Annotated in this window: 196 protein-coding genes, 1 tRNA gene, 3 pseudogenes and 2 riboswitches (1 of these 202 running past the window's edge); of the genes and pseudogenes, 138 read left to right on the top strand and 62 right to left on the bottom strand. The window is 35.3% G+C overall.

Translation table 11 applies throughout. The features are described from left to right. Positions 1-334: 334 nt before the first annotated feature. Positions 335-1,699: an amino acid permease gene (locus ACFQU5_RS15005; RefSeq protein ID WP_390289311.1), complete on the top strand. Its 1,365-nt coding sequence runs from the start codon at positions 335-337 to the stop codon at positions 1,697-1,699. A gap of 40 nt (positions 1,700-1,739) precedes the next feature. Here the strand turns inward: ACFQU5_RS15005 and ACFQU5_RS15000 are convergent, their stop codons facing one another. Next, positions 1,740-2,366, bottom strand: a complete 627-nt coding sequence (locus ACFQU5_RS15000) for a LysE family transporter (protein WP_390289308.1) — start codon at positions 2,364-2,366, stop codon at positions 1,740-1,742. 113 nt (positions 2,367-2,479) lie between these two features. Here ACFQU5_RS15000 and ACFQU5_RS14995 point away from each other — a divergent pair, with 113 nt between their 5' ends. The 7 genes from ACFQU5_RS14995 to ACFQU5_RS14965 all read left to right on the top strand — a co-directional run bounded on the left by ACFQU5_RS14995 (position 2,480) and on the right by ACFQU5_RS14965 (position 7,926). Continuing rightward, positions 2,480-2,824, top strand: a complete 345-nt coding sequence (locus ACFQU5_RS14995; protein ID WP_390289305.1) for a hypothetical protein — start codon at positions 2,480-2,482, stop codon at positions 2,822-2,824. Positions 2,825-2,936: 112 nt separating this feature from the next. Next, positions 2,937-3,113 carry a hypothetical protein gene (locus tag ACFQU5_RS14990; RefSeq protein WP_390289302.1) on the top strand — a complete coding sequence of 59 codons (177 nt, stop codon included), beginning with the start codon at positions 2,937-2,939 and terminating at the stop codon, positions 3,111-3,113. A gap of 161 nt (positions 3,114-3,274) precedes the next feature. Next, positions 3,275-3,970 carry an ABC transporter ATP-binding protein gene (locus tag ACFQU5_RS14985; RefSeq protein ID WP_390289299.1) on the top strand — a complete coding sequence of 232 codons (696 nt, stop codon included), beginning with the start codon at positions 3,275-3,277 and terminating at the stop codon, positions 3,968-3,970. After that, positions 3,957-5,063: an ABC transporter permease gene (locus ACFQU5_RS14980; protein WP_390289296.1), complete on the top strand. Its 1,107-nt coding sequence runs from the start codon at positions 3,957-3,959 to the stop codon at positions 5,061-5,063. Before ACFQU5_RS14985 ends, ACFQU5_RS14980 begins: the two co-directional genes overlap by 14 nt. A 381-nt stretch (positions 5,064-5,444) precedes the next feature. Further along, complete coding sequence (locus ACFQU5_RS14975) at positions 5,445-6,638, top strand: MFS transporter (protein WP_390289293.1); 1,194 nt, start codon at positions 5,445-5,447, stop codon at positions 6,636-6,638. A gap of 80 nt (positions 6,639-6,718) precedes the next feature. Then, positions 6,719-7,150, top strand: coding sequence for a BrxA/BrxB family bacilliredoxin (locus tag ACFQU5_RS14970; RefSeq protein WP_390289290.1), 432 nt, complete (start codon positions 6,719-6,721; stop codon positions 7,148-7,150). After that, positions 7,138-7,926 carry a class I SAM-dependent methyltransferase gene (locus tag ACFQU5_RS14965; RefSeq protein WP_390289288.1) on the top strand — a complete coding sequence of 263 codons (789 nt, stop codon included), beginning with the start codon at positions 7,138-7,140 and terminating at the stop codon, positions 7,924-7,926. Before ACFQU5_RS14970 ends, ACFQU5_RS14965 begins: the two co-directional genes overlap by 13 nt. Before the next feature lie 363 nt (positions 7,927-8,289). Here ACFQU5_RS14965 and ACFQU5_RS14960 read toward each other — a convergent pair whose 3' ends face one another. From ACFQU5_RS14960 to ACFQU5_RS14950, 3 genes are all read right to left on the bottom strand, one after another. Next, the gene (locus ACFQU5_RS14960; protein ID WP_390289285.1) at positions 8,290-9,036 is read right to left on the bottom strand and encodes an amino acid ABC transporter ATP-binding protein; all 747 of its coding nucleotides are present in this window, start codon (positions 9,034-9,036) and stop codon (positions 8,290-8,292) included. Positions 9,037-9,049: 13 nt separating this feature from the next. Then, positions 9,050-9,706, bottom strand: a complete 657-nt coding sequence (locus ACFQU5_RS14955; protein WP_390289282.1) for an amino acid ABC transporter permease — start codon at positions 9,704-9,706, stop codon at positions 9,050-9,052. A 136-nt stretch (positions 9,707-9,842) separates the two neighbouring features. Continuing rightward, complete coding sequence (locus ACFQU5_RS14950; protein WP_390289279.1) at positions 9,843-10,628, bottom strand: amino acid ABC transporter substrate-binding protein; 786 nt, start codon at positions 10,626-10,628, stop codon at positions 9,843-9,845. An 850-nt stretch (positions 10,629-11,478) separates the two neighbouring features. Here ACFQU5_RS14950 and ACFQU5_RS14945 point away from each other — a divergent pair. The 4 genes and pseudogenes from ACFQU5_RS14945 to ACFQU5_RS14930 all read left to right on the top strand — a co-directional run bounded on the left by ACFQU5_RS14945 (position 11,479) and on the right by ACFQU5_RS14930 (position 14,847). Beyond that, entirely contained in the window at positions 11,479-12,084 is a 606-nt protein-coding gene (locus ACFQU5_RS14945; protein ID WP_390289276.1) for a YpjP family protein, read from the top strand. A 539-nt stretch (positions 12,085-12,623) separates the two neighbouring features. Then, positions 12,624-12,929, top strand: a pseudogene (locus ACFQU5_RS14940) (PAS domain-containing protein); the annotation flags it as partial. 39 nt (positions 12,930-12,968) lie between these two features. After that, on the top strand, positions 12,969-13,358 hold the full coding sequence (locus ACFQU5_RS14935) for a methyl-accepting chemotaxis protein (protein ID WP_390289381.1): 390 nt from the start codon (positions 12,969-12,971) through the stop codon (positions 13,356-13,358). 649 nt (positions 13,359-14,007) lie between these two features. Then, positions 14,008-14,847, top strand: a complete 840-nt coding sequence (locus ACFQU5_RS14930) for a M15 family metallopeptidase (protein ID WP_390289273.1) — start codon at positions 14,008-14,010, stop codon at positions 14,845-14,847. Between the two features lie 302 nt (positions 14,848-15,149). Here ACFQU5_RS14930 and ACFQU5_RS14925 read toward each other — a convergent pair whose 3' ends face one another. The 3 genes from ACFQU5_RS14925 to ACFQU5_RS14915 form a co-directional block, all read right to left on the bottom strand. Beyond that, entirely contained in the window at positions 15,150-15,392 is a 243-nt protein-coding gene (locus tag ACFQU5_RS14925; RefSeq protein ID WP_390289270.1) for a DUF5367 family protein, read from the bottom strand. A 174-nt stretch (positions 15,393-15,566) separates the two neighbouring features. Then, the gene (locus tag ACFQU5_RS14920; protein WP_390289267.1) at positions 15,567-15,941 is read right to left on the bottom strand and encodes a hypothetical protein; all 375 of its coding nucleotides are present in this window, start codon (positions 15,939-15,941) and stop codon (positions 15,567-15,569) included. 243 nt (positions 15,942-16,184) lie between these two features. After that, positions 16,185-16,682, bottom strand: coding sequence for a DUF2798 domain-containing protein (locus ACFQU5_RS14915; protein ID WP_390289265.1), 498 nt, complete (start codon positions 16,680-16,682; stop codon positions 16,185-16,187). A 326-nt stretch (positions 16,683-17,008) separates the two neighbouring features. On the opposite strand from ACFQU5_RS14915, the gene ACFQU5_RS14910 reads away from it, so the two are divergent. The 9 genes from ACFQU5_RS14910 to ACFQU5_RS14870 all read left to right on the top strand — a co-directional run bounded on the left by ACFQU5_RS14910 (position 17,009) and on the right by ACFQU5_RS14870 (position 23,477). Beyond that, positions 17,009-17,200: an ABC transporter permease gene (locus ACFQU5_RS14910; protein ID WP_390289262.1), complete on the top strand. Its 192-nt coding sequence runs from the start codon at positions 17,009-17,011 to the stop codon at positions 17,198-17,200. A gap of 229 nt (positions 17,201-17,429) precedes the next feature. Continuing rightward, the gene (gene moaA / locus ACFQU5_RS14905) at positions 17,430-18,449 is read left to right on the top strand and encodes a GTP 3',8-cyclase MoaA (RefSeq protein ID WP_390289259.1); all 1,020 of its coding nucleotides are present in this window, start codon (positions 17,430-17,432) and stop codon (positions 18,447-18,449) included. Positions 18,450-18,476: 27 nt separating this feature from the next. After that, positions 18,477-19,244: a molybdate ABC transporter substrate-binding protein gene (gene modA / locus ACFQU5_RS14900; RefSeq protein ID WP_390289256.1), complete on the top strand. Its 768-nt coding sequence runs from the start codon at positions 18,477-18,479 to the stop codon at positions 19,242-19,244. Positions 19,245-19,259: 15 nt separating this feature from the next. Beyond that, positions 19,260-19,925 (top strand): molybdate ABC transporter permease subunit, encoded by a 666-nt coding sequence (modB, locus tag ACFQU5_RS14895; protein WP_390289253.1) that lies wholly within the window; start codon positions 19,260-19,262, stop codon positions 19,923-19,925. Between the two features lie 6 nt (positions 19,926-19,931). Continuing rightward, on the top strand, positions 19,932-20,948 hold the full coding sequence (locus ACFQU5_RS14890; RefSeq protein ID WP_390289250.1) for a MoeB/ThiF family adenylyltransferase: 1,017 nt from the start codon (positions 19,932-19,934) through the stop codon (positions 20,946-20,948). A 12-nt stretch (positions 20,949-20,960) separates the two neighbouring features. Continuing rightward, positions 20,961-22,232, top strand: a complete 1,272-nt coding sequence (locus tag ACFQU5_RS14885; protein WP_390289247.1) for a molybdopterin molybdotransferase MoeA — start codon at positions 20,961-20,963, stop codon at positions 22,230-22,232. A gap of 19 nt (positions 22,233-22,251) precedes the next feature. Beyond that, a complete protein-coding gene (locus ACFQU5_RS14880; RefSeq protein ID WP_390289244.1) occupies positions 22,252-22,692 on the top strand; it encodes a molybdenum cofactor biosynthesis protein MoaE in 441 nt (146 codons plus the stop codon). 21 nt (positions 22,693-22,713) lie between these two features. After that, complete coding sequence (moaD, locus tag ACFQU5_RS14875) at positions 22,714-22,947, top strand: molybdopterin converting factor subunit 1 (protein ID WP_390289242.1); 234 nt, start codon at positions 22,714-22,716, stop codon at positions 22,945-22,947. Positions 22,948-22,967: 20 nt separating this feature from the next. Continuing rightward, positions 22,968-23,477, top strand: a complete 510-nt coding sequence (locus ACFQU5_RS14870) for a MogA/MoaB family molybdenum cofactor biosynthesis protein (protein WP_390289239.1) — start codon at positions 22,968-22,970, stop codon at positions 23,475-23,477. A 41-nt stretch (positions 23,478-23,518) separates the two neighbouring features. Here the strand turns inward: ACFQU5_RS14870 and moaC are convergent, their stop codons facing one another. Beyond that, on the bottom strand, positions 23,519-24,004 hold the full coding sequence (moaC, locus tag ACFQU5_RS14865; RefSeq protein ID WP_390289236.1) for a cyclic pyranopterin monophosphate synthase MoaC: 486 nt from the start codon (positions 24,002-24,004) through the stop codon (positions 23,519-23,521). Positions 24,005-24,459: 455 nt separating this feature from the next. Here moaC and ACFQU5_RS14860 point away from each other — a divergent pair, with 455 nt between their 5' ends. Both ACFQU5_RS14860 and ACFQU5_RS14855 read left to right on the top strand, forming a co-directional pair. Further along, positions 24,460-25,656 carry a GGDEF domain-containing protein gene (locus ACFQU5_RS14860; RefSeq protein WP_390289234.1) on the top strand — a complete coding sequence of 399 codons (1,197 nt, stop codon included), beginning with the start codon at positions 24,460-24,462 and terminating at the stop codon, positions 25,654-25,656. 82 nt (positions 25,657-25,738) lie between these two features. Then, on the top strand, positions 25,739-26,695 hold the full coding sequence (locus tag ACFQU5_RS14855; protein ID WP_390289231.1) for a thymidylate synthase: 957 nt from the start codon (positions 25,739-25,741) through the stop codon (positions 26,693-26,695). 59 nt (positions 26,696-26,754) lie between these two features. On the opposite strand, the gene abc-f is transcribed toward ACFQU5_RS14855, so the two are convergent. Together abc-f and ACFQU5_RS14845 are read right to left on the bottom strand one after the other, a co-directional pair. Beyond that, a complete protein-coding gene (abc-f, locus tag ACFQU5_RS14850) occupies positions 26,755-28,578 on the bottom strand; it encodes a ribosomal protection-like ABC-F family protein (protein WP_390289228.1) in 1,824 nt (607 codons plus the stop codon). A 118-nt stretch (positions 28,579-28,696) separates the two neighbouring features. Next, positions 28,697-28,831, bottom strand: coding sequence for an RAxF-45 family protein (locus ACFQU5_RS14845; RefSeq protein WP_390289225.1), 135 nt, complete (start codon positions 28,829-28,831; stop codon positions 28,697-28,699). Between the two features lie 193 nt (positions 28,832-29,024). Between ACFQU5_RS14845 and ACFQU5_RS14840 the strand changes: the two genes are divergently transcribed. Then, entirely contained in the window at positions 29,025-29,540 is a 516-nt protein-coding gene (locus tag ACFQU5_RS14840; RefSeq protein WP_390289222.1) for a GNAT family N-acetyltransferase, read from the top strand. 155 nt (positions 29,541-29,695) lie between these two features. On the opposite strand, the gene ACFQU5_RS14835 is transcribed toward ACFQU5_RS14840, so the two are convergent. The 3 genes from ACFQU5_RS14835 to ACFQU5_RS14825 form a co-directional block, all read right to left on the bottom strand. After that, positions 29,696-30,649, bottom strand: a complete 954-nt coding sequence (locus tag ACFQU5_RS14835) for a TRM11 family SAM-dependent methyltransferase (RefSeq protein WP_390289219.1) — start codon at positions 30,647-30,649, stop codon at positions 29,696-29,698. 19 nt (positions 30,650-30,668) lie between these two features. Further along, positions 30,669-31,124, bottom strand: a complete 456-nt coding sequence (locus ACFQU5_RS14830) for a branched-chain amino acid aminotransferase (protein ID WP_390289216.1) — start codon at positions 31,122-31,124, stop codon at positions 30,669-30,671. Between the two features lie 138 nt (positions 31,125-31,262). Continuing rightward, the gene (locus tag ACFQU5_RS14825) at positions 31,263-32,069 is read right to left on the bottom strand and encodes a hypothetical protein (RefSeq protein ID WP_390289214.1); all 807 of its coding nucleotides are present in this window, start codon (positions 32,067-32,069) and stop codon (positions 31,263-31,265) included. Positions 32,070-32,212: 143 nt separating this feature from the next. On the opposite strand from ACFQU5_RS14825, the gene ACFQU5_RS14820 reads away from it, so the two are divergent. The 13 genes from ACFQU5_RS14820 (at position 32,213) to ACFQU5_RS14760 (ending at position 49,014) form a co-directional block, all read left to right on the top strand. Further along, positions 32,213-32,692: a dihydrofolate reductase gene (locus tag ACFQU5_RS14820; protein WP_390289211.1), complete on the top strand. Its 480-nt coding sequence runs from the start codon at positions 32,213-32,215 to the stop codon at positions 32,690-32,692. Positions 32,693-33,049: 357 nt separating this feature from the next. Next, positions 33,050-33,589, top strand: a complete 540-nt coding sequence (locus ACFQU5_RS14815; RefSeq protein WP_486395231.1) for an NfeD family membrane protein — start codon at positions 33,050-33,052, stop codon at positions 33,587-33,589. A 12-nt stretch (positions 33,590-33,601) separates the two neighbouring features. Further along, positions 33,602-35,113: a flotillin lipid rafts scaffold protein FloT gene (floT, locus tag ACFQU5_RS14810; RefSeq protein WP_390289208.1), complete on the top strand. Its 1,512-nt coding sequence runs from the start codon at positions 33,602-33,604 to the stop codon at positions 35,111-35,113. A gap of 109 nt (positions 35,114-35,222) precedes the next feature. Further along, on the top strand, positions 35,223-35,594 hold the full coding sequence (locus ACFQU5_RS14805; RefSeq protein ID WP_390289205.1) for a potassium channel family protein: 372 nt from the start codon (positions 35,223-35,225) through the stop codon (positions 35,592-35,594). A 136-nt stretch (positions 35,595-35,730) separates the two neighbouring features. Then, positions 35,731-37,824 carry a glycosyl hydrolase family 18 protein gene (locus tag ACFQU5_RS14800; protein WP_390289202.1) on the top strand — a complete coding sequence of 698 codons (2,094 nt, stop codon included), beginning with the start codon at positions 35,731-35,733 and terminating at the stop codon, positions 37,822-37,824. A 43-nt stretch (positions 37,825-37,867) separates the two neighbouring features. Continuing rightward, the gene (locus tag ACFQU5_RS14795) at positions 37,868-38,326 is read left to right on the top strand and encodes a carbohydrate binding domain-containing protein (RefSeq protein ID WP_390289199.1); all 459 of its coding nucleotides are present in this window, start codon (positions 37,868-37,870) and stop codon (positions 38,324-38,326) included. 272 nt (positions 38,327-38,598) lie between these two features. Then, the gene (gene rlmD, locus ACFQU5_RS14790) at positions 38,599-40,002 is read left to right on the top strand and encodes a 23S rRNA (uracil(1939)-C(5))-methyltransferase RlmD (RefSeq protein ID WP_390289196.1); all 1,404 of its coding nucleotides are present in this window, start codon (positions 38,599-38,601) and stop codon (positions 40,000-40,002) included. Positions 40,003-40,572: 570 nt separating this feature from the next. Further along, positions 40,573-40,947, top strand: coding sequence for a hypothetical protein (locus ACFQU5_RS14785; RefSeq protein WP_390289193.1), 375 nt, complete (start codon positions 40,573-40,575; stop codon positions 40,945-40,947). Then, positions 40,937-41,443, top strand: coding sequence for a hypothetical protein (locus ACFQU5_RS14780; protein ID WP_390289191.1), 507 nt, complete (start codon positions 40,937-40,939; stop codon positions 41,441-41,443). Before ACFQU5_RS14785 ends, ACFQU5_RS14780 begins: the two co-directional genes overlap by 11 nt. Positions 41,444-42,570: 1,127 nt before the next feature. Then, positions 42,571-43,401 (top strand): response regulator, encoded by an 831-nt coding sequence (locus tag ACFQU5_RS14775; RefSeq protein WP_390289188.1) that lies wholly within the window; start codon positions 42,571-42,573, stop codon positions 43,399-43,401. Beyond that, the gene (locus ACFQU5_RS14770; protein ID WP_390289185.1) at positions 43,398-44,447 is read left to right on the top strand and encodes a HEAT repeat domain-containing protein; all 1,050 of its coding nucleotides are present in this window, start codon (positions 43,398-43,400) and stop codon (positions 44,445-44,447) included. Before ACFQU5_RS14775 ends, ACFQU5_RS14770 begins: the two co-directional genes overlap by 4 nt. Continuing rightward, positions 44,435-45,862 (top strand): glycosyltransferase family 2 protein, encoded by a 1,428-nt coding sequence (locus tag ACFQU5_RS14765; protein ID WP_390289182.1) that lies wholly within the window; start codon positions 44,435-44,437, stop codon positions 45,860-45,862. Before ACFQU5_RS14770 ends, ACFQU5_RS14765 begins: the two co-directional genes overlap by 13 nt. After that, positions 45,859-49,014, top strand: a complete 3,156-nt coding sequence (locus tag ACFQU5_RS14760; RefSeq protein WP_390289179.1) for a hypothetical protein — start codon at positions 45,859-45,861, stop codon at positions 49,012-49,014. Before ACFQU5_RS14765 ends, ACFQU5_RS14760 begins: the two co-directional genes overlap by 4 nt. A gap of 241 nt (positions 49,015-49,255) precedes the next feature. On the opposite strand, the gene ACFQU5_RS14755 is transcribed toward ACFQU5_RS14760, so the two are convergent. Then, positions 49,256-50,476, bottom strand: a complete 1,221-nt coding sequence (locus tag ACFQU5_RS14755) for an MFS transporter (RefSeq protein WP_390289176.1) — start codon at positions 50,474-50,476, stop codon at positions 49,256-49,258. Positions 50,477-50,617: 141 nt separating this feature from the next. Here ACFQU5_RS14755 and ACFQU5_RS14750 point away from each other — a divergent pair, with 141 nt between their 5' ends. Beyond that, positions 50,618-51,517 (top strand): LysR family transcriptional regulator, encoded by a 900-nt coding sequence (locus tag ACFQU5_RS14750; RefSeq protein ID WP_390289173.1) that lies wholly within the window; start codon positions 50,618-50,620, stop codon positions 51,515-51,517. A 613-nt stretch (positions 51,518-52,130) separates the two neighbouring features. Here the strand turns inward: ACFQU5_RS14750 and trhA are convergent. Next, positions 52,131-52,772: a PAQR family membrane homeostasis protein TrhA gene (gene trhA / locus ACFQU5_RS14745; RefSeq protein ID WP_390289170.1), complete on the bottom strand. Its 642-nt coding sequence runs from the start codon at positions 52,770-52,772 to the stop codon at positions 52,131-52,133. A gap of 196 nt (positions 52,773-52,968) precedes the next feature. Here trhA and ACFQU5_RS14740 point away from each other — a divergent pair, with 196 nt between their 5' ends. The 5 genes from ACFQU5_RS14740 to msrB all read left to right on the top strand — a co-directional run bounded on the left by ACFQU5_RS14740 (position 52,969) and on the right by msrB (position 56,581). Next, on the top strand, positions 52,969-53,811 hold the full coding sequence (locus tag ACFQU5_RS14740; RefSeq protein ID WP_390289167.1) for a DegV family protein: 843 nt from the start codon (positions 52,969-52,971) through the stop codon (positions 53,809-53,811). Between the two features lie 223 nt (positions 53,812-54,034). Continuing rightward, positions 54,035-54,940, top strand: a complete 906-nt coding sequence (locus tag ACFQU5_RS14735; RefSeq protein WP_390289164.1) for a GDSL-type esterase/lipase family protein — start codon at positions 54,035-54,037, stop codon at positions 54,938-54,940. Between the two features lie 97 nt (positions 54,941-55,037). Further along, on the top strand, positions 55,038-55,616 hold the full coding sequence (locus ACFQU5_RS14730; protein ID WP_390289161.1) for a YpmS family protein: 579 nt from the start codon (positions 55,038-55,040) through the stop codon (positions 55,614-55,616). 10 nt (positions 55,617-55,626) lie between these two features. Continuing rightward, a complete protein-coding gene (msrA, locus tag ACFQU5_RS14725; RefSeq protein ID WP_390289158.1) occupies positions 55,627-56,160 on the top strand; it encodes a peptide-methionine (S)-S-oxide reductase MsrA in 534 nt (177 codons plus the stop codon). Further along, on the top strand, positions 56,153-56,581 hold the full coding sequence (msrB, locus tag ACFQU5_RS14720) for a peptide-methionine (R)-S-oxide reductase MsrB (RefSeq protein WP_390289155.1): 429 nt from the start codon (positions 56,153-56,155) through the stop codon (positions 56,579-56,581). The genes msrA (ACFQU5_RS14725) and msrB overlap by 8 nt, the downstream gene beginning before the upstream one ends. A gap of 77 nt (positions 56,582-56,658) precedes the next feature. On the opposite strand, the gene ACFQU5_RS14715 is transcribed toward msrB, so the two are convergent. From ACFQU5_RS14715 to ACFQU5_RS14700, 4 genes are all read right to left on the bottom strand, one after another. Next, complete coding sequence (locus ACFQU5_RS14715) at positions 56,659-57,804, bottom strand: Ger(x)C family spore germination protein (RefSeq protein WP_390289152.1); 1,146 nt, start codon at positions 57,802-57,804, stop codon at positions 56,659-56,661. 3 nt (positions 57,805-57,807) lie between these two features. Continuing rightward, positions 57,808-59,262, bottom strand: a complete 1,455-nt coding sequence (locus ACFQU5_RS14710) for a spore germination protein (protein ID WP_390289149.1) — start codon at positions 59,260-59,262, stop codon at positions 57,808-57,810. Further along, positions 59,263-60,396: a GerAB/ArcD/ProY family transporter gene (locus ACFQU5_RS14705; RefSeq protein ID WP_390289146.1), complete on the bottom strand. Its 1,134-nt coding sequence runs from the start codon at positions 60,394-60,396 to the stop codon at positions 59,263-59,265. Positions 60,397-60,761: 365 nt separating this feature from the next. Beyond that, positions 60,762-62,483, bottom strand: a complete 1,722-nt coding sequence (locus ACFQU5_RS14700) for a methyl-accepting chemotaxis protein (RefSeq protein WP_390289143.1) — start codon at positions 62,481-62,483, stop codon at positions 60,762-60,764. A gap of 131 nt (positions 62,484-62,614) precedes the next feature. Between ACFQU5_RS14700 and ACFQU5_RS14695 the strand changes: the two genes are divergently transcribed. The 6 genes from ACFQU5_RS14695 (at position 62,615) to ACFQU5_RS14670 (ending at position 69,647) form a co-directional block, all read left to right on the top strand. Next, positions 62,615-62,836, top strand: coding sequence for a YozE family protein (locus ACFQU5_RS14695; protein WP_390289140.1), 222 nt, complete (start codon positions 62,615-62,617; stop codon positions 62,834-62,836). A 120-nt stretch (positions 62,837-62,956) separates the two neighbouring features. Continuing rightward, positions 62,957-63,661 (top strand): purine-nucleoside phosphorylase, encoded by a 705-nt coding sequence (deoD, locus tag ACFQU5_RS14690; protein ID WP_390289138.1) that lies wholly within the window; start codon positions 62,957-62,959, stop codon positions 63,659-63,661. Positions 63,662-63,836: 175 nt separating this feature from the next. Continuing rightward, a complete protein-coding gene (locus tag ACFQU5_RS14685) occupies positions 63,837-65,336 on the top strand; it encodes a lmo1851 family serine protease (protein WP_390289136.1) in 1,500 nt (499 codons plus the stop codon). 128 nt (positions 65,337-65,464) lie between these two features. After that, positions 65,465-66,367 (top strand): CobW family GTP-binding protein, encoded by a 903-nt coding sequence (locus ACFQU5_RS14680; protein ID WP_390289132.1) that lies wholly within the window; start codon positions 65,465-65,467, stop codon positions 66,365-66,367. Positions 66,368-66,601: 234 nt separating this feature from the next. Beyond that, on the top strand, positions 66,602-67,492 hold the full coding sequence (locus ACFQU5_RS14675; protein WP_390289129.1) for a CAP domain-containing protein: 891 nt from the start codon (positions 66,602-66,604) through the stop codon (positions 67,490-67,492). 1,072 nt (positions 67,493-68,564) lie between these two features. Beyond that, positions 68,565-69,647 (top strand): undecaprenyldiphospho-muramoylpentapeptide beta-N-acetylglucosaminyltransferase, encoded by a 1,083-nt coding sequence (locus ACFQU5_RS14670; RefSeq protein ID WP_390289126.1) that lies wholly within the window; start codon positions 68,565-68,567, stop codon positions 69,645-69,647. A gap of 722 nt (positions 69,648-70,369) precedes the next feature. Here ACFQU5_RS14670 and ACFQU5_RS14665 read toward each other — a convergent pair. Further along, the gene (locus ACFQU5_RS14665; protein WP_390289123.1) at positions 70,370-70,918 is read right to left on the bottom strand and encodes a GNAT family N-acetyltransferase; all 549 of its coding nucleotides are present in this window, start codon (positions 70,916-70,918) and stop codon (positions 70,370-70,372) included. A 339-nt stretch (positions 70,919-71,257) separates the two neighbouring features. Here ACFQU5_RS14665 and dapF point away from each other — a divergent pair, with 339 nt between their 5' ends. The 10 genes from dapF (at position 71,258) to ACFQU5_RS14615 (ending at position 84,595) form a co-directional block, all read left to right on the top strand. Continuing rightward, a complete protein-coding gene (gene dapF, locus ACFQU5_RS14660; RefSeq protein ID WP_390289120.1) occupies positions 71,258-72,223 on the top strand; it encodes a diaminopimelate epimerase in 966 nt (321 codons plus the stop codon). Between the two features lie 22 nt (positions 72,224-72,245). After that, on the top strand, positions 72,246-74,279 hold the full coding sequence (locus tag ACFQU5_RS14655; protein ID WP_390289117.1) for a diguanylate cyclase domain-containing protein: 2,034 nt from the start codon (positions 72,246-72,248) through the stop codon (positions 74,277-74,279). 70 nt (positions 74,280-74,349) lie between these two features. Further along, positions 74,350-75,030, top strand: a complete 681-nt coding sequence (locus ACFQU5_RS14650) for a response regulator transcription factor (protein WP_390289113.1) — start codon at positions 74,350-74,352, stop codon at positions 75,028-75,030. Beyond that, complete coding sequence (locus ACFQU5_RS14645) at positions 75,027-76,430, top strand: sensor histidine kinase (protein ID WP_390289110.1); 1,404 nt, start codon at positions 75,027-75,029, stop codon at positions 76,428-76,430. Before ACFQU5_RS14650 ends, ACFQU5_RS14645 begins: the two co-directional genes overlap by 4 nt. A gap of 250 nt (positions 76,431-76,680) precedes the next feature. Next, positions 76,681-79,482 carry a 2-oxoglutarate dehydrogenase E1 component gene (locus tag ACFQU5_RS14640; RefSeq protein ID WP_390289106.1) on the top strand — a complete coding sequence of 934 codons (2,802 nt, stop codon included), beginning with the start codon at positions 76,681-76,683 and terminating at the stop codon, positions 79,480-79,482. A 109-nt stretch (positions 79,483-79,591) separates the two neighbouring features. Continuing rightward, entirely contained in the window at positions 79,592-80,854 is a 1,263-nt protein-coding gene (gene odhB, locus ACFQU5_RS14635) for a 2-oxoglutarate dehydrogenase complex dihydrolipoyllysine-residue succinyltransferase (protein WP_390289103.1), read from the top strand. Positions 80,855-81,275: 421 nt separating this feature from the next. After that, positions 81,276-81,462: riboswitch (Lysine riboswitch) on the top strand. Positions 81,463-81,564: 102 nt separating this feature from the next. Further along, positions 81,565-82,416 (top strand): transporter substrate-binding domain-containing protein, encoded by an 852-nt coding sequence (locus ACFQU5_RS14630; protein ID WP_390289100.1) that lies wholly within the window; start codon positions 81,565-81,567, stop codon positions 82,414-82,416. Positions 82,417-82,543: 127 nt separating this feature from the next. Beyond that, complete coding sequence (locus ACFQU5_RS14625) at positions 82,544-83,275, top strand: amino acid ABC transporter permease (RefSeq protein ID WP_390289097.1); 732 nt, start codon at positions 82,544-82,546, stop codon at positions 83,273-83,275. Between the two features lie 20 nt (positions 83,276-83,295). Further along, positions 83,296-84,033, top strand: coding sequence for an amino acid ABC transporter ATP-binding protein (locus tag ACFQU5_RS14620; RefSeq protein WP_390289094.1), 738 nt, complete (start codon positions 83,296-83,298; stop codon positions 84,031-84,033). Between the two features lie 364 nt (positions 84,034-84,397). Beyond that, positions 84,398-84,595 carry a DUF6501 family protein gene (locus tag ACFQU5_RS14615; protein WP_390289091.1) on the top strand — a complete coding sequence of 66 codons (198 nt, stop codon included), beginning with the start codon at positions 84,398-84,400 and terminating at the stop codon, positions 84,593-84,595. Between the two features lie 173 nt (positions 84,596-84,768). Here ACFQU5_RS14615 and ACFQU5_RS14610 read toward each other — a convergent pair whose 3' ends face one another. Then, complete coding sequence (locus ACFQU5_RS14610) at positions 84,769-85,884, bottom strand: toxic anion resistance protein (protein WP_390289088.1); 1,116 nt, start codon at positions 85,882-85,884, stop codon at positions 84,769-84,771. Continuing rightward, entirely contained in the window at positions 85,884-86,531 is a 648-nt protein-coding gene (locus tag ACFQU5_RS14605) for a 5-bromo-4-chloroindolyl phosphate hydrolysis family protein (RefSeq protein WP_390289085.1), read from the bottom strand. The genes ACFQU5_RS14610 and ACFQU5_RS14605 overlap by 1 nt, the downstream gene beginning before the upstream one ends. 327 nt (positions 86,532-86,858) lie before the next feature. Here ACFQU5_RS14605 and ACFQU5_RS14600 point away from each other — a divergent pair, with 327 nt between their 5' ends. Together ACFQU5_RS14600 and ACFQU5_RS14595 are read left to right on the top strand one after the other, a co-directional pair. Then, the gene (locus tag ACFQU5_RS14600; protein ID WP_390289083.1) at positions 86,859-87,149 is read left to right on the top strand and encodes a DUF1033 family protein; all 291 of its coding nucleotides are present in this window, start codon (positions 86,859-86,861) and stop codon (positions 87,147-87,149) included. 228 nt (positions 87,150-87,377) lie between these two features. Beyond that, positions 87,378-87,578 carry a cold-shock protein gene (locus ACFQU5_RS14595; protein ID WP_036179813.1) on the top strand — a complete coding sequence of 67 codons (201 nt, stop codon included), beginning with the start codon at positions 87,378-87,380 and terminating at the stop codon, positions 87,576-87,578. Positions 87,579-87,807: 229 nt separating this feature from the next. On the opposite strand, the gene ACFQU5_RS14590 is transcribed toward ACFQU5_RS14595, so the two are convergent. Further along, positions 87,808-89,415 (bottom strand): ABC-F family ATP-binding cassette domain-containing protein, encoded by a 1,608-nt coding sequence (locus tag ACFQU5_RS14590; RefSeq protein ID WP_390289079.1) that lies wholly within the window; start codon positions 89,413-89,415, stop codon positions 87,808-87,810. Between the two features lie 215 nt (positions 89,416-89,630). Between ACFQU5_RS14590 and recQ the strand changes: the two genes are divergently transcribed. Further along, the gene (gene recQ, locus ACFQU5_RS14585) at positions 89,631-91,385 is read left to right on the top strand and encodes a DNA helicase RecQ (protein WP_390289076.1); all 1,755 of its coding nucleotides are present in this window, start codon (positions 89,631-89,633) and stop codon (positions 91,383-91,385) included. A 132-nt stretch (positions 91,386-91,517) separates the two neighbouring features. Here the strand turns inward: recQ and msrA (ACFQU5_RS14580) are convergent, their stop codons facing one another. Next, positions 91,518-92,033: a peptide-methionine (S)-S-oxide reductase MsrA gene (gene msrA, locus ACFQU5_RS14580; protein WP_390289074.1), complete on the bottom strand. Its 516-nt coding sequence runs from the start codon at positions 92,031-92,033 to the stop codon at positions 91,518-91,520. Positions 92,034-92,220: 187 nt separating this feature from the next. On the opposite strand from msrA (ACFQU5_RS14580), the gene ACFQU5_RS14575 reads away from it, so the two are divergent. Further along, on the top strand, positions 92,221-93,174 hold the full coding sequence (locus tag ACFQU5_RS14575; RefSeq protein ID WP_390289071.1) for an LCP family protein: 954 nt from the start codon (positions 92,221-92,223) through the stop codon (positions 93,172-93,174). A gap of 137 nt (positions 93,175-93,311) precedes the next feature. Next, positions 93,312-94,538: an AI-2E family transporter gene (locus ACFQU5_RS14570; protein ID WP_390289068.1), complete on the top strand. Its 1,227-nt coding sequence runs from the start codon at positions 93,312-93,314 to the stop codon at positions 94,536-94,538. 117 nt (positions 94,539-94,655) lie between these two features. Here ACFQU5_RS14570 and ACFQU5_RS14565 read toward each other — a convergent pair whose 3' ends face one another. Further along, positions 94,656-95,822, bottom strand: a complete 1,167-nt coding sequence (locus ACFQU5_RS14565) for an aminotransferase class I/II-fold pyridoxal phosphate-dependent enzyme (protein WP_390289065.1) — start codon at positions 95,820-95,822, stop codon at positions 94,656-94,658. A gap of 213 nt (positions 95,823-96,035) precedes the next feature. On the opposite strand from ACFQU5_RS14565, the gene ACFQU5_RS14560 reads away from it, so the two are divergent. After that, on the top strand, positions 96,036-96,845 hold the full coding sequence (locus ACFQU5_RS14560; RefSeq protein WP_390289062.1) for an ATP-binding protein: 810 nt from the start codon (positions 96,036-96,038) through the stop codon (positions 96,843-96,845). 53 nt (positions 96,846-96,898) lie between these two features. On the opposite strand, the gene ACFQU5_RS14555 is transcribed toward ACFQU5_RS14560, so the two are convergent. Then, a complete protein-coding gene (locus ACFQU5_RS14555) occupies positions 96,899-97,690 on the bottom strand; it encodes an enoyl-CoA hydratase/isomerase family protein (RefSeq protein ID WP_390289059.1) in 792 nt (263 codons plus the stop codon). A 311-nt stretch (positions 97,691-98,001) separates the two neighbouring features. Between ACFQU5_RS14555 and ACFQU5_RS14550 the strand changes: the two genes are divergently transcribed. Continuing rightward, positions 98,002-98,877, top strand: a complete 876-nt coding sequence (locus ACFQU5_RS14550) for a tyrosine-type recombinase/integrase (RefSeq protein ID WP_390289056.1) — start codon at positions 98,002-98,004, stop codon at positions 98,875-98,877. Positions 98,878-98,956: 79 nt separating this feature from the next. Here the strand turns inward: ACFQU5_RS14550 and ACFQU5_RS14545 are convergent, their stop codons facing one another. Beyond that, positions 98,957-99,985 carry a PTS sugar transporter subunit IIC gene (locus ACFQU5_RS14545; protein WP_390289375.1) on the bottom strand — a complete coding sequence of 343 codons (1,029 nt, stop codon included), beginning with the start codon at positions 99,983-99,985 and terminating at the stop codon, positions 98,957-98,959. A 347-nt stretch (positions 99,986-100,332) separates the two neighbouring features. Between ACFQU5_RS14545 and ACFQU5_RS14540 the strand changes: the two genes are divergently transcribed. The 3 genes from ACFQU5_RS14540 to ACFQU5_RS14530 all read left to right on the top strand — a co-directional run bounded on the left by ACFQU5_RS14540 (position 100,333) and on the right by ACFQU5_RS14530 (position 103,187). Then, positions 100,333-100,761, top strand: coding sequence for a GatB/YqeY domain-containing protein (locus ACFQU5_RS14540; RefSeq protein WP_390289053.1), 429 nt, complete (start codon positions 100,333-100,335; stop codon positions 100,759-100,761). A 293-nt stretch (positions 100,762-101,054) separates the two neighbouring features. Next, complete coding sequence (locus tag ACFQU5_RS14535; protein WP_390289050.1) at positions 101,055-101,219, top strand: transcriptional regulator; 165 nt, start codon at positions 101,055-101,057, stop codon at positions 101,217-101,219. 240 nt (positions 101,220-101,459) lie between these two features. Next, a complete protein-coding gene (locus ACFQU5_RS14530; protein WP_390289048.1) occupies positions 101,460-103,187 on the top strand; it encodes a sensor domain-containing protein in 1,728 nt (575 codons plus the stop codon). 230 nt (positions 103,188-103,417) lie between these two features. Here ACFQU5_RS14530 and ACFQU5_RS14525 read toward each other — a convergent pair whose 3' ends face one another. Further along, entirely contained in the window at positions 103,418-104,806 is a 1,389-nt protein-coding gene (locus ACFQU5_RS14525) for a nucleoside-diphosphate sugar epimerase (protein WP_390289045.1), read from the bottom strand. A gap of 359 nt (positions 104,807-105,165) precedes the next feature. Here ACFQU5_RS14525 and ACFQU5_RS14520 point away from each other — a divergent pair, with 359 nt between their 5' ends. Both ACFQU5_RS14520 and ACFQU5_RS14515 read left to right on the top strand, forming a co-directional pair. After that, complete coding sequence (locus tag ACFQU5_RS14520; RefSeq protein WP_390289042.1) at positions 105,166-106,788, top strand: YceG family protein; 1,623 nt, start codon at positions 105,166-105,168, stop codon at positions 106,786-106,788. Between the two features lie 28 nt (positions 106,789-106,816). Further along, positions 106,817-107,920, top strand: a complete 1,104-nt coding sequence (locus tag ACFQU5_RS14515; RefSeq protein WP_390289039.1) for a toxic anion resistance protein — start codon at positions 106,817-106,819, stop codon at positions 107,918-107,920. A 76-nt stretch (positions 107,921-107,996) separates the two neighbouring features. Here the strand turns inward: ACFQU5_RS14515 and ACFQU5_RS14510 are convergent, their stop codons facing one another. The 3 genes from ACFQU5_RS14510 to ACFQU5_RS14500 all read right to left on the bottom strand — a co-directional run bounded on the left by ACFQU5_RS14510 (position 107,997) and on the right by ACFQU5_RS14500 (position 110,509). Beyond that, positions 107,997-108,914: an anti-sigma factor domain-containing protein gene (locus ACFQU5_RS14510; protein ID WP_390289036.1), complete on the bottom strand. Its 918-nt coding sequence runs from the start codon at positions 108,912-108,914 to the stop codon at positions 107,997-107,999. Next, complete coding sequence (gene sigI / locus ACFQU5_RS14505) at positions 108,914-109,657, bottom strand: RNA polymerase sigma-I factor (RefSeq protein WP_390289033.1); 744 nt, start codon at positions 109,655-109,657, stop codon at positions 108,914-108,916. The genes ACFQU5_RS14510 and sigI overlap by 1 nt, the downstream gene beginning before the upstream one ends. Positions 109,658-109,831: 174 nt before the next feature. After that, positions 109,832-110,509: a hypothetical protein gene (locus ACFQU5_RS14500; protein WP_390289030.1), complete on the bottom strand. Its 678-nt coding sequence runs from the start codon at positions 110,507-110,509 to the stop codon at positions 109,832-109,834. Positions 110,510-110,715: 206 nt separating this feature from the next. Between ACFQU5_RS14500 and ACFQU5_RS14495 the strand changes: the two genes are divergently transcribed. Further along, complete coding sequence (locus tag ACFQU5_RS14495; protein ID WP_390289027.1) at positions 110,716-110,991, top strand: hypothetical protein; 276 nt, start codon at positions 110,716-110,718, stop codon at positions 110,989-110,991. Positions 110,992-111,136: 145 nt separating this feature from the next. Here ACFQU5_RS14495 and ACFQU5_RS14490 read toward each other — a convergent pair whose 3' ends face one another. After that, positions 111,137-112,159, bottom strand: coding sequence for a DUF2332 domain-containing protein (locus ACFQU5_RS14490; RefSeq protein ID WP_390289024.1), 1,023 nt, complete (start codon positions 112,157-112,159; stop codon positions 111,137-111,139). A gap of 631 nt (positions 112,160-112,790) precedes the next feature. Between ACFQU5_RS14490 and ACFQU5_RS14485 the strand changes: the two genes are divergently transcribed. The 3 genes from ACFQU5_RS14485 (at position 112,791) to ACFQU5_RS14475 (ending at position 116,217) form a co-directional block, all read left to right on the top strand. Beyond that, positions 112,791-114,128, top strand: a complete 1,338-nt coding sequence (locus tag ACFQU5_RS14485) for an Nramp family divalent metal transporter (RefSeq protein WP_390289021.1) — start codon at positions 112,791-112,793, stop codon at positions 114,126-114,128. 32 nt (positions 114,129-114,160) lie between these two features. Continuing rightward, positions 114,161-115,138: a 2-hydroxyacid dehydrogenase gene (locus tag ACFQU5_RS14480; protein ID WP_390289018.1), complete on the top strand. Its 978-nt coding sequence runs from the start codon at positions 114,161-114,163 to the stop codon at positions 115,136-115,138. Positions 115,139-115,515: 377 nt separating this feature from the next. Then, positions 115,516-116,217 carry a FadR/GntR family transcriptional regulator gene (locus tag ACFQU5_RS14475; RefSeq protein WP_390289015.1) on the top strand — a complete coding sequence of 234 codons (702 nt, stop codon included), beginning with the start codon at positions 115,516-115,518 and terminating at the stop codon, positions 116,215-116,217. Between the two features lie 372 nt (positions 116,218-116,589). Here ACFQU5_RS14475 and ACFQU5_RS14470 read toward each other — a convergent pair whose 3' ends face one another. From ACFQU5_RS14470 to ACFQU5_RS14450, 5 genes are all read right to left on the bottom strand, one after another. After that, positions 116,590-116,904, bottom strand: coding sequence for a DMT family transporter (locus ACFQU5_RS14470; protein WP_390289012.1), 315 nt, complete (start codon positions 116,902-116,904; stop codon positions 116,590-116,592). Next, entirely contained in the window at positions 116,904-117,254 is a 351-nt protein-coding gene (locus ACFQU5_RS14465) for a DMT family transporter (RefSeq protein WP_390289009.1), read from the bottom strand. Before ACFQU5_RS14465 ends, ACFQU5_RS14470 begins: the two co-directional genes overlap by 1 nt. A gap of 73 nt (positions 117,255-117,327) precedes the next feature. Next, positions 117,328-117,425: riboswitch (guanidine-I (ykkC/yxkD leader) on the bottom strand. A gap of 88 nt (positions 117,426-117,513) precedes the next feature. Further along, positions 117,514-117,996 (bottom strand): DMT family transporter, encoded by a 483-nt coding sequence (locus ACFQU5_RS14460; RefSeq protein ID WP_390289006.1) that lies wholly within the window; start codon positions 117,994-117,996, stop codon positions 117,514-117,516. Positions 117,997-118,009: 13 nt separating this feature from the next. Continuing rightward, the gene (locus ACFQU5_RS14455) at positions 118,010-118,438 is read right to left on the bottom strand and encodes a DMT family transporter (protein WP_390289003.1); all 429 of its coding nucleotides are present in this window, start codon (positions 118,436-118,438) and stop codon (positions 118,010-118,012) included. 81 nt (positions 118,439-118,519) lie between these two features. Beyond that, entirely contained in the window at positions 118,520-118,834 is a 315-nt protein-coding gene (locus ACFQU5_RS14450; protein ID WP_390289000.1) for an ArsR/SmtB family transcription factor, read from the bottom strand. Between the two features lie 360 nt (positions 118,835-119,194). On the opposite strand from ACFQU5_RS14450, the gene ACFQU5_RS14445 reads away from it, so the two are divergent. Beyond that, the gene (locus ACFQU5_RS14445) at positions 119,195-120,172 is read left to right on the top strand and encodes an NAD(P)H-dependent flavin oxidoreductase (protein ID WP_390288997.1); all 978 of its coding nucleotides are present in this window, start codon (positions 119,195-119,197) and stop codon (positions 120,170-120,172) included. 271 nt (positions 120,173-120,443) lie between these two features. Continuing rightward, the gene (pruA, locus tag ACFQU5_RS14440; RefSeq protein WP_390288995.1) at positions 120,444-122,075 is read left to right on the top strand and encodes an L-glutamate gamma-semialdehyde dehydrogenase; all 1,632 of its coding nucleotides are present in this window, start codon (positions 120,444-120,446) and stop codon (positions 122,073-122,075) included. A 370-nt stretch (positions 122,076-122,445) separates the two neighbouring features. Here the strand turns inward: pruA and ACFQU5_RS14435 are convergent, their stop codons facing one another. Next, the gene (locus ACFQU5_RS14435) at positions 122,446-123,606 is read right to left on the bottom strand and encodes an NADH:flavin oxidoreductase (protein WP_390288992.1); all 1,161 of its coding nucleotides are present in this window, start codon (positions 123,604-123,606) and stop codon (positions 122,446-122,448) included. A gap of 749 nt (positions 123,607-124,355) precedes the next feature. Here ACFQU5_RS14435 and ACFQU5_RS14430 point away from each other — a divergent pair. The 8 genes from ACFQU5_RS14430 (at position 124,356) to nhaC (ending at position 133,156) form a co-directional block, all read left to right on the top strand. Continuing rightward, on the top strand, positions 124,356-125,783 hold the full coding sequence (locus ACFQU5_RS14430; RefSeq protein ID WP_390289373.1) for an aldehyde dehydrogenase family protein: 1,428 nt from the start codon (positions 124,356-124,358) through the stop codon (positions 125,781-125,783). 379 nt (positions 125,784-126,162) lie between these two features. Next, entirely contained in the window at positions 126,163-126,678 is a 516-nt protein-coding gene (locus ACFQU5_RS14425; protein ID WP_390288986.1) for a tubby C-terminal domain-like protein, read from the top strand. A 239-nt stretch (positions 126,679-126,917) separates the two neighbouring features. Then, a complete protein-coding gene (locus ACFQU5_RS14420; RefSeq protein WP_390288983.1) occupies positions 126,918-127,712 on the top strand; it encodes a phosphotransferase family protein in 795 nt (264 codons plus the stop codon). A 186-nt stretch (positions 127,713-127,898) separates the two neighbouring features. Then, positions 127,899-128,321 (top strand): hypothetical protein, encoded by a 423-nt coding sequence (locus tag ACFQU5_RS14415; protein WP_390288981.1) that lies wholly within the window; start codon positions 127,899-127,901, stop codon positions 128,319-128,321. Positions 128,322-128,494: 173 nt separating this feature from the next. Further along, positions 128,495-128,947, top strand: a complete 453-nt coding sequence (locus ACFQU5_RS14410) for a hypothetical protein (RefSeq protein WP_390288978.1) — start codon at positions 128,495-128,497, stop codon at positions 128,945-128,947. 441 nt (positions 128,948-129,388) lie between these two features. Beyond that, entirely contained in the window at positions 129,389-129,622 is a 234-nt protein-coding gene (locus tag ACFQU5_RS14405; RefSeq protein ID WP_390288975.1) for a hypothetical protein, read from the top strand. Between the two features lie 354 nt (positions 129,623-129,976). Further along, positions 129,977-130,870 (top strand): SDR family oxidoreductase, encoded by an 894-nt coding sequence (locus ACFQU5_RS14400; protein WP_390289370.1) that lies wholly within the window; start codon positions 129,977-129,979, stop codon positions 130,868-130,870. A gap of 909 nt (positions 130,871-131,779) precedes the next feature. After that, positions 131,780-133,156 (top strand): Na+/H+ antiporter NhaC, encoded by a 1,377-nt coding sequence (gene nhaC / locus ACFQU5_RS14395; RefSeq protein ID WP_390288972.1) that lies wholly within the window; start codon positions 131,780-131,782, stop codon positions 133,154-133,156. Between the two features lie 423 nt (positions 133,157-133,579). Here the strand turns inward: nhaC and ACFQU5_RS14390 are convergent, their stop codons facing one another. After that, positions 133,580-133,762 (bottom strand): aspartyl-phosphate phosphatase Spo0E family protein, encoded by a 183-nt coding sequence (locus ACFQU5_RS14390; protein ID WP_390288969.1) that lies wholly within the window; start codon positions 133,760-133,762, stop codon positions 133,580-133,582. Between the two features lie 821 nt (positions 133,763-134,583). Here ACFQU5_RS14390 and ACFQU5_RS14385 point away from each other — a divergent pair. After that, entirely contained in the window at positions 134,584-136,584 is a 2,001-nt protein-coding gene (locus ACFQU5_RS14385; RefSeq protein ID WP_390288966.1) for an MASE3 domain-containing protein, read from the top strand. A gap of 495 nt (positions 136,585-137,079) precedes the next feature. Here ACFQU5_RS14385 and ACFQU5_RS14380 read toward each other — a convergent pair whose 3' ends face one another. Then, entirely contained in the window at positions 137,080-137,499 is a 420-nt protein-coding gene (locus ACFQU5_RS14380) for a hypothetical protein (RefSeq protein ID WP_390288963.1), read from the bottom strand. 328 nt (positions 137,500-137,827) lie between these two features. On the opposite strand from ACFQU5_RS14380, the gene ACFQU5_RS14375 reads away from it, so the two are divergent. Both ACFQU5_RS14375 and ACFQU5_RS14370 read left to right on the top strand, forming a co-directional pair. Continuing rightward, a complete protein-coding gene (locus ACFQU5_RS14375; protein WP_390288960.1) occupies positions 137,828-138,310 on the top strand; it encodes an immunoglobulin-like domain-containing protein in 483 nt (160 codons plus the stop codon). A gap of 182 nt (positions 138,311-138,492) precedes the next feature. After that, positions 138,493-139,050, top strand: a complete 558-nt coding sequence (locus tag ACFQU5_RS14370) for a YhfM domain-containing protein (protein ID WP_390288957.1) — start codon at positions 138,493-138,495, stop codon at positions 139,048-139,050. A 506-nt stretch (positions 139,051-139,556) separates the two neighbouring features. Here ACFQU5_RS14370 and ACFQU5_RS14365 read toward each other — a convergent pair. Then, positions 139,557-139,853 carry a spore coat protein gene (locus ACFQU5_RS14365; protein ID WP_301136595.1) on the bottom strand — a complete coding sequence of 99 codons (297 nt, stop codon included), beginning with the start codon at positions 139,851-139,853 and terminating at the stop codon, positions 139,557-139,559. 12 nt (positions 139,854-139,865) lie between these two features. Beyond that, positions 139,866-140,054: a hypothetical protein gene (locus tag ACFQU5_RS14360; protein WP_390288954.1), complete on the bottom strand. Its 189-nt coding sequence runs from the start codon at positions 140,052-140,054 to the stop codon at positions 139,866-139,868. A gap of 941 nt (positions 140,055-140,995) precedes the next feature. Between ACFQU5_RS14360 and ACFQU5_RS14355 the strand changes: the two genes are divergently transcribed. From ACFQU5_RS14355 to ACFQU5_RS14325, 7 genes are all read left to right on the top strand, one after another. Beyond that, positions 140,996-141,067: transfer RNA gene (locus ACFQU5_RS14355), tRNA-Asn, on the top strand. A gap of 415 nt (positions 141,068-141,482) precedes the next feature. Further along, on the top strand, positions 141,483-142,421 hold the full coding sequence (locus ACFQU5_RS14350) for a DNA/RNA non-specific endonuclease (RefSeq protein WP_390288951.1): 939 nt from the start codon (positions 141,483-141,485) through the stop codon (positions 142,419-142,421). Between the two features lie 957 nt (positions 142,422-143,378). Continuing rightward, positions 143,379-143,900 carry an NUDIX hydrolase gene (locus ACFQU5_RS14345; protein WP_390288948.1) on the top strand — a complete coding sequence of 174 codons (522 nt, stop codon included), beginning with the start codon at positions 143,379-143,381 and terminating at the stop codon, positions 143,898-143,900. Positions 143,901-144,428: 528 nt separating this feature from the next. Continuing rightward, entirely contained in the window at positions 144,429-145,721 is a 1,293-nt protein-coding gene (locus tag ACFQU5_RS14340; protein ID WP_390288945.1) for an Nramp family divalent metal transporter, read from the top strand. Positions 145,722-145,789: 68 nt separating this feature from the next. After that, the gene (locus ACFQU5_RS14335) at positions 145,790-146,464 is read left to right on the top strand and encodes a GntR family transcriptional regulator (protein ID WP_390288943.1); all 675 of its coding nucleotides are present in this window, start codon (positions 145,790-145,792) and stop codon (positions 146,462-146,464) included. A 265-nt stretch (positions 146,465-146,729) separates the two neighbouring features. Continuing rightward, the gene (locus ACFQU5_RS14330) at positions 146,730-147,515 is read left to right on the top strand and encodes an HpcH/HpaI aldolase family protein (RefSeq protein ID WP_390288940.1); all 786 of its coding nucleotides are present in this window, start codon (positions 146,730-146,732) and stop codon (positions 147,513-147,515) included. A gap of 26 nt (positions 147,516-147,541) precedes the next feature. Beyond that, positions 147,542-148,465 carry a dihydrodipicolinate synthase family protein gene (locus ACFQU5_RS14325; protein ID WP_390288937.1) on the top strand — a complete coding sequence of 308 codons (924 nt, stop codon included), beginning with the start codon at positions 147,542-147,544 and terminating at the stop codon, positions 148,463-148,465. Between the two features lie 938 nt (positions 148,466-149,403). Here the strand turns inward: ACFQU5_RS14325 and ACFQU5_RS14320 are convergent. After that, positions 149,404-151,080 (bottom strand): mechanosensitive ion channel, encoded by a 1,677-nt coding sequence (locus tag ACFQU5_RS14320; RefSeq protein WP_390288935.1) that lies wholly within the window; start codon positions 151,078-151,080, stop codon positions 149,404-149,406. A 375-nt stretch (positions 151,081-151,455) separates the two neighbouring features. Here ACFQU5_RS14320 and ACFQU5_RS14315 point away from each other — a divergent pair, with 375 nt between their 5' ends. From ACFQU5_RS14315 to ACFQU5_RS14260, 12 genes are all read left to right on the top strand, one after another. After that, positions 151,456-151,764 (top strand): DUF3243 domain-containing protein, encoded by a 309-nt coding sequence (locus ACFQU5_RS14315; protein WP_390288932.1) that lies wholly within the window; start codon positions 151,456-151,458, stop codon positions 151,762-151,764. Positions 151,765-152,119: 355 nt separating this feature from the next. After that, the gene (gene hutP / locus ACFQU5_RS14310) at positions 152,120-152,563 is read left to right on the top strand and encodes a histidine utilization transcription antiterminator HutP (protein ID WP_390288930.1); all 444 of its coding nucleotides are present in this window, start codon (positions 152,120-152,122) and stop codon (positions 152,561-152,563) included. Positions 152,564-152,676: 113 nt separating this feature from the next. Beyond that, positions 152,677-154,188 carry a histidine ammonia-lyase gene (gene hutH / locus ACFQU5_RS14305; protein ID WP_390288927.1) on the top strand — a complete coding sequence of 504 codons (1,512 nt, stop codon included), beginning with the start codon at positions 152,677-152,679 and terminating at the stop codon, positions 154,186-154,188. 80 nt (positions 154,189-154,268) lie between these two features. Beyond that, positions 154,269-155,948 (top strand): urocanate hydratase, encoded by a 1,680-nt coding sequence (gene hutU, locus ACFQU5_RS14300; protein WP_390288924.1) that lies wholly within the window; start codon positions 154,269-154,271, stop codon positions 155,946-155,948. Beyond that, a complete protein-coding gene (gene hutI / locus ACFQU5_RS14295) occupies positions 155,945-157,201 on the top strand; it encodes an imidazolonepropionase (protein ID WP_390288921.1) in 1,257 nt (418 codons plus the stop codon). Before hutU ends, hutI begins: the two co-directional genes overlap by 4 nt. A gap of 1 nt (position 157,202) precedes the next feature. Further along, positions 157,203-158,177 (top strand): agmatinase family protein, encoded by a 975-nt coding sequence (locus ACFQU5_RS14290; RefSeq protein WP_390288918.1) that lies wholly within the window; start codon positions 157,203-157,205, stop codon positions 158,175-158,177. A 320-nt stretch (positions 158,178-158,497) separates the two neighbouring features. After that, on the top strand, positions 158,498-159,529 hold the full coding sequence (locus ACFQU5_RS14285) for a S66 family peptidase (RefSeq protein WP_390288916.1): 1,032 nt from the start codon (positions 158,498-158,500) through the stop codon (positions 159,527-159,529). 267 nt (positions 159,530-159,796) lie between these two features. Next, the gene (locus ACFQU5_RS14280) at positions 159,797-160,282 is read left to right on the top strand and encodes an HIT family protein (RefSeq protein WP_390288913.1); all 486 of its coding nucleotides are present in this window, start codon (positions 159,797-159,799) and stop codon (positions 160,280-160,282) included. An 85-nt stretch (positions 160,283-160,367) separates the two neighbouring features. Then, on the top strand, positions 160,368-161,795 hold the full coding sequence (locus ACFQU5_RS14275) for a sigma-54 interaction domain-containing protein (protein WP_390288910.1): 1,428 nt from the start codon (positions 160,368-160,370) through the stop codon (positions 161,793-161,795). A 367-nt stretch (positions 161,796-162,162) separates the two neighbouring features. Then, entirely contained in the window at positions 162,163-163,467 is a 1,305-nt protein-coding gene (locus ACFQU5_RS14270) for a CitMHS family transporter (protein WP_390288907.1), read from the top strand. Between the two features lie 10 nt (positions 163,468-163,477). Beyond that, on the top strand, positions 163,478-164,815 hold the full coding sequence (locus ACFQU5_RS14265) for an acyclic terpene utilization AtuA family protein (protein WP_390288905.1): 1,338 nt from the start codon (positions 163,478-163,480) through the stop codon (positions 164,813-164,815). Beyond that, positions 164,796-165,110, top strand: a complete 315-nt coding sequence (locus ACFQU5_RS14260) for an AtuA-related protein (RefSeq protein WP_390288902.1) — start codon at positions 164,796-164,798, stop codon at positions 165,108-165,110. The genes ACFQU5_RS14265 and ACFQU5_RS14260 overlap by 20 nt, the downstream gene beginning before the upstream one ends. A 152-nt stretch (positions 165,111-165,262) precedes the next feature. Here the strand turns inward: ACFQU5_RS14260 and ACFQU5_RS14255 are convergent, their stop codons facing one another. Both ACFQU5_RS14255 and ACFQU5_RS14250 read right to left on the bottom strand, forming a co-directional pair. Continuing rightward, a complete protein-coding gene (locus tag ACFQU5_RS14255) occupies positions 165,263-167,785 on the bottom strand; it encodes a heavy metal translocating P-type ATPase (RefSeq protein ID WP_486395249.1) in 2,523 nt (840 codons plus the stop codon). Between the two features lie 119 nt (positions 167,786-167,904). Further along, a complete protein-coding gene (locus tag ACFQU5_RS14250; RefSeq protein WP_390288899.1) occupies positions 167,905-168,231 on the bottom strand; it encodes an ArsR/SmtB family transcription factor in 327 nt (108 codons plus the stop codon). Positions 168,232-168,535: 304 nt separating this feature from the next. Between ACFQU5_RS14250 and ACFQU5_RS14245 the strand changes: the two are divergent. From ACFQU5_RS14245 to ACFQU5_RS14235, 3 genes and pseudogenes are all read left to right on the top strand, one after another. Next, positions 168,536-169,513, top strand: a pseudogene (locus tag ACFQU5_RS14245) (arsenic resistance protein). A gap of 242 nt (positions 169,514-169,755) precedes the next feature. After that, on the top strand, positions 169,756-170,508 hold the full coding sequence (locus ACFQU5_RS14240; protein WP_390289364.1) for an AAA family ATPase: 753 nt from the start codon (positions 169,756-169,758) through the stop codon (positions 170,506-170,508). A gap of 170 nt (positions 170,509-170,678) precedes the next feature. Beyond that, entirely contained in the window at positions 170,679-171,515 is an 837-nt protein-coding gene (locus ACFQU5_RS14235; RefSeq protein ID WP_390288897.1) for an EamA family transporter, read from the top strand. A gap of 143 nt (positions 171,516-171,658) precedes the next feature. Here the strand turns inward: ACFQU5_RS14235 and ACFQU5_RS14230 are convergent, their stop codons facing one another. The 3 genes from ACFQU5_RS14230 to ACFQU5_RS14220 all read right to left on the bottom strand — a co-directional run bounded on the left by ACFQU5_RS14230 (position 171,659) and on the right by ACFQU5_RS14220 (position 175,295). Beyond that, a complete protein-coding gene (locus ACFQU5_RS14230) occupies positions 171,659-173,161 on the bottom strand; it encodes a glycine betaine uptake BCCT transporter (protein ID WP_390288895.1) in 1,503 nt (500 codons plus the stop codon). A gap of 48 nt (positions 173,162-173,209) precedes the next feature. Continuing rightward, entirely contained in the window at positions 173,210-173,875 is a 666-nt protein-coding gene (locus ACFQU5_RS14225; RefSeq protein WP_390288892.1) for a hypothetical protein, read from the bottom strand. Positions 173,876-174,206: 331 nt separating this feature from the next. Further along, the gene (locus tag ACFQU5_RS14220) at positions 174,207-175,295 is read right to left on the bottom strand and encodes an NAD(P)-dependent alcohol dehydrogenase (protein WP_390288889.1); all 1,089 of its coding nucleotides are present in this window, start codon (positions 175,293-175,295) and stop codon (positions 174,207-174,209) included. Between the two features lie 350 nt (positions 175,296-175,645). Between ACFQU5_RS14220 and ACFQU5_RS14215 the strand changes: the two genes are divergently transcribed. The 7 genes and pseudogenes from ACFQU5_RS14215 (at position 175,646) to ACFQU5_RS14185 (ending at position 182,484) form a co-directional block, all read left to right on the top strand. Further along, a complete protein-coding gene (locus ACFQU5_RS14215) occupies positions 175,646-176,629 on the top strand; it encodes an alpha/beta fold hydrolase (protein ID WP_390288886.1) in 984 nt (327 codons plus the stop codon). A gap of 286 nt (positions 176,630-176,915) precedes the next feature. Beyond that, complete coding sequence (locus tag ACFQU5_RS14210) at positions 176,916-177,419, top strand: YfbM family protein (RefSeq protein WP_390288883.1); 504 nt, start codon at positions 176,916-176,918, stop codon at positions 177,417-177,419. 344 nt (positions 177,420-177,763) lie between these two features. Beyond that, positions 177,764-179,188: an aspartate ammonia-lyase gene (aspA, locus tag ACFQU5_RS14205; protein WP_390288880.1), complete on the top strand. Its 1,425-nt coding sequence runs from the start codon at positions 177,764-177,766 to the stop codon at positions 179,186-179,188. 523 nt (positions 179,189-179,711) lie between these two features. Further along, positions 179,712-180,029, top strand: coding sequence for a PadR family transcriptional regulator (locus tag ACFQU5_RS14200; protein ID WP_390288878.1), 318 nt, complete (start codon positions 179,712-179,714; stop codon positions 180,027-180,029). Continuing rightward, positions 180,016-180,585 (top strand): DUF2812 domain-containing protein, encoded by a 570-nt coding sequence (locus ACFQU5_RS14195; protein WP_390288875.1) that lies wholly within the window; start codon positions 180,016-180,018, stop codon positions 180,583-180,585. The genes ACFQU5_RS14200 and ACFQU5_RS14195 overlap by 14 nt, the downstream gene beginning before the upstream one ends. A gap of 109 nt (positions 180,586-180,694) precedes the next feature. Beyond that, positions 180,695-181,960 (top strand): erythromycin esterase family protein, encoded by a 1,266-nt coding sequence (locus tag ACFQU5_RS14190; RefSeq protein WP_390288873.1) that lies wholly within the window; start codon positions 180,695-180,697, stop codon positions 181,958-181,960. A 243-nt stretch (positions 181,961-182,203) separates the two neighbouring features. Beyond that, a pseudogene (locus ACFQU5_RS14185) lies at positions 182,204-182,484 on the top strand (hypothetical protein). 314 nt (positions 182,485-182,798) lie between these two features. Here ACFQU5_RS14185 and ACFQU5_RS14180 read toward each other — a convergent pair. After that, entirely contained in the window at positions 182,799-183,668 is an 870-nt protein-coding gene (locus ACFQU5_RS14180; RefSeq protein ID WP_390288870.1) for a LysR family transcriptional regulator, read from the bottom strand. A 127-nt stretch (positions 183,669-183,795) separates the two neighbouring features. Between ACFQU5_RS14180 and ACFQU5_RS14175 the strand changes: the two genes are divergently transcribed. From ACFQU5_RS14175 to ACFQU5_RS14160, 4 genes are all read left to right on the top strand, one after another. Further along, positions 183,796-183,942 carry a hypothetical protein gene (locus tag ACFQU5_RS14175; protein WP_390288867.1) on the top strand — a complete coding sequence of 49 codons (147 nt, stop codon included), beginning with the start codon at positions 183,796-183,798 and terminating at the stop codon, positions 183,940-183,942. A 70-nt stretch (positions 183,943-184,012) separates the two neighbouring features. After that, positions 184,013-184,915, top strand: coding sequence for a DMT family transporter (locus ACFQU5_RS14170; protein WP_390288864.1), 903 nt, complete (start codon positions 184,013-184,015; stop codon positions 184,913-184,915). 440 nt (positions 184,916-185,355) lie between these two features. Further along, positions 185,356-185,751 (top strand): hypothetical protein, encoded by a 396-nt coding sequence (locus ACFQU5_RS14165; protein WP_390288861.1) that lies wholly within the window; start codon positions 185,356-185,358, stop codon positions 185,749-185,751. A 214-nt stretch (positions 185,752-185,965) separates the two neighbouring features. Further along, positions 185,966-186,193 carry a hypothetical protein gene (locus ACFQU5_RS14160; RefSeq protein ID WP_390288858.1) on the top strand — a complete coding sequence of 76 codons (228 nt, stop codon included), beginning with the start codon at positions 185,966-185,968 and terminating at the stop codon, positions 186,191-186,193. 223 nt (positions 186,194-186,416) lie between these two features. Here ACFQU5_RS14160 and ACFQU5_RS14155 read toward each other — a convergent pair whose 3' ends face one another. From ACFQU5_RS14155 to ACFQU5_RS14140, 4 genes are all read right to left on the bottom strand, one after another. Next, complete coding sequence (locus ACFQU5_RS14155) at positions 186,417-186,833, bottom strand: DUF3888 domain-containing protein (RefSeq protein WP_390288855.1); 417 nt, start codon at positions 186,831-186,833, stop codon at positions 186,417-186,419. Positions 186,834-187,412: 579 nt separating this feature from the next. Continuing rightward, positions 187,413-188,405: a DUF4822 domain-containing protein gene (locus tag ACFQU5_RS14150; RefSeq protein WP_390288852.1), complete on the bottom strand. Its 993-nt coding sequence runs from the start codon at positions 188,403-188,405 to the stop codon at positions 187,413-187,415. A 110-nt stretch (positions 188,406-188,515) separates the two neighbouring features. Then, positions 188,516-189,763: a sensor histidine kinase gene (locus ACFQU5_RS14145; protein WP_390288849.1), complete on the bottom strand. Its 1,248-nt coding sequence runs from the start codon at positions 189,761-189,763 to the stop codon at positions 188,516-188,518. Then, a complete protein-coding gene (locus ACFQU5_RS14140) occupies positions 189,760-190,449 on the bottom strand; it encodes a response regulator transcription factor (protein ID WP_390288846.1) in 690 nt (229 codons plus the stop codon). Before ACFQU5_RS14140 ends, ACFQU5_RS14145 begins: the two co-directional genes overlap by 4 nt. A gap of 544 nt (positions 190,450-190,993) precedes the next feature. Here ACFQU5_RS14140 and pdxR point away from each other — a divergent pair. From pdxR to ACFQU5_RS14105, 7 genes are all read left to right on the top strand, one after another. Next, entirely contained in the window at positions 190,994-192,424 is a 1,431-nt protein-coding gene (pdxR, locus tag ACFQU5_RS14135) for a MocR-like pyridoxine biosynthesis transcription factor PdxR (RefSeq protein WP_390288843.1), read from the top strand. A gap of 312 nt (positions 192,425-192,736) precedes the next feature. Next, on the top strand, positions 192,737-194,209 hold the full coding sequence (locus ACFQU5_RS14130; protein ID WP_390289361.1) for an aminotransferase class I/II-fold pyridoxal phosphate-dependent enzyme: 1,473 nt from the start codon (positions 192,737-192,739) through the stop codon (positions 194,207-194,209). A gap of 465 nt (positions 194,210-194,674) precedes the next feature. After that, entirely contained in the window at positions 194,675-195,103 is a 429-nt protein-coding gene (locus ACFQU5_RS14125; protein ID WP_390288841.1) for a YfmQ family protein, read from the top strand. A gap of 392 nt (positions 195,104-195,495) precedes the next feature. Further along, on the top strand, positions 195,496-195,669 hold the full coding sequence (locus ACFQU5_RS14120; RefSeq protein WP_390288838.1) for a hypothetical protein: 174 nt from the start codon (positions 195,496-195,498) through the stop codon (positions 195,667-195,669). Positions 195,670-195,682: 13 nt separating this feature from the next. After that, positions 195,683-196,393 carry a hypothetical protein gene (locus tag ACFQU5_RS14115; protein WP_390288835.1) on the top strand — a complete coding sequence of 237 codons (711 nt, stop codon included), beginning with the start codon at positions 195,683-195,685 and terminating at the stop codon, positions 196,391-196,393. A 670-nt stretch (positions 196,394-197,063) separates the two neighbouring features. After that, complete coding sequence (locus tag ACFQU5_RS14110) at positions 197,064-197,738, top strand: serine/threonine protein kinase (protein ID WP_390288833.1); 675 nt, start codon at positions 197,064-197,066, stop codon at positions 197,736-197,738. A 592-nt stretch (positions 197,739-198,330) separates the two neighbouring features. Further along, a complete protein-coding gene (locus tag ACFQU5_RS14105) occupies positions 198,331-198,531 on the top strand; it encodes a cold-shock protein (protein ID WP_390288830.1) in 201 nt (66 codons plus the stop codon). Positions 198,532-199,122: 591 nt separating this feature from the next. Here ACFQU5_RS14105 and ACFQU5_RS14100 read toward each other — a convergent pair. Further along, on the bottom strand, positions 199,123-200,013 hold the full coding sequence (locus ACFQU5_RS14100) for a LysR family transcriptional regulator (RefSeq protein WP_390288827.1): 891 nt from the start codon (positions 200,011-200,013) through the stop codon (positions 199,123-199,125). 262 nt (positions 200,014-200,275) lie between these two features. On the opposite strand from ACFQU5_RS14100, the gene ACFQU5_RS14095 reads away from it, so the two are divergent. The 4 genes from ACFQU5_RS14095 to ACFQU5_RS14080 all read left to right on the top strand — a co-directional run bounded on the left by ACFQU5_RS14095 (position 200,276) and on the right by ACFQU5_RS14080 (position 203,987). After that, the gene (locus ACFQU5_RS14095) at positions 200,276-201,367 is read left to right on the top strand and encodes a M24 family metallopeptidase (protein ID WP_390289358.1); all 1,092 of its coding nucleotides are present in this window, start codon (positions 200,276-200,278) and stop codon (positions 201,365-201,367) included. Between the two features lie 96 nt (positions 201,368-201,463). Further along, complete coding sequence (locus tag ACFQU5_RS14090; RefSeq protein ID WP_390288824.1) at positions 201,464-203,011, top strand: AbgT family transporter; 1,548 nt, start codon at positions 201,464-201,466, stop codon at positions 203,009-203,011. A gap of 309 nt (positions 203,012-203,320) precedes the next feature. Next, on the top strand, positions 203,321-203,767 hold the full coding sequence (locus tag ACFQU5_RS14085; protein ID WP_390288821.1) for a lipid II flippase family protein: 447 nt from the start codon (positions 203,321-203,323) through the stop codon (positions 203,765-203,767). Positions 203,768-203,858: 91 nt separating this feature from the next. After that, positions 203,859-203,987: a lipid II flippase family protein gene (locus ACFQU5_RS14080; RefSeq protein ID WP_390288818.1), complete on the top strand. Its 129-nt coding sequence runs from the start codon at positions 203,859-203,861 to the stop codon at positions 203,985-203,987. 496 nt (positions 203,988-204,483) lie between these two features. Here the strand turns inward: ACFQU5_RS14080 and ACFQU5_RS14075 are convergent, their stop codons facing one another. Beyond that, positions 204,484-205,077 (bottom strand): TetR/AcrR family transcriptional regulator, encoded by a 594-nt coding sequence (locus ACFQU5_RS14075; protein WP_390288815.1) that lies wholly within the window; start codon positions 205,075-205,077, stop codon positions 204,484-204,486. 138 nt (positions 205,078-205,215) lie between these two features. On the opposite strand from ACFQU5_RS14075, the gene ACFQU5_RS14070 reads away from it, so the two are divergent. Both ACFQU5_RS14070 and ACFQU5_RS14065 read left to right on the top strand, forming a co-directional pair. Continuing rightward, entirely contained in the window at positions 205,216-205,986 is a 771-nt protein-coding gene (locus ACFQU5_RS14070) for an SDR family NAD(P)-dependent oxidoreductase (RefSeq protein ID WP_390288813.1), read from the top strand. Between the two features lie 18 nt (positions 205,987-206,004). Continuing rightward, positions 206,005-206,787, top strand: a complete 783-nt coding sequence (locus ACFQU5_RS14065) for a glucose 1-dehydrogenase (RefSeq protein WP_390288811.1) — start codon at positions 206,005-206,007, stop codon at positions 206,785-206,787. A gap of 147 nt (positions 206,788-206,934) precedes the next feature. Here the strand turns inward: ACFQU5_RS14065 and ACFQU5_RS14060 are convergent, their stop codons facing one another. Then, positions 206,935-207,711: a PhzF family phenazine biosynthesis protein gene (locus ACFQU5_RS14060; protein ID WP_390288808.1), complete on the bottom strand. Its 777-nt coding sequence runs from the start codon at positions 207,709-207,711 to the stop codon at positions 206,935-206,937. 666 nt (positions 207,712-208,377) lie between these two features. Between ACFQU5_RS14060 and ACFQU5_RS14055 the strand changes: the two genes are divergently transcribed. Then, positions 208,378-208,755: an rRNA methyltransferase gene (locus ACFQU5_RS14055; RefSeq protein WP_390288805.1), complete on the top strand. Its 378-nt coding sequence runs from the start codon at positions 208,378-208,380 to the stop codon at positions 208,753-208,755. Between the two features lie 264 nt (positions 208,756-209,019). Here ACFQU5_RS14055 and spoIIP read toward each other — a convergent pair whose 3' ends face one another. From spoIIP to ACFQU5_RS14030, 5 genes are all read right to left on the bottom strand, one after another. After that, positions 209,020-209,883 (bottom strand): stage II sporulation protein P, encoded by an 864-nt coding sequence (gene spoIIP / locus ACFQU5_RS14050; protein WP_390288802.1) that lies wholly within the window; start codon positions 209,881-209,883, stop codon positions 209,020-209,022. Between the two features lie 365 nt (positions 209,884-210,248). Continuing rightward, complete coding sequence (locus tag ACFQU5_RS14045) at positions 210,249-210,833, bottom strand: YdhK family protein (RefSeq protein WP_390288799.1); 585 nt, start codon at positions 210,831-210,833, stop codon at positions 210,249-210,251. A gap of 129 nt (positions 210,834-210,962) precedes the next feature. Continuing rightward, positions 210,963-211,697 carry an urease accessory protein UreH domain-containing protein gene (locus ACFQU5_RS14040; RefSeq protein WP_390288796.1) on the bottom strand — a complete coding sequence of 245 codons (735 nt, stop codon included), beginning with the start codon at positions 211,695-211,697 and terminating at the stop codon, positions 210,963-210,965. Positions 211,698-211,764: 67 nt separating this feature from the next. Further along, a complete protein-coding gene (locus tag ACFQU5_RS14035; protein WP_390288793.1) occupies positions 211,765-212,433 on the bottom strand; it encodes a response regulator transcription factor in 669 nt (222 codons plus the stop codon). 18 nt (positions 212,434-212,451) lie between these two features. Next, positions 212,452-213,807, bottom strand: coding sequence for an ATP-binding protein (locus tag ACFQU5_RS14030; RefSeq protein ID WP_390288790.1), 1,356 nt, complete (start codon positions 213,805-213,807; stop codon positions 212,452-212,454). 487 nt (positions 213,808-214,294) lie between these two features. Between ACFQU5_RS14030 and ACFQU5_RS14025 the strand changes: the two genes are divergently transcribed. From ACFQU5_RS14025 to ACFQU5_RS14015, 3 genes are all read left to right on the top strand, one after another. Further along, positions 214,295-214,624: a DUF485 domain-containing protein gene (locus ACFQU5_RS14025; protein WP_390288787.1), complete on the top strand. Its 330-nt coding sequence runs from the start codon at positions 214,295-214,297 to the stop codon at positions 214,622-214,624. Beyond that, on the top strand, positions 214,624-216,168 hold the full coding sequence (locus ACFQU5_RS14020) for a solute symporter family protein (RefSeq protein WP_390288784.1): 1,545 nt from the start codon (positions 214,624-214,626) through the stop codon (positions 216,166-216,168). The genes ACFQU5_RS14025 and ACFQU5_RS14020 overlap by 1 nt, the downstream gene beginning before the upstream one ends. A gap of 111 nt (positions 216,169-216,279) precedes the next feature. Beyond that, positions 216,280-216,618 (top strand): hypothetical protein, encoded by a 339-nt coding sequence (locus ACFQU5_RS14015; RefSeq protein ID WP_390288781.1) that lies wholly within the window; start codon positions 216,280-216,282, stop codon positions 216,616-216,618. A gap of 57 nt (positions 216,619-216,675) precedes the next feature. On the opposite strand, the gene parC is transcribed toward ACFQU5_RS14015, so the two are convergent. Beyond that, positions 216,676-218,084, bottom strand: the 3' portion of a protein-coding gene (gene parC / locus ACFQU5_RS14010; protein ID WP_390288778.1) for a DNA topoisomerase IV subunit A. Its footprint extends 1,030 nt past the window's final position; 1,409 of the gene's 2,439 nt are visible here — the last part of the coding sequence; the start codon falls outside the window, past its right edge — the gene reads right to left on this strand; it ends in the stop codon at positions 216,676-216,678.

The raw sequence follows: 218,084 nt of genomic DNA, 5'->3' as shown, positions 1-218,084 counted from the left end.
TCGTTATGAAACTTTGCGTTATTCATCTTAATTGAACCGCCGTATACGGAACCGTACGTACGGTGGTGTGAGAGGTCGGGAGTTAATCACTCCCTCCTACTCGATTGTGTCCAATAGAAACGCTATCATACAATTTTTTATAATATGATTAAAACTTTTATAAAGGGGGATAAAAGACAAATTTATAAGAAACAAGAAAAAACTTTCTTTCACAAACCTTCAAATCAAAGGAAATAAAACGATTTAAAGTCAAAGCTACCTTACAACTCATTCAAATGCATAAACTTTTTTCCTCCGCTCATAATAAATAGGATTTTAAGGGAGGGAGTTTTTGATGGAAATACCAGCTCGTGCTGGAGGTAAAAATGAGAAAAATAGTGAAGGCCTATTAAAATGGTGGCAACTCTCACTAATCGGGGTTGGCTGCACCATTGGAACAGGTTATTTTCTTGGTTCCGGTATTGGTATTTCGAAAACGGGTCCTTCAATTATTATTCCATTTATACTTGCAGGTATTACAGCCATGATTGTTTCAGAGCAACTCGGAAAAATGTTTATTCAGGACCCACAAAAAGGGTCGTTCCGTTCGTACACCAAAAAAGCTTTTGGAAGATGGGCAGGTTTTAGCAGCGGCTGGGTGTATTGGTTCTCTGAAATGTTGATCTCTGGAAGTCAATTAACCGCACTTTCTATACTTACTCGGTTTTGGTTCCCGAATATACCACTATGGATTCTGGCTTCCGTGTATGCAGTGCTAGGAATAATCGTTGTTTTAATCGGAACAAAAGGCTTTGAAAAAACAGAAAATTTATTCGCAGTCATGAAAGTGGCCGCTATTTTTATGTTTATCATCCTCGCTATTTTAGTGCTGTTTGGTTTTTTTGGCGGAAGTCGAGATGATTTTAGTGTCCCGAATACAGCAAATGAATTCTTCGCAGAAGGAATTATTGGCCTATGGTCTTCCCTGATATTTGGATTCTATGCATTTGGCGGCATAGAAATTATGGGGATTTTATCTGTAAGATTACAAAAGAAAAAAGAAGTCATCAAATCAACAACAGTCATGCTCATTATCTTAACAAGCATTTATTTAATTTCGATTATTTTAGCTTCAGGGCTTGTTGCCTATGACCAATTTAATGCCCAGGAGAGTCCATTTGTCATTTCTCTTGCAGAGTACAATTTAGCTTTTTTCCCCTATGTATTCAATGCAGGAGTTGTTATTGCAGGTTTCTCTACAATGGCAGCTTCACTTTTTGCCGTTACGAGTATGCTTGTAACGATGGCGGAAGAAGGAGATGCCCCTAAAGTATTTGCTAAGAAAAGTAAACTGAAAGTACCGCCTTTTGCATTGGCATTAACCATTGCAGTTTTAGTTATTTCAATCATTATTTCTAGAATCGTTCCTGATCGAGTGTATGAGTATATTACAACAGCCGCTGGGTTAATGCTAATCTATAACTGGTTTTTCATTCTTATATCATTCCCAAGACTCATCCAAGCAACAAAATTTGATCATGTGAAACGTTTTTTCGCGATGCTGCTGATTCTCCTTGCAGTAAGTGGTACTTTTGTTGATAAAACGAATCGGATGGGGTTTTTTGTTAGCGTCGTATTTATTGCCATCGTCATCATTGTGATTTTATTTATGCGAAAACGGAAGAACAAAAATATTAACGAATATCCTCGCAGCATATAGCAATTCGCTTTTCCTTGTAAGTGAGCTATGTATTTGGTCCTTACAAAAACAATAATTTGAAAGCCTGTACACCAAAATACACACCAAATCCTATTAGGGACAATCCTGATATTGCTGAAATAACACCTAGCAGTTTAGCTGTAAGAATTTTTTTGAAGCTACTTGATATAAAAGCCATTGTAACATCCCAGATAAATAATCCAATGAAAATGGCCAGACTATATAAAATCACATGGTCCAAATCATAAGTTGAAACGGTTTTTGCTAGAACAGATCCAAAAATGCCTAGCCAGAACATCATTGATAGTGGGTTGGAAATCGATAATAGAAAACCATAGAAAAAGGATTTTTTATAGGAATCTCCTTTTATTTTGTTCATTTTCACCTCTTTGCCTGCATTTATAATGCTATCAACACCGGTATAGATAAGTACAAAACAACCGAAGGACCAAAGTAATGTTTGCATAAATGGTGTTTCAAGAAAATGAAAAACACCAAAATACACAATTGCCATATAGACAGCATCAGCTAACATCGCGCCTAATCCGACTAGCCAAGCATGTCCGAAGCCACCATAAATACCTTTGGTAATTTGTGCAGCATTTACGGGACCAATGGGAGCTGCAAGAGATATTCCCAGAATTACGTATCCAAAAAAAGCACTCATTTAAAAACTCCTTTAGTAACTAAAAATGGTTTGTACCATCTTATTCGTTTTGGAGCCGAAGTAGGACAACTATTCATTTTTGTAGCACTAAATTCATTTAAGGAGTAGTAGCAATGTCTATTCATGTATATCAAACATTTGAAATTAAACAAGATAAATTTAAAGAGGCAATCGAGAATTTACAGGAGATAAAAAAGTTTCGAAACGAACAATATGATCACGTTGTCGAAGTGCTAATTCCTATTACTGGTGCCGATTATACTTATGCCATTTTGGCAACATATGAAGGGCTGGCAGAAATGGAATTTCAAGACCGAAAGATGTTTGATGATGAAGAATACTTAAAACTCGTCGGAACATTTTTTTTGGAGCATGTCGTTCAGGGAACAATGGTTACCCAAATATACCGAGGAATCAATAAGAAGGTTTCAAGTAAAGAAGAGAAAAAAAACGAGTAAATCCAACTTGAGCTTTTAGAAATCGGAATAATCCCTTAACAAAATTCTTCAATAAAAGTGATGCATAAATAATGTGCATTTACCCAAAATAAATGACGGAGGTGAATGAACAATGGAAAAAAGAAAATACAACAACAATCGTCAAGATCAAAACAATAATCGTGAAGAGTTTGCGGAGGAATTAGATTTCAACCGTAACCAAAATAACGAAGAATTTGCGGAAGATGCGAATTTTAATCGCAACCGCAATAACAGAAATCAAGACGATGACAACTGTGACGGTTGCTAATTGAAAAAACCACTTGACCTTAAGATGGTCTATAAAGAGCGTTGATTCCTGCTGGGAATCAATGCTCTTTTAAATTTGTTTGCAATGAAACTTTTTCCAGTGGAATTCGTAAGTACAATTAATACAAAATTTTACATAATTATTGAAACGTGTAACTAAAAATGACTTCAATTAATATACAGAGTGCAGGATATCAAGAAAACAAAGCCATTATAAAAAATATAGAATTTACAATCCCGAAAGGTCAAATTGTTGGATTGATTGGAGGAAATGGTGTCGGGAAGAGTACAACCATTCAAACGATTATGGGGACGATTCCGCATAGCCAGCATAAATGTGAGTTGACGCAGTATGGCTATGTACCTGAACGGCCAATTTTGTACGATTTTTTAACATTGTGGGAGCATATTCACTTATTAATTCAGTCGATTGGTCAAGACAAAGCCCGGTTGGAAGAAATTGCATTAGAATTATGTAAGGTATTTAGACTAGAAAGCAAATTACATGAATATCCAATTAATTTTTCAAAAGGAATGCAGCAAAAAGTCATGCTAATTTTGGCGTTTACACCAAAGTATGATTTTTACATATTAGATGAACCATTTATGGGACTAGATCCACAGGCTATTCGAAGACTTTTGCTAATGATTGAGGATTATAAAAGCCAACATGCGTCCTTTTTGATCTCTACTCATGCTTTAGATACAGCTGAAAAACTTTGTGATTCATTTGTTTGTCTACATGAAGGAAGAATGATTCGATTAGGTAGTATGGAACAATTGCGGCAACATCCTTCACAGACTTTACTCGAGATATTCGATGAATTGATAGAAGGTGTTGAAAATGCTGCTGTTTAAGAAACGATTGCAAAGACAATGGAAAACACACTTATCATTGATTAAAAGTATTGTGGATTGGACAACCTGTCTCTATTTAATCATACCGTTTTTTGCTTTTGTGTATTATTTTCTAAGAGAAACAGTCTTCCAGCTAGATTATGGATTTATCGAATCCTTACATCCTGGCATCGTTGTTTTCATTATCATGTATATAAGTAGTACCCTTATTAATCGTACGTTTAGTGAACCAGCAGACAATCTATTTTTAATACAATCCACAAAACAATATGCTGCATTAAAACGCTGGGGATTCTATTATTCATTCCTGTGTAATACCATTTTTATGGCAATTTTATACTGGTTGTTATATCCGTTATTGCGATATGTGCATCATTTTTCTATTATTCAATTAACCCAATTTGCATTATCGATCATCGGCTGTTATTTGGTAAGTAAATTGGCATTGTTATTGGCTTCAAAATGGGCGAAGTTTTTTACTTTATTGTTGCTAATTATGTTATCATCAATCGTGGTTTTTTATGGAAGTATTTTAACAGTAGCATTGACAATAGGGTTAGTTGTTTTTAGTGTGATTTTATATGAAAAACGTGCAATTAGGATGCATTGTTATTTTGAAAAACAAACACAGATGAATGTAGAAGCTTTTTATCGTTGGCAATCCCGGATTTTCCTTCATAACCCTGAGCTTAAAACCATGAGATTACCCAAACATAAATGGAAATCACCATTGTACTTCAAGAAAGCAAAATCTAGAAATAGTGTGTCTGTATTAGTCGAATTAATTTTAAAAACAATATTTCGTAAAAAGAGTTATATTTGGGATTATTTACGTATAATATGTATTGTTTTGCCACTGATTTTAGTCGTACCGTGGTGGGCTGCATATTTACTTATTATTTTTATGTATTTTGGCTTAAAAACCTATATAGGTTCTATTTACGCAGAAATAAAGGAAAACGCCATTTTTAAAATTATTCGAACTTCAGATCGAGATTGGGAGTTAGCTTTTAGAAGAGTAGAGATTTATATCGTTAACTCGATAACATTGTTTTATGCAGCAATACTTACTTGTCGAACTCTATTTTTTTAATAAGTATCGAATTAAATTTTCCTCTACTTCAGGTAAATGCTATTGAATAGCTGCTATTCGAAATTAAAATGGATAGCTAATTATACTGAACATGTATTATACTATTATTGAGGGTTTTTATAACTACATGCAATCGAATTTGTTGAACTTACTAGAAATAATAGTGCATCGACTAAAATATTAATCCAAAATCAAGTTGAGCACGAACTGAATGTACAATGCTTAGAGAGTAGGCAGTTGTACATTTTTTGTGTGTAAAGAAGCAATACCATTCTCCATTTTCTCCGGGAAGTAATCAAACGGAGAACGATATGGAATGGAAAACCAAATGCATGATTCGTATAAATACACGAAAAGAAATTGAAGAAAGTGAGACTCATCATGAATAAAAATACGAAGATTGTTTTAGCAATCTTATTAGGGAACTTGTTTATTGCATTTTTAGGCATTGGCTTAATCATTCCAGTATTGCCAACTATAATGAATGAACTAAATATCTCCGGAACAGTTGTTGGCTACTTAACGGCAGCGTTTGCGTTAACTTCACTTGTGGTTTCACCGATAGCTGGCCGTTTTGCAGATAAATACGGGCGTAAAATAATGATTATCCTAGGCTTGGCAACCTTTGCCGTATCGGAATTATTATTTGGTTTAGGAAAATCAGTGGAAGTTTTATTTATTTCGCGTATCTTAGGTGGTGTCAGCGGAGCATTTATTATGCCGGCCGTAACGGCATATATAGCTGATATTACGACAGTTGAAACACGACCAAAAGCACTGGGTTATATGTCTGCTGCAATCAGCACTGGATTCATCATTGGACCGGGTGTTGGGGGCTTTCTTGCAGAAATCGGTACACGTGTTCCATTCTTTTCAGCCGCTGTACTTGGTGCTGTAGCGACAGTCTTGTCAATTGTTTTCTTAAAAGAACCGGTGCGTGCAGAACAACCGGAAGTCTTCGAGCAATCAGAATCGAAATCAACTTTGAAAAAGCTTTTTATCCCGATGTTTCTAATAGCATTTTTGATTATTTTTATTTCTTCATTCGGTCTCGCGGTAGTAGAATCGTTTATAAGTTTATATACTGATCATAAATTTGGCTTTTCACCCGGAGATATCGCAGTTTTGATTACCGTATCGGCTATAATAGGCGCGTTATCTCAAATTTTACTATTTGACCGTATGACGCAATGGTGGGGCGAAATAAAGTTAATTCAACTTTGCTTAGTGATTTCCGTAATTTTCGTTTTTGTTTTAACTCAAGTGTCTAGCTATGCAATGATTATTTTCGTTATTACGATGTGTTTTGTTGGATTTGATCTAATTCGTCCTGCAGCTACATCCTATTTATCGAAAATAGCTGGGAATGATCAAGGCTTTGTTGGTGGGATGAACTCGATGTTTACCTCTCTTGCAAATGCAATCGGCCCGATTTTGGGGGGGATGCTATTCGATATCGATGTGGATTACCCATACTATTTGGCAGCAGTATTTTTAGCCTTGGCTTTAGGCATCACACTTGCTTGGAAAAAACCAGAAATAGCAAAACCGGTAGCAGAAGGCGTAAATGATTAAAGTAGGCACATGCTTTGAAATTTGGTCATTTTAATTGGTATAATAAAAAATAGTGATTAAGAATGAAAGAGGTAGAGATTATGAACGCTTATGATGAATATATGAGAGGCATTGTGCAACCAATGCGCCAAGAACTAGTAGATGCAGGCTTTAATGAATTAACGACTCCTGAAGAAGTAAATGAATTTATGGCTACAGCAAAAGGTGTTTCTTTAGTTGTGATTAACTCTGTTTGTGGATGTGCAGCAGGTTTGGCTCGTCCAGCAGCTCGTCAAGCAATTGAAGAGGTAAAACCAGATCATTTGGTAACAGTTTTTGCTGGTCAGGATTGCGAAGCAACAGCAGAAATGCGCGGCTTCTTTGAGGAAGTTCCAGCCAGCTCACCATCCATTGCCGTTTTAAGAGACGGGCAATTAGAATACTTCATTCCCCGTGAACAAATTGAGGGGTATCCAGTTGAACAAATTACTGAGCATTTAACAGGTGTGCTAAAACAAGCATGTGCACAGTAACACTTGTAACAACTGCGGGTAGACCAGATGAACTTTCAATGGCACTGGCACGTAAAGCTTGTAATGAACTGAATATACGTTTCGAACCACGAAATAAAAGGTCGATTTCGAAGTTAAGTCGATTCTTCAATGCAAATGTCATTGTCGCTGGCAAAAATCGTTATGAGTACTATCCGAAAGGTGCAGCTGCACCTTTCTTTTTTCATCCAAACTCCGCAGCTTTCCGGTTAAAACGAGTTGCAAGAGGAGAGCAAGATCCATTTTTGGATGCATGTAATCTGATAAGTGGAGATTCCTACCTGGATTGCACCTTAGGGATGGGTGCCGACGCAATGCTTGCTGCATATAAAGTAGGGGAGTCAGGCAAAGTAGTCGGATTAGAGGACGATGCAAATGTGGCATTTATTGTAAAGAGTGGAATGAAAGTCTATGATACTTCTGAACTGCCGTTAACAAGCTGTATGCGTCAAATTCAGGTAATTCAAAGCGAAGCCGTAGAGTTTTTAAAACAACAGCAGGATAACTCTTTTGATGTTGTGTATATGGATCCCATGTTCGAGGAACTCATCGAAGAATCGAATAATTTTGAAGCGCTGCGAGTTGCTGGCAGTCATCTTCATTTAACAGAAGAATGGGTGGAAGAAGCATTCCGCGTTGCCAAGAAACGCGTCGTAGTAAAAGCTCACTTTCGTTCTACAATGTTTGAGGAATTCGGATTTGAAAGAGCGGTTCGGTTAACTTCCAAGTTTCACTATGGGGTTATGGAAAAAAATTAAAAAGAGATAGCGATGAATTTTCATCGCTATTTTTTTAGTTTTATTGATTATTGTAAAGTGTTATGAATGCCTCATAAAAAGGTAAGACGAATGAAGAACTACTATGAAGTTTTTTATAATAAAAAGTGCATCATGACACGAATGAAGAACTTTATAAAAAGCATTCTACACAAGGTAGTTCTTCATAAGATGAATGCACAACATAATAAACATCCGTCATTAAAAGTAACCTCATTTCTTAATGAAGAACCCTTCAAAGCTCGAACATCAATAAAAACTCACTCCTATATTCAATCTCTTCAGTGTATCCAACAAAAAAATAGTGAAGAAAATTGCAATATTCTTCACTACTAATAAAACCATTTATTTAAAATTCTTCTGTAAGAACAGTTTTGTACGATCATGCTGTGGATTGGAGAAAAAATCTTCTGGATTGTTCGTTTCGATTATTTCCCCACCATCCATAAAGACTACGCGATCAGCAACTTCCCTAGCAAAGCCCATTTCATGGGTAACAACAATCATCGTCATGCTTTCTTCTGCTAAATCCTTCATTACTTTTAATACTTCACCTGTCAACTCTGGATCGAGTGCCGATGTAGGTTCATCAAAGAGTAGTATATCTGGATTTAACATTAACGCACGGGCAATGGCCACACGTTGTTTTTGTCCGCCTGATAAATTGGAAGGGTAAGAATCGCACTTTTCAGTCAACCCAACTTTACCTAATAAATCATTCGCATGATTTTCAATCTCCTGTGATGATTGTAGATTAAGTAGCTTCGGAGCCATTTCTAGATTTTGTTTTACAGTAAGGTGGGGGAAGAGGTTGAAATGTTGAAACACCATTCCCATTTTGCCAGTTGCTTTTTTTATGTCGGCCGCTTTTACGTAAACCCCATCTTTTACAAGAAATTCATTCTCGATTCTAATACTTCCACCATCAATTTGTTCTAAATTAATTAAACTACGCAACAATGTACTTTTTCCTGATCCAGAAGGGCCAATAATCGCAACCACTTCATTTTTATCCATATTAAAGGAGATTCTCTTTAAAACTTCGTTTGTTCCAAAGGATTTTTTTAGATTGGAAACCTGAATTAGTGTCATTTTCTTTTCACCTCTATTCAAATTTAAATCGACGCTCTAACCGCTTGAAGAATAGCGTTAGAATTAATGTCATAATTAAGTAAATAACTCCTGCAATAAAGTAAGGAACAATCGTAAATTCTCTATTGACAGCTGTTTGTGCAAAATGCAGAAGTTCTGGTACCGCAACGGCGTACAGTAGCGCGGTATCTTTTATAAGAGTAATCGATTCATTTGAAACCGCTGGTAGAGCAACGCGGAACATTTGAGGTAAAATCACGCGAGTTGTTGTTTGCCATTTCGATAACCCTAACACTTGTGCTGCCTCATACTGGCCCTTATCAATTGCAAGTAAGCCGCCTCTGAAGATTTCTGCAAAATAAGCCGCGTAATTTAATACAAATCCAATACATGCAGCAACGAAGCGATCAAAAACTAAATATTCACCGATGATTGGCAGCATTGGCAACCCGAAACAAATTAATAATAGCTGCAGTAAAAGGGGAGTACCGCGCATTATCGTAATGTAACCATGTGCTAGCCAAGATAATGGCTTAAAGCTGCTTTTAACTGCTAAAGTAAGCAAGAAGCCAAGTGGAATCGAAACAATTATGGCAATGAAGAAGAGGAGTACCGTCATTTGTGCTCCTTCAAGCATTGGCCAAATAATCTTATTCCAATATTCAACCATTATGTATCCTCCTTAAAAGTCTGACTAAAAATAGTCAAGTTCATGTTTTTTTAACGTAGCTTTCGGTCAAAAAGATAAGAGCTTCACATGAAAATGGAAACTCTTATCAAGTATTCATATTTAATTAGGTTGTAACCTATTTTAAAACGATATCTTCACCAAACCATTTTGTTGATATTTCAGTTGAAGTACCATCTTCATTCATTGCATCTAAAGCAGCTTGTACTTTTTCAAGTAACTCTTCATTGCCTTTTTTTACACCAACCGCATATTGCTCAGGTGCCAAGGATTCATCCAGGATTTTAAAAGTGTCTGTTTCTTGCGTCATAAAATATTCACCAACAACTTTATCAATTACAACTGCTTCAACACGTCCAGCCTTTAAGTCAGTTAAGGCTAATACATTATCTTTGTATTCGTTTAGAGTTACTTCTTCGCTGATTGGGTTAGCGTTTAAAGCATCTAAAGCCGATGATAAAGCTTGAATACCTACTTCTTTATCTGCTAGATCATTTAATGCAGTAATTTTTGAATCTTCCAAAGTCATAACAACCTGAGCATTTTCTAAATATGGTTCTGTAAATAATACTTTCTCTTTACGTTCTTCAGTTACTGTATAGCCATTCCAGATTAAATCAATACGTCCACTGCTTAATTCAGATTCTTTTGTTGACCAATCGATTGGCTGGAATGTAACATCAACGCCTATATGCTCAGCAGCAGCTGTAGCTAGATCGATATCAAATCCCACGATTTCATTGTTATCATCACGGAATCCCATCGGTGCAAAAGTATCGTCAATCCCAATAACCAAAGATTCTTTTTCAGAAGAAGAACTATCTGCTTTTTCATCTGCTCCACAAGCAGCAACAATCGTTAATACCATTGCTAGAATAAATACTAGAGAAAATTTACGTTTCATAAAAGATAACTCCTTAATGTTTTTAATGTAAATAGTTGATGGTGAACGACGCTTTCATTCACTAAATTACTAACGTGTTAAAGAATAGCATATTGATAGATTAGTGTCAATAAGGAGCGAATTATAAAGGTATGAAATAAATCATTCTGATAAAGGCTGGAATACAAAAATTGGTCCGTTAGTTTTACATTATTAAAGAATTTTCTACTTCTGCCCCAGCTTCATAGTTTTTATGTTTACTTAATGTATCAATGAATTTTACTTTACACATAATTTATGCTACAGTAGTTGTATGCGATTTTTAGGATTGATGTAAATAAATTTGGCGTTTCGCTGAACTTTTTAAAGATACTTATTCACACTGGCGCAAGTTGAGGCTTGCAAGGACGCAAAAGTAGGTAGGGTTTGCGTTGCTTAGGTTAGAAAGCGTTTAGTGGAATTTTACCGCGGTTGGTAAATGCAAGAGTTTGCATTATATTATAAAATTCCCCTGATGATAGGGTTGAGACATTTTTTATTTATATTTTTCCATAGAAATGCTAAAGGGGTATCCGAGTAATTCGGATACCCCTTGTCTAATTTTTTGGCAACTAAAAAAGCTACCTGAAAAAGTAGCTTTTACTTTGTAAATTAGTCAGTGAAACACATTGATGTTAAATAACCTAGTAATAACAATAATCCAAATCCTGCTGCGATTTCCATACTGTAAACCTCCCTTGATAAAAAAAACACGCTTTATTTACAATATTATTGTACAATGAAATAGAAAAAGATGAAACCTTTTAATATTTTAAACGTACTAAATATATAGAAGGTTTTTACAAAATTGTGCGATATTGAAGGTGATTCCGTGAAAAAATGGTTGCAGAAAACACTTGTTATAACAGTAGCATTATTAACATTTGGATTAATTACACCGAATCATGAAATTTGGGATAGTTTAGATAACAGCCAAGCGAACAATGGTTCTCAAGGTAGTAATATAGAAAGTAATCCAACTGAACAAGTATCAACTATAGTTGAAGATAGTTTTGCCAATGGCGACAATAATGATACGCCAGATCTAGAACCTATATTAGTCGCAGCAAAAGAGCAAGCCTACATAAAATTTGGTCCAAGAATTGCACCTGTCATTAGTGATGAATTTGAAACGAAAATTTATCCGAAATTAGAAGAGGTTATTGAACTAACATTAACACGTCTAGATTCTGATTCACTCAAATATTTAGCAATATCTAATCAGCCAAGTGGAGAGTATAATGAAAAGATTTTCAATATTTCGAACGGGACAAGCGGAAAAGATTTAATTCGCTTCCATGTTCGAACAGAAAAACGTCCACAAGAAGGTTTCTATTATAATTTTCATTACCATACAGCTGAAGACAATTTTGTTGCACACCACTCCTTAGGAGATATTTACTGGAGCAAAAACACACCGCCGAAATGGTTGTCTTAAAAGCATTCAAACACTCGTATAAATTGCGGGTGTTTTTTTGTTTTGGAAAGGTTGATAAATCTACGTTTTCAAAACGGAGTGCTATAGAAAATACTTTTTTTAATAATGGATAAAGCCTCTAATACCAAAAAGATATCATTTAGTTAAAGAACACATTAAAGTTTGTATGTAGTAAGTGTTTCCATTTTTTTTGATGCTTTCAGAGGAACAACTACCTGTGGAATCTGTTCATGACTAACCCATAAGTCAAGTTGAAAATCCCTAAAAAAGACTAGGAATTAGTTAATATTGTGCCTGGTCCTATTTTTATATGAATATACTCCTGTTGTAAATATTATAGAATTTATGTACTGATATTTTTTAAATACTAATACCTACAATTTTTTTTATTATTTAGAGAAATATACCCGAAATATCCATTTACATTATTATGCATATTTTATATTCTTTTTAAAGAGATTTTTCTAACTGTTGGAGGTTATTAGACATTGAACTCAATAAGTACGCAAGTATTAAATAAAGCAGCGGTATTGTCTGCAATGGAATTTAATCTAAAAAAAGAAGTAATTTGGGTTAATCGAAATTTCGCAAGTACCTTAGGGTATGAGGTGGATGAAATGTTAAATTTAAGCCATAAACAGTTTTGTAACGAGGAATATAAAAATAGTGAACAGTATAATGAGTTATGGGATAACCTAAATAGAGGAATTAAATCGCAAAAGAAAATTCAAAGGGTAGGTAAAAAGGGGAACCTATTATGGCTAGAAGCTACATATATTCCAATCCTAAATGAAGATGGCAAAGTAAATGCTGTTCTAAAAATCGCAACAGATATTACAGAGCGTGAAAATCAAGAAATCAAGATAGTCTCAATATTAAATGGCATGTCTGTAGAATTAGGAAATCTCATCGTTATTGACTCAAATGAGAACATACAAGCTCTACAAAATTTGAATGGGCAAGCTAAACAGATCAGTGACATCTCTAAAACTATTCGTTATATAGCATCTCAAACAAATTTGTTGGCATTAAATGCAGCAATAGAGGCTGCAAGAGCCGGAGAGCATGGTCGTGGATTTGCGGTTGTAGCTGATGAAGTACGTAAATTGGCTAAAAATGTTGATGAATCCATCACAAATGTCAACACTACTATTGAAAATATTACGAATGAAATCGTAAAAGTTAGTGAAATAACTGAAGATTTGCAAAAAAGAGTAGAAGAGACTCAAGTGAAAATTAGTAATAGTATGGATGAATTTAAAGGTTTAAAGTAAATTAAACCAAGAATCTTAAGCAAATAATCAAATGTTCAAAAGCCGTTATCCAATTTTGTGGAGGACGGTTTTTTATTTCTATAATGCTTGTTCATTTTGAATCATATTAAGAATGATATGAATTGTACTTAAACTATGGGCAGTTTGATGAAGCTTTCTTAGCTTTGTTGAACAGCGGAGATAAGACATTATGAGGAGGGTGGGGGTTTCCGACAATTATATTAGTGAGGGAGGAATCTTAATAAATCCGTTCAGAAAAATAAGTGAAAGTTAGGTCCAAAATCTAGAAAGAAATAAGCCATACAAGAGAAGTTTCAAAGTAAAACATGTTCTTCATGGGTTAGCTAGTTTATCAGACTCTATTAAAGAGATAAAAGATATTACAAGAGACGTCTTTCTCTTGAACGGTTCATTATCACACACCGGTTGTTCAAGATTTGAGGACAAAGGAATTTAATCATCTCCTAGTACTCACTAATCAAGTAGGGATATTTTTAATATAGAGATTACTATGTATAATGACTAAATCAAATCTATTATTGAGATTATACTAAGTATATTAGCGCTTGTTATTATAATAGATTCCACAATGACTGGCGTCTTCTGATAGCATAGTAGCGCTAAAATAATAAGTAGAAGGGGAAATCTTTTGGAATCAATAACAACAGCGAATAGAGATATAAACGAATTGACAAGTGCAGCACGGTTAGCTTGTAAATTGTTGTTTCAGGAGTGTTATAAAGCTGAGATTAGAGATATTTTTATTACAGAAACATATCGCTCCCAAGAACGGCAAAATTACTTATATGCCCAAGGGCGCACACGTTCAGGACAAATCGTTACATGGACAAAATCTAGTAATCACATGGCTCGTTTAGCGTGGGATATTGCAGTAGCACCCCCTAAAAAATTATATGATGTTGCAACGCTTAATAAAGTAGGGGCTATTGCTAAAAAATTAAACATCACTTGGGGCGGTACATGGCCCAACAACATTGACCGTCCACATTTTGAAGTGAAAGCAAATTGGATCATGCCAAAAGGTTATAAACTTGAAGGCGATGTTGTGGTACCAACGTCCAGTAACGTGAGGGTTCAATTAATCAAAGAGGAGGAATTAACATTGTCACAATATGAAGAGCTTAAAAATGAAATTGAAGCATTAAAAAAAGAATTAGAAAAAAAAGTGAATTCAAACTCCAGTGCAGATGTTGGCACATCACACAAAGAAGATTATGAATGGGCAAAAAGTGTTGGGTTAACGGACGGATCTAATCCAGCAGGCGCATTAACACGTCAACAATTATATACTGTGTTAAAACGATATCACGAGACTTTTGTACAAAATAATTCGGTTGTCTCATCTACACACAAAGAAGCTTGGGAGAAATTAATAGCATCAGGTATTACAGACGGCAGCAATCCACGTGCCTTAGCTACCCGAGAGCAAGTCGGTACCATGATTAATAGAATGATTGATTTAAGATAAAATATTCTATACCAGGTTATAATTCAAATAGTTACTTCACTTAAATAGAACAACGAAGTGCAATTTAAGTAGTCTTTTAGAGTTTGTTTAATAATTCCTTTTGGGTGTTTTTGGTTTTCTATGGAATTCATTAAGGGAAAAAATAGCAAATTAATTCTCACTTAAAAGAGGCTTTATTTGAAAGAAAGGATAAAACATATTTTTTGTATGAGGTATGTTTTGTCCTTTCCAAAGGTTTTTTGATATGACCCTTATATGGTATACCTAAGAAATTTTGCCTAATCCTTAAAAGAAATTTTACTTTAGGTGGATTTGCTCCCTTTTGGAATACCAGTAATTAATAACAAACTATATGCCCATAGTAGCCAAGAAGCGAAAAAAGGTAACGTATCAACGTGTAAGTTAGTAAACACGTTTTCAAAATAAATAATACTGAAAATATCTAATATCATTCCTGGGAGAGCAATTTGTACAGAGGCTATTAGGCGTTTGGGTTGTGGTATTTTCCTCCAGAAATAGTAAGGATATGTGCAAGTTGCAATCAAAGGTATGGCAATAATAAAGGAAAAATTATTAATAATAGTTCATTGCCAGGTACAAGAAGCAATTGTCCGAAAATGCGAAAAAGAATAGTTGCTGTGATCCATAATAAAATACCCCAAACTACATTCAACATTTGAAATACACCTACAATCTCTAAGTAGTAAAATCCGTTTCTTCTAAAAACCCATTTTGTTTAAAACGAAATCATTTAATTTCCAAGCTGGTATTAAAGAATGGAACTTAAAGAAGTAGCTCATCATAACGTGAATAACAGTATATATAGCCAGTGTTAACAAATATGTTATGAACCAAGTTTTTACAGACTCTTTTAAGAATAAATAAAGTAAAATCATTCCAACAGGGAAAGGTACTAATATGATTAACAACATTGGTGCATTGAGGGCCTCTGTAATGGCACCTAGTGAGACAACAGAAGTACCGATTATTAGTGCTTGTAAAGCTGATAAGTCCTTCCTAAGTAAATAGCTGCCGATGTAGTAAGATAAAGCCGTTAATACAATTGCTAAAAGAAAATCAAATAAATAACCCACAAGCAAACACCTTCCAGATTAGAAATTTTGTTTGAACCCATTATATTTTCTACCATAATCTAGAAATAGGAAAGTAAATATTTTGTAAATATTTCATCACAATGGGTTCATTTTGATACTGGAAACAAATTTGTATATTCAAGAAGGGTATCGGAATGGAAATTATCTCTGATCCATAAATTTTTAGAGTAAAAGAAACCATTAGATAAGAAATCAAAATGGTTTCCAATAAGACAGGGAAAGTTAGTTAGTATCTTTTAATACCATGTCATTTTGAGTATTTTTAATGTATTTAGTGAAGATAAAACGCACGATTGGCCCCATGATTATTATTTGTAAAGGTAAAGCAAAAATGAAGTTTTTCAAAAACACTAAGAAAAATTCTTTAATAACTGAGTTTGAAGTAAATCCATTGTGGATATAAGTTGTAACTAGACCATAGATGGACATGAAAAAAGCCATCCCAATTACCATGCATGTCGAAATTGTAAGTACTTTATAGATCACCTTAGTAGTATTTGCAGTTAATTTCAATGCAATTTTTTTAGCATAAGGTCCAACTAAATATAGGTCTAGTATTAATGCAACGATAAATCCTACTATGAAATTAGAGATACCTCCTAGGAAAGTAATTTTACCAAACATGCCATTAAGGTATAAATTATATAAGGTCATAAATAAAACCATTCCAAAACACATAATCAACCCAAAATACAGACTTTCTTTTTTTGTTGTTGGCATTAGTCAACACTCCTTTTTTGTTCAATAGAAGTTATTATATAGAAATACATTCACGCCTCGTAAGGAAATTATTATGAACATTTTGTGACGGTACTCGAAGTAACTGGTTAATTAGAAGCAACAAAAAAGCAGGGTACTTTTATCGGATTACTTATTCATGATTATGCATAGTTGGAAAAAATTCGTTTCCCGCAATATAGAGGCAAGATGAATAACTACAGCATAAACTGAGTAAATTACAATTAAATAATTTATTTTGTTTTGAATAGTGAAAAATTTTTCATTTCGGGGTAAAATAAATATATAAAACATTGAGGAGGATGCCGATGATAACCGGTCAGCTAGAGCGAGCGTTTCAATTAGCAGAGAAACATAAACTCGACGTAAGCACAATTTTGGAATTGCACAAAATTATTATGAAGGAGGTCAATTCATCTCCTAAAACAGAAGAAAAGATTTTACAACAAATTCTACACATACTTGAAAACAACAAACAGATATTACGGGAGGCAACATAACAATTGGAAAAACAAATTGAATTGTACGATGATTTAGACACATTTGATTAAAGGCGCTGCTCAGGAAGTAATGGCATTACGAGCAGCGCCTTTTTAATTTGTCTTAAATTCGCTATGATAAGGAAAAAATGGTAGCCATTAACTTTAAAACAAAGAAATGAGAATCGGACATTTTACTCCCTTATTCTTCCTACTACTCTTATAATAGAAACATAACGAAAGGAGTGAGATGCACATGGCCATTTTAGATACACGATCTAGACCACTCCGAGATTTGCGAGTTTCTGTTATGGATCAATGTAATCTTCGCTGTACATATTGCATGCCAAAAGAAGTTTTTGGGACAGACTATCCTTTTCTCCCTCCTGAAAAGCTCCTGAATTTCGACGAGATTGAGAATCTTGTAAGGGTTTTTAGCTCTTTAGGTGTGAAAAAGGTACGAATTACTGGTGGAGAACCACTACTTAGAAAAGATTTACCACATCTCATCAAACGGATTTACAAGATACAAGAGATAGAAGATGTTGCACTAACTACAAATGGACTTTTATTAGGGCATTATGCCGGACAGTTAAAGGATGCAGGATTAAAGCGTATAAATGTAAGTCTAGACAGTCTTAATCCGATCAATTATGGCAAGATGAATGGGCGAAACTTTCCCGTTGCAAGGGTTCTAAAGGCCCTTGAACAGGCCGCTTCCATAGGGTTGCAGATTAAAATTAACATGGTCGTGCAAAGAGGAATAAACGATGGAGACATTCTTCCTCTAGCCAAATATTGTTTTAATGAAGGATACACCTTACGTTATATTGAATTTATGGATGTTGGAAATACAAATGGATGGAATATGGAAAAGGTTGTTCCGAGCAGGGAAGTCCTCGACAAGCTTCAACAAACAATGTCGTTGGAAGCTGTAGATCCAGACTACATCGGCGAAGTGGCGAAACGCTATCGCTATAAAAATACGGATAAAGAGATTGGTTTTATTTCGTCCATTACAGAAAGCTATTGTTCAACCTGTAACCGAGCAAGGATTTCTGCAGATGGCAAGCTATTTACTTGTTTATTTGCAACTCAAGGGACAGACTTGGTGAGCTTAATGCGAAATGAAGAAATATCAAATGAAGACTTAACTCAATTTATCTCAGATTTGTGGAATAAAAGGAGTGATCGTTATTCCGAACAAAGAGTTGAAATCAGTAAGCATCAAACCAAAAAAAAGATAGAAATGTCTTATATTGGCGGTTAACCTTCATTTGTTTTAGGGAGTATTTTCATGAAAAAGCTAGTAATCTTAATTACTATAGGTTTAATTTTTATCATCGGAGGATGCGCTTATTCTAGTTCAGAAAAAGAAGATTCGGTCGTTTTAACAGTCTCTTCAGCATCGAGTTTGCAAAATGTGTTAGAAGAAATGACTGTAGAATTTAAAAAGAAGCATTCATACATAGACATTCAATATAATTTTGGAGCTTCTGGTTCACTGGTGAAGCAAATTGAGCAGGGGGCACCAGTCGATTTAATCATATCTGCCTCAAGAGAGAAGTTTAATGTATTAGAGACGAAAGACCTTATTCAAGAAAGTACCACATTTATTAAGAATGAACTTGTCCTAATAACTGCTAGAAAAGGAGATTTACAAATAAAAAACTTGAACGATCTAAGTTCGAACAATGTGGAGAAGATCTCAATTGGTACTCCTTCTGTTGTTCCAGCAGGATCTTATGCCAAGCAATCACTGGAATTTCTAGATTTGTGGTCAGAACTTGATAATAAGATTGTTTATGCCAAGGATGTTAGACAAGTGCTTACATATGTAGAAACAGGGAATGTACAAGCAGGTTTCGTCTATAAAACGGATGCGGTTAACTCTGAAAAAGTACAAATAATTACAACTATTAAAGACAAAACCCATGATTCAATTACATATCCAATTGGGGTTCTGCGAAATACGGATTCGCAAACAGCAGCTAAGCAATTTTATGAATTTTTACAAAGTGAAGAAGGTAAGGATATTTGGATTAAATACGGATTTGCCTTTTAGAATAGAGGAAGTAAAATGTGGAATCAGTTTTGGGAACCGATTCAATTATCAATTACAGTCACACTTGCAGCCAGTGCCACTGTTATACTTGCAGGTACCTTGCTGGGTTATGTTTTTGCTAGAAAAGCATTTAAGTTTAAGGTATTACTTGAAACATTGTTTATGCTTCCTTTAGTGCTTCCTCCCTCTGTCATTGGTTTTTTGTTAATCGTTATCTTTGGTAACCAGAGTATTATTGGCTATGTCTTAAAATCAATCTTTGGGCAATCGATACTATTCACTTGGTATGCAGCGGTAATAGCAGCCAGTGTAGTTGCTTTTCCTCTAATGCTCCAAACTGCAAAAGCGGGATTCCAGGGCATTAATAAAGGAATTGAAGAGGCGGCTATAGACTTAGGAGCAAACTCTAGGCAAGTGTTCATTCGAGTTTCACTTCCACTTGCCAAAAAATCAATCCTGGCAGGCTGTGTTTTAAGCTGTGCTAGGGCTTTAGGAGAGTTTGGAGCAACATTGATGTTCGCAGGAAACATACCTGGAGTCACTCAAACCGTTCCAACAGCAATCTACATGGCCATTGATAACGGGGATATGCAACTTGCATGGGCATGGGTCTTCACAACGATGATTTTAGCCTTTTTCTTACTATATTTTGTTCGATCAAAAGAAAACGGAAGGGATTAAGACTAGATGGACAATCGATATATTAAACAAGAAATGTGTTCCTTTATAGGTGAACATGGACAAAAGAATATTTCGCAAAAACATGTACTGATTGTTGGTATGGGGGCCCTTGGCAGTGCCAATGCAGAGATGCTTGTCCGGGCAGGGATTGGTGCGTTAACGATTATAGACCGTGATTATGTGGAATGGAGTAATTTACATAGACAGCAACTATATAGTGAAGCAGATTGTGAAGAAGTCATTCCGAAGGCTATTGCAGCCAAAAGAAGATTGACTGCCATTAACAGTAAGGTCAAAATCAATGAGTTTGTGATGGATGTAGATTCTATAAATTTACCACCTTTAATGGATAACGTAGATGTCATCATTGATGCTTCTGATAATTTCGATATTCGCTTCGTCTTGAACGATTTATCCCAGAAATATCTCATCCCCTTCATTTTTGGTTCATGTGTTTCTAGCTACGGAATGACCTATACAATACTGCCCGGTCAAACACCGTGCCTACATTGTTTATTGAAGCAAATCCCCATGACAGGGGCAACTTGCGATAGCATCGGGGTAATCAATCCGATTGTTCAAATGATTGCGACGTATCAAGTGACGGAATGTCTGAAATTGTTGGTAGAGGATTACGAATCCCTTCGGAAAACATTTTTATCAATCGATTTATGGAAGAATCAACATTATCCGTTTCGTGTAGAAAAGGCAAAACAGGATGATTGTTTATCTTGTGGACAGAATGCCACATATCCCTATTTGCAGTATGATTCGCAAACAAAAACATCGGTATTATGTGGCCGAAATACGGTGCAATTAAGTCTGCCCTCCAGCACTAACTTCAGCTTAGACATGTTGGAGACAAAGCTGAAAAAATTCTATAGTGTAAAACGTAATCCTTTTTTAATGACATGTGAATTTCAATCCTATCGATTTGTTTTCTTTAAAGATGGCCGAATATTTGTCCATGGAATTAACGACATACAAAAGGCAAAAAAACTCTATTACAATTTAATAGGTTAAGAGGTGAAATGTATGCTGACAGACCGAAAAGTATTTTTAATTGGTGAAGCAATTGAAAAAATTATGAGCGATGTTCAAAGTGGTAATGTTGAGAGAATTCCATTAATCAAAGCAAGTGGGCGATATTTGGCAGAAGATATCGTTGCGAATCAAGATGTACCTGCCTTTGATCGCTCCCTTTATGACGGGTATGCCCTTATGGCCCAAGATACAAGAACGGCAACTAAAGAAAGTCCTGTTGTATTAGAAGTAATAGGACATTTTGGTGCGGGAGCAGTTTTTCAAGATGAAGTTAAAAAATATCAAGCTGTCCGAATAATGACAGGGGCAGAGATGCCGAAAAGCTGCAACGCGATTGTTATGCTTGAACATGTAACAGAACTGGAAATAGAGGACAAACATTATATTGCTATTGATAAACAAATCCCAGTAAACGAAAAAGTTTTTAAAAAAGGGGCAGAAATTATAGAGGGAACGCTCCTTGTTGAAAAAGGCGCAAAGATTACACCTGGAATAGTAGGGTTACTAGCGACCTTTGGATATAACGAGGTTTTAGTGGGTGTTCAACCGAAAGTTGGTGTCCTAGCCACTGGCAGCGAGCTATTAGAAGTTGATGAACCACTCGCACCTGGAAAAATCCGCAATAGCAATTCATATATGTTAATGGCACAAATTGAAAAGGTAGGAGCTAAGCCGCTTTATTTAGGAAAGCTTGAGGATAATCTCGAAAAAAGTTATGCAGCTATACAACAAGCGCTAACACAAGTGGACATTCTAATTACGACTGGCGGTGTTTCTGTCGGTGATTTTGATTATCTACCCGAAATTTATAATCGTTTAGGTGCGAAAGTGTTATTTAACAAGATTGCTATGCGGCCTGGCAGTGTCACGACAGTTGCTAAAATAGGAGAACAATTTTTATTTGGTCTTTCTGGCAATCCTTCTGCAAGTTATATAGGATTTGAGTTGTTTGTACGACCTGTGCTCAAAACATTGCTAGGGAATGAGCAGCCTTATCTTATGTCACATCAAGCAATCATAACAGAAGACTTCCGTGTTCCAAATGCATTCACACAGTTGATTCGAACAAAAGTGAAAGTTGAAGGGACAAATCTATTTGTTTCCTCTAATGGTCTTAATATGTCTAGTTCCATTACTTCGCTGGTTGGTGCAGATGCACTCGTGGTACTTCCGCCTAGCGACAGCGGTTATGTAGAAGGAAGTGCGATAGATATTTTACTTTTATCTGATGAAGGACAAAAAAATTGTTATTTTACAACTTAGAATTAATAGAGGTGAAGAAATGAATAATGCATTATTTTCGATAATAGATACTCCGATTGTTGTTGATGAAATCATTCAGCAAGTAAAATCAGTTAATGCTGGTGCAATTACAGTATTCATAGGGACCGTACGGGAGTTAACAAATGGTAAAAGAACACTATATTTGGAATATCAAGCATATGAAACAATGGCAGTCAAAAAGTTAGCAGAAATTGGTGATGAAATTAAAAGTAGATGGCCAGGAACCATGGTGGCAATTGCACATCGGGTCGGGAAGCTTGATATATCAGATATAGCCGTTGTAATCGCTATTTCTTCAGCGCATAGAAAAGAAGCCTATGAAGCAAATGAATATGCAATCGAGCGAATAAAAGAAATGGTCCCGATTTGGAAAAAAGAGTTTTGGGAAGATGGTACTCAGTGGATTGGTGATCAATTGCAAAGAAACTCATATGAATAAACGAAAAATGAGGTGGAAGTTGTGATTAAAATATTATTATTTGCTAATATACAAGAAGAAATTGGTTCTGATTCACTGTTAATGGATTGTACGGAATGTACTGTTCAAGAAGTCAAAAACTATGTTCGATCAATTTACCCAAACGTTGATTTACAACAAGTAATCACGGCAGTAAACGAAGAGTTTTCAAATGAAGAAGACAAAGTAGAATCAGGTGATGTTGTAGCATTTCTTCCACCGGTTAGTGGTGGATAATCGAAAGGAGTGAGTCTTAAATGAGTATTGAAGAACATAAGAAAACTAGGATGAAAAACATAAAGGTTATGGTTGTCACGATAAGTGATACAAGAACATTTGAAACCGATAAAAGCGGTCGAATCATGTGTGAGTTACTATCAAAAAATTTCTTTGAAATAACAAGATACCAGATTATAAAAGATGAACTCGTAGACATTAAATCCACACTCAACTCTGGTATAGAAGATTTAAATGCAGATGTAATCTTAACAAACGGTGGTACAGGTATCTCTAATCGAGATGTTACATATGATGTCGTTGATGAGTTAATTGATAAACCAATACATGGATTTGGGGAATTATTTCGAATGCTAAGCTATGAGGAAATCGGTTCGGCCAGCATGCTTTCAAGAGCACTTGCTGGAACAGCGAAGGGGACCGTTATTTTTTCTACTCCCGGTTCAACGGGTGCTGTTAAGCTTGCGATGGAAAAATTAATCTTGCCAGAACTGGTACATATAGTAAATGAACTTAAAAAAGATAACTAAAAAAGAGCCAAATTCTATTATAAGAATTTGGCTTTTCAATTTTAGCGAAGAAACTCTCCACTTTTCCCGCCTGTTTTTTTCATTAGCATCGTAGGACCGATAATCATATTTTTATCTACTGCTTTACACATGTCGTAAATCGTTAACGCTGTAGCAGATACAGCGGTTAACGCCTCCATTTCTACACCGGTCGAACCTTTTGTTTTTACTTCGGCTTGAATTGTAATTTCATAGTGATTTTCCTTCACATCGACATCCCAGTCAAATGAGATATCAACCCCAGTTAGCGAGATGGGATGGCACATGGGTATAATGTTGGAGGTTTGTTTTGCGGCCATAATCCCAGCAACCTGGGCAACTGCTAGCACATCACCTTTTTTATTCGTACCATTTAGTATTTCACCGTAGATTTCTTTATTGATTTTTATCGAAGAGAAGGCAATCGCCGTTCTGACTGTTTCATTTTTTTCGGATATATCGACCATTTTGGCTCTGCCTTGTTCGTTGAAATGCGTTAATTTCGACATGACAATCCCTCCTATTCTCTTAATAATAGTATAGAATAATTTGAGTTTAAAGATAATAACTATTCAAAATCTGTAAGCAAAAAAACAAATGATTCATTATCGGTATTGCCGTAATAGTAAACGGTAAATGAATTACAATATCTCGATGAACTGGTGACGTTTCACTTGCCGAAATTCCATAGAAGCATTGTATCTGTTGGTTGTATAAAAGTGCTGCTGTCTAGTAGGTTATATCGAATCAATAACTCTTTTATATAGACTATTGGCACGTATCTTGTACTAAATCAATGGTCTTTTTGCTATGTAGAATACATATAATTAATAGTAAATAGATTAAAAGGATATGAGTAATTTTTAGAATAAGTTATGGTGATTTTTAGAATGATAAATAGTTGTTTGCTATCTTTTAAAATTACATCGTAAATTTACTATAGATGGAAGGAGGGTAGTGGGAATTGAAGTATGAAATTGATGAAGAATTGACTCTTAAAGTTGAAAAACTCGAACACAATCTCGTGAAAATAAGTTGGATAAATAAAATTTATATGACAATCTTTCTGTCTCTAATTATCATCATTAATATGTTGGAAATAGTTCCCTCTATCCAATTCTATGATTCATCATCCATAGAATTGCTTCACTACTCTATCTTATTAATTGTGAATTGTGTTTATGTTTATTTACTTGATATTAGAAAAATTAGTGTTTCAGTAAACAATTATAAAAGCATTAAATTTTTAATCCATTTCTATATTGCTTTTTTCTTAAATATGGCTATACTTCTTCCAATACTAGATGATACTCTCTATAATTCTTTACTGATTTACTCTTTAATACTATTTTCCAGTATTCCATTTCTAGTAATTAAACCGTTAGAAATGCTTATTTCACTTTGTATTTCCAGCTTCCTCCTATTAATGGAACTTAGTATTCATCACGGGAAAGAGGATGTTTATTATCTGCAAGTTACTTATATTCTCACTTTAGTAGTGATTGTTTTCTTTATATCGCGGTCATCTTACTTGGCTTACCTGCGTAATCAAAAACTCCGTACCGATATGACGCAGGAAGTTCAGCACCTAAGAAATTTAACCGAACTCCTGAAAGAAACAAACCGGCAACTCGAACTAGAAGCTACTCTCGATCCGTTAACAAATTTATATAATAGAAGAGCCTATAATGATTATATAATCAATCTTCAACAAAAAATCTCAGAAACTCATCATACAATTTCAGTAATAATGGTTGATGTGGATTGCTTTAAATTATACAACGATACATATGGTCATACTGAAGGGGATAATGTATTGGTTAAGATTGGGAGACTATTAAACAATATTTCAATAGAATTTGAATGTTTTGCAGGGCGATTTGGCGGAGAAGAGTTTATATTGATTTTATCCAATGAATCAAAAGAGATTGTGGAAAATATATGTTTTCGAGTTAAAGAGGGTGTTTCCGAGTTGAACATACAGCATCAGTCTTCCTCGATTGACACAGTAGTAACGGTAAGTATCGGGGCATGTACGAAAGAGATAAGGGAATTAAAAGAGATATACGATTGTATTAGTGAAGCGGATGCAGCACTGTATACCGTAAAAGAAAATGGCCGAAATAGTTTTGAATATCGACATCAATTACAAGTATTGTAGGATGATTTTAGTATACGGAATCATCCTTTTTTTTGGCCTTATTTTCTGTATAATAGTGATAAGAGACAGGAGAGTGGTAGTAATGCAGCATCCAGATACAAGTTATTTAAGTTTAGTACAACAAATATTAGACAACGGTGTTCGAAAAGAAGATAGAACTGGAACAGGTACAATTAGTATATTTGGTCATCAAATGAGATTTGATTTATCGAAAGGCTTCCCACTATTAACAACGAAGCGAGTACCTTTTAAGCTGGTAGCTAGTGAGTTGTTATGGTTCATTAAAGGGGACACAAATATTCGATATCTATTACAAAATAAGAATTATATATGGAATGAATGGGCATTTAAGAAATGGGTAGAGTCTGATCAGTATGAAGGACCGGACATGACGGACTTTGGTTTACGTGCAGCACATGACGAACAATTCGCAAAAGTACTTGAGGTACAAATGGAAATTTTTAACGAGAAAGTTTTAACTAACGAAGAGTTTGCGAAAGAGTTTGGGGACTTAGGTCCAGTTTATGGGAAACAATGGCGTTCATGGCCAACAGCAAAAGGGGACACTATTGACCAATTAAAAAAAGTAATTGATCAAATAAAAAATAACCCAGATTCACGACGTCTGATTGTGACTGCTTGGAACCCATCCGAAGTTGATGAAATGGCACTGCCGCCATGTCACGCGTTTTTCCAATTTTATGTAGCGGACGGAAAGCTTTCTTGCCAATTATATCAACGTAGTGCAGATGTATTTTTAGGAGTGCCGTTCAATATTGCATCATACGCATTGCTTACACATTTAATTGCCCGTGAATGTGGTTTAGACGTAGGGGAGTTTATTCATAGTTTTGGTGACACACATATATATTTAAACCATTTAGTTCAGGTTAACGAACAGCTTACAAGAGAACCAAAGGATTTACCAACTTTAAAGATCAATTCCGAAAAGGCTTCCATTTTTGATATGGAGCTTGAGGATATTACGATTGAAAATTATAATCCACATCCAACGATTAAGGCGCCAATAGCTGTATAATTGCTTATGACATTCAAAAACACTGCTGCTCCAATAGATGGAGCGAGCAGTGTTTTTGGTTATTCATTTATCCAGATTGATAAAAGTTCATCAAGTTGATTTTCGAGTTTCTCCAGTTCTTTCTTGTCGTATGGCTGATTGGTTTCGCTATATCGATCTTTTACTACATTAATCTTTTTCTCTAATTGCTCAATTTGTTCATCGATAGGTATGCTTTTAGATTTTTGACTCTTAGGTACTTCTGTAACCTTTGTATTCTCTGGAATTTCATCGATAACCGGCAGGCTATGCTTCTCTCGAGCCCAATGATAATTGCCATCATATAAAAATAGTTTTTGATTTTCTAACCATGCTATACGATGGAAGAGCTGATTTAGAAAATAGCGATCATGCGAGACGGCTAATACGGTACCATTAAAATGCTGAATAGTCTCTTCTAGTACCTCTCTCGATTCAATATCTAAATGATTGGTCGGTTCGTCGAGTATCAGGAGATTTATATCCTCGTACATGAGCTGTGCTAACCGTAGCCTCATTTTCTCGCCACCACTTAAATCCTTCACTTTTTTAAAGACATCATGGCCATAAAATAAAAACTTCGCTAAAATATTGCGGGCTTCACCCTCATTTATAGATACTTCCTTTCGGAAAACATCAATTAGCCTTGCATTGCTATCCTCATACACAAAGCTTTGTGATAAATAACCGATTTTGACATTACTTCCAACTACGACTTTGCCTAAATCAGGTAAAATTTCTTCTGTAATCATTTTTAAGAGAGTCGATTTTCCAGTGCCATTTAAACCGACAATTGCTAATCGATCTTGCCAGCGCAGCTGTAGGGTAATCTCTTTGAATAAAACTTTGTCATATTGTTTTGTGACATTTTCTAAATGTAGCACATCTTTGCCACTCCGCTCATTTGCTTCTAGTTTGAGCTGCATCTTTTTAGAGACAATTGGCTTTTTCACCAACTCAATTCTAGCTAGTGCTTTTTCCATGCTTTTTGCTCGGCGATGTAAGGCTGCATTCGGTGGATTTGCTTCATTTGCCCATATTTTTAGTCTTTTGATTGTCTCTTTCATTTTCGTAATCTTCTTTTGTTGTTCTTCATACTGAGAGAATTCATTTAGAATCCTGGCTTCTCTCATCCTTAGGAATTCATCATAATTACCTGCATAAGAATAGGAGTCACCTTGGTCAATCTCAATGACTTTTGTCACCACTTCGTTCATGAATTGACGGTCGTGGGATACGACAATTAAAGTTCCCTCATAATTTTTCAAATAACTCTCAAGCCATTCAATTGAATTCATATCCAAATGGTTCGTAGGTTCGTCTAATAGTAATATCTGTGGATTTAATAAAAGAATTTGCCCTAGCATTACCTTTGTTTTTTCTCCGCCACTTAAAAGATGGAAAGGAGTCTGCAGAAGGGGAGTAATTCCTAACCCATTTGCAATCATATGGATTTTGGCTTCAATTTCATAGCCGCCTAGAGCAATAAACTGTTCTTGTAGTTCCCCATATTGTTTTAAAAGTTTATCGAGCTGTTCGGAATTTGCCATTTGCAGTTCTATTTCATGCATCTTTTCTTGCATTGCAATGATGGATGTAAAAGCCTCTTTTAGCACATCACTAGCGAGCACATGCTCATAAGGGGGGATTTGATGCAAGTAGCCAATTGATGTACCTTTTCTTTTTATAATTCGACCAACATCAGGTATTTCTATATTTGCAAGTAGTTTTAGAAGAGTTGTTTTGCCACAGCCATTGCGTCCTACTATCGCTACACGCTCTCCCTCATAGATTTCTATTGTTAATTCTTCAAAGATTACGGTACCACCGTATATTTTTGTAATATTTTCTGCTTTTATCGACACTGTAAGTTCCTCCATTTTTTACACAGCGAAGCCAAACTTTAAGAGTCATTTTTTTACGCAAAAAAGACTGCTCGATTAACAAGCAGTCTTTTCGTACGTGTGTGAAAAGAATGGTCAATCAGCTGTGTTTTCGATTTGTTTGTCTAAAAAAGGGCATACGAATCCCGTTAGGCGCAAAATCGAAAGTAATGACACGTGAAAAATAAAGGAAACGGTCATTATTTACACATGTCGTCACAGCCAATGTATTCATTCTTTTCACCTCCGATCATAATAGTTACTTTCAGTATATTCATTTTTTTGGGAAATGTCAATCAGACCCTGATTATATATACTAGTTGTATTTGCTAATAAAAAGCTCAATTAATAAAAAAGAAGGAAATTTTTCCTGGTTAGTAGAATTACTGTAAAGCAGCATAGTTATATACGAGATAGGAGAAATTGGGATGTACATAGAAAGTGATAGATTACTGATTCGAAAATTTAATATTGATGACGTAAAGGAAGTTCATGAATATACATCAAACCCATTTGTTATGAAGTATATACCAGAAGGCGTCTTGAGCATGGTGGAGACGCATAGTTTCATAATTGAAAATATGGGAGAGGTTGCCGAGAAGTTTGCAGTGATACTAAAAGAGGAAAACCGACTGATAGGGCATATTGCATTCTTTAAGTATTTTGGGAATCATACATATGAAATTGGATGGGTCTTTAATTCAAATTACTATAATCGAGGTTTTGCTACTGAGGCAGCGCATACCATATTAAATTATGGCTTTTCTGAGTTGAAGCTACATCGTATTATTGCAACGTGTCAGCCTGAAAATATTCCATCCTACCGAATTATGAAGAAGATTGGAATGCGCCGGGAAGGGCTTTTTAAAAAATGTATTCCTCATAATGATGAATGGTGGGATGAATACTTTTACGCTATTCTGGGCGAAGAGTGGACAAATTGAATAAGAAAAACGTAAGCGCCCTGCTTAGCTCCAAGCTGCTTGCGTATCGGGACAAGTTGGTGCTTATTGCCTTCGTAGGAGGAGGCAGACCGCGACTCGAGGGGATGGGGCAATAAAAGACTCCCAGAATGATCAATCATCTGAGAGTCTTTCTTTTATTCACATAATAGAATCTGCCTTACAAATAAATGCTTTTTCGTTATACAACGATCTGTAATTCTAAAGCCTGCTTCTTCTACTAAGTCATCTATCGTTTCAATGGTCACGAAGATACATTTATCGGCGATTCTTCTTGCGTGCTTGATAATATCAAATTGTTCTTCACGGGTAATATGCGTATAAAGATTGTATGGTAAATCTATGATACATACATCATAGTGCTCACTGACTTCTGAAATAGGGCCATTTGTAATTGTTCCCTCTAAATTGAAATACGCTATATTTTCCCGTGCTCCAACACATACAGAAGGGTTAATGTCTCTTCCTGCAATATCAATTCCCATGGAGAGAGCCTCCACTACAACTGTTCCGATTCCGCAGCACGGGTCAATTGCACGGATTCCATTTACGCTTGGAACAGCAATATTAGCAATTGCTCTTGCAACTCTTGTGTTCAGTGCTGTCGAATAACTATTTGGTTTATGTACATGTTCACTCCATACTGAAACACTTTTTGTATATTTTCCAAAATACCATCTATTGTTTAGTGTAACTAATCCATACACGGCCTCGGGGTTGTCCAAATCAGGTTCCCCGTCGATGATTAAGCCCAGCTCACGTTCCACTTGACGGCGTTCAGAATGGGGAATTTTTTTGATTTCCCCTAAGTCCATTCTGTTAAAACAATAGACTTTATATGTGGAAGCATTGATTTTCATATCCTTAATCATTTCTTTCAGTTCTGAAATGGATTCTGCTTCATATATGACTTCTAATCGGTCCTCGATGAACGGGCTGCGACTAGGATCTACTCTAATAGGACTCATTAAGTAGTTTAATTGCGTATCGAAACCGAAAAAAGAACGCATCTCCATTCGACAAAGATCGTGTTCATTTTTGTGATGTACATAGGTGTAAATATAGGGCGTGTTTGTTTGTTTGTTTTTCAATCGGTTATTCATCCTTTTTCTATTGTTGTTCAATTGTGCTTATTAACTGTACGAGGAAGCTATAAATGATTGAAATCGCTTCTCGTAAGGTCATATCTTCGCGGAAACCATTCATATTATCAATCGGGATATTGATATCCCACAGTCCATCTTCACCCGAAAACATCATACTAGTATAAATGTTCTCACCATGCAGATTTTCTTCAAAATAAGATTTGATGATAGCTGCATGTTTTTTTTGCACTTTAAAACCTAATAAAACCATATACGTTTTAAAAACATCGTCAACCTCGATCGAAAGACTATCTGTTTTAATTGGCTCAAAATCTTTTGATTCAATGAAAATAAATTCGTTCATGTGCTGTTTCAAATGTGTGAGTGATGTAGATAAGAATGAAGCCTGTTCCTGTGCAATCACCTCTTCAGAATCTTTGTCACAACGCTCAATGTAAACCTCTGCTAAATTAAGTGTCATTTTATTTCCCTCCAACTATTTTCATCTTATTATAACCCTTAATACAATAAAAAATAGACAGTCAGCATACGACTGTCTTAATCAATAATTTAGTTTAACATAATTTATCCATATTTATAATTAGATTGTATTCTCCAATTAATTCAGCTTAAATAAACTTTTCGTCCAATTTTCTGTGGAGCTCGGGTGATTACTTTCAAAAAGCGAAAAGCGATCTGCGAATTGAATTAACTCCTGATTAACAAGTGGTTTTAAGGATTTGGGACAAGCGTTTATTAAAATGGAGTCCCTTTTTAGTGAATCTAATTGTTTTATAAAATCATACTTAGTTTGAGGAATTTCCGTCCACATTTTCAACCACATCTTATCCCGTAATTCACGATAATAGTTGTTCATTGGCTTTTCGTGGATGAAATGGAGAGATGTCTGGAAATTCACTGCATTAATCAGTATCACTCGGTATTGATGCAGATGCTCTATCACTTCATAATTTAATAGCGACAAAATTAGATTTTCAATACTTTTTTCAATTTTCTTACCTGTTTGACCTTGAGCGGCTCCTATTGGAACAAGTTTTTCCTTACTTTCCTCATACTCATCAATATGAGGAGATTCTAAAATAATGGCGATTGTTTTATTTTTGTAATTCATGTCGATTAGTTCATCGTTAAAGCTAGAATTTATAACCAATTCGCTTTTTTCGGCAGGTGATTCAATCGTAACTTCATTTCCTGCGAATTCAACAAAAAATCGGGTAACATTTTGAACTAGTTTGTTCTTTTTAAAAAAAGATCGTTTAACTGTAATCGTGTTAGTCTCTTCATCTAAGAGAATGTATTTACTATTACTTGCAATAAGCTCTTCATAAACAATATCACTAATCTCTGTTTGAATTGGGTATCCTTCTAGAGTAATCGATAATTTGTGACCGACATGAGAAAGCATTTTTTCACTTCCTTTACTAGTTTTAAACTATATATACTGTTGCAAATAAAATGTCTATTATATATTTATATTAAGTTCTTTGTAAAAATATGAATAAAAAAGTATAAAATAAAAAAGAAATGATGATTTTTAGGAGAGATAGAATGATATCACTAATAGTAGCGCACGACAAAAATCGGGTGATCGGCCATGAAAACAAAATGCCCTGGCATCTGCCTGGAGAATTGCAATATTTTAAGGAACAAACAATGGGAAAACCGATGATTATGGGAAGAAAAACTTTTGATTCAATTGGTAGACCATTGCCAGGTCGCAGAAATATCGTCATAACACGAAATGAAAGCTATCGAGTAGAAGGAATAGAAGTTGCGGCAAGTTTAGAGGAGGCGCTAAAACTTGCCGGGAACGAAGAGGAAGTGATGATTATTGGCGGTGAGCAAATTTTTAAAATGTCAATGCCAATTGCTGATCGACTTTATATTACTCATATTGAGCATGATTTTGAGGGAGATACTTACTTCCCGACATACGGCACTGAATGGACACTGGTATCGAAAAGCGAACCTGTAAAAACACCTGGTGGCTATAGTTACACCTACTGTATTTATGATAGAAATAAATAAAGCTTCTAGAAAATTTCTTATCTCAAAAGGATAAGGGATTTTTTTATTTTAAAATTTCAGAGTGCAGACATAGTCGATTTTTCGACTTTGTCTACACGTTTTTTTAGTTAACTCGATTAAAATACAAGCACCCAGGTTGTCTCGAAAAGTTTTGTCATACAGACGGTCGGCTCGGGTAAAGAATTGTTTGGAGCATGACGTCCATGATGGGACCAACGAGGCAACCGTAGCTTCATGCGAGCGTTTGTCAACAGTATGGAATTATCTTATTTTAAATTTTTCAAATATTTCGAAACTAAATGTCGAGTGGTCCGTATATAAGTCATAAGGATTAATTTGGTAAAAAGGTGGTGTTATTTGATGTTATTTGGAGCTGAGCTTCATACAGTTTATTTATTTACCTTGATTATCGTTGGTTGTATTACCATCCTTTATCTCTTTTTTTCTGAACTGTTTGATGGCCTATTTGAGGGAATACCATTTGTTGATCCAGCGGTTATTTTATCGTTTATAACCATTACTTCAGCTGGTGGCTTCTTGCTGGAAAAATTCGCTAACCTGTCAAGTTCCTTAATTCTTATCTTCGCATGTATTTTATCAGCAATTATTACTAGCCTGATCTATTTCTTTATACTCGTACCATTGAAAAGTGCCGAAGTTTCACTAGCCTATACGGAGGAATCCCTTGGGGGGCAAGTAGGGAAAGTTATCGTACCCATCCCAGTTGATGGCTTTGGAGAAATTATTATCGAGACAGTCAACGGGATTATTTCAAAGCGAGCTACAGGCTTTGAAAATGAATCAATCGAATATGATGAACAAGTTCTCATCATTGAAGCAAAAGAAGGGACAGTTTATGTAAAGAAATATGAGTCAACTTTACAATTTAAATTATAGGGGGAATGAAGGATGTCCAGTACATTAATTATTATCGGTATAGCAGTATTCATACTTTTAGCCATTATTGCAGTGTATATTACAAAATACAAAACAGTAGGACCTGATGAAGCATTAATCGTAACAGGAAGCTTTTTAGGGTCGAAAAACGTTCATACAGACGATTCAGGCAATCGCATTAAAATTATCCGTGGTGGGGGGACATTTGTTTTCCCTGTATTTCAACAATCGGAACCATTAAGTCTATTATCTAGCAAATTAGAGGTAACAACTCCTGAAGTCTACACTGAACAAGGTGTTCCAGTAATGGCTGATGGAACGGCAATAATTAAAATCGGAGGCTCCATTTCTGAAATCGCAACAGCTGCTGAGCAATTTTTAGGGAAAAGCAAGGCAGACAGAGAGAATGAAGCAAAGGAAGTATTAGAAGGACATTTACGTTCAATTTTGGGTTCTATGACAGTAGAAGAAATCTATAAAAACCGTGATAAGTTTTCACAGGAAGTGCAGCGAGTGGCAACTCAAGATTTAGCGAAGATGGGATTAGTCATTGTTTCCTTTACGATAAAGGATGTTCGAGACAAGAATGGATACTTGGATTCCCTAGGTAAACCAAGAATTGCACAAGTCAAGCGAGATGCAGATATTGCAACAGCGGAAGCTGAAAAGGAAACGCGTATTAAACGTGCAGAAGCAGAGAAGGAAGCTCAAAAGGCAGAGATAATTCGAGCAACTGAAATTGCTGAGGCCGAAAAGGATAATCAATTAAAAATAGCAGAATATAAACTAGAACAGGATAAAGCAAAAGCACGTGCGGACCAAGCCTATGAGTTAGAATCGGCCAGAGCGAAACAACAGGTTACGGAGCAAGAAATGCAAGTGCGCATCATTGAGCGTCAAAAGCAAATTGAACTAGAAGAAAAAGAGATATTACGTCGTGAGAAACAATACGATTCTGAAGTGAAGAAAAAAGCCGATGCAGATCGCTATGCAGTAGAACAAAATGCTGCAGCACAAAAAATGAAAGATCTAGCCCAAGCGGATGCGGAGAAATATCGTATTGAGTCTTTAGCAAAAGCGGAAGCAGAAAAAATCCGCTTAGATGGTTTAGCAAAAGCTGATTCTGAGCGTGCACAAGGGGAAACTGAAGCAGAAATCATTCGCCTGAAAGGGTTGGCTGAAGCCGAAGCAAAACGCAAAATTGCTGAAGCCTTCGAACAATTTGGTCAAGCGGCTGTGCTTGATATGATTGTACGCATGATGCCTGAATACGCTAAAGAAATTGCAAGTCCATTATCGAATATTGATAAAATTACGGTTGTCGACACAGGAAACGGGGAAGGCGGCGGTGCAAATCGCATCACATCCTATGCTACAAATCTTATGTCCAGTTTACAAGAGACATTAAAAGCATCTTCAGGTATTGATGTGAAAGAGCTGATCGAGACTTTCGCCGGCAAACCTCACATCCCAGCAACTATAGAAGAAATAAATGAAAGCGAAGAAGAGAAGCAATTCGTTTAACATAGTAATTTGAATGGAAATGTAGAGCCTTTTAATAAGCATACTTTTGAATAATGTAACCGAATGATACAATACAGACTAATAGATGTAGTCATAAAGGAGAAAATACATGTTATCAGTCATCTTAAGTTTTAAACGATTATTAAAAGGGCTCTACCATGCAGTAAAGGAACCACAATTTATAAGTATCTTAACTACGGTTGCATTAATCGTGTTATCGGGCACACTATTCTATTCGAAATTCGAAGGATGGGCGAAAATTGACGCCTTCTATTTTGCAGTAGTGAGTCTCATACCAACTGGAGTAGATACGAATCTCGTTCCATCTACAACAGGGACCAAACTATTTACTGTACTTTATTTAATTATAGGTACTGGTTTAATGTTTGCTCTACTGGTCAATTTAGGTCGAGGGATGATTAAAGAAGATAAAGTGGATAAAAAAACTGCAGTTCCCCAAAAAAAGAAAAGGCAAAGTTAAAGGATATATATAGATTTAGAAGTCTCAACGATATTTGAGGCTTCTTTTTTGTTTCAAAAATAGATTTCTATCCCAACTAACTATAAATACATGATTTTTCGCATTGAAAACATACTAACAAAAAGGTGGTGGATTGATGATGGATCACTTTGAATCAGTTGAACTGAAAACCGAAAACGGTGAATTACAAGTTATTTTACATATTAAGGTGCCAAAGAATTCAAAAAATATGGAGTTTGGCTCAGAATTCAACTTCAATAAGGTCGATACATTAAGAAGCAATGCGATTAAATATGTAAAAAAGAATTTTCCTAAACTTAAGATAGCTTCAATTGTTGTAGTAGCTGGTACACTTCTTTTAACAAATATTCCAATGCAAAAAGCAGAGGCACACGAAGCTGACTTTAATATGAGTTATCTCTACTTCGGAAATACATCTTCCTATATCACGCAAGTGGACAAGACGCAAGGGAATTTGAGTCTCGTTTCACCAAGTTATTTAGATCTTAACGCTGATGGTTCTTTAAAAGTAGCTTCTCAGTTCGACACAAGGTTTGTGACAGAGATGCATAATCGCGATATTAAAGTTGTGCCATTTTTAAGTAATCATTGGGACAGAACACTTGGACGTGCAGCTTTAGCAAATCGGGAGAAATTATCAACTCAGATTGCTGATTTTATTATAAAAAATAATTTGGATGGTTTGCAGGTTGATATTGAGAATACAACTGATATTGATCGCGCAGCTTATACAGACCTAGTGAGACTTCTGCGCGAGAAGTTACCAAAAGAGAAAGAGGTGTCTGTAGCAGTTGCTGCGAATCCTAACGGGTGGACGAAGGGGTGGCATGGAACATATGACTACGGAGAATTGGCGAAATATGCAAGTTATTTAATGATTATGGCATATGACGAATCCTATAATGGTGGTCCCGAGGGTCCTGTTGCGAGCATTGGTTGGGTGGATCGTTCTATTCAATATGCCCTTAAACAAGGTGTTCCTGAAGATAAAATCGTTTTGGGCGTTCCTTTTTATGGCCGTTATTGGAGAGAAGGTGCCCCAGCAAGTGAGGGAGGGACAGGAATATCCAATACTAGAGTAGATGAAATGTTGGCAAAATATGGTGGTACGGTCGTGTTTGATGAGAAATCTAAATCACCTAAAGCAACCATTACGATTAAAAGCGGCGATCCAACAATGACAATAGCTGGTAAAACCTTAGCACCCGGAACATATCATATTTGGTATGAGAATAATGAATCAATTAAAGAGAAATTGCGACTTGTTCATAAATACAACATTAAGGGGACAGGTAGCTGGAGTTTGGGGCAAGAGAATGCTTCTATGTGGCAATTTTATCGAACTTGGATGTCTCATGAAGGAGTAGAAGTAGCGCCTATAGACCCAGCGCAACCTAAAGAGCAGACAGGTATTGTCTCATCTATTCCTTCTTTCCCTTATACGGTGCAATCAGGTGATACATTATGGAAGATTGCCACAGCCAATAATATGACTGTAAACGAGATAAAAGTTTTGAATGGCTTAACATCAGATAGCATTTATGTTGGGCAAATCCTTAAAATTAGTAGTCCAGTACCCAATTTAATCACTGAACAATCTCCAATTCAAGAAGGTACTACGAAAAATCCTTTTAAAGATATTAGTTCCTATACTTCCGAAGAACAACAAAATGTTTTAAAACTAGTAGAGCAAAATATTATCAAAGGAAAAACTGAAACGTCCTTTGCTCCATCAGATGCAATTACTCGTGGTCAAGTCGTTATTATGCTCGGACGTCTATTAGAGGCAAATGGATATGCAACAGTCCCGAATGATTGGGAATCAAGGGCATATTTTAAAGACATTTCTGTACAAACAAAGGACCGGGAATTGTTGAAATATGCGGCTTTAGTGAAATCGAGCGGTGTCTTTAAGGGAAGAACAGACGGAAATCTTGATTCTTCTGGTACTTTTACGCGTGAAAGTATGGCACTCGTATTAAATCGTGCAACACAAGCTATTAGTGGCCAAACACTAGTTGAAAAAGCAAAAGACAAAGAAGATTCAGTAGTGGATTTGCCAACAGCAAGCAAAGAAGCGCAGGAAGCCATTCGAGCTTTAAATGCTTTAGGCATTTCCGACGTGGAGAAATTTAATCCAAAAGGGGAAGTACAACGCGTACATTTTGCCTCCTTCTTATCTAGAGGAATGAAATATATGGTTCCGTGATCAATAACAAATCTAGAAGAAACAAATCATTGGAGGTAAATTAATGAAAAAACAATTAACAAGTTTCTTGGCTGTAATGTTCTTTTTGGCAATGTCTACACATTCTTTAGCAGCCGAAGATCGTCCGACTATTCCGTATTTTGGAATTGGAGCGATTGTTCAAGAAGTAATTGAAGGAGAATTTCTCGTCAAGACTGAAGGGACAAAAGAGGAAGAGGGATTTGTTTACACTCCACCGCAACCCCTCACGAAAGAAAATATTAAATTCCTTGTTACATTAAAAGGAAAAGGGACTGTAATTTTAAAATTGGAAGAGACGAACGCAAGAGGCCAATATATTAAAGATAAGAAGATAGAGGTTGAACTTACTGAAGAGTGGACAACCCATGAAATGACTTTCACGTTAGAAAGTCCATCTTCTCAAATCGATGTATCTGTCCTTACGAAAGGAAAAGAAAAAACTGGATTCTCATTTAAAAATTTACAAATAATTGAGGAATAATGCAATTTAAGAACTGATATAAATTCTGAAAAAGTTTTGATTGAAATACTATCGTTACGTTAAAAAGGTTGAGAAAAGCTTCCACTTTCTCAACCTTTTTTTTTCTAAAATAAAAATTGGTACCTGTTAATATCTTCAATAAATATATACTTTCTATTTTGGTGCTTTCTCCTATATACTAGTATAATGTGTGTAAATTAGATCGCCATCTTGTTAATTAAAAAAACTATAAATTTCTTAATATAAGAAGATTTCATAAGGAGGAGTATGATTTGACAATTACTACTGGAGAATCATTAGTTGTTGATATTAGTAAATTAGATGAAAAGGGTTCTGGACGAGCGATTATCTGGCGTGAAAATGAATTAGGAAATCCTAAAAAGCTTCGTCTTACTATCCCTCAGGTATTACCAGGGGAAAAAGTAAAGGTAACGGTTGATAAACCAGAACGAAGAAGAAGAAAGGCTTTATTGGACGAAATATTGGAGACGAATCCAGAGAGAATTGCTCCGCCGTGTCCGCATTTTGATCTTTGTGGTGGATGTGTATGGCAGCACTGGGATTACCAGGGCCAATTAAAACATAAAACAAACCATGTAAAAGAGGCGATAGAGGCACAAGGATTTGATCCAAACTTAGTAAAAGATACGATTGGCATGGAAAATCAATGGCACTATCGTAATAAAATGGAGTTTACATTTGCTCCAGATGGTTCTCTAGGCTTACATGAACAAGGGAATTTCAGAAAAATTATTTCACTGGAATCTTGCTTAATTGCTGGAAAAGAAATGGTTCAAGCAGCTATGGAAGTTGCGGATTGGGTGAAAGTACATCAATTACCGGGCTATAACAAGGATGCTCATGTTGGCTTACTGCGTCATTTAATGGTTAGACAATCCTTTGCTACAGGTGAAATTATGTTGGCACTATTTGCAACTGAAGCTCCGGAAATACATTTAAAAGACGCAGCTCAGGATTTGATTAATCGTATTACTGAAAAGTTCCCACAAGTAAAAAGCTTGATGTGGCTTGAAAATACAGATTGGGCTGACCGAACTCAATCGGAAAAAAGTCATACATTGGCTGGACGAGATTTTATCTATGATGAAATGGATGGTTACCGATTCCGCCTTTGGTTCGATACATTCTTCCAAACCAACCCAGTGCAAGCTCAAAAGTTAGTTGATCTAGCTGTTGAAATGGGCCAACCAAAGAAGTCTGACAAAATGATTGACTTGTTCTGTGGTGTAGGTACATTCTCTCTACCATTTGCAAGCAAAGTAGGAGATCTTGCAGGTATTGAAATTGTTGAAGCATCGATTGAATCAGCAAAACGTAATGCAGCAGATAATGGCATCCATAATACTTATTTCTTGGCAAAAGACGCAAGAAAAGGTATTGACGAGGTTCTGGAAACCTTTGGCACACCAAACTTACTGCTTCTTGATCCTCCTCGTTCAGGTGCAGGCGGAAAAGTAATGAGAAAAATCGGCCGGTCAAAACCAGAACGTGTCGTTTATGTATCCTGTAACCCAGATACGTTTGCAACAGATATTAAACAATTAGAAGAATTCGGTTATGTCTTGAAAATCGTGCAGCCAGTGGATCTATTCCCTCATACGGTTCATGTGGAATGTGTTGCGGAATTGGTTTTAGTAGAAGAACCTCAAGCTTAATAAAATATTGAAATTTAAGGCTCGAATACGATTTTTGTATTCGGGCTTTTAAATTGTTGAAAAATCAATTGATGGAGTAGTTTAGGTACGTACTTTCTAAGGGGAATTTAACATAGTAAAATTCTGTTTCGTTTAAAGGTTTCTGGGGATAATTCTGTTTCCATTAGAATGTATATTTCATTTTCCATAGCGTTTTGTTGTGTATTTCTTCTAATAAGTTACCAATTTCCATCTGTGATGGTGGGGTAATATCGTTAGTGAAAGAATGAATAGTAAACTAGATTCTTACGGATGAACTCCGTTTGGAATAAGTCCATTTGATAATTGGGATACACTTAATTCAATGTTGTCCTTATATCTTACCATGTTCCATTGATACTGACCGAATAAGTACACTATTCAGTAGCTTTTGTAGAATACCATTCATAATTAGAGAAGGGGAGATGAATCTTTCCAACCATCCTGCCTTTTTATAATAATGACCTTTATAGTATTTTGAATAATTTTATCGAAATTTGGTCGTTTTGAAAGTATAATAATATCTTGGTCAAATTAAAGGAGGTTTGAACGATGGAATGGGCTTTAACTGGACTATTTATCGTGGCAGTACTACTACTAATATTTTCTATGTATAAAAATAAGCAAGCTTCAAAGATAGAACAACGCGAAATTGACACGGTATATATGACGATAATGGAGGAAATTACTAAGCTTCAAAACCAAATCCAAGTTTTAACTATAGAAAATGATATACTTTCACAAAAAGTTGGGCTTAGTAACGAAGAAAGAGAATTACAACGAAAATTACTAGACTTATATAAGAGAAATTTTAAAATGGAGATTATAGCCGCTAGATTAAAGCTTGAAACATCAGAGGTAGAAAAGCTTCTAGCTCCATATATGTCACTAAAAAACGAAGGGAGAAAGGTAGCAAATGAAAGCTAACCTGATAAATAGCTTTGCTGCAGGCCTTCTCATCAGCGCGGGTGTTTCGGGAATTGTCTATTTTTCACAGACTAATCCTAAAGCACAAATGGATCAGGTGATAGCGAAGTCCCTAACGGAAGAGGAAATGAAAACGAGCCTTTCGAATGCTGGGTATGTTATTTTAACTGAAACAGAATGGGACGAACAACAAGCTATTGCGGAAAAAGAGGCAGATGCAAATGCAAAAGGTCAACAAACTCATGATGAACAAACGGACCAATCGGAAAAGCAAGATAATGAGAAAATAATCTATCGCACTGTTATCAATGTGGCATCAGGAATGACGAGTATCGAAGTTGGCGATGCATTAGTTCAGGGAGAAATCATTGATAATGCTATGACCTTTTTCAAAGAAGTGGAAAAGAGAGGGTTAGCAAATGATTTAAAGCCTGGTACCTTCAAATTGGATAGTAATATGTCGTTGGATGAAGTCATTAATACTATTTTTAAGTAATAATTACTCTTTAAATAAATTCTTTAAGAAACCTCTAAGGCAAACATTTAAAAGATTGTGGGAAACTATGTTCAGGGTACGTATATAATGTCATAGCAAAATTAAAATTGTTCATGAAATAATTATTGTAATCTTCTTTGTCTTTTTATAAGTGTTAGAAAAAAGAGATCTGTATCTAAGTAAACCCACCAGCACCGATGTGTTGCAGAGTTAATCTTGGAAGTGTAATGAAATAGAACACTCCGTTCCTATCGTTTTAAATATCCTGACTTTGTTATAATGCCGGGTAGTGATAAGTAGGTAAATTTAATCGTGATGTACCAAAAATTGAATTTTCAATAAGAAATTCTTACAGAGTGCAGACCAGAGTCGCTTTCGACTTTGTCTGCACGTTTTTTTTTTCGTCTTTTTTTTGAAATGAAGAATTACCCAGATAGTATAGAAAGCCTTTTCAGAAAAGGCGGGCAGCCGATTGACGACTTTAATAAGGCATAAGATTCATGAGGGAGCGAACGAGGCAGCTAACGAAGTTTACGAGTGTTCGTCAACTGTCTGACCAAATTTCCAATAAGGAAATTGGTTTTTCTAGTTTAATAAAGAAGAATGTTTGGAATTTTTGGATAGTGAATGAATGGATATTGGTGACATTAATTTAGGCGCAGCAAATAGAAGACGTATCTGTAATCCTAGGTTGGTTAATGTCTGACTATAGTAGGGTACAAGGTTCCATTAGTCTTCATTTCACGGACTCTAAGCAGAGTGTCTCTTCATATATTTTGACTCTCTTATAGTTGTTAACCTATAAGGGGATTTAAGAGTTTTGTAAGAGATAAACTTTAAAATTTTGAGTGAAGTTGAAATAAAGTGAGGTAGTTTACCATGAAAAAGAATTTTTAAATCTTTTAGAATTAATAATTGATTAAATAGAGATAAAGTAAGCAAATTTAGCCCTATCAAATTTGACCAAATACTGATTAGTCTAAATAGAGTTATAAAGATTGCACAAGAGAAAAAACTCCATACCATTTATCTGTAATGGGAAATTAAATGGGGTTTCAAGGGTGCAAGCATCTGTTAAGCAAAAATGGATATAAGCGAGTGATAGAGCAGAAAGGAAGGTAAAAGCAATGGTGACTATTGCTACTTTATTTAATGAGCAAGAAGTACGCCCTTTTTTTGAACTGAGTAAAGCATCAATCCGACGTTCACGTCATCCATTTACAATACTGCTATTAAAACTTCATGAAACAATCGATGATAGGTCTCGAACTGCCATCGTTGATTTTTTGGCAAACGAAATTCGACTAACTGATATCCTATTTCAAATAACCGACGAAAACGCTTTGGGTTTGATGCTGACAGAAAGTGGAGGAAATGAAGCGACCGCCTTACTTAAACGACTTGAAGCACGTAGTCCTTTTTTCTTCAACCTTTTTGCTACCTGTATTATTGAAGTTCGAAATGGCGCTGCTGAACTTCATCAAGTATTAAATCATGGATTTAAGGCAATCCGGAAAGAAGGTGTCCATCGAATACACGATTATGAAGAACAGATTGAAGAGGAAATCAAAGTAAGTATAATTGAGGAAAACTCTATGTTAAGAAGAGTATTGGCTACAACAGTTGAGTCCATCCTTATTGATGGAATGGAACTGACAGTACAGTTGTTCGAAGATGGGCAGAGCTTTTTAGAATCAGAATGGCTTAAATCCTCCCACACGCACATTATCATTATGAATGATGTACTACCAAGACGAAATGGATTAGAAATATTGAACATAATTCGTCAAATGCCCAACCAGCAAAAGTTCATAGTATTTATGATGACAAATAATAGTTCGGAAGATGAAATGATCCTATCTTATGAGCGAGGGGCGGATGGCTTTTTTATAAAACCATTTAACATTCGTTTATTTGAAGCACAAATTAAACGAACGTGCAAAGGGTTATGGAGATGATAAATGCCATCTGGTTGATGATATGGTTAATCACTGTATGTATAGGTTGTTTTATCTTGTTAAGCCTACATCTTCTCTGGAAAAAACACCAAGAGGTAAAGCGTGAAAAAGGAAGAGAAATATACAAAAAAAGAACCCAATTATCTTGGCATAATTTTTTTCTCAGTGATGGTCCATTGGTTGAGTCAGCTATACCTATCCGAAAGGAAGAAATTGAAGGGTACGAAGAACTATCATATATATATGTTAATAGCGTGACGAGTGAATTAACTTCTCAAAAACTTCATGATATAGCAACAGACTATTTACGAACTCATTATAAAAAGTTATTAAATAGTCCAAGGAAAGGTCTGAGGTTAAAAGCATTAGCTAGAATTGAAGATTATGGAAATATAGAAATTCTGAAGGAGAATAATTGGACTAATCGTAGAATGAAAACAAAAGAGGAACGTCTTATGCTCCTTTTAATTTATTCCAGGCATGATGAGACTGCCTTTATAGAATTTTTTTTAAGATATGAATCGGATTTAACTGAATTTGATTGCAGAAAGATGTTTAAACACCTTTCAAAGCTTACTTTGTCATCCTTGATTTCTCTTTTTAGAGAACTTGAACTTCATAGTATATATGCTTTGATTGATACTTTATCAATAAAAAGAGAACTTGATTTCATTCCCTTTTTAAAAAAACTAGTAAACTCTAACGACCGCGAAGTACGTATCCGTGCTGCAAAAGCACTGTATACAATGCGGGTTGGTGATGAGGATATTTGTTTGAAACTTGTAGAATGTGGAGCTTGGGTAGAAAAGCTTATGGCTGCCAAACTGGCTCGATATGTGAAATCAAGTAATATCAATGCTTTACTTTTTAAATTGTTGGAGGATAGGGATTGGAAGGTCCGGGAACAGGCAGCTAGAACTATAGTCCATCATAACGAAGCTATCGATGCAGTTGAACAATATATAGAGTCTTCATCTGATCAATATACCGTTGAAATCATTCGGGAAATAATTAAAAGAGAAGGTAGTGGGTCATGGATTGGATAATGGATGGTCTTATGCTTCTTTTCGGTAAATTCATTATTATGTATAATGTCATCGCAATTTTAATATACGTTACAATGCTGATTCTAGCAGTCAGTCAGTTAAGAAAGAATTATTCATTTAGGAAAATAAGAATCGAAGAAGAGTATATGGATTCGGTACAGACAAAACCCGTCTCATTGTTGGTACCGGCATTCAATGAAGAAAAAGGGATTATCAATAGTATACATTCTCTATTATCGCTTCAATATCCGGATAAAGAGATTATTGTTATTAATGATGACTCAACAGATAGCACTCAAGAGCAGTTAATTGATTATTTTCAAATGAAGAAAGTCGATAAAATAATCCAAGAAAATATCTCAACAAAACCGATTAAAAGCATATACCAGTCAACTGTACATCCATCGTTATGGCTCATCAATAAAATAAATGGCGGTAAGGCGGATTCATTAAATGCGGGTATTAATATGGCGAGATTCCCTTATTTTTGTTCAATAGATGGAGATTCACTTCTTGAGCCTACAGCTTTGCAACGTGTAATGAGGCCGATTGTTCAATCTGATGGCAAGGTAATTGCAGCAGGAGGAAATATACGAATTGCGAATAGCCTGAAAATATCGATGGGTTCTATCGTTAAATCGCCGATCTCTGACCGCCCCCTTATAGTCATGCAAATCGTAGAATATCTTCGTGCATTTTTAATGGGAAGGATTGCTTTTAGCCGTTTAAATATGATGCTGATTATTTCTGGAGCATTCAGTATTTTTTCAAAGGAATGGGCTATAAAAGTAGGGGGATTCTCGGTAGATACAATTGGTGAAGATATGGAAATGGTCGTCAAGCTACATAGGAAAATAAAAGAAGAAAAAGTGGAGAAACGGATTGAATTCGTCTCTGAACCGGTTTGTTGGACAGAGGTTCCACAATCATTTGAAGTCCTTAGAATTCAGCGAAGAAGATGGCATCAAGGGCTGATTGAGAGTTTGTGGAAACACCGAACAATGACGCTAAATCCGAAGTACGGTATCGTGGGGATGTTATCATTTCCTTATTTTTGGATTATAGAATGTTTTGGTCCAATCATTGAATTGGGTGGCTTGATTTATGTTGTATTTTCGTTAGTATCTGGGGATATTTATACGGATTATGCTATTTTAGCATTTCTATTATTTATATTTTACGGTTCGATATTATCGATTATGACACTCTTATTGGAAGCGTGGAGTATGAGACGATATCCTACTATCCGCGATTTAATTCACATCTCGGCTTTATCTTTAACCGAACTTTTTTGGTATCGTCCGATGACTCTGCTTTGGAGATGTGAAGGGATTTTTCGCTTTATCATTCGAAAAAGGGAATGGGGACAGATGAAAAGGATTGGTATTTCAGAAAAGGAGACGAAGCAGCAATGAAGAGAATTTATATTGGAGTATCTGTTTTCCTGTTCCTTTTAGTAGCACCTGTGCTCAGTTGGTTCCTTGAAGAAGATAACAATTTATCTGTTGCAATTATTGACAAGACAATACCATCTCCAGATTATAGAGAACACTCCGGCATAACATGGCTGTTAAATCATGAAAAGATTAAGAAAGAGGATTCTACCTATAGTGCTGAAAAAGATTACTTTGGTTACGACCCTGTCAAAGGCCAACCAATTCCTGCTTTACCAGACAATTATAACGACTACGATGTTATTTATTTGGCGGATACGTATGGCGTCTATAAAGAGGATATATTTGATACAAAGGAAGTGCATGGAACACGTTCAGAAAAAATTTATGGCGGATTAGAGCACAAGGAATGGGAGACCATAGCTAAGCGATTGTCTTCCGATAAAAAAAGTCTTTTTATTGCAGAATATAATACATTTGCATCTCCTACCAGCACTCAAGTACGTGAATCTATCACCAATTATTTAGGACTGAATTGGGATGGTTGGATAGGGAGATACTTTACGGACTTGAGTTTATCAAGTGTGGAACTGCCTCAATGGGTGAAAAAGGAGTATGGCGAAAATTGGCCCTACAAAGGTGCAGGCTTTTTATTAGTAAATGATTTGAACAATCAAGTAGAAGTACTTGAACTTAATAAGCATGTAAAAGAGGAAGGGATTAAGGTAGCTTTTACAGAACAGGGACAAAAAGAGCTGGGTCTTTTTGATAGTCCTTATTACCAATATTGGTTTGATATTGTGATACCGAAAAATGGAGCTGTATCCTTAGCAGATTATTACTGGTCTCTTACAAATGAAGGAAAAGAGAAACTAAAGTCTCTAGGAATTCCAGAACAATTTGCTGCGATTATCAAACAAAACCATGAACAATCTAAGAGCTACTATTTTGCAGGAGATTATAATGATGTAAATGATTTGCCGCCCTTCCATCAAATGAAGAGCTTGGTGTCTATCTATAAGTTCCTGAAACAAAATGAAGAATCAGCTTTTTACTGGGCTGTATACTTTCCAATGATGAAAAAAATCTTGGACAGCTATCAATCGATGGAATCAAAAGCTCCAAGTGAAGGACAAGATCTACAATATACTTCTCGTATAAATGAAAATAAACTTGAAGTGAAGATAAATGGAGATTGGGAGCCCATTACAATCAAAGGGGTTAATCTTGGCATGGGTAAACCTGGTGCTTTTCCAGGTGAAGCAGCGATTACCGAAGATGAATACTATCGTTGGTTTGAGTCCATCGCGGAAATGAATGCAAATATGATACGTGTTTACACGATTCATCCACCCGGATTTTATAATGCATTAAAGCGGTTTAATGAATCCAGTGACCAAAAATTGTATATATTGCATGGAGCCTGGATAAATGAAGAAAGGCTGGAAACTACATTAGACGCTTATGACAAGGAGACACTAATAGACTTTCGAAATGAAATGAAGTCAATTGTAGATATCGTCCATGGAAATGCTAGTCTAGTAGAAAGGCCAGGTCACGCGTCGGGAATCTATAATGCTGATGTATCGGAATACATAGCAGGCTGGATTATTGGTATTGAGTGGTATCCTTTTATGGTTCAGGGAACAAATGAAAAACATGAAGGTATTGGTGATTATAACGGACAATTCTTTTATACAAAAGACGCATCTCCATTTGAGCATTGGATGGCTGAACAGATGGATTACATTGTAGAGTATGAACTTGACACTTATGGTTGGATCCGACCGATGAGCTTTACCAATTGGATTACTACCGATCTACTTGATCATCCATCGGAGCCTGATGAAAAAGAGGATATGGTTAGCGTGAATCCAAATGTAATTTACGCAAAAGGGAAGGCAGAAAAAACAGGGCAGTTTGCTTCTTACCATGTATATCCTTATTATCCGGATTTTTTGAATTATGATCAGAGATTATTGAATTATGTTGATCATAGGGGAAATAAAAACAGTTACGCAGGCTATTTGTCCGATCTTCACGATGTCCACCGCCTACCCGTTCTAGTTGCAGAATTCGGAGTTCCTTCTTCACGTGGTTTAACTCATGAAAATCCCTATGGTTGGAATCAAGGATTTATGAGTGAAATGGACCAAGGTAAAATACTGAAAAGTTTATTTGAGGATATTATGGCTGAGAATTTGATGGGAGGATTATTATTTACATGGCAGGATGAGTGGTTTAAGCGAACTTGGAACACATTTGACTACGATAACCCAGATCGACGTCCATATTGGTCTAATGCTCAAACAAATGAACAGCAATTTGGTTTATTAAGTTTTGACCGACTCAAGATAAAAGTTGATGGGGATGCAACAGACTGGGATGCAAAAACGCTTTATGATGGAGATACCACTCTATCATTTGATTTTGATGAAAGGTATTTGTATTTAAAAATAGAAGGAGACCAAGTTAAGGAGAATACACCCCATATTCTTTTTGATGTAATAGATGGACAAGGAAATACCAAAATAGATAAATGGGCTAACCTTACATTTAATAATGGTGTTGATTTAATGGCAACTGTTAGCCGGAATGAAGCAGATTCTCGGCTCGTGATCGACCCTTATTACGATCTATATACCTATATGTATGGACAAAAGGGGTTAAACCTGCTGGATCCAGCTCCCCCTCTCCCGATAAAAAATAGCGGGACGTTTCGCCAAATTGAATATATGCTTAGCAATGAACTGGAAATTCCAGATACGGGTAGAATTATCTCTGTTAGCTCATATGAGGCCGGAAAACTTAGGGAAGGAAACGGTAATCCGAAATCGAAAAACTATGACTCAATTGCTGATTACATGTGGGCTGAAGACCTTTTAGAAATACGCATTCCATGGCTCTTACTACAAGCAAGAGACCCAAGTCAAAGGGAATTTATCGGTGATATACAAAAAGATGGGGTTGTTGCATCTGTAAAAGTACCGAATCTATCGATAGGAGTCGTTTTTGAGAATAATGGGGAAGTAACTGGAAGCATACCGGCTTTACGTAATAACAAGTTGCCTCTTCTGCCCTATAGCTGGAGTAGATGGAACGAACCACAGTATAGTGAGCGACTGAAGCAATCTTACTTTATCATGCAGGATACATTTGAGAAAGTGAAATAAGGGTACGTGTTGCTATTTAGAGTCAAGAGTCATTTTAAAAATTCCTCTAGTTATCTTATAATAGAAGTATCGACAAAAGGTCATCAGAATCGTTTCATTCTGATGACCTTTATATTATTTATCAATTTTTATTTAGTGTTTATTCTAATCGAATCACTTTTCGAGCTCAAAATATCTAAGGCTTGTCAAATATGGTATGCCAGCTTCTTGACACGTTTGTTGCCCTTGAGTAATCAATTTTTTATATTGCGTGTTGGTCTTGCTTTTGACTGGCTTGTTTAGTTTGTGGTCGGTGATGGAATAAATAATACAGGATAGCAGATAGCAATGTAATAATTCCGGCTATTTCATACATCGTGCTGTAATTTATGAAGGAAGCAATTAGTCCCATAATGTAAGAACCTACGCCATAACCCAAGTCAAAAAACAATAAGAAAGTGGCCATGGCAATTCCTCTTCGGTGGCTAGGTGAAAGCTTGACAGTAAGTGCCTGGAAACAAGAAAATAGGGCTCCATATCCAATTCCCATTAATAAGGCGGAAAACAAAACCATCTTTCCGGAATGAGATTGACTTAAAGTAAGTAACCCAATTCCAAACAACAAAATGGATGGGTAATACAAATAATGTTCTTTATATCTATCAAATGCTTTTCCGACGACTGGACGAAACACTACAATCATCAAGGCAAACACTACAAAAAATAAACTTGCAACTTGAGTTTGATTAATTTCAGCAGTAAAGGATGCTAAAAATCCTGATAACGAACTATAAGAAAAAGCAAGTAAAAACGCCAGTAATGCAATTGGCAAAGCTTTTAGTTCGATAAAATCACTAAATTGCATTCTCGCCTTCTTAATTGGCTTCACATTTTGAACTATTTCTGTTTGATTATGTTTTGGTTGTGATACGCGTAAGACCATTGCAAAAAAGAGGGAAAGTACTGAAATAATACAGGCGGCTAATAATAGCACGGTGATGTTCTTATCTTTCCATAAAAAAAGCCCAAAAGCGGGTCCAATAACCATCGCAAGGCTCATAAACATACTAAAATAGCCTACACCTTCACCTTGTCTGGAAATAGGAATAAGTGAGGATGCAATCGTGTTTGTCGCTGTTGAAGCGAGCGCATATCCCATTCCGTGAATGAAGCGTATAACTAAGAATACAACGATTCCCATTGCCCCAAAATAACTGATGGAAGCAATCAGGAAAATGCCTAGACCCACTAAAGCCATTTTCTTATTACCGAAGCGATCTACCCATTGTCCCGAGAAAGGTCTTATCAGAACAATTCCCAGAGAATAGATTGTAATGGCCAATCCCATTTGCTGTGCGTTCCCGTTCAAAATATCTTTTACATATAAGGGGAAAGCGGTAGCGAGGATATAAAAGTTTAGTGATACAAAAAAATTACTTAAACACACAAAAATAAAATCTTTTGTCCATATTTTCTCTCTCATTTAAATACTTCTCTTCTTTCTTTTATAAATCATGTCTGATGGTGAACTTTATTGATTATATAGTTAATCAACTTTAATGTATAATTATAATTATAATTATTAATATTAATATAAGTATAGCTAATGTAAAGAGGGAGAACGATGAACTTTGAACAGTTGGAATATTTAAAAGAAGTTGTTGAAACGAAATCAATGTCAATTGCTGCAAAAAATCTGCATGTAACACAATCTGCAATCAGTCAATCCATTTCTTTGTTGGAAAAGGAATTTGGAATTCAACTATTCAAACGATCGCGAAACGGTACGATTCCAACGGATGAAGGAAAAGACATCATTGCAAAAGTCCTTGAAATTTTAAAAAAAGCGGATGAATTAAAAGAGGAAATACAATCGTTAACTTCCTCTTATAATGGAGAGCTGAAAATTGCCACAGTACCTAGTATTTTTATGACTTATCTACCAAAGGCATTATCAAAATTCAAAAAGGATTTCCCACAGATAAAAGTCACGATAATTGAAATGGATAATAGAGAGGTAATAGAAGAGGTGAATCTAGAAAAGGTGGATTTGGGATTAATAGCACTCTTTAATCCAGTCGAACAGAGATTTGCCGAACAGATAACATTTCACTCGTTGCACTCTCAGGGAACATTTAATGTAATTGTTCCAAATGATTCCGTACTAGCTTTCAGTAAAGAATTAGAATTAATCGATATTAAAGAATATCCATTTGTTATCTATGGGAAAAATTTCTACAAGAATCTTATTGAAGATTTCGAAAAAAAATATGGGCTTTTAAATGTTATTTTTAGATCAACTAATTCGGAGGTAATCAAGAAAGCTGTATCGGAAGGCATTGGTATTAGCTTGTTTTCCAGTTTGATGTTAATAGATGATCCTTATTTGGAAAGCGGCCGGATTGTTTCTATTCCTTTAACTGGTTATCCACTTAACTTTAACCTGTCTTTTGGTGGAATTTATTCTAAAAGTCGGTCTCAATCTAGATTGATCAAAAAGTTCCTAGAATATTTTGAGGTTTGACTAAATAAGTGGTGAAACTACGTTTAAAACCAATAATGCTGATATAGATGCATATATTGCGCCTCGTTATTGGAAAGGATATTCTTTTCCATTTCAATGCAATTAATCTATCAAGATATTAGAGGAAACTATTTGGTCAATAGTGTATCCATAATTGATCTAGTTGGGTAACTACGTACTTACGTGGGGTTGCTGCAGTAGAATTTCTAGGTAGTGAAAGTAAAACCTACTGGTACTAGCATGGACATTAACCCGTCGCAACAAGGGACCTTGTATTGGGACAAATGGCAAGCACGCATTCCCGGGAATGTCCCAATAGCGCCTGTATTGTGACAAATGGCAAGCTCCTACTCTCCGGGCTGTCGTAATAGCGCCTGTATTGTGACAAATGGCAAGCTCCAACTCCGCGGAATGTCGCAATCGCGCCTGTATTGTGACAAATGGCAAGCTCGACTCCGCGCAATGTCGCAATAGCACTTGTATTGCGACAAGACTGCAAGCTCCACTGCTCGTAATGACACATCAGCAGCTAGTTTATAGCCAATCGTAAGCTAAAAACTTTTGAATTGTCCCATTTAACAATTTTAGAATAGTTAATGATTTATTTTTCTTTTTACAGATAAACCGCAACACAAACCACTAAACAGGCACATCCGCCAATTACGAATAAATGCCAAATTGCATGATTGTAAGGCAGCTTTCTCCAAGCGTAAAAGATGGATCCAAAGGTAAATAATAAACCTCCAGCAAGTAATACGGTAAATCCGTCAAATTGTAAAAATTGATAGAGGGGTTTGATAGCAAAAATAATTAGCCATCCCATGGCAATATAGAGAATCAGTGAAAATGTCTCAAATTTGTGTATAAATAGACATTTGAAGACAACCCCAAATACAGCAATTGCCCAAATGATACATAATAAAACGATTCCTAGTGCTCCATCAACTGCAATTAGTAAGAATGGTGTATAGCTTCCGGCAATCAAAATGTAAATAGATGAGTGGTCTAATATGGAGAAAAATCTTTTATATTTTTCAGGCATACTGTGCAGTAAAGTTGACATCAAAAATAAAAGAACAAGTGAAGCTCCAAAAATTGAATAGGAAACAATTTGGGCGGCACTCCCTTTTTGAATGGCTAATAATATTAAAATCACGCAAGTGGGAATACTTATAAATAGGCCAATGCCATGTGTAATGGCATTCCATAATTCTTCTTTCCAACTTTTATAGTCAAATGCTTCATGATTATTCATACTGTTCACTCCTTGTAGGTCCACTATACGCCAACAATAAATTGGCTGACACTATCATTTGTCATATTGTTCCCTATGTAATTGTGAACAATTAATGCACAATCTATAAGCTTTTTTGAAATCGATTACATTTGTCATTTTTCCATAGTGAATATTTATATTATAATGTTTCTAATATATTAAAGGATGTGTCATTTTGGGACGAATTCATATTGTTACAGATTCAACTTGTGATTTAACAAAAGAAGAATTAATGGAACATGACATTAAAGTCGTACCTTTAACAATTCAAATTGATGGAAAAACATATACTGATGGACAGGATGTAGAACCTGTATCATTTTTAGATTTAATGAAAAATTCAAAAGAACTGCCAAAAAGCTCCCAGCCAGCCCCAGGCAAATTTAAAGAACTTTATGATGAACTTGGGCGTGAAGGCGATCAAATAATCTCTATTCATATGACGGGATCCATGAGTGGAACTGTCGAGTCGGCTAGACAAGCAGCACAATTGAGCGATTCGGACGTAACGGTTTTTGATTCACGCTATATTGCAATAGGGCTTGCAATACAGCTTCGTGAAGCAATCAAACTACGTGATGCTGGTGCGACAGTAGAACAAATCGTTGCTCGTCTGGATGAAGTTAGAAAAAATACAAGATTATTCGTAGTTGTAGATAAATTAGATAATCTTATCAAGGGTGGTCGTATTGGAAAAGGAACAGGTATGATTGGCTCCTTATTAAATATTAAACCAATTGCGACACTTGATGACGGGTCATACACACCTGTTGCGAAAGTGCGAAGTCATAAACAAGTGATTAGTTATTTATTTAAACAATTTAATGAGGATGTGGAAGGCAAGACTGTTAAGGCTGTTGGAATTTCACACGCAGACGGATTATCAACTCTGGGTAATCCACTTATTGAATTAATCCAATCAACGGGATTCAACAATATCGAGGTTAAATTCACTTCCCCGATCATTAGTACACATACAGGACCGGGTGCAATTGGTTTTATATATTTCGCTGAATAAAGAGAAATCTGGCTATCATAAGCTCATATACTATATATGAGCAGAATGATAGCTTTTTTAATTTTAAACAGTTTTCACATACAATACCGCACAATTGCTCAAATTAACATCAATATTATTAATCAAATCAGGATTTCCGATAAGTAAGTATTAAGAAAGGAGAATCATTCTGAAACGAATCACTATTCTCATCGTATGTTGTTGCATTTTACTTTTAGGTTATATGAAAGATGATAATGAAAAACAACAAAACGAGGTAGCATCAGCGGTTGAATTGACTGGAGCAACTGAAATAACTGAACAGCCAGATAAAAAAACAGCTATAGCTAAACGGCCAGTTGAAGGCAAAGAAGAAACAAAGGAAGAGGAATTGATACTAACTACAGTATTCCAAGAATCAGTCGAAGAGCAATTATCGAATGAACTACAATTGGAAAATCCCGTAAATATCAAAGCAGACCCATCAAAATTATATTACCTGGCTCTTGGGGACTCTTTAACAAAAGGTGTTGGGGATGAAGACCAAAAAAGTGGGTATACTAAACGATTGGTGGAGAAAATCGAACAATCGACAGATTTAAAAGAAGTAGTACTAGACAATAGAGGAAAACGAGGGAGAAAAAGTGACCAACTATTAGATTTACTTAAAAAAGGTCATTATGATAATGAATTAAAAAATGCAGAACTTATCACCATTACGATTGGTGGTAATGATATTATGAAAGTAGTTAAAAAAGATCTGTTTGAGTTGAAAAGAAAATACTTTGAAGAAGAATTAGTTGGTTTTGAAAAACGTTACGAGCAAATTTTAAATGAAATTCGTTTGAAAAATCCTGATGTTCCGATTGTCATGATTGGTTTATATAACCCTTTTTCGGTAATAACAGATGAAATTACTGAATTTGAATCGATTATTACGGAATGGAATGAATCCATTGAATCTACATCTAAACAGTATGAAAACGCATGTTATGTGAACATACAAGATTTATTTGATGAGAACGCAAACTTGGTCTATCATACAGATTTCTTTCATCCAAACGGATATGGCTATACAATTATGACAGAACGCATTTTATCGATGATAAAATCCTGTCAGATTGAGGATAATTTTAACGGGTTAATCTGAACCGATTAATAAGATTAACCTTCTTCCTATGCATGATTCCAAATGACAGGGAAGGGTACATAGATAATGGGGTAGAGATCTAAAGGAGTGAACGTTAATGAACAAATGGAAAGTCGCCTTTTTTATTTTGACAGGTGCTATCATCATATTTTTTACAGTATTAATTTATTGGGCGACTTCCCCAACAGAAGATGTTCAAATCGACAGGGAAAGTGTAGCTGTAAACCCGACTGACAGCGTGTTGCTTGTTGAATCAACAGCAGATGATATCGAAAAAATTGCGATGGGGTACTTACAAAAAGAACTAGCGAATAGCCCGATTCCTATCGATATTGATGTTGATAAGTCGATTGAATTAAAGAGTGAACTAACCGTTTTCGGATTTACCGTACCGTTTGCAATGCAATTTGATCCGATTGTGACGGAAGACGGGAATATTCAATTAAAGCAAAATTCCGTTAATGTTGGTAATATAAATATAGACCCGTTTACGGTCTTAAAACTTATGAACGATTCCGTAGCATTCCCTGAGTGGATTGTTGTGCGACCGAATGACGAAGAAATCTACGTTGATTTGTCAGATTTAGAAGTGATGACAGGGGCTCGAGTGAAAGCAAAGGAAATCGACTTGCGAAATAACCGTGTATTACTAGAGGTTATCGTACCAAATGAATAGGGGGATTACGATGAGCAAAGAAATTGCAACATTTGCTGGCGGTTGTTTTTGGTGTATGGTAAAACCTTTTGATGAACAACCAGGAATTGAGGAAGTCATTTCAGGCTACACAGGTGGTCATGTAGAAAATCCTACCTATCAGCAGGTGTGTTCTGAAACTACCGGCCATTTAGAGGCAGTACAAATTACTTTTGATCCAACTCTTTTTCCATATGAGAAATTAGTAGAGACATATTGGACTTTAATTGATCCGACTGATGCCGGCGGTCAATTCTATGATCGCGGAGAATCTTATACAACAGCAATTTTCTATCACAATGACGATCAGAAAAAAACTGCGGAAGAGTCAAAATCACGACTTGAGAAATCAGGTAAATTTAACAAACCGATTGCCGTAAAAATTCTGCCTGCGAAAACCTTCTATCCGGCAGAGGAATACCATCAACAGTATTATAAGAAAAATCCATTGCACTATGAACGCTACCAAATTGGTTCAGGGCGAGCAGCATTTATTCAACAAAATTGGGGGAATCGAAATGAATAAAGAAGAAAAATTAAAGCAACTTACGGATATGCAATACTATGTAACACAACAACAAGGAACAGAACCTCCATATCAAAATGAATATGACCAACATTTTGAGGAAGGAATCTATGTAGATATCGTTTCTGGGAAACCTCTATTTAGTTCAAAAGATAAATTTGATGCTGGCTGTGGATGGCCAAGCTTTGCAAAACCAGTTGAGCCAGAAGAAGTATCAGAGCATTTTGACACTTCCCATGGGATGAGAAGAGTGGAAGTTCGAAGTAAAACTGCTGATTCACACTTAGGACATGTTTTCCCGGATGGTCCTCGTGAATTAGGTGGTTTGCGTTATTGTATTAATTCGGCTTCACTTCGCTTTGTACCAAAAGATAAATTGGAAGAAGAAGGCTATGGAGAGTTCTTGCAATTGTTTAAGTAAAGTAAGGTAAAAAGGTGGAGAATTTCTCCACCTTTATTATATAGACCTTATAAGCAACGTTTTATGAACTTAGGTTATTATTTAATAGTCTCTTCAAAGGATTTTCTACCTGAATCAACATTTTGAACATCGATAGTAATATTTCTAATAGAATCTTCTGTTAACGCCACTTTCCCATTCTTCTCAAGCTTCTTATATACCTTTACATGTTTTCGATAGAGAATCTCTGTTAGTCGATAAATATCGATGTCTTTTTCCATTCCTTTTTCGTAAGTATCTTTAATTTCTTTTTTTATTTGTTTAATAATCCCTTTTTCAATTTCTTTTGGCGTTAAGTTTCCAGTGAAATTGTCTAATCCAGCTGTTAAAGAGATATTGATATCAAATTGTACATTACTACCATTTGTAATTGGTTCGATTTTTGATTCTAGGTTTTTAACTGTTCCGGAGAAGTTTTTATTCTTTTCAAACACAGATGTAACTGTTGCTGAAATTGTTTCGTTACTTAACCATCTTAACCCTTCAGCATCCTGCTCTTTTACATATCCCTTAAAATCTGTAGTAGACAAGATACCAAATCCAGCTGTCTCAATACTTTTACTTGGATTTTTTTGATTTTTCCAATCATCCTTTAGTCGAACGTAGGGTATATTTACTGCGTTAGGGGGGTCGTTTAACGAGATGATAAGACTTCGAACAGTAACTGGTTCGATAAAGGATTCTAATTTAAATGAATTTAATGGGTCAGCCAATCTAGTTAGTGTAATTGAACGTTTTAATAAAGGTACAGTAGTTAGAAACTCTGCTAATGGCTCATCTGTTGAATATACCCACGTATTGTATCTCGTATCAATAAATCTTGTAATGTCATTGATTACGGAGTTTAACCTGTTTTCTTTTAAAGAATTTTCACTTAAAATTAAAAATGAAAAGTGCCCCCAATACACTTCTTCATCGATTGCATTATAAAGATTTTTAAAAGCATCACTGAGGGTTACCCCTTTGAAAGAATTTACTTCAGATTGAATTACATCTTGATTTACTTGTTCAGATTTCGCAACATTTGAAAAGCTAATAATTTGAACATAGACCACGTAAAATCCTTCTTTATAATCGATGGCTGCTCCATGCGCATAATACATTCTTTCATTTTCATTTAAATCCCAACAACCTGATAAGAGGAAGGCGAAGCAAACTAAGAAGATGAAATTTATTTTTTTCAATTTTTATCCCTCATTATGTTTTCTTGTGTCATCTTGAGGATCAAGCATATTTGGTCGTTCTGAATATTTTGGTTGAGATTGCCTAAATAGTGCTTTTTTTATACTTTGCCAACTTAAGTCAGCAGTAATATCTAAATAAGGAGTTCCGAAGATACGGATATTTGCGATATAGAGTAAAAGCAAATAAAAACAAACAAAGAAGCCGAATAATCCGAATATGGACGTTACTAATATAAAAGAGATTCTAAGCATACTAACCATAGTTACAAGTGATTGGTTAACAATGGAGTAGGAAGCTATAGTTGACAATGCAATAACAACTACCATAGCTGGGCTGGTAATGCCCGCGCGAATTGCTGCATCGCCAATAATTAATCCACCTACTACACCTACTGTTGTACCAATTTTTGTAGGCATTCTTAAACCAGCTTCACGGAATAATTCAAAAATAATTAATAAAATTAACATCTCAAGTACAGCAGGAAAAGGCAAGCCCCTATTCGCAATTACTACGGTTGCAAGTAATTGAAGGGGTAACTGATCTTGATGAAATAATGTTAATGCCAACCAAAACGCAGGTAGCGAAATACCTAATATAACGCCGAGTAATCGTAACATTCTTTCAAAAGAGCTAAAAATAATTGTGTTTTCGTTATCTTCAGATGTTTTTAGTAAATAGAAAAAATTTATAGGAGTTATAACAGCATAGGGTGTACCATCAACGATAATAATAAACCTGCCCCTAATCAATGATTGGATTGCGAAATCTGGTCTTCCTGTTGAGTTGGTGGAGGGCAAGACCCAGTTTTTTTTGTTAATAAATTCCATTAAAGCTTCTGCACCAATAATTATGTCTGTATCGATTTTTTCAAATTGCTTCTTTAACTCTGTTAAAATATCCTGATTCGCAATATCATCCATATACATGATTGCTACTTCAGTCTTTGATCGTTTACCTATGCTAAATTTCTCAACACATAGAGAATTTGTAGGTAAACGTTTACGAATGAGGGCAATATTAGTAGATAAATCTTCAATAAAATTGTCGCGAGGACCCTTTACCAATACTTCCATATTCGTTTCTTCAGGTGTTCGATTAGGTTTTCGAGAGATGTTACATGAATAAAGTAACTTAGAATCCTTAAAAAAAATTAATATATTGCCACTGTATACTTTAGTAGTAATGTCATCTTGATTGGTTATCTTTTGTATTTCTGGAATAGGCAACTGCTCAATCATTTTTTCATTTATTTGAGTGTTATTTTTATCCTTAAACAGACTCTCGATATTAGGTAGCACTATAGTATAAAGCATTTGTTGGTCCACCATTGAATCACATTTAATGCAAAATATAATGGATTGATTAAAGGTGAATTCATTGAAGTTAACATCAGCCGATTTATTGAAGACATTCTTTAATGTAGTGATATCGATATCTTTTTGTTCACTTGTGTCCATCTAATTTTCACTACCTTCTTTATCTTGATTATTCTGTGGACGTAAAACCCTTTTATTTTTTTTTCTACTAGTAATTAGAGCCATCGTACCTAATAGAATAGACAATAATAGTAAGAAGAAAAAAGTAAAAATTAACATTCCGTTTCCGTTTAAATATAAAAACAAACTATCATCTAAACTTATTACAGTTAAGCATATAAAGAAAAAGGGGAAGAACATAAAATTCCATATCTTTTTCCTTTGCCCAGTAATATTTAAAATATCGCTAGCGATAAATAACAGTAAACTAACGCGTATAAATGTACCTGTAAGCCATTGATATATAGATAGGAAATCCATATGTTCTATGAAACGGCCTATTGTAACTAATCCCCATTCTTCATAAGCGGGATATCTTTGTCTCGCGGCCTCTTCTGGTCCAAATTCTACTATTGCCCCTAAAAGTGGGCCAAGTGTAAGACCAGTCAATATGAATAGCATAATTGCAAGATGTGTCCATTTAAGCTTGCTTTTAAAATGGTGCTGAATGAATAATAATAAAAATATTTCTATAAACCCTGAAGCGGGGTATATAATTCCTTTTAAAACGGGACTAAAACCATATTCAAAAAAAGGTTGTATAAGGCTATAATCTTTAAATTGAATATTAGCAATTGCTACGTAGAATCCGAACAAAACAACGAATAATAAGACAAATGTATTAACAATTACTATTGTCAGCATATTGGTTGAGATTAATAAGAAACAAAGCAGTACATAAACAATTAAAAGAGCTAATTTAGGTGTCTTGGGTAAGAAAGTGGTATTAATCCATAGTAATGTTTCACACATAGAAAAAGCAGCAAGAGTAAAAATAAATCCAATCATACTATATAGAATGATAGCGGAAGGTACTTTGCCAATTTTTCCATTTAGCCATTCTTTTAATGGTTGTTGCTTCGTTTTATTATGGATAAATAGTATTAAAAATAACCATGGAAACATAATTACAGCTGCAAGAATTACGGACATCCAACCATCTCTTTTTACATGGTCTAAAAGGGGAGGCAAAATTGTAACATGATTTTTCAACCCAATAAAAGTCATCACTAAAAATATCACATGTAAAATGCCGATTTGACCGATTTTATGCATTATTTTACCTTCTAACATTTTCTTAAAAGTATTGACATGCAATTAAAAAAATATAAGAACAGCATGGGTGACCCATGAACAAATAAAAAAATCGTGAGGATTCAATCGCTTCCTCACGAAATATTATTGTTTAGTACACTATAAAATTACGCTTTATGGATAATTTTCAGAAAGAGTTATTTTTCTTCCAGCTTCAGCGCCCAGCCCCTCAAAATCGCGGTCTGCACCTTCCCACATGTGTAAGCACATTCGTCAGGTTCCCGTAAGCAGCTTGAGGCTTACACGATGTAAGTCATGTGGGCGTTCACACACGATGTGGAGTTTTCGTCAACGCAGGGCTAAGCATGGCGCTTTGGCTTTTGTTCTCAAATCTTAAACTCATTCACAATATTGCGTAATTCATCGGCTTGTTTTGCTAATTCAGTAGTAGATGCCGTAATTTCTTGCATAGAGGCTGAACCTTGTGCTGCAGCAGAGGCAGATTTTTCTGTATTCATCGCTGTATTTTCCGCAATATTATTCACCTCGACAAATGATACAGCGACTTTACTGCTGGTATCTAAAGTAATCGATATATTATCGACCATCGAAGTGATTATTTTATTTGTTGTCATCGTGTGATTCAAAATATCTTGCAAAACTTTATTTGTTTCGTTGGTCACTTCTACACCACGAATAACCGTATGTACACCCTGATGATTTTGAGAAATGATGGACTCTACTTCGCCGTGTATGGACGATATGATTTCCTTTACTTCGTTTGCTGCATTTTGGGATTGGTCTGCAAGCTTTCTTACTTCATTGGCCACAACCGCAAATCCTTTACCATGTTCTCCCGCCCTAGCTGCCTCGATTGCGGCATTTAATGATAGTAAATTGGTTTGTTCTGCAATTGCCGTAATTGTACTTATAATAGATGTAATATCTCTTGACTTTTTACCTAGCGCTTCCACGGTGGTAGAGGTATTGGCCATTATTTCTTCTATTGAAAGCATTACTTCTGAAGATTGCTTAACAGAGTCGCTACCTAACTTTGCCGCATGACCCATCTCTTCTGCTGAATGCTTTACTCGGTTTGCCTCGGAATCCAGGTCATGCATCAATTGTTCAAGCTCTTGCATTTTTAAGATGGAAGCATGTGTACGAGATTGTGTATCGTCACTATCTGCAGCAATTTCTTGTGAATTGCTGGCAATGTCAATAATGGTTTTTGAATTTTCCTCAGCTAGAGCCATTAATTCTTGAGAGCTCGCTGAAACGTTTTCGGCAAGATTAGATACTTTTTTCACTAGGTTTGAAATGGAATCGATCAAAAAGTTTGTTGAATGAGCAATATGAGCAAATTCATCCTTCGTCTTAATTTCTACCCTGCGAGTCAAATCTCCGCCCGCTTTGGCAATCTCTAAAATTGAGCGATTGATTTTATATGTATTTTGTCGAATGCTTTTAAAGAGTAGATAACCAAAAGAAATCGTCAAAATTACTGCTAAAGCCGTCAGCAGACTGAAAGTGGTGCGAGTAAATTTTGTAAATGCTTGTAACTCGGTAATCTTTTCCATATTTTTTGTTTCCAATAATGCAATTAATTGTTCTGTATAGTCATTAATATAAGATTTAAGTTTGTCGGCATCATATTGAGCCATTACTTTTTGGGCAGTTATGAAACCATAGTCTCGTCTTGTCTCGATCACTTCAGAAGAATATTTGTCATAGACAACATAATAGTGGTCTATAAATGTAAGCATCTCTTTTTCTTCTGGTCGGTTCTCAAAAATCATTTGCAGTTCCTTCATGTGTTCATCAATTGAATCTTTCATGTTATTATAATCGTCCAAAATATCATCTTGTGCGTGGATAATATAAGCTTGTTCGAAGTTGGACAATTGTGAAATATCACTTGCAAGCTTATTAATCTGAATTTGTTCCTTAAGGTTTTCATCAGCAAAATTCGATAAACTATCTTGAAGATTCGTAATATTAATATAAGATAAAGTTTGCATTCCTATGATTATAGCAAGTAAAATGCTGAATAGAAGTACTACTCTTCCACGAATTAAATGATAAAACCTAGCTTTTCCTTTTTTCATCAAAATCACCAACTTTTTCTAATTATTCGTATTTTAAAATTTTACATTATTTTCAGAAAATTTACTAGATAAAAAAGTAGAAAGTCCTAAGTTTAAAATTATAACTTAGGATGAAAGTAAGGAGCGTTCCAATGATTGAAAGTTTTTATTTATTTATTCTGTCCTATAGAGGTGGAGATTCCAATGATTCCAAGTCCCTTTTTGCAGAGGGTGCTTTTCAAGATCATAGTTTTCCTAAAGCAAGTACCTCCTTTGAAGAGTTGTCTAGTTATATAGAGACACTAGCGGACGAGCATATGACAACTCATGTGTTTGATGAATTATGGGAGCTATATCAAACGAAATACCAATAAGCAAAGTAATTTTTTAAATTTCCACTCAAGCAAATTGTGTAATAGAAGGTAAATCATTGCACAAAGCATAAAAAGCAAGTATATTTTAAGATGAGATAATTTTGGAAAGAGGGATTGCTAATGAGTATCCATATTAATGCTAAACAAGGTGACATCGCAGAAACAATTTTATTACCTGGAGATCCATTACGTGCAAAATATATTGCTGAAACGTTTTTAGAAGATGTAACTTGCTACAATGAAGTTCGTAATATGTTTGGATATACTGGTACATATAAAGGAAAACGCGTCTCTGTACAAGGTACAGGAATGGGTGTACCGTCAATTTCGATTTATGCAACAGAGTTAATGCAAGAATATGGAGTACAAAAATTAATCCGTGTCGGAACTTGTGGAGCAATCCAAAAAGATGTGAAAGTTCGTGACGTCATTATTGCACAATCTGCTTCGACAGATTCAAAAATGAACGAGATTATTTTCAATGGGCTTGATTTTGCTCCTACAGCTGACTTTGATTTATTGCTGAAGGCTTATAACGCTGGGGTTGAAGCTGGCTTAAATTTAAAAGTAGGAAATATCTTTACTGCCGATATGTTCTACTCAGAAGAAAATCAAAATGAAAAATTAGCTCGCTACGGTGTTCTGGCTGTTGAAATGGAATCTGCTGCTCTTTATACACTAGCTGCTAAATTTGGACGTAAAGCGCTTTCTGTACTAACGGTTTCTGACCATATTATTACAGGAGAGGCTACTTCTTCTGAAGAACGACAAACTACATTCAACGATATGATCGTCGTAGCATTAGAGGCTGCAATTCAAGAGTAATGTATTTCAAGCGCTTTGCATATTTCTTTTGGTAAGGCTGTCTATAAATTGACAGTCTTTCTTTACGTAAATTCGAGAGGGATGTTAAACTGTATCCAGCAAGTTTGCCTTCGATTTATGGGGGAATTAAAGCAGAATCTTTTACGTTTGTGTAAAAATGAGAGTGGTGAATTAGATGGACGATCAAAACCAACAAGGATTTGAGAAAACCGAACAAAATGGACAGCAAGAAGAACAATTAAAACCAGCCAAAAAATTTATACGCATTAAGCCATTTGCCTTCATCATGCTGATGTTCTTAACGATTTTATTAACAGCAGGTCTAACAATTCTTGCATTGACTTTCGGAGAGCAGAAAGTAGTAGAGGTATCTGTTCCTGAAGAAAGAGAGGAATTTACCGAGCTATACGATGCCTACGATGAACTAAAAAGCAAGTATTACGTCGAGATTGATGAAGAGGCAGTTATTACGGGTGCGATTAATGGAATGTTCGACGCATTAGAAGACCCATATTCAGATTATATGGATGTGGTTCAAGCTGAACAATTTAATACAGATCTTTCCTCAAGTTTCCAAGGTATTGGTGCAGAAATTCAAGAACGCAATGGAAATATTGTCGTTGTGTCACCAATCAAAAACTCGCCTGCAGAAAAAGCAGGGATTCTGCCAGAAGATATGATTCTTACGGTAGATGGGGAAAGTATCCAGGGGATGAGTGCATCCGAGGCGGTGTTATTAATCCGAGGTGAAAAGGGAACTCCAGTTAAGTTAACAATCCAACGAGGAGAATCTGAAGAGTTAATCGAAATTACGATTATTCGTGACGATATTCCGATAGAAACTGTGTACGGTGAAATGGGAGAGGACAAAATTGCCCATATTCAAATTACATCTTTTAGTGAACAAACTTATGGTGAGTTAGTGAAATTCTTAGAAGAATTTGATGCCGATGGAATGAAGAGCATTATTTTAGACGTTCGTCAAAACCCAGGAGGCTTTTTAACCTCTGCAATTGATATTGCTAACCTTTTCCTTGATGAAGGGAAACCTATTGTTCAATTGCAAGGTCGTGAAGGGGATGCAGAAGTAATGCTGGCTGAAGGCGGCAAGAAGTATGAACAACCAGTTGTGGTGTTAATCGATAATGGCAGCGCTTCTGCTTCAGAAATCTTGGCTGGTGCTTTAAGTGAGTCAGCAGGTGCCAAGCTTGTTGGTTTAGATTCATTCGGTAAAGGAACAGTTCAAACAGTAAGCTATTTACAAGACGGTGCAAATCTAAAATATACAACGGGCAAATGGCTAACGCCAAACGGGAACTGGATTAACGAAAAAGGAATTAAACCAGATGAAGTGGTTGAATATCCAGAATACGCAACAGCTACTTATATTAATCCGGAGACTGAATTTGCTATTGGTAATGTTTCACCTTCAGTTGGTTCTGCAGAACAGATTTTAAGCGCACTAGGATATGAAGTTGGAACAATTGATGAAACTTTCGATCAATCAACTAAAACAGCAGTAGAACAATTCCAGGCTGATCAACAATTGGATAAAAACGGAGTGCTTGTTGGCGAAACGACTTTTGCATTAATGGATGCGATTAGAGAGAAAATCAACAACGAGGATCCACATATTTTAAAAGCGAAAGAATTATTAACAGCTACGAACGAATAGTTGTATGAATAGGTTTTACGTAAGAGGGCTGCTTTTGTTCAATTTTTGAGCAATTGTCAGCTCTTCCTTTTTGTCATAAGAAAGACTTTGCTCGAATGACATAACAAATTTATGAAGGAAGTGTTCAAATGAAGGATGTATATTTATTCAGCGGTTTTTTAGGCAGTGGAAAAACATCAATGCTTACTAATGTTCTTAAGCAATTCAAAGAAAAAGGCTTAAAACCTGCCGTTATTATGAATGAACTGGGGAAGCTGCCATTTGATTCACAAGCTGTAGATGAAGAAATTCCTTTAAAAGAGATGCTTGAAGGGTGTATTTGTTGTTCAGGTGCAGAAAAAACAGAAGCTCAAATTCAATCCCTGTTGGCAGATAACGAATTTGATGTTCTGATAATCGAAACAACCGGTGCTGCACACCCAGTGGAAGCGTTGGATGCAGTTTATTCGCCTTTGTTTGCTGAGTCCCTGAATATTAAGGGGATTGTAACCGTCGCGGATAGTAAGCTTTGGCTCAATCGTGCAGCGCTAACCCCTCAAGTTAGAAGTTTATTTATAGAACAAATTCGTCATGCCCATCTTCTGCTAGCTAATAAAATGGATCTGCTTACAGAAGCTGAGCAGGCAAAAGTAGTTTTTGAAATGCAAGGTGTAAACACAAATGCATTTATCTTACAAACGACTAATGGAAAGGTGCCATTAAACTTGCTTGAAAATTTACAGGCAACTGCACAAGCTTCGAAGGAAGAGGTTCAATCTGCCAAAATCGGTTCCAATCTGCATTTAAGCTCCAGATTAGTAGAGCTTAAACAAAGTTTTTCACAAGAAGAATTTGAAGAATGGGTCCGTTCACTCCCATCGACGGTTTATCGAATTAAAGGCTATGTACCGATTAAAGGTATAAGAACTCCTTTTGTTTTCCAATATGCATACGGATTAGTACAATGGTTTCCTGAATATATCAACATGCCACCCAAGATCGTAATGATTGGTGAGAACATTCAACAAATTGATGTGATTGGGGATAAGTAAATGTAATGTATCTGTCATATAAGTTAAGGTTTTGCATTTTATAGTAATCTCGAAAATTTGTCAATAGCTTTTCAGTTGTAAGTATTACTTTTGCAGGAAATACGTTCCTGTCTAATATGTTGTTAACCTTTAATTTTACGGGATGTGAAGTTTGAGTTGGTAGTGTAACCAAGATATGGTTCCTTTTTTTCAATTATTCTAGTATATGATTAATTGCGAGAGGAGGAATACAAAATGAAAAAATGGTTTATCACATTTTGTGCACTTGGTTTAATCTCAACACAAGCTCAGGCAGCAGATGCTGCATCTAATCAGGAGGAAGCTCAAGATAACTTCGTAAAATATGAAGTGAAAGATGGTAATAAGAATCTGTATGAAAACCTTTTAGCAGATTTTAAGAATGACTTTACTTACACAAATATTCATAGTTTGAAAGAATTATCTAATAAACATCAAATCTCAAAAGTGAACTTAGAAAAACTAATTACAGAACAATTAAATGAATATAACAGCAAGTATTCAGAAGGAACAGCAGCACCTACAGCACCTTCAGAAGATGAACCTACTATTGATGAGGTGGAAACTCCAGAAACGGCAGTTCCAGAATCACCAGAACCTAGTATGGAACAAGAAGAAGTTGAAGTACCACAGGCTCCTGCAACAGTAGCTCCGACAACACCTTCAGTTCCAACTGAAGAAAAGGTAGATACAACAAAACCTGCGGCACCGGTAGCAGAAGAGGATTCTGTTTCAGCCTTTGAAACGAAAGTTGTGAAATTAACGAATGCAGAGCGTGCTAAACAGGGTCTTGCACCCTTGAAGACTTACGCGCCTTTAATGAAGGTTGCTCATGCAAAATCCCAAGATATGGCGTCAAATAATTATTTCTCACATACAAGTCCTACTTACGGTAGTCCATTTGACCAGATAAAAGCAGCGGGTATTACGTACCGTGCTGCAGGTGAAAATATCGCACAAGGTCAAAGAACGCCTGAAGAAGTTGTACAAGCTTGGATGAATTCGGAAGGTCACCGTGCCAATATTTTAAACGGCAGCTACACTCATATTGGGGTAGGCTATGTTGAGGACGGTAACTATTGGACTCAACAATTTATCCAAATGTAATTAATATTTCCCCCGTAGTACCGAGCAAAGGGTAAACTCTTGCTCGGTTTTTTGTCTGGCTAAAAATTTTGATTCCATTGATAGTTGAAGAAATTCAGGCCCGATAATTGGTTGATAAAAAGTTTTCTTGCTAGATTGGATAAAAGTTAGTTCTTGCTAGATTGAATAAATTAGTATTAAGAATTACTGACGTTACTGAAAATCATGTTGTCAATGAACTGTAATGAATATAGGCATTTATCGTCCAGCTAAATGTTGTCGTAGCCCCGAAAAGTGAAAAGGGGAGCACACCGGTCAGCGTGAGGTGATATCGCTTCCCCGAAAAGTGAAAAGGAGAGCACATCGGTCAGCGAGAGGAGATATCGATTCCTTGAAAAGCAAAAAGTAGGGTTTACGGGTCAGCGAGAAGAGATATCGATTCCTTGAAAAGCAAAAAGTAGGGTTTACGGGTCAGCGAGAAGAGATGTGTTGCCCGAAAACTAAAAGGGAGGGCACATCGGACAGCGAGAAGAGTCGTCGCCTCCTCGAAAAGTGAAAAGGAGAGCAGATCGGTCAGCGAGAAGAGTGATTGTTGCCCCGAAAAGTGAAAAGGAGAGCAGATTGGTCCGCGAGAAGAGTCGTCGCTTCCTCGAAAAGTGAAAAGGAGAGCAGATCGGTCCGCGAGAAGAGTCATCGTTGCCCCGAAAAGTGAAAATTAGAGCATACCAGTCCTCGAGAGGAATCGTAGGTGCCTCAAAAAGTGAAAAGGAGAGCATACCGGTCAACGAGAAGAGTTGTCGCTTCCCGGAAAAATTACAAAATGAGATTATCTGTTGACAAGAAGCCGTCTCATTGTCTGCAAATTTACCAAACAGCAATACGCCGTTTAAATTTATCTTGCTTCCCACTGCACTTTACTATTTTTTGTTTTATTCCACTATAAGGATGGTTCGTACTATGAAATATGATACAATATTGACTAAAATGGAAGGATTATTGATAAATTACTGAATGATTTTTCATTATATTCTTTTGTAATCATATAAATTTAAGTGAAATACAATTTAGCTGTATTTAGATAGGAGATTGTCTTGTGAAACAAAAATCAATTATTTTAACGGGTGGCGGAACTGCAGGGCATGTTTCATTGAACCAGGCCATTATTCCATCTTTATTAATGGAAGGGTATAAAGTTTACTATATTGGTTCAAATGATGGAATTGAAAAAGAATTAATCACTCAAAGCTTCCCTGAAATACCTTATCATAGTATCGCAAGCGGGAAATTGCGCCGTTATTTTTCAATGAAAAACTTTACCGATCCTTTTAAAGTGTTAGCAGGAGTTGGTCAGGCGTTTTCTGTTATACGAAAAGTGAAACCAGCAATGATTTTTTCAAAGGGTGGCTTTGTTTCAGTACCTGTGGTAGTAGCAGCTAAGTTAGCTAAAATTCCAGTAGTCATACACGAGTCGGATGTAAGCCCAGGTCTTGCAAATAAAATTGCACTACCTTTTGCATCCCATGTGTTCACTATTTTCCAAGATACATTGAAGTATTTACCGAGTGAGAAAGCAACATGTACGGGTTCAATCGTTCGGGAGCAATTGTTTAAAGGAAATGCAGCAAGAGGCAAAAAGCTTTGCGGTTTTACGGACGACAAGAAAGTTCTGCTTGTCATGGGTGGCAGTTTAGGCTCTGTTGTACTAAATGACTCCTTAAGAAGTAATTTACCTGAACTGCTTGCAGCTTATAATGTAATTCACCTTTGTGGAAAAGGGAATGTAGATTCTACTTTAGAGAGTTTAAAAGGATATAAGCAATTTGATTACGTAACAAATGAGCTGCCGGATTTACTGTATGCTGCTGATTTAGTCGTGTCTCGAGCAGGCTCGAATTCTATTTTTGAATTTTTAGCTCTGAAGAAGCCAATGCTCCTTATACCTCTATCTGCTTCCAAAAGCCGCGGAGATCAAATCTTGAACGCCAATATCTTTGAACGTCAAGGCTTTGCCCATGTATTGGAAGAAGAGATGCTTTCTAAGAGTACGTTTATGAAGGCAATTAATACTCTATCGAATAGAAGTAACGAGTATGTAGATGCGATGAAAAAAGCTGAAAGTCCAAAAACTCCGGCTGAAATGGTACGTTTAATTCTTCAACATGAGAAACAACTTTAAGAGAAATAGTATCTTTCATAAGCGGGATGAAGAGCATTTTGTGGTGAGTTCGGTGAATATTGTCTTTCATAGGCAGGATGAAGAACCTTTTAGGGACGATTCAAATGAAAACACTCTTTCATAAGCGGGATGAAGAACCTTTTAGGAACGATTCCAATAAAAAATGTCCTTCATAAGCAGGATGAAGAACCTTTTAGGAACGATTCCAATGAAAAATGTCTTTCATAGTCAGGATGAAGAACCTTTTACGAACGATTCCAATGAAAAATGTCCTTCATAAGCAGGATGAAGAACCTTTTAGGAACGATTTCGATGAAAAATGTCTTTCATAAGCAGGATGAAGAACCTTTTAGGGACGATTTCAATGAAAAACGTCTTTCATAAGCAGGATGAAGAACCATTTAGGGACGATTCAAATGAAAGCACTCTTTCATAAGCGGGATGAAGAACCTTTCAGGAACGATTCCAATAAAAAATGTCTTTCATAGTCAGGATGAAGAACCTTTTAGAGATGATACCGATGGAAAATGACTTTCATAAGCAAGATGAAGTATACCTCAAGATAATCCCGATGAAAAATGTCTCTCATAATTAGAATGGCGTACATTTTCGTGATGGGTCATGTGAAAAAGCCTTCATATTACAAAGACAAAAAAGCTGCCCAGAAATAATTTCCAGGCAGCTTTATAATTGGAAAAAAATATATAGATAAAAAACAAGGCTTACATTGCTTGTTCTTCTTCGTTTGATTGGTCGTTTGCTGATACAATATAGAATAAGTCTCTTGGAATTTTATATAAATCAAATTTAGTTTCACCAGTATTGATCTCTTCGTAGAGTGCGGGGTTACATTCTGTAGCATCCATTACATAAGGTAATTTAAGTGCTGCGCGTTTTGATTTTTCATTTTCTTTTCGAATGCGTAAAAATACTGTATGAATGTCTTTTTCGAAAAAGAGTTCTTTAAGAAATTCATATTTTGCAGCTTGATTATAACCTTTACCTTGAAAAGGTACACCTATCCATGTTCCAAGGAAGCCAGCTCCATCTTGAATATCATATAAAGTGATAGTTCCAATTGGTTGACCCCAGTCATCGGTTATCGTTCTTGAGATAGTCTTTCCTAGTTGTTCTTCTTCTAATAATTGTTTCGTTATAAATAGATACTCTTCTTGTGAGTTTGCTTTATGACGAACATAAGGGAAAACTGTTGGGTGAATCATTAATTGGAATAACTCATTTGTTTCTGAAAGGTCTCTATACTTTAACAAATGAAACGCCTCCTTTTTAGGATAGTTGCAAATCTGAAAATTACTTTGTTACAAGGCAACATTTGAAATAATATACCTAAAGGAACTAGACGTCAAACAAATATTTGTGAAGATTTGTAGTTTCTCAAAATTAGTGACAAAAATACTATTTTAATAAATGTTTTCTATAAACATCATATTATAAAAATACGTTTTTATACAACAATTTTCTTCTAAAAATACAATTTTTTCTCTTTAAAAATTGTGAACAAATTATAAAAAAATTATTAAATTTATTAAGTTGATTCGCGATTAATTTACAATTATGATAGAAGAAAAGATAAATAGGGAGCGACCAATGTGAAAAGAACATTTTTAAAAGTACATGGTTCCGGCAATACATTTTACTTATATAATACTGATAATGAAAATGAATTCAATTGGGCAGAGTTGACGAAGTGGCTTTGTCAAAAAAATAACCATAATGGTGCAGATGGTTTACTACTAGTTTTACCTTCGATATCGGCAGATGCAAAAATGCGAGTAATCAATGCCGACGGTTCTGAAGCTTCAATGTGTGGTAATGGTCTCCGATGCGTGGCAAGGTTTGTGTGTGACAATCTTGGAAAAGAAGAAGCAATCGTTGAAACAATGAAAGCAAATTTACTTGTACGAAAAGAATCACCATTATTTGAAGAAATTCCGACATATGCTGTTGAAATTTCTCCAGTCCACTTTTCTTTAACTAGTCTACCAATGGAGTATAAAGAACAAACTGAAATTCGTCATCAAGTGATTCCGGAATTCTCACAAACCATTCCTTTCACAGCTGTTTCGGTTCCTAACCCGCATTTAATCGGAATTGTGGAACGCGAGGATATTGCAAATAACTTTCATCAGCAGAATTTAGCTCACAATTTAAATAGTGAAAACGAATATTGTAAGGATGGCGTAAACGTAAGTTATGTGTATCCAATGAAAAATGACACTATTTTTGTTCGTACATTTGAACGGGGTGTTGGATTTACCAATGCTTGCGGGACAGCGATGACCGCTTCGGCACTTGTTTCGAAGCTAAATGGAATTGTCGAGGATGATGTAATTACTGTATTCAATCCTGGAGGTTTTGTGAAATGTGAAGTGAAAATTCTTGGAGATGAATATAAATTAACACTAATCGGGAACGCAACAGTTACTGCTTCTTATATTCTTGATACTACGGACAATCAATATAAATTTGTGAGTTTTGATGAAACAGAAGAACAAAAACAATACGAAAAATGTCTTGAACTTGTTAAGAAGGAGACCGCTTCTTTTGCTTCTTAATGATGTAAAGGAGGTGTGGTCAATGTCTTTACAAAGCTTTTCAAAGATTCAATTTGATTTGCTCTTTGAGAATAGCAGGGATTTTGTTTATTTTATGGAAAAAGACGGAGACGACTATCGTTATATCCATTTAAATAAATCATCAATAGATTTGCTTTCAGAAAAGGTAATTGGTAAAACGATTGCTGAGGTAATGAAAAATCCCGATTGTGAAACAATTACTAGTAATTATCACAAAGCGGTAGAAAATATGGAACAAGTGAGTTATCAGGATTATATCTATGTCCTTTCTGAGGTAAAAAAATATGAAACGACAGTCATTCCTATTTTCGATGAAAATCGTACGTACATTTTAGCGCTAACGAAAGAAATAGCTTTTGATCGCGATTTAGAAAATAAGTACCTATTCATGCGTTCTATATTCTTTAACACGTTCTTATCGACAGTATTGGTTTCGAAAGAGGGGAGACTTCTGGAAGCCAATCCTCAATTTTTAGAAGATTTTAATTTGAATATTGATGAGGTTCGATTAGCAGATATTTTTGAGTTGCCTCTCATCGGGAATGGTAACCAACTAAAACACTATTTAGATGAGGCATACAAAGGAAATGGGTTAACCTCTAAACTTTTGACATTCATAAATAAAGATGAAAAACAAAGAAGTTTTACTGCAACTTTTTCGCCATTATTACAAGATGAGAACGTTATAGCAGTTTTCATTATTTTACAAGATGTGACGCAGCTGATTCTGCAAGAGAAAGAATTGCGTACGACCTCTGTAGGACTCTCTAATTTCCAATCTGCCATCAATAGTGTTGCAGAAATTACAATCATGGACCATAATTGCGAGGTATTAGAGGTTAATGATCGTTTTGTACAGCAAATGGGCTTTTCACGGGAAGAACTAATCGGTAATTCATTAGAATTGATTGACTCACGTACGCATTCCAAGGAATTTTTCGATAATATTTTTGCTAAAGTTCAAAAGGGAGAAATTTGGCGAGGGGAAATTTGTAATCGCACTAAATATGGTGCTCCTTATTGGGCTGACACAACAATTATCCCGTTTTTTGACGAAGACGGAAAGATTAAACAATATATTAACGTATATTATGATATCTCTGAAAAGAAAAGAATGATGACTGAACTACAAAATATTGAACATATGTTCAGACTGATCACGGAAAATACTAATGACATGATCGTTGTGACAAATGAAGATGGCATTATTTTATATGTATCTACTGCTTATACGAATAAACTTGGCTTTAAGAAAGAGGAATTGCTCGGTCAATTCTATACAAGTGTTTTAACTTCTGAAAGTAAAGAAAAATGGAACCATGAATTGATTGGCATGGGGAATCGTAATAATTCGAAAATTGACCTCATCCATGAATCGAAAAATGGAGAGAAATTTTGGACTGAATGTAATTATACAGTGGTGAATGATTATTTACGTAAACGCGGGAGTCAGATCATTATGGTTGCTCGTGAAATCAACGAAAGAAAAGAAAAAGAAAATCAACTTTCTTTTCTAGCTTTCCATGATTCGCTTACTCAATTACCAAACCGCCGATATCTACATAATGAGTTTCCGCGTATAGTAGAGGTTTCAGATATAAGTTCGGAATCTTTAGCTGTTCTTTATGTTGATGGCGATGATTTTAAAAATGTAAATGATCAATTTGGCCACGATGTTGGAGACGAATTTATTGTTCAGTTTGGAAAAGCGTTAATGAGAAGTGTTCGTGCAAATGATTTAGTTGTTCGGATGGGTGGAGATGAATTCACCATTATCTTAACGGGACTCAATCGAGATAAAATAAAGCGAAAACAACAAGTGAAACAAATTATTGAAAGAATCAACGACAATTTACAGCAGGGCTGGTCGATTTCAAAACAATTATTTGCACCGACAGCCTCTATTGGCATTGCATTTTATCCAGACCATGGAGTAAGCCTTGAAAAATTATTATCCAATTCTGATAAAGCCCTATATAACGTAAAAATGACATCAAAAAACAATTATTATATTTATAATCCTGAACTGTTATAGTTTGTTAATGCCTCTTTTTAAGATAAACTTAAAAAGAGGCATTTTATATATTTGTTTAGAAGGTGATTAAATGCAGAAAAAGATATTACTGGTAGAAGATGAGAAAAATATCGCCCGTTTTATTGAACTGGAATTGAAACACGAACAATTTGAAGTGATTGTATCACACGATGGTAGGGAAGGATTAAATAAAGCGTTAGAACATACATTTGATTGTCTATTGCTTGATGTTATGCTCCCTGGTTTAAACGGCATTGAAATTTGCCGTAGAATTCGCGCGCAATCAGATGTTCCTATCCTGCTCATTACTGCTCGGGATGCTGTAATGGATCGAGTAGCGGGTTTGGATGCAGGGGCAGATGATTATATTGTAAAGCCTTTTGCAATTGAAGAATTGCTAGCAAGAATTCGTTCAGTGCTTAGAAGGATTGGTACAAATACAGAGGAAGTTGAGAATGATTTAATCAAAGTACGGGATATCATTATTAATCCAAAATCTTACGAGGTAATCTTTGAAAATAAAAAACTTGAATTAACGAAAACGGAGTATGATTTATTAAAACTATTATGTGAAAATAAAAATCGCGTCTGTGAAAGAGAGTTAATCCTGCAAACTGTTTGGGGATATTCTACAGAAGTAGAAACAAATGTAGTAGACGTGTATATTCGACACCTGCGTGCTAAGTTAAAAACTGAACTTGAGCCTTATATTGAAACAGTACGTGGAGTAGGTTATGTGGTGAGGGAATGAAAAAAATAAAAGAACTCCTCCCAAAAAACCAATCCTTAAAAAAGAAATGGACAATTTCAACTGCAATTGTCATTTTTATAAGTTATGCAGTTATATGTAGTGTTATTTATATTGCGCTTTATTCCTGGCTAATCCAGAATGAAGAGAATAATGCCATTAGAACTGCGGATGATTTAACTTCGTTTTTTAGCTCACAGGACAACTCTATTTCGATTCAAGATTTTCAAAGAAATACAGGATTATCAAAAGCAATAGTAAATCAAAATCAGACGGTTCGAATCTTCAACTTTGATGGCTATGAGGTGTTGCAGATTAATAATGTCAATTCAGCATTGCCGCTAGATATAACTTTCGAGCAGATGGATGATTTGATAGTGTCCAAAAAGCAAGTTGATCGCGAGGAAGTATTTGTCGTGAATAAGGTTGTTTCGATTGGAAATTTCACAGGCATATTGCAGTTAATTCACCCTTTATCAACTTTTCATTCGATGATGGAATATATTATCACAACTATGTTAATTGCTGGATTTGGAGCAATCCTAATGGCTGGGTTTATGGGCTATTATTTAGCAAATGTTTTAATTAGGCCATTACAAGATCTAAGGGATTCTATGTTATCGATTCAAAAAAAAGGGTTTGAAGATAAGATAAACTTTACCTATGATGCGGATGATGAAATTGGGGATTTGCTTAAACTTTACGTATCCATGATGGAAGACCTGGAAAATTCCTTTGCCAAACAACAACAATTTGTGTCGGATGCTTCTCATGAATTACGAACACCTATTCAAGCAATTGAAGGGCATTTATCATTAATTCAACGATGGGGGAAAAATGACCCTGATGTATTAGAGGAATCTTTAAATACTTCATTAGTAGAAGTGACGCGAATGAAAAAAATGATTGAAGAACTATTAGATTTAGCTAGAAAAGAAGAGCGAGATCTAGAGGCAATGGCTAACGTTAAAAATGTATTAACATCTGTTATGGACGAGCTGCACATTATTTATCCTGAAGCGATGCTTAATATTGTAGAAAATGGTAAAGTCAAGCAACCGAATATTACAGAAAATGCATTGGCCCAAATTTTGCGCAATATTATTGAAAACGGAATTCGGTATAACGAAAAAACACCTATTATTGATATTGATGTTCATTATTTAACTGAAAGCATATTTATAACGATTAAAGATAACGGGATTGGTATTTCGAAAGACAACCTGCCATTTATTTTTGACAGGTTTTACCGAGTGGATGTATCCAGGGAACATAATGGTGGAGGAACAGGTCTTGGATTAAGTATTACCAAGATGCTGGCAGAGAAGTATCAAACCGAAATAGAAGTCGCAAGTGTGTTAGGAAAAGGGACAACTTTTACTTTGAAATTTAATGTTTTTTAGTAGAATTTAATATTCCGTTACTGAAAATAGTTGATTTGTCAAAAAAAAATGCTGATTTCGTGAAAAATAGTTGTATTTTTTGTGAAGAGTAGTAAGATTGAAATGGAAAAAATACGTTCTTCATTTTAATTAATAAGTAATCATAATTAATTCAATAGATAATTTCTATTGTAGAAGAATGGTAAAATATGAAATAATATTTTAGTTATAACAATGGAACTGCCTTAGGGCGAAATTTGGAGGTTATCTCATGTCGAACAATGTATTATTTGCTGGTTCCCCTTGGTCAGCATTCTCTGGTCCTAACTTAGGATATGTGATGGAGCAATATGACTTATACTTACAATCTCCTGAACAAGTCGAACCAGAACTCATTGCACTTTTCCAACAATTTGGATCACCAATCATCTCAAATGAACAAGGTGCAGCTGAAAGTGTAACAAGTCAACCAGGCAATATTAAAAAAATCTTTGCAGCAGTAAAATTAGCTGATGCAATTCGTTCTCACGGACATCTAGCAGCTGATATTTACCCACTAAAAGACCGAAAATTAGATTCTTCACGCATTGAATTAGCTTCCTATGGCTTAACGGAAGCTGATTTAGCAGAAATGCCAGCCTCATTATTCTTTAATAATGTTCCTGGAAGCGTTATCAATGGCAAACAAGCAATCGACTATTTGCGTTCACAATATACAGGCAAAATCGCTTATGAGTACGCACATGTACAAGAAGCAGAACGTCAATGGATTCAAGATAAAATCGAATCTGGAAAGTCAATTTTAAATTTAGATGCTGAAGACAAAAAAGCATTATTAGAAAGATTAACTCGAGTTGAAGATTTCGAGAAATTTATTCATAAAACTTTCGTTGGCCAAAAGCGTTTCTCAATCGAAGGTCTAGATTCTTTAGTTGTACTACTTGATGAAATCGTTAGAAGAGCTGACCTAGAAAAAATGAAGTACTTACAAATCGGTATGGCACACCGTGGCCGTTTAAATGTTTTAACACACGTTGTTAATAAACCATACGATATGATGTTTGCAGACTTTGCACATGTTCCAAATGACTATTTCCTACCAACAGATGGCTCTTTAGAAATCACTAAAGGGTGGACTGGAGACGTGAAGTATCATATGGGTGCTACTCATTCCAAGAAGTCAGGCATGAAAGTAAAATTGGCCTATAACCCTTCACATTTAGAGGTAGTAAGCCCGGTTATTACGGGTTCTACACGTGCTGCACAAGAAGTAACTTCGAACACTGGAGCTCCAAGCCATGATCCAAGTAAAGCTTTAGCTGTTCTTGTACATGGAGACGCTGCTTTTGCAGGAGAAGGTATTGTCCAAGAAGTATTTAACTACGCAAATACAGAAGGATTCTCAACTGGTGGTTCAATCCACATTATTTCGAATAATATGATTGGATTCACCACTGAACATTACGATTCACGTTCTACTCAATATTCGTCCGATGTAGCAAAAGGTTATGAGATTCCTGTAATTCATGTAAATGCAGATGATCCAGAAGCTGTTTTGCAAGTAGCAGGTTTGGCATTCGAATACCGCCAAACTTTCGGCAAAGATATTTTAGTAGACTTAATTGGTTACCGTCGCTTTGGCCATAATGAAACTGATGATCCAACAGTAACGAACCCGTTAACATATCAAATCGTTACGAAACATCCAACCGTACGTGCAATGTATGGAGAAAAGTTAGCAAACGAGGGTATTTTGACTTCGGATCAAGTGAAAAAACTTGATGAAGAGGTTTATGCTGAAATGCAGACTTCTTACGATCATGTAAAAGAAGTAGGTTCAAAAAACGGTCATTTCGAAATCGAAATGCCTGAAGCAGTCAAAAATGAATACCCAGAAGTAAATACAAGCGTATCAAAAGAAGACCTAAAACAAATCAATGATGATTTATTAGCATGGCCAGAAGGATTCGAGCCACAAAACAAACTTGCTAAAATCCTAAATAAACGTGTTGAAGCTCTTGAGACGGATAAAATTGATTGGGGTCACGCCGAAACATTAGCATTCGCTGCTATTTTACGTGATGGAAATCCAATCCGTATTACTGGTCAAGATGCACAACGTGGTACATTCTCTCAACGCCACTTAGTATTGCATGATAAAAATACTGGTGCAGAACTAGTACCATTACACAATGTTTCAGATTCAAAAGCATCATTTGCTGTACACAACTCTCCACTAACAGAAACAGCAATTGTTGGTTTTGAATATGGTTACAATTTAGAAAACGAAAACGCTTTAACAATTTGGGAAGCTCAATTTGGAGACTTTGCTAATATGGCTCAAGTGATGTTTGATAACTTCATTTCGTCATCACGTTCTAAATGGGGTGAAAAATCCGGATTAGTTTTCCTATTGCCAAACGGTATGGAAGGTCAAGGTCCAGAGCACTCTTCAGCACGTATCGAAAGATATCTACAATTATCTGCCGAAAATAACTGGATTGTTGCAAACTGCTCTAACGCAGGTAACTATTTCCATTTATTACGCCGTCAAGCAAAAATGCTGGGAACTGAAGCAATTCGTCCATTAGTGATTCCTTCACCAAAATCATTGCTTCGTCACCCATTGGCTGCTGCTTCTTTAGAACAGCTTTCTGAAGGTGGTTTCCAAGAAGTAATTGAACAACCAGGTTTAGGTGGCAATGCGAAAAAAGTTGAACGCATTATTCTTGCCTCTGGTAAAGTAACAATTGATTTAGCAGACCGTGTTCAAGATGGAAAAGGATATGATCACCTTCATATCGTTCGTGTAGAACAACTTTATCCATTCCCATCGCAGAAATTGGCTGACATCGTAGCGAAGTATCCAAATGCGAAGGAAATTGTTTGGGCACAAGAAGAGCCGAAAAATCAAGGACCTTGGAAATATGCATTAGAATATTTACTAGACCTTGCAGATGGCAAAAAGGTAAAATATGTAGGACGTCCAGAAATGTCTTCAACTTCTGAAGGAGATATGGATTCACATAAAATTGCACAAGCAAAAGTTATTGATGAGGCTCTTGCAAAATAATTAACTATTTTATTTTAATAATGAAATTAGCTGCACTATCATAGTAGTGGCGATACCATGTGTACCTTTCAAGGTAGGTACACATGATATTTAAAGGAGGATATTTAAAGTGGCTGAAATTAAAGTTCCTGAATTAGCAGAATCAATTACAGAAGGTACCATTGCACAGTGGGTTAAAAAAGTTGGAGATCGTGTTGAAAAAGGCGAATTCATCGTAGAATTGGAAACAGATAAAGTAAATGCAGAAATTATCTCAGAAGAAGCTGGAGTTTTAACTCAAATTTTAGCTGAAGAAGGCGACACAGTTCTAGTAGGACAAGTAATTGCTGTAGTTGAAGCTGGAGAAGGAGCTGCACCAGCACCGGCAGCAGCACAAGAAGCTCCAAAAGCTGAAAGCACACCAGCACCGGCACCGGCACCGGCACCAGTACCAGCAGCACCAACACCAGTTGTTGAAGCAACTTCTAATGAGCGCGTTGTTGCATCACCAGCAGCACGTAAATTAGCTCGTGAAAAGGGAATTGACTTAAGTGCAATTTCACCAGTAGATCCACAAGGTCGTGTACGCGTGCAAGACGTAGCAGCACATGGTACTACTCCAGTTGCTCAAGCATCTGCAGCACCGATTACAACATCAAATGGACCAGTTGTATTTGCGCCAGCAGCTCAAACTGACCGTATTACAATTGAAAAAATGTCTCGTCGTCGTCAAACAATTGCAAAACGTTTACTTGAAGTAAAACAGTCAACTGCAATGTTAACTACATTCAACGAAATTGACATGACAAACATTATGGCTTTACGTAAACGCAAACAAGAAGAGTTTGTGAAAGCTAACGACATTAAACTTGGCTTTATGTCATTCTTCACAAAAGCTGTTGTTGCAGCTCTTAAAAAATATCCATATGTAAACGCACAAATCAATGGTGATGAAATTCACTTAAATAATTTCTTTGATATCGGTATTGCGGTATCTACTGAAGAAGGATTAGTAGTACCGGTTGTTCGTGATGCAAATGCTAAAAATTTTGCTGAAATCGAAAAAGATATTGCTGATTTAGCGAAAAAAGCTCGCGACAAAAAATTGGGATTAAACGACATGGCTGGTGGTTCATTCACAATCACTAATGGTGGTGTATTTGGATCATTAATGTCTACACCAATTATGAACGGTACTCAAGCTGGTATTTTAGGAATGCACTCAATTGTTCAACGTCCTATCGCAATCAATGGTGAAGTTGAAATCCGTCCAATGATGTATGTTGCTTTATCATATGATCACCGTATTATTGATGGAAAAGATTCAGTTGGATTCCTAAAAACAGTTAAAGAATTAATCGAAAATCCAGAAGATCTACTTTTAAATTCATAATATAAAAACGACCTAGCGAATATTTTCGCTAGGTTTTTTCATTAATGTATTACGAGCAAAAAAATAGTTTGATTCGAAAAGAACTGAGACAAATCAAAAAACTTCAAATACCTAAAAGGGAATTTGATATTTTTTCGGCTACAACTAGCTTGAGCGCCCAGCCATCGAGGTCGCGGTTGGTCCCTTCCAACGTGTGCAATTTATCTTGATCTAAGCGCGAGTAGGGAAAGGCATAGCCAACAGCTACACTTGCCCTCGACTCTAATCAATTTATAAAGGTTCAATTACTTAATAGGCTACTTCCATTATTCGAAGAAATTTCTACTTCTGTCCTAGCCTTATTCAGAATAATGAATGTTGACATGATATTGTTGATATAGTAATATTCTAATAGTAATTTAATATTAAAACCTCACGTGACTTGTGAGGTAGAGGCGCGATGCTTAATAGTTTTTCATGGAGTTTAGAGCAAAACCATGATATGAAAAATGAGGAAATGTCGCCGAAGTGTGAATGTAGGCTCTCTACTTCATGCTGGGTCTGCAGTGAATAATTGCAGGACTGTCTCAGATGGAGATCCCAACCATCTGAGGTGAGCTATCTCAGGTAGGGAACGTAAGAGGATTTGGGCTAAAATACTAGCGACCTAAGTCTATCTTAGGTCGCTTTTTTCGTTAATTGGCTCAAAAAATGGAGAAGGAGAGAGCGAAATGTCAAAAAAACTTAAAATTTTAATGACTACATTGCTAGCTGTTTTATTACTAGCAGCATGTGGTAAATCTGATGAAGGTACATCAACATCATCCTCAACCTCTGAATCAAAGGAAAGTGATGTATTAAAAGTAGGTTTAGAAGCTGGTTATGCTCCATTCAACTGGACTCAACAAGATGATTCAAACGGTGCTGTAAAAATTGAAGGTTCACAAGAGTATGCAGGCGGTTATGATGTCGAAATCGCTAAACGCGTTGCAGATGCTTTAGGTAAAGAACTAGTAATTGTAAAAACTGAATGGGATGGATTACTTCCAGCATTACAATCTGGTGTAATTGACGCGATTATTGCAGGAATGAGCCCAACAGACGAACGTAAAGAAGTAATCGATTTCTCGGATAACTATTATACAAGTCAATTTGTTATTGTAACAAAAACTGGCGGTGAATATGCTGAAGCTAAAACTCTGGAAGACTTCGCTGGAGCAAAAATCACTTCACAATTAAATACAACAAACTATGCAGTAATCGATCAAATTCCTGATGTTCAAAAAGAAGTGGCGATGGAAAGTTTCTCTCACATGCGTGTTGCTTTAGAATCAGGTGCAATTGATGGGTATGTAGCTGAACGACCTGAGGCGGTTTCGGCTTCTACAGCAAATGAAAACTTTACTTATATCGAATTAGAAGAAGGATTCAAAACGGAAGAAGCGGATACATCTGTCGCTATTGGTCTTAAAAAAGGCGATAAAAATATAGATCAAATTAACGAAACATTAAATGCAATTACTGAAGAAGAACGTCAACAAATTATGGATGAAGCAATTGCAAACCAACCGGCTGCACAATAGGAAAGAGATAAGTACTGGTCACTCTTGTGACCAGTTTATCCTTTTTCTATTACTATTTTATTCACTTTTATAGGTGAGTAAAGACTAGTAGAGGTTAAGGTTTTCCAAATTATTTAGGAGGATATTTATGAGTTTAGATATTATACTCTCAATATTAAAAGAGAATTGGCCAAGTTATTTACAGGGTGCATATATAACGTTATTAATTGCAGTTTTTAGTACAATTATTGGTGCTCTTATCGGATTATTAATCGGTGTCGTGCATACGATCCCTCTTCGTAAGAAATCTCTTAAAGCTGTTATACTAAAGATTATTAATTTCATATTAACAGTTTATGTTGAAATCTTCCGTGGTACACCAATGATTGTACAAGCAATGGTTGTTTTCTATGGATTATACGCTTATGGAATAGAAATGGATCGTTTTGTTGCAGCGGTTGTTGTTGTTGGTTTAAATACAGGTGCATATATGGCTGAATATGTTCGTGGAGGTATTGTCTCCATCGATAAAGGGCAGTATGAAGCAGCTGCAGCTATTGGCATGGGTCATTTCCAAACGATGGTACATGTTATTTTACCGCAAGTATTCCGTAATATTTTACCAGCTACCGGGAACCAGCTGATTATGAATATTAAAGACTCGGCTGTATTAAGTGTAATTAGTGTAACGGAATTATTCTTTACAACAAAATCAATTGCGGGAGCTAACTTCCGTTTTGCAGAATCCTTTATCATCACTTGTATCATCTACCTAATAATGACTTTCATTGCCTCACGAATTTTACGTATAATCGAGAAGAAAATGGATGGGCAAGATGCATACCAAGTGCAAACTAAAAAAGAAGAACCAATTCTTTAATGGCGTAAGGAGATAATATGATGGAAAAAGTTATTGATATAAAACATCTAAATAAATCATTTGGTAGCCATGAAGTTTTAAGAGATGTAAACTTCACTGTAAATAAGGGTGAGGTTGTATGCTTAATAGGTTCTTCCGGATCAGGGAAATCAACTTTGTTGCGTTGCATCAACCTCCTTGAAACACCAAGTGGCGGGGAAATTATATATAATGGTGAAAATATTTTAAATGATAAACATGATATTAAACAATATCGTACACATTTAGGTATGGTATTCCAACAATTCAACTTATTTAATAACCATAATGTATTAAAAAATTGTATTGTTGGTCAAAAGAAGGTATTAAAACGTTCTAAAGAAGAAGCAAAAGCAAATGCATTAAAGTATTTACAAATCGTTGGAATGGATCAATATGTAAATGCTAAACCACGCCAATTATCGGGTGGTCAAAAGCAACGTGTTGCCATTGCCCGTGCACTTGCAATGGACCCTGAAGTAATGTTATTTGATGAGCCAACTTCTGCACTAGATCCCGAGATGGTTGGGGAAGTACTAAAAGTAATGCGCCAATTAGCTGATGAAGGCCATACAATGCTTATTGTAACCCACGAAATGGAATTCGCGCGTGAAGTATCCGATCGTGTTGTTTTTATGGATAAAGGGGTTATTGTTGAAGAAGGCTCACCAGAACAAGTTCTGGTAAACCCGAAACAAGAAAGAACGAAAGAGTTTTTAAAACGAACATTAAAACAATAAAAATAAAAGATAAATTCCTGAGAATTCTCAGAAATTTATCTTTTTTTGTATAATCAATATTCCACTGAATTCATTATTTAGTAGAAATTCAATCTCACTCCCATAAAAGATTTCAACTTCTCGAATTCCATTCAGAAACGATAATAAAAATAATTGCAAAAACAATTGCAACAATGAAAAACCACATCGGAACTCCGCCAAAACCGCCAAAGTGCAAAATGAATCACCTCATATTTAATTTACCATTAAAAACAATTTTCCTCAATAAAGTTAGAAAACTTCCACAAATGAGTGGAAATGAGATACAATAAAGGCTAGAATAAAAACCATATGAGGATCAGTTTTAAAGTGAGGTTAAGAAGAAATGTTAAACTTAAAATGGAAAGATGCACCTACAATCCGAAAAGTAACATGTACACATACAAATGCTGAGAAATATCTAGTATCAAATGTGTTAACAGCTGGCAAAGAATATGAAGTGAAAAATGAAACAGAAGAATTCATCTTTGTCATTGACAATACAGGTAATGTTGGCGGTTACTACAAAGATTATTTTGAATGATGAAAAAGTAAAGCACCAAAGTTTCAGGTAAGTGAAACTTTGGTGCTTTTATCCTGTTAATGAAGAAGAACGGCATCGATCAATAGTAAAAATATTTTATGGTTGATGAAAGGTTATCTACAGTAAGCTAATGATTTGAGAGCTATTATCACTGTCAATCCGGATGGTAACTTTTATTTCTTGTCGCTTTCAATGATTATTGCTTCAATTGAGGCTTGTTGTTCGTTGCTCATGGCTTGTACTCTTAGTGCTTCTTCGATGGAATCGATTAATTCTAATTGTGTTTGCTTGAATAAGTCGATTTCGCTATGTGAAATTGCTTTTTGTTTACTTCGATCCTTAGAAGTGGTTTGAAGCATCTTTGCATTCTTTTGCAGCATTTTTTCAGATGTATCCATTAGTCGGCGGGTTGTTTGACTTGCTCTTCTCTGATTATTCATATTCATAAGCATCGAAATTTGTGTTTGCCATAATGGGATTGTAGTCATGACTGAACTTTGAATCTTTTCAATTAATATTTGGTTTGTTTGTTGAATCATTCGAATTTGTGGAGCGGTCTGTATCGCTATTTCTCTTGAAATTTGAAGATCATATAACCGTTTATCCAGCCACTCGATCGATTTTTGCAAATCGTTTAATCGCTGTTTATCTAATGGGTCATTAGAATGAACTAACGACTTTTCTAATTTTGGCAGATGGTTGGTATATAAATCCTTCTTCTTCATTTCAGCGGCAGCAATATACACATTTAGATTATGATAATATTCTTCATTTAATTGATATAACTCATTTAACATCTTCATATCCATAAGTAGGCCTTTTTGAGAATGCTGTAACTGAATACTAAGGCGGTCTATTTGTTTACTTAAACGATTATACTGGCTCATCATTTCCTGGATTGATGATTTTGAGCGATTAAATAGTTTTTGAAGAAAGCCTCTCTCTTTTTCTATCAAATCATCAGGGTTTATTTTATCTAAATGCTCCATCAGTTTATGTAAAATTTCTCTGATAGGGGATGTATCATTTCGCTGTACTCGTATAAGCATATTATGAGTAAAGTTTTTTAATGAATATTGAATTTCAGAGCCGAATTGCAAAACATTTTCGTATTGAGATACATCTAATTTGCTTGCTGTTAATAGAGCGCGAGATTGTCCTTCTTCATTAAGAGAAGTGAATACAGGTGTGTCAGTAGTATACTGACTGTTGTCAAATGAATGTAAAAAAGAGCCCTCATTATTTGAAAACTCTTCAAATGGATGATCTGGGCTCTTTTTACTTTTCATTATTTACCACCTCTTAAATCAATTTGTTGAAGTTTTTTAGCATTTTCTAGTTTGACGAAATCTAATTCCATTCTTAAGCTCTCTAAGTCAGATTCAATTGCACATTTTAAATCATTCTCCATAGTGCCATGTAGCCCTTTTAATGTTTTACGTGTATCTTCCAGTGCTAAGTGAATTTCTGTATCCTTCACTTGAGTTTGACTTAACATTGTATAGGTTTGTGTTAACTGAACAGCAGATGGTAAATGTGAATAGAAGAAATCCTCTACTGAATAAAATTTTTGCGGGTTATTCTGAACAATGTTTACAAGTCTTTTCGATAATTTCATCATTTCATTTAATAATTTGAAAGAACGAACTGATCGAACTCGAATATATTGTTGGGAAAGGGAATTAATATGAGCCTTAGCTTGTTTGATCTGTGCTTCGATATGTTTATATTCAGAGCGAGATAATCCAAGCTCTTTACTTCGTTTCGATTTTTGGAAAGCTTTGATCACTTTATTGCTAATGAAATAACCAGCAAATGATAAAATCGGCACGAAAATAAAGTCAATATCTAAATTAACAACTGATAAAATAAACACTGAAATACCTATTAAAAAGTTAAGTGCATGTCGTATGATGAAATTTGCAGCACCAAGCATATCCGTACCTCCTTAATTTCTATACTTGTATTACGATAGAATTGATGAAAAAGTTTCAAAAGCAACCGTTTTTTTTATGTTAAATATAAAATTAGCCTATAGTTTTACTTTATATAAATAGATAAAAGAAAACAAGCATCTTGATATAATTTTCAACTTCTATTAGTATAACCTAAATAGAAATCTTTTTTATCTATAAGAAGATTGATGAAGGTGTTTTCCAACATTTTTTCCGCTCCTTCTTCGCAACTCAAGGTTAAAAAATAGACATACTAGTAACATTTCCATTAAAATACATAATAATAGAAGGAAAGGATCGAAATTAGTGTGTATCAAATCATCTATATGAAAGCAGACTATGAACCATGGTGGAAGTTTGAAGGTTGGGAGTCAAATATTATAAGTACATCAGAATTTGAGACAGAAAAGGAATTTCAAGAAAATCTTCAGGAAACTTTATTGGATTTTCGTCAAAAATTTGAACATGAAGCATCGAAAGAGGATAAATACTATGCATTCTGGACAGAAGAGGAACGTGAGTATTGTGAGGCATGTGAGGATGATATCCAAATCTTTCATGGAATAATTGTCGATAATCTGATAGAAAATAAAAAATGAAGCAGTCAATTAACAGAAATAAGTGAATATTAGAAAAAAGTCATTGACAAATTGTCATAAGATGGTATAATTTAAATAACAATAAAATTGCTGGACCGGGTACAAATTGATTCACATATTACAAAGAGTGATCGGTGTAAAGTCGGTACTCTTCGTAATATGTGAATTTTTATTACGGTAAAACAATCACATATTGTTAATATTTATATTTTTTGGAGGTTATCTTAAATGAAACAAGGTACAGTAAAATGGTTTAACTCAGAAAAAGGTTTTGGATTCATCGAAGTTGAAGGTGAAAACGACGTATTCGTACACTTCTCAGCTATTCAAGGTGAAGGTTTCAAAACTCTTGACGAAGGTCAAAAAGTGGAATTCGAGGTTGTTGATGGAAACCGCGGACCACAAGCTGCTAACGTTGTAAAACTTTAATTAGTACTAATTAAATTTAAAATCGTTATTTAGAGACATCCCTAGGAAGAGGGATGTCTCTTTTACTTTGTGTAAAGTATGACCTTGAATCATTCAGGTTACTCAATGGAGTAGGATCTTTTTCCTTCAAGATATTCCTTTAAATTATAATTTACTGTAATATTATTATGTAAACTAAAAGGGCGTTAACAAAATCCGCAAACTTTAAAGTTTGCGGATTGAAATAAATTTATTTTTTAATTCTTTGAGCTTCTTTCCACTCTAAGAACTCATCGTATGTTAGTTGTTTATCAAGGATTGAACCGTCCTCTTGAATTTCTATGACACGGTTTGCAATTGTTTGGATAAATTGGTGGTCATGAGATGTGAAAATCATCGCACCTTTAAAGCGAATTAAACCTTCATTTAGTGCTTGAATTGATTCTAAGTCTAGATGGTTTGTAGGCTCATCTAATAATAATACATTGGAATTAGAAAGCATCATCTTAGATAACATACAGCGAACTTTTTCTCCACCTGATAGAACAGAAGGGGATTTCTTCACTTCTTCACCAGAGAATAACATGCGCCCTAGGAAGCCACGTAAGAAGCTTTCTGTTTCATCTTCAGGCGAATATTGACGAAGCCATTCAACTAATGATTTTTCTGAACCTGTGAAATACTTGTCATGATCATTTTCGAAATAACTTTGAGATGTTGTAACACCCCATTTGAATGAACCGCTATCTGCTTGGCGTTGGTCCATTAAGATATCCATCAAAGCAGTTTTAGCTATTGGGTTTCCAAGTAAAACAATTTTATCTTCTTTATTCATCATAAAGCGCACATCTTTAAATAATACTTCACCTTCCTGTGAAGCAGATAAGCCATCAAGGGTTAAAACGTCATTTCCAATATCACGGCCAATTTGGAAGTTAATGAATGGATACTTGCGGCTAGAAGGTTTGATATCGTCCAGTTCGATTTTATCCAACATTTTTTTACGAGAAGTAGCTTGACTAGATTTAGAAGCATTTGCAGAGAAGCGGGCAACGAATGCTTGCAGCTCTTTAATTTTCTCTTCTTTTTTCTTATTTTGGTCTTGCGCCATTTTAAGAGCTAATTGGCTTGACTCATACCAGAAATCATAGTTACCAACATAAATTTGGATTTTAGAGAAGTCTAAATCCGCAATATGCGTACACACTTTGTTTAAGAAGTGACGGTCATGGGATACAACAATTACCGTGTTTTCAAAGTTAATTAAAAACTCTTCCAACCATTTAATGGCTTGTAGATCTAAGTGGTTGGTAGGCTCATCGAGTAATAGCACGTCAGGCTTGCCAAATAAAGCTTGAGCTAATAAAACTTTTACTTTATCTGAACCTTCTAAATCTGCCATCTGTACGTAGTGAAGCTCGTCACCAATTCCTAAACCGTTAAGTAATGTTGCAGCTTCCGATTCTGCTTCCCACCCGTTTAGGTCTGCAAATTCACCTTCTAATTCTGCGGCACGCATGCCGTCTTCATCAGAGAACTCTTCTTTCATGTAAATCGCGTCTTTTTCAGCTTTTACTTCCCAAAGACGTTTATTCCCCATAACAACAGTATCAAGTACATTATATTCGTCGTATTCAAAGTGGTTTTGTTTTAAAACGGATAAACGTTCATCTTTCCCCATTGATACGTGACCTTCTTGGGGCTCAATATCCCCGGATAGGATTTTTAGGAAAGTGGATTTTCCGGCACCATTCGCACCAATAAGTCCATAACAGTTCCCCGGTGTGAATTTAATATTTACGTCTTCAAACAGTTTGCGATCGCCATAACGAAGACCTACATTGCTAACTTGAATCATGTAAGCTCCTCCTTTTTATATTCAGTTAATGAAATTGTTTCAAAAATCTCTTTTGTACACAATATTTCTATTATAGCATGGAGGGGATACAAAAGCTACAAATCACTGGTATTACCTGTGATGAATGTGAATTGAATAATTCATTTGATTCCCCATTTTTTCTTTTGCATTATTTCTAGTATAATAAGGGAACTACTTAAATAGAGAGGTAGACTATGATACAAACAGCTCAACAGATTTTAAAACAATATTTTGGATACGAAAGTTTCCGCTCGGGTCAACAGCAAGTAATCGAGAATGTGCTAAATAATCGAGATACACTCTGTGTTATGCCAACTGGCGGTGGGAAATCCCTTTGCTACCAGGTACCTGCTTTATGTGTAGAGGGCACAACTGTTGTCATTTCGCCCCTAATTTCCTTGATGAAGGATCAGGTGGATCTTCTTCATTCGAATGGGGTACAGGCAGCTTATATCAATAGTTCATTAACTTATAGTCAAATCAACGAAACAATGGAAAATGTAAGAAATGGCTTTGTGAAGCTTTTGTATCTTGCTCCTGAACGTTTGGAAAATGAACTGTTTCGAAACGAGCTTTCACAATTGAATGTCCCTTTGGTTGCCATTGACGAAGCACATTGTATTTCCCAATGGGGACATGATTTTAGACCAAGTTACCGATCGATTTCTTCACTTGTTTCTCTTTGGGCGAAAAAGCCGACCGTGATCGCCTTAACTGCAACAGCAACACCTACTGTTAGTGAAGATATCTGCTCTTTATTACAAATCAATGAAAAAGATAGTTTTATCACTGGTTTTTCCAGGGAAAATCTTTCATTTAAGGTACTGATAGGGGAAAATAGGGAACAGTACATTAAAAAATATGTAAAAAACAACTCAAATGAAGTGGGAATTATTTATGCGGCCACAAGAAAATCAGTAGAAGCAGTCTATGAGTTATTATTAAAAAACGGCGTAAGGGTTGCAAAGTATCATGGCGGTATGGGAGAAACTGAAAGGACTCAGGAACAAAATCGCTTCTTACAAGATGAAGTACAAGTAATGGTAGCAACAAATGCTTTTGGTATGGGTATTAACAAGACGAACGTACGTTTTGTTATTCACTATCAAATGCCTCGTAATATGGAAAGCTATTATCAGGAAGCAGGAAGAGCGGGACGAGACGGATTACCAAGTGAATGTATCCTGCTTTATAGTTCCTCAGATGAGCAGACACAACGTTTCCTCATAGATCAAGCTCAGGATCGTACAAGAATACCGCTGGAATTAGGGAAACTGCAAAGTATGGTCGATTACTGTCATACAGAAAATTGTTTACAATCATACATAGTTCAGTATTTTGGAGAATCGATTGCTTCTGATTGTGAGCAATGTAGTAATTGTATCGACGGGCGCCCTAAGATGGATGTTACCGAAGACGCACAAAAAGTATTATCCTGCGTTTTTCGAATGGGGCAAAAATTTGGTAAAACGATGACTGCCCAAGTGTTGGCAGGATCTCGCAATAAAAAAATTGAAGGATTTAGATATTTATCTACATTTGGCATATTAAAATCAATGACAGCAAAAGAGATATCGAGTTTTATCGAATTTCTTATTTCGGAGAAAGTATTGTTGGTTCAACCAGGACAATTTCCTACCATCTATATTTCGGATGAAGGGAAGGATGTTCTTTTAGGGAAGAAGAGGGTATTGCGCCGGACGAAACTTGAAGAAGCAGCTGTTAAAAGGGACGATCCATTATTTGAACATTTACGTGCTGTTCGAAAAGAACTAGCTGAACAAGAAGGTGTTCCACCATTTGTTGTATTTTCCGATAAGACATTAAAGGAAATGTGTGAGAAAAAACCGATGGACGAACAAATGTTCCTGGATGTGAGTGGGGTAGGCCAAAATAAGCTTGAACGTTATGGGTCAACATTCCTTGCGGCGATAAAAGAGTTTGTCTAGCAATAATCACCAGCTTTGTATAGTACGATCTCTATAAATTGTCACTAGATTATAAAAGGCGACAAAATCCAACGAAGGATTTGTCGCCTTTTGTTATTTCATCTTATTGCCCGTGAAATGATTAGGCTGCTTTTATTTCCAATGAGCGTTAATAAACTCATCTCGACCTGATTTTTCGCGGTCTTCTTTGTAATGGGCTTCTTCTTTTTTATAGTAATCTTGATGATAATCTTCTGCTTCATAGAATGTGCTGGCCTGTAAAATCTGAGTAACAATCGGTTTTTTAAAACGTCCACTTTCAGCTAATTGCTTTTTTGATTTTTCGGCAATTTGTTGTTGCTCGTCTGTATGATATAAAATAGCAGTTTTATAGGATTCCCCACGGTCATGGAATTGCCCGCCATCATCAGTAGGATCTATTTGCATCCAATAGATTTCCAATAATTTTTCGTAAGGGAAAATGCTGGAATCGAATTCGATTTGAACGACTTCTAAATGTCCACTGTTTCCTTCCTTTACTTGTTCATATGTAGGGTTTTCTACAACTCCACCCATATAGCCAGAAGTTACTTTATGTATACCGTCCCATTCCACGAAAGGTTTTACCATACACCAGAAACATCCACCTGCAAATGTTGCTTTTTCCATATTTTTACGCCTCCAATGCTTAAAATAAATAGTATTGTATCATGATAAAGTTAACCAAACAAATTATTACATGTATTTATTGGTTATTTCAAGCTTCTTGTCTACTTGCGTAGTATAATAATGGAAAAATGAACCTTTCTATCATTCCAATCGTCTCGTAATTGAATTTTCAAAGGGGAGAATCAAGATGGAAGAATATCCAAGAGAAGAGAAACGACAGACTCGAAACAAAAAACGAAAATTACGAAAAGGAAGACTGTTTTTTACTCTATTATTACTAGGACTAATAGGAATCGGTATATACTCTTATATCCAATATCAAAATGGACGGCAACTTGCATCAGAAACGAAATTACCGAAGGCGGAATTTGAGGCGGATGAGGAACACGAAACAACAAAAAATTACTTGATCGTAGGAGTTGATAGTAGAGGTGAGGAGGAGTCCCGTTCAGATACGATGATGTTGCTTTCATGGAACCAAGATACAAACGACTTGAAACTAGTTTCGTTTATGAGAGATATTTATGCCGATATCCCGGACTATAAATCTTATAAATTAAATACTGCCTACTATCTAGGAGGTGTACAGCTGTTAAAAGATACATTAAATACTATGTTTGATGTCCCGATACATCATTACGCATTAATCGATTTTAAAAGTTTTGAATCTTTGATTGATATTTTAGCACCAAACGGCATTGAAATAGACGTAGAGAAAGATATGTCAGCCTTCATTGGTGTTTCTCTGTCAAAAGGTGAACAACAACTGAATGGCCAAGAACTTCTGGGGTATGCACGTTTCCGTCATGATGAAGATGGTGATTTTGGTCGAGTAGAACGTCAGCAAAAGGTCATTGATGCTTTAAAGGATGAACTTTTATCACCGTCAAATCTGGACAATCTTCCTAAATTAATCGGTGCGGCACAGGGCTACATTACGACTGATTTAACAACTGCCGATGAAATTAAAACAGTGCTGTCTCTTGCTGTTGGTGGAAAAGTTGAAATCGAAAAAATGACTATACCGGTAGAAGGCAGCTATAGCTATCAATCATACAGCCACGCCGGGGAAGTAATCGAAATTGATCTTGATGCCAACAAACAACAGCTACGGGACTTTTTACAGCTGGAAGGGGAATAAATTCTTTAAATGCCTTCGATTGTTTCCATACGCTTTATAAAAATCACAACCGATGGCAGTAGTTACACTTTATGAAAAAACATTTTACATGTAAAATAAAAACAAGTTATAAATTCATAGTTTGACGAGGTGGTTTTTTGGAAAGAGAAAAGGGTTATGAGGATCGATTATCAAGGGAGAGGACATCATTTTTTCAAACAAGATTTATCCGGTTTCTAGGTGGAAAAAATCTTCTGTTTTTACTCATTGCTTTACTATTGGCAGGTTGTATTATTTTTGTATTCGATAAAGTCGATTTTATCTTTTACCCTCTTCAAGTTTTGTTTGAGGTAGTCATCTTGCCTGGAGTATTAGCAATCATCGGTTACTACCTGTTAAGACCATTTGTTCGCTTGGCGGATAAAAGTGGGAAGGGGAAAGTCCCTCGCAGCCTTGTAATTTTAATACTCTATGTCATCGTAGCAGCACTCATGACATTACTTTCGCTTCTTGTTTATCCATTTTTACGCGATCAATTTACAAACTTAGTAGAAGAATTTCCGAATTACTTTATGCAGTTCGTCCAAACAACGGTTACATTCTTAAATAACTCTAGTTTTGATGAATTGCTTACGAGATTTAATTTTGATTATGAGAAGATTTTATCAGATGTTACAGATGATTTAGTCACTACTATGAGAGATACCGTTACCAATATTGCTTCTTCAGTTGCAACAGGTATCACTGGTTTTGTTTCTACTTTAACAGGTATTTTACTTTCCCTTGTAACAGTACCTTTCATTTTGTTTTATTTACTTTATGAAGGTGAAAAATTACCAAAATTCATTTTACGAATTTTCCCACCACGTGCAAGAAATGAAGTAGGACAAGTAATGAAAGAAATGGATAAACAAGTTAGTTCTTACATACTTGGACAAATTTTAGTGTCAATCTGTATCGGTGTCATGATGACGATCGGGTTTTTAATAATCGGACTGGACTATGCCTTCTTATTGGGAATATTGGCAATGGTAACAAGTGTGGTTCCATACTTAGGACCCGTTATTGCCATAACTCCAGCACTTGTGATAGCAATTGTTGACTCTCCATTTATGTTAATACAATTAATAATTGTTTGGACGATTGTTCAATTAGTTGAAGGGAAGTTCATTACACCAAATATTATGGGGAAATCTCTATCAGTACACCCGATCACAATCATATTTGTCTTATTGACATTTGGGTCACTATTTGGTGTCGCCGGGGTCATTCTAGGTATACCCGGTTATGCATTATTAAAGGTACTAGTCAGTCATTTGTTTAGTCTAGTGAAAAGAAGATATAATCGCTATGAGCGTGACATCGAAAATAAATATGATATATAAAAGCTACTAAGAAAAGGATGTCTCAAAGTTCTAAGAGACATCCTTTTAATTTTGTTGACAACTTGTCACGAACTAACTTACTCTTATCGAGCTTCATAGGATGTGGAATCTTCTAAGTTATAGGGACAAGCTTTTTAATCGACGCACTGCTTCTTGTAATCGTTCTGCATTTTGAACTAGGGCTAGACGGACAAATCCTTCACCTTCAGTGCCGAATGCTGTTCCTGGCACCATCAGAACGCCCGTTTGCTCGATTACTTTATAAGCAAAGGATACACTATCGATATTATATGGGTACTTTGCCCATACAAACATACCTCCACTAGATGGTGCTACTTCCCATCCAAGTTCTTGAAGACCGTGCATTAGCGTGGCATGACGTTTAGCAAATGTACGGCGCAAAGGAGCAGTTATTTCTTCGGCATGGTCCAGAGCAAGCGCTGCTGTTTTCTGGATCGGATCAAAGATTCCAAAGTCTAAATTGGATTTTAATTGTTTGATAATCGCAATCATCTCGGCATTTCCTGCAATATACGCAACTCGTGCTCCTGCTAAACTAAAACTTTTTGAAAGTGAGTTGATTTCCAATCCTACCTCTTTTGCACCTGGTACAGCCAGGAAGCTGATCGGTGCATCACCAGTAAAGTAGAATTCAGAGTATGCTGCATCATGCAACACAATAATATTATATTTCTTGGCAAATTCAACTACTTCTAAAAAGTATTCAATCGAAGGAGACATAGGAACAGGATTTCCTGGCATATTTAATATTAGTAATTTTGCTTTTTCTGCGATGTCTTCCGGTATGGCTTTTAAATCTGGTAAAAACCCATTCATTTCATCTAGTGGTATGTAATAAGGTACTGCTCCAGCCAAAGTGATTCCTGCAGCATAAGCAACATATCCTGGGTTTGTTGTTAATACGTAATCGCCCGGATCGCAAAAGGCAAGAGGTAAGTGAACTAAACCTTCCTGTGAACCGATTGTTTGGACGATTTCAGTTTCAGAATCCAACTTAACTTTGTTAACCCGTAAATAATATCTTGCCACAGCTTGATTGAATTCGTTTGAACCTGTTAATGTATAGCCATAGGAAAAAGGCTGTTTACTTAATTCAGACATGGATTGAAGCAACATATCATGTGGAGGGATATCAGGACTACCTAAACTCAAATCAATTAGGTTAATTCCGTTTTTTTCCTCTTGTTGTTTTGCATAGCTTTTTAAATTACTAAAAATTGCGGGTTCAAATAAAGACATTTTCTTTGATGCGATCACATTCAAGGTGGAACACTCCTTTTACACTATAAAAATATAAATCACATTTTATCATAGAGATAATACTATTTCGCTATTAAATCAGAAAAAATGAAATAAATAGTAATTTATAGAGAGATATTCAGGATTTCGGAAGCTCTATACCTAATAACTTGCGGCAAAAGTATTTAAGAATAGATTCATCATGTACACTTATAATAACAACTAGGAGTGGATTTAATGATCATACATTCTTTGAGTGGACCGAGTGGGACTGGTAAAAGTACAAGTGCCATTCAATTTGCACATGAAAACCAAATTGATGCCATTATTGATGATGGTTTATTGATCTTAAATGGAGAAAAGGTAGCTGGTACATCAGCTAAATTTGAAAAGAATACAATAACAGCTGTCCGTAGAGCAATATTTCAAGATGAACAACATAAACAGCAAGTAATGGATGCCTTAGAAAAGTACCAAGTGCAAGCAGTACTCATTATAGGGACTTCGGATAAAATGACGAAAAAAATAGCAAAGCGGCTACAGCTTGAGCCAATCAGTTATTTTCACCATATAGAAGAAATCCGGTCAACAAGGGAAATATTAATGGCGAAATTCATCAGAACTACACAAGGAAAACATGTAATGCCTATTCCTTATAAACAAGTTGAACAAAATTTTTTCAAGCGGTTTATTTATCGAGGTTTTGATATTTTTTCACAGAGTAAGGTAAAGTTAGGAGAAACCACAATTGTTCAGCCTGATTTTCATCAGCACGTAATTGATATTTCAAAAAATGTATATGTTGATTTAACAAAATATATAATTAGCCAGTACAAGGTGATTGCAAAAATTGATGCAATTCACTTTGTTATGAAAGATTATCGACAAATACTCTATTTAACCGTTTTTCTTGCTTCACCAGTAAATTATGATGTGATGGAGAAAATGCGTGGTTTACAGCAATTAATTTCTGAACAATTCTTGCGTCATTTTGAATTTGAACCATCGTCAATTGAAATAAGGCTTAAGGGAATATTGGAGAAATAATTGAAAAGAAGGAAGGCTGCCAAAGAATCTTATTGGCAGCCCTTTTTAGCTTTTTATTTGCGAGAAAATATAGGCTTGCGTTTCTCAACAAATGCCCGGACACCTTCAGGAAAATCATTTTGATCTACAAATGGTGCAGATGTTTGCCATAACACGGGTGAAGAGTCTAAACATTCTTGAACAGAGCGCTTTACTGCTAGTAAGGAAGAAGGGGACATACCCGCAACAAGCTTACCCATTCGAAAGGCAAATTTATTTATATCTTTCTGAGAAACCAAATAATTTAACATACCGGCTTTAAATGCTTCTTCAGCTTTATACATACGTCCCGTGAAGACGAAATCCTTTGTAGCAGATGGACCGACTAAGTCAACGAGTCGCTTGGCAAATTTATTATTAATTGTAATACCAAGTTTTCCTACAGGAATCCCCATACGAGCTTTATCAGAGCCAATACGTATATCACAAGCAAGTGCTAATTCTAGCCCTGCGCCCATTGCTGGTCCATTAATGACACCAATTACGGGAAGTGGTAATCTTTCTATCGTAGATATGGTTTTTTCCATATGAACAAACGCCTCTTCTGCTTCTTCTAATGAAATCGAATTGAACTCTTTTATATCTGAACCTGCCGTGAAATTTTCGCCAGATCCACGTAAAATTAATACTTTATTTTTAGGGTTATCAAGAGTTTGTGAAGCGATCTTCGCTAGTTGAGTCCACATATTTGCTGTTAAAGCATTCTTTAGTTGTGGACGGTGAATCGTTATAATGGCGAGTCCGGCGGTTTCTTGATAAATAATCTTAGCATCCTCTTCAAGCATTCTTGTAGTACGTACTTGCATTAGAACAGCCCCCTTATTTTGTTATTCACATTATAAACTACATTAACTTTCACTCGCATTAAATTGAATATATTCAAGAAAAATGCCGCTCAAAAATTAAAATAGTCAGTTTGCTATTAATCTCGCAACAATATTTTATTTTAAATAATAGAGATTAGCTTTGATATAATTTAACCTTGAATTCAAAACTTAAAACTGAACTGTTTGCATATTATCCGACACTTATATTATTATAACAAGATAATCCACGCATTATCCCTTTTCTAAAATCAAAATTAATTTACGCATAGTATATAAGGAGATGTTACTAAATGGATGAACTTGCAGCTTATTTTAAAGGATATTTAGAAAACTTACAAAAGTCTCCACATACCATTAAGCAATACGGTATTGATACAAAGCAATTTTTAAATTTTATGAAAGATAATCATTTTACCTTTGGCGATACTTTAAGCAAATGTATTACTGCTTATAATGAATATCTAGAAGAAAGGTACTCATCTGCTGCTAGTACTAATCGTAAAAGGGCATCGTTACAGCATTTTTTAACTTTTTTGGAACAACGGAATATCGTATCCGACATACCGGAAAGTTTATTGAAACCAATACAGATGGAAAACAAGATGATTCAGACTTTATCAAAAGATCAAATAAAATCAGTTTCGAGTTATTGGTTTGAAGTATATAATACGGCTTTGGATATTGAATATAGATGGATTGCTATGAGGAATTTCTGTTTAGTGAATTTGATGCTGGAAATTGGGTTGAAACCTTCTGAGATGATTAGGTTGAAGTGGTCTTCGTTTAAGGAAAAAGAAATTGCCATTATTCAAAATAAAAGAGCAAGAAAACTTCCCTTATCTGAGACCATTCTTAATTGGCTTGAGTTATTTCGGTATGAAACGGAAGAAATAATACCTTATAGTAAAGCGGGAGAATTTGTATGGCTAGGTCTTGGTAATAAACAAAATGAGCCCATTACTGTGAAAACGATTGAACGTATTTTTCAAACAATGTCTCAAAAACTAAAGTTTAAAATAACAGCAACTATTGTTAGATATACACTTATTAATTCAGAAGTTAAAAAAAACCAGGAGGATCAGCTCCAAGAATTATTTATCCGTTATGGTTATTCACGTAAGAGTGTTTTAATGGATCGAGTTAAACGACTTAACTTGAATGAGTAGGGACAATATTGTAGCATATACTTTTTCCACCATAGTAAAACCCCTAATCTATGCTTGCGTAATAGAGTAGGGGCACTATTTATTCGTAATTTACTTTATAGTCTTCTGATTTTACCCATTTAAGCTTCGTTTCAAATAATTTTATAAATAATAGATTCAAGATTATAGGTAGACCAATAAATAATGTTAGTGAAATGATTATACTTTCCATTTGCCATCCTACAATATCCAGATATTTAAGGGGGCCGACGAATCCAGCTAATCCGAATCCGGCGCTATATGGAGTACCTTCAATATGGAATACACCAGCCAGACCACCTAAAATAGCAGCTGTTAAAATCATCGGTAAAGCAATTTGGGGTTTCATAAGGAAATTACGCATTTGAATTTTAGCCGATGCTACGTGTGCAAGAGCCGTACCGAAATTGTTCATGCGATAACTTGCGATACACATGCCGATCCCCGATGCACAAACTCCAAGGTTAGCTGCACCAGCACCAATTCCAGAAAGCATAATTACTGTTGCAACCCCAATTGTCGAGACAGGTGAAATAATTAGTATCGAGAAGATCATTGCTATCAATGCACCCATTAGCACTGGTTGGAGATCTGTTAAGTACATAATTCCATTACCAATTAATAATGAACTATTTTTAATATAAGGAAGAATAGCAAGTCCAATCAAACCTGGAATGAATATTGTTAAAGCAGGCATTGCAAGTAGCGTCCAGTCTTTTAATTTTGTTCCTAAAAATTGAACAAATAAAATGGCAAGTGCAGTTGTTAACCCGATATTAATAACGGTACCAATTCCAGCCATTGTTATGGAGCCATCTTCCATGACTGTTGTTACACCACTACCGATAAAAGCAGCTAAACCTACTGAACACGTTTGAATTGGCGTTAATTTAAACTGTATCCCTGCCATAACCCCAATGACAACTGGAAGTAAACTCATCACAATAACGGAAGCATTTAAAACGGTTTCGAAAAACGGGATATAGGGAATGATTAGTTTTAATATTTCTCCGACTAGAGCATTTGGAATTAAACAAACAACAATTCCTAAACTCATACCAGTTAATAACTTACTGAAAAAATCTTTCATCATAAACAAATCCTCTCTAAGATGTTGTGTTTTATTTAACATCATGCTGTAATGTAAGGTTTATTATATATGTTGAGAAGATTAATTCAATACTAAATTTTCAGACTTTTTGTTATCTGATAAATTAAATCCATTATAGAGAATGGAAACGTTTTTATAGAGAATATAGATTTATAAATAAAATTAACAATACACCATGAATAAATTGTTTTTATAATAATAACCTTCTAAAAAGTTCCCTTAATTCTCAATTATTGGCGAAAAACGATTTTATCTCTTATAGTTAATAGTGTCCCTATAAATAAATGAGGTTCCAATAAGCAGGATTTTTGAAAGGAAGATGATTAATGCTAAAGGAAACAGTATTTGAACAATTAAAAACTGCTATGAAAGAAAAGAATGTTCTAGCTAAAGGAGTACTTACACTTTTAAAATCTGCATTAGATACAGCTGAAAAAGAAAAAGGTACACCATTAACAAAAGAAGATGAGATAGCAATTGTTAATCGTGAAATTAAACAGACAAACCAATCCCTAGATGGTGCAAAACAAGCCAATCGGGAGGATTTAATTGAAAAGGAGGAAGCAAAGCTTACACTATTGAAAAGCTTCTTGCCAAAACAATTATCAGAAGAAGAACTTGTTACTGTATTAAAAGATGCAGGAATTGGTCAAGGAATGAACATGGGGGATGCAATGAAAATTGCAAAACCGTTACTTACTGGAAAAGCAGATGGAGCAACAATCTCTAAAGTTGTAAAAAGTTTAATTTCCTAAGTAGTTAATCAAAACTCACGTTGATACGTGGGTTTCAGACTGTTGACAAGCGTTATCAAGACAGTCTGGGTAACTTTTTTTATTTAGAAATGATTAAAAATACGTGAGACAAAGTCCTGATTTGACTTTGTCTCACGTTTTTCTATAAAGGAAAATTTGATATTAGTTAAGCAAAGGGAATAGTTGAATGTATATTCAGACAACTTGTTGACATAAAATAAATCTTGTACTATATTAATAAATATAAAAATAAACTGTTATATAACAAAGGTGTTGGAGAAGGAGTGAAGATGATGTCAGTGTATCGCGATGGATATGATTATTACAAACAAGCATGTCAGCAATATGGATTAGAGCCAATTAATTTTGCCTATTTTCTATTAAGCTTATCTAAAGAACAACTGGATGCTTTTAATGAAAGTGCCGAAGTAAAAAGGGGGCATGATCTTGATAGCTGATGGAGATGCAGGAATTGTTCAATAACAATCTTACTTGAACTCGGTATCAAGTAAGGTTGTTTTTATTTATTTTGAAAACGAGACTTTTTTACTAACTATAACTACATAATATGTAATGTTATATATACATTTTTCGACATTTCCACTATTAACTTACCAATTTTAAATGTATAATAATCTTATAATACTAAAAAATATTTATTTTGGAGCATTTCAGTTAATTTGCAACGGAGGAACTTCATGAAAAATAATCATATTCAGTCAACAGATACCTCACTCATGGAGCATACATATGAAGAATTAAGGAATATGAAAGCAGCGATTGATGAAGCGGTTATACTTGCGGTAACAGATTCCAAGGGAACAATAACAGCTGTCAATGAACGGTTCTGCGAAATCTCAAAATATAGCCGGGCAGAATTAATTGGACAGAATCATCGTATTTTAAATTCTAAATTTCATTCAAATGATTTTTTTAAAACGATGTGGAAAACAATCGGTAGTGGTCATACATGGAATGGCGAAATCTGTAATCGAGCAAAAGACGGCTCAATTTACTGGGTACAGACAACAATCGTTCCTTTTTTAAATGAAAAAGGGAAGCCTTATCAATATATTTCAATCCGAACAGACATAACTGAACAAAAAAATATACATGTGATTACTCACTTTGCAAATCATGATGTATTAACAGGGTTGCCTAACCGTAGATGCCTAGCGCAAAGATTAAATTTGCTGGTTGAACAAAGTAAAGAAAAACACTTGAAATTTGCAGTTTTCTTTATAGACATAAATCGATTCAGACACATCAATGATGCACTTGGCCACAACGTTGGAGACTTATTTTTAGTTGAAGTTGCGCAAAGGTTTCGCTCCATTGACAGGACAGGAGACTCCTTTTATCGATTAAATGGAGACGAATTTGTTTTTTTACTTGAAGATATTAATCTATTGTCTGAAAAGGCTGCGAAACTAATGGATATATTTAATAAACCTTTTATTTTTAATAATCATGAATTTTACTCAACAATTAGTATCGGAATCAGTCTTTTCCCGGAACATGGTTATGACGTTGATCATTTACTGGTTAATGCTGATTTAGCCATGTACGCTGCGAAAAAAAGAAAAGGAAATCAATATGAGATTTTCGAAAATAGGATACAAGGCAAAAATGACCACGTCCTAATATTTGAAACGAAACTTCGAAATGCTATTAAAGACGATCTGCTAGAGATTCATTATCAACCTAAAATGGATGTAAAAACAGAACAATTAATTGGGATGGAAGCACTTTTACGATGGAGAGATGAGGAATTGGGACAAATTCCACCGAATGAATTTATACCCTTTGCTGAAGAGTGTGGGTTAATCAGTGATATTGGAGAATGGGTCTTGAAAACGACGGCACTTCAAATTAAACAGTGGGAAAAACAGTTCTCATATAATTTAAGAGTAGCAGTTAATATTTCTCCATTACATTTTAAAGAACTCCATTTTGTAGCTCGTCTTGTTGAAATACTTAAAGAGACAAAGGTAAAGCCAGAGCATCTGGAAATTGAAATTACTGAAATGAGCATGATGGATTATAATGATGATTTAATAAACAAAATTCAGGAAGTAAAAAAACTAGGTATAACTGTAGCTATCGATGATTTTGGAACGGGGTATAGTTCCTTGGGCTACCTGAAAGAATTTCCTGTAGATACGCTTAAAATAGATCGATCTTTCATCGTCAACATTAGAGAAGGAGAATCAGGAATCGCTATGGTTGCGGCAATTATTGCTTTAGCCCATGCTTTAAAATTAAAAGTAGTAGCTGAAGGTGTAGAAACAAATGAGGAAATGGAAATCCTAAAACAATATAACTGTGAGTATGTACAAGGATATTACTTCAGCAAACCTTTAAACGTGACGGATATTACTACCCAGATGCAAAATCAATCAATTAAAATAAAAAATAAAGTGTAAGCGCTCTATTTAGCACTGACTAGCTGCATACAGTTCTGATTCGAAATCTGATTTTCCGAATGAGACGGAGGGAATGACTGCGACCTCGGTTTGCTGGTCGCTTAGCTAAATGTAATCCAAATAGTTATCCTATAAATTTTATAATTACCTAAAGAAAAAATCAGGAAGAGGGGATACTTTTCCTGATTTCAGTTAGGGTATGCGGGATGTTAACTGCCAGCATACCTTTTTTATTCGCTTAATAGTTCTTGTAAACGTTCATATTCTTCATCACCAACAGCATCATAATATTGGAATAGTAAATCTGAATTTACTTTAATCATATCTTTATAATTCAAATACAATTCTTCCGTTAAATGACGAATGATGATTGGTACAGGCTTATTATGATTGAAATGCTTTAGATATTTTTTGATAAAGCCTTCTGATAGCTCACACCATAAATTATTTCCTAGCGCTTCAAATTCAATATATTGGATATGTGCAGATAAGAAATCTTCTGTTAAGTGTTCATTGAACTGACATGCACTTTGCCAATCTATTTTGTCTCGGTAGCGATGCAACCAATGAGGTTCTAATACAGCACTCATTAATTGATTTTGTCTTTCTGAATATTGAACAAAAAAAGTATCCATTTCTTTGTTGGTTCTTTTTTTATATCCCATATCATCATATATTTGACTCGCCAATGATGGAATACCTTTCACCATATGTTCACTGCCCGGCCACTTATACTGGCCGCGTTCAAACTCGAAGAATTGATATTCCAGTCTTTCTTCTTCTTCCTCTAATTCATCATCCAGTAAGTGGATTGTACTATATTCGCTAAAATACGTTTCATCTTCTATAAATATATCGATTTCCTGTTCGAAATGATTGTTTATTTTTATTTTCTGACGCTTTAATTCACTCACGATGTAGTTTTTAAAAGAGGCAGAAAGTCTAGATAAAACTGGATAATTATACTGTAAAGCCGCTACATCTATTTGATCTAAATGCTCGATTAAATACTCTTCCGTTAACTGATCGCAAGCATAGCAAATGTAAGCAAAATCTACATAATCTAAATACTTTTCAAACTCGGTAGGGTGGAGTTTTATTAGATTGTATCTCCAAAAACAATAGTCATAAATGAATTTTTTTGACATGTTGGGATTGGCTTCCAATAATTGATTCATGTCAATTTCATCGATGATTGGACCTACATATGACGGAATTGATTTGACGTCAAAATCCTCAGGGAAATTTAGTTTTTCCAATGCCTTTTGCGGTTTGAATTTTCGTCTTCTGCTGGGATGTGTTTTCAAGCTATAAGTACCAATAGATCCGCGCTCATCCAATAAAATATAAGCTAATTCTTGTCTTTGGTCCTTGGTTAGCTTAATATTTTTTGGGAATTTTACAGAGGCGTAATATGTAATGTTAGACATATCATAGAAAAACTTAAAATCACCCTCTGGAGTAAAATCCGAGCGCGACGTATTTTTTTTCCAATACAAAAGAGCCCCGTTTATTGGGGGATAATTAGAAAATTGAATATTAGCTATTGAGAAAATATTATGTGAAAGAGATTCATCATAGACAGTTTTTATAAATTCAATATGTTTAATTTTAAGCATACTGTACCTCCATTATTTCTATTATATTTCTTTGGTGAAAGAAACAATAGCAAAAAGTGTTAAGAAAGTATGAATTCTTCTTCAACTACGTAAGAAAAAATTTTTAATTTTAAATATGCAGAGTTTGTCCACTTTACTAACTTATTGTGAATCCGTGTAATTTAGAACTAAATTAAAGAATTTTTTGTAGGAATAGGGATAGTTAGACCAAGGTGTGCAGAAGTGACTGGCATTAAAATTTATCTAGCATAAAAAAGAATAAAGAGAAATTCGAGATAAACACTCTCTACATACTGTTAAAAGATGTATAATTGAATTTAACTATAAAAATGAATTTTAATTAAAAAGATGGTGAGTTTATGCGTTCAAATTATGTTGTTTCTTTGAAGGAAACAAGGAACCCATTAGAGGATATCTTGGTTCCTGTTGAAAAAAGAATCGGTTATATCGAAGGGAAAACTCCTGTAATTCCTATTTATTTTTATCGTCTACTCGGTGTGGAGGGTAACGAAGAGAACGATTTAAACATATACAAAAATGAATTATATCGGATTAACGAACAGTTAACTCAATATGGGCGTTATGTTCGATTTGATGGTCCAATTCTTACTCCACAAAACAATGAAATGAGCTATTTTAAAAATTTTATTGGCTCATCCTTGACTCAAGATATTGCAGCATTGAAAAAACAAGGGTTATCCTTATTTTTCAATTCTCGTATTTTTTATGGTCACACTCATTATCCTTCTATTCATAGAGCTTTACAGCAAGTGCTCGAACTATTTCTAAAAAACGAATCGTTTGTTAATACATCAAAAATGGAGACATTCGTTGTAAAAATGCTAATTTGGCTACAGCGCATACTTCCAAAGCTCTATTCATCGAATCAGATTTCAAATGATCTACCCAAAATACTATTCTATGGAGATATAAAAGCTCATGAAATTTATTTCTTGATCTTCCTTTCTTTAATTGGAATGGATGTGCTTTATATTCATACAGAAACCGCTAAAGAACAAAGGTTTTCACAAATTGATCCATCTAACACGTTTTCAAAACGTATGGAGTACTCTAACAGTTTTCCTCTTGAACCGTTCCCATTAGAGGAGAAAAGAGTTAGGAAAAAAACGGTAACCTATGAAGCAAAAGAGGAAATAGAAAGTTTCTTATATGGGGAAGATGTAGGACTATTTAAAACAAGACAATATGAAGAGGGAATAACTAAGCCGATTACCTTAAGAACAACTCATGACGAAATGAAAATTTTGTGGCATGAAGAGGCAAAAATAAGACCTGAATTTCGAGTGGAAAATGAAATCGTGTTTGTTCCTAATTTATTTGTAAAAGTAAGTGGCACCTATCAAATCTTAGAAGAATATTGGATGGAATTATTTGAACTAAAAAATACTGTCAATATGGTGTTTAAAGAACAAGTAGATTTTACACCTATTACTTACAGCAGGCAGGAAATGTATTCAACATCATTTGTTTTGGACGAAAATGGATTAATAGATAAGGAGAAGCTGTTTAAACACCCTCTTTATAAACTATCCTATTTAAATCAATCAGTTCAAGATTTAGTAGTGAGTAAAATGAATGAGCTGATCAAGTCAGATATGTTCCTGCAGGAAATGACAAATGATTTAAGAATTAAAATACTTATGACTATAATTACAATGGATAAAGAATTCCTAAGACTAGTCGAATCTTTTGATTTTACTGGTAAGGTACCTAAAATAGTTCTATATAATAATAAGCCGGATAACTTCACAGAAACAGACATTATACTGCTATGCTTTTTTAATTTAGTCGGGGCAGATATCATTATATACACGCCAACAAATTACAACAATATTGAGGCATGGATAAATTCAAATTACTTTGATATACATCAATTGCCATCAGTACAGTTTGATTTAGAAATCCCAAAAGAGTTGCCTAAAGAAAGAACGAGTTTTTTCAAAAGATTTTTTAAACGATAACTCACTTCTAACTAAAGGAGGAAGTTCGATGGAATTAGAAGATTATTCAGTTCAATTGCCGAATGAGTTAGTCCAAAAAACAGCTGAAATCAAAAATAAAGTTCAATACTCTCCTGAGGTGCAGGTAATTCTTCGACAACTTGATATTGAAAATTTAAATTCACTTGTATCATTTGGTAGTCAATCCGCAGTAGAGATATCGAGATTTTCAGATATGATTTTAAGTTCCATTAGACGAACTAAAATTGAAGAAGCTAAAGACTTAACTTTAAGATTAAGTAAAATTATGGATCTGTTCAATTTGAATGATTTTGATAAAGAGAAAAAACCAAACTTATTTCAAAAGCTATTTAATAAAACCAAGGATTCCATGGAAGCCATTTATAAAAAATATGAATTAATGCAGACTGATGTTGAAAAAGTAGGGATTACGTTAAAGAAATTTGAAACAGAAATTCTTAAAGAGAACGACCAATTAGAAACAATGTTTCACCATAATCTAGCTTATTATGAAGAGCTGCAAAAATATATAGTCGCTGGAGAAATGACATTACGAGAAATTTCTGCAAAGTTGATCCCCGAGTGCGAAGAGAAGGTTAGGGCATCTGGTAATCAATTGGACCAATTAAAGCTGCAAAATCTTAATCAAGCAAAAGAAATGCTCGACCAGCGAGTATTTGATTTACAATTAGCAGAAAATGTAGCGCTGCAAAGCCTGCCAATGATTAAAGTCACTCAAATGGGCAATGACGAATTAGTTCGTAAAATTAATGCTTCATTTATCATTACCCTTCCATTATTCAAACAAGCTTTAGCTCAAACCGTAGCACTTAAACGCCAGCAAGTACGAGAAAAAGCACAGCAAGCACTTGATGCCAGAACAAATGAGATATTATTACGTAATGCAGACAATGCTGCATTACAAGAAAAAGCAATGTCACGTTTGAAAACTGGAAACTTCATTCAACTGGAAACCCTTGAAAAGACATGGAATACGATTATGCAGGGAATTGAAGATGTTAAACAGATTTATACTGAAGCTAGTGAACAACGTAAAGAGGGAACTGTTAAGTTGGAAGGATTAAAGAAGCGCTTTGAGAAAGTTTTTGAAAATAAAAAGGTGTCATCCTAAGTGACACCTTTTTAATATCTATTTTAAACAAATCGGGACGCATTTAGATATATAGTCCCGATTTATAATAATAGATTTAATTATTTTTTTCTGAATTTGAATGATTCTCTTTAGTTATTGAGTTATTGGGAGGATTTTCTTTTGTTGAAGAGTGTTCATCTGGTAATTTTTGTTTTTCATTTGTTGACTTTTCACTTGATGGATTTATTTTCTCAAGTTTTTGAGATTGATTAGGGAACTCTTGGTTCTCTTTATTATTTTCATTGATATTATTTTTGTTGGTATTATTATTTTTATTTGCATCAGACGAAGAATTGGCAGGTGTATGTTCAACCTCATTTTTTTGCTGATTTTTAGGTGATGGCTGTTGTTCAGTCTCTTCATGGGCATCAGCTGGCCCGTTTTGATTTCGGTTTGGTTTTTCATTTGATGTATTATCTTTTGAATCTGCATTTGTTTTAGGCTTCTGTTGTTTTACCTCTACTACTGCTTTTTCCACCTGAGTTTTTAGTTCCGGCAAGCTTTCATCCTCATATTTTGCAGTGATTGAAAGCAACTCATCATTTGTATAGAGTTCATTAATTACTTTAGAAAGAGCAGCTTCAATCGGAAGTCCTTGTATATCTTCAATACCCAGTGCCTCATTTGAATTAGTGTCAATCGAAACAACATCTCCCTGATCGTTAACTCCAATTTCAATAGAATGGTTTCCATTTAGTCGAATGAAAGCTGCAGCTGCATTTTTATCTGGTAGCAATAGGGAAGTACCTATAAAAATGAAAAGGAGTGCTGCTAGAATTGCAGGTGCTAATTTAATGTAGGCAATTGGCTTTTTTCTGCGCATCATGGAAGCTGTTCCTAAATAAAATTCTACTTCTTCACCAATCTCGGGGTTCGCAATTAGAGGGATTCCTTTATGAAATTCACCATTTTGCGTTAAAAAAACTATATGATTAGTATGTTTTTCACAAACAATCCCTCTATATATGCGCATTAAATTGTTTCTCCTTTCACAAATTCTTTTATTAAAGCAAAATCACTGTTTAATAATAAAACGATAGCTATAATATACTTCCTCTGTCGTTCTAATGTTTTTCGAGAGACTTCAACGAGAGATTCAAGCTCTTTTAAAGGTAATCTTTTATTATCGATTAAAAACTTATAAAGCTCCGCCGACTCAGAGATGATTTGAGCAATTTGAAGGGCTGTTTTTCTAGTGTCCGCATGCTTGGGTGTTGCATTGGCAAGCTCTTCAAAGGATAAATTATATTCTGAAAGTAATTTGTTATAGCCTAGAAGCTCTTCTTTTCTTGCTTTCGCCAGTTGATCTACAGTATATGTATAGATGGATTGTTTATCGTACATGTAGTGTTGTTCTGATGATTCCTCATTGTTGGGTTCTAATAATATTAGTCTTTTATTGCGCGAGTTTTCTTTTCTAATATAATCTATTAATCTTCTTTTTATTATTAAGTGGGCAAAGGTTTGAAAAGAAGCATTCTCTTTACTATTAAAAGCAAAAACAGCCTCGTGTATGCCTTCCAACGCAACAGTAAACTCCTCATCGTGCTTATCAATTGGACGTTTACAAACAAAGGATGCTGTTTTTTTCAGAAAGGAAGTACTAGCAAAAAGGAGGTCATTCATAACCTCCTCATCGCCTGCTTTTGCCAAAGTAGCAAGTTCATTCATATTCGGTTTTGTTTTAAAAATTCCTTGTATTATAGACAAAAGCATATCGTACCCTCCACTTTTTAAATCTCGATGACATTGATCATATATAGTTTTATGAGAAATGAAAAGTAGTTTTTTTATACTGAAATAGTAATTTAATGTGTTGCAGTAAATTTTAATGTAAAAAATAATAATGTAATAAAAGATTTTTTAACGGAAATATTTTCTAAAGAGGAATTATTTATTCTCTTTATTTCCTTGTTTTTGAGATTTTTGTTCTTCTTTAAGGGCTTTTCGTTCAGCCTTATGTTCAGCTTGAAGAGTTTTGCGTTCTTCTTTTTGAACGTTCTTATCAACTTGAACAGTAGGAGCTACAGTTGGTTCCTGCACAGTAGATGTTGGTTCTTCAACTTGTGTTTCTTCTACAACCGCTTCGTTTTCAACTTCAATTGCATCCTCTTGTTTTTGTGCTTCTTGTTTAGCTTCAAATTTAGCAATTGCTCTTTCAGCGTTACGAGCAATAGCAGCTTTTGCAGTGTCATTTCCGGCATTATTGAAAGCTTTTTGTAAAGCTACTAAATTACCAGCAGTATAGCCTTCTGGAATAGCAGGGAATTCGATATCTGAAGAAATCGATGCATTTTCAGTTGCCTCTGCTGTTTCAGTTACCTCACTTGTTTCAGTAGATTCAATTACTTCAGTAGTACTAGTATTTTCAGTTGTTTCATCTGTTTCTTCAGTGTCTTTTAGAAATTCACTCGCATCAATAATAGTTGTATCAGCATTTGTACTTTCGGTATTGTCTTGTAATTCTTCTGAGTTATCCATTAGGTTTTCGTCTGCCCATGCATAACTAGTTCCTGTGATTGCCATTGTTGCTACTAATAGAGCCGCGCTTGTTTTTTTGAATTTCATTTCTTCTCACCTCATGATTATTTTTGTCCAACTATTCATGGACACTTATTTATTCGTAGGCTGATCAATTTTTGTGGGGGTAGGGCAAAATTTTTTTAAAAGTTGGGGGAATAGCAAGGAGCAATTAGAATGATATAACGGAGTATTGAATCTTTTATTGGTTAGTTTCGTATAAACTATTATTAGGTAAATATGGAGCTGATATTATGCTTTTTATAGTTTTTGTGCTTTCTTTACCGGTATATACACTTGCTATATATGGGTTATTAGAACCGAGAGAAGCGATACTATTTATGGATAGGTGGAAATATAAGGAGGAACCAGAGTTTTCTGATTTACAAATGAAGTGGTTTAAATGGGGTAATATAGCAGCCATCGTGTTTGCAACAATCTTAATCATTATTAGTGCAATTATTACCTTCACACCTGAAGAACAACCGGAAATACCTGAACAATATTACAATTCGTCAATAGTAAGGTAGGAAGGCGAGAAAAAAAGCTGACATAAAATCAAAAAAACCACTTCTCTAATGTAGAAAAATGGTTTTTTTCGTTGAATTGAAAATTGATTCCTGCTTCGGATACGATTGTAAGCGGGCATGGGAACCCGCCGAGCATGTAGTCTCATCAACTCCAATAGAACCATTTTCCGTGCCCATCTGGACTTTTAAGTATTAATTCCTCTATTACTTTACCATCCTTAATAAAATCTTGGTGTAGATTAGCATCAAACATATTGTTATATACATGATAAATTGAACGGGTATAACTCAATTCATCTAATAGTTCCAGGAAGTCCTTTTTTAACTGGGCTGGAAATTGATTTGCCACGTGGGTATGGAATAGTACTATTTGATTTTCAGGTTTACTCGACTTGATAATATGCGGTAATCGTTTTAGAAGATCTCCTTCAAACATATCCTTTTTGATATTATTTGCGATTTGGCTAGCTTCATTAAACTGCTTACGTCTATCAGAATGTTCCGGCCAGATTAAAGCGAGCATCCATTCATACTCCTCTTGGTTATTTAAATCCACAATATTCAAATCAATCCCGAATCGATTGTTAATTTTTAATTTTGAATGGATATAACTCGGTAATTGATTTCCTCTATTCTCTGATTGAATTAAAATTGAATCTTGTAAGTTTTCAATTTTTAATGACTTATTCTCTTCTGCATATTCATAGTTATAAGCATCCAAACAAAGTAATAGACCAGCACTCGTCCCAATTTCGATTAAGGTAAGTGGTTTATTTGTTTTCTCAGAAATCCTTAAAAACAGCGGGTAAAGATAAGCGGCCCTTCGCACCTCATTGGTTTGGACTAATTTTGAATGAAATAATTTGATTAAATGGTTTTTATGTTTTAAAGCAAATTCTTTAAAAAGTTCAAAGCTATCCTCAATGGGTAGAGGATTTTTTGTGAATGAAGGGTAATACTCTCTTAAAGGGTTTTCTGTTTTTGATAGTAGATATTGCATCGAAGCAAAAAATAGATTTGGTTTTGGCTGAGAGGCTGGAATTTCTCTAATAATCTCCATTAAATCTAGATCCTCTACAACCCTTTTACTTAAAAAGTAATAAAGTTGGCTGCTTCCTTTTGCTTCTTTTTCTGCAAATTGCTGAAAGATTTTTGTATAGATATCCATTTTATCATCCCCTTGTTGAATGAATTATTTTAAGTATATAATATTGTTAATATTAAGAAAATTAAATATATTATGGATTACAGATTGAGCCAATTATATATTTCAAGACATTAGCTAAGTCAATTAAACATTTACTTCAAAGTAATACTGTTTGAAAAAATAAATGCATTTTGAGAATAACAGGAGAGGAGTTGCTGAACATACGTTTACCAGCAACTCTTTTTTATATTAAAGAATAGAAAAGGATTTAACGGATTGGAATCGCTATGTCATAAACACATTCTGCATAAATTTTATCCTTTTAGTGTAGATCAAAATTTTTTTTTAATTAGATTGCGAGATTATACCTGAATTTTTAAGGAGTTTGGAAACTGACATGAAAGTACCGGTTTCATATTACGATAAGATTAAACCTTATTAGAAAAATTAGAATATTTAAAATAATATTTATTGACTATCAATTTAATTTGTCTTACAATTTAAACATATATTGGTTAGGGAGGGAAATTTTCAATAATAGGGGAATTATGTATATAAAAAATTGCGATGGGTTTTATGTTCATGACTGCGTTCTAGAAGTAAAGGGGATGAATGCAGTTGAATGATTCAAAACAATAAGGGGGGTTTGTTCATGGTAAATGAAACGATTACTAAGAATCCAGTTGAAGGTGAGTCTACTTTAACGCCAACAATTAACGAAAACACAACTGGTGAAAAAAGAAGTATTATTCAAAAAATAAAGTATGCATTTGGACCAGGAATGCTAGCAATTCTGACATGGCTTGGTGCAGGGGATTTAGTCACTTCTGCAGTTGCTGGAGCTGATTATGGCTATGGATTAATGTGGATTCTTGCTTTTTCTTTAATTTTACGTTTTTTAATTGTAAATGTTATGTCGCGTTTCCAACTGGCAAACCAACAAGGATTGTCCATTTTGGAAGGTTATGGTAAAATACATCCAGGATTTGCGATTTTCCTAGGGGTTTACGCAATTATAATTGGTCACTTATCCAACGCTTATATGTTAAGCGGAGCTGGTGAGGTTCTATCGAATATATTTGGATTTAATAATCCATTTTTAGGATCTATCATCGTAGTAGGGTTACTATTTATATTAATCGGCAGAAACTATTATCATACGATTGAAGGCGTTATGAAAATCTTCTTAGCCGTTTTAACATTAGCATTTGTATATTTAGCATTTAGTACTAGCCCGGATTTTGCTGGAATTGTAAGCGGTACCATCGGTTTCAGTATTCCACAGGATGAAGGTGCGTTTGGAGCATTGCTAGTAGCCATTTCCATCATAGGTGCAGTTGCGGGATCTATCTCTAACTTTGTTCATCCATACTTCTTAAAGGAAAAAGGTTGGACTACACCGGGACATTTAAAATTACAACGAAACGATTTACTTTTCTCGATTATCGTTTGTATTATCATTAATTTATCCATCTGGATTGTCGGAGCAGAAATCTTAAGACCAAATGGCATACGCGTTGAAACTGTAGGAGATTTAGCAGCTGCATTAGAGATATCATTAGGTAAATTTGGTTGGATTACTTTCTATTTAGGTACTTTCGCCATTTTATTTGCAAGTATTGTAGGGAAAACAACTGGTTATCCAAGATTGATAACAGATGCATTTTATGTTTCTAATAAGAAACGCAGTGAAAAATATGAAGGCGATTACAATAAAGATCCGATGACAAAATGGATCATGTACTTCCTTTTAGTTTCACCAATTATCTGGTCAATTCCTGGAATGCCTGGATTTATCCAATTAACAATTGCGGTAAATGCTTTTAACATGGTAGGTTTCCCGGTTATAGCTATTGGTCTTCTAATTATATCGAACCGTAAAGATTTAATGGGTAAATACCGCAATAGCTGGTTCGAAAATATCTGTTTAGTATTAGCGACTGTGCTGGCTTTATGGTCTTCTTTTGAATTATTGTTATCATTTATTTAACGAGTTTTATAGAATTGAAGGAGTTGTCCGATATGAATGAAAAAATCATCGTTTATCGCAAAGTAGATGAACAGGTCCTAAACTATTTGAGAGATTATGCAGAAGTTGTTTATTTTGAAAAGTTAACACCTGAAAACATGGACGAGTTTTATAGTGAACTAGAAACAACTACTGTTTTACTTGGATCTCTTTTGAAGATTGATGAATCCATATTAAATAAAGCACCTAATTTAAAAATGGTAGCGAATTCATCAGTAGGTTATGATAATTTAGATTTACAAGCATTAAAATCTAGGGGAATTATCGCTTCCAACACACCTGAAGTACTCAATGAAACAGTTGCTGATACAATTTTTGGTCTAATTCTCTCAACCGCACGCCGAATGCCCGAACTTGTACAGTGGGTAAAAAATGGCGAATGGAATGAAAACCTATCCGAGGAGTATTTTGGTGTCGATGTTCATCATAAAAAGCTGGGCATCATCGGTATGGGAAGAATTGGACAAACGCTTGCCCAACGTGCTCATTTCGGCTTTGGCATGGATATTTACTATCACAATCGTTCTCGAAATCTAGAAGTAGAAGAAAGATTTAATGCTACATTTTGTACATTAGATGAGCTGCTTTCTGAAGTAGATTTTGTTTGTTTGTTGACACCATTAACAAAAGAAACAGAGAAAATGATGGGGTATGAACAGTTTAAAAAGATGAAACAATCCGCTATTTTCATTAATGCTTCCCGTGGAAAAACAGTGGATGAAGAAGGATTAATCCAAGCATTGCAGGAACGGGAAATTTTGGCTGCTGGTTTAGATGTATATGAAAAGGAACCTGTTGATAAGAACAGTCCATTATTATCGATGAAAAATGTTGTAACATTACCGCATATCGGATCGGCTACTAGTGAAACGCGTTTAAAAATGACGATGTTGGCCGCACAAAACGCCGCAGCATTTTTAACAGGGAATGAGATTCCATCAGAAATAAAAATCAAATTGGAAGCTCATTAACCAAGAGTTAGAAGGGAAATATCAACTAGTAATTCCGATATTTAAAAGATAATGATGCCTATTTTCAAATTGATAAATTAGCCATAACCTTCCTTGATTTTGTTAAAAACTTTTAGGAAGCTGTCCAGAAAGTCGAAATTTCTGGACAGCTTTTTATTATTTTATAAATATCCTCTTAATTAATCCTGAGTCCGTGATAACTCGTCATGGAAAAATTCCCATATCCATCCTTAAACAAATCTCTTATTAATTAATCGTTACATGTTCGTATATTAATAGTAATTGGCTTACAATAAATAGTGTATAATACATCTTAAGGTATAATTTTTATAAAGTTGCAGTCTTTTAGAAATGGTTAACTAGACAGGGGTGGTAATATGGCACAGTATAAATTCGACGCTGTAAAAAGATATTCGTTATCTCATCAAGTACTTGAAAAATTGATAGAGTTAGTAAACTCTGGTCAATTAAAATCAGGGGATCTATTACCTTCAGAACTAACTTTAATGAAACAATTTGATGTAAGTAGACCTATATTACGTGAAGCATTAAGTTCTTTAGAATCAATGGATATTATTTCACGTATCCCAGGCGGTGGAAAGTTTATTAATGAAAAGATTGGCAGTACTCCGTTTCAGGCGATGTTATCCATTTCCATGGATAATATAGTAGCGATTATCGAAGCGCGCATGTCCTTAGAAGTAGGGCTGGTAATGTTAGCTGCAGAGAAAATTACGAATGAGCAAATAGCGAAACTAGAAGAAACGATACATAGTATTGAGGAAAATATTAATCAAGATTATGGCCAATATGATATAGAGTTTCATAAAATTATTGCCTATAGTGCAAATAATCCCGTGCTTGAAGGGATGATTACATCTTTATTATTAACACATGAAAAGACAAATAGTTTAATTGAATTTCGAGAACCAAAGCTTACAATTGCTCATCACGAGTCAATTCTTCAGGCATTGAAAGATCGTAATCCAACTGAAGCTGCGTTACAAATGCATAAACACTTAACATTTGTAAAAGACAAAATCCTTAAAGGTCTTGAACATTCACAAAAAGAGAGTTAATACAAAAATAACACGAAATAACAATGTATTTACTCAATCTGTAAAGATATTTTTTTCGGTTCAAGCCAATTAAATTAAAGAGTCTCATCTTACCATCTGTTTGAAATACAACAGTTAGGGAAGAGAGGCTTTTTTTCTGCAGCAAAGTGGCAAGTTTGTTAGTGTGAACTTGTAACTTTATTCCATTTTTTTATCGTTGTATTGTGGTAGTATATTAGCTTTAACATGACAGATAGATATGATTGTCCGCAACCTGCTTGCCCAATTGAAGGTTGCTATCCTTGAACATGGAAAATGCTTATTTAAATAGCCATTGATTAATACTGCCTAATTTTTTAAGTGCTATACAAAAAGTAGGCAGTATTATACTTATTATGAGACGAGTTTTAATCCTATCGCTGCACCTAACACCATGCCTATAAAAACAAGTCTTTTCCAGTCTTTTGATTCGTCATATAAAACCATGCCTATAATTGCACCACCAGAGGCACCGATTCCTGTCCAAATTGCATAAGCGGTACCCATAGGAAGTGTTTCCATAGAAAAAGCGAGAAATATAAAACTTGCTCCAAACCCTAGAATTAAAAGGACTAATGATTGCCAGTTGCGGTCTTTGTGCAATTTATTGATCATTGCAACACCAAACATCTCACATAAACCTGCTAAGATTAAAGTAATCCATGCCATTAGATTTCGTCTCCTTCCTGAACTTCCTGAATAGGATCTTTCGTAACTAATTTCAGTCCAATGACACCTGCTAATAAAACAAAGATTAAGAGTATCTTTTCAACTTTAAAAGGCTCGTCAAAGAATAGAATTTCGGAAAAAACAGTGCCGGCAGTACCTAGTCCAACAAAAACGGCATACACCGTTCCTACTGGAAGTTTTCTTCCTGCCATGATCATTACATAGAAGCTAATGATGATCGCAATTATAGTTCCAGCCCAAGTCCAAAAGTCACCAGCGTGTTTTAACCCAATCACCCATATAACCTCAAAAAAAGCGGCAACAAAAACCTTAATCCAATCTGTATTCATTGAAAACAACACACCTCCAATATTATTCTCGCCAAAAAAAGAAAAAAGCCTGGGAGATAACTGTAAAAACAGTATCTCCCAGGCTTTTATCCTTCCGTGGCACAGCAAGCTGTGAGTTTTCTCTCGGACCAGACCAACATATACCGTTGCGGAACCCTAGAAAACATTTAGCTATGCAATTACCTTGTATTATACACAGTTTTTAACTGTAGTCAAGAGTAGATTGATAGATGTGTATTTATCCAAATTAAGCAGAGTTTTAGTTGGTGTTAAAATGCGAAGCTCTAGATTCATTATTTGAGCGTTTATTTCCTTTATAGATAAAATAAAGGGAAATAATCATAAAAAGTAATGCGAATGCACGCTTAATGTCTAATTCTATGACCAAACTATTAAACCATCCAAAATGATCAATGATTACACCAATCACAAGCTGCCCAGCAATACCAGCAATATTAGTTGCTATAACTCCAATTCTAGGGACTGCCATGACAGTCAGCAGTAAATACATTGTGCCTAAAAATGCTGCGCTTAATTGCCATTTTGGTGCTTCAAGAAGTGCAAGAACATTTCCGCTGCCAAAAAATAGCATGAAAATGGTAAGAAACAATGTTCCTGTGAGAAAGGTTAAGAATGTTGTTTCAATTGTTCCAGCTTTTCGGCTTAATGTACCATTAATAGATGATTGGGCGCTCAGTGTTATTCCGCCAATCAATGTAAATAAAATCATAAATATCCCCATAAATCCAGCCCTCCTAGTTTATCAAGATAAGTGCGACAATCATTGAAATTACTGCAAAAATCTTTTCTTTATTAATCTTTGTTTTTTTACTGCCCAGCCATCCAAAATGTTCAATAACCATACTCATTACTAATTGGCCGATAATAACAGCAACCATCGTGATGCCAACCCCTACAAATGGGACACTTATAACGATGGAGGTTAAATAAACCACACCCAGGACACCACCAAGTAATGACCATTTAGGCGCTTTCAATGTATAGGAAAGGTTTCCTTTTCCAAAAAATAGCCATAATAGCCCCAAGATTACCGAGCCCATAAAGAAATTATAAAAACTTGTTTCTATTTGACCAATTGTTTTTCCTAATTCAGCATAGATAGCTCCTTCAAAGCTAAGTGCTGCTCCGGCAAATAAAGCAAGTATGTAAGAAATAAAACGCATAAAAGATATCTCCTTTTTCGTATAATTATATATCTAGAAAAGTAGATATAAGAAGGTGAAAAAAAACAGAAATCAAAATGATTAGATCTCCGTTTTAAAATAGTTAGCCAACAGTTGAATAAACTCTTCATTACGCCTGTAGTACGTCCATTGTCCATGCCGAATCGATTCAAGCAGGCCAGCTTTTTGCATCATGTTTAAGTAGCTAGAAACCGTGGATTGAGAAACTTTGGCTTTTTCCTGGATATCCCCAACACATACTCCACCTTTGTAACTTACCTCCTTTGGCAGGTGAGCGCCTTGTTGCGGGAAATGCTTCTCGGGCTCCTTTAACCACTCTAGAATATTGAGTCTTGTTTCGTTAGATAACGCTTTAAATACATCAATAGGTTCCATGGATGTAATTATATATCTAGATTTCCCGATATGTCAAATTAGAAAAGATTTGAACATGTGTCATGGGAATGAAATTGTTACAATTAATGATATTACTTGATCTTTTGGAAGGGGACTTTGGCAAAGAAAAAAGAGACTATTATATAGCTTTTGTGTTGTTCAACATTCTATAAATCAGGTGTAATTCCTTAAAAAAGTATTGTGCCTTATTTGCTACAGAGGACCAGTTTGGAAAGCAAAACTCGAAGGAATCAAGGTTAAAAATTAAGAAAAGTTAAGAAAAATATGTTGAAAATTAGCACCAAGTAATAGTAATAAGTGCTAATATATTAATTAACGTTAAAGAAAAGGGTTGAAGAAATGAGAACAAGAGTAACAGATATCTTTGGAATTCAATATCCAATTATACAAGGTGGACTTGCTTACCTTGGCTATGCAGAACTAGCTGCTGCGGTATCAAATGCAGGTGGATTAGGCCAAATTACAGCAGCAACTTTACGTACACCTGAAAATCTTCGCAGTGAAATTCGGAAAGTACGTAAGCTTACCGATAAGCCTTTTGGCGTAAATTTTGCGATTGCTAGATACAATGGTCTATATGAAGAATTGCTTGAAGTTGCCATTGAAGAACAGGTACCTGCAATCTCCATTACTGGTGGTAATCCTCAACCTGTTTTAGAAAGAGTGAAAGGTGAAAATATTAAAACATTAGTTCTAGTATCTGGTGTTAGACATGCACAAAAAGCTGAACAACTTGGCGCAGATGTAATTATGGCTGTTGGTCAAGAGGGTGGTGGTCATTTGGGACGTGACGATATTGGTACAATGGTGCTTGTTCCGCGAATTGTGGATAATGTTTCAATTCCTGTATTAGCTGCTGGGGGAATTGGTGATGGACGAGGTTTATTGGCAGCAATTTCATTAGGTGCGGGAGGAATTGTAATGGGAACGCGATTTATTGCTACCCAAGAATGCGTACATGCAAATGAAAAATATAAAGATGCTCTTCTTCATGCAAACGAGACGGATACAGTAATTATTAAGAAAACATTAGGTACACCAGGTCGAGTTCTGAAAACAGATTATGCATTAGATATTATTGAACGCGAAAGAAATGGAGCTACTTACGAAGATCTTAAAAATATGATTAGTGGCAAATCAAATTGTCGATTTATCTATGATGGAAATACAGAAGAAGGTATTGGCTGGGCAGGACAAATAATCGGGCTAATCGATAATATTCCTACGGTTCAAGAGTTATTCGATGAGATGATTCAAACAGCATCTAAAGGGTTGAACCGAATTGAAAATATAATCGGAGGTGCAGCTCCTAGATAAGTTATCTTTCTAGAAATTAAGGGCAGTCTTTTTCAAGGTATCTATTATTATTTTAATATTGTTAAAAAGTGTGACAAATAAAAGTTGTTTGTAAAATAGTAAGATACTTAATCTTGTAATTACTTATAAGAAGCCAAAAGTAGGGGTTCGTAATTATAAGGGCGAAAAAATAGTTTCGGAATGGATTAAGTATTTTAATATTTGTCGAATGTGATATGATTGTTTAGAATAGTAAGAGAAAAATATTTGCATTAGGAAGGAAAGTGAAAGTATGAGTAACGGAATTTTCAAAATACCAACACCTAAAAATGAGCCTGGCAATACATATGCTCCGGGTACAAAAGAAAGAGAAACATTAAAAGCGGAGCTAAAACGCCAATCCGAAATCGTAGTAGATATCCCTGTTATTATTAACGGTCAAAATATTAAAACCGATACAGTAAAGCAAGTAGTTATGCCACATGATCACCAACATGTTTTAGCAAACTACTCAGAAGCTGGCGAGAAAGAATTGCGTGATGCTGTCGAAGCTGCTATGGCTGCGAAAGAATCATGGGCAAATATGCCATGGGAACATCGTGCGGCTATTTTCTTAAAAGCTGCTGATCTCATCTCGGGTCCATACCGTGATGTCATGAATGCTTCGACGATGTTAGGACAATCTAAAACGGCTATCCAAACTGAAATTGATGCTGCACAAGAATTAGCAGATTTCTTGCGTTTCGGTGTAGATTATGCAAATCAGGTTTATCAAATTCAACCTGACAGTATGAAGAATGTATGGAATCGTCTCGATTACCGTCCATTAGATGGTTTCGTATTAGCGATTTCTCCATTCAATTTCACTGCAATTGGCGGGAACTTACCAGCAGCTCCTGCAATGATGGGGAACGTAGTTGTTTGGAAACCTGCAACAACTTCTATTCTAGCAAACTACTACTTCATGCGTATTTTAGAAGAAGCCGGATTACCAAAAGGTGTAATCAACTTCGTACCTTCTCGTGGATCGCAAGTATCGGAAGTAGTATTAACAGACTCTCGTATGTCTGGATTCCACTTCACTGGTTCTACAGCTACATTCCAAACAATTTGGAAAACAGTAGGGGAGAACATTGCAAACTACAAATCATATCCTCGTCTAGTTGGGGAAACAGGTGGTAAAGACTTCGTATTTGCTCACGAAACTGCTCAAGCAGACAAAGTAGTAGCTAGCCTTGTTCGTGGAGCATTTGAATACCAAGGTCAAAAATGTTCAGCTGCTTCACGTGCTTACATTCCGCAAAGCCTGTGGGAAGAAGTAAAGAAAGGTTTGGTTGAAGAAACTGCCAAGCTCAAAGTTGGGGATGTACGCGACTTCCGTAATTTCATGGGAGCTGTAATCGATAAACCTGCGTTTGATTCAATTACAAGTTATATCGATTATGCGGCAGCTTCTGAAGAAGCAGAAATTATTGCTGGTGGTACTTATGATGATTCTGTTGGATATTTCATTCAACCAACAATTATAGTAACAACTAATCCAAACTTCAAAACGATGGCTGAAGAAATCTTTGGACCAGTGTTAACAATCTATGTATATGAAAACGATCAATTAGAAGAAACATTGGAAGCAGTTGATACAGCGTCTATGTACGCATTAACAGGTGCTATTTTTGCACAAGATCGCCAAGCAATTCTTCACTTGGAAAATCGTTTATCTGGTGCAGCTGGAAACTTCTATATCAATGACAAACCAACTGGTGCAATGATTAACCAACAGCCATTTGGTGGTTCTCGTGGTTCTGGTACAAACGATAAAGCAGGTTCTGTATTTAACATGATTCGTTGGACAACTCCGCGTGTAATCAAAGAAAACTTTGCTCCAACTACAGATATTGCTTATCCATTTATGGATGAAGAATAATTAATAACATAAAAAAGAGGTTGAAGTGTTAATTTCAACCTCTTTTTAATTTGGTTTCCCTTGGTATATCGGAATTCCAATCTCTTTCCGGCCAGTTTGATGATAAAATTTTATTTGTAGTTAATACCTTATACCTATTAAAAACAAATGGAAGAAGTCAAAAAAACGGAAGACATCATAACACTTTGAAATAGATTAGGTATTATTGCTGTACATAATAAAGTATATAAGCTAGGGTAATGGTTTATTATTTCTTTTTTATTTAGGGGCATTCTGTAAAATAAAGTGATAATTTTTACAACCTCCGTATAACTGTAATTAATGTAGATGTTTAGTTGCAAACTGAAAAGATACGAGTTCTTACATGAAATTAAAACAGGTAGTTCTCCGATTCCTTTGTGTAATGCACTACTTGATCAAGGTTACCCTTTTTGAGTTTTAGTGCCCATTCAGAATCAGCTAATAAGGCACGACCGACTGCTACGTAGTCAAATTCGCCTGCTTTGATTTTTTTGTCTATAATTTTGAGATTGTCTTCAATTGTTAAATTTTCATTATCCTGATTGCTTAAATATGTGCGATTAATTCCTACAGAACCAACTGCAATCGTTGGTTTTTGAGTAATTCGTTTCGTCCAGCCAGCTAAGTTTAAAGTTTGATCTTCATCTTTGAATTCTGGTTCCCATATTCGTCTTGTAGAGCAGTGGAAAATATCTACGCCAGCATCAACCAAGGGGGTAAGCAATTGTTCAAGCTCATTAGCATTAGTAGCTAATTTAGCTTCATAATCGCTTCCTTTCCATTGTGAATAACGAAAGACAATCGGAAAATCAGGCCCAACTTCTTTCCGGCAAGCACGAACAATATCAGCCGCAAATTTTGTTCGCTCAGCTAGATTCCCACCATACTCATCGTTACGCTTGTTCGTTATTTCCCAAAGAAATTGATCAATTAAATATCCATGCGCTCCATGCAATTCGATTCCGTCAAAACCGATTCGCTTAGCATTTAATGCAGCTTCGGCATATGCATCAATCATATCAGTGACTTCTTTTTCCGTTAAAGCCTTTATCTTCTCATTTTTGCGACCTTTTAAAGTAAATCCAGACGGACTCACAGGAGGTGAGTCAATATTTGGTTCACTGCCTGCTTTTCGTGCTGCACCTACATGCCATAATTGTGGAATGATTTTACCACCTGCTTGGTGAACTTGAGTAACTATATTAGACCAGCCATTTAAGGCGTCCTCACCATAAAAGCGGGGAATATTGGCGCTCGCTACTGCAGCTGGGTGATTGATCGCTGTCCCTTCAGTTATGATGAGTCCGATCCCATTCTCTGCACGTTTGCGGTAATATTGTGCAACATTTTCCCCTGGGACACCTTCCGGCGAAAAGTTTCTTGTCATTGGAGCCATCACTAACCGACTTGCTAACATTTCATTTCCAAACGGTACAGATTGTAACAAAGTATGACCTACATGATTTTGATCCAATACGAGCACTTCCTTCCATTCATTTCGTTTTATCATGCTACATAAATTCAACAATTCCACTATCAAATATAACCGATAAACCCTATGTTTTTACTAATATATGGAGTCTTTACTACAAACTATGGTGTTATTTTTTGCAGCTTTTCATTATTTCCACTATTCAAGAATCGGGCGCATTCTTCTTCATGAATGGTCCATTTTATGGAAGAGTACATAATGTTTATTCCAAAACAAAGATAAAAATTTAATATGTTTTAAAACAAAGAATGTTACTAAAAATCGTATAGCAAGAATCTTTAATAGGTCAAACATGACAAACAATTGTGATTTACTTACAACGGTGTTTTCCTTGAATAAGGAAATTTCTTTGTTCAATTAAAAGGCTAGATTGAAGAGCAACACCATAATTGTTTTCGCTACGAAATTAGGAAGATATTGTGAGGAAACGAACTTAAAGTATCGAATTAGGATATGCTCCAAGTCCATGAATTTTGCACACAATCGATTAAGGCATTTCTATTAATTTTGATAATCTTTCTATCTTCAAGTAGTATTTCAAAGAATTTTTAACGTCTAACCCACAGTTGTGAACGTTCTACCACGGCTACTGTTATGATATATCGATATACAAAATGGTCAGCGAGAAATATGTTGTGGCTGACTTTATAATACGATTGGGCGCAATTCCAGAGGAATTTGCGCTCTTTCTTAAATAGCGTTATTATTTGGTTTATTTTTACATAATCTTATTATTGGTTGAGTATTTGATGAAAAGGGGTATGGATATACGAAACGATTTAAAGCATTTTATTAATGGTGAATGGGTTGAATCCACCGGTTCAAAGACAGTGGATGTGATCAATCCGGCTACTGAAGAAGTGTTCGGTCGCATTAGTGATGGGACAATAGAAGATTTAAATAAAGCGGTTGCAGCAGCCCGAGCAGCATTTCCTTCATTTTCTCAAACTTCAAAAGAAGAACGAATTAAACTGTTGAATCGAATTGCCGATGAGTATGAGAAACGAAAAGACGATATCGTTGAAGTGGTTACACAAGAATTGGGAGCACCTCTTACAATAAGTGAGCGGGTTCATTACAATATGGGATTAGCTCATTTCCGTCAAGCGGCAAAAGAGTTGGAAAGCTTCGAATTCACGGAACGACGCGGCAGTGCACTAGTTCGCAAAGAACCAATCGGTGTAAGTGGCTTGATTACACCATGGAACTTCCCGACAAATCAGACATCTATCAAGCTTGCTAGTGCTTTCGCTGCAGGCTGTACCGTCGTGTTAAAACCTTCTGAACTAACGCCATTTGCAGCAATCATTCTTGCAGAAATCTTTGAAGCTGCAGAATTACCTAAAGGCGTCTTTAATCTTGTGAATGGGACCGGGGAAGTCGTAGGAAACGGCATTAGTTCTCATCCAGATATTGATTTTGTATCTTTTACCGGTTCTGGAGCAGTCGGTCAAAAGATTTCCGAAAATGCTGCAAAGACAATTAAAAAAGTGGCGCTAGAGCTTGGTGGGAAATCGCCACTGGTTATCCTCGATGACTATGACATAAAAAAAGCAGCCGAAATTGCCATATCGAATGTTGTGTTCAATTCTGGTCAAGTGTGTGTAGCTGCTACGCGGACTCTTGTTCCAAAATCAAATCATGATGATTTTATTGAAGCTGTGAAAGAGATTTTGCCAAATATTCCATATGGTGATCCACAAGACAGGAGTAACATTTTCGGACCACTCGTATCGGAGAGACAATACAATCGCGTCCAAGGGTATATAAACAAAGGAATAGAAGAAGGGGCAACGCTGGTGAGTGGTGGACTTGGCAAACCAGAAGGACTTGAAAAGGGATATTTTGTAAAACCCACTGTGTTTACCAATGTGAAAAATGATATGGTGATCGCTCAGGAGGAGATCTTTGGGCCAGTGATGTCAATCCTTACTTACGAAGACCTTGATGAAGCGATTGAAATCGCCAATGATACAATCTATGGATTGGCAGGTTACGTAGTTGGCGAGGACAAAGAAAAGGTAGAGAAAGTCGCATCTTCCATACGTGCAGGTCATATTACAATTAATAATGCGCCAATGGAACCCTCTGCACCATTTGGAGGTTATAAACAATCCGGAGTCGGTCGAGAGTGGGGCAGCTACGGTATTGAGGAATACTTGGAAGTAAAATCAATAATCGGTTTGCTGTCGTAATCATTACAAATCATTAAAGAAGTTCCATAAAGTTAGGTGAATCACTGATTTTGACAGCCTAGACTTTTTGCAGTAGAATACGCAAAATGAAAATCAGACCCCTTTCGACTATATGTCGATGGGGTTTTGGTTTTGTAGAGATCTGGATACCGAACTAATGGGTTGACTGGTATACGATATGTAGGTTTGTGTAATCTATCACTCATAGAAAAATTTATTTGGCGGGTTTTCATATTCAACAATCGGGTCAGATTGTGGAGTAACGCTAATGCATATCCTAAGGAAGTAGACTTAAAAAATGTAAAAGTATATTTCAACAAGGAATTCAAAGAATATGAATAATGAAGAGATATAATGAAAGATAGTGGAGGATAAGTTAGTGCATATTTATTCATATTGCATCCCAGAATCAGATACCTACTACACGAGAATTCCTATATATAATAAAGATAAGAATGTCATAAGTATGCTCATGAAAAATCGACATCGCTTTTTAACACAATTGTTTCATCTTCTCCTTCGAACAGGTATGCCCTATTGTTATAATGCTTTTTCAATAGATGGTAATCCAAAATTTAAAATTGATTGTATATTCACGGGTGTTCGTTATACTCTTCTAAATGGTAATACCCTCGAAAAGTTACCTATTATGCAAAAACGTGTTCAATTGATTGAAAAGATGCAATATTTTATTATTGAAGGTAACATTTATGAATTTGAAAACGATCACACATACTCAGGAATTCTAAAGTTAAATGGTGAGAAAGTGGCTTATATTAGTAATTTAGATAATACAACTACTAATTTAACTTACCGTATTCGTATTGAAGCAAATAATGATAATATCGCATCTCTAATCGCTATATTGTACCAAACCTTTATTCATGAAAAATAATTTGTTTTGGAGAGTTACTACTTCTACAAACAAGCTAATAGGAATTGTAAGGTATTCAATTAAATGGCGCAGTTCTTCAATAAGAAGATCGCGTTTTTCCATTAACGGGCGCAATTCTAATAAGAAATGCGTCATTTTTCATTTAAGGGTTTTGCGGTTGGATAACGGCTTTAAAGAGGATTTTTATATGTAGATAAGGAAATATTTATTAAAACGATTACTGGATGAGGTGTACTCAATTGCTACCAATTAAAACCGAAGAGATTCCAAGTGAAATACAAGAGTATCTTAATAAGATTAATTCAATGAGTTTTCCACGACAAGGTTATAGTTCCAATGTTGGATTGATTGAAAATAATCTAGGGTTTTATGCACTCAAGAGGACAACAGGAGAGTTAAATTGTTCTTTGCTAAATCGAGAAGTAACAGTTATTAACTGTTTGACTCATAAAACAAAATTACCTATTCCAAAGGTTAAGAAATTCGTTGAACAAGATTCCAAGAAGGAATCTTGGGCTCTTATTGAGTTTTTAGAAGGGGAAACTATAAGAACCGCTTTATTTAACGAAAAAAGTAAGGAGAAACGACAAGAAATAATATTTAACTTTGGTAATCTCTTGTGCCAAATTCATTCAACGCCTTGTCCTAATGAACTAATAGGTGAACGTCCTTGGCTAGATGAGATGTTATATCAGGCAGAATTTAATTTAAAAAAATATCATGTGGACGGAACTGAAGAATTATTAGAAAAAATTAAGTCCATTAAACCGATTGTATATAATCAAACGCTCATACACGGAGATTTTACGATTGATAATGTTTTAGTCTCCAATGGAATAATTACAGGCGTAATAGACTGGGGTGGTGGAGCTTACGGAGACCCAAGATATGACGTATCATTAGCTATTCGCCCTAAACCCAATGCCTTTGAGAATGAAATAGATAAACAAATTTTCTTTGAAGGGTATGGGGGGAAAATAATTGATGATAATGTGTACGATTACTTTGTAAAAGGGTTATATGAGTTCTTTTGATTACTGATGCTTTGTTATTCAACAAAAAGGCGCAATTCTGAAGTAAGAATAGTGCTTTTCTACATTAAGGGGCCATATTATTGAGGAAAGAAAACACTAAATGATTAAACGTAAACGAACTGGTTAATTTACTTGATATAGAACAATAAGGAATTAGTATTAGCCTATTACAAGGAGTTAATGAAAATGAGTATGGCAACCTATATTGGTTTAAATTTTAGAGTAAAACTTAATGAATTCTATACAGACGATGAAGTGGAAATTAATTATGTTTTCTCAGAAGAAGAAAATCGTAATGTAGTTAAAGAGAAGCATTTTACTACTCCCTATATTTATGAACTTTCTGAAAAAAGTGAGCCTATTTGGCAAATGAATGAATATCAAAAGATTCACTCACCACATAACTACGAAAAATCAAAAAAGACTTTTCTATATTTATGTCACTTACTAAAAGAATTGCTGCCACAAGGGGATTATTGTGAAATATATATTTGTTGGTTGGGTGAGGAACATGAAGAGCATGAGAGAGAGTTGAAAATAGATTTAAATAATTTACAACTTGAAACAAAAGATATTTATGAAAAACGCTTTATCCGAATAGAAAACTAAGGCTCTACTATAAAAACGAATAGCCCTTCTTCATTAAGGGGACTTTTTGAATAACGATCTTCAACAATCGGGCGCGTTTCTTCAATAAGATATGCGTCTATTTCCGTTTAAGGTTCCATTTAATTGCGGAAGCGATGCTAATATTATTTTATATTGCAGTAGGGGGTGTGGACTTGAAAAAGATTTTTATAATTGTAATGGGACTACTTTTTACAGGCTTTGCGTTCATAGTATTTTTCAATGGTATTCAGAAGCAAGAAGATCTAAAAATACTTTCTGAACTGGAGGATAAAGGGGATGTGAATGGAAAAAGAGAATTCCTTTTCAGTCTTACTAATGTTGGGGAAAACAGCGCGGAGTTAGGATTTCTTACTTGGTTAGAATACAATGTGGCAATCGATAATTTAGATAACAAGGATATACCCTCTGGCGAAATCATACTGGAACACATAGATTTAAATGAAAATGATGAAGGTAGATTATTGGAATTAGAGCCTAATCAGAAAATTGAATATAGATTATTGATAAGTAATATTCCGAAAGGAAATTATGAAATCACTATTAGCTCTGCTGCTGATGCTGCTGATTTTGGTGGTATAAACAAACAGGAATTTACTGTTAATTAATTATTTCTGATTCACTAAATTGAGAAGTTATTTTTGTAACATTTTCGTATTTCACTATTCAACAATCAAAGGAACAATTCTTGAAAAGTAATTGTGCCTTTTTCAATAATAGGGTCATATTGTTGGGGAAAGCAACAACATATTTATTAAAAATAATACAATCGAGGTTAAGAAAGATTACAATTATATAAACGAAGTAGGATAACTTATTCTTAAAGATAGAGGAGTGACTTTTTGTGGGAAACCCGTATATATGCCGTTTCGAAATGGATCATAGAGGAGATGTAAAGATTAAATTAAATGGAGAGGGTCAAAAAATTGAATTCAAATTTATAATAGCTTATTTTTCCTTACCGTGTTTTTTCTTTAAACTTTTGCAACTATGGAATGGAGAGGCCAAAAATACATATAGACGGTTTCGGTTTTGCGGTGCTGTATTATTTGACTATTAAGGAAAATAGTTTGTATATTGAGCATTTAACTTCTGATAATGATGGTCAAATCGTTAAATCCCACTTAAAATTTGATTTTAAGAAATTTCTTAAAGCTATAGATAAGGGATTTTCTGATTATATTGATAAGCAAAATACTAAAGGGGTGATACCGATACAAATGGGGGAAGCAATTGAAGGATACAATGAATTTTCCAATATTATTGAGAAGAATCTAAATTAATAACAGGATTTGAATAGGTTAATGATTATTTTACTTAGAGTTTAGGTAAAATAAATGATTTTCAACAATCGGACGCTTTTCTTTAATAAGAAAAGTGTTTTTTCATTAAGGCATCAGATAATCGAATAAGTCCTTCTTAGAGATATCTGTATAGTTTGGTAAGGGTGTTAATCAAAGTAGCTCTTATTAATCAGTGGATTTGAAAAGGGTAAAAGATCTGAGCTGTTTAAAGTAATGATCATAGGGTAAAAAATGTACCAGAGATCAGTTTGTGAAAGCATGCAAATTGTGTTAAAAGCCTTTCTGAACTTTTTATTCTTTGGCTTTATATTAAACAAGATAGGAGAGATTTTGATGAGAAACCCACATCTAATAGATCCACGCAAGAAGTTTTATACAGAAAAGTTCCCGGATCAAGAGCAGAACACTCCAGCGCTACAGAGTAAAATGAGCCCTAAACCTGACTGCGGAGAAGAATCATATAAAGGATACAATCGCCTGGAAGGGCGCAATGCATTAGTGACCGGTGGGGATTCCGGAATTGGCCGTGCCGCTGCCATTGCCTATGCGCGTGAAGGTGCCAATGTGGCTATCCAATTCTTCCCTGGTGAAGAAGAAGATGCGAACGAAGTCAAAGAGCTTATTGAAAAAGCAGGCAGAAAAGCATTACTGCTACCGTATGACTTGCGGGAAGATGGCACAGCGACAGAGATTGTGACAAAAACTGTGGAAGCTTTTGGCGGATTGGATACGCTAGTATTGAATGCTGCGCAACAAATCGCACAGCCTAAACTGGGTGATTTAACAAACAAACAAGTACAGGATACCTTCAAAGTAAACATCATCAGCATGTTTGAGACCGTAAAAGCTGCCGAAGAGCATCTGGAACCAGGAAGTGCGATTATTACTACCTCATCGGTTCAATCTTTCAATCCGTCCACATCTTTAATGGATTATGCCGCTACAAAAAGTGCTATCAGCAACTTTACGATAAACCTTTCTTCGTACTTTGCTTCTAAGGGGGTGCGCGTAAATGGGGTTGCGCCAGGACCAATATGGACACCATTGCAATTGGATAACGGACAATTGGAAGGACAAATCCCTGAGTTTGGCCAAAACACTCCTCTTGGTCGTGCGGGACAGCCAGTAGAGCTTGCGCCGGTGTACGTTCTTCTAGCTTCCGATGAAGGAAGTTATATCACAGGTCAAATTTATGGGGTGACAGGTGGCGAGCCAATCGACTTGTAATTTTGAGTGTGAGTCAAAAAAAAAACACCTCACTCGAATTCAGTGCTATCCTACTCTTCCTTTATTACAGTACGGATCACGTAATAGATGGTGGACTAACAGTTTTAGGCATAGATAATGTAAAACGTAATAAATGATAATATGCCTGCAACAGTTAGTGTTTAGTATCCAATTGTAGCAGGCTTCTAATTGCTTTTCTTTAATAACAGTCTTCAACAATCGGGCGCTTTTCTCTGAAATTAAAGGAAGGCGTTTTTCTTTGAAAAGGAAAGATAGCAGGGTAGGAAAATAACTTTTATTTCAAGAAAGTATGTAGAGGGGGGAGTTTTATGGAGATTAATATTTTGATGTATAAAATGCTTTTTTAGGTCAATTAATAAGCGCTAGTTTAGTATTGGCTATTACTAATTTCGTCCTAGTGAAAAGTAGAAAGAAAGGAATTATATTTTTAACAATCTACATATTACTAAATTTATTCTCACTAACTATTGGATTTAAATTCTCAACATTAAAGGGGAGTGGTATGTTGATGATATACATTGGCTTAGGTGTACTAACATACTTTGTTATTTAAAAGAAACTTTCTAAAGGAACAGCGATTTAGATTATTCAACTACTGGGCTCTTGAATTGAATAGCAATCTTAAAAATCTGGACCAATTCTTGAATTACATCTATTTTAGTCTTTCATACCTCTACTACTGCCAAGTTACCAAGCTTGTTGTCAGATTTGAAAAGCTCTAGCTGTTTAGAAGCAAGATTGAAGCCTAATTCTTTGCCTTTTTTTATTTCTTAAAATTTCTCCCACTATTGACATTTAGTAAATACGTGCTAGAATGTTAAATAACTTCATCGCGTTGAAGCGTTGAAGTTTAAAGCGTGAAATTACAATCATCTAGGAGTAAGCAAAATGTTTTCTATTAAGGCAAAAACAAAACCGTCAGTATTCGAAGCATTATTCATTGTAATAATAGTTATTTTAATAATTTCTATTGCGATAGGCAAGCTTGGTGCTGTACCACATATCCCTATTCTTTTATCTATTATTCTTCTCATTTTTTACGGTTTGCTAAAACGTGTGCCATTTAACGTGTTGGAAGAAAGTATGAAATCTGGAGTCATTTCAGGAATAGGAGCTATTTATATCTTCTTTTTAATAGGTATACTGATTAGTAGCTGGATTGTAAGCGGGACCATACCAACGCTTTTATATATGGGTTTTTCTCTCGTATCGGCTAGTTTCTTTTATGCGATTGTATTTATCATTACAGCAATTATCGGTACAGCAATTGGTAGTTCATTGACAACTGTAGCGACGATTGGGGTTGCTTTTGTAAGTATTGCAGGAGCCATTGATGCATCAATGGGATTGACCGCTGGCGCTATTGTATCCGGAGCGTTTTTTGGCGATAAAATGTCTCCATTGTCAGATACAACAAGTTTAGCTGCGAGCATCGTCAATATTGATTTATTTGTACATATTAAAAATATGAGTTTGACAACGATTCCTGCGTTTTTAATTAGCGGAGTCCTATATGCTGCTTTATCTCCTTCAATTGAAGGAGTAAATAACACGACCATTGCGTTCTATCAGGCTAGCTTACAAGATGCAAATTTTGTGCATTGGTATGCAATCGTGCCACTGCTCGTCTTGATTGTTTGCACATTCAAAAAAGTGCCGGCATTTTTAACACTTATTATTAGTTCCCTTGCAGCACTGTTCTTATCAATATTTCATACGTCTTTATCAGTAAGTGATTATTGTGAAATTTTATATAGTGGATATGTTTCTGAAACAGGGGTTGAAGTAATTGATTCACTCTTAACTCGTGGTGGTATCAGTAGTATGTTCTTTACAATTATGCTTGTGGTGCTTAGCCTCAGCATGGGTGGGTTACTGTTTGCTTTAGGTATTATTCAAACATTGCTCAGCAAAATTGAAGATTTATTAAAATCAGTTGGTGCATTGATTACAGGGACGGCTATTACTGCAATTGGTATTAATATAGTAGTTGGCGAACAGTATTTATCGATTTTATTAACAGGGGAAGCCTTTAAGCAACAATATAGAGAACTAGGCTTACATCCGAAAAATTTAAGCCGGGTAATGGAAGATGCGGGTACAGTCGTTAATCCGCTTGTCCCTTGGAGTGTTTGTGGTTTATTTATTACCTCGATGCTTGGCGTTTCCGTAATCGACTATCTGCCTTTTGCGTTCTTTTGCTTACTAAGTCCAGTCCTTACTATAATATTTGGATGGTTAAATCTGACAATATCAAGAAACTAAACATACTAACATTAGTAGTACAAACCAAGGCCATGGTTTGTGCTACTATTTTTTATAGTGGTAGTGAAGGAAGGTCGACCAGCCTTTGGGATCATTTAGAATCCCTATTTAAAACAGACCAACTCTCTCCCTTATTTGAATCAGTTTAGTATGTTGGGTCCAAGAGATCGTGTATAAGAAAATGGAATCGATAAGGCACTGTGAAGGCTTCTATGATTGCCCAGAAAAATTTTAAGTAAGGTTTTAAAAAGCCGATAAATGAAGTTCAAGAACTATAAATAAGTACCATAATCGTTATTCAACAATCGGGCGCAATTCTTGTACAAGGAATTATGTTTTTTTCGTGATCTTCTCCAAAAGTGGGCTTACTTACTTGAACCAATTGTACGGGAAATAAGTGGAGGTAACGATGAAAGTCTACAACTAGTTAGTTTTAGTTGCAGACTCACAAATAATTAAACATTCATTTAACACCTTATCAAGTGTTTGACTTAGTTTTATAGTAGTCGGATGGTTTAAACCATACGTCATTCCACTCTTTATTAATTCTGTTCTAAGTACATTTATTTTTTCCGTCTTATTACAATTTATAAAGGTAGCTGCCATAAATATTATCTCCTATTTGTTATTTATAGATTTAATATACAGAAAAGGAAAAAACATGAAAATACCTTATTAATGAACAATATGAACAAATTTCATTGATGCTAATTGTTCAGGAAGTGAGGTAGAGATTTAATGGGAAAATTACAAGAAAATCAATAAAAGATATTGATAAGGGATCAATAAAAATTAACTGTTTGGATTGAAGGAAGAACTCAATAAAAAAGAAACTGTCTGGTGAAGACAGCCATCTTTTGGAGGCCTATAAATTTGCGGATGCGGCCACCAACATAACCACCAAAATATATCTCTTAAAAGGAAGGAAAGTAGGAAAATAGAAATCTCCGTTAACTCCTGCTTTCATATTAGATTATTCAAACAGTTTTTATTGGGCTGGACATATCCACTGAACAATACAAAGCCATTATTTAGTAGCTAATTCATCAATCGGGCGCTTTTCAATATGAGAATTTCATTAACGTTGTAAATGTGCGTTTTCCTATTGATACCCCTTAATAATGTCAATAACATGAAGCAATGATTCTCTTTATTTTATGGAAATGAAATTCTGATTTTTCTATCAATTAATGGTATATTTATTGTAATGATACTATAAGAGAAATGCAGATTTATAAAATAAGATAAAAAGCTTATAGATTATAGGGCACATTTACAGAGAATGAATTTGCACAATACTTGGAAAGCGTAAGCCCACTTTATTTCTTTTCAAGCGCCAATTTGCTTTGAAAGCATTGAATAATAAAGGAATTAAAACAGAGGTTCAGTTTATTTGGAATCTATTAAAAGTATAAAGAAGAAACGACTTGACAGTTGGATTAGTAGGGCGCATTCCTTTAAGAGTAGAAAAAGGTTTACCCGAAGGCTGGAGGATAGCAATGATTGCTTTTATTCAAAGGATGGCACCGCATACAAGGTTGCTTGCTCTGGTGTCGATCCTCTTTTTTGTTTTATTGAACTTCCGGCTTGATTTTTTCTCGGAACTTTATCAGCCGATTCGCCGTAACCATTTAGCTCTCCATGCAATCCTCGAGATGGTCAGCATTTTTGTGTCGATTACGATTGCCCTTCATGGCTGGGTTTCTTTCAAAGAAACGATGTCAGCAAAATGGCTGCTGTTTTCATCCGTGTTTCTAGTTGTAGCGCTTTTTGATATAATGCATACCTTCTCTTTTCCCGGGATGCCTCATTTTATTATTGATAGCAACCCGCAGGCATCTATATGGTTCTGGGTGGGAGCACGCTTGACCGAAAGCATCATTTTTTTGATTGTTATACTGTTTCCGTTCAAAACAAGAGTGAAATATTACCGTCGAAAGTATTTCTACCTATTGGCATTGCTGTATTTCTTATTCGTGTCGTTCGTCATCTATCGTTTCCATGCCGACCTGCCGCTTGTAATTGTCGATGGCCATCCCACACAACTGAAAATCACCTTTGAAATTGTAACGATGATCATCCATGGCGCCGTGCTCTATAAAGTAATGACTAGCGGGCCCGCCATGACTTATAGGGAAATCGCCCTTGCTTCGTTTTACCTGATCCTGTCTTCCTGGCTTTTAACTGCTTACGAAGATGTGAGTGAATACCGCAGTATGGCCGGTCACTTTTTCAAAGTTCTTGGCTATTACTATCTTCTGAAACATATGTTTCACTGGAAGATTGAAAAGCCTTATGCAGATTTGCATGACCTAAGCACGAGGCATGAGCTTTTGCTGAATTCGGTCGCTGAAGGAATTTATGGTATCAATAAAGAGGGCAAGGTGACATTTATGAATGAGTCGGCTTTAAGGATGCTCGGCTATGAGCAGGCTGAAATTCTTGGGCATGATTTCCATGACCTAATCCATCGAACAGCCGAGGGTTGTCAGTTCGCCAAAGAAGATTGTCTTACCACACAAACATCGCATGACGGAAAATCGCGCAACTCAAAGAATCAGTTTTTCAAGCGCAAAGATGGCCATATTTTTCCGGTTTCGATGAAGACTGAGCCGATGCTCAAGAATGGGGAACAGAATGGCACCGTTATTACCTTTTCCGATCTTTCACGGGAATTGCAGTTTGATGAGTTGCAACGAGAGAAAAGACAATTCGAACTTGAGCTAAACTTGGCCATGAAATTGCAGGAATCTCTCAATCCCCAGCAAAGAAAATGGAAAGACCAAGAAAATATTGGTGCGGTGAGTGTCCCTTTTCGCATTCTGAACGGCGATTTTTACACCATTGTCCCACGTGGTAATCTGCTAATGATGGCTATTGCGGATATTTCGGGCAAAGGCATTCCAGCTGCAATTCAGAAATCGATGATGGTTTATGCACTGGAGGACTTTAACAGCCGCTATGAAGAGCCACATGATGTGCTTACCAGCATGAATACGTTTATTCACGACTATACCAGTGACTATTCATTTGTCACACTGACGATGGTGAACTACAATAAAGCGACTCGGTTGTTTTCCTATTCGACAGGAGGGCATGAACCGATTTTATGGTACCGGGTCGAACGCCATGAATTTATTGAGCTCCATACGAAAAACCCAGCACTGGGCATTTTTGCGGATAGCCACTATACGACCCAAAGTGTGGTGCTCGAGCCTGGTGACCTAATCATCCTATATACAGACGGCTTAACCGAGTGTAAAACAGTATATGCCCCTGATGAAAATGACCTACTGCGGGAAGCGTTAATGAGTATTGATCATAGCCAGCCGGGTGAAATCCTGGCCCGGCAATTGCTTGATGAGGTTAATCAGCTGAGGCCATATGAGGTTCATGATGACCAGACGATTATGATATTAAAGGCTTGATTATGAGCTGAAGAACCAGGTGCTTAAGGGTGCCTGGTTTTTGCGTTTAACATGAACATACAGGGGTAGCATCGTTAAGGTTTCGAGATAGTATAGTTGTTTAAAAAATGATAAAGTCATTGAAAATTAAAATTCCGACTTTGCTCTTCAACAAAAAGCCCGATTGTGAAGTAACACTTAATAATTGAATTGGAAATGCAGGTTCCATTTGTTGGTTTGAAGAAGGGGTTACTGATTCGTATGGGGATGGACTTGAACCAAATGATCGGCAAAAGAGAATGATAAGAAAAAAGGATTCGATTCCACTGCATGGGAATCGAGCCTATATAATTCAACCCACCAGCCCCAATCTGTTTCCACATACACTCGACACATTGTGAGGCTGTTGCGTGCTTGGAGATAGTGTAAGTAAATAAAAAATAGCTGTGTTGTTGAAAATCCTTATGTGAATCTCAGCTCTCTGCTTTTTTAATATAATCTTTTAAATGGCTAGTTTTATTTATTCAATTCCTTATATAAAACATATTTTAAAGCAGAAATTTCATCTTCAGACAGTTTACCTTCAATTTCGGATAATACTTCATCCTTGCTAATTGAACCGTTTTGTACTTGTTCCTGAATATCAAGTAAACGATTAACGCCCACTTTTTTAATTAATACACGTGTCGCTTCTTCCTTAGTTTGGAAGGGAAGAGTATCCGGATTTGTACTTGCTGCCTCGCTAACAATTTCTTGAACCTTCGAATCGTTCTCGATATAGGATTTTATTTCTTCTACATTGTCGTCATCTATAGTAGATTCCACTTTTTCGATTATTTTTTCGGAAGCAATATTTGTCCCAAAATGCCACACAGCATAGCCAGCCGCTCCGAGTAAAACAAGAATTATTGCGGTAATTGTTAAAAACTTTTTCATCAACTCACTCCTGACACTTTGAATATAGCACAACTTCTCAAAAACTACGAAGAAAAGATGTTTTCTAAATTGATATAATTACAATTGATTGTGAACCCAGATCAGATAAGTTTTTACCCTAATACATAGATAGCATAATTATCTATTGTAGGTACGTCTATCTTTCTATCTGCTTTCTTGTTCCACAAAGGGCCAGATTGTTGAATAAAATTAAATAATTTTTATGAAGCAATGTACTCAAACTAACGGTCAGTTTAGCGAAAGAATAGAATTGGCACTTTCAGAGGCTAAAACAAGTTCTTTTAATAATATTACGGAGGCTAAAATAATGAAGTTAAGGAATATCCTTGTTTCCCTCATGGGAATAACGATGCTTATTTCTGCTTGTTCGAACAATGCAACTGATTCAGAAGTTGATATTTTAGAAAGAGAATCGGAGTATGGAGATTTACCGAACAAATTAAATGAAGCACAAACAAAAATTGAAGTAGCTACCGTTAAAAAAGAATATTCAACACAAGTGAATGAACTAATTTTAAAAATAGAGAATACAGGTACAACAACTGTCGGTTTTGATTTACCTCTCTATATAGAAAAGTTAATAAATGGAACATGGTACCAAATTCCGTATAAAAATTTCACATTTGCAGACATTACCTTAGGAACAGATTCTAATTCGCATTATGAACAGGCAGTACCGCTTGAACATTTGGATTATCAATTAACAGAAGGCAGCTATCGAATAATTAAAGCCTTCTATGTAAATGAAGGTGAATCTGTTCTTGGAGCTCAATTTGACCTTAAAGAATAATAGTTTTGATGATTTTTTGTTGCACTTACAGAGGCTTTAGTAAGAACGATATATAACAATCGGGCGCAATTCTTCATAAGCGAAGGATTGCATTTTTTTATTCAAGTAAAGGTGTAGGTTGTGAAATCATGTTTTGAAACTTTATTATAAATATAATGTCTAAATTAAAGGGGGGAAATATTTTGAAAAAGATAATTATCATACTTTGTGTAATTAGTTTTGCATTAGTTGGCTGTTCTCAAGAACCAATTAGCCAAATAAGTGAACCAACAACTGAACAAAATATAGAAACATACTCTAATACTAAAATGAATAATTTAGAATTAAAAAAGACCGAAGAAGTAGAAATTTTTAAAAAAGCGGTAAATGAATCGAAAAAAGAGCCGGGCATCGTCAATATGACAAATGCACAATATCAATTTGTTCTTGGTGAAGAATCTTTTTTTCTATGGATTGCAGAAGAAGCTGGAACGATAATGAATACAAAAGATACACACACTATTTATACACTATCAAGTAGTTCGGTTAAAGAAGTCTATAAGTTTATTAATAAAGGCCGATCTGAGAAGATTGAAGAAGTAGTCTATGGACACATTGATATTCAAAATATAGAGGGGTTAGATAATTTTATAAAAAATGTAGAAAATCAAAACGAAGCAAAATTAAATTATATTCAGTATGGGACAGAGGGGCAACGTGGAGTCAGGACATTAAGTAAATTATTCAACAATCGGGCGTAATTCTTGAAAAGAATTGTGCCTTTTTTAGCTACAGGTCCATATTCTTGAGTAAAGTTAGCGAAACAATCGAATTAGAGAAGACTAGCTATAATATTATTATTGAGGCAAGAGTTGAAAAATGAGGTCGCTAAGACTAGAAAAAAGTAAAAAGAGTCTGGGACAGAATTACAAAATTCTTTGAATGACGGAAAAATATATATAAAGAATTGGATACATATAAATTGATTGGAGTGGAGGGGCGAGTGTAGCTGACGGCTATGCCTTTCGCTACAGAGCGAAGCTTCCTGGGGGAATAGCACGTGTGAGAGACGCTCGTGTCGAGCCGTGCCATGGATGCGCGTCCGGCGCAACGGCAATCAATTTTAGCTAATTTTAGCTATATCAAGAAAACACCATTTTCCTACTTTAGGAAAATGGTGTTTTCGGGTTATGTCCCATCCTCTTTAAAATAAATTCAGTTAATTTTCATAAATGTAATTATTTGTAGGGGTATTTTGGATAGAATTTTACTGTTGCGGCAAGTTTAGAGCAGTTCCTGCAGCTTTCAAGTCAACATCTAATTGTTGAAATACATCACCAGGATAATAATAGCCTTTCGAGATCATATAATCAGTAATTCTACCGTGCGTTTCTATTGCTGTATTCAATTGATTCTTGAGAGTATCTCTAACTTCGGGGGTTGCAGTTTCTGTAAGGGCAAGTGCGTAGTTTTTAATTCCTGACTTTGCTGCAATTAGTAAATCAGTTGCAATTACTTGATCAGTTATTGCGCCCATTCCACCCATGTTTGGATTGTTTGTCATGTGTTATGCCTCCTATTGTAGATAGCCTTGTAGTGCTTGAATACTTTCTCTATCGATTTGTGAAGTCTCAGAAAGCAAACTTTTTAATTCTTCATCTTGAGCAAGTGCTGCCATAGCCGTGGATTTTGTTAAACAGAGGGTCTTAAAAGTTAATAACTCATGGATTTCTAATCTTTCATGTACACCCAGTTTTTCTTTCATAATTACCTCCTGAAATGGTCTAGATTTTAACCACAAATAGACTAACCAAAATCAATAATTTATAATCCATAAAAATATTTGCTGCTATTTGAAAAGTAGTTCAGGCATAATGATTCTTAATCTGTACTAGTAAGAATGGTTGTATAACTCAAAAATTTAAATTAGTGATCACATACATAGAAAATAAGAGCACTAATGAATTAGTGCTCTTATTAATAACAAATAGACGTAAAGTATTAGCATTTAATTTGTGGGGATAACAAACCTTGAATAAAATTAGGTAAGAATAAATTGAATTGTATACCCAATTTTAAATGCCTTAACTATGGTTGTAAGTTAACTGTTACATCAAATGTTAGGAACAATATTATTTCTTTTAAAGCCGGATTAATACAAAATTAAATTATCCTTTTATTAGTTTTTTACTAAGAAATGATACGAATAAAATTGCCACTACATTCACATTATATTTGTTCCACTACATTCACATTATATTTGTTGTGGAGGTGAGATAACATGGCACAAAACAACAACAATAACAATAACAACAATAGCAACAACCGTCAAAATAATGATGCAACAACCGTAACAACCGTGAGGAGTTTGCTGAAGATTTAAACTTTGACCGTAACAACAATAACAACAACCGTAACAATAACAATAATAACAATAATAACAACCGTTAATTTATACATCTTATAGATTACCTGAATCCAGAATAATATCACTTTTTCATGAAGTACATTATTCTGGGTTTTTATTCAAGTAAAGAACATTGTACTATCAGAATGATTGGTTCTCCATTCTAAAGTTTTCTGGCCTTTTTCGGGGAGAAATATCTAAAAATACAGGATCTAAATAAGATTTTTTGAAAAATAATAGTATAGATTGATTTATGATTGGCTAATATAATCGAGTAGGAAATAAAGCCATAAAATCTTTCCGAAGTAGCTCAGTGGTAGAGCAATCGGCTGTTAACCGATTGGTCGTAGGTTCGAGTCCTACCTCCGGAGTATTAAATGACGAACGCTATTCTTGAAAAAGGATAAGCGTTCATTTTTCATTAAGGAGAATCTTTTGAATCATTTCTTTACTATAATTTTGAAACATGCAAAAGAGGCTAAATTGATTAGAGAAGTAATTATAAGCTTAAATACAATTTAAAATTGTTCCAGATTATTGAAAGAACAAATGCTGGAAACTGCAAGGTCAAAAATAACACTCTTCTGCAATCGGACGCATTCTTGTACAAGAGATTGTGTTTTTTTAGTTGCATTCAGTTAAAATGAACGCTTCGAACAAAGTAATTACTGTAATATAGTAAATCTCGGAATATACTATTATCATTAGGTTAATAGTGTTAATCTATGTTAAGTACCGCGATTTTTAGAATGAACAGTATAAAACTAATATGGGAGACTCCTAAAAATGAAAAAGAAAATGAACTATTTAATCTTGCTTTTAACGACAATCATTATGGTTGGTTGTACCAATATAGAAGATGCATCCAAAACAGATGTAGAAACAGATCCACAAGAAGCAACCACAGTTGAAACAAGTAAAAATAGTGAAAAAAAAGAAACTATTACAGCGGTTGTTGATGAACCACAAGTAGAGGAAACACCAACCCAACCAAAGAATGAACTGTTCTCAGGGTACAAACATATTGAAGTTGATGGTGGTGATTTGTCTGGATATCGTGAAGCTAACGTCGTCGTTGACATTGGGTATGGGCACCGTGAATATTGGGCCTTTACGAATGAGTACGGGCAACTAGTACGTGTCATTGCTGACGAGATCATTCTACAAGATGACCGTAACGAACCTGTATTATCGTCTGGCAGGTATTATTCTGATGAGGCAAAGGTTCCTGGCATTGAAAGTGACGTTTTAGATGAAGGACATATTATTGCTGATTCTCTCGGAGGGGTATCGAATGCTTATAACATTACCCCACAAGATAGTACGCTCAACCGACACGGTGATCAAGCTTATTTGGAAGATGCCATCCGTAAGGCTGGTGGAGCTACTAATTTTGAAGCAATTATCACATATCCGAATACGCAAACGCAGATTCCTTCAAGTTACCAGTATACCTACACTTTAAAGGGTAACGAGATCGTTGATACATTTGACAATGTGAATCCTGATGAAGTAAACTCATCACTTGGTTTAACGAGCAGTGAGCCTTCTAGTTTAACTAGTTCTAACACAAACGGTGATATTGCTAGTATTGATACAAACGTTAATGGACTGGTGACGATTAAAGAAGCAAAAGCGGCAGGTTTTAGTATGCCAATAATGAGTGATCATTGGTTATATCCATATATGCAAGATAATGATATGGATGGTATGGTAGGTGAGTAAGCCTTCCTCGTTGGAAGCTTAATAACAATTTGCGAATGGGTGATTGTGCAGTTAATGGTCATATCATCTATAAAATTTGTACGGTAAAAATATAGTTATTTTTCATTAACGGAAGGATTTAGATCAATAACGCTCTTCAATTATCAGGCGGTATTCTTGAAAAAGAATACCGCTTGTTTCTTTTAAGGTATTATAATTTTGTGGTATCAAAATGGAGAAACCATAACTTTAGGCATACTTAGATGGGACCACGATGGGACTTCTGTAGAGATTATCCAAAGAACAAATGTAGAAATCACAAGATCAATGAAATAACAATATTCTACAATCTGGTACTTTCCTTGAACAAGGAAATGTTTCTTCATATAACCTGTATTCAAGGGGAGTTTATTGAGTGGATTTTTGATGAAGAAAGGAATACAGAATATTGGGCTTTAGCAAATGGTCAAAGAATTCACCTAATTATGACGTAAATGCATTTGTTGAATGGTTAAACAAGGTAGGATTTAAAAGAAGGGTCGCCAAAGCTAAATTAATCACTAATCCTAAATTAAAAGTAAGAAAGATAGTTTATTATTAGTTTGTTCCTGCTTAGTTAATTTGCAGAAAAGGGCGCGATACTTCAATAAAGAAGATCCTTTTTTCAGTTTTGGCTGTTTATTGAAGTACGGATTCTTTTATTATAAATACTTTCTAATTTTTTAAGCACATGGACGGTACCTTAAGCATTTTAGCGCTGTAAGAAAAAAGTTAGAACTAAGTCCGCTTATGTTCTAACTCTTTTTATTCACTTAGAAGTATTTCAGATTGAATATTTAGACCTAAATGCTATGCAGATATTCTTTTTGGAATAACAGTCTTAAGTCTGATAATGGTAATAATTCCTAAAAAAAAGGCTATGGAAATAAAGTGGTATTTATTAAAATAAAACTTATAACCGGTAAATGGAGGTTCTGCATGGAATTATGGGATTTGTATGATATAAATCGTAATAAAATAAACCGTACTTGGGTTCGTGGAGATAAGCTTCAACCTGGTAATTTTCATTTAGTTATTCATATATGCATTTTTAATTCAAATGGAGACATGCTCATTCAACAAAGGCAGCCCTTCAAAGAGGGGTGGCCAAATATGTGGGATCTTACTGTAGGAGGGAGCGCGATTGCTGGGGATACAAGCCAAACTGCAGCACAAAGAGAATTGTATGAAGAGCTAGGATTGAATATAGACCTTCAGCAAATACGTCCTCATTTAACCATTAACTTTGAGAACGGCTTTGACGATATTTATTTAATTGAAAAAAATGTCCAGTTACATACGCTCACTTTACAGTACGAGGAAGTACAAAATGTGAAATGGGCAAGCAAGAAAGAAATTTTGACTATGATCAAAGACGGAAAGTTTATTCCTTATTATGAAAGCCTTATTCAGTTAATATTCGATAGCCGAAAGCAGAGAGGCACTATTCGAGGAAAATAGGCTAGTTTTAACTGAAAGTATTATATAGTTTTTAGGCTTAAAGTGATTTTTAGTTGAATTACAATCGCCAACAATCGGGTTCAAATCTATAATAGGGATTTGAACTCGTTTTCATTTAGCTTCATTTTGAGGTAAACGCAATATGATGAGTTATAAAACACGGTTTTAATAAATTGAATATTTATAATATTTCTTTAATTTGATTGAATATCTGATATATCATATTTCATATATTACGATTAATGACAGCGCTTTCTTATAATATTTTTAGCAATTTATTTTTAGGAGATCTAACGTATTCAATCAATAATAATGAAGAAATAACGATTTTTCCAATGCGCATTTTAATTTGAAAATGTAAGGGGGGATAAATTATTAAGAAATTACCGTGTATCGAGTATTCTTATATTCGGAAAAGAGGTATTCAGTTAGATTAAGTAAGTGTTAAATGGTGAATGCTCTAATATTTTCTCATTTTTTAATAATGAAGTTGAAGAATACTATACTTGAAAGTTTGGAGGTTAATTGATGGAGATACAAATGGAAAACACTCAATCTAATAAAAATTTTATACAAAAGCTATGGGGTAATCTAAAAGCATATGGACCGGGAATAATTATGATACTTACCATGATGGGTGCAGGCGACCTTATTACAGCATCTGTATCTGGTGCAAACTATGGTTATAATCTAATGTGGCTTCTTGTATTGTCTCTTTTAATACGGTTTGTAATTTGTAATATTATGGGGCGTTTCCAGATATACAATAACGAAGGCATGACTATTTTAGAAGGCTATGCACGCCTGCATAAGATTTTCCCTTTCTTTTTTGGAATTGCATCTTTATTTATAGGACATTTAATTGTAGCTCAAATGATAAAAGGATCAGGAATCGCTCTTAATTGGATGTTCGGATTTGGAAGCGACTTCATATGGTCAGTAATCGTTGTTTTAGTAAGCTTATTGATTATGGGAAGAAATGTTTATAAAAAATTAGAGTGGGTAATGAAAGGCCTATTAGCCATACTGACTATCTCTTTTATTGGATTGGCAGTATATAGCAAACCTGATGTCATAGGTATTGTAAAGGGGACGGTTGGTTTTGGTTTGCCAGACGACACAGGTGCCTATAATGTAATACTTGTAGGAATTTCATTAGTAGGTGCGGTAGCTGGTTCTCTTACTAATCTGATTTATCCTTATTTTTTACAGGATAAAGGATGGATTAAGCCAATTCACAAACCAATTCAACGAAATGATTTACTGTTTGGATTTATTGCGGCCATCATCCTTACATTGGCTATTTGGATTATTGGAGCAGAAATCTTACGTCCCAATAATATTCAAGTTGAGACCATAGATGATATTTCTCGTGCTCTTTCCATATACATGGGCGACTTAGGATCTTGGATTTTTTATCTTGGTGTTTTTGCAATCCTTTATAGTAGTGTAATTGGAACAGCAATTGGCTATGCGAAAGTGATTACAGATTGTTATTATAAGGTGACCAATAAGATATTGAAAAAAGAACAAAAAATAGAGGGAGATTCAAAGTTTAAGTGGATCAGTTTGTTTCTCCTTATTTCCCCAGTGATTTGGTCTGTACCTGGATCTACTGGATTCGTAGCTCTGACCCTGTTTACGAATGCTTTAAATATTATAGCTTTACCAGCGATTGCAATTGGTCTACTCATTATTTCCAATCAGAAGAAATACTTAGGTAAACATACAAACAATTGGTTCGAAAATAGCATGCTAGTAGGGGCGACATTACTATCAATTTGGGGATCTTGTCAATTACTCTTAAGCTTCTTCTCTTGAGTGGTAATCTCATTTAACCAACTGTTGTAGTAATAGATTAACCAATACTCATAAGGAGAACAACGAGAATGAATGAAGAAATTGTAACTAGGATAAGTATGCAATCACGGTCTGTACGTGAGTTGATTTATGAAGAGATTAAAGAAGCAATATTGAATAATAAGTATGAACCTGGGGCTCATTTAAGGGAGCGGGAACTTGCAAAAGAATTTAATGTAAGTACGACACCGGTCAAAGAAGCTTTACGGCAACTCGAAAAAGATGGTTTAGTAATAACACAAGCTAGAAAGGGTTCATTTGTTTCCACTAGCTTCATGAACTCAGTGGAAGAGATTAGATGGGCAAGAGCAGCACTGGAGGGAGTTGCTGCACGCTTGGCTGCCAAAAAAAGAACTGATGAAGAAATAACAAATCTTGAATCTATCTTAATAAAAATGAAATTCTATACAAATAAAAAAAATAGCAAAATGTTAGAAAAATATAATAGTGAATTCCATGATTTTATTATACAAATTGCAAAGAATACTTATATCTCCAACCAAATAGAAGCTGTATGCTCCTTTGATAAATTTATTAGGAAAAATGCATTGTCTGATTTGAAGGAACATGACAGGGCTTTTAAAGAGCATCATTTTATTTTCGAGAAGATAAAAGAGCAAGAGGCTGTAGAAGCAGAAGATGCTATGCGAAACCATATTAATCGTTCTACAAATTTTTCCTTAAGCAAAAACAAAAGTAAATAACTTCATTTTGGTGGAGGAAAAATCCAATTATAAATAACTTTGATAATTTTAGGTTAAGAAAATAGCTTTTCAATGAATGATTTATAATCTATATAATTTTGTAGATAAGCATAATTTAAATTATCTGAATATATCTAAAATTTGGACGTATGATATTATTTGTGCAACAGCTTATAAAAAAACTGATATATCAAATATCATATATTTTCTATTAAATAAAAATACATTGTTAAATACATGAGAATATCGAAGGAAGGATGGATTTTTGTTTGATAATAAATTAAAGACCACAATCAATGGTAATTCACAAAAAACGGCTTATGGAGTATTTATTGGTTTTCCAAGTACACAATTAGTTGAAATGGCTGGATATAATGGATTTGATGTAATTGTCATTGATAATGAGCATGGTATGCTTTCAGCCGAAAATATTGAACATATGGTTATTGCATCGGAAAATGTTGGAGTTACTCCATTGGTGCGCGTTAGCTCAAATAGTTCAAGTGAGATTTTAAAAGTGATGGATAGAGGGGCACATGGTGTCCACGTTCCCCAGGTTGAAGAGAAAGAACAGGTCAAAAAAATCGTTGAGGCGGTCAAATATCCGCCAATAGGAAAAAGGGGAGCTGCATTTTCAATGAGGGCAGCTCAATATGGCATAGTGCCGATACACGAATATTTGGAACATGCCAATCAACATAGTTTAATTTGTATTCATATTGAATCTAGTAAAGCAATGGAAAACCTTGAGGAAATTTTAAGTGTCGAAGGAATAGACATGGTTTATATTGGTCCTACTGACTTATCAGTCTCTTTAGGATTTGGCGGACGTATAAATCATCCTGAAGTTTTAAAGAGTATTGATAAAATCTACGAGACTGCAATAAAGTATGGAGTAAAAGTCGGGATTCATACGAAAGATAAAGCTGGTGCAAAAGCCAGAAAAGAATGGGGAGCAGATTATGTATGCTTAACTGTAACTTCCCTAATTAACCAAACCTTTAAGGAATATATAATGGAAGTGAAAAGTGAATTTGGAATAAAATTATAAATTGATTATAAAGGGAGAGAAAATCAATGGGTTATTCTAATTTAACTAAGAAATTTTCTACTATTTCAGCAATTAATATTGTCCCATTTAAAAATGAAACAAAGGAAATAGATTGGAAGGGACTGGAAGATAATATACAATTCCTGTTGAAAAATAAGTTAGAAGTGATTGTGCCAAATGGAAATACAGGCGAATTCTATTCTTTAACCTTTGAGGAAGCGAATAGCATTACAAAAGAAGTAGTTCGTCTAGTGGATGGGAGAGCCACTGTTGTAGCAGGTGTTGGCTATGCAGTGGATACCGCAATTGAAATGGGGAAAGTAGCACAAAAAGCTGGTGCTGATTGTGTTATGATTCATCAACCAATTCATCCTTATGTTACAGAAAAAGGGGCAATTGAATATTTCAGAAATATTATTGAAGCGCTAGATATTCCATCAATTATATATTTTAAAGATCCTAATTTAAGTGATAATGTACTAAAGGAATTGGCACCTATGGAGAAACTAGTAGGTGTTAAATATGCAATTAATGATTTGCCGAGGTTTGCAAAACTTGTTAGGCAAGTACCTAAAAAACACAATATAGCTTGGATTTGCGGTACTGCAGAAAAATGGGCACCATTTTTCTTTAATGCTGGATCAGTAGGATTTACTTCTGGACTAGTTAATCTTTATCCTGAAAAATCAGTTGAATTGTTAACAGCATTACGTGAAGATAATAAGGAGATAGTTTGGAAAGCTTGGTCTGAAATATTGCCATTTGAGAATCTTAGAGCAAAAAATAATAATGGCAATAATGTTGTGGTGATTAAAGAAGCTATGGAATTACTAGGTTTAACAGCCGGTATTACTAGGGAACCAGTTGCTCCCTTAGGAGAGAATGACAAAAAAGAGCTATCCGATATTCTCAAGTCATGGAAATTAACTTCAGAAAGTTTAGGAGTTTAATTAGGTTCAATCTGTAAATGATGATCTTCGTTTTACCCGGGAAAAAGTATTACGCACACCAAATTTTATAAGAATGTGGAAACCCTTTCTCAATAGAGAAAGGGTCTTTTACAGTAAATTACTTTACTACCCCGGGCTTTAATTAAAAGTAAAAAGAAGGAATCACTTATTTGTTAATTCACGAAACCAGCTAATGTAATTATAAAAGATAAATAATAATAGAGGGATTTCAAAAAGACCATCTGCGAAGAAAGAAAGAACTAACGAAAATCTCCGTGCGATGTAAATTAGATGGAATTAAATTAAGTTTAGTCCCACATATTACTCGTGCAGTTAATATAATATACATTACCTAAACAATGAACCTGAAACTTCTTTTTGTTATTTAAAGTCATAACTAATATTAGAATCTATATGGATTATGGAGAGACAAAATGGGGATTTCTGATATTATCATGCTCATGCTTGTTTATGGTGGGCTTTATATATATACATGGCAAATGGTTTCTTCAAAAAACTAAATAATTGTGTACATAAAATCAATAGTCCTAATTATTTTATATGTTTTCGTTTCTACTAATATTTGGTTCACTTTCAAAGGGAAAGAATATCATACTAACAACCATAACGGACTTGAGGCAGTTAGTTATACTAGTGAAGCAATTCTTAGGATAGCTTTTTTTAGTATTTATAATGTAATTTTATAATTGTTAAATATGTTTTTAAAAAGAAATAAATCTTGGGTTATAAAATCTAAAAAATACCTACCTACCTATAAATCATGTGTGAATATTCAAAAGCTACACCTACATTTTGAAGTTGATTAGTAGTAGGAGGTATAAAATATAAAAGAAAAAAGTTTGAAGTTCTATGGATAAGTATAACCAGATTATCTTCGAAATGAAAAAAGGCAGCCAAATAGCTGCCTTAGTCTTTTACTATCTATTGTAATCATTCATTCCATTATTGCGTGGATTTAACGGATCGTTTGCCGGATTCGTGGTTGGGTTTGTACTTGTTGGACTTATCGGATTATCGACTGGTTTAGAAGCAGGACCTTGCTTCATCTCAGTCATTGCTTCTTTTATTACTTTTTTTGTATCGGCATCTTTATTAATCGTAGTTCCTTCAATTTTATGATCAAGCTTTTGAAGATATTTGGCTGCAAAATCTTTTCCACCAAGCCCAAATGATAAGCCAAATGCCAGTGCAAGTGCACCAAGCGTTAGAATAAACGCCGCATTGACAATGGAAGCGGCAAGGCCGAGTTGGTCAAGTGCCATAAAGATCGAGATGACGATTATCGCCGCTTGCGCAACATTGGCCAGGAATTTATAATGTGGTCCTTGAAGAACGATGCTGAGCAGTTTCTTAACAAGACTTCCTAGCCATAAGCCTACTCCAAGGATGACAAGAGCTGCAATCACATGAGGCAGGTAGGCAATTACACCTGTTGCCAAAGTGACCATGAATTGGAGTCCAACAATATTAAGGGCCTGCACAACAAACAATAGAACAATAATTACTTCTGCGATATAGCCAATCACTTGGGAAAAGCTTAAACCATTGCCTGTAGCAGCAGAATTGTTTAAACCCATAGCGGAGAAATAAGAATTTAATCCAATGCGCGTAAGTAGCGTGGAGATGAATTTACGTACCCATTTTCCAAGCCAAACGCCAATCAGCACCAAGAAAATAGCAACAGCGATATTCGGCAGCATGGTCAGTACATCATTAAGCATGGCAATAGCCGGTTGGGAAATGCCTTCAATATCCAATCGTTCGAGTGCTGCGATGACCGTAGGAATGAGGATCAGAACAAATACGACTGTCCCAATGACGGATGCCAGGCTTGTTCCTGCCAATAGTCGTGATAAGCCAAGTTTTGCCGTTAATTTTTCGCTTCCGATGGCTTGCAGTAAATTTGTTACAATATCACGGACGATTTTCGCGATAAACCATCCAACTATTAATATAAGTGCTGCTGCAAGAAGTTTAGGCAAAAATGCCAGGATACTTTCCAGCATGCCGGTGAACGGACCGACGATGCCATTGAGGTTTAGAGCACCCAATACAGCTGGCAGGAAAAGCAGCAATGTCAGATAGAAAACAATTTTGGCCACTTGATCCATGATGTTGGCAGGTTGTCCTTTATCGTCTGCTAATTTCCATTTGCGCAGCTTTTCATGAACTTTCAGCGTACTGCCGCTTTTTCTGATTAACATGCTTAGACCCGTAGCAATAAGCCATGCAACTAATAGAATCAGCGCTGCTTTTAAAATGCTTGGCACCGCAGCCATAATGGTTGAGAACATGCCAACTAATGGGGAAGCTATCGTATCTAGATCCAGGATGTTAAAGAACAAGATAAAGACGAGTACAAGCAGAAGATAATAAATAATCTTGCTGATTATTTTTTCAGAAGAATATTTTCTATTTGCATTATTTTGGAAAACCTTGTCATCCAGGCTCGTTTTGCGGAGTCCTTTTAAAACTGCCTTTTCAATTGCTTTTGCGATAAACCATCCAATTAACAATACTAAAAGTGCTAATAAAAAATCAGGCAGTTTGACCCAAAGATAGTCAAACCCACTCCAGTAGCGATTATTGTCCAATATCTTCACTCCTTATTAAGAATTATTGATGGGACTACTTTTCTTTACCCAATCCTTTTAGGAGTAAACAGTAACGGAGCAACCGTTCTCTTTGCTCAAAATCCGTCATTTAATAAACAAACTTTATTATCCTCTTTACATTTTAGCCAAGACATTTTATGAGGGCTCTCGGATGAATTGTTTATCTCATTAGATTGTTTGAAGTGGAGTACTGAATTATAGGGTGCTTTTGCATTTAAAGATTTGGGCTTTTTTAATAATTCACTTTAATTTCCAATTTAGAGAAAAAATATAGACATATTTAACTAGATTATCAAAAAATGTCCGGGGAATAGAATAAGTGTTCCAGCATTGCTTACTAAAGGAGGAATTATCATGGCGGAAGATATCAACAAAGTAGAGAATCAATTAAAGGACCTATCTCAAGAGGAAAAGGATCAAATCTTGGAAAGTTTTACTCAGTTTAAGAACTATTTAAGCGAACAAGTTTCTAAAGGCGAAAAATTGGGCTTAAGTGAAGAAACGCTTGCAAAAGCAGCTGAAAAAGTTGCGGACCATCTTGCGAAATCAGAAGAACCTCGTAACAGTGAAGAAAAAGTATTGCAGGAACTATGGAAAGCAGCAGAAGGTGAAGAAAAACATGCAATTGCCCATGCGCTTTTACGAATGGTGCAAAATCAGTAAATAAAAATTGTAATTAGGTAAAAAATGAAATCATCCCCTCTCTAAATAATAAATATTTTAGAGAGGGGATGATTTTTATTTGGGTTAAGATTATACCAGTAAATTTGAAATCTTTAATTGATAATAGCTTTACATCAAAGCTTTTTTGATTTGGCATAAATATAGTTATTACGGATGGGAGGTAAAAAGCACTGGGAAAGAAATGAGAGTAGTTACACTTTAAGCTTTTACTATGGTGTATTTTGCTGAATTTTCGAAAAATACATTGACACCTGTTTTTGAAGCGTTTACAATTAAACTAGTTATTAGACATTAGTGCTTTACGTTACTTAGAATAATGAAAAGGGTTGTTAATATGGCATTAAGTAATGATCGCCGTATTGGGAAACACGCTATCCTGCTTTTGCTTTCCGATGATTCAACTGAACATCTTGAAATGCTCAAGAAGTTGAAATGGAAGAGTTGTACAGGAAAAGTTGGATCAATGGATGCACATAAGGTAGTTGCTGCGATTGAAACAGCGGCTAAGAAAAATGAGGTTATCGATCCGGATCTTTATCGGGAATCACACGCATTATACCATGCGATTATTGAAGCGTTGAATGGGATAACGAGAGGTCAGGTGCAAATAGGATCCGTCCTGAGAACAGTCGGATTATCATTTGCTGTTTTACGTGGAAATCCCTATGACAATGAGCAAGAGGGAGATTGGATTGCCGTTTCCTTATACGGAACAATCGGTGCACCGGTCAAAGGATCTGAGCACGAAACAATTGGTTTAGGCATTAATCACATATAATTTGCCCATAGTATTTAGTTAATAGGGGGCTATATCAAGAAATCATTTTTTATGATTTCTTTGATATAGCCCCCTTTTCTATTTTAACAAAGGAATGTGAAGGGAGATAAAAGATGGTTATATTAAATGGTCAAACACTTACTTTTTCAGATGTACAAAAAGTATTATTTGAAGGAGAAAAAGTTGTTTATTCAGAGGATAGTATGAAAAAAGTTCAGGAAAGCCGAAAAGCGGTTGAAAAAATCGTTTCCGAAGAGAGAGTTGTTTACGGAATTACAACAGGTTTTGGAAAGTTTAGTGATGTGCTTATAAGCAAAGATGATGTTGAAGCGCTACAGCTAAATTTAATTCGTTCTCATGCTTGTGGAATAGGTGATCCTTTTCCAGAAGTTGTATCACGCGCCATGATTCTCCTTCGAGCAAATGCATTATTAAAGGGCTTTTCCGGTGTGCGTCCTGTTGTCATTGAAAGATTGCTGGAGTTGATAAATGCTGGGATCCATCCCGTCATACCTCAACAAGGATCATTAGGTGCCAGCGGTGATTTAGCGCCACTTTCACATTTGGCATTAGTATTGATTGGTGAAGGAGAAGTTTTTTATAAAGGAGAAAGAACAACCGCAATACAGGCATTAAAGAGCGAAGCCATTTTTCCGATTACATTAACAGCTAAAGAAGGGTTGGCACTTATTAATGGTACTCAGGCGATGACAGCAATGGGTGTTGTTGCTTACTTGGAAGCAGAAAAATTAGCTTACCAAACGGAACTCATTGCATCACTTACAATGGAGGGGTTACGTGGGATAATAGATGCATTTGACGAAGACATTCATTTTGCTCGCGGCTATATAGAGCAAGTACAAGTTGCAGAGCGAATTCGTAGTTACTTGGCAGATAGTTCTTTAATAACAAAGCAAGGAGAACTTCGTGTACAGGATGCATACTCAATTCGTTGTATTCCTCAAGTACATGGTGCCTCGTGGCAAACACTAAATTACGTGAAAGATAAATTGGAAATTGAAATGAATGCAGCAACGGATAATCCCTTAATTTTTGATAATGGAGAAAAAGTCTTGTCTGGCGGTAATTTCCACGGTCAACCGATTGCATTTGCCATGGATTTTTTAGCAATTGCCATAGCAGAATTAGCCAATATATCAGAACGTCGAATTGAACGACTTGTAAATCCACAATTAAATGATTTACCACCGTTTTTAAGTCCGGAACCAGGCTTACAATCAGGTGCGATGATAATGCAGTATGTTGCAGCATCACTTGTATCTGAAAACAAAACCTTGGCACACCCGGCAAGTGTTGATTCCATCCCTTCATCAGCGAACCAGGAAGATCATGTTAGCATGGGGACAATTGGAGCACGACACGCATACCAAGTAATTACAAATACACGTCGGGTGTTAGCGATTGAAGCCATTTGCGGTCTACAGGCTGCAGAGATTCGTGGGAAAGTTAAAATGGCTTCCGCTACACGTGGATTTTTAGAGAATGCTAGGAAAATTGTTTCATATATTAATGCAGATAGAGTGTTTTCTAAGGATATTGAAGCAATGAATGACTGGTTAAAGCATGGAACCTTTCAATTCAATAAAAGTGAAGCATTAATATAGTGATAGATTATCTGGTCAGATAGGGTAGAACGTGTTTCTAAGCATTTTTATTTAATACCATAACTTGGAGGCGAAATAATATGAAAGAGACAACAAACAACAAAGTTGCGCGCTTGACTGGTACAAAACTAAATACGAAAGGCTGGCAACAAGAGGCAGTGCTTCGTATGTTGATGAATAATTTAGATCCAGAAGTGGCGGAAAGGCCAGAAGATTTGGTTGTATATGGCGGTATTGGAAAAGCCGCGCGTAACTGGGCATCTTTTGAGAAAATCGTTCAATCCCTTAAAGAACTAGAAAATGATGAAACATTACTTGTGCAATCTGGTAAACCAGTGGCAATTTTTAAAACGCATAAAGATGCACCACGTGTCCTTCTTGCTAATTCCAACATTGTACCAGCTTATGCAAATTGGGAAACATTCCATGAACTCGATAAAAAAGGGTTGATGATGTATGGACAAATGACGGCAGGTAGCTGGATCTATATTGGCTCTCAAGGTATTGTCCAAGGAACGTATGAAACATTCGCGGAGTTAGCGAAGCAGCATTTCAACAATACGCTTAGAGGTACCATCACTGTTACTGCAGGGTTAGGTGGAATGGGTGGTGCACAGCCGCTTGCTGTAACAATGAATGGTGGCGTATGTATCACAATTGAAGTTGATGAAACAAGAATTGACCGCAGAATTGCAACTGGCTACACAGATGTAAAAGCATATAACTTAGATGAAGCGATTAGGTTAGCCGAAAAAGCGAAGAAAGAAGGGAAAGCCTTATCGATTGGTTTATTAGGTAATGCATCAGATATTCTTCCGGAAATGATTGTGAGAAACTTCATCCCTGATGTATTAACCGATCAAACATCCGCTCATGATCCGCTTAACGGTTATGTTCCTTCTGGGATTTCTCTTGAAGAAGCAGCGGCTTTACGAAGCTCGAACACAAAAAAATATGTAAAGCTTTCGAAAGCATCGATGGCAACCCATGTAAAAGCAATGCTTGAGATGAGGGATAAAGGAGCAATTACCTTTGACTATGGGAACAATATTCGTCAAGTTGCTAAAGATGAAGGTGTAGAGAATGCATTCAACTTCCCAGGATTTGTTCCAGCTTATATCCGTCCACAGTTTTGTGAAGGAAAAGGACCTTTCCGATGGGTGGCATTGTCAGGAGATCCAGAAGATATTTATAAAACAGACCAAGCAATTTTACGTGAATTTAGTGAAAACGAGCATTTATGCAACTGGATTCGTATGGCACAAGACAAAATACAATTTCAGGGACTTCCATCCCGAATTTGTTGGTTAGGATATGGCGAACGTGCGCGTTTTGGGAAAATCATAAATGACATGGTGGCAAGTGGCGAGCTAAAAGCACCGATTGTCATCGGTCGTGACCACCTAGATTCTGGCTCTGTTGCTTCACCAAATCGTGAAACAGAAGCGATGAAAGACGGGTCAGATGCTGTTGCAGATTGGCCGATTTTAAATGCAATGCTCAACGCAGTTGGCGGCGCTACTTGGGTTTCCGTACACCACGGGGGTGGAGTAGGAATGGGATACTCATTACATGCGGGAGTAGTTATTGTGGCAGACGGTACAAAAGAAGCAGAGGCACGAATTGAGCGAGTATTAACAACAGACCCAGGTATTGGTGTCGTGCGTCATGCAGATGCTGGGTATGAACTAGCAAAGAAAACTGCCCATGAAAAAGGAATCAAAATGCCGATGCTTGATAATGGAGATGGTCAGCTATGACAAAACCTATCTGGATTAAGCATGCAGCACAACTGGCCACACTTGCTTCTAATGTAAAAGGTCCACGCACCAAAGAAGCGATGTCTGACTTAGGGATAATCGAAGACGGCAGCTTGTGGATCGAAGATGGGATTATTCAAGCTGTAGGGACAACAAAAGAACTTGAAAAACACTATTCAGAAAAGCTGGATGAAATAGAAATTGTTAATGCCACGAACCATTTAGTCACTCCAGGATTAGTCGATCCCCATACACATGTTGTTTACGGGGGGAGCCGTGAACATGAATTTGAAATGCGCCTCCAAGGTGCAACCTATATGGATATTATGAATGCAGGAGGAGGGATTCATGCGACTACACGTATGACAAGAGATGCAACAGAAGATGAACTAATTGAACAAACGATACGTCGACTCGACTCCTTTCTAGCACATGGTGTAACAACTGTTGAAGGAAAAAGCGGTTACGGGATGAATCTTGAAACAGAGCTTAAGCAATTGCGAGTAATGAAAAAGCTGCAAGAACAGCATATGATTGATATCGTTCCGACTTTTATGGGTGCCCATGCCGTACCACCTGAATATAAAGGGCGTGAAGATGAATTTGTCGATTATTTGATTCATGACATGCTCCCGGTAGTAGCCGCGGAAAAACTGGCAGAATTTAATGATGTGTTTTGTGAAAAAGGTGTGTATACACCCCGGCAAACTGAGCGGATTTTAGAAGCAGGAAAACGTTTGGGATTAATTCCGAAAATCCATGCAGATGAAATTGAGTCTTATGGTGGAGCAGAATTAGCAGCAAAAATAGGTGCCATTTCTGCCGAGCATTTGTTAAAAGCGTCGGAAGCAGGCATAAAAGCGATGGCAAACTCTGGAACAATCGCTTGTCTACTCCCTGCCACAGCCCTGTATTTACGAGAAGAAGCAGCTGCAGGTAGAAAAATGATCGACTTGGGTGTAGCTGTGGCAATCTCGACTGATTGCAATCCAGGTTCTTCACCAACAACTTCAATGCCACTTGTGATGAATTTGGCTTGTATTTCTATGCGTCTTACTCCTGCTGAAAGCTTAACAGCAGCAACTTATAATGCGGCTTGTGCGATCAACCGGCAGGAACAAGTGGGATCACTTGAAGTCGGTAAACAAGCCGATATCGTATTATGGAACACGAAAAGTTATCAGGAACTGCAATATTTATTTGGTGTAAACCATGTAAAAGCTGTTTGGAAGAAAGGTGTAAAGGTGGTGTAATATGAGTGATCATTGGCTTCAAATTCCTGAATGGTCCTGGAATCATCCAGAGGAAACTCAACCAACTTATGTTCATCATTGGGTCCAACAACTTAAAAACATAAAATCTGCACCTGACATGATTCTTTACGGTGCACCTATTTCGAGATCTTCAATTAGTGTATCTGGAGCTTCCTTATACCCATTAGAGTTCCGCCGAACATGGAAAAGTTTTGCTACATACAATTTGGATGAAAATGTTGATTTAATCCACTATAAAGTAGCAGACGCCGGGGATGTGGCAATGCATACGACCGATATTCTTCTATCGCATCAACGTATTCAAGAGACAACGACTTATTTAGCAAAACACTATCCAAGCTCAACAACGTGCATGATTGGCGGTGACCATTCGACAACTGCATGTGCGGTACGTGGGGTTAAAGGAGCTTTTTTAAATGAAGTGATTGGAATTCTGCAGCTTGATACGCATCTTGATGTCAGAGATCCGAAAGAATTAGGACCGGCAAACGGAACACCGATTAGGCAATTGATTGATGGGAAGATTGTTGAAGGAGAGAATGTCATCAATATTGGATTACATGGCTACTTTAATGCAAAGCCGCTAATTGATTATGCAAATGAACACAATATTGGAATGGTGACATTAAAGCAAGCGCGCAAAGACGGACTGATCAAGACAATTCAAGTTGCGCTCGAGCAATTATCGGCAAAAGTTGATCGTATCTACGTGACAGTTGATATGGACGTACTAGATATATCAGTTGCTCCGGGTGTACCGGCGTCAACTCCAGGTGGGATGTCATCGATTGAACTGTTTGATAGTTTACTAGAAATCGGCAAGCATCCTCATGTTAAGCATATCGATTTTGTTTGTCTAGATCCCAGTAAAGATTCGGTCGTTGCCGAAACGGTTAAGACCGGAGTGTATGCGTGGCTACAATTTGTTACAGGACGTATTTTACAGGGCAAATGACATAGATTCCAAGTGCATTTCTCCGAAGATCATATTGGATACTATTTGCTGGCATTTGCAGCATATAGTATCTTTTTTTATTTATCAATAGAAGGTTATTACGAGGATTTAAGAAGGGAATTGCCTCAAACGGTAGCAAAGCCGAGGTTATTAGGACGATTCAAGAAGAGAACTGCCTCAAGCGGTAGCAAAGTAATATTTGGAAAGCTTCTGTTAAAGGCTTTTAATACAGAGTCTTCCGAGATTCTTGATAACAGCAGGTATTTCTTATAGTTATATAGAAATTAAGTTAAATAATCGAGTTATAGGGTGGTGTTAATGTGTTAATTAAACCTAAAAAATTGCAGCTGGGAGATTGTGTTGCAACGGTAAGTCCTTCTTGGGGAGGCGCAGGTGAACCAGAACTTAGATGGAGATATGAACAGGGTATAAAGAGACTAGAAGATATTTTCGGACTAAAAGTTGTCCCGATGCCGAATAGTTTGAAAGGTGGAGACTATCTATACAAAAATCCTCAAGCCCGTGCCGAGGACTTGATGACCGCATTTAAAGATAAGAGTATAAAGGGAATCATTGCAAATATTGGTGGAGATGATAGCATACGTCTACTGCCATATATTGATTTCGATGTTATTCGTGAAAATCCAAAAATTTTCATGGGCTATTCTGATACAACCATTTCCCATCTATTTTGTCATAAAGCCGGTATTTCTTCTTATTACGGTCCAGCAATTTTAACCGATTTTGCCGAAAATGTTGAAGTGGATCCATACACGATTCAAATGGTAAAGCGAACTCTCTTTTCCAATGAGATCATTGGTGAAATTCAACCAGCTAATGAATGGACGAGTGAGAGATTAGAATGGATAGAAGAAAATAAAAACCGTAGGCGGACAATGCAGAAAAATTCAGGTTATGAGGTCCTTCAGGGTTCGGGTGTTGTGCAAGGACATTTAATTGGGGGTTGTATTGAAGTACTAGAGATAGCAAAAGGAACAGAACTTTGGCCAGAGAAAATTTATTGGGAAAACAGCATACTTTTCTTTGAAACATCAGAAGACAAACCAGCACCGGACTTCATTAAGTATTGGCTAAGAAATTATGCTACGCAAGGCATTCTAAAAAAGACAAATGGAATCATCTTTGGTAAACCGCAAGATGAGAAATATTACGAAGAGTATAAAGTAGAAATACTAAGAGTAATGGCGGAATTTGATTTAGGGGATTTGCCAATTTTGTATAATTTGAACTTTGGTCATACTGAACCGAAATTTATATTGCCATACGGCGTAAAGGCAGAAATTAATTGTGAGAAGACAACTTTCACGATATTGGAAAATGGAGTGGAATAATTTTAAAAGAGTAGATTTGTGAAATTATCTTTTACTACTATACTCAAGCGCGTTTCTTTATGAAATGCGTTTATTTTAACAGTATGAAGATAGTTTTTCTAAAGGAGGCATTATTTTGCGCTCTTTATAAATGTCTGCATAATCTAATGAAAACTTTAAGAAAATATGTAAATTTATATTAAAATTTAGGGGGGAAGCAAATACCTTATAAGCTGTGGCACAATAATCAATGTGATTTCTTTTGAAACTATGATTGGAGGCAAGTCTGTGAGAAAAATAACATTATCAAATGGAAAAATAGTTGAAGTCGAGTGTCTGAGTTGTGCATTAACAAGTGGTTTGATTGAACCAGATGGTGGTGTTGTGCTGGAAACGGAGTATTTTCACGCTCATCAGGATGTTGCTTATCCAATCAAGGGCCTAATCATATTGGCTGCTAAGCGGCATTTCAAATGCTTTGATGAATTAACAGAAGCAGAAAAGATAGATTATCTTCAGGTCCTGACCAAAATAAGGAAGGCACAAAGAGATGTTTTAGGAATTGAATATGTTTATTACTTTTATAATGAAGATACAACTCATCATTTTCACACTTGGATGGTTCCAAGATATGAATGGATGTATAAATTTGGTCGCTCCGTTGAGTCTATTAGACCCGTTCTCCTTCACGCTCGCCATGAGATGAATAGCGAAGATAATATAAAAGCAATAATGGATGCAATTGACGCATTAAAAAAAGAATTAAATACATAAGATAGTCAGTTTAAAATAATAGCATATAAATCAATTAATAATAGAGAGAAAGAACATAGAACTCGGAAAGGGTGAAGAAATACTGATGGAAAAATACTCAAGCCTTGAAACAATGAATATTCCGCTCGAAAAACAAATTGATTGGTGGAAGGCAATTGTTCATTCTATAAATGATGGAGTCCTTGTCATTGATAACAAAGGGATTGTTCAACTAGTAAATCCAGAGTATCTAAAGATTACAGGGGCGACTCCTAGTATTATCGGTAAGCCATTAACGGAATCTCGTCCTGGTGCCCAATTAATTGAAACGTTGATCGATCGAAAAACTAGGGTAGGTGTTTACCGGAAAACGGGGAATCGAGAATACATCGTGGATATGGGTCCGATTATTTTAGATGATAAAGTGATAGGTGCTGTATCTGTTTGCAAGAGTTTGGATGAAGTCCATAAGCTTACCCAGGAATTAAAGCTTAAAGGGGAGAAATTGGAGCAGCTTCAGAAAAAAATGAGTTCTTTATATGGAGCTAACTATACTTTCAAACAAATCATTGGCAAAGATTGGGGTCTTAAGGATGCAGTTAATGTGGCTGAGAAGGTTGCTGACACCGACTTACCTATTCTAATTACAGGTGAAAGTGGGACAGGAAAAGAACTATTTGCTCAGGCAATACATAATGAGAGTAAACGAAAGAACAGACCGTTTGTTCCGGTTAACTGTGCAGCTATTCCTTCTGCACTTTTAGAAAGTGAGTTATTTGGCTACGGAGATGGTGCTTTTACCAATGCAAAAAAGGGTGGCAAAATTGGTCTGTTCGAAATGGCGAATAATGGAACAATATTTCTAGATGAAATTGGAGATATGTCATTTGATCTTCAAGCTAAGTTATTAAGAGTGTTGCAAGAAAAAAAGATTCGTAGAGTGGGAGAAACAAATGAAAGGGGCATCAACGTAAGAATAATCGCGGCAACCCACCGTGATTTGCAGCAACTTGTTAAAAAGAATCATTTTCGAGAGGATTTATATTATCGACTAAATGTGATTAGCCTCCTTATACCACCCTTACGTGAAAGAAAAGACGACATCCCTGAACTTGTTAACTCCTTTCTCCAGTCATCAGTCATAAATTTATCTTTAGACCAGGAACCAATTAACTATACAATCGACCCACAAACCTTAAGATTTCTGCAGTCTTATGATTGGCCGGGTAATGTACGTGAATTAAAAAACATAATTGATTATGCCACTTGTATGGTGGAAGAAACCGAAATCAACATTGAGCATTTACCAGAGACGCTTACAAAGAATCGCATAGATTTTAAGGATTTCGATGAAACCAGCAGCTCTTTTAGCTCCTTACAAGAAGCAATTCAAGAAGCTGAAAAGAGATTTATTGTAGAAACGTTAAAAAAGTTTGGAAATGATCTTGAAGAGAAGAAAAAAGCAGCTAGTGTGTTGGGTATTTCATTGGCTACTCTGTATAACAAAATAAAGCGATATAATTTAGATTTCTAAACATTTAGAAACACCCCCTATATTTCTATCAAATTAGAAATATAGGGGGTTATTGTTATCTGAGCTTTTAGATAGGTTTTTGGCACTTTATTATTCTAAATATTTAGAATGGCGGAATTTATAATTTGCTAAGTAAATTGAAAGCAATTCAATTTAAAGACCCCCTTAGAATCTTCCTATTACTGAATGTTTTTACTTAAAAAAACAGCGAATTTTCTCATTTATGTATGAATTCGAAAAGTTGGCATGATAATTGCTAGATTAAAATTGAATGGATGAAAATTTTAGTCAGTAGGAGGGTGTAGTTAAAAAGAGTTTTAAGTTAGCAAAGTAATGAGACAAAGATTAAAGAACCAGGGGGGATTGGATGATTGCATTATTAGGATTTTTAACAATTGCTACTTTTCTAATATTAATTATGACAAAGCGACTTTCTGTAATTGTTGCTCTCGTTCTTGTTCCATTGTTTTTTGGGCTTTTCAGTGGATTTGGAACTGAACTCGGTGCCATGATGTTAGAAGGGATACAAAAGGTAGCACCAACAGGGATAATGGTTGGTTTTGCGGTATTATATTTTGGACTAATGATGGATGCGGGATTATTTGATCCAATCATTTCACGGATAATTACAATCGTTAAAGGGGATCCGCTCAAGATTGTAATAGGAACGGCGATTGTCACAATGATAGTTGCATTGGACGGAGATGGTGCCTCTACATTTATGATTACGATTTCAGCATTCCTACCAATCTATAAACGGCTAGGTATGAATCCTCTCGTTTTGTCTGGTGTAGTTGCTTTAGGGGCAGGTGTCATGAACATTGCACCTTGGGGTGGCCCAACAGCTAGAGCAATGAGTGTACTAGAAACCGATTCGACTCAATTATTTAATCCCATTTTACCTGCTATGTTCATAGGGATAGTATGGGTATTGTTTTCAGCTTATTGGCTCGGCAAAAAAGAGCGTGAAAGACTTGGCATTGTAGATTTAATAGTAAATACTGAGGTTTTAATGGAGACTTCATCTACTGTTGTTGAAGGAAAAAGACCAAATCTTTTTTGGTTTAATCTGTTGTTGACAATTCTGCTTCTTGTAGCCTTGGTCATGGCTTGGCTGCCGATGCCAGTATTATTTATTGTTGCATTTGTAATTGCTTTGTTAGTTAACTATCCAAACTTTGCGGAGCAGCAAAAGGTGGTAGCTAATCATGGAAGTAACGTTGTATTGGTGTCTTCAATGATTTTTGCCGCAGGAATTTTTACAGGAATTTTAACAGGGACTAAGATGATCGACGAAATGGCCATTTCTCTGGTTTCAATAATTCCCGATCAAATTACAGGATTATTACCATTATTGGTAGCGGTTACAAGTATGCCGCTTAGCTTTGTATTTACACCGGACGCCTATTATTTTGGGGTTCTTCCAATTCTTACTGAAACTGCAGTCAATTTTGGAATAGACCCAATTGAAATTGGGCGTGCTGCAATTCTAGGTCAGATGACAACTGGCTTCCCATTAAGTCCACTGACTGCTTCAACATTTATCCTTGTTGGAATGACTGGGGTAAATTTAGGCGAACATCAAAAGTTTATTTTTAAGTGGGCATTTGGAACAACGATTGTAATGACACTTATGGCATTAATAACAGGAGCTATATCTATAACGATTTGAGGTGTTGAGAATGATTAGAATTGGTTCAGGAGCAGGTTTCTCGGGTGACCGATTAGAAGCGGCCGTGCTTTTAGCGGAAAAAGGGAATCTAGATTATCTTATACTGGAATGTCTTGCCGAACGCACAATCGCATTAGCTCAAAAACGAAAATTGAGCAATCCTAAATTGGGTTATGACCCCTTATTAGAAAAGCGAATGGAACTACTTTTACCAGTCATCAGTAAAAATAAGGTGCGAATTATTTCAAATATGGGAGCAGCAAATCCAGTGGCAGCAGCTGAAAAAGTGGTAGAGATGGCTGAGTCCCTCGGGATTTCCTTAAAAGTGGCTGCAGTAATAGGAGATGATGTCCTAGAACATATTAGAATGGACGAAAGAAGTTTGGAAGGAGATCTTCCATTATCATCATATGGTCAATTAATTTCAGCCAATGCCTACTTTGGGGCAGAAGCAATTTTACCTGCATTAGAATCAGGGGCTGATATCATTATTACCGGTCGTGTTGCAGACCCGTCCTTATTCGTTGCTCCGATGGTTCATCATTTTGGATGGTCATTAGATGATGTCGATCGTATAGCTCAAGGGACGGTAGTAGGACATTTGTTGGAATGTGGAGGACAAGTTTGTGGAGGGTATTTTGCTGATCCAGGGAAAAAGGATGTTCCAGACTTTGCCTATTTAGGTTTCCCTTTCGCAGATGTACATTCAGATGGTTCCGCCGTTATCAGTAAGATAGAGGGTACCGGAGGATTGATTTCTCTTGCAACAGTTAAGGAGCAGCTTTTGTATGAAGTATTAAATCCAAATGAATACATTACACCCGATGTTGTGGCTGATTTCACAACAGTAGGGCTTAAGGAAAATGCCCCAAATAGCATTGCAGTATTTGATTGTAAAGGAAAGTCTAAACCTAGTGCATTTAAAGTAAGTGTAGGCTACCTAGCAGGATTTATGGGAGAAGGGGAAATTTCGTACGCCGGAAGCAATGCGTTAGGGAGAGCAATGCTTGCAGGAGATGTTTTGCATGAGCGGCTAAAAGGCGAATTCAAGGATTTACGAATTGATTATATTGGTAGTACATCCGTCCATAGAACAAATTTTGGCGTTTCCGAAGAGCCTTATGAAATCCGACTCCGAGTAGCTGGAAAAGCAGATTCAGCTGAAAAGGCAGCAAAAATTGGGGAAGAGGTGGAAGCATTATATACCAACGGCCCAGCAGGTGGTGGGGGAGTCCGTAAATATACAAATGAGATAGTTGGGATTGTTTCTACATTAATACCACGCAGTAAAATCGGTTCCGCTATTATTTTACGGGAGAGTGTACAAGATGAAAAAAAAATTATATGAACTAGCCCATAGTCGTGCTGGAGATAAAGGAAATACACTTATCTTATCTCTCATTCCGTATGATGAACAGGATTACAATCTATTATGTGAAAAAATAACGGCTGAAAGTGTCAAAGAACACCTTAAAGAAATAGTAGAAGGTAAAATTATCCGTTATGAGGTTCCAAATATTTCTGCACTTCAGTTTACATGTCATCATGCATTGCTTGGCGGAGTCACTACTTCCATAAGCATGGACACTCATGGAAAGAGTTTAAGTTTTGCGTTGCTGGAGATGGAAATTAATCTTGATTAACTATAAAACTATTCCTCCTTATTTGGAAGTAACCCAAAATAAGGAGGAAACTAAGGATTAGGTTCGCAAGGAGTATGTAGATAGTGAGGTAGGGTGGTGTAAAGAATAAGGCTGGAACAGAAGTTTTGTTCAGTCCCAGCCCCACCCAATAATCATTCTTTAAATTTTAGGAGCCTGATTGAATTTAAAATGACGATCAATGCGGCACCTGTATCGCTTAGTACAGCCATCCAAAGTGTCAGGTAACCTGGGAAAATCAATACTAATGCAGCTGCTTTTATAATAATGGAGAACCAAATATTTTGTTTAATAATCATTAAGGCTTTTCGACTTAACTTCATTGTATGAGGGAGTTTATCAAGATTGTCAGCCATCAACACGATATCCGCCGTTTCCATTGCTGTATCTGTCCCAGCCCCACCCATTGCAATTCCTAAATCTGCTGTTGCTAGAGCGGGAGCATCATTGATACCGTCTCCTACCATCGCAACCTTATGGCCTTCATTTTTTAATCCTTTAATAGCAGCTACTTTATCCTCTGGTAATAACTCTGCAAAATAACGATTAACATTGGCTTGTGAAGCAATCTGTTTTGCTGATCCTTCATTGTCTCCAGTTAACATGACCGTTTGCTTAACGCCACTTTGTTTTAATGCATTCAAAGCAGATACTGTATTATCTCGAATGGTATCAGAAACTGCAAGGATCCCGATAATTTTCGTTTGTGATCCAATGATTACCACAGTTTTTCCCTTACTTTGTATCTCTTGCAAATATTCCTTCAAATTTTCTAAAGAAATATTAAGATCTTTGAATAACTTTACATTACCTGCATAATAGAATTCTCCTTCAATGGTTGCTTTAACACCTTTACCTACAATGTTTTTGTATGATTCCCCACTATAAGGACGTACTTCTTTTTCGTTAACATAATCAACAATTGATTTGGCAATAGGATGCGTTGAATATTCTTCTAGAGTTAATGCAATTGATAATAACTCTTCTTCCGAACCATTGATTGTTTTTATTTCAGTCACTTTAGGTTTACCTACAGTTAAAGTACCGGTTTTATCGAATGCAATTGCACTGATGGCGCCAGCCTTTTCTAAAAAAGTACCGCCTTTAATTAAAACACCATTCTTTGCAGCATTACCTATCGCTGACACAATGGCAACTGGAGTCGAAATAACTAAAGCGCATGGACAAGCAACAACAAGTAGTTCTAATCCTTTATAAAACCATACTCCAAAAGTGCCGAATCCAAGTAGGGGAGGCAGCGCCATAATGCATAATGCTAAGATAAAAACAATTGGAGTATAAATGCCAGCGAATTTATCTACAAATGCTTCTGTTGGTGCTTTTTGTTCTTGTGCTTCTTCTACAAGGTTAATAATTTTCGATATCGTTGTATCTTCAACCAACTTTGTAACCTTGATATCAAGAGAACCATGTTCATTGATCGTACCCGCATATACAGAATCACCAAGGGCTTTATCAACTGGAATAGATTCCCCGGTAATTGGTGCCTGGTTGATACTAGATTCTCCAAGTATGATTACACCATCTAAAGGGATTTTTTCTCCTGGTTTTACAATGATGATTTCACCAACATTGATTTCTTCAACCGGCTTTTTAAAAACCCCATTGCCCACCTTAACCCATGCTTCTAGTGGGGCTAAATCCATTAGATTACGAATTGAATCCCTTGTGCGTTCAATGGATTTATTTTGAAGGTAGTTCCCAATTGCAAATAACCATACAACTGTTGCACCTTCAAGCCACTCACCAATCAGGGCAGCTCCAATTGCAGCTGCAGACATTAGTACGTTCATATCAAGAGAGCGACTTTTAATTGCGTAGAATGCACTTTTTGCCGGTTTATATCCACTAATCACGATAGCAATACCGTAAAGAATTGTGGAAAGCATTGGGGAAATACCATTTGAAGAGCCAATAAAACCAAACATTATCAATACACCAGATAAAATGACTAAACTCATCTCTTTTTCAGGTTTTTGTTTAGATTCATTATCTTGCTTTCTTAATGGTAGGGAAGCTTTATAACCGATCTTGGAGACTTCTGAAATAAGATCATCAACACTGCTCGAATGTTCGATTTTCATTTTGCCGGTAGAGAAATTAACACTAACGTTTTTAACGGATGGTAGGGTATTTAGGTGATTTTCGATGCTTTTTGCACAGCTGCCACAGTCCATTCCCTCGATAATGTATGTTTTCAGTTTTTTATTCTGATTGAAAGGTACAGCAGAGTATCCAAGTTTTTCAATTTCCGTTTCAATTGGAATCAACGCATTAGCATTACTTGCAGCTACTTGCATTTTTGCAGTACTGAAATTTACCTTAACTTCTACTATATCTGCAAGTTTACTTAATCCTTTTTCAATTGTTGCTGCACATGCAGAACAATCCATTCCATTTACTCTATAGGTCATATTTTCTATTGAAGGGGTAGAACCCGTAATCAATTTATTTGAAGGTTGTGCATTGTTGCTACAGCAATTTGGATTTCTTGTACCTATAGTTATATCCTTTGTAGAACTGCTGCAACATTCAGATTCTTCTTCTTGCTCTTCTACTAATTCTTTCTTTGAATTACTGCTGCAACAGCTCGATTTTTCTTCTTTTACAATGGATATCGAATTAATCTCTGCAATCTTGTTATCGGAACAGCAACTTGACTTTACAGCTTTAACAGTAGAGTTACAGCAACTATTTTCTATTATTTCAACTTTTTTATTTGAGCCACAGCATTTTTCTGCCAATATAATCCCTCCTAATCTATGTGGCGATCACAACAAGCAACGTCATTTTCTACATCTTCTAGCACGACATCAAACATAGTTAATAAATCTCGTATATGTTGATTCCGCAAGCTATAGTACATGTATTTGCCTTCATTTCTGCCTACGATAATTCCACAACCTTTTAAACAGGCGAGATGTTGTGAAATATTCGATTGACTTCCTTTTGTCTCTTCAATAATTTGAGAAACAGTTTTTTCTTCTTCTTTAATACATTCTAGAATTTGAATTCTGGTTTTATTAGAAAAACCGTGGATTAGTTTCATCTTCATATCAAAATTGGTTGTTTGCACTTGCATCAGCTGTCTCCTTTCATATTAGCTGTGACTAATATGTAGTATTACTATCATATTAGTATTTACTAATATGAGTGTCAATAATTAATTAAAAAGTGGAAATTTCTTGAATAAAAGAGTTATAACTGACCAATGCGCAAAATTGTTGAGTAAAGTAAAGATTTACTTACAATACACTAGATATTTCGAAAGTAACGAAAAACTGCCATGTTATACTAATGAATAGCTGGAGCGTTATTTTTTAAAAAACAATGTATTTATTGTTGTTGTAAAGAATCGAAGCAACATAAGGCAGGAGGTATTAGAATTGAATATCACTAGGGAAAAGATAGAAAATCATCAGATTTGGATATATGTTTTTGCTTTAATTCTAGGAGGACTTATAGGTCTATCTATTGAAGATATAGGAACTAGTTTAGAGCAGACGATCTCGCCACTAATTGCTGTTCTGATGTATGGAATGTTCACCCAAATACCGTTCCTAAAACTGCGAGAGGCTATTTTAAATCTGAAATTTATGAAATCATTACTTTTAGGGAATTTTATTGGGATTCCAATAATTGTTTGGATTTTAACATTATTATTTCCGCAATCTCCACCAGCATTATTAGGTGTCTGTTTAGTTTTACTAACTCCATGTATTGATTATGTGATTGTCTTTACTCAACTAGGTAAAGGAAATGAGAAATTAATGTTGGCATCTACGCCTATTTTATTTGTAGTACAAATAATCTTGCTTCCTTTGTATCTATGGTTGTTTATTGGTGAAAAGATGGTTGGCATAGTTCAGGTAAAGCTGTTTTAAGCATTTCTATTGTTGATAGTTGCTCCGCTAATGGTAGCTGTGATTACTCAATTGTGGGCTAAAAAGAGAGTACTGGGAGAAAAAGTTTTAGTCTACGCAGCATGGTTGCCGGTTCCATTTATGGCTTTGGTATTAATTGCTGTAGTCGCATCACAAATAGGAAAGGTTTATAGCGATTTAGATGTTATTGTACGTGTAATTCCAATCTATATTTTATTTTTAATCATCACACCATTTATTTCACGCTTTATCGCATTCTCATTTAGATTGGATACGGGGGAAGCCAGAACGCTAATCTTCAGTACCGGAACAAGGAACTCCCTTGTAGTACTTCCATTAGCACTGGCTTTACCTGAGTATTGGGCAACGTTGGCAGCAGCTGTGATTGTAACACAAACGATTGTGGAGTTAATAGGCGAATTAGTCTATATCAAGGCTGTTCCCAATTTGATATTAAAAGATTCAAAAATTAAAGAATAGTATTCTTCCTCGGATTAATAGCTACAAATTTAAATAAAAGTGGATATTCACGATATGTACTAGACAGCCAAGACAATGCGTTCAAAATTACCTATCTTAAATTAATAGGTACATAATAAATAAGAAAATATTAGAGTAAAGCATAGCTATAGAAATATGGTGGTGCTTGTAGAAGAAAATATAATATTCCCTTAAAATGGAGTTATAAATTAAATAACAAAGAGGTGATTGTTACATTGGTAATGCTAAATCAGGATTCTCAATATGTTCGAGCAGTTCATCTAAATAGAGACCAAATTTCATCCTATAACCACTACCCATTCAATCTTCCAGTTATTCAGAATTTCCATGAAATATTGTTTCACCCAAGTGTCACTTATATTATTGGTGAAAATGGCATGGGGAAATCAACATTACTTGAGGGTATTGCCATAGCTTTAGAATTTAATCCTGAAGGAGGCACATTAAACTTCAATTTTTCTAGCTATGACTCACACTCAACTTTAGACGAATACCTCCGTTTAGTAAAAGGAGTAAATAGAGCGAAGGATCATTTTTTCTTTAGAGCGGAAACTTTCTATAATGTAGCGACTAATATAGAGGATTTGGATAAGGAACCTGGATTGGGGCGTAGAATTATCGATTCTTATGGGGGGAAATCACTACATGAACAATCTCATGGGGAATCTTTTTTCGCGGCATTTATCGAGCGCTTTCAAGGAAATGGTTTATACATCCTTGATGAGCCGGAAGCAGCGTTATCACCATTAAGACAAATGTCAATGCTGGCTAGGATTAATGAGCTTGTACATCGGGGTTCTCAATTTATCATTTCTACTCATTCACCGATTATTATGGCCTATCCAAACGCTAAGATAATGCAGATTTCTGAAGAGGGAATCAGTGAATCAACATTGGAGGATACACAACACTATTCAATTATGAAGCAATTTTTTGAAAATAAAGATCGAATGCTGCACCATCTTTTTCAATAAAATTAGTTGTGTAATTATGTGTTATCTTGGTATTGAGTGCTATCCCTCAACACACATTTTTATTATTTACAACCCACAACATATAAGGTGCCTATATTAAATAAAAAAATATTTTAAATACTGGAAATTTATATTAAAATAACTCTATCAATGGGAGAGGAGGATTTTAAGTGTGGATTATAGCAGCAGTAATGACGATGTTTTGCTTTGGGATTAATAATATGATTTTTAAGGTCACTTCAGGAAAACGTCTATCAAAAGTACATATGCAGTTTTTCTTTTACCTAATCGCGTTTCTTTTAATGTGCTGCTATGGAATAGTTTCAGGGTTTGCTCCATTTAATGGATTAACGATTGTATTAGGTATCTTTATCGGGATATTGAATGCAAATGGTAATATACAGATGGCAAAGGCATTCGAAAAAGGACCGGCGAGTATAACGTCACCGCTTATTAGCACAAATACGGTTATTCCAATACTAAGTGCGGCACTTATTTTTCACGAACACATTACACTCATTCAATGGATGGGCATTATTGTTATGCTTGCTTCTGCAGCTGTCATCCAATATGTACCACGTAGTGGTGTTAAAATAAACTATAAGCCATGGATGTACCGTGTATTACTATCGGTTGGATCGTTTGGTGTACTCGGTGTGCTTATGAAGACATCTTCACATTTACATATTGATTCAATTAATACGCTTGTTTGTATGTATGCTGGCGGTGCTGTTTATTTATTAATTAATAGCTTCATTCTGAAGGAGAAATGGCAGCGTACAGAACTGAAATTTGGTGCAATTATTGGTTGTTTTAGTGTTATAGGTTATAGCAGCTACTTTTTTGCTCTTGATACAGGTGTTGCAAGTATTGTATTCCCAATTGTTAGTTTAAGTTGTTTAGTTGTCGTTCTCAGTAGTTGTTGGCTATATAAAGAGAGGCTTAAATTGTATCAAGTTTTCGGGGTGATAACTGCACTAGTTGGGATTATGCTAACGAAAATTTAACGAAAAGATTCTTGATATCATAAAAATTAAATTCCGTTTTTTACATTGAACCTTACCCGAATTAGGTAAGGGCTATAATTAATACACAAAAACCTTCCAACATGGAAGGTTTTTGTGATAATCCCGGTTAAGTTGTTAGTTTATCAACTGCCTCTTTTTATTTTTGCTTCACTTTTTAAACCAGTTAACAAAGAGTAACTCATGACGAGCATGATAATGGCGAATGGGAGTGCAGCTGCGATGGAGGCAGTCTGCAATACGTCCAACCCTCCGGCAAGCAGCAACACGGCAGCTAAAGCAGATTGGATAACTCCCCATGTCATTTTTATTTTGTTGGAAGGGTTTAATGTTCCGCCTTCACTTAGCATTCCTAATACAAAGGTTGCAGTATCGGCAACTGTTATATAATAAATCGCAACCACAACGAAACCTAAAATACTTAACAGAGAACTTAACGGTAGGTGATCAAAGAATATAAAAATAGACAATGAAACGTTTTCGGCGATATGTTTTGCTAAATCTTGGTTAGCCGGATCTTGTACAAGGGCAAGAGCCGATCCGCCAAAAACGGACATCCAAAGGCAGGTTCCGAGTGTGGGAACAATCAATACACCGACCACAAATTCCTTTATGGTTCTCCCTCTAGAAACACGGGCAATGAACATGCCGACGAATGGTGCCCAGGCAATCCACCATGCCCAGTAAAACAAGGTCCATGAAGCGATCCATTGCTCACCTTTTCCAAAAGGACTTAATCGTAAACTCATATGTAAAAAGTCACTTAAATACAGTCCTGTTGTATTGAAGAACACTTTAAATACAGTCAACGCTGGACCTACTAACAGAATCAGTACAATGATTGCCACAGAAAAGATAATCGCTGCGTTGGATAAAAACTTTATTCCTTTTTCTAATCCAGTATTAAGGGAAATAATAAATAGGATGGTTGCAACTAATATGACAATTAGCTGTATAAATAATGTATTAGGTATACCGAATATGTCATGCATACCAGCAGTAACCTGCATGGCCCCAAGCCCTAAAGAAGTGGCAATCCCGAAAACTGTTGCAAAGATGGATAAAATATCAATGGTTTTGCCAATCGGTCCGTAAATCCTGTCGCCCAATATAGGATGAAAAGCTGAACTGATAGATGCAGGAAGACGTTTATTATATTGAAAAAAAGCAAGAGCCAACCCTATAACGGTGTAGATAGCCCACGGATGCAGCCCCCAATGGAAAAATGTATATTTCATTGCGGTGTTGGCTGCTTCGATGGTATATGGATCTCCATACGGAGGAGCTGTGTAGTGGGTTACTGGTTCGGCGACGCTCCAGTACACAATCCCCACACCCATTCCAGCACCAAATAACATGGCCAGCCAAGAAGCGGTAGAGAAGTCAGGTTTGTCATTTCTCCTACCTAGTCGGATATTTCCGTATCTCGAGAACAACAAGTAGATAGAAAAAAAGACGAAGAATATAGTAGTACCGAGATAAACCCACCCTAGGTAATCAATTGAGCCATTATAAATGGCGTTCGTTACTTTGGTAAGATTATCTGTAAAAAAAACTCCCCAGATAATAAAAATCAGGGTCAAAAACAAAGAGATAAAAAAAACACTATTTTCTTTAATCTTATTCATGGAAACCTCCTGGTAATTGAAGAAGAATACAATGTAGATTTAGCTTTTTCAATTATTAAAGGGATTATATTGAAATTCCCATTTATTCGGATTCATCAACTCTTCGTGCGGCACTTCTATACTGCCACCTAGGTAAATAGTTTGTCCGTTAATTTCAACCACCATTGCTTCAATTAACACATCACTATCCTTTTTTTTGTATATGTCTCCCAACTGTACGGATAGCTCACCGTATGGATGGATAATTTGCGGGCTAACGTTATCATAGTCTTCATTGATATTCACCATGTCTTGATAATCGATAGGATGACTGTCAGGAGCCCGGCCAGGCACCATCAATAAATACTCGGAATGCTTGATACCATCCAAATCACTTGTTATAACACCTTTGTTATCAACTGTTTCAACCATTTCAATTTCATTTAGGGAATAGTTGTCCAGTGTATCGGGGTTAGGATTGTTAATTAAAATTAGATCTCCAGCTACTGGTTTTTGATTATTCCTGAGCGTATATACTTTATGATCATAAATAAAGCTGTCATTTTCCGTTGGGATGTATCTAGTAACACTTGCTGCATTGGTTATATGCTGTGTTAGATCCCTTAATTTAATAAGATGTACGGATAGCTTATATATGGGTTTTACTGCATATACCTTGTGTAACTCATTGTTATAGTATACAAATTGCCCTTTTCTTACTTGATACAATTTCACAACCAAATCTCCCTTCAATAATAGGTGGAGTAAAATTTATAACAACTTGCAATAACGGATTTAGCGCTTTATTTTATAGAATGCCTTGATTTATAGAAAACATGAATTATTTATTCGAAGAATTTTAAAGTATTAATGTTGTGTTTCACATCAAGATGTGACATTGACTCGGCACAAGGTACATCCTTACAGACGTTTAAGCAATTAATTACATGGAGAATAGAAGAGCAAGGGGAAAAGGTTAACATTAAAAATCCCCCGTAAATATATACGGGGGTTTAATAATTTAGCATTTTAACAGTAAAATTCATTTTACTGCCAAGAACCGAATTTATTGGATACGTAAAATTGGTTTAATCGCTTCGCCATTTTTTGATGCTTCAAAGGCTTCATTAATTTGGTCGAAATCATAGTATTTGGCCAATTTATCGAATGGGAATTGCCCTGCTTTGTAGTATTCAACTAATTGCGGAATGAAGACATTTGGAACTGCATCTCCTTCGATTACGCCCATCATTGTTTTACCTTCTGCCATTAAATCATTATGCACATCAATATTCATTTCTGGTGTAACACCTACGATTGCTGCAACTCCTAGTGGACGCAATGCTTGTAAACATTGGCGAACTACTGGTGGAACCCCTGTTGTATCAATTGCATACGTAGTACCACCATTTGTAATATTTTTTATTTCTTTGACTACATCCACTTTTGTACCGTTAAAAGTATGTGTGGCACCAAGCTCTGTTGCTAGTTCCAGGCGTGAGTCATGTACATCCACAGCGATAATTTTTTTGCAGCCTACAATTTTTGCAGCCATGATTGCACTTAAACCTACTGCGCCTGCACCATAAACGGCAATTGTTGAGCCAAATTCTGGTTTAATTTTGTTTAAAACAGTGCCTGCACCTGTTTGAATCCCGCACCCTAAAGGACCAAGTAATGCTAGATCTACATCTTTATCGACTTTTACTACATTTCGTTCGTGAGCTACTGCAAATGTTCCGAATGAAGATTGACCGAAGAAAGTTGACAGTGGCTGCCCATCTTTTGATAAACGATGTGTGTAGTCGTCATGTGTGCCACCAAAGTTCAGGTCATTGAATGTTTCACAAACTGTTGGATGACCTGTTAAACAATGAGCGCAATGCCCACAATGTGCGAAGGATAATACAACATGATCGCCTTTTGTTAAACGTGTGACACCTTCACCAACTGCTTCTACAATTCCTGAACCTTCATGTCCAAGTACAGCAGGTAGGGGGGCGATTGCTGCATCTCGTGCAACAGCATCTGTATGGCATACACCTGTAGCAACGATTTTTATTAATACTTCATTTGCTTTCGGTTCTTCTAATTCTACTTCTTCAATTTTAAATTCCTGGCCTTGTCTAGGTGTAACCGCTGCTTTAATTTTCATGTGTAGACACTCCTTTAAAAGTTACGTTCTCTTATGGATACAATTGATTGAATTGCAGGAATTCTTTATAAAAGTTGGTACAATTCATCTAAATCACTTTCTAATTTCATTTTGATTCAAAAGGGGATTTAATATGCAATTTACAGTAATATTATTGACGATTGCTAGATTAGTAGATGAAATAGGTGTTCTTAGAGGAAAAATGGCATTTTTCTATTTGTATTTTTGCTGATGACTTTAGTAAGCCTCAAGCCCTAGCAAGAAATAATTCCCAGGTGCATTACTTTGGCTTTCGTTCACGCGATAAAATGTAGCTATAAGAAAGAAGACCATAAGGAAGTAGTGAAAATATGAAAACTAAAAAGAAATTTAGAATGTGGATTGTTTTTAGGAATATTTTAATGGCTTTAGTAGCAATATTATTGTTTTGGTCCATTTTAAGTAATTTTATGACCGTATATGAGCAAAAAAATTACCCGGCAATAGGAGAATTAGTTGAGGTTCAAGGTGAAAATATGCACCTTTATACAAAAGGTGATGGCAAGAATACGATCGTCTTATTAAGTGGTCTTGGAACCGCAGCACCCACTCTTGATTTTGAGCCTCTAATAAATGAAATGGCAAAGGAAAATAGAATAGTAGTGGTAGAATCATTTGGATACGGCTGGAGCGATATAACCGATGAGGAGCGTTCAGTTGAAAATATAGTAGAAGAAATTAGAATGGCGCTTAGGAAAAACAACATACAAGGCCCATATATTTTGATGCCCCATTCCATTTCAGGAATTTATAGCATGTATTTTGCCAATAAATATCCAGAGGAAGTTAAAGCTATCGTAGGAATCGACCCTACATTACCTCAAGCATTAGAGTATTTTGGAGAAAATGCTCCTACAATGCCTAAATATTTAAGCTATATGGCACCAACAGGACTAGCAAGAATAGTGTTAAATATAAATCCTGAAGGTTTCTTACCTATTGCAGAAGTTGGTACCTATTCTGAAGAAAATTTAAAAATAACCAAGGCGATCTCAGCTTGGAAGGGGTATAACAAGAACATTATCAATGAGGCCAATGAAATAGAGAATAATATTCGTAAAACGGTTGATATGAACTTCCCTTCAAATATGCCGATCTTAATCTTCACTACAAAAGTGGATAAGGAAACAAAAAATGGAAAAACCAACATAACTTTTTATGAAACACAGTTAACGAATTCACCTGCCAGTAAAATCGTTACCCTCAAGGGACATCATTATCTCCATTGGACGCGTTATAAAGAAATGAGTAGGGAAGTAGATGAGTTCATAAAATTAAGTGCAGCTGATAAGTAAAAGATATAGGCAAATGAGTGGAAGTAGGAAATGCAAGAAAGATTGCAACTATTTTCAGAAACCGAGATTGAGGATCAAGAATACTATGATGGCGTCATTCATTATTTTCGAGTAATAAACCATAGGGAGAATATGAATGAAGGTAAAACTTCGAGGAATAATAATTAGAAGTTATCAATGGACTACTTTTTGTATCTAACAGTTATATGAAGCAATACTCAATTTGAGTGAATAAGCGCCAAATAATTTACAAAATAATAGAAATTAAATTTTTGAAGTAGAAAATATGGAATTAATTGCAAGCTATATAAGAGTCACTTCTGATTTTCTAATGCATATAAAGTCAGAAACAAAAGAAATCGAAGATGTTGTTTTTCAAAACGTGAAGTTAGAAGATAGAGAATTTGATATAGATAAAGCATGGCATGGTATATATTTTTTACTAACAGGAATTGCCGATTTACAAAAGCCTATTGAATCTTTATCAGGATTAGCTATATTTGGAGGAACAGAGATTGGCAGCGATCTTGGATATGGACCTCTAAGGTATTTAGAAGTAGAAGAGGTAAAAGATATTGCAAATGCACTCGAAATAGTTTCTGTTAGAGAATTTGCAACTCGATACAAAGAGATAGAGATTAATAAATTTGACATTTATCCATTTGATGGACAATGGACGGAAGAAGATAAAGAGTACTTGGTTGAGAACTTCAAAGCTTTGGTAGAATTCTATCGGCTAGCTGCTAATCAAGGTGAAGCTTGTTGTTGTTTATTTCTTAAAAGTAGTTGAGAATAGTGCTCTAATCGTATCAACGAAAACAATCGAATGGTGCAGAAATTCTGGATGTATGACGTAAAACTATTTGAATTGTTCTTCTTACAGAAATAATAAAACGTTTAAAAGGAAAAGTGATCTAGCAATTTTTGTTAGATCTCTTTTCCTATTATTTTTGTGGTACCCGTTATATTAGTCATTTCATTCTGAATTTCAAACAATTCCGTGAATTAATTTTTTTATTTTTTAATCTCAAAATGAGATGATATTGTGCTAATCTAGAGATAGATTCACAACTTAAATAAATTATAAATGTAACCTACACTTATTTGATTACAGTAGAATTGGAGATTAGTAATATGGGAATTACAGAATTTCGTATTGAAAAAGATTTCTTAGGTGAAAAGGAAATACCAAAGGACGCTTACTATGGTGTACAAACGATAAGAGCAGTTGAAAACTTTCCAATCACTGGATACCGAATCCATCCAGAACTTATTAAATCTTTAGGAATTGTGAAGAAAGCTGCTGCACTGGCAAATATGCAAGTTGGTATGTTAAAGAACGAAATTGGCCAATTTATTCTTCAAGCATGTGATGAAGTGATTACTGGAAAATGGAATGACCAATTTATTGTTGATCCGATACAAGGTGGTGCGGGCACTTCTATCAATATGAATGCAAACGAAGTGATTGCGAATCGTGCCCTTGAATTGATGGGAGAAGAAAAAGGGAATTATAAACTGATTAGCCCAAACAGCCATATCAATATGTCGCAATCAACAAATGATGCTTTTCCAACGGCTACACATATTGCAATCTTAAGCCTAATGAATCAATTATTGAACTCATCTAAAACAATGCAGAATGCCTTTATTTCTAAAGCGAAAGAATTTGCTGGTGTTATTAAAATGGGTCGTACACACCTTCAAGATGCTGTACCTATTTTACTCGGACAAGAATTTGAGGCATATGCGAGAGTAATTTCCCGTGACATCGAGCGCATGTCACTTTCAATTCAACATTTATTTGAAGTAAATATGGGAGCAACTGCAGTTGGTACAGGACTAAATGCAGACCCTTCATATATTGATGCAGTTGTTCGAAATCTAAGTGAATTGAGTGGGTACCCATTAAGCCGGGCAGAACATTTAGTGGATGCAACTCAAAATACGGATTGTTATACAGAAGTATCTGCAATGTTAAAAGTTTGCATGATTAATATGTCTAAAATTGCCAATGACTTACGTTTAATGGCTTCCGGACCTCGTGATGGGTTATTTGAAATCATCTTGCCAGCCCGTCAACCAGGTTCATCGATTATGCCTGGTAAAGTAAATCCGGTAATGCCAGAAGTAGTGAACCAAGTCGCATTCCAAGTAATGGGAAATGATTTAACGATTTCACAGGCATCTGAAGCTGGTCAATTTGAACTTAATGTAATGGAACCGGTACTATTCTATAATCTAATTCAATCAATCTCGATGATGAATAATGTATTTACTGTATTTACTGAGAAATGTGTAGTAGGAATTAAAGCAAATGAAGAACACTTAAGAGAATATGTAGAACAAAGTGTAGGGATCATCACTGCTGTAAACCCTCATATCGGCTATGAACTTGCTGCTCAAATTGCAAAAGAGGCAATCGCAACAGGGGCATCTGTCCGTGAGCTATGTATAAAATCAGGCGCTTTAACAGCAGAACAATTAGATAAGATATTAGACCCTTATGAAATGACACATCCAGGCATTGCGGGCGGCAGAACTTTAGTAAATAAATAAGTTAAAGGAAACAAAGGTTGACTGCGAAACAGCTTTGAAGCTTGCAGTCAACCTGGTTTTTTAATATTAAGATAACGAAACATTTTGCAGCTTTTTGTGTTTTTCAATATCAAGTCAGGTGCTTTTCTGAAATCAGGAAAGCGTCTTTTTTTATATAAGGGAGCAGATTAATTTAATAAGGTGTATTACAAGTCTGTTCTATAAAGAAGTGATCTATGAGGAAGTGAGAACGAATGCTCAAGATCTTTCTTATTAAAAATGTTTTCCACGATAACCATCAGGAATTTTTCAAGTAAAACAGTGTTGTTCTAGAAACGGGCCATTTAATTGAATAACATACACAGAAAGTCGCTTTCCCTTACGTAAGGAAAGCGACTTTTTAGCTTGAATTTCACCTTGTTATCAAGCATTTTACTTTAAGTTCCTTTGACTGATTTTGAAAAGATTGTTGACTATTCAGTTGAACTGTACTATATTGTTGTTAAGTTGAACTATATAGTCAAACTGAATAGAGGGTGAGCAAATGAAGCACAAATTATTACCGTTGTCTGAAACGATGCATTATATTTTAATAGCTCTACGTGAGCCACTGCATGGCTACGCCGTAATGCAGAAGATAGAAAATATAAGCAACGGTACTGTTATTTTAGCAGCCGGGACATTATACGGTGCGATTGAAAACTTGCATAAGCATGGTTGGATTGAACCTGTGGGAGAGTCGGGACGGAGAAAAGTTTATATGATAACTGCGGAAGGAAGCGCCATATTGAAAATGGAACAAAACAGGTTATTGCATATTTTATCCCTGTACGAAGGAAGTGAATCGAATGAAGAAATTTAAAATGTTTTTTGATATTGAAAAAGAGGAGCATTGGCTGAACGAGCAATTACAAAAAGGCTATCGTTGTACAAATATTAGTGGATTAGGAATTTACACTTTCGAAAAAAACGACAAGGGAAATGTGATGCGACTGGATTATCAAGATTATTTATCAAAGGAAAAGTTTAAAGATTACAGAGGGATATATGAAGACTTCGGTTGGAATTATACAAAAGGCTCCAGGCTTGGTGGAATTCAATATTGGCAAAAAGAAGATGACAATCAAAATGAAATCTTCTCGGATCGCCAATCAAATAGTAATTATTATAGAAGATTGATGGGTTATTCATCTGGTTTAGCTTTACTGTTTTTATATTTCTCTTATCTGCTTTACAAAGATTCAGGTTTATACTTAACTGAAGGTCTTTGGAGTATGAAAGGTACATTATTCTGGAAAGCATTTTTATTTGAAACTCCATTTGCCATTTTCAGGTTACTTCCAGCCGTTATGGCTGTTTTCTATGGCATCAGTTGCTATAGTGCTTATCGAAAATATTCAATGTTAAAAGAAAAATAATGCGAAGAAGTTAATTATGACTTTTAAAAAAGCATATCCAGTAAAAGTCTGTCTTTAGTGAACTAGCGTTTGTGTATTGTGAAATCTTAGAGAATTTGGGGGATGTAAAATGAATTTTTTTGAAAAAAGTTCTTTATTGTTAGGAGCGATTTCTCTATTTTTTTTATTATCTGGATGTGGGACTGTTGAAGCAGTTCATGAAGCAGATCAATACGTATCAACCATTGAACAAATCGATATCCCGGATGATATAAAGGTGATTGGATTGGGTGAGGCAACACATGGGAATATTGAATTTCAAGAGTTGAAAAAAGACGTTTTTGAAGTATTGGTAAAAAATGAAAATGTCCGTGTTTTTGTCCTAGAAGGTGATTTTGGAGGCGGACAGCAAATTAATCAATTCATTTTAAATGGAACTGGTACTGCAGAAGAGGCCGTGAACACCCTTGATTATATTATTTATAAAACGGAACAAATGATTGATCTTGTTCAATGGATGCATGATTATAACGCGACGGTGAGTGAGGACAGGAAAGTTTATTTTTATGGAAATGATATGCAACGCTATGACTATAATAAAAAAGGCGTGCTTGACTACTATAAAGTTGTAAACACAGATGCATTCAAAAAATATGCTTTACAACTGGAACATGTTTCAAATGATAAAATGCGTGAGTTAACGACGGAGGAATTGATCGAAATCAATGAAACAATTGAAAACATCATGTTAGACCTGCAAACTAATGAAAATAATTACGTGGAAGAATCGTCAACTGAAGCCTATCTGTTTGCTTTGCAATATGCGCAAATCTTGAAACAGCGTACACAGTTATTTTTAAACGAGGAAGATTATACGAAACTTCGTGATCAATATTTGACGGATAATTTACAATGGATTGCTGAATTTGAAGAGAAGCGAGGTCACGATAAAATATTCATCACGGGACATAATGGGCACATTGAGAAGACGTCTGCATCGTTAGCTGGTTACAAATCGATGGGAAATTATTTAGATGAGCTATATGGTGAAAAATACTTTGCAATTGGTACTGATTTTATCAGCAGCGAGTTTCAGGCGAAAAATGGCGGCTCTGGTGAACGCCAAATTTATACACTGGAGAATCACAACGATTTAGTAGATGCATTCAATGAAGTGGAGTCAAATGTATTCTATGTTGATTTTGAAAATGCAAGTAAGTCGGATGAGTTATTGGATCTCATGTCGAGGAAACAAAAAATGGCGAATATTGGTGATGATTTCCGATGGTGGTACAAGACTTTAAAGACGTTTTACACGATTGAAATTACACCCAACGAAGCATATAACAGTATTATTATTGTAAAGGTAGCAACACCAACAAATATTATAGAATAGCACTATTCAGTAATAACACAGCATAAAATAATCGAAGTTTCTTAACCCTATAAGTATCTGTTTATTATAATAATCTTCAACAATCGGGTGCTTTCCTTGAATAAGGAAAGTGCATTATTCAATTAATGGCCTAGATTGTTGATCAATATTCTTTTATGAAAGGTACCCAAAGGAAGCTTTGGGTACCATATAATTACAATTTATGTCTATATTATAAAACGGAAGTATGATGGAGGCATCATTATGTGGTTAATAATAGGTCTTATTGCAATAGTAGCAACTTCTATAAATCTTTATATGTATACAACAGGTAAAGATTACAAACTTGCGATGGCAATGGGGTTATCACAGCATTAACACTTTGTTCAGAATACAGTCTTGTATCCGAGTGGGTAAAAAAGGAAGATTGGTCACTTTTAGGGGAAGTACCTAACTATGGAAGGGCGTTATGGTTTTTGACAATTGTTTCTATCTTACTAAATATAGCACCTATACTCTTAGAACGAAAAAGCAAGAAACAATGACTTATTGTCACATCATTTATTTTAATATCTAATTATAGTGTAAGTCCTTATGTATAACTAACGGAGCCTTTAATTAAATAACGATCTTCCGCAATTGGCGCGTTTCTTTAATAAGGAATGTGCCTTTTTCCGTTTAAGGGCCAGATTGTTGAATAACACTCAAGATGAGGAAGCTTTGCAGTTAAAATTACAAAGCGGGTTCGGATAATAAAAATGTATGGAAAATCCGTAATTCGTATACTGTAGAAGTGATTAGAAAACAAGTAAAAGTTTGTAAAAAAAGGTGGGTTCACCAATATCACTCCCATGCATTTCTACTTTCTCTTTCTATATGATAAGTATTCTAAAAATCTCTTAGCCGCTAGTGAAAGGGATTTTTGCTCTCTCATACCAATCCCAATATTTCGAAAAGCAGGAACTTCAAGCTCCTTCGCTATAATTTGGTAAGGAATACGTTGCAAAATTAGTTCAGGTAATATACTGATTCCCAGACCATTTTCGACCATAGACATTATTGCATAATCATCCCATGTAGTAAATGAAATTTGAGGTGAAATTTGATGTTGCTCGAAAATTTCAGAGACCTCTGCTTTTGCACCTTTTTCTAAAAGCATAAAGGGACTGTTTAATAATTCATTGATTGGAAACTTATCGTAATTAGCAATTGGATGATCTTGTGGGATGACTACCAACAAACGGTCTTGCTCTACTACGATTGTTTCCATTTCTGTTTTTGTTGGTGATCGCAAAAATCCAAAGTCGACCCGTCCTTCGCTGATCCAGCTTTCGATTTCTGTATAATCCCCTAACAATAATTCAAAATCAATACCCGGATAATCTTTCTTAAAAACTTTAATTATATTAGGGAGCCAATGTGTCGCAACGCTTGAAAAGGTTCCGATTCGAATGATACCAGACTGTATGTCGTGTAAATCCTCAATTTGCATCATTAGCATTTCATGTTCATTACATACTCGTTTTAACTGTGGAAATAACTTTAAACCATCAGATGTTAAAGTAATACCTCCACGTCCTCTTTCAAATAGTAAAATTCCCCATTCCGATTCTAAATCATTAATCATACGACTAATCGCTGATTGTGTATAATCCAATGCTTCTGCAGCTCTTGTAAAGCTGCCATATTCTACTGCTTTGACAAATGCCATATATTTTTGGATATTCATAGATCTTCTCCAATACATTCGATTTTTTCATACATTACATGAGAAACATTCAATTTTGAAATGTTTATAGATATGCTATGCTTTTGCTATTAAAAAATCAAGTTTTGAGAGGGAAGTGTAAATAAAAATGTTTTCCATTAGTGAAATTTTGAAACAAGCACCTGAAAGCTATCTATCAACTCTACAAGAAATGGTTTATGAATCCTTAAAAAATTTAAAAATTTCATTTGAACGTGTAGACACAGATGAGGCAATTATAGGCATACGTACATAGCGGATGTCTTTACATATTAAGTGAGGTTCTATAATGCCATATATTAAAAACACATTCGGAGGTGCAGACAATGAAATCTAAAATTCAATTTATATTATCAATGATTATTTTCGGTACAATCGGTTTAGTTGTTAGATATATCGATCTATCATCAAGTGAAAGAGCTCTACTAAGCAGTTTCCTAGGTTGCTTATTTTTATTTATAATATTTTTTATGATGAAGAAAAAAATAACATGGAATTTAGTTAAATCTAATGCTTTATTTTTAATTCTCTCAGGGATTGCATTGGGGGGAAATTGGATTTTTCTTTATCAATCATATGACCATACGACAATTGCTAATGCCACTTTAGGTTATTACTTTGCACCTGTGTTTGTGATGATTCTTTCACCTTTAGTACTTAGGGAACAATTATCCATAAAAAAGATGCTTTGTATTGGAATAGCAATCATAGGCATGTTAATGATAGTAGGAGAAGGGGTGAGTGCATCGAAATCAGATGACATACTTGGACTTTCCTTTGGATTGATAGCAGCTGCATTTTATGCTGCGTTATTGCTGCTAAATAAATTTATTAAAGATATGGGAAAGTTAGAGCTAACCATCATTCAGCTTGGTACAACTACTTTAATTCTAATGCCATATGTTTTCTTGACTTCCGGTTTTGGTATCTTTGAAGTATCAAGCTCTTCCATTCCTTTTATTTTAATTTTAGGGATTATCAATACTGGAATTGGTTTTTGGTTATTCTTTTCTGGTATGGAAGGATTAAAAGGACAAAGTATAGCAATGCTAAGCTATGTGGATCCATTTGTAGCAATATTAATTTCTGCAATTATCCTGCAAGAACAACTGACAATTATTCAAATGGTTGGTGGTTTATTACTATTAGGGTCTACACTTGTTAGTGAAATAAAATCAGTAAGATTTTCAAAACGACTAACAAAACGCAAGTTGAGCTTAAAGAAATAAAAGGACAAACTAAAGATATAGAAGAATAAGAGATAAATAAATTACTTATTCAACAATCGGGCACAATTCTTGAAATGGAATTGTGCTTTCTTTATTAAAAGGGCAAGATAGTTAAACAGCATTTTTTTAAAAAAATATTGATATTGTATTAGAATTAAATGCATTGATAGAAATGTCCTTTAACTAATCGACAGGTTAATGAAATGGGGGTACCTTGGTGTTGTAGTGTTAAATTAAAAGGTTTTGTAAGAAAGTGGGATTTTGATGTGAAAAATTTTTAACTTAGTACACTGATTATATGGATTTACTTATTAATCATTATTATAAATGCAGGAATCAAGGATGCTAATCGTGTTTGGGAACTTGGGATTTTAGTAGGATTCTTTTTTTCAATTTTCCTTCTTTTTGCTGTAGTACTTCCTATACTGAACATATATATAATGAATCGAAAGAAGAAGGCAGTATATGGTTTAGTTTTTGCTTATTTTTTCACTGCCTGGCTTTTGTTTTATTTGATTTTGGAAGTCTCATCAGGAACTGCAACCTGGCTAGAAAATCGCTTGTTGTACGGCAAACATCTTGATGATGCAAAAATTGAGCTCTTTCAAGAGGCTGGACAATCAATAGAAGCTCGGTATAATCAAGAGTTGCAATTAATGGAATCTAATTATATAGATGAAGGCAGGTTTTTGAGAGTTAGGTATTTCTTACAATATAAGGAGGATAGTTGCTTAAATGATTGTTCTCTAATTGCCTTCTCCCTTTTCTATGAAAAAGAAGGTTGGAGGTTGAAAAAATTAGCATTAAGCGGTATGTGGTACCTAGAAAGTGAATAATCCTTTTCTCACTAAAAAAGGGTATAAAACTTTATAGTCGATGTGAGTTAGAAATAATATTTCTTAGTAATCGGGCGCTTTTCTGAATAAGGAAAGCGTCTTTAGGGCGGCCTTTTCTTCTTGAAATAATCTGTGTAGATTAGATGAAAATAGTGAATAAAGATAAATATAAAGTTAACTCTATATAAAAGAATGTTAAACGAGGAGACTATTTATGAAGCCGTATGAAATAAATAATATGATTATTGATGATGAATTAGATGGTGAAGAATTCGTGACTATTGATTTTACTTACCAAAATAAAGATTATAGCATTACTTTTAAGAAAGCAGATCTTGAAATTATTAATACATGGATTTTTAAAGATGGTACGTCTCTTCCAGCAAATTTATCTGATAATATTATTGAATTATTAAGAGAAGATGTTAAAAAGAGAATCTAGCCACATGTTCTAGTTTAAATTTCCTTATGGTTAGTTGAAAGTCTCAACTAAAACTGGTAATCAATGTTGGAAATGGGATAGTCTGTTTCGATAAACGGGTGGCTTTTCTAAAGAAAGTATATTCTTTCGGGAACAAAATTTTTACTATCGATTTTCAACAATCAGGCGCCATTCTTAAAATAAGGAATGCGTCTGTTTTAATTTAGTCAGATATGACTTTTTGTTATTCTGGTGGATATTCATACGTCTTTAGATGTGAGTGGTTTATCAATTCTACCTCAGGACCATAGGAGATTTTATAGGTCATTCGGTCTTTTCCTACTGGAATATGGTGTCCACCATCTGTAGGCTCAATTTCAAATGTAATTTCCAAATCAAAGCCTCGGAAACCATTTACTCTTCTTGTTTCAATCACTACAATCTTCCAAGGAGTAACCTGGGGTGAGAAATCCTTTAAAATTTTAGGATAATAATAGCTATTCAAATCCTTTTCAATATATGGAGCAAGCATATTCTTTAACATATCCTGTAGCCTAAGCTCCTCCGAGTCTTGAGTTTCTTTAGCTGATAAAACGGTTGTGGATTGAAAAGAAGGGATAGACACAAGGGATAGTATAAAAACGATTAGCATTTTTTTCATTATCTTCAATACACCTCGTACAATTTATCGGAATCAAGTGTATTGTTACCTCTTCTGAATTAATTATGTATTTATTTAACAATCTGGCGCATTTGTAATGTGTCTTTTTCCGGTATAAGGGCCAGATTCAAGAGTTTCATAAGAATGCCATAGAAGCAAGTGCAGAACAATTTATGAAATACTGGTTAACTAAAATGAAAATATAATCTTTTTGCAGCTTTCGTGCTATTCAAAAATCGGGAGCAAAACTGAAACAGGGTAGGAGAAACATTTTGATTAAAAAGAAATGAAAAGTATTCAAATTCAATCAAGATGATATTTTAGAAATATTAACGGAGCATATTGCTGAAGAAAATGGCTTTGATACCTGGCAGTCAAAGTCAATATTGTTAGGTTCTCCAGATAAAGATATAAGACTAATTATTAATGCTGCATAATGATGTAACCACATACAACTTAATATAAAAAAGCAAGTTACTTACACAAAGTAAGTAACTTGCTATTTACGTTTTAATAGCGGCTTTATATTCAAGTTAGGTTTACAAAAAACTAGAGTCCCAAATTCTTTAAAACAGCGTATTACTGAGTAAATTCTGGATTCAATTCTCCAGTATAAGGAATATGTTCTACAGTAATTGGGATATCTTTTCCTTCCTGATCTTTCCCGATTCGTGTATAGGTAAATTTATTTTCATTTAATTCAGTAATTTCTAGAACAGCTCCATATTTTTTATCCCCTAGAGATACATGGGCTCTTAGTTTATTATTATTTAGCACATTATAATAGCCATAATCACCGCGACTTTTGCCAGTTTGTTTATCGAAAAATTCATATTGACTTGTTTCAGCATCATATTTAGCAAGAGCAAAGAAATTTTGGTTGTATTCAGATACATCATTACCATTTTCATCTAAAGCAACTGATCCAACCCATAATGTATTAGCTAAAATTTGGTCACCATCAATTTGATTATCTACTTTACCTGTTAAAGTTTCAAAAGCTTTTTCTGGTGAAGTAAAAGCAAGCTCTGAATCTGTGTAAGGCACATGTTCAACGAAAACTTCTACATCATTTCCATTAGCATCTTTACCAATTCTTTTATAGATATATTTATCGTCTGTTACTTCTGTTAACTCCACAACACCTTGTGTACCTTTTGATTCGGAGATTAGTACTCGTAATTTCCCATCGTTTGTCATGAAGAAAGTACCATAATCGCCGCGGCTATTTTTTGATTCTTTATCAAAGAATTCGTATCTAGACGTTTGGTAATCGTACTTCGCAATCGCAATAAAGTTTGAATTCTCTTCAGTTAAATCGTTATTATCTTTATCATAAACTTTTGTTCCTTGCCATAGGGTACTACCTAATATTTTTGCAACATCATCGCCATTAGTTGATTTAGATTCCTCAGTTACAGTAGGCTCATTTGCTGTGTTATTTATTGCTGATGAAGTCTCTTCAGATTTATTTGCTGTAGAAGAATTATTCTCGGCGTTATTAGAATTACAACCGGCTATTAAAGCAGCAGTTATTGTCATGGATAGTAATAAAGTTATTGTTTTGTTCATTTGATTTCTCTCCCTTGTTGTTTGGTCTAGATAAAGAATAACAAAACAATGTGGCATAAAAGTGTCATAAAAAGAGTGGAAATGTACTTTTTTATGCCGAAATATTATTTTTATATTCTTTTTATGGAGATAGTAAATGTTGTTCCTGAGTTGAATCGACTTTTTCTAATGTGAATTTCCTCACCAAGTCGTTCCATTATTTCATGAGCTATAGAAAGCCCAAGACCACTGCCTACCGTGTTATGTGAACTGTCAGCTTGTTTGAATCTTTCAAAAATATAAGGGAGAAATTCCTTTGAAATACCTGGTCCATTATCCGATACCAAAATTTTAACTTTTTTATTTGTGCATTCTGCATCAATTTCAATCTGCCCGTTTTCAGGAGTGAATTTAAAGGCATTATCCAATAAAATAGTGAGCACTTGTACAATTCTATCTTCATTTGTATAAGTTAGTGGAAGATTTTTTGCCTGGTCAGTAATTTCAAATTGTAGATCCATATCCTCAGCCAGTATAGAAAAAGGCTCCGATACTTGTTCAATTAATTGATTTGTATTCACGATTTTCTTTTTAAAAGCAACTACTTCGCTTTGTAATCTGGACAACTCTAATAGATCATAAATTAGTTTTTCAAGGTGAGCACTTTCTCTTAATATAATACTGTAATAATGATTTATTCTGGATTGCTCAGTAACTACATGATCTGCAAGTGTTTCAGTCAATGCTTTAATAGATGCAAGAGGGGATTTTAACTCATGACTTATATTTGCAATATAGTCTTTACGCATTTGTTCGAGTTGATTCCTTTCTTTAATAAACAGGCTTAAAAATACAAGAATGATGATTGTTCCTATAGCCAATGTAGTAAAGAAAACAAGATAAAAGCCATCTAGTGCAGCGACATAAGATCTGGCTGGTTTTAGAAGAAATAGCCCCCCGGTAATTTTTTTGTTCTTCACTATTGGTTGGCCGATTACAAGGGCTTTTGATGAGAAGCCATGTATCTCCTTAATTTCGGCAACAGTAGTTTTGTTTCTAATGACTCTGGGTAAATAGTTAATTAAAATTTTGTTTATTTTCGTTTCATCAACAGTGTTTTCTTGAATATGATTTTTATTTAATATATTTATTTTTTTACCGTGGACATCAAAAGCCATAATATAAAAGGCTTCATCATTTATAATAGTATTTCCTTCAGATACATCTTTTGCAATGGAAGTAAGCTGAGGTTGAAATTCATCAATTTTTGATTTTATAAAGTAGTGTTTTATGGCTACAGCACCTAATAGCTGTCCCAAGATAAAAATTGCTAATATAATTAGTGCAATGGAAAGTTTGCTGGAAAGGAATTTTCTCATATCACTTCCTCAAATTTGTATCCGACACCGTAAATGGATTTTATTGAAAATTCTGGGTTGCCTTTTGAAACTTTTTGACGTATTCGTTTAATTAAAGTATCAACTGCACGTGTATCACCGATATAATTATATCCCCATACTTTGTATAATAACTCCTCACGATTTATTACTCTTCCTTTGTTTTTTACTAAGTATGCCAATAATTCTACTTCTTTAGCTGTAAGATCCATCACCGTATCATTAACTAGAACTTCATACCCTTCAACATCAATGAATAGGCTAGAAGCTTTAAGTATATTTGAATTATCTTGTTTTGGTTGAACCCTTTTAAGTATTGTTTTGATTCTAATTACAATTTCACGAGGGGAAAATGGTTTTGTTAGATAATCATCGGCCCCTATTTCTAGCCCAATGATACGATCCATTTCCTCTCCTCGTGCACTTAGCATAATAATGGGAATATCACTTGTTTTACGAATTTCCTTACAAACTTCTGTTCCAAAGAGACCAGGGAGCATTATATCAAGTACTACTAAATCAAAATGTTGCTTTCCTAGAAGATCTAAAGCATGTTCACCGTCAAAAGCTGAAACACTATTTATGTTTTCTGTATGCAAATAAGCGTTAATGCTTTCATGAACCGCAACATTATCATCACATATTAAAACTGTTACTTTTGAATCCATCTATATTTTCCTTTCATTGTTTCTAGAATGAAAAGTTTATTACACATATGCAAAGTAAGCAACTTGAAGTTACTTTAATGGTTTACCCAATTTCGCTCTAGTTCTATTAATTCTACATTTTATTATATTAAAAAAGTTTGAGAACAAGTCTCAAGCTTATTTGTTATCACATATTCTAAATTTAGAAAACCTCCTTTTAATTTACTCTTTGAATAGGCTAATAATAGTTTTGTACGGATCTTTGATTCAAGAACTGCCTTTCATATTAGTTTCACCAAATTTGAAAGGCAAGAAAATATGAAAACTATCACAAATTGTTCTAGAACGAGAAAAGTTTTTTAAGTTTTAATATTATAGTTTTGGTGAATAAGATTCGTTGCCACGAGAGGTTTTGAGCATGTAATGAGTTATTTGGAAGAGTTTAATTGAAAAAGTGGATGGTTAAAATAAGCATTAATTGGATGGTTGTTTGTATAAGCAATAGTCGTATAATACATTATTTATTAATAAATAGCTAATTAACATAAGAAGGACTGTTATATATATGGATTGGAAACCAGATAGGAAAGCGAAGAAAGCTATCTATAAACAACTTGCTGAATATATCGAGAATGGGATAGCAGATGGTACATTTCCACCCGATAAACCCTTACCATCTGAAAGATATTTAGCAAATGAACTAAACTTAAATAGAAGCACAGTGGTGGCTGCCTATGACGAGCTGGAATCAATTGGACTTATTCAAAGAAATAGAGGAAGTGGCACTACCGTCAGTAAAGATATATGGGGAATAACTAAGAAACGTATTCCAAGTTGGAACAGGTATATTGAAGCGGGTTCTTTTTTACCTAATTTACCAGTAATGCAAAGAATAAGAAAAGAATCAGTAGAACATAATCTAATTAATTTGGCGAGTGGAGAATTGTCCGAGGATCTTTTCCCAATGAATTTTTTACGAGAGATAACTTCGACACGGTCATTTATTGGGAGCTTAGGATATGATCATCCGCAGGGTAACGCAATACTTAGAAATACTCTGACTAAACATGTAAAAGAATATCGAGGAATTGAAACGAATCCCTCTTCCATACTTATTACGTCTGGGGCACAACAGGCTTTACACTTGGTTGTTCAGTGTTTGTTAAAACCCGGAGATGCAGTTGCGGTAGAAGACCCTTCTTATAATTATAATCTTCCTATATTTAAAACAGCTGGTTTAAAAGTATATTATTTACCTGTAGATGAAGCAGGATTAAATTCTGACGATTTGCTTTCATTATATAAAAAGCATCGAATTAAAATGATTTTTTTAAATCCGGCATATCAAAATCCTACAGGTTCTTTACTCAATGAAAAACAACGAAAAGCAATTTTGGAAATATCCTCTGAACATGGAATTCCTGTAGTAGAAGACGACCCATATAGTTTAACATCTTTTAATCGCGATAAAGTACCTACCTTAAAATCAATGGATGTTCATGGGAATGTTTTATACATTAGCTCCTTGTCAAAAATTATTGCATCCGGCTTAAGAATTGGTTGGATTATTGGTCCAAAATCCGTAATAGAAAGATTATCTGATGCAAAACAGCAAATAGACTTCGGTCACTCAAGCTTTACACAATGGATTGCCAACGATTTTATGGAGTCTGAAAATTTTAATTCTCATATTAAACGGTTGGTAAAGGAGCTGGAAAAACGTCGAAATCAAATTGTTATTAGCCTTAATTCGTATTTAAAGGGTCAAGTGGAATTTTTTGTTCCACAAGGTGGTATTCATATCTGGGTTAAGATAAAAAAAGACCATAATGAAACTAAATTACTAGAGCAATCAATAAAAAGGGGGATAATTTATGTTCCTGGTTCCACAATGGGCTCTAAAAAGGGGTTTGTTCGCTTTACTTTTGCTAGGGAAGATGAAGAATCAATCGACAAAGGAATTAAAAGGTTTGCAGAAGCTCTGAATTCTCTTTAAACTACTGTCTTTATCTACTTTTATACTTGATTGTACATTAGAATCATGACGTGGTCATGATTTTCTTTGCCTTAAAATGGTAAATGGATGGTTAAAAAAATATCTAATTGGATGGTCATAAAAATTTTCAATTCCTTATGATGAAGAGGTGGATAATCAAATATCCAAATGGCTAATGATTAATAGTTTTTATACCAAATGTGTGATGAATTCACAATTATGAATAAATAATACATCTAAAAGATGAGAAAGGTTGTGTAAAAATTGGTCTATCTACCAGAAGTTCCGTCAATTACGACCTTAAATATAGAAATAGAAGAACAATTTGGAACTCCATTATTTACTGCTTTAATAAAACATGCCAAAAAGGAACCTGTCCAATTTCACATTCCCGGACATAAAAAAGGGAATGGTATGGACCCCGAATTCAAGAAATTTATTGGTAGAAATACTCTATCTATCGATTTAATTAATATAAGTCCACTTGATAGTCTACATCTTCCTCAAGGAATTATAAAAGAGTCACAAGAATTAGCTGCGAAGGCATTTGGTGCTGATTATACTTTTTTCTCTGTACAGGGTACAAGTGGGGCGATTATAGCCATGATTATGTCTGTTTGTGAACCAGGAGATAAAATTCTAGTGCCTCGAAATGTTCATAAATCTATTATGAGTGCCATTGTTTTTTCAGGTGCTATCCCTATTTTTATTCAGCCCGAAGTAGATTCTTCCTTTGGAATCTCTCATGGGATTACTCCTAATTCTATTGATGAAGCATTAGTGTTACATCCGGATACAAAAGCTGTTCTTGTTATTAATCCAACTTATTATGGGGTTTCAGGTGATTTGAAAAAAATTGTAGAAATAGCCCATCTCAGAGGAATCCCAGTACTTGTCGACGAAGCACATGGAGCTCATATACATTTTCATCAAGACTTACCGCTTTCAGCCATGGCAGCAGGAGCGGATCTTGCAGCAACTAGTGTTCATAAATTGGGTGGTTCTCTTACACAAAGCTCGATATTAAATTTGCGTGGAAACCTTGTTTCGCCTAAGAGAGTACAATCTGTTTTAAGCATGCTTACTACTACTTCAACATCATACTTGTTATTGGCTTCTTTGGATGTTGCTAGAAAGATGTTGGCAACAGAGGGACAAACCTTATTAGAGGAAACGATTAAAAAAGCAGAGAGAACACGTGCAAAAATTAATGAGATTGAGCACTTATATTGCATGGGGCGTGAGGTTCTAGAATCCAGTGCTGCAATCTCAATGGATCCAACTAAACTATTAATATCAGTGAAGGAACTTGGTATAACAGGATACGAAGTAGAAAAATGGCTGCGCAATCGTTTCAAAATTGAAGTCGAATTGTCCGACTTATATAACATACTTTGTATAATTACTCCTGGGGATTCAGAGAAGGATTTACAAATACTCGTTCAGGCGTTAACCCTGCTTTCGCAGGAATTTAAAAATCAAGCAGATAGATATATTGACAGTTCAGTTTTACTACCCGAGATTCCTTTATTGGCATTAACCCCTCGTGATGCTTTTTACGCTGAAATAGAAGTGGTAGATTTTGAAGAGTCTGAGGGTAGGATAATAGCAGAATTTGTGATGGTGTATCCACCTGGAATCCCTATATTTATACCGGGAGAAATTATTACTAAAGAAAATATAGTATATACACAAAAAAATATCGGAGCGGGACTTCCTGTTCAAGGCGCAGAAGATATTGAATTTAAAAAAATACGTGTAATTAAAGAACAATTTGATAACTAATAAAAAATCGATAAGGAGGAAAACTAAACGAACTGTACTAAATTAATAGATTCAACATTACTATCACCTGATGTCACAGTAAGAGCTGGTGCAGACTATGTTAAAACTACAACAGGCTTTTCCCTACAGCAACTTTGGAGATGTTAAGGTAATTTAGACAAGCAGGTTGGGTTAAAGCATCAGGAGAATTACGTAACAAATGCGATATATAATCAATGGTTGATGCAGGTGCTCCTAGAATATTGACTAGTTCTACTGTGAAAATATATTAATGCTAGATTAGTAGATACTACATCCTCTATTGAGGTAGTTATGCTGCATTACACATTCAAAATTCACTTTGTTTAAAAGGCAATCTAATATAGTTGAGAATGTGATATTTCCCTATACAACAGGATAATTTTCTTTACGAAATGATTTTATTTTTTTTAAATAATATTTAGGCAAAATAAGGAGTGGAAAAATATGACGTGGACTGCTTTTTTGGTAATATTAGCTGGAATTCTACTTAAAATGCTAACGAGTCCTCCAAGTGCTCTGGTAAGTTGGGTTTTAAGTAAATTTGCACTTCATCCGAAACTAGATCCAAATGAAGTTATAATAACATTTAATGAAAAGCAATTAGAAGTAGAAGAAAAAATTAAATATATAGACTCTTTCAATGATGCTACATTTTTAGAGAGATATCATATTTTCCCTGGAAATGAAGAAAAATTTCTACATCCAAACATTAATATTATTCCGTTTGTCATTAATGTAAAACGTAGAAAAAAAGAAGCCAATTTTTTTGTGTACTGTGATGATGACAATATTTTAGTAGTTAAGCAGTGGAAAAAGAAAGTAGCTTCGTATAGTCTTAGATCGGAAAATCTACAAAATTTTACTTTTATTTAATGAAGCAAAGTAAAAAGGCTAGGCAATATATAAATATTGGCAATTTGGGAAGATGGTACAGACAGTTATGGGATTGCATTAGACATTCAATAGCAAAGAATGTTTACAAACTATGAGAACGTACTCAAGTTACTTCAAGAAGGAATAATAATTAAAGATATTAAAAAAGATAGCTTAATAAGATTCCAGGCACTTTCCTTGAATAAGGAAAGTGTTTTTTCATTAGTGGTCGATATAATTGAAAACAACTTTAAAGAAGAATGGATATTTATGTTAAAATCTTAGTGAGCTTGGAGGCAATGTACGTAAACTTATAATCTGGATAGTTAAAGAAGAAGGGAGACTAGGTTTTGAAGAAGTAACTATTTTTACTATTTTGTATAGGAATTAGTTTGGTTGGATGTAATCAAGAAGAAACAGTAAAAGCAAAGACATTACAAAAAGAACATATTGAAGAAATCTCATTTACTGTTAAAGAACGCGAAAGTGAAGAGTATAAAAGTACAAAAGAAATTGTTAAATCTGATGAGATAAAGACCGTTTTGCGCGGATGCCTATGCAATTAAAGGGGGGAGCAACTTGAACTTGTTTAATATCATCAAAAACAAACAAGAATATTGGCTAGTTGATCAGATCAAAAAAAATGATATTCCAAAGGAAGCATACTTACATCAATTTACACAAATCCTGGAGGAATGGGACCGGCTGGGAATCGGCTATTTATCTTTACTTATGGATGAACGATTTGAAAGCTGGCTGCTCCAAAGAAAGTTTTGCAAGATTTCTAGTATTGTTGAATACACAAGGAAACTGGCGGATTTACCGGAAATGGATGGCCAAATTGTTTGGCATTCGCTTTCAGAAGGTTTGCTGGATGACCGGGAATATGGGGAATTATATGACCTTTGCCGACTGGAGTCTGCCAATAAGAATAAAAAGCTGCCAATGGATCAAGTCATGAACTCGCTCAAAAATGAGTTAGGACCGGAGTGGCGCCAGCATTGTTATTATTTTACGAAGGATGAAGCTTTAGCAGGAATAAGTATACCGCATATTGAAATGGGAACAGAAGACGAAGGAAGATTATTTTATTTCGGTGTAGTCCCTAATCTAAGAGGGCAAGGACTGGGGATAAATATCCATAAAATCAGTCTGGTATTACTCAAGAAATTCCTGGCCAACTATTATGTCGGCAGCACCGACGTGAACAATTCCTATATGATTAAAATCTTTGAGAAAAATGGATGCGAACTCCGCGATCGGAAAGGGATTTATAGGATTGTCAAGTAAAAATCATAAAAGAGCTTGAACGGAACATAGGTATGGAGTTCACCCTCTTTTCGTCAACTAACCCCGGTTAATAAAAGATGATTGAAATTATTCCGGAAACTGGCGCATTTCTTTAAATAGGAATGCGACTTTTTTCATTTAAGGGTGATTTAATGGAGCAAAAAATTCATCTGAAAAATTTACGAATATTTACTGTCAAATTCCATAAACCTATTAAATAGGGTAGAAAATTATTTAAAAGGAAACAGTTGCTCACCAAGTCACAATGCACCTAATACTAGTGACTCAGGTTGGGAAGTGAAGTAGTGACGTGAATATCTCTATTAGTCCTATCTTAGAAATATAGAATCTTATTCAATAACGGGTAGGTTAGTTAAAGAAGAACTAAGTGATTTAAGGGATAAAGAACTTATATAGTTATTCAAATCAAAAGGGCAATATTGTTGAGGAAAGTAAACATATATTTATATAATGCAATTGTGATTGTGAAGAATTACACTAAAAACTAACGGGATAGGTTAGCTGAACAGGGAATATGTTAGGTAAATTTTAAATGTTGTAGGGAAGTCATCTGAATTTTAATCTAATTTTTGTTAAGGGCTATATAAGATCCGTATTAAAGTAATTCGAACATGTAGTTTTCTTCAACATTAAAGAAGGGAGAGATTATTTGGAGTACGACTGGAACAAAGCGATTGATTCTCTTTCCAAAATTAAAGTTTTTTCAAGTCCAAATAACGAGCCAGTAACCATAAGTGGTGACGCTGATGATTTGAAATGTATAGGGGTCGGGACAGATGCGGCCGTTTTTCAATCTCTTTCTGCCCCAGCTTATGCTTTTAAACTATATGCCAAGGACAAAGTAAACAAGGTAAAAATTGAGGCAAATGTTTATCATATCTTAGGGGATTCGCCCTTCTTTTCAACATGTTTCGCTTCATACGACGAATACCTTGTTTTAAGTTACGAGAAAGGGACAACTCTCTTTGACTGCATTCTACAAGGTATTCACATTCCAGAACAGGTTGTAAATGATGTGGAGGTTGCAAGGGAATATGTGCGGAATAAGGGCCTTAACCCACGTGATATCCATTTGAAAAATATTTTACTACAAAACGGGCGAGCAAAAATAATTGATGTCTCTGAATACACACTGCCAGGTAATGATTTCCGATGGGAGCATCTGAAAAAAGGATATGAGCAATACTATCATTTGATAGATGGAAATTCAGTTCCTTTTTGGTTAGTAGAGACGATTCGAAAGTGGTACAACAAGCAGGGGAAGAACCCTTCTTCCTATGAAGAGTTTACAAAAACTATTCTAAAACTTCTCTATATAAAATAGGTAACTTTGGCTTTAGTTGATTAACAATCATCCACAACGGCGCTTTCCTTGATAAAGGAAAGTGTTTTTTTTTATTAAAGGCCAAAATGTTGAGGAACGCTTGGTTGTATTCATGTAGAAACAATAATTGAAATCGTTAATGACTACACTAACTAGGGCCTACATTAATCAACTTGCTGAAGATCTATTGATAATATAGCAAGAGTATTTTCTTTAGTTATTTCGTTAACAATATTGTTAATTTTAAAAACTTTTTCATCGTTATCCATATCATTTTTAAGTTGTAAAAGTATGCAAGAGTAGCAATAAACATAAATAACCTAGAGAAGCAGAAAAAGTGGAGGTTACAAATCCTGTTCATAAATCTGTATCTAATAACTAATCAAACCTATCCAACTGTTACAAGGGTGATTTTTATATCTTTATTAGAACAAAAAGTATTATAGTTGCTATTACATCATTTATCTGTTATTCTAATTAAGAATTATTTTTGTTCTTTCTCAGATTGAGAATAGGATTTTGTTTTTCGTCTAAGGTATTTGAGCAGAGATAGTAAAACATTGTGTGGATATCACACGAGGAGGCAACAATTATGGTACAAGGTAAAGTTAAGTGGTTTAATGCAGAAAAAGGTTTTGGATTCATCGAGCAAGAAGCTGGAGAAGACGTATTCGTACATTTCTCAGCAATCCAAAGCGAAGGTTTCAAATCTTTAGACGAAGGTCAAAGTGTAACTTTTGATATCGAACAAGGACAACGTGGCCCACAAGCTACAAACGTTCAAAAAGCTTAATAATTGCTAGAAAAAAGACTCTACATGTAGGGTCTTTTTTTTGTGTTTAAATTAGTCATTATTATTAGTAATCTGGGTCACTTTGACCGATAATCTGCGCTGTTTCGAATTATAAAAAAGCCATAACGTTTAAAAAAATATGTACAAGTTAATGTTATCTTGTTTTAAAAAAAGTTGCACCGTTTTTACCCTCTGGATATGCAATATCCAAAGGGAGGGGAAATATAACATATTGATATTTAACAATCGGGCGCATTTCCAGAGTATGGATTTGTGCTTTTAACATTTAAGCGGCAAGTAATGGAACCATCTTTCTAAACGAATTGGATATTAAGTCTTGGTCCGATTATTTTGTTCTACATCATCTTTAAGAGACTGAGTTTCTGTTTTGCTATCATCTAGGTTAGCTAAAAATCTATTCCCAACTTTTTCACCATCACAGAAGAGCTACCGCTAAGTATCTCCATTAATTTTTTCTCTAAATGGCAACAGCAAGTGTAAAATAAAATTCTTATTTATAAAAATTGGATATGCTTCGTTATTTAAGTGACTATACATTCTTCAAGATTAACGGTTCTTAAGCACGGAGCATTAAGTATTAGGAATTTGTAATTGTCTTATAAATTCAATAAATGAATCGACTACAGGAGATGTTTTATTTTTGTTCCAGGCAAGGGCTGTTTTCTTTGTATAGCTTTTTTCGAGTGGCATGTAAATGACATTTTCATTTTTTAAAAATTGAATGGATTTTGGAACTAAAGCTACTCCAAGTCCAAAAGCAACAAGCGATACGATGGTATGAAATTCTTGCGCTTCTTGTGCGATTTTAGGACTAAAACCTGCATCATAACAAGAGCTAATCACGGAATCATAATAACCTGGACCTACAGACCTTGGTGACATGATAAACGGTTCACCTGCTAAACGAGACAAATTGATTGATAATCCGGAAGTGATCAAGGGATGTGTTTTTGGTAAAACAACAATGAAAGGTTCTTCACGTAAAATCTCCACATCTAACAATTCACTCTCAATAGGAGGAACCAGTATGCCAACATGAATCTTCCCTTCATGTAGATCATTAACCTGTTTGGTTGTTGTTTGCTGTCGTAGAACAATATTTACATTTGGGTATTTATCTCGATATTCTTTTAGAATGAAAGGAAGAAGATCAAAAGTTGCCGATCCTCCAAATCCCAATATAAGTTCCCCAATTACACCCTCGTGTATTCTTCTTGCTTCTTCACTTGCACGGTTTACACTGCTTAGAATTTCGTACGATCTATTTAGAAAAACCTTTCCAGCCTCTGTTAATTCCACGTTTCGTTTGGTGCGATTAAATAATTTTGCTCCTATTTCAGTTTCGAGCTGTTTAATCTGAATACTTAATGGTGGTTGTGCCATTTGCAAACGGCTTGCTGCTCTACCAAAATGTAGTTCTTCAGCGACTGCAATAAAATATTTTAATAGCCTTAATTCCATTATTATCTCCCGTCTAATACATATTATGTATTACTATATTAGCTAATATATATTATAAATATTAATGAATTTATTGTACAATTCTAACAAGTCAGAACTTTTTAAATATATTAGAACATCAAGTTATTAATAGTTCAAGGAGGGAGGGCAAATATTTTTAAGAGTATTTGTTATTTGCTTTGATAAACGAAGAGAACAATGTTATTTAAAGTCCAACGCAAAATAAATAGTTAGTAAGAGAGAGGCGAAAAATATGGAGGATATTAATCAATTACGTTTTCAAACATTACGTGATTATATGAAGGAACATGAATTAAATGCAGCGTTAATTACTTCACCTAAAAATGTGTTTTATTTGACTGGATTTTTATCGAGACCATATGAACGTTTTCTTGGGCTCATCGTACCAGTAGAGGGAGAACCCCTATTGCTGCTTCCAAAGTTGGATTTGGAAGCAGCACAACAGGGGTCAAACATAGAGCATATAGTTACGCATTCAGATACTCAGAACCCGTATGAGATTTTAAAACAAAAATTACCATTGGGCATCAAGAAGCTCGGTATAGAAAATGGTGAGTTGCTCGTACGGCGGCTAGAAGATTTGCAAAAAGCCATACCTGAGGTTGAATACGCCGACATAGGAGTACCGTTACAAGAAATGCGAACTATAAAAACAGAAGATGAAGTAAACTGTTTAAGAAAGGCTGTTCAAATCTCTGAGCATGCACTTACGATTGCTATAAACAACTTCAAAATAGGGATGACTGAGTTGGATGTTGTTGCAGAGTTGGAATACCAATTAAAAAAGAACGGTTCAATTGGTCTTACTTTTAATCCCATCGTGCTTAGTGGTGAAAAAACCTCGCTTCCTCATGGCGTTTCAGGGCAGCGTACTATTCAAGCAGGTGAACTTTTAATGGTTGATTTAACGGCGTTATATGGCGGCTATTATTCCGATATTACTCGCACGTTCGCTGTGGGAGAGATTAATGAAGGCCTGAAAGATATGTATCAAACGGTTCTCAATGCTAATATAGCTGCAATTACTTCTGTTAAACCAGGGGTAACGATGGCCAGTTTGGATCATGCAGCACGTAATGTGATTACAGAAAACGGATATGGCGAGTATTTCGTACATCGTGTGGGACATGGAATAGGCATTGATAATCATGAACTACCATCCATACATGGAAAGAGTCAGGAATACCTAAAGACAGGAATGACCTTTACAATTGAGCCGGGTATATACTTACCAGGAATTGGTGGTGTTCGCATCGAGGATGATATTCTCGTAACGGAGAATGGTCCGGAAGTATTAAGTCCGTTTCCAAAGGAACTTACTATAATTGGGTAGCACATTCTATTCTTGTTCTAAGGATTTTCTACCTAATTTTCATATCTAATACTTGATAATTGAGAATATGTGAATAAAAAAAGGGGCGTGTTGCTTATGCAAGAAATAGAACAAAGGGTTAAAGAGCAGCAAAAACACAGTCAAAGCAGGTTTATGAAAATATTAAATATAATTGAAAGCATTGGAAATCGCATCCCCCATCCATTTATGTTATTTATTTACCTATCTCTGTTCGTTATTTTTTTGTCTTGGATAGTAGGTTCAAATGACGTTAAGGTTGTCCATCCTGGTACAGGAGAAGTCCTACCTATTAAGAGTTTGGTTTCTAATGAAGGATTACATTATATTTTAACTTCCGTGTTGGAGAACTTCGCAGGTTTTACACCTTTAGGGTTGGTCTTGGCTATGATGCTTGGTGTAGGGCTTGCAGACAAAATAGGTTTATTTGAAATAGCAATAAAAACAGCATTCTTAAAAGTGCCTAAACCGATAGTGACTTATGTAGTAATTTTTACGGCTACCTTAGCGAACATTACTGCTGCAGCTGCCTACGTTATTGTACCTCCGTTGGCTGCCATGATATTTAAATCGTTTGGTCGTCATCCGATTGCTGGCCTTGCAGCCGGGATTGCAGGTGTTGGTTGTGGTTATACAGCAAATCTAGCAATAACTGGAGACGATGCGCTTTTATCCGGAATCAGTACAGAAGTGGCACAAACTATTGTTCCAGGCATTATTGTTACTCCTGTAGATAACTGGTTTTTCATGGTTGTATCGGTCTTTGTGTTAACAATTGTCGGAGTCTTCGTTACAGAAAAAATCATCGAACCTAGGTTAGGTACCTACCATGATGAGGAAAATAGTAGCATACAAGAAAAAATATCTTTGCTAGAAAAAAAAGCACTTCGTAATTCTGGGGTATCAGCTCTTCTCTATATAGGCTTCATCTTGTTAATTCTTTTCATTCCAAATTCACCTTTACGCAACGAAGAGGGGGGGCTTCTTCCTTCTCTATTTTTGGAGGGAATTATTCCTATAATTATTCTATTTTTTGTAGTAACTGCCGTTACTTACGGTGTAACTTTAAAGCGGATTAGGAATTGGGGCGATGTTGCTAAATATATGACAGAGGCTGTTAAAGATATGAGTGGCTTTATTGTACTAGTTTTTGTCATAGCTCAATTTATTGCTTATCTAAAGTGGAGCAATTTAGCTACTTGGATGGCAGTTTCTGGTGCAGAATTCCTCAAACAAATTCACCTTGATGGTTTTCCAGCAGTTATTATGTTTGTATTCATAACTACAATAGTAAGTTTGCTTATTACTAGCGGTTCAGCCCTCTGGTCAGTACTTGCGCCAATTTTTATCCCGATGCTCATGTTACTAAATTTCCATCCAGCATTTATTCAAGTAGCTTACAGAATTGCGGATTCATCTACTAATATGATTACTCCACTTAATCCATATGTTGCAATAATGCTTGGATTCTTAATTAAATATGACAAGAAAGCAGGTTTAGGGACACATATCTCCTTAATCCTTCCTTATACAATCGCATTTCTTATCGTCTGGATTATTTTGCTTTGTATTTTTGCATTTTTAGGTATACCGATTGGACCTGGAGTTGATATGTATCTTAAATAAAACAAGGACTACTTTAGTAGCTTTGTAAAAAAGATTCGTTATCTTTAAAAAGGTTTTAACAAGTAAAAGACAGTAATTATAATCTTGATATTCAACAATCGGGCACAATTTCGCAATAAGAATTGTGCTTTTCTATATGAAAAGGGCCAGATTGTGGAATAACGTGAAGGTTTAGACTTAAACTATTGGACAGATTAGTTCAATATTATATTGTAGGGATTAAATGAGTATTGATTGTACTTATAAATTGAAAACAATTCCTATTTTTATGGCGTTAAAAGTAGATGGTAGATCTAGACAAGATGTTCGGTGCTTTTCTACAATAAAAGTGGAGTAGGTAATGTCTTTGGAATTTTTCACAACACAGTTAGTAATGATTGCATTATTCATCTTAATCATTTATTCAATCGAGACATAGCATACGCGGTTCGATTATCAGGGGCAATAGTAAAACAATTAGCATCGGCACTTTCCTTATTTAATCTGATGGTAATGGTTTCAAGGCTGACAAACATGATGCAACAACCTTTTACGGGGAGTTTGATTGGTAAAGCACCAAAAGAGAATTCTTTAGAATTTGTGGAGAACCAGTATCGAATTTTAATCGGTTCTGCAACATTAGGAACAATAATCGGTTTAATTTTGTTGCCGACTTTTTTGCAGTTTTTTCGAGGGCAATTATTCATTTTTTTAGCAGAAGAGCGAGGTTCGATTCCGGCTTTAGTGCGAATAGGTTATGCAGTGTATCTTATTTAAGTCGTGTAAAAAAACATATCCATCTACCTAGATATGCTTACCTAAAAGATATAACTGGCGAGGTATACCAATTAAATTATTTTGCATTAATATGTTAATAACGGCAATTTATACAATAGGAGTTCTTTCTGCACTATACGCTGCATTGATTGCACTTGAACGAGCAACAACTGCTATTATGGCATCGGGAGAAATTAATGGTATAGCTACAATCTTATAAATTATTTTTGTAGATCCTAAAATTCAATCTTAACGGATGATGTAATCAATCAAAAGGGTAGCTATGTTACTTTAAAAAGTGCCTCTATTATGATGGTAGCATCAAGATTATAAGGAACACTTTTTGCACAGGTGTTATTCATTCCGGGTGCAAAGTATATTGCTTGGTTTCACAGTTTATAGTATAGAGAAAGAAGATTAAATAAGATTAAGATTATTTATAGTTATTCCATAATCGAGCGTGCCCAGAGCAAAGGCTTTGGCTTTATTACTTAAAAGGTGGATATTATTGAACACTGTCTATTATGAAAGGTTACTAAACACTGCTTGGGAACATATGTATTTAAACCTGTTTGATCATGTTTGTTTAAGCAAAGGGACTAGTAACTTCATCAATGTAGGTAAAGGGATATTGTATAGAGGAAAAACTTCGTAACTTAATTAGTTATCTCTCCCCGCAACTGCAACAGATGATACTTATATCTAAAGGTTGTTTGTTAAGTGTCGATTTCTTTTATTACAAACCCTTTTGCAAAGGTGTTTAAAATTCTTATGAGACGTTCTGTCATTTCACCGGGTGTGGCATCAAAATCTTTTGCAATCCAATCCAAAATCAATCCCGCCGTTCCATATGCCATATAGCGCTTTTGGGAGTAATCATCAACAAAAGACACTCCGTATTGAATATCAAATTTATCTTTTAGTAAATTATAAATCGCTTCAGGTAGTTGCTGATGAATGCGTGGTAACGTATCTTCTAAAAGCAGTAACGTGAAGTAATCACGGTGATCGTAAATATAATACAACAATTCGAAGGAGTTTGTTGTCAACTCCTGTACTTTAACCTGACTATTATTTTTATACTTCGACATGCTATTATACTGAATGGCCTCAAACATTTCATCCATTAATTCTTCAACAAGATCAAATATGTTTTGGTAGTACACATAAAAGGTTGTTCGATTATATTGTGCATAATCTACAATGTCCTTCACTGTCACAGCACTAAATCCTTTTTTATGTACCATTTCTATAAATGCCTTCTTCAAGAAGTGCTTTGTACGCAAAGCTTGATTGGAATTTGATTTCATCAAATTATCTCCTACTATTAGACAGATTGATTAAAAGTGTTGGTTTCTTCAACATTATAGCAAATATTAAGGATGGCTTACAGAAAGTGTATCCGGGTAAACTATAAATGTAACTAGTATCTTTGGGGAGGTAAAAAAATGAGATTTGAAAACAAAGTTGTAATTATTACAGGTGCTGCAGGAGGTATCGGTAAAGAGATTGCTCGTAAGCTTGCAGGTGAAGGGGCAAAGTTAACCCTAGTGGATTTAAATGAAGTCGCTGTGAAAGCGGTTGCAGATGAGCTTAACTTAGGTGAAGATCGAGTCCTGACATTAAAAGCAGATGTATCAAAAGAAGCAGAAGTAAAAAATTATGTTGATCAAACTGTAACAAAATTCGGTCGCATTGATGGATTTGCAAATAATGCAGGAGTTGAAGGTCCAGCAAAAATTTTAGAAGAAATTACTGAACAAGATTTCGATTTTGTCTATAACATTAACGTAAAAGGTGCTTTCTATGGTTTGAAATATGTAATGCCAATTATGAAACAGCAAAAAGCCGGTTCGATTGTTAACTCTGCTTCCGTTGCAGGATTAATTGGTTCGCCAAATATGATGCTGTATAATTCATCAAAACATGCATTAATGGGTATGAATAAAGTAGCGGCGTTAGAAGCTGCTCCATATAATGTACGTGTGAATTCAGTAAACCCTGGTGTTATTAATACACAAATGATGCGCCAGATTGAGGCAAAAGTTGCACCGGGCGCAGCAGAAGCAGCACAATCCGCATATCAAGATGCCGTACCAATGAAGCGATATGGTGAGCCGCAAGAAGTAGCAAATGTCATTGCATTTTTACTATCAGATGAAGCTTCTTATGTAAGCTCTTCATCTTACACAGTAGATGGTGCATTATATAATATTTAACAACGGGGGAAACATAATATGAAACGTTTTGAAGAAAAAGTAGTAATTGTAACAGGTGCAGGGTCTGGTCTTGGCCAAGCAGCAACACTTCAATTAGCAGAAGAGGGTGCTAAACTAGTTTTAGTAGACTTGAATGAAGCAGGTTTAAAAGAGACGGAAGAAAAAGTACTGGCAATTACGCCACAGGCTGAAGTATTATCAATTGCGGCAAACGTAGCAGATGAAAATGCTGTAAAAGGTTTTGTCGATGCAACTGTTGAAAAGTTCGGCAAAATTGACGGTTTCTTTAACAATGCAGGCATCGAAGGAAAACAAAATTTAACAGAAGACTTTGGTATTGACGAGTTCCAAAAAGTGGTTTCCATTAACTTAAATGGAGTATTCTACGGCATGAAATACGTATTAAAAGTAATGAAAGAACAAGGATCAGGGTCAATTGTGAATACAGCATCTGTAGGTGGTATTCGCGGTGTTGGAAATCAATCAGGCTACGCAGCATCCAAACATGGAGTTGTCGGATTAACACGCAACTCTGCTATTGAATATGGACAATTTGGTGTCTCTATTAAAGCAATCGCACCAGGTGCTATAATGACTCCTATGGTAGAGGGTTCTTTACGCCAAATCGGTGGTGATAATTGGGAAGAGGTAGGTAAAGAGTTCGTAAAACCAAACCCAATGCGCCGCTTCGGTAAACCAGAAGAGGTTGGTTACTTAGTTGCCTTCCTACTTTCAAATCAAGCTGACTTCATTAATGGTGTTGTTGTACCAATCGATGGCGGTCAATCTTATAAATATTAATTATTTTTAGAGCAACAGGAAATGCTTAAGTAGTTTGAAGAACAAGGCTGGGATATAACTAGCATCAAATAGAGAGAAAGGTGAAATTGAGTGCGTTCAATTTTCACCTTTCTCTTTTTGTTAATATGGATATATTAGGATTTATCATTATAACTGTAGTTCAGCTATAGAATATAGGCTAGCATAGCCACTAATACTAACTCTTTCACCCACCAGCTTGCAATACAAAGTCCCTCCTCGTTCAGAGAGCTGTCTTGCAACCATTTCCTTTTGGTTGAACTGTTCTGACCAGTAGGGGATGAGCTGGCAATGTGCAGAACCGCATACTGGGTCCTCATTAACATTTAGTTTAGGGAAAAATGCTCTTGAAACAAAATCAAACTCTTTGCTTCTAGCTGTCAATATTACACCTAAACCGTCTTTTAACTCTTTTAATGCAGTAAAATTGGGCTTTGCATGCAGTACATCGCTTTCTTCTTCTAAAATAAACATTAAATCTCTTCCTAAGAATACATCAATAGGAGTAATCCCAAGTGCCTGTACCATCTCATCTGTAATTTCTAACTTGTCTGGCATCCTGCTTGGAAAGTCCATTTCATATAGTTCTCCATTTTTTACTACAGTTAAATCGCCACTTAGAGTTTTGAAGACGAACTTATTTTCCTCTTTATCATAAAAGTTAGATAAAACAAAAGCGGTTGCTAGAGTAGCATGTCCACAAAGATCAATTTCTCCTCCCGGGGTAAACCATCTTAGATGATATTTATTTCCTTCTCTTACGGTAAAAGCAGTTTCAGATAAGTTGTTTTCTTTTGCTATTAACTGCATTAAGTCATCGGATAGCCAATTCTCTAAAATACATACAGCAGCCGGATTTCCCTCAAATACTTTTTCAGCAAAAGCATCTACAACATAACATTTCATTGTTGTTAACCTCCTAGAAAGTTTGATAAATTATTATTTACGAAGATTAAAATACCATGGAGATTGTATGCAAGCAATAGGGGGGGAGCTAAAGAACAATCCTCAAAAAAATGAACTGTTTTTTAAAAGAATAGGTAAACCCCCAAATAATTTAGTTATTCAATCTTTAATTTGTAAATTGGTTTAAATAAAATATTAAAAATTGAGAAAGAGAACAAGTGTTCGAATCCTTGTGTTAACCTAACTTTACAACATATAAAACCTAATAATTGATGGTGGTTTTAAAATGCAAAGAAAAAAGGGAAATACTGATAATATTGTAATAGAGATGTTAAAATGGGATGTTATATAAAGAAATAGTACGTAAATTATCTTTCTAATAGAGCTATCTATAGTAAGATATCAAAGAATAATCCACCGATTCGAGAGCAATATAGTGAGTGGCCATCCAAGAAAACATAAAGTGAATGAGAATTTCTTTAAAACTAGGACGGGAATGGCATGAATATTGGATATATTTCTTACGGATGGTACTGTAGGGGGTAAAATACATACTATAAGTTTTTCTCCAAATGATAAGAGAATGTTGAAATTAGTGCCAAAGTATATGAATTTGGTCTAAGTATAGACTATCACAATGGAAGAAAGAGATGGAGGCTGACTATCATGTGGAAATTAGTTAATGGTAGATTAATACAAACAATTGATGATTCCAGGGCTGAATATAAGACGCGTATTAGCAAGACATTACTAACAGAATTAAAACACTTAGCAAACGAACATAATACGCATGTAGGTTATTTATTGGAAAATGGATTCATCAAGATTCTAGAAGAAAATTATATAAACTATGATAAGAAAAATAGACCAAAAGATCGCGTTGAATTTAGAACAACTTGTAATAAAGAAACGTTAGAATGTCTAAGGATCTTTGCAAAAGAAAATAAATTAAATTTAAATGATGTGATTGAATCCAGTATTGCGTTAATTAATATTGACGAAGTGAAAGATGGAAAGTGGAGATATAGAATCGAAAGCATATGAAGTGGAGTATCAAATTGCTCCTTTTTCTTTCTTAAAAATAGGGATGTGGTCGTAATATCTATTATAGGAAGTTATGTTTCATTTCAGAAGTATACTTCTAATAGTGAGACAGAATGCGAAAATTAAGCTGAAACTTGAAACGCATCCAAAATTCAAACTCGCTTCATTCCTAGACTCCATTAATTCTGGACGTTATCTCAAACAATAATTTAAAAATTAAATACACCCTCAAGTTATTTAATACTTAAAGGTGTAAAATGCCTTTTACTCTTTCCTTTGCCAGTAATAATTGCTTAATACAGTTGCAAAAGCTTCAGTTGAGCGATCAAGTTCTTCTATTGTATTATCTACACCTCCAATTTCTAGAATTATAGAATTTGGCGAAAGATCTTGGTTATAAATGCCATTCCCATGTAGGCTGCTTTTTTGTAAAATTCCCTTTGAAAGTCCTGGATATGAAATATCTAGCAGTGCTTGCAACTCTTTTGCAAAAGTAAGGTTTTTCTCAAAATTAGCATGGCCATTCCCTACTACGAATAACAATCTAGCATAATTTAAGCCGTTTATATCAATTGTTGTATTTTCTTTTCTTAAGGAATCGCGGTGCACATCAATAAAATATTCCAAATCCTTATTTTCATCTTGTGCCTTTATTACTATCTCCCTGGATACTTTATAAGAACTACTATAATCTAAATTACTAGTGTTTAAGAGATGAACGATATCCGATGTATCTACATCCGTTCCAATCCCTTGATTTTCTACAGCTCTTCCCAACATTTCACCAACCAATGTAATGTTTGCTATTGAATGGTATGCTTCTTCAGGTTCAAATGTACCTTTGAAAAAAGGTAAAAAAGACTCTCTACTATGGCTATGATAAATATATACAACTTCTTTTCCGAAAGTAGAATGAATTTCGGGCTTTTCAGGTGTTTTCAACTTCTCAAAAATAGCATCAATATTATCGAACTTAAGTTCCCTTTTTCCAAAAAGAATCTCCATTGTTGGTTGGAATTCATCTCTCTTAGGATTACCCAAGCTTTTTTCCTCTTCATCATTTTCTTCAGTTGTTCGGCTATTTTCTTTCAACTCTTCTAATCGCTTACTAGAATTATCTTTATTCAAGTTATTATCCGTGAAAGGATACACTTTGTCTAATATGGCAACACCTTTATTTGATTCATATGAAAAAAGCAGCCAAGTGAAACCGAGTAACCAGAAGAAAAATAACATTATTGCAAAATAAAGAAAATATACTAAAATCGAACTCTTTTTGTTTTTAGATTTCGAATCTTGTTGTGACTTTAAAGACATGCAGTTTCAGCTCTTCCTCTACTTTAGTGAGTATCCATTAATAATATCGAACAAACAAAATATTTTTTTATAGAATGAAGGTAATGAAAAATAATTATAAATAGAAAAATAATGGACGCAAATAAATAATAATTGTAAAAAAACACCTTGAATTTACTCAAGGTGAAGGTTTTGTATTACTCTTCAATTGCTGACATTTCACTTTCAGTAACCCATTTGTGGTTCTTTACTTTTTCTCCGGTAGTAGAGGAGGTGTAATCTACCATATAGACGGTAGTTTCAATTGCTGAATCAATTGCGGCTTCTGCTCCTTGCATACCTTCCATGTGTTCTGCATTAATGGTTGCCTTAGTACCTGACTCTAAAGGTTCTTCTGCTACTGGATCCAATTCTTCATGAATCACCCATTTATGATTTCTCACTGGTTTACCACCGGTTGTAGGTGTGTATGAAACGATATATGCAATCGTATTAAAAGCGCCTACTACCGTCGCTTCTGCACCCGACATGCCTTCCATGTGATCTGCTTGAATCATTGTTTTACTGCCGACAGGAAATGTCGGATTGGTTGCTTCTTCTAAACCAGTAGGTATAGCACCATCACTAGAATGATTCATGGCAGAATGATCCGTACTATTAGATTCTTCTATATCGTGCTCTGACACATCATGTGTTCCTTCCTGGTTTTTATCACTCGAACATGCTGACAGCGTTAGTACTGCTGCTAAATAAATCACTCCAAAAATCTTTTTATGTGTCATTAATGTCCCTCCAAATACACCCTTATACCATTGCTATTAATTGTACAATTCAAATTATAATCCTGAAATTTGCAAAATTTATGCAGAATGAGGGATTATATTTATAACAGACGTCTAAACAGCTTAAATTTAAATCCCCCAATAAGTTATTGTATCGAGGACACCGACTATTAGCAGTATAATACCGGCAGTTTTTTGGATTAGCCGTCCGATTTTCATGCTTTTTTTCATTACTAATCCTTTTATATCAAAATACCAAATTAGCCATAATAGAAGTATTAGAGGGATTGAAGTAGCAATGCCAAAAATGGCAGGTAAGATAAATCCGTAAGATGTTGACGCTACAGTTGGCATTAACCATACAAAAAATAGGACAAACATCGTTGGGCAAAAAGCAACTGCAAAGCTTGCTCCAAGCAAGAAGGACCCGAGTTTGCCAGCCTTTTTATAGGTTGGCAAAAAAGAAGATAGCCAGTTTAAAAACCTGAGCTTCATTATTCCTAAAAGGATTAATCCAGTTACTATTAAAAATGGCCCAATTGCTTTACGGATCATTGGGAAAAATTCCGTAAGTTTTGATTCAAACGATTGTCCGAATAACCATGCCAACAATCCTAGAGAACTATACACTATAACCTTGCCACCAATAAATGCAATGATTTCTCCAAAGTTTTGGTCGATTTGAATTGTTCGGTGTCCATACAAAGTAATTGCACTAATATTACCTGTTAATTGACACGGAGCAAATGCACCAATTAAACCAAGGAGAAGTGCGATCACAAATGGAGAATGGTCAAATGAATTTAAATAGATGGAAATAGGCTGACTGATGATTTGACTGATTTGAGATAAGGTACTATACACTTATATTCACCGAATTAGTTAGATTGGTTTTCTGAAAAATAGCTAAGTTCATAACTACACTCCTTTATTACCACTTATAGCCAATCCCCCACACAGTTTTTAGAAAATTCTCTGTTGGAAATCCAGACTTTTTGAGTTTATCCCTTAAATTACGAATATGAGAATCAACTGTTCGGATATCCGTTTCAGTTTCGTATTCCCAGGCGACAATTAAAAGCTCTTCTCGAGTATAAGTTTTAGTGGGTCGAGAGATTAAGGCCTTAATGATAAAAAACTCTTTTAAAGTTAATTGAACACTTTGTTCAAAATATTTTAGACAGTATGTTTCATTATTTAAAGTAAATTCACCAAGAGTAATTAAATCTGTTCTTTCGTTTGAAGTACGTCTTAATACTGCATTGACTCTTGCAACTAATTCTCGATCATCAAAAGGTTTTGTAATGTAATCGTCGGCTCCATTATTTAAACCTTTCACTAAATCTGATTTATCTGTTCTAGCTGTCAGCATTATAATCGGAACATTGGAGAATTCTCGTATTGCTTTACATATTTCCCACCCATCCATTTCGGGCATCATGACATCCAGAAGAACAAATTGTACTTCCTCCTTCTTTAATAGATCAATCGCGCTTTTCCCACTAGTCTCCTTTATGCATCGAATTCCATGGGGAATAAGGAATAACTCAATTAAATCTAACATGCGTTGTTCATCATCTACTAAAAGAGCAGTTTGCATGAACTTTCATCCTCCAAATTAAATTATTACCTTGAACGTGGACCCTTTTCCTACTTTACTTTTCACTTCAACCGTACCCCCATGTGCCTCAACTAGTTTTTTAACTACCGAAAGTCCAATCCCAGAACCTCCGTATGTACGTGAACGTGATTTTTCTACCCGATACAATCTATCGAAAATGAACTCTATATCTTCAGGCGGAATACCAATCCCTTCATCACTCACTTTCAAAACAGTTCTGTTATGTTGTTCATAGACTTCTAAATGTATTTCTGTATTTTCCTTGGAATATTTCATTGCATTATCCAAAAGATTAAGGACAATTTGTTGTAATCTCAAAGAATCAGCGTATATTTGAAAATTTGACTGATTTAAAAGAGTTAATTTTAAATTTTTTTGTCTGTATGAAGGTTCGACAAGATTAATTATCTTGTGGAGAAAAGGCTGGGCCCAAAAATACTCTTTAGATACTGTAAAGTTATTTTCATCAATTTTCGCTAAATCGAGTAAATTTTTCACAAGATTTTTCATTCGAATTGCCTCTTCAGAAATAATCGAAAGATAATGCTCTCGTTCCCTGTCATTTAAATCTGTTCGCATTGCTACTTTGGCATAGCCAATTAAATAGGTTAAAGGCGTACTTAACTCGTGTGATACAGATGCCAGGAATTCATTTCTTTCCTTTTTTAATCGTTCTAGATCCTTTGCAAGCATTTGAATAGAGACTGACAGCTCTCCAAGTTCATCATTACTTTTGTAAGGGAGTGTTACTTCGAAATCTCCTTTACTTAATTTCTCGGTAGCTTTTTTCATATGAATCAAGGGTCTTGTAAGGATTTTTGATAATATACCGTAAATAACCAGAATAATTAATACACTTGTCGCTCCAGCTATCCCGAAGTGCTTAGTTAGATTATTTATCATTTGATTAATTGATTGTGTGCTTTGGAACATGAGAACATACCCCTCATGTACACCATTTTGATATGGATGTACACTTACGATATAGGGTGAATTCTTATAATCTGAAACTAAAATTGTATCAATTTCTGAATGTTTTCTTATTACTAATGGTATATAACGATTTAGTTTTGGATTATCTTCATAAGAACTGCTTATAATTTTGCCTTCCTTATTAATGATACAAACTTCTCTATCATTATTATTTTCCATCAGAATGATATGGTGAATTGTAGACTTTGAATAATTATCTATTAAGACATCTCTATGATTTGCTCCATAAGCCAATAATTTAGAAAATTCTTCATCGATTTGCGTGTGGATGATGTTTCGGTGAAGATAAAACATAAGGATTAATTGTAAAAGAAGTACTACTGCAAAAAAACACAGTGCCAATTTTGTTGAGATATTCACTTAAAATCCCCCCTTCCATGCTTAATTATAATAGAGAATTATGAAATAAATATGCAGAGAAAGTATAAATTTTTATCTATTAATCGGTGTATAAATTCCCCTTAAATTTTCCTAACTTACGACATTCTAAAATTATTTAATAAATAGTATTTTACCCATTTATCCATTTTAATTTATTAGTTAAATAGTATTTTACCCATTTATCCATTGTAATTTATTAGTTAAATACATTTGTCAATAATCAAATATTTTCATATTTTCTGTTTCGAACATATATAAGAATAGTGTGATTTTAGTGATAAATTTAATTTTTAATCGTTTTTGTATAGAAATTCTCTAAAAATCCTAAAAATTTTCAAAAATTTATATATTATTTAAATAAAAAGTATTGCAATTTTGTGAACGCTTAAATAAAATGAAAATGTAAAAACTATTAAAATAGAATTTTACGGACACAAAGTAGAAAAAAACAACTAAAAAAAGGGGGATGTTTATGGCGGGGAATATAAAAAATAATATTAATTATGACAAGATTGCAGAGATGGAATCATTCAAACAGCTAACAAAAAAGAAAAATAATTTCCTTTGGACTCTTACAGTAATTTTTCTTGCTGCTTACTTGTTATTACCGATCTTAACGTCATTTACTGAAATTCTGCACCAAAAAGCTGTCGGGGAAATTACTTGGGTGTGGTTCTACTCTGCTGGGCTATTTATCATGACATGGGGATTAGCTCATCTATATGTAGCAAAGGCGAATTCATTCGATAAGGAAGCAAAAGCGATTATCGAAGAGTATGAGAGAGGTGCTGTTTAATGAGTATTACTGCCGTTATTATGTTCGTATCCATTGTTGGATTAACGTTAGCCATCACATGGTGGGCTTCAAGAAGAACAAGTAGTGCTAGCGATTTCTATACTGCTGGCGGAGGTTTAAAAGGTTGGCAAAATGGACTAGCTATATCTGGTGACTACTTATCTGCTGCTTCTTTCCTTGGTATTGCCGGATCGATTGCTTTAGCTGGTTTTGATGGATTCTTCTTCTCTCTAGGTTATTTAGTAGCTTACTTAGTGGTTTTATACATCGTTGCTGAGCCATTACGTAATCTGGGTAAATTTACATTAGCCGATATGATTTCTGCTCGATTTGATGCGAAAAAGGTTCGTGGAACTGCTGCTTTAAGTTCAATCGTAATCGTTTTATTCTACATGATTGCACAACTTGTTGGTGCAGGTGCTCTTATTCAATTATTATTAGGTATCGACTATTGGGTTGCTGTACTGCTTGTAGGTTTCATGATGACAGTCTATGTGCTGTTCGGTGGGATGACTGCAACTTCTTGGGTACAAATTATTAAAGCTTGTTTATTAATGTTAGGTACAGTTATTATTTCATTCTTAGTATTAGCGAAATTTGACTTCAATATTTTAACAATGTTCTCACACATGACTACTGCAACTGAAGCTGGTGAAGCATATTTAAATCCAGGCTTGAAATATACAAATGGAATTGACACAATTTCGATGTTAATCGCATTAGTATTAGGTACAGCTGGTTTACCACATATCTTAATGCGTTTCTTTACAGTAAAAGATGCACAAACAGCTCGTTCTTCTGTTATTTGGGCTACTTGGATTGTAGGTATTTTCTATGTATTAACAATCTTCCTAGGATTCGGTGCTGCTGCCTTCGTTGGTAAAGAAGAAATTATAGCTGCAAATGCTGCGGGTAACATGGCTGCCCCACTTCTTGCTCAAGCATTAGGTGGAGATGTACTATTCTCCTTCGTATGTGCGGTTGCCTTTGCAACAATTTTAGCGGTAGTAGCAGGTCTTGTACTTTCTGGTGCATCTGCCCTATCACATGATATTTATGGCCAAATTATCAAAAAAGGAAAAGTTTCAGAAAAAGAACAAGTTGCTGCTGCTCGAATAGGATCAATCATTATTTCAGTAGTATCAATTGTATTAGCATTAGGAGCTCAATCATTAAATGTTGCGTTCTTAGTATCATTAGCATTCTGTATCGCTGCTTCTGCAAACTTACCAGTAATTATTTACACAATTTATTGGAAACGTTTCAATACAAATGGTGCAGTAGTTGGTATGTTAACAGGTTTAATCTCTGCATTAATTTTAGTAGCGGTTTCACCAAACGTTTGGAATCCAGTTGAAGGTGCAGCAATCTTTGTCGGGGAAGCTTTATTCCCACTTGGAAATCCGGCAATTGTATCTGTTCCCCTAGGTTTCATAGGTGGATGGATTGGTACTGTTCTTTCTAAGGAAACAGACGAAGCAAAATACCGTGAAGTTGACGTAAAAGCTCAAACGGGTATTTCTGTTCAAGACGTATCACACTAATCAAGAAGATGCACCTCGAGTTAAAAGCGACTCGAGGTTTTCTTTTTTCCTCCTTCCCTTTTTCACTACAAAGGAATATGATAGTATCAAATAATAATTAGAGGTGAAGATATGGCTAACTCAAAAGCAAAGAAAAAAAGATTAAAGCAACTGCGTGAGCGAGGAAAAGATATGACGATACAGCGTATTCAGGTAGATTTTAGTACACACGTACGTATGACAAAGACAAAACAAGAAGCATTAAATAAACTAGATAAGAAACATAAAAGGCATTTCCAGGATCATCATACTGATTCCTCTGGAAATGCCTTTACTTTTTTCTATCTCACCAGCCTTGTGAGAAAGATTCTTGAGGATTCACCCCAATCTATCCAACCGAATGTTACACCTCATACAACGGATGTGAATGCAGTTGAGAGCGCTTCTGCACATGTTAATAAATTGGTATAAAAAAAGATATGTAAAAACGGCATATCGCTTTTACATATCTAAATACATTATTTATTTTCACGAATCACGGTTGCTTGTTGGTAGTACTTTAACGCGCAATAATTCCCCATCATTGGATACATCAATTTTCAATGAACCATTTGAATATCGATCAGCTTTCGATAAGTTCTTTACGTCAATCGTTTCTTTTACGTTTTCCTTAGTCTCTAATAAAACTCTATCACCTGTTTGAACAACTTTCACATCAAAAATACGGTGCGGATTTGATTTTAATTCCTTTAGAACCACAACACCTCTTTTTGCTCTCGAGCTTTTTTCAATCTCTGATACATTCATGCGTTTGACTGCCCCACGATGTGTAACAATAATGACCTCTTGCTGTTGTGCAGAATGTAATAGGTTAACAGCTGTTAATACATCTTCATCCTTTAAATTGATCCCCTTGACGCCACCTGTTTTTACTCCAGTAACAGGGATTTCTTCGATATCAAAGCGAAGACTATAACTTTGGTATGTTGTTAACAAGACTTCTGTTTCTGTTGAAACGAGTTGAGCAAAAATCATTTCATCCTCGCCTTTGATATTCATCGTTTTAATAGGTTTAGAGTAGCGTGTAACAGAGTAATCAGCCAGAGAAGAACGCTTGATTTGCCCTTCCTTCGTTGCAGTGAGTACATAAACGTTTTCCTGATCGAATTTCTCGATACCGATCGCTTCGATAATTTCTTCATGTTGGTCAATTGGAACGATACTTGAAATATGTTGGCCCAGGTCTTTCCAACGAATATCCGGCAGTTCATGAACAGGTTGATAAATATAATTTCCTTTATTAGTGAAGAGCAGTAAGTAATGTTGTGTATTTAACGTCTCTTCAAATAAAAGATAATCAGAATCCTTCATTGCAAAATCCTGACCATTAGAAGCAGAATGAGATCGTGTACTAGTTCGTTTTACATAACCGTCCTTAGTTACGGTTACCACAACTTCTTCACTAGGTACCAACACATCTAAAGTTAACTTTATTTCCTCAATTTCAGCTTGAATAATTGAACGGCGTTCTTCTGCAAATTTAGTTCGAATTTCGGCTAACTCTGATTTAATAACTTTAATCAATTGTTTTTCATTCCCCAAAATATCGTTTAGTTTTGCAATTGATTTCTCAAGCTCTTCTTGTTCTGCACGCAGCTCTGTAATATCTGTATTTGTTAATCGATATAGTTGTAAACTAACGATTGCTTCCGATTGAGCTTCAGTGAAACCAAACTTGGCTTCTAAATTCGATTTCGCATCACGTTTATCCTTTGAGGAGCGAATTGTTACAATTACTTCATCTAAAATTGAAATAGCCTTAATTAACCCTTCAACAATATGTAAGCGGTCATTAGCTTTTTTCAGGTCAAATCTGGAACGTTTTGTCACTACATCTTTTTGGTGTGCAATATATGAATCCAACATTAATGGTAAGG

It is taken from the genome of Ureibacillus sp. GCM10028918 (assembly GCF_042666115.1).
GTDB lineage: Bacteria > Bacillota > Bacilli > Bacillales_A > Planococcaceae > Ureibacillus.
Note: the sequence above shows the minus strand (reverse complement) of the source record. Positions and strands in the feature narration are given on the sequence as shown.

What these genes read in the sequence shown, in the direction of transcription:
- ACFQU5_RS15005 (WP_390289311.1), top strand. Translation starts at nt 335, where the DNA reads ATGGAAATACCAGCTCGTGCTGGAGGTAAAAATGAGAAAAATAGTGAA.
- ACFQU5_RS15000 (WP_390289308.1), bottom strand. Translation starts at nt 2,366, where the DNA reads ATGAGTGCTTTTTTTGGATACGTAATTCTGGGAATATCTCTTGCAGCT.
- ACFQU5_RS14995 (WP_390289305.1), top strand. Translation starts at nt 2,480, where the DNA reads ATGTCTATTCATGTATATCAAACATTTGAAATTAAACAAGATAAATTT.
- ACFQU5_RS14990 (WP_390289302.1), top strand. Translation starts at nt 2,937, where the DNA reads ATGGAAAAAAGAAAATACAACAACAATCGTCAAGATCAAAACAATAAT.
- ACFQU5_RS14985 (WP_390289299.1), top strand. Translation starts at nt 3,275, where the DNA reads ATGACTTCAATTAATATACAGAGTGCAGGATATCAAGAAAACAAAGCC.
- ACFQU5_RS14980 (WP_390289296.1), top strand. Translation starts at nt 3,957, where the DNA reads ATGCTGCTGTTTAAGAAACGATTGCAAAGACAATGGAAAACACACTTA.
- ACFQU5_RS14975 (WP_390289293.1), top strand. Translation starts at nt 5,445, where the DNA reads ATGAATAAAAATACGAAGATTGTTTTAGCAATCTTATTAGGGAACTTG.
- ACFQU5_RS14970 (WP_390289290.1), top strand. Translation starts at nt 6,719, where the DNA reads ATGAACGCTTATGATGAATATATGAGAGGCATTGTGCAACCAATGCGC.
- ACFQU5_RS14965 (WP_390289288.1), top strand. Translation starts at nt 7,138, where the DNA reads ATGTGCACAGTAACACTTGTAACAACTGCGGGTAGACCAGATGAACTT.
- ACFQU5_RS14960 (WP_390289285.1), bottom strand. Translation starts at nt 9,036, where the DNA reads ATGACACTAATTCAGGTTTCCAATCTAAAAAAATCCTTTGGAACAAAC.
- ACFQU5_RS14955 (WP_390289282.1), bottom strand. Translation starts at nt 9,706, where the DNA reads ATGGTTGAATATTGGAATAAGATTATTTGGCCAATGCTTGAAGGAGCA.
- ACFQU5_RS14950 (WP_390289279.1), bottom strand. Translation starts at nt 10,628, where the DNA reads ATGAAACGTAAATTTTCTCTAGTATTTATTCTAGCAATGGTATTAACG.
- ACFQU5_RS14935 (WP_390289381.1), top strand. Translation starts at nt 12,969, where the DNA reads ATGTCTGTAGAATTAGGAAATCTCATCGTTATTGACTCAAATGAGAAC.
- ACFQU5_RS14915 (WP_390289265.1), bottom strand. Translation starts at nt 16,682, where the DNA reads ATGCCAACAACAAAAAAAGAAAGTCTGTATTTTGGGTTGATTATGTGT.
- ACFQU5_RS14910 (WP_390289262.1), top strand. Translation starts at nt 17,009, where the DNA reads ATGATAACCGGTCAGCTAGAGCGAGCGTTTCAATTAGCAGAGAAACAT.
- moaA (WP_390289259.1), top strand. Translation starts at nt 17,430, where the DNA reads ATGCACATGGCCATTTTAGATACACGATCTAGACCACTCCGAGATTTG.
- modA (WP_390289256.1), top strand. Translation starts at nt 18,477, where the DNA reads ATGAAAAAGCTAGTAATCTTAATTACTATAGGTTTAATTTTTATCATC.
- modB (WP_390289253.1), top strand. Translation starts at nt 19,260, where the DNA reads ATGTGGAATCAGTTTTGGGAACCGATTCAATTATCAATTACAGTCACA.
- ACFQU5_RS14890 (WP_390289250.1), top strand. Translation starts at nt 19,932, where the DNA reads ATGGACAATCGATATATTAAACAAGAAATGTGTTCCTTTATAGGTGAA.
- ACFQU5_RS14885 (WP_390289247.1), top strand. Translation starts at nt 20,961, where the DNA reads ATGCTGACAGACCGAAAAGTATTTTTAATTGGTGAAGCAATTGAAAAA.
- ACFQU5_RS14880 (WP_390289244.1), top strand. Translation starts at nt 22,252, where the DNA reads ATGAATAATGCATTATTTTCGATAATAGATACTCCGATTGTTGTTGAT.
- ACFQU5_RS14870 (WP_390289239.1), top strand. Translation starts at nt 22,968, where the DNA reads ATGAGTATTGAAGAACATAAGAAAACTAGGATGAAAAACATAAAGGTT.
- moaC (WP_390289236.1), bottom strand. Translation starts at nt 24,004, where the DNA reads ATGTCGAAATTAACGCATTTCAACGAACAAGGCAGAGCCAAAATGGTC.
- ACFQU5_RS14855 (WP_390289231.1), top strand. Translation starts at nt 25,739, where the DNA reads ATGCAGCATCCAGATACAAGTTATTTAAGTTTAGTACAACAAATATTA.
- ACFQU5_RS14845 (WP_390289225.1), bottom strand. Translation starts at nt 28,831, where the DNA reads ATGAATACATTGGCTGTGACGACATGTGTAAATAATGACCGTTTCCTT.
- ACFQU5_RS14840 (WP_390289222.1), top strand. Translation starts at nt 29,025, where the DNA reads ATGTACATAGAAAGTGATAGATTACTGATTCGAAAATTTAATATTGAT.
- ACFQU5_RS14830 (WP_390289216.1), bottom strand. Translation starts at nt 31,124, where the DNA reads ATGACACTTAATTTAGCAGAGGTTTACATTGAGCGTTGTGACAAAGAT.
- ACFQU5_RS14825 (WP_390289214.1), bottom strand. Translation starts at nt 32,069, where the DNA reads ATGCTTTCTCATGTCGGTCACAAATTATCGATTACTCTAGAAGGATAC.
- ACFQU5_RS14820 (WP_390289211.1), top strand. Translation starts at nt 32,213, where the DNA reads ATGATATCACTAATAGTAGCGCACGACAAAAATCGGGTGATCGGCCAT.
- floT (WP_390289208.1), top strand. Translation starts at nt 33,602, where the DNA reads ATGTCCAGTACATTAATTATTATCGGTATAGCAGTATTCATACTTTTA.
- ACFQU5_RS14805 (WP_390289205.1), top strand. Translation starts at nt 35,223, where the DNA reads ATGTTATCAGTCATCTTAAGTTTTAAACGATTATTAAAAGGGCTCTAC.
- ACFQU5_RS14800 (WP_390289202.1), top strand. Translation starts at nt 35,731, where the DNA reads ATGATGGATCACTTTGAATCAGTTGAACTGAAAACCGAAAACGGTGAA.
- ACFQU5_RS14795 (WP_390289199.1), top strand. Translation starts at nt 37,868, where the DNA reads ATGAAAAAACAATTAACAAGTTTCTTGGCTGTAATGTTCTTTTTGGCA.
- ACFQU5_RS14785 (WP_390289193.1), top strand. Translation starts at nt 40,573, where the DNA reads ATGGAATGGGCTTTAACTGGACTATTTATCGTGGCAGTACTACTACTA.
- ACFQU5_RS14780 (WP_390289191.1), top strand. Translation starts at nt 40,937, where the DNA reads ATGAAAGCTAACCTGATAAATAGCTTTGCTGCAGGCCTTCTCATCAGC.
- ACFQU5_RS14775 (WP_390289188.1), top strand. Translation starts at nt 42,571, where the DNA reads ATGGTGACTATTGCTACTTTATTTAATGAGCAAGAAGTACGCCCTTTT.
- ACFQU5_RS14770 (WP_390289185.1), top strand. Translation starts at nt 43,398, where the DNA reads ATGATAAATGCCATCTGGTTGATGATATGGTTAATCACTGTATGTATA.
- ACFQU5_RS14765 (WP_390289182.1), top strand. Translation starts at nt 44,435, where the DNA reads ATGGATTGGATAATGGATGGTCTTATGCTTCTTTTCGGTAAATTCATT.
- ACFQU5_RS14760 (WP_390289179.1), top strand. Translation starts at nt 45,859, where the DNA reads ATGAAGAGAATTTATATTGGAGTATCTGTTTTCCTGTTCCTTTTAGTA.
- ACFQU5_RS14755 (WP_390289176.1), bottom strand. Translation starts at nt 50,476, where the DNA reads ATGAGAGAGAAAATATGGACAAAAGATTTTATTTTTGTGTGTTTAAGT.
- ACFQU5_RS14750 (WP_390289173.1), top strand. Translation starts at nt 50,618, where the DNA reads ATGAACTTTGAACAGTTGGAATATTTAAAAGAAGTTGTTGAAACGAAA.
- trhA (WP_390289170.1), bottom strand. Translation starts at nt 52,772, where the DNA reads ATGAATAATCATGAAGCATTTGACTATAAAAGTTGGAAAGAAGAATTA.
- ACFQU5_RS14735 (WP_390289164.1), top strand. Translation starts at nt 54,035, where the DNA reads ATGAAAGATGATAATGAAAAACAACAAAACGAGGTAGCATCAGCGGTT.
- ACFQU5_RS14730 (WP_390289161.1), top strand. Translation starts at nt 55,038, where the DNA reads ATGAACAAATGGAAAGTCGCCTTTTTTATTTTGACAGGTGCTATCATC.
- msrA (WP_390289158.1), top strand. Translation starts at nt 55,627, where the DNA reads ATGAGCAAAGAAATTGCAACATTTGCTGGCGGTTGTTTTTGGTGTATG.
- msrB (WP_390289155.1), top strand. Translation starts at nt 56,153, where the DNA reads ATGAATAAAGAAGAAAAATTAAAGCAACTTACGGATATGCAATACTAT.
- ACFQU5_RS14710 (WP_390289149.1), bottom strand. Translation starts at nt 59,262, where the DNA reads ATGGACACAAGTGAACAAAAAGATATCGATATCACTACATTAAAGAAT.
- ACFQU5_RS14705 (WP_390289146.1), bottom strand. Translation starts at nt 60,396, where the DNA reads ATGCATAAAATCGGTCAAATCGGCATTTTACATGTGATATTTTTAGTG.
- ACFQU5_RS14700 (WP_390289143.1), bottom strand. Translation starts at nt 62,483, where the DNA reads ATGAAAAAAGGAAAAGCTAGGTTTTATCATTTAATTCGTGGAAGAGTA.
- ACFQU5_RS14695 (WP_390289140.1), top strand. Translation starts at nt 62,615, where the DNA reads ATGATTGAAAGTTTTTATTTATTTATTCTGTCCTATAGAGGTGGAGAT.
- deoD (WP_390289138.1), top strand. Translation starts at nt 62,957, where the DNA reads ATGAGTATCCATATTAATGCTAAACAAGGTGACATCGCAGAAACAATT.
- ACFQU5_RS14685 (WP_390289136.1), top strand. Translation starts at nt 63,837, where the DNA reads ATGGACGATCAAAACCAACAAGGATTTGAGAAAACCGAACAAAATGGA.
- ACFQU5_RS14680 (WP_390289132.1), top strand. Translation starts at nt 65,465, where the DNA reads ATGAAGGATGTATATTTATTCAGCGGTTTTTTAGGCAGTGGAAAAACA.
- ACFQU5_RS14675 (WP_390289129.1), top strand. Translation starts at nt 66,602, where the DNA reads ATGAAAAAATGGTTTATCACATTTTGTGCACTTGGTTTAATCTCAACA.
- ACFQU5_RS14655 (WP_390289117.1), top strand. Translation starts at nt 72,246, where the DNA reads ATGTCTTTACAAAGCTTTTCAAAGATTCAATTTGATTTGCTCTTTGAG.
- ACFQU5_RS14650 (WP_390289113.1), top strand. Translation starts at nt 74,350, where the DNA reads ATGCAGAAAAAGATATTACTGGTAGAAGATGAGAAAAATATCGCCCGT.
- ACFQU5_RS14645 (WP_390289110.1), top strand. Translation starts at nt 75,027, where the DNA reads ATGAAAAAAATAAAAGAACTCCTCCCAAAAAACCAATCCTTAAAAAAG.
- ACFQU5_RS14640 (WP_390289106.1), top strand. Translation starts at nt 76,681, where the DNA reads ATGTCGAACAATGTATTATTTGCTGGTTCCCCTTGGTCAGCATTCTCT.
- ACFQU5_RS14630 (WP_390289100.1), top strand. Translation starts at nt 81,565, where the DNA reads ATGTCAAAAAAACTTAAAATTTTAATGACTACATTGCTAGCTGTTTTA.
- ACFQU5_RS14625 (WP_390289097.1), top strand. Translation starts at nt 82,544, where the DNA reads ATGAGTTTAGATATTATACTCTCAATATTAAAAGAGAATTGGCCAAGT.
- ACFQU5_RS14620 (WP_390289094.1), top strand. Translation starts at nt 83,296, where the DNA reads ATGGAAAAAGTTATTGATATAAAACATCTAAATAAATCATTTGGTAGC.
- ACFQU5_RS14615 (WP_390289091.1), top strand. Translation starts at nt 84,398, where the DNA reads ATGTTAAACTTAAAATGGAAAGATGCACCTACAATCCGAAAAGTAACA.
- ACFQU5_RS14610 (WP_390289088.1), bottom strand. Translation starts at nt 85,884, where the DNA reads ATGAAAAGTAAAAAGAGCCCAGATCATCCATTTGAAGAGTTTTCAAAT.
- ACFQU5_RS14605 (WP_390289085.1), bottom strand. Translation starts at nt 86,531, where the DNA reads ATGCTTGGTGCTGCAAATTTCATCATACGACATGCACTTAACTTTTTA.
- ACFQU5_RS14595 (WP_036179813.1), top strand. Translation starts at nt 87,378, where the DNA reads ATGAAACAAGGTACAGTAAAATGGTTTAACTCAGAAAAAGGTTTTGGA.
- ACFQU5_RS14590 (WP_390289079.1), bottom strand. Translation starts at nt 89,415, where the DNA reads ATGATTCAAGTTAGCAATGTAGGTCTTCGTTATGGCGATCGCAAACTG.
- recQ (WP_390289076.1), top strand. Translation starts at nt 89,631, where the DNA reads ATGATACAAACAGCTCAACAGATTTTAAAACAATATTTTGGATACGAA.
- msrA (WP_390289074.1), bottom strand. Translation starts at nt 92,033, where the DNA reads ATGGAAAAAGCAACATTTGCAGGTGGATGTTTCTGGTGTATGGTAAAA.
- ACFQU5_RS14575 (WP_390289071.1), top strand. Translation starts at nt 92,221, where the DNA reads ATGGAAGAATATCCAAGAGAAGAGAAACGACAGACTCGAAACAAAAAA.
- ACFQU5_RS14560 (WP_390289062.1), top strand. Translation starts at nt 96,036, where the DNA reads ATGATCATACATTCTTTGAGTGGACCGAGTGGGACTGGTAAAAGTACA.
- ACFQU5_RS14555 (WP_390289059.1), bottom strand. Translation starts at nt 97,690, where the DNA reads ATGCAAGTACGTACTACAAGAATGCTTGAAGAGGATGCTAAGATTATT.
- ACFQU5_RS14550 (WP_390289056.1), top strand. Translation starts at nt 98,002, where the DNA reads ATGGATGAACTTGCAGCTTATTTTAAAGGATATTTAGAAAACTTACAA.
- ACFQU5_RS14545 (WP_390289375.1), bottom strand. Translation starts at nt 99,985, where the DNA reads ATGAAAGATTTTTTCAGTAAGTTATTAACTGGTATGAGTTTAGGAATT.
- ACFQU5_RS14540 (WP_390289053.1), top strand. Translation starts at nt 100,333, where the DNA reads ATGCTAAAGGAAACAGTATTTGAACAATTAAAAACTGCTATGAAAGAA.
- ACFQU5_RS14535 (WP_390289050.1), top strand. Translation starts at nt 101,055, where the DNA reads ATGTCAGTGTATCGCGATGGATATGATTATTACAAACAAGCATGTCAG.
- ACFQU5_RS14530 (WP_390289048.1), top strand. Translation starts at nt 101,460, where the DNA reads ATGAAAAATAATCATATTCAGTCAACAGATACCTCACTCATGGAGCAT.
- ACFQU5_RS14525 (WP_390289045.1), bottom strand. Translation starts at nt 104,806, where the DNA reads ATGCTTAAAATTAAACATATTGAATTTATAAAAACTGTCTATGATGAA.
- ACFQU5_RS14520 (WP_390289042.1), top strand. Translation starts at nt 105,166, where the DNA reads ATGCGTTCAAATTATGTTGTTTCTTTGAAGGAAACAAGGAACCCATTA.
- ACFQU5_RS14515 (WP_390289039.1), top strand. Translation starts at nt 106,817, where the DNA reads ATGGAATTAGAAGATTATTCAGTTCAATTGCCGAATGAGTTAGTCCAA.
- ACFQU5_RS14510 (WP_390289036.1), bottom strand. Translation starts at nt 108,914, where the DNA reads ATGCGCATATATAGAGGGATTGTTTGTGAAAAACATACTAATCATATA.
- sigI (WP_390289033.1), bottom strand. Translation starts at nt 109,657, where the DNA reads ATGCTTTTGTCTATAATACAAGGAATTTTTAAAACAAAACCGAATATG.
- ACFQU5_RS14500 (WP_390289030.1), bottom strand. Translation starts at nt 110,509, where the DNA reads ATGAAATTCAAAAAAACAAGCGCGGCTCTATTAGTAGCAACAATGGCA.
- ACFQU5_RS14495 (WP_390289027.1), top strand. Translation starts at nt 110,716, where the DNA reads ATGCTTTTTATAGTTTTTGTGCTTTCTTTACCGGTATATACACTTGCT.
- ACFQU5_RS14490 (WP_390289024.1), bottom strand. Translation starts at nt 112,159, where the DNA reads ATGGATATCTATACAAAAATCTTTCAGCAATTTGCAGAAAAAGAAGCA.
- ACFQU5_RS14485 (WP_390289021.1), top strand. Translation starts at nt 112,791, where the DNA reads ATGGTAAATGAAACGATTACTAAGAATCCAGTTGAAGGTGAGTCTACT.
- ACFQU5_RS14480 (WP_390289018.1), top strand. Translation starts at nt 114,161, where the DNA reads ATGAATGAAAAAATCATCGTTTATCGCAAAGTAGATGAACAGGTCCTA.
- ACFQU5_RS14475 (WP_390289015.1), top strand. Translation starts at nt 115,516, where the DNA reads ATGGCACAGTATAAATTCGACGCTGTAAAAAGATATTCGTTATCTCAT.
- ACFQU5_RS14470 (WP_390289012.1), bottom strand. Translation starts at nt 116,904, where the DNA reads ATGGCATGGATTACTTTAATCTTAGCAGGTTTATGTGAGATGTTTGGT.
- ACFQU5_RS14465 (WP_390289009.1), bottom strand. Translation starts at nt 117,254, where the DNA reads ATGAATACAGATTGGATTAAGGTTTTTGTTGCCGCTTTTTTTGAGGTT.
- ACFQU5_RS14460 (WP_390289006.1), bottom strand. Translation starts at nt 117,996, where the DNA reads ATGGGGATATTTATGATTTTATTTACATTGATTGGCGGAATAACACTG.
- ACFQU5_RS14455 (WP_390289003.1), bottom strand. Translation starts at nt 118,438, where the DNA reads ATGCGTTTTATTTCTTACATACTTGCTTTATTTGCCGGAGCAGCACTT.
- ACFQU5_RS14450 (WP_390289000.1), bottom strand. Translation starts at nt 118,834, where the DNA reads ATGGAACCTATTGATGTATTTAAAGCGTTATCTAACGAAACAAGACTC.
- ACFQU5_RS14445 (WP_390288997.1), top strand. Translation starts at nt 119,195, where the DNA reads ATGAGAACAAGAGTAACAGATATCTTTGGAATTCAATATCCAATTATA.
- pruA (WP_390288995.1), top strand. Translation starts at nt 120,444, where the DNA reads ATGAGTAACGGAATTTTCAAAATACCAACACCTAAAAATGAGCCTGGC.
- ACFQU5_RS14435 (WP_390288992.1), bottom strand. Translation starts at nt 123,606, where the DNA reads ATGATAAAACGAAATGAATGGAAGGAAGTGCTCGTATTGGATCAAAAT.
- ACFQU5_RS14415 (WP_390288981.1), top strand. Translation starts at nt 127,899, where the DNA reads ATGAGTATGGCAACCTATATTGGTTTAAATTTTAGAGTAAAACTTAAT.
- ACFQU5_RS14400 (WP_390289370.1), top strand. Translation starts at nt 129,977, where the DNA reads ATGAGAAACCCACATCTAATAGATCCACGCAAGAAGTTTTATACAGAA.
- nhaC (WP_390288972.1), top strand. Translation starts at nt 131,780, where the DNA reads ATGTTTTCTATTAAGGCAAAAACAAAACCGTCAGTATTCGAAGCATTA.
- ACFQU5_RS14390 (WP_390288969.1), bottom strand. Translation starts at nt 133,762, where the DNA reads ATGGCAGCTACCTTTATAAATTGTAATAAGACGGAAAAAATAAATGTA.
- ACFQU5_RS14380 (WP_390288963.1), bottom strand. Translation starts at nt 137,499, where the DNA reads ATGAAAAAGTTTTTAACAATTACCGCAATAATTCTTGTTTTACTCGGA.
- ACFQU5_RS14375 (WP_390288960.1), top strand. Translation starts at nt 137,828, where the DNA reads ATGAAGTTAAGGAATATCCTTGTTTCCCTCATGGGAATAACGATGCTT.
- ACFQU5_RS14365 (WP_301136595.1), bottom strand. Translation starts at nt 139,853, where the DNA reads ATGACAAACAATCCAAACATGGGTGGAATGGGCGCAATAACTGATCAA.
- ACFQU5_RS14360 (WP_390288954.1), bottom strand. Translation starts at nt 140,054, where the DNA reads ATGAAAGAAAAACTGGGTGTACATGAAAGATTAGAAATCCATGAGTTA.
- ACFQU5_RS14350 (WP_390288951.1), top strand. Translation starts at nt 141,483, where the DNA reads ATGAAAAAGAAAATGAACTATTTAATCTTGCTTTTAACGACAATCATT.
- ACFQU5_RS14345 (WP_390288948.1), top strand. Translation starts at nt 143,379, where the DNA reads ATGGAATTATGGGATTTGTATGATATAAATCGTAATAAAATAAACCGT.
- ACFQU5_RS14340 (WP_390288945.1), top strand. Translation starts at nt 144,429, where the DNA reads ATGGAGATACAAATGGAAAACACTCAATCTAATAAAAATTTTATACAA.
- ACFQU5_RS14335 (WP_390288943.1), top strand. Translation starts at nt 145,790, where the DNA reads ATGAATGAAGAAATTGTAACTAGGATAAGTATGCAATCACGGTCTGTA.
- ACFQU5_RS14325 (WP_390288937.1), top strand. Translation starts at nt 147,542, where the DNA reads ATGGGTTATTCTAATTTAACTAAGAAATTTTCTACTATTTCAGCAATT.
- ACFQU5_RS14315 (WP_390288932.1), top strand. Translation starts at nt 151,456, where the DNA reads ATGGCGGAAGATATCAACAAAGTAGAGAATCAATTAAAGGACCTATCT.
- hutP (WP_390288930.1), top strand. Translation starts at nt 152,120, where the DNA reads ATGGCATTAAGTAATGATCGCCGTATTGGGAAACACGCTATCCTGCTT.
- hutH (WP_390288927.1), top strand. Translation starts at nt 152,677, where the DNA reads ATGGTTATATTAAATGGTCAAACACTTACTTTTTCAGATGTACAAAAA.
- hutU (WP_390288924.1), top strand. Translation starts at nt 154,269, where the DNA reads ATGAAAGAGACAACAAACAACAAAGTTGCGCGCTTGACTGGTACAAAA.
- hutI (WP_390288921.1), top strand. Translation starts at nt 155,945, where the DNA reads ATGACAAAACCTATCTGGATTAAGCATGCAGCACAACTGGCCACACTT.
- ACFQU5_RS14290 (WP_390288918.1), top strand. Translation starts at nt 157,203, where the DNA reads ATGAGTGATCATTGGCTTCAAATTCCTGAATGGTCCTGGAATCATCCA.
- ACFQU5_RS14275 (WP_390288910.1), top strand. Translation starts at nt 160,368, where the DNA reads ATGGAAAAATACTCAAGCCTTGAAACAATGAATATTCCGCTCGAAAAA.
- ACFQU5_RS14270 (WP_390288907.1), top strand. Translation starts at nt 162,163, where the DNA reads ATGATTGCATTATTAGGATTTTTAACAATTGCTACTTTTCTAATATTA.
- ACFQU5_RS14265 (WP_390288905.1), top strand. Translation starts at nt 163,478, where the DNA reads ATGATTAGAATTGGTTCAGGAGCAGGTTTCTCGGGTGACCGATTAGAA.
- ACFQU5_RS14260 (WP_390288902.1), top strand. Translation starts at nt 164,796, where the DNA reads ATGAAAAAAAAATTATATGAACTAGCCCATAGTCGTGCTGGAGATAAA.
- ACFQU5_RS14250 (WP_390288899.1), bottom strand. Translation starts at nt 168,231, where the DNA reads ATGCAAGTGCAAACAACCAATTTTGATATGAAGATGAAACTAATCCAC.
- ACFQU5_RS14240 (WP_390289364.1), top strand. Translation starts at nt 169,756, where the DNA reads ATGCTAAATCAGGATTCTCAATATGTTCGAGCAGTTCATCTAAATAGA.
- ACFQU5_RS14230 (WP_390288895.1), bottom strand. Translation starts at nt 173,161, where the DNA reads ATGAATAAGATTAAAGAAAATAGTGTTTTTTTTATCTCTTTGTTTTTG.
- ACFQU5_RS14220 (WP_390288889.1), bottom strand. Translation starts at nt 175,295, where the DNA reads ATGAAAATTAAAGCAGCGGTTACACCTAGACAAGGCCAGGAATTTAAA.
- ACFQU5_RS14215 (WP_390288886.1), top strand. Translation starts at nt 175,646, where the DNA reads ATGAAAACTAAAAAGAAATTTAGAATGTGGATTGTTTTTAGGAATATT.
- ACFQU5_RS14210 (WP_390288883.1), top strand. Translation starts at nt 176,916, where the DNA reads ATGGAATTAATTGCAAGCTATATAAGAGTCACTTCTGATTTTCTAATG.
- aspA (WP_390288880.1), top strand. Translation starts at nt 177,764, where the DNA reads ATGGGAATTACAGAATTTCGTATTGAAAAAGATTTCTTAGGTGAAAAG.
- ACFQU5_RS14200 (WP_390288878.1), top strand. Translation starts at nt 179,712, where the DNA reads ATGAAGCACAAATTATTACCGTTGTCTGAAACGATGCATTATATTTTA.
- ACFQU5_RS14195 (WP_390288875.1), top strand. Translation starts at nt 180,016, where the DNA reads ATGAAGAAATTTAAAATGTTTTTTGATATTGAAAAAGAGGAGCATTGG.
- ACFQU5_RS14190 (WP_390288873.1), top strand. Translation starts at nt 180,695, where the DNA reads ATGAATTTTTTTGAAAAAAGTTCTTTATTGTTAGGAGCGATTTCTCTA.
- ACFQU5_RS14180 (WP_390288870.1), bottom strand. Translation starts at nt 183,668, where the DNA reads ATGAATATCCAAAAATATATGGCATTTGTCAAAGCAGTAGAATATGGC.
- ACFQU5_RS14175 (WP_390288867.1), top strand. Translation starts at nt 183,796, where the DNA reads ATGTTTTCCATTAGTGAAATTTTGAAACAAGCACCTGAAAGCTATCTA.
- ACFQU5_RS14170 (WP_390288864.1), top strand. Translation starts at nt 184,013, where the DNA reads ATGAAATCTAAAATTCAATTTATATTATCAATGATTATTTTCGGTACA.
- ACFQU5_RS14165 (WP_390288861.1), top strand. Translation starts at nt 185,356, where the DNA reads ATGAATCGAAAGAAGAAGGCAGTATATGGTTTAGTTTTTGCTTATTTT.
- ACFQU5_RS14160 (WP_390288858.1), top strand. Translation starts at nt 185,966, where the DNA reads ATGAAGCCGTATGAAATAAATAATATGATTATTGATGATGAATTAGAT.
- ACFQU5_RS14155 (WP_390288855.1), bottom strand. Translation starts at nt 186,833, where the DNA reads ATGAAAAAAATGCTAATCGTTTTTATACTATCCCTTGTGTCTATCCCT.
- ACFQU5_RS14150 (WP_390288852.1), bottom strand. Translation starts at nt 188,405, where the DNA reads ATGAACAAAACAATAACTTTATTACTATCCATGACAATAACTGCTGCT.
- ACFQU5_RS14145 (WP_390288849.1), bottom strand. Translation starts at nt 189,763, where the DNA reads ATGAGAAAATTCCTTTCCAGCAAACTTTCCATTGCACTAATTATATTA.
- ACFQU5_RS14140 (WP_390288846.1), bottom strand. Translation starts at nt 190,449, where the DNA reads ATGGATTCAAAAGTAACAGTTTTAATATGTGATGATAATGTTGCGGTT.
- pdxR (WP_390288843.1), top strand. Translation starts at nt 190,994, where the DNA reads ATGGATTGGAAACCAGATAGGAAAGCGAAGAAAGCTATCTATAAACAA.
- ACFQU5_RS14125 (WP_390288841.1), top strand. Translation starts at nt 194,675, where the DNA reads ATGACGTGGACTGCTTTTTTGGTAATATTAGCTGGAATTCTACTTAAA.
- ACFQU5_RS14105 (WP_390288830.1), top strand. Translation starts at nt 198,331, where the DNA reads ATGGTACAAGGTAAAGTTAAGTGGTTTAATGCAGAAAAAGGTTTTGGA.
- ACFQU5_RS14100 (WP_390288827.1), bottom strand. Translation starts at nt 200,013, where the DNA reads ATGGAATTAAGGCTATTAAAATATTTTATTGCAGTCGCTGAAGAACTA.
- ACFQU5_RS14090 (WP_390288824.1), top strand. Translation starts at nt 201,464, where the DNA reads ATGCAAGAAATAGAACAAAGGGTTAAAGAGCAGCAAAAACACAGTCAA.
- ACFQU5_RS14080 (WP_390288818.1), top strand. Translation starts at nt 203,859, where the DNA reads ATGTTAATAACGGCAATTTATACAATAGGAGTTCTTTCTGCACTATAC.
- ACFQU5_RS14075 (WP_390288815.1), bottom strand. Translation starts at nt 205,077, where the DNA reads ATGAAATCAAATTCCAATCAAGCTTTGCGTACAAAGCACTTCTTGAAG.
- ACFQU5_RS14070 (WP_390288813.1), top strand. Translation starts at nt 205,216, where the DNA reads ATGAGATTTGAAAACAAAGTTGTAATTATTACAGGTGCTGCAGGAGGT.
- ACFQU5_RS14065 (WP_390288811.1), top strand. Translation starts at nt 206,005, where the DNA reads ATGAAACGTTTTGAAGAAAAAGTAGTAATTGTAACAGGTGCAGGGTCT.
- ACFQU5_RS14060 (WP_390288808.1), bottom strand. Translation starts at nt 207,711, where the DNA reads ATGAAATGTTATGTTGTAGATGCTTTTGCTGAAAAAGTATTTGAGGGA.
- ACFQU5_RS14055 (WP_390288805.1), top strand. Translation starts at nt 208,378, where the DNA reads ATGTGGAAATTAGTTAATGGTAGATTAATACAAACAATTGATGATTCC.
- ACFQU5_RS14045 (WP_390288799.1), bottom strand. Translation starts at nt 210,833, where the DNA reads ATGACACATAAAAAGATTTTTGGAGTGATTTATTTAGCAGCAGTACTA.
- ACFQU5_RS14035 (WP_390288793.1), bottom strand. Translation starts at nt 212,433, where the DNA reads ATGCAAACTGCTCTTTTAGTAGATGATGAACAACGCATGTTAGATTTA.
- ACFQU5_RS14025 (WP_390288787.1), top strand. Translation starts at nt 214,295, where the DNA reads ATGTTTATGGCGGGGAATATAAAAAATAATATTAATTATGACAAGATT.
- ACFQU5_RS14020 (WP_390288784.1), top strand. Translation starts at nt 214,624, where the DNA reads ATGAGTATTACTGCCGTTATTATGTTCGTATCCATTGTTGGATTAACG.
- ACFQU5_RS14015 (WP_390288781.1), top strand. Translation starts at nt 216,280, where the DNA reads ATGGCTAACTCAAAAGCAAAGAAAAAAAGATTAAAGCAACTGCGTGAG.